258 protein-coding genes, 14 pseudogenes and 2 riboswitches are annotated in these 230686 nt (G+C 33.4%); of the genes and pseudogenes, 67 read left to right on the forward strand and 205 right to left on the reverse strand.

Features of this window, described 5'->3' with window-relative positions; translation table 11 throughout:
* Positions 1-54: 54 nt before the first annotated feature.
* From CQ058_RS02360 to CQ058_RS02380, 5 genes and pseudogenes are all read right to left on the reverse strand, one after another.
* Positions 55-657: pseudogene (locus CQ058_RS02360) on the reverse strand (alcohol dehydrogenase catalytic domain-containing protein); the annotation flags it as partial.
* 145 nt (positions 658-802) lie between these two features.
* The gene (locus CQ058_RS02365) at positions 803-2221 is read right to left on the reverse strand and encodes a HAMP domain-containing histidine kinase (RefSeq protein WP_002189762.1); all 1419 of its coding nucleotides are present in this window, start codon (positions 2219-2221) and stop codon (positions 803-805) included.
* Entirely contained in the window at positions 2218-2892 is a 675-nt protein-coding gene (locus CQ058_RS02370) for a response regulator transcription factor (protein WP_002189763.1), read from the reverse strand. The genes CQ058_RS02365 and CQ058_RS02370 overlap by 4 nt, the downstream gene beginning before the upstream one ends.
* A 12-nt stretch (positions 2893-2904) precedes the next feature.
* Entirely contained in the window at positions 2905-3435 is a 531-nt protein-coding gene (locus CQ058_RS02375; RefSeq protein WP_002032426.1) for a hypothetical protein, read from the reverse strand.
* A gap of 109 nt (positions 3436-3544) precedes the next feature.
* Positions 3545-4063, reverse strand: a complete 519-nt coding sequence (locus CQ058_RS02380; protein WP_002032428.1) for a GrpB family protein — start codon at positions 4061-4063, stop codon at positions 3545-3547.
* 126 nt (positions 4064-4189) lie between these two features.
* Here CQ058_RS02380 and CQ058_RS02385 point away from each other — a divergent pair, with 126 nt between their 5' ends.
* Positions 4190-5071 (forward strand): protein kinase family protein, encoded by an 882-nt coding sequence (locus CQ058_RS02385; RefSeq protein WP_002189764.1) that lies wholly within the window; start codon positions 4190-4192, stop codon positions 5069-5071.
* 46 nt (positions 5072-5117) lie between these two features.
* On the forward strand, positions 5118-6437 hold the full coding sequence (locus tag CQ058_RS02390; RefSeq protein WP_033709154.1) for a sensor histidine kinase: 1320 nt from the start codon (positions 5118-5120) through the stop codon (positions 6435-6437).
* A gap of 99 nt (positions 6438-6536) precedes the next feature.
* Here CQ058_RS02390 and CQ058_RS02395 read toward each other — a convergent pair whose 3' ends face one another.
* The 4 genes from CQ058_RS02395 to CQ058_RS02410 form a co-directional block, all read right to left on the reverse strand.
* On the reverse strand, positions 6537-6635 hold the full coding sequence (locus CQ058_RS02395) for a YjcZ family sporulation protein (protein WP_000007808.1): 99 nt from the start codon (positions 6633-6635) through the stop codon (positions 6537-6539).
* 135 nt (positions 6636-6770) lie between these two features.
* Positions 6771-7571: an energy-coupling factor transporter transmembrane component T family protein gene (locus CQ058_RS02400; RefSeq protein WP_002189766.1), complete on the reverse strand. Its 801-nt coding sequence runs from the start codon at positions 7569-7571 to the stop codon at positions 6771-6773.
* On the reverse strand, positions 7564-9264 hold the full coding sequence (locus CQ058_RS02405; RefSeq protein WP_002189767.1) for an ABC transporter ATP-binding protein: 1701 nt from the start codon (positions 9262-9264) through the stop codon (positions 7564-7566). The genes CQ058_RS02400 and CQ058_RS02405 overlap by 8 nt, the downstream gene beginning before the upstream one ends.
* 10 nt (positions 9265-9274) lie before the next feature.
* Positions 9275-9823, reverse strand: coding sequence for an ECF-type riboflavin transporter substrate-binding protein (locus CQ058_RS02410; RefSeq protein WP_002013166.1), 549 nt, complete (start codon positions 9821-9823; stop codon positions 9275-9277).
* 139 nt (positions 9824-9962) lie between these two features.
* A riboswitch (SAM riboswitch) is annotated at positions 9963-10078 on the reverse strand.
* Positions 10079-10228: 150 nt separating this feature from the next.
* Between CQ058_RS02410 and CQ058_RS02415 the strand changes: the two genes are divergently transcribed.
* Positions 10229-10912, forward strand: a complete 684-nt coding sequence (locus tag CQ058_RS02415; protein ID WP_002032436.1) for an aspartate/glutamate racemase family protein — start codon at positions 10229-10231, stop codon at positions 10910-10912.
* A gap of 49 nt (positions 10913-10961) precedes the next feature.
* Here CQ058_RS02415 and CQ058_RS02420 read toward each other — a convergent pair whose 3' ends face one another.
* From CQ058_RS02420 to CQ058_RS02455, 8 genes and pseudogenes are all read right to left on the reverse strand, one after another.
* Entirely contained in the window at positions 10962-12140 is a 1179-nt protein-coding gene (locus CQ058_RS02420) for a macrolide family glycosyltransferase (RefSeq protein WP_105589436.1), read from the reverse strand.
* Positions 12141-12377: 237 nt separating this feature from the next.
* Positions 12378-12773 (reverse strand): signal peptidase I, encoded by a 396-nt coding sequence (lepB, locus tag CQ058_RS02425; protein WP_002189769.1) that lies wholly within the window; start codon positions 12771-12773, stop codon positions 12378-12380.
* Between the two features lie 77 nt (positions 12774-12850).
* Positions 12851-14977: a peptidoglycan D,D-transpeptidase FtsI family protein gene (locus CQ058_RS02430; protein ID WP_002189770.1), complete on the reverse strand. Its 2127-nt coding sequence runs from the start codon at positions 14975-14977 to the stop codon at positions 12851-12853.
* Between the two features lie 224 nt (positions 14978-15201).
* Positions 15202-16989, reverse strand: coding sequence for a PAS domain-containing sensor histidine kinase (locus CQ058_RS02435; RefSeq protein WP_002189773.1), 1788 nt, complete (start codon positions 16987-16989; stop codon positions 15202-15204).
* Between the two features lie 351 nt (positions 16990-17340).
* Entirely contained in the window at positions 17341-18192 is an 852-nt protein-coding gene (locus CQ058_RS02440; protein ID WP_033728075.1) for a Cof-type HAD-IIB family hydrolase, read from the reverse strand.
* 177 nt (positions 18193-18369) lie between these two features.
* Positions 18370-18948, reverse strand: coding sequence for a cysteine dioxygenase family protein (locus CQ058_RS02445; protein ID WP_105589437.1), 579 nt, complete (start codon positions 18946-18948; stop codon positions 18370-18372).
* A gap of 114 nt (positions 18949-19062) precedes the next feature.
* Positions 19063-19929 (reverse strand): annotated as a pseudogene (locus CQ058_RS02450) (cytochrome P450); the annotation flags it as partial.
* A 93-nt stretch (positions 19930-20022) separates the two neighbouring features.
* A complete protein-coding gene (locus tag CQ058_RS02455) occupies positions 20023-20325 on the reverse strand; it encodes a hypothetical protein (protein WP_000717614.1) in 303 nt (100 codons plus the stop codon).
* A gap of 257 nt (positions 20326-20582) precedes the next feature.
* On the opposite strand from CQ058_RS02455, the gene CQ058_RS02460 reads away from it, so the two are divergent.
* Entirely contained in the window at positions 20583-21104 is a 522-nt protein-coding gene (locus tag CQ058_RS02460) for a DinB family protein (RefSeq protein ID WP_000568385.1), read from the forward strand.
* Between the two features lie 218 nt (positions 21105-21322).
* The gene (locus CQ058_RS02465) at positions 21323-21727 is read left to right on the forward strand and encodes a PadR family transcriptional regulator (protein WP_105589439.1); all 405 of its coding nucleotides are present in this window, start codon (positions 21323-21325) and stop codon (positions 21725-21727) included.
* A gap of 103 nt (positions 21728-21830) precedes the next feature.
* On the opposite strand, the gene CQ058_RS02470 is transcribed toward CQ058_RS02465, so the two are convergent.
* The 6 genes from CQ058_RS02470 to CQ058_RS02500 form a co-directional block, all read right to left on the reverse strand.
* Positions 21831-21986 carry a DUF1540 domain-containing protein gene (locus tag CQ058_RS02470; RefSeq protein WP_000046092.1) on the reverse strand — a complete coding sequence of 52 codons (156 nt, stop codon included), beginning with the start codon at positions 21984-21986 and terminating at the stop codon, positions 21831-21833.
* Between the two features lie 73 nt (positions 21987-22059).
* Complete coding sequence (locus CQ058_RS02475) at positions 22060-22689, reverse strand: Vat family streptogramin A O-acetyltransferase (RefSeq protein ID WP_002189783.1); 630 nt, start codon at positions 22687-22689, stop codon at positions 22060-22062.
* Positions 22679-23962: an MFS transporter gene (locus CQ058_RS02480; protein ID WP_002189786.1), complete on the reverse strand. Its 1284-nt coding sequence runs from the start codon at positions 23960-23962 to the stop codon at positions 22679-22681. The genes CQ058_RS02475 and CQ058_RS02480 overlap by 11 nt, the downstream gene beginning before the upstream one ends.
* 267 nt (positions 23963-24229) lie before the next feature.
* Positions 24230-25465, reverse strand: a complete 1236-nt coding sequence (locus CQ058_RS02490) for a cytochrome P450 family protein (RefSeq protein WP_105589441.1) — start codon at positions 25463-25465, stop codon at positions 24230-24232.
* Between the two features lie 160 nt (positions 25466-25625).
* Complete coding sequence (locus CQ058_RS02495) at positions 25626-26030, reverse strand: hypothetical protein (RefSeq protein WP_002032464.1); 405 nt, start codon at positions 26028-26030, stop codon at positions 25626-25628.
* A 146-nt stretch (positions 26031-26176) separates the two neighbouring features.
* Positions 26177-27181, reverse strand: coding sequence for a DUF1835 domain-containing protein (locus CQ058_RS02500; RefSeq protein WP_002189788.1), 1005 nt, complete (start codon positions 27179-27181; stop codon positions 26177-26179).
* A 298-nt stretch (positions 27182-27479) separates the two neighbouring features.
* On the opposite strand from CQ058_RS02500, the gene CQ058_RS02505 reads away from it, so the two are divergent.
* Positions 27480-27683 carry a hypothetical protein gene (locus tag CQ058_RS02505; RefSeq protein ID WP_002189789.1) on the forward strand — a complete coding sequence of 68 codons (204 nt, stop codon included), beginning with the start codon at positions 27480-27482 and terminating at the stop codon, positions 27681-27683.
* 352 nt (positions 27684-28035) lie between these two features.
* Here the strand turns inward: CQ058_RS02505 and CQ058_RS02510 are convergent, their stop codons facing one another.
* Positions 28036-28239, reverse strand: coding sequence for a hypothetical protein (locus tag CQ058_RS02510; protein WP_002085220.1), 204 nt, complete (start codon positions 28237-28239; stop codon positions 28036-28038).
* 624 nt (positions 28240-28863) lie between these two features.
* On the opposite strand from CQ058_RS02510, the pseudogene CQ058_RS32845 reads away from it, so the two are divergent.
* A pseudogene (locus tag CQ058_RS32845) lies at positions 28864-29054 on the forward strand (hypothetical protein).
* Between the two features lie 565 nt (positions 29055-29619).
* Here CQ058_RS32845 and CQ058_RS02515 read toward each other — a convergent pair.
* The 9 genes and pseudogenes from CQ058_RS02515 to CQ058_RS02560 form a co-directional block, all read right to left on the reverse strand.
* A pseudogene (locus tag CQ058_RS02515) lies at positions 29620-29910 on the reverse strand (homoserine dehydrogenase); the annotation flags it as partial.
* Between the two features lie 70 nt (positions 29911-29980).
* Positions 29981-30397 carry a DUF3995 domain-containing protein gene (locus tag CQ058_RS02520; RefSeq protein WP_002032469.1) on the reverse strand — a complete coding sequence of 139 codons (417 nt, stop codon included), beginning with the start codon at positions 30395-30397 and terminating at the stop codon, positions 29981-29983.
* 171 nt (positions 30398-30568) lie between these two features.
* The gene (locus CQ058_RS02525) at positions 30569-31336 is read right to left on the reverse strand and encodes a DUF3959 family protein (protein WP_002189792.1); all 768 of its coding nucleotides are present in this window, start codon (positions 31334-31336) and stop codon (positions 30569-30571) included.
* A 210-nt stretch (positions 31337-31546) separates the two neighbouring features.
* Positions 31547-33928: a pPIWI_RE module domain-containing protein gene (locus tag CQ058_RS02535; protein WP_002189793.1), complete on the reverse strand. Its 2382-nt coding sequence runs from the start codon at positions 33926-33928 to the stop codon at positions 31547-31549.
* A gap of 331 nt (positions 33929-34259) precedes the next feature.
* Positions 34260-34946, reverse strand: a complete 687-nt coding sequence (tenA, locus tag CQ058_RS02540) for a thiaminase II (RefSeq protein ID WP_002189796.1) — start codon at positions 34944-34946, stop codon at positions 34260-34262.
* Between the two features lie 124 nt (positions 34947-35070).
* Positions 35071-35176, reverse strand: a riboswitch (TPP riboswitch).
* A 73-nt stretch (positions 35177-35249) separates the two neighbouring features.
* On the reverse strand, positions 35250-36164 hold the full coding sequence (ddlB, locus tag CQ058_RS02545; RefSeq protein WP_002013134.1) for a D-alanine--D-alanine ligase: 915 nt from the start codon (positions 36162-36164) through the stop codon (positions 35250-35252).
* A gap of 4 nt (positions 36165-36168) precedes the next feature.
* Entirely contained in the window at positions 36169-37617 is a 1449-nt protein-coding gene (gene pdxR / locus CQ058_RS02550; RefSeq protein ID WP_002032478.1) for a MocR-like pyridoxine biosynthesis transcription factor PdxR, read from the reverse strand.
* A gap of 96 nt (positions 37618-37713) precedes the next feature.
* Entirely contained in the window at positions 37714-38739 is a 1026-nt protein-coding gene (locus CQ058_RS02555) for a homoserine dehydrogenase (RefSeq protein WP_002165683.1), read from the reverse strand.
* An 88-nt stretch (positions 38740-38827) separates the two neighbouring features.
* Positions 38828-40069, reverse strand: a complete 1242-nt coding sequence (locus CQ058_RS02560; protein ID WP_002032480.1) for an esterase/lipase family protein — start codon at positions 40067-40069, stop codon at positions 38828-38830.
* 279 nt (positions 40070-40348) lie between these two features.
* Here CQ058_RS02560 and CQ058_RS02565 point away from each other — a divergent pair, with 279 nt between their 5' ends.
* Positions 40349-40690 carry a DUF3914 domain-containing protein gene (locus tag CQ058_RS02565; protein ID WP_105589442.1) on the forward strand — a complete coding sequence of 114 codons (342 nt, stop codon included), beginning with the start codon at positions 40349-40351 and terminating at the stop codon, positions 40688-40690.
* 75 nt (positions 40691-40765) lie between these two features.
* On the opposite strand, the gene CQ058_RS02570 is transcribed toward CQ058_RS02565, so the two are convergent.
* The 6 genes and pseudogenes from CQ058_RS02570 to abc-f all read right to left on the reverse strand — a co-directional run bounded on the left by CQ058_RS02570 (position 40766) and on the right by abc-f (position 47433).
* A complete protein-coding gene (locus tag CQ058_RS02570) occupies positions 40766-41437 on the reverse strand; it encodes a lipoprotein BA_5634 family protein (protein ID WP_002127671.1) in 672 nt (223 codons plus the stop codon).
* 69 nt (positions 41438-41506) lie between these two features.
* On the reverse strand, positions 41507-43438 hold the full coding sequence (locus tag CQ058_RS02575) for an ABC transporter permease (RefSeq protein WP_002189798.1): 1932 nt from the start codon (positions 43436-43438) through the stop codon (positions 41507-41509).
* A complete protein-coding gene (locus CQ058_RS02580) occupies positions 43413-44183 on the reverse strand; it encodes an ABC transporter ATP-binding protein (protein WP_002013124.1) in 771 nt (256 codons plus the stop codon). Before CQ058_RS02580 ends, CQ058_RS02575 begins: the two co-directional genes overlap by 26 nt.
* A gap of 320 nt (positions 44184-44503) precedes the next feature.
* Entirely contained in the window at positions 44504-44998 is a 495-nt protein-coding gene (locus tag CQ058_RS02585; RefSeq protein ID WP_002032490.1) for a DUF3267 domain-containing protein, read from the reverse strand.
* A gap of 434 nt (positions 44999-45432) precedes the next feature.
* Positions 45433-45784 (reverse strand): annotated as a pseudogene (locus CQ058_RS02590) (GNAT family N-acetyltransferase).
* A gap of 20 nt (positions 45785-45804) precedes the next feature.
* Positions 45805-47433: a ribosomal protection-like ABC-F family protein gene (gene abc-f / locus CQ058_RS02595; protein WP_002136649.1), complete on the reverse strand. Its 1629-nt coding sequence runs from the start codon at positions 47431-47433 to the stop codon at positions 45805-45807.
* A 511-nt stretch (positions 47434-47944) separates the two neighbouring features.
* On the opposite strand from abc-f, the gene CQ058_RS02600 reads away from it, so the two are divergent.
* A complete protein-coding gene (locus CQ058_RS02600; protein WP_002189804.1) occupies positions 47945-48934 on the forward strand; it encodes an aldo/keto reductase family protein in 990 nt (329 codons plus the stop codon).
* 77 nt (positions 48935-49011) lie between these two features.
* On the opposite strand, the gene CQ058_RS02605 is transcribed toward CQ058_RS02600, so the two are convergent.
* Positions 49012-49911 carry a LysR substrate-binding domain-containing protein gene (locus CQ058_RS02605; protein WP_033733141.1) on the reverse strand — a complete coding sequence of 300 codons (900 nt, stop codon included), beginning with the start codon at positions 49909-49911 and terminating at the stop codon, positions 49012-49014.
* Between the two features lie 182 nt (positions 49912-50093).
* Between CQ058_RS02605 and CQ058_RS02610 the strand changes: the two genes are divergently transcribed.
* Entirely contained in the window at positions 50094-50720 is a 627-nt protein-coding gene (locus CQ058_RS02610) for a DUF6518 family protein (protein ID WP_002189807.1), read from the forward strand.
* Positions 50721-51087: 367 nt separating this feature from the next.
* On the opposite strand, the gene CQ058_RS02615 is transcribed toward CQ058_RS02610, so the two are convergent.
* From CQ058_RS02615 to CQ058_RS02625, 3 genes are all read right to left on the reverse strand, one after another.
* Positions 51088-52071: a sensor histidine kinase gene (locus CQ058_RS02615; protein WP_002189808.1), complete on the reverse strand. Its 984-nt coding sequence runs from the start codon at positions 52069-52071 to the stop codon at positions 51088-51090.
* The gene (locus CQ058_RS02620) at positions 52068-52775 is read right to left on the reverse strand and encodes a response regulator transcription factor (RefSeq protein WP_002189809.1); all 708 of its coding nucleotides are present in this window, start codon (positions 52773-52775) and stop codon (positions 52068-52070) included. The genes CQ058_RS02615 and CQ058_RS02620 overlap by 4 nt, the downstream gene beginning before the upstream one ends.
* Positions 52776-52900: 125 nt before the next feature.
* The gene (locus CQ058_RS02625; RefSeq protein WP_002192860.1) at positions 52901-53815 is read right to left on the reverse strand and encodes an acetamidase/formamidase family protein; all 915 of its coding nucleotides are present in this window, start codon (positions 53813-53815) and stop codon (positions 52901-52903) included.
* 159 nt (positions 53816-53974) lie between these two features.
* Between CQ058_RS02625 and CQ058_RS02635 the strand changes: the two genes are divergently transcribed.
* Positions 53975-54403, forward strand: coding sequence for a cell wall hydrolase (locus CQ058_RS02635; RefSeq protein ID WP_002013108.1), 429 nt, complete (start codon positions 53975-53977; stop codon positions 54401-54403).
* Positions 54404-54476: 73 nt separating this feature from the next.
* Here CQ058_RS02635 and CQ058_RS02640 read toward each other — a convergent pair whose 3' ends face one another.
* Positions 54477-55403, reverse strand: coding sequence for an NADP-dependent oxidoreductase (locus tag CQ058_RS02640; RefSeq protein ID WP_002032503.1), 927 nt, complete (start codon positions 55401-55403; stop codon positions 54477-54479).
* 236 nt (positions 55404-55639) lie between these two features.
* On the opposite strand from CQ058_RS02640, the gene mleBCA reads away from it, so the two are divergent.
* Positions 55640-56497 (forward strand): BCA family alpha/beta fold macrolide esterase, encoded by an 858-nt coding sequence (gene mleBCA, locus CQ058_RS02645; protein ID WP_012261048.1) that lies wholly within the window; start codon positions 55640-55642, stop codon positions 56495-56497.
* A gap of 280 nt (positions 56498-56777) precedes the next feature.
* Here mleBCA and CQ058_RS02650 read toward each other — a convergent pair whose 3' ends face one another.
* A complete protein-coding gene (locus CQ058_RS02650; protein WP_002085171.1) occupies positions 56778-57113 on the reverse strand; it encodes a hypothetical protein in 336 nt (111 codons plus the stop codon).
* 11 nt (positions 57114-57124) lie between these two features.
* Positions 57125-58294: a ParM/StbA family protein gene (locus tag CQ058_RS02655; RefSeq protein WP_002013097.1), complete on the reverse strand. Its 1170-nt coding sequence runs from the start codon at positions 58292-58294 to the stop codon at positions 57125-57127.
* Between the two features lie 209 nt (positions 58295-58503).
* On the opposite strand from CQ058_RS02655, the gene CQ058_RS02660 reads away from it, so the two are divergent.
* Positions 58504-58908: a hypothetical protein gene (locus CQ058_RS02660; RefSeq protein ID WP_002136663.1), complete on the forward strand. Its 405-nt coding sequence runs from the start codon at positions 58504-58506 to the stop codon at positions 58906-58908.
* 41 nt (positions 58909-58949) lie between these two features.
* On the opposite strand, the gene CQ058_RS02665 is transcribed toward CQ058_RS02660, so the two are convergent.
* The 6 genes from CQ058_RS02665 to sleB form a co-directional block, all read right to left on the reverse strand.
* The gene (locus tag CQ058_RS02665) at positions 58950-59486 is read right to left on the reverse strand and encodes a DUF1697 domain-containing protein (RefSeq protein ID WP_002032729.1); all 537 of its coding nucleotides are present in this window, start codon (positions 59484-59486) and stop codon (positions 58950-58952) included.
* Positions 59487-59650: 164 nt separating this feature from the next.
* Positions 59651-60148, reverse strand: coding sequence for a GNAT family N-acetyltransferase (locus CQ058_RS02670; protein ID WP_002013093.1), 498 nt, complete (start codon positions 60146-60148; stop codon positions 59651-59653).
* Between the two features lie 27 nt (positions 60149-60175).
* Positions 60176-60532, reverse strand: a complete 357-nt coding sequence (locus CQ058_RS02675; protein WP_002127693.1) for a hypothetical protein — start codon at positions 60530-60532, stop codon at positions 60176-60178.
* 104 nt (positions 60533-60636) lie between these two features.
* Positions 60637-61233 (reverse strand): YhcN/YlaJ family sporulation lipoprotein, encoded by a 597-nt coding sequence (locus CQ058_RS02680; RefSeq protein ID WP_002085166.1) that lies wholly within the window; start codon positions 61231-61233, stop codon positions 60637-60639.
* Positions 61234-61259: 26 nt separating this feature from the next.
* Complete coding sequence (ypeB, locus tag CQ058_RS02685) at positions 61260-62600, reverse strand: germination protein YpeB (RefSeq protein ID WP_002032722.1); 1341 nt, start codon at positions 62598-62600, stop codon at positions 61260-61262.
* Between the two features lie 15 nt (positions 62601-62615).
* Entirely contained in the window at positions 62616-63395 is a 780-nt protein-coding gene (sleB, locus tag CQ058_RS02690) for a spore cortex-lytic enzyme (protein ID WP_002032721.1), read from the reverse strand.
* A 145-nt stretch (positions 63396-63540) separates the two neighbouring features.
* Here sleB and CQ058_RS02695 point away from each other — a divergent pair, with 145 nt between their 5' ends.
* Positions 63541-63873, forward strand: a complete 333-nt coding sequence (locus CQ058_RS02695; protein WP_002032720.1) for a DUF3889 domain-containing protein — start codon at positions 63541-63543, stop codon at positions 63871-63873.
* Positions 63874-63929: 56 nt separating this feature from the next.
* Here the strand turns inward: CQ058_RS02695 and CQ058_RS02700 are convergent, their stop codons facing one another.
* The 5 genes from CQ058_RS02700 to kynU all read right to left on the reverse strand — a co-directional run bounded on the left by CQ058_RS02700 (position 63930) and on the right by kynU (position 68420).
* On the reverse strand, positions 63930-64565 hold the full coding sequence (locus CQ058_RS02700; protein ID WP_002189813.1) for a Pr6Pr family membrane protein: 636 nt from the start codon (positions 64563-64565) through the stop codon (positions 63930-63932).
* A gap of 20 nt (positions 64566-64585) precedes the next feature.
* Entirely contained in the window at positions 64586-65503 is a 918-nt protein-coding gene (locus CQ058_RS02705; RefSeq protein ID WP_105589444.1) for a serine hydrolase domain-containing protein, read from the reverse strand.
* Between the two features lie 125 nt (positions 65504-65628).
* Entirely contained in the window at positions 65629-66468 is an 840-nt protein-coding gene (gene kynA, locus CQ058_RS02710; protein WP_002127699.1) for a tryptophan 2,3-dioxygenase, read from the reverse strand.
* Positions 66469-66501: 33 nt separating this feature from the next.
* Positions 66502-67131: an arylformamidase gene (gene kynB, locus CQ058_RS02715; protein WP_002032714.1), complete on the reverse strand. Its 630-nt coding sequence runs from the start codon at positions 67129-67131 to the stop codon at positions 66502-66504.
* A gap of 2 nt (positions 67132-67133) precedes the next feature.
* The gene (kynU, locus tag CQ058_RS02720) at positions 67134-68420 is read right to left on the reverse strand and encodes a kynureninase (RefSeq protein WP_002032712.1); all 1287 of its coding nucleotides are present in this window, start codon (positions 68418-68420) and stop codon (positions 67134-67136) included.
* Positions 68421-68579: 159 nt separating this feature from the next.
* Between kynU and CQ058_RS02725 the strand changes: the two genes are divergently transcribed.
* Positions 68580-69191, forward strand: coding sequence for a TetR/AcrR family transcriptional regulator (locus CQ058_RS02725; RefSeq protein WP_002136674.1), 612 nt, complete (start codon positions 68580-68582; stop codon positions 69189-69191).
* 47 nt (positions 69192-69238) lie between these two features.
* Here CQ058_RS02725 and CQ058_RS02730 read toward each other — a convergent pair whose 3' ends face one another.
* The 7 genes and pseudogenes from CQ058_RS02730 to CQ058_RS02755 all read right to left on the reverse strand — a co-directional run bounded on the left by CQ058_RS02730 (position 69239) and on the right by CQ058_RS02755 (position 72131).
* Positions 69239-69478, reverse strand: coding sequence for a DUF3953 domain-containing protein (locus CQ058_RS02730; protein WP_002085155.1), 240 nt, complete (start codon positions 69476-69478; stop codon positions 69239-69241).
* 22 nt (positions 69479-69500) lie between these two features.
* Positions 69501-69746, reverse strand: a complete 246-nt coding sequence (locus tag CQ058_RS02735; RefSeq protein ID WP_000873838.1) for a DUF3977 family protein — start codon at positions 69744-69746, stop codon at positions 69501-69503.
* Between the two features lie 115 nt (positions 69747-69861).
* Positions 69862-70049: pseudogene (locus tag CQ058_RS02740) on the reverse strand (helix-turn-helix domain-containing protein); the annotation flags it as partial.
* A gap of 201 nt (positions 70050-70250) precedes the next feature.
* Positions 70251-70424: a hypothetical protein gene (locus CQ058_RS31675; RefSeq protein WP_002032706.1), complete on the reverse strand. Its 174-nt coding sequence runs from the start codon at positions 70422-70424 to the stop codon at positions 70251-70253.
* A 16-nt stretch (positions 70425-70440) separates the two neighbouring features.
* A complete protein-coding gene (locus CQ058_RS02745) occupies positions 70441-70779 on the reverse strand; it encodes an NIPSNAP family protein (RefSeq protein ID WP_002189815.1) in 339 nt (112 codons plus the stop codon).
* Complete coding sequence (locus tag CQ058_RS02750; protein WP_002032702.1) at positions 70752-71348, reverse strand: GNAT family N-acetyltransferase; 597 nt, start codon at positions 71346-71348, stop codon at positions 70752-70754. Before CQ058_RS02750 ends, CQ058_RS02745 begins: the two co-directional genes overlap by 28 nt.
* Positions 71349-71360: 12 nt before the next feature.
* Positions 71361-72131 (reverse strand): DeoR/GlpR family DNA-binding transcription regulator, encoded by a 771-nt coding sequence (locus CQ058_RS02755; protein WP_002032700.1) that lies wholly within the window; start codon positions 72129-72131, stop codon positions 71361-71363.
* 251 nt (positions 72132-72382) lie between these two features.
* On the opposite strand from CQ058_RS02755, the gene CQ058_RS02765 reads away from it, so the two are divergent.
* Positions 72383-72874 (forward strand): hypothetical protein, encoded by a 492-nt coding sequence (locus CQ058_RS02765; RefSeq protein ID WP_002032698.1) that lies wholly within the window; start codon positions 72383-72385, stop codon positions 72872-72874.
* A 59-nt stretch (positions 72875-72933) separates the two neighbouring features.
* Here CQ058_RS02765 and CQ058_RS02770 read toward each other — a convergent pair whose 3' ends face one another.
* The 4 genes from CQ058_RS02770 to CQ058_RS02785 form a co-directional block, all read right to left on the reverse strand.
* The gene (locus CQ058_RS02770; RefSeq protein WP_002189817.1) at positions 72934-73536 is read right to left on the reverse strand and encodes a class I SAM-dependent methyltransferase; all 603 of its coding nucleotides are present in this window, start codon (positions 73534-73536) and stop codon (positions 72934-72936) included.
* 26 nt (positions 73537-73562) lie between these two features.
* Positions 73563-74468 (reverse strand): NAD(P)/FAD-dependent oxidoreductase, encoded by a 906-nt coding sequence (locus CQ058_RS02775; protein ID WP_002192858.1) that lies wholly within the window; start codon positions 74466-74468, stop codon positions 73563-73565.
* A gap of 87 nt (positions 74469-74555) precedes the next feature.
* Positions 74556-74957, reverse strand: coding sequence for an Rrf2 family transcriptional regulator (locus CQ058_RS02780; protein ID WP_002032693.1), 402 nt, complete (start codon positions 74955-74957; stop codon positions 74556-74558).
* 86 nt (positions 74958-75043) lie between these two features.
* On the reverse strand, positions 75044-75655 hold the full coding sequence (locus CQ058_RS02785; RefSeq protein ID WP_002189820.1) for a DUF4085 family protein: 612 nt from the start codon (positions 75653-75655) through the stop codon (positions 75044-75046).
* 220 nt (positions 75656-75875) lie between these two features.
* Between CQ058_RS02785 and CQ058_RS02790 the strand changes: the two genes are divergently transcribed.
* On the forward strand, positions 75876-76469 hold the full coding sequence (locus tag CQ058_RS02790; protein ID WP_000914462.1) for a hypothetical protein: 594 nt from the start codon (positions 75876-75878) through the stop codon (positions 76467-76469).
* 197 nt (positions 76470-76666) lie between these two features.
* On the opposite strand, the gene CQ058_RS02795 is transcribed toward CQ058_RS02790, so the two are convergent.
* The 3 genes from CQ058_RS02795 to CQ058_RS02805 all read right to left on the reverse strand — a co-directional run bounded on the left by CQ058_RS02795 (position 76667) and on the right by CQ058_RS02805 (position 79467).
* Positions 76667-77146, reverse strand: a complete 480-nt coding sequence (locus tag CQ058_RS02795) for a DinB family protein (RefSeq protein ID WP_002189822.1) — start codon at positions 77144-77146, stop codon at positions 76667-76669.
* Between the two features lie 41 nt (positions 77147-77187).
* Positions 77188-78384, reverse strand: a complete 1197-nt coding sequence (locus CQ058_RS02800; RefSeq protein WP_002189823.1) for an MFS transporter — start codon at positions 78382-78384, stop codon at positions 77188-77190.
* Between the two features lie 123 nt (positions 78385-78507).
* Entirely contained in the window at positions 78508-79467 is a 960-nt protein-coding gene (locus CQ058_RS02805) for a helix-turn-helix domain-containing protein (RefSeq protein ID WP_002065832.1), read from the reverse strand.
* Positions 79468-79603: 136 nt separating this feature from the next.
* Here CQ058_RS02805 and CQ058_RS02810 point away from each other — a divergent pair, with 136 nt between their 5' ends.
* Positions 79604-80449 carry an oxidoreductase gene (locus tag CQ058_RS02810; RefSeq protein WP_002189825.1) on the forward strand — a complete coding sequence of 282 codons (846 nt, stop codon included), beginning with the start codon at positions 79604-79606 and terminating at the stop codon, positions 80447-80449.
* Positions 80450-80489: 40 nt separating this feature from the next.
* Entirely contained in the window at positions 80490-80999 is a 510-nt protein-coding gene (locus CQ058_RS02815) for a GrpB family protein (RefSeq protein ID WP_002189826.1), read from the forward strand.
* Positions 81000-81107: 108 nt separating this feature from the next.
* On the opposite strand, the gene CQ058_RS02820 is transcribed toward CQ058_RS02815, so the two are convergent.
* From CQ058_RS02820 to CQ058_RS02840, 5 genes and pseudogenes are all read right to left on the reverse strand, one after another.
* Positions 81108-81491: a DUF4181 domain-containing protein gene (locus CQ058_RS02820; RefSeq protein ID WP_002142055.1), complete on the reverse strand. Its 384-nt coding sequence runs from the start codon at positions 81489-81491 to the stop codon at positions 81108-81110.
* 165 nt (positions 81492-81656) lie between these two features.
* Positions 81657-81974 carry a DUF4181 domain-containing protein gene (locus tag CQ058_RS02825; protein ID WP_002013042.1) on the reverse strand — a complete coding sequence of 106 codons (318 nt, stop codon included), beginning with the start codon at positions 81972-81974 and terminating at the stop codon, positions 81657-81659.
* Between the two features lie 63 nt (positions 81975-82037).
* Positions 82038-82863, reverse strand: a pseudogene (locus tag CQ058_RS02830) (PP2C family serine/threonine-protein phosphatase).
* Complete coding sequence (locus CQ058_RS02835; protein ID WP_002032677.1) at positions 82847-83338, reverse strand: HIT family protein; 492 nt, start codon at positions 83336-83338, stop codon at positions 82847-82849. Before CQ058_RS02835 ends, CQ058_RS02830 begins: the two are co-directional and overlap by 17 nt.
* 104 nt (positions 83339-83442) lie before the next feature.
* The gene (locus CQ058_RS02840) at positions 83443-83616 is read right to left on the reverse strand and encodes a glycine zipper domain-containing protein (RefSeq protein WP_002085128.1); all 174 of its coding nucleotides are present in this window, start codon (positions 83614-83616) and stop codon (positions 83443-83445) included.
* Between the two features lie 215 nt (positions 83617-83831).
* On the opposite strand from CQ058_RS02840, the gene CQ058_RS31430 reads away from it, so the two are divergent.
* Positions 83832-84068 carry a hypothetical protein gene (locus tag CQ058_RS31430; protein ID WP_142396325.1) on the forward strand — a complete coding sequence of 79 codons (237 nt, stop codon included), beginning with the start codon at positions 83832-83834 and terminating at the stop codon, positions 84066-84068.
* A gap of 47 nt (positions 84069-84115) precedes the next feature.
* On the opposite strand, the gene CQ058_RS02850 is transcribed toward CQ058_RS31430, so the two are convergent.
* Together CQ058_RS02850 and CQ058_RS02855 are read right to left on the reverse strand one after the other, a co-directional pair.
* A complete protein-coding gene (locus tag CQ058_RS02850) occupies positions 84116-84952 on the reverse strand; it encodes an ABC transporter permease (protein ID WP_002127727.1) in 837 nt (278 codons plus the stop codon).
* Complete coding sequence (locus tag CQ058_RS02855; RefSeq protein WP_002013036.1) at positions 84945-86150, reverse strand: quaternary amine ABC transporter ATP-binding protein; 1206 nt, start codon at positions 86148-86150, stop codon at positions 84945-84947. The genes CQ058_RS02850 and CQ058_RS02855 overlap by 8 nt, the downstream gene beginning before the upstream one ends.
* A gap of 173 nt (positions 86151-86323) precedes the next feature.
* Between CQ058_RS02855 and CQ058_RS02860 the strand changes: the two genes are divergently transcribed.
* Positions 86324-87181, forward strand: a complete 858-nt coding sequence (locus CQ058_RS02860) for a glycine betaine ABC transporter substrate-binding protein (protein WP_002189830.1) — start codon at positions 86324-86326, stop codon at positions 87179-87181.
* A 53-nt stretch (positions 87182-87234) separates the two neighbouring features.
* Here CQ058_RS02860 and clpP read toward each other — a convergent pair whose 3' ends face one another.
* Together clpP and CQ058_RS02870 are read right to left on the reverse strand one after the other, a co-directional pair.
* Positions 87235-87816, reverse strand: coding sequence for an ATP-dependent Clp endopeptidase proteolytic subunit ClpP (gene clpP, locus CQ058_RS02865; protein ID WP_002189832.1), 582 nt, complete (start codon positions 87814-87816; stop codon positions 87235-87237).
* 20 nt (positions 87817-87836) lie between these two features.
* Positions 87837-88523, reverse strand: a complete 687-nt coding sequence (locus CQ058_RS02870) for an RNA polymerase subunit sigma-70 (protein ID WP_002127730.1) — start codon at positions 88521-88523, stop codon at positions 87837-87839.
* 143 nt (positions 88524-88666) lie between these two features.
* Between CQ058_RS02870 and CQ058_RS02875 the strand changes: the two genes are divergently transcribed.
* The 3 genes from CQ058_RS02875 (at position 88667) to CQ058_RS02885 (ending at position 90194) form a co-directional block, all read left to right on the forward strand.
* On the forward strand, positions 88667-88987 hold the full coding sequence (locus tag CQ058_RS02875; RefSeq protein WP_002189833.1) for a 2Fe-2S iron-sulfur cluster-binding protein: 321 nt from the start codon (positions 88667-88669) through the stop codon (positions 88985-88987).
* Positions 88988-88991: 4 nt separating this feature from the next.
* Positions 88992-89654, forward strand: a complete 663-nt coding sequence (gene rpiA, locus CQ058_RS02880) for a ribose 5-phosphate isomerase A (protein ID WP_002136714.1) — start codon at positions 88992-88994, stop codon at positions 89652-89654.
* Positions 89655-89759: 105 nt separating this feature from the next.
* Positions 89760-90194, forward strand: a complete 435-nt coding sequence (locus tag CQ058_RS02885) for a GNAT family N-acetyltransferase (RefSeq protein ID WP_002189834.1) — start codon at positions 89760-89762, stop codon at positions 90192-90194.
* A 212-nt stretch (positions 90195-90406) separates the two neighbouring features.
* Here CQ058_RS02885 and CQ058_RS02890 read toward each other — a convergent pair whose 3' ends face one another.
* The 9 genes from CQ058_RS02890 to CQ058_RS02930 form a co-directional block, all read right to left on the reverse strand.
* Positions 90407-91774 carry a lytic polysaccharide monooxygenase gene (locus tag CQ058_RS02890; protein ID WP_002189836.1) on the reverse strand — a complete coding sequence of 456 codons (1368 nt, stop codon included), beginning with the start codon at positions 91772-91774 and terminating at the stop codon, positions 90407-90409.
* A 438-nt stretch (positions 91775-92212) separates the two neighbouring features.
* The gene (locus CQ058_RS02895) at positions 92213-92773 is read right to left on the reverse strand and encodes a phosphatase (RefSeq protein WP_105589502.1); all 561 of its coding nucleotides are present in this window, start codon (positions 92771-92773) and stop codon (positions 92213-92215) included.
* Between the two features lie 76 nt (positions 92774-92849).
* The gene (locus CQ058_RS02900) at positions 92850-94046 is read right to left on the reverse strand and encodes a macrolide family glycosyltransferase (RefSeq protein ID WP_002189837.1); all 1197 of its coding nucleotides are present in this window, start codon (positions 94044-94046) and stop codon (positions 92850-92852) included.
* 92 nt (positions 94047-94138) lie between these two features.
* Positions 94139-94816, reverse strand: a complete 678-nt coding sequence (locus CQ058_RS02905) for a formylglycine-generating enzyme family protein (RefSeq protein WP_002189838.1) — start codon at positions 94814-94816, stop codon at positions 94139-94141.
* Between the two features lie 59 nt (positions 94817-94875).
* Positions 94876-95382 carry a DNA topology modulation protein gene (locus tag CQ058_RS02910; RefSeq protein ID WP_105589445.1) on the reverse strand — a complete coding sequence of 169 codons (507 nt, stop codon included), beginning with the start codon at positions 95380-95382 and terminating at the stop codon, positions 94876-94878.
* A gap of 21 nt (positions 95383-95403) precedes the next feature.
* Complete coding sequence (locus tag CQ058_RS02915; protein WP_002189841.1) at positions 95404-95790, reverse strand: ribosomal maturation YjgA family protein; 387 nt, start codon at positions 95788-95790, stop codon at positions 95404-95406.
* A gap of 92 nt (positions 95791-95882) precedes the next feature.
* Positions 95883-96236, reverse strand: coding sequence for an MmcQ/YjbR family DNA-binding protein (locus CQ058_RS02920; protein WP_000994618.1), 354 nt, complete (start codon positions 96234-96236; stop codon positions 95883-95885).
* Between the two features lie 15 nt (positions 96237-96251).
* On the reverse strand, positions 96252-96656 hold the full coding sequence (locus CQ058_RS02925; RefSeq protein WP_002189843.1) for a GNAT family N-acetyltransferase: 405 nt from the start codon (positions 96654-96656) through the stop codon (positions 96252-96254).
* A 33-nt stretch (positions 96657-96689) separates the two neighbouring features.
* Positions 96690-97106 (reverse strand): GNAT family N-acetyltransferase, encoded by a 417-nt coding sequence (locus CQ058_RS02930; protein ID WP_002189844.1) that lies wholly within the window; start codon positions 97104-97106, stop codon positions 96690-96692.
* 369 nt (positions 97107-97475) lie between these two features.
* Between CQ058_RS02930 and CQ058_RS02935 the strand changes: the two genes are divergently transcribed.
* On the forward strand, positions 97476-98261 hold the full coding sequence (locus tag CQ058_RS02935; protein WP_105589447.1) for a hypothetical protein: 786 nt from the start codon (positions 97476-97478) through the stop codon (positions 98259-98261).
* Positions 98262-98479: 218 nt separating this feature from the next.
* Here the strand turns inward: CQ058_RS02935 and CQ058_RS02940 are convergent, their stop codons facing one another.
* The 9 genes and pseudogenes from CQ058_RS02940 to recQ form a co-directional block, all read right to left on the reverse strand.
* The gene (locus CQ058_RS02940) at positions 98480-99265 is read right to left on the reverse strand and encodes a serine hydrolase (protein ID WP_002189850.1); all 786 of its coding nucleotides are present in this window, start codon (positions 99263-99265) and stop codon (positions 98480-98482) included.
* Positions 99266-99429: 164 nt separating this feature from the next.
* On the reverse strand, positions 99430-99942 hold the full coding sequence (locus tag CQ058_RS02945) for a GNAT family N-acetyltransferase (RefSeq protein WP_002189852.1): 513 nt from the start codon (positions 99940-99942) through the stop codon (positions 99430-99432).
* Between the two features lie 74 nt (positions 99943-100016).
* On the reverse strand, positions 100017-101024 hold the full coding sequence (locus CQ058_RS02950) for an HAAS signaling domain-containing protein (RefSeq protein WP_002192852.1): 1008 nt from the start codon (positions 101022-101024) through the stop codon (positions 100017-100019).
* A complete protein-coding gene (locus CQ058_RS02955) occupies positions 101011-101358 on the reverse strand; it encodes a PadR family transcriptional regulator (protein ID WP_002013008.1) in 348 nt (115 codons plus the stop codon). Before CQ058_RS02955 ends, CQ058_RS02950 begins: the two co-directional genes overlap by 14 nt.
* A gap of 168 nt (positions 101359-101526) precedes the next feature.
* Positions 101527-101859: a DUF952 domain-containing protein gene (locus CQ058_RS02960; RefSeq protein ID WP_002189854.1), complete on the reverse strand. Its 333-nt coding sequence runs from the start codon at positions 101857-101859 to the stop codon at positions 101527-101529.
* Positions 101860-101933: 74 nt separating this feature from the next.
* Positions 101934-104009: a HelD family protein gene (locus CQ058_RS02965; protein ID WP_002189855.1), complete on the reverse strand. Its 2076-nt coding sequence runs from the start codon at positions 104007-104009 to the stop codon at positions 101934-101936.
* A gap of 117 nt (positions 104010-104126) precedes the next feature.
* Positions 104127-104863, reverse strand: a pseudogene (locus CQ058_RS32225) (class I SAM-dependent methyltransferase).
* 181 nt (positions 104864-105044) lie between these two features.
* Positions 105045-105428, reverse strand: a complete 384-nt coding sequence (locus CQ058_RS02975; RefSeq protein WP_002032638.1) for a gamma-glutamylcyclotransferase family protein — start codon at positions 105426-105428, stop codon at positions 105045-105047.
* 25 nt (positions 105429-105453) lie between these two features.
* Entirely contained in the window at positions 105454-107571 is a 2118-nt protein-coding gene (gene recQ, locus CQ058_RS02980; protein WP_002189860.1) for a DNA helicase RecQ, read from the reverse strand.
* Between the two features lie 232 nt (positions 107572-107803).
* On the opposite strand from recQ, the gene CQ058_RS31690 reads away from it, so the two are divergent.
* The 4 genes from CQ058_RS31690 (at position 107804) to CQ058_RS02995 (ending at position 110364) form a co-directional block, all read left to right on the forward strand.
* On the forward strand, positions 107804-107965 hold the full coding sequence (locus CQ058_RS31690) for a hypothetical protein (RefSeq protein WP_002189862.1): 162 nt from the start codon (positions 107804-107806) through the stop codon (positions 107963-107965).
* A 699-nt stretch (positions 107966-108664) separates the two neighbouring features.
* Positions 108665-109288 (forward strand): hypothetical protein, encoded by a 624-nt coding sequence (locus tag CQ058_RS02985; RefSeq protein WP_002189863.1) that lies wholly within the window; start codon positions 108665-108667, stop codon positions 109286-109288.
* A gap of 129 nt (positions 109289-109417) precedes the next feature.
* Entirely contained in the window at positions 109418-109774 is a 357-nt protein-coding gene (locus CQ058_RS02990; protein ID WP_000606233.1) for a hypothetical protein, read from the forward strand.
* Positions 109775-109911: 137 nt separating this feature from the next.
* Positions 109912-110364 (forward strand): hypothetical protein, encoded by a 453-nt coding sequence (locus CQ058_RS02995; RefSeq protein WP_002012998.1) that lies wholly within the window; start codon positions 109912-109914, stop codon positions 110362-110364.
* Positions 110365-110415: 51 nt separating this feature from the next.
* On the opposite strand, the gene CQ058_RS31695 is transcribed toward CQ058_RS02995, so the two are convergent.
* The 3 genes from CQ058_RS31695 to CQ058_RS03005 form a co-directional block, all read right to left on the reverse strand.
* Positions 110416-110601 (reverse strand): hypothetical protein, encoded by a 186-nt coding sequence (locus tag CQ058_RS31695; protein ID WP_002085081.1) that lies wholly within the window; start codon positions 110599-110601, stop codon positions 110416-110418.
* A gap of 132 nt (positions 110602-110733) precedes the next feature.
* Positions 110734-111183 (reverse strand): DUF6884 domain-containing protein, encoded by a 450-nt coding sequence (locus CQ058_RS03000; RefSeq protein WP_002189864.1) that lies wholly within the window; start codon positions 111181-111183, stop codon positions 110734-110736.
* A 20-nt stretch (positions 111184-111203) separates the two neighbouring features.
* Positions 111204-112412, reverse strand: coding sequence for a hypothetical protein (locus CQ058_RS03005; protein ID WP_002192850.1), 1209 nt, complete (start codon positions 112410-112412; stop codon positions 111204-111206).
* A 176-nt stretch (positions 112413-112588) separates the two neighbouring features.
* Between CQ058_RS03005 and CQ058_RS03010 the strand changes: the two genes are divergently transcribed.
* Entirely contained in the window at positions 112589-112777 is a 189-nt protein-coding gene (locus tag CQ058_RS03010; protein ID WP_002032631.1) for a DUF4017 family protein, read from the forward strand.
* Positions 112778-112798: 21 nt separating this feature from the next.
* Here CQ058_RS03010 and CQ058_RS03015 read toward each other — a convergent pair whose 3' ends face one another.
* The 5 genes from CQ058_RS03015 to CQ058_RS03035 form a co-directional block, all read right to left on the reverse strand.
* Positions 112799-114496, reverse strand: coding sequence for a M3 family oligoendopeptidase (locus CQ058_RS03015; RefSeq protein ID WP_033728234.1), 1698 nt, complete (start codon positions 114494-114496; stop codon positions 112799-112801).
* A 105-nt stretch (positions 114497-114601) separates the two neighbouring features.
* Positions 114602-115531 (reverse strand): manganese-dependent inorganic pyrophosphatase, encoded by a 930-nt coding sequence (gene ppaC, locus CQ058_RS03020; RefSeq protein ID WP_002189868.1) that lies wholly within the window; start codon positions 115529-115531, stop codon positions 114602-114604.
* Between the two features lie 150 nt (positions 115532-115681).
* Positions 115682-116347 carry a lytic polysaccharide monooxygenase gene (locus tag CQ058_RS03025; RefSeq protein WP_002189869.1) on the reverse strand — a complete coding sequence of 222 codons (666 nt, stop codon included), beginning with the start codon at positions 116345-116347 and terminating at the stop codon, positions 115682-115684.
* A gap of 387 nt (positions 116348-116734) precedes the next feature.
* On the reverse strand, positions 116735-117250 hold the full coding sequence (locus CQ058_RS03030; RefSeq protein WP_002192848.1) for a DinB family protein: 516 nt from the start codon (positions 117248-117250) through the stop codon (positions 116735-116737).
* Positions 117251-117505: 255 nt separating this feature from the next.
* On the reverse strand, positions 117506-118009 hold the full coding sequence (locus CQ058_RS03035; RefSeq protein WP_002065767.1) for a GNAT family N-acetyltransferase: 504 nt from the start codon (positions 118007-118009) through the stop codon (positions 117506-117508).
* A gap of 105 nt (positions 118010-118114) precedes the next feature.
* On the opposite strand from CQ058_RS03035, the gene CQ058_RS03040 reads away from it, so the two are divergent.
* Together CQ058_RS03040 and CQ058_RS03045 are read left to right on the forward strand one after the other, a co-directional pair.
* The gene (locus CQ058_RS03040; protein WP_105589448.1) at positions 118115-118756 is read left to right on the forward strand and encodes an HD domain-containing protein; all 642 of its coding nucleotides are present in this window, start codon (positions 118115-118117) and stop codon (positions 118754-118756) included.
* A 1-nt stretch (position 118757) separates the two neighbouring features.
* Positions 118758-119030, forward strand: a complete 273-nt coding sequence (locus CQ058_RS03045; protein ID WP_002012986.1) for a P-loop NTPase family protein — start codon at positions 118758-118760, stop codon at positions 119028-119030.
* Between the two features lie 54 nt (positions 119031-119084).
* On the opposite strand, the gene CQ058_RS03050 is transcribed toward CQ058_RS03045, so the two are convergent.
* The 7 genes from CQ058_RS03050 to CQ058_RS03080 all read right to left on the reverse strand — a co-directional run bounded on the left by CQ058_RS03050 (position 119085) and on the right by CQ058_RS03080 (position 126768).
* Positions 119085-119450 (reverse strand): carboxymuconolactone decarboxylase family protein, encoded by a 366-nt coding sequence (locus tag CQ058_RS03050; protein WP_002085063.1) that lies wholly within the window; start codon positions 119448-119450, stop codon positions 119085-119087.
* 125 nt (positions 119451-119575) lie between these two features.
* Positions 119576-121066: an alanine/glycine:cation symporter family protein gene (locus tag CQ058_RS03055; protein ID WP_002189873.1), complete on the reverse strand. Its 1491-nt coding sequence runs from the start codon at positions 121064-121066 to the stop codon at positions 119576-119578.
* Between the two features lie 132 nt (positions 121067-121198).
* On the reverse strand, positions 121199-122683 hold the full coding sequence (locus tag CQ058_RS03060; protein WP_002142091.1) for an aldehyde dehydrogenase family protein: 1485 nt from the start codon (positions 122681-122683) through the stop codon (positions 121199-121201).
* A gap of 18 nt (positions 122684-122701) precedes the next feature.
* The gene (gene dapA, locus CQ058_RS03065; RefSeq protein WP_105589450.1) at positions 122702-123598 is read right to left on the reverse strand and encodes a 4-hydroxy-tetrahydrodipicolinate synthase; all 897 of its coding nucleotides are present in this window, start codon (positions 123596-123598) and stop codon (positions 122702-122704) included.
* Between the two features lie 22 nt (positions 123599-123620).
* Positions 123621-124562, reverse strand: a complete 942-nt coding sequence (locus CQ058_RS03070; protein ID WP_002142093.1) for a proline racemase family protein — start codon at positions 124560-124562, stop codon at positions 123621-123623.
* A complete protein-coding gene (locus tag CQ058_RS03075; RefSeq protein ID WP_002142094.1) occupies positions 124559-125596 on the reverse strand; it encodes a proline racemase family protein in 1038 nt (345 codons plus the stop codon). The genes CQ058_RS03070 and CQ058_RS03075 overlap by 4 nt, the downstream gene beginning before the upstream one ends.
* Positions 125593-126768 (reverse strand): NAD(P)/FAD-dependent oxidoreductase, encoded by a 1176-nt coding sequence (locus CQ058_RS03080; RefSeq protein ID WP_002032609.1) that lies wholly within the window; start codon positions 126766-126768, stop codon positions 125593-125595. The genes CQ058_RS03075 and CQ058_RS03080 overlap by 4 nt, the downstream gene beginning before the upstream one ends.
* 182 nt (positions 126769-126950) lie before the next feature.
* Here CQ058_RS03080 and CQ058_RS03085 point away from each other — a divergent pair, with 182 nt between their 5' ends.
* The 4 genes from CQ058_RS03085 to CQ058_RS03100 all read left to right on the forward strand — a co-directional run bounded on the left by CQ058_RS03085 (position 126951) and on the right by CQ058_RS03100 (position 130528).
* Positions 126951-128612: a sigma-54 interaction domain-containing protein gene (locus CQ058_RS03085; protein WP_002142096.1), complete on the forward strand. Its 1662-nt coding sequence runs from the start codon at positions 126951-126953 to the stop codon at positions 128610-128612.
* Between the two features lie 73 nt (positions 128613-128685).
* Entirely contained in the window at positions 128686-128958 is a 273-nt protein-coding gene (locus CQ058_RS03090) for a (2Fe-2S)-binding protein (RefSeq protein ID WP_002012972.1), read from the forward strand.
* Complete coding sequence (locus tag CQ058_RS03095; RefSeq protein ID WP_002142097.1) at positions 128955-129287, forward strand: (2Fe-2S)-binding protein; 333 nt, start codon at positions 128955-128957, stop codon at positions 129285-129287. The genes CQ058_RS03090 and CQ058_RS03095 overlap by 4 nt, the downstream gene beginning before the upstream one ends.
* Positions 129284-130528, forward strand: coding sequence for an NAD(P)/FAD-dependent oxidoreductase (locus CQ058_RS03100; protein ID WP_002189876.1), 1245 nt, complete (start codon positions 129284-129286; stop codon positions 130526-130528). Before CQ058_RS03095 ends, CQ058_RS03100 begins: the two co-directional genes overlap by 4 nt.
* 69 nt (positions 130529-130597) lie before the next feature.
* Here the strand turns inward: CQ058_RS03100 and CQ058_RS03105 are convergent, their stop codons facing one another.
* From CQ058_RS03105 to CQ058_RS03115, 3 genes are all read right to left on the reverse strand, one after another.
* Positions 130598-131320 carry a hypothetical protein gene (locus CQ058_RS03105; RefSeq protein WP_002142100.1) on the reverse strand — a complete coding sequence of 241 codons (723 nt, stop codon included), beginning with the start codon at positions 131318-131320 and terminating at the stop codon, positions 130598-130600.
* A gap of 156 nt (positions 131321-131476) precedes the next feature.
* The gene (locus tag CQ058_RS03110; protein ID WP_000447767.1) at positions 131477-131785 is read right to left on the reverse strand and encodes a YxcD family protein; all 309 of its coding nucleotides are present in this window, start codon (positions 131783-131785) and stop codon (positions 131477-131479) included.
* Positions 131773-132222 carry a hypothetical protein gene (locus CQ058_RS03115; RefSeq protein WP_002032604.1) on the reverse strand — a complete coding sequence of 150 codons (450 nt, stop codon included), beginning with the start codon at positions 132220-132222 and terminating at the stop codon, positions 131773-131775. The genes CQ058_RS03110 and CQ058_RS03115 overlap by 13 nt, the downstream gene beginning before the upstream one ends.
* 257 nt (positions 132223-132479) lie before the next feature.
* Between CQ058_RS03115 and CQ058_RS03120 the strand changes: the two genes are divergently transcribed.
* Positions 132480-133244, forward strand: coding sequence for a DUF1836 domain-containing protein (locus CQ058_RS03120; RefSeq protein WP_002065900.1), 765 nt, complete (start codon positions 132480-132482; stop codon positions 133242-133244).
* A gap of 35 nt (positions 133245-133279) precedes the next feature.
* Here the strand turns inward: CQ058_RS03120 and CQ058_RS03125 are convergent, their stop codons facing one another.
* Positions 133280-133777, reverse strand: a complete 498-nt coding sequence (locus CQ058_RS03125) for a GNAT family N-acetyltransferase (protein WP_002142101.1) — start codon at positions 133775-133777, stop codon at positions 133280-133282.
* Positions 133778-133813: 36 nt separating this feature from the next.
* Positions 133814-134929, reverse strand: a complete 1116-nt coding sequence (locus CQ058_RS03130; protein WP_002142103.1) for an HD domain-containing protein — start codon at positions 134927-134929, stop codon at positions 133814-133816.
* A gap of 282 nt (positions 134930-135211) precedes the next feature.
* Here CQ058_RS03130 and uptA point away from each other — a divergent pair, with 282 nt between their 5' ends.
* On the forward strand, positions 135212-135817 hold the full coding sequence (gene uptA / locus CQ058_RS03135) for an undecaprenyl phosphate transporter UptA (protein WP_002032601.1): 606 nt from the start codon (positions 135212-135214) through the stop codon (positions 135815-135817).
* A 25-nt stretch (positions 135818-135842) separates the two neighbouring features.
* Here uptA and CQ058_RS03140 read toward each other — a convergent pair.
* Positions 135843-136344, reverse strand: a pseudogene (locus CQ058_RS03140) (DinB family protein).
* Positions 136345-136492: 148 nt separating this feature from the next.
* On the opposite strand from CQ058_RS03140, the gene CQ058_RS03145 reads away from it, so the two are divergent.
* On the forward strand, positions 136493-136717 hold the full coding sequence (locus CQ058_RS03145; RefSeq protein WP_002032598.1) for a hypothetical protein: 225 nt from the start codon (positions 136493-136495) through the stop codon (positions 136715-136717).
* A 47-nt stretch (positions 136718-136764) separates the two neighbouring features.
* On the opposite strand, the gene dltD is transcribed toward CQ058_RS03145, so the two are convergent.
* The 7 genes from dltD to CQ058_RS03180 form a co-directional block, all read right to left on the reverse strand.
* Positions 136765-137946 carry a D-alanyl-lipoteichoic acid biosynthesis protein DltD gene (dltD, locus tag CQ058_RS03150; protein ID WP_002142108.1) on the reverse strand — a complete coding sequence of 394 codons (1182 nt, stop codon included), beginning with the start codon at positions 137944-137946 and terminating at the stop codon, positions 136765-136767.
* 335 nt (positions 137947-138281) lie between these two features.
* Entirely contained in the window at positions 138282-139904 is a 1623-nt protein-coding gene (locus CQ058_RS03155) for a peptide ABC transporter substrate-binding protein (protein ID WP_105589451.1), read from the reverse strand.
* Positions 139905-139924: 20 nt separating this feature from the next.
* Positions 139925-140926, reverse strand: coding sequence for a C40 family peptidase (locus CQ058_RS03160; protein WP_002189880.1), 1002 nt, complete (start codon positions 140924-140926; stop codon positions 139925-139927).
* Between the two features lie 39 nt (positions 140927-140965).
* Positions 140966-142027, reverse strand: coding sequence for a dipeptide epimerase (locus tag CQ058_RS03165; RefSeq protein WP_002032592.1), 1062 nt, complete (start codon positions 142025-142027; stop codon positions 140966-140968).
* A 104-nt stretch (positions 142028-142131) separates the two neighbouring features.
* Positions 142132-142458, reverse strand: a complete 327-nt coding sequence (locus CQ058_RS03170; RefSeq protein ID WP_002012954.1) for a DUF3870 domain-containing protein — start codon at positions 142456-142458, stop codon at positions 142132-142134.
* Positions 142459-142546: 88 nt separating this feature from the next.
* Entirely contained in the window at positions 142547-142822 is a 276-nt protein-coding gene (locus CQ058_RS03175; protein ID WP_002136778.1) for a hypothetical protein, read from the reverse strand.
* Complete coding sequence (locus tag CQ058_RS03180) at positions 142761-143117, reverse strand: FtsB family cell division protein (protein WP_002085024.1); 357 nt, start codon at positions 143115-143117, stop codon at positions 142761-142763. The genes CQ058_RS03175 and CQ058_RS03180 overlap by 62 nt, the downstream gene beginning before the upstream one ends.
* Positions 143118-143405: 288 nt before the next feature.
* Between CQ058_RS03180 and CQ058_RS03185 the strand changes: the two genes are divergently transcribed.
* On the forward strand, positions 143406-144332 hold the full coding sequence (locus tag CQ058_RS03185; RefSeq protein ID WP_105589453.1) for an aldo/keto reductase: 927 nt from the start codon (positions 143406-143408) through the stop codon (positions 144330-144332).
* A gap of 48 nt (positions 144333-144380) precedes the next feature.
* Here the strand turns inward: CQ058_RS03185 and CQ058_RS03190 are convergent, their stop codons facing one another.
* The 11 genes and pseudogenes from CQ058_RS03190 to CQ058_RS03240 all read right to left on the reverse strand — a co-directional run bounded on the left by CQ058_RS03190 (position 144381) and on the right by CQ058_RS03240 (position 153379).
* Positions 144381-144977: a DJ-1/PfpI family protein gene (locus CQ058_RS03190; RefSeq protein ID WP_002189883.1), complete on the reverse strand. Its 597-nt coding sequence runs from the start codon at positions 144975-144977 to the stop codon at positions 144381-144383.
* Positions 144974-145465 carry an ankyrin repeat domain-containing protein gene (locus CQ058_RS03195; RefSeq protein ID WP_002189884.1) on the reverse strand — a complete coding sequence of 164 codons (492 nt, stop codon included), beginning with the start codon at positions 145463-145465 and terminating at the stop codon, positions 144974-144976. The genes CQ058_RS03190 and CQ058_RS03195 overlap by 4 nt, the downstream gene beginning before the upstream one ends.
* Before the next feature lie 375 nt (positions 145466-145840).
* On the reverse strand, positions 145841-146071 hold the full coding sequence (locus tag CQ058_RS03200; RefSeq protein WP_000789035.1) for a hypothetical protein: 231 nt from the start codon (positions 146069-146071) through the stop codon (positions 145841-145843).
* Positions 146072-146237: 166 nt separating this feature from the next.
* A complete protein-coding gene (locus CQ058_RS03205) occupies positions 146238-146738 on the reverse strand; it encodes an invasion protein (RefSeq protein WP_002012946.1) in 501 nt (166 codons plus the stop codon).
* A 209-nt stretch (positions 146739-146947) separates the two neighbouring features.
* Positions 146948-147163, reverse strand: a pseudogene (locus CQ058_RS32685) (hypothetical protein).
* A 194-nt stretch (positions 147164-147357) separates the two neighbouring features.
* Positions 147358-147621 carry a hypothetical protein gene (locus tag CQ058_RS03215; protein WP_002189886.1) on the reverse strand — a complete coding sequence of 88 codons (264 nt, stop codon included), beginning with the start codon at positions 147619-147621 and terminating at the stop codon, positions 147358-147360.
* 143 nt (positions 147622-147764) lie between these two features.
* Positions 147765-148327: pseudogene (locus CQ058_RS03220) on the reverse strand (AAA family ATPase).
* A 115-nt stretch (positions 148328-148442) separates the two neighbouring features.
* Positions 148443-149201 (reverse strand): class I SAM-dependent methyltransferase, encoded by a 759-nt coding sequence (locus CQ058_RS03225; protein ID WP_002189887.1) that lies wholly within the window; start codon positions 149199-149201, stop codon positions 148443-148445.
* 228 nt (positions 149202-149429) lie between these two features.
* Positions 149430-151226, reverse strand: coding sequence for a Xaa-Pro dipeptidyl-peptidase (locus CQ058_RS03230; protein ID WP_002189888.1), 1797 nt, complete (start codon positions 151224-151226; stop codon positions 149430-149432).
* Between the two features lie 136 nt (positions 151227-151362).
* Positions 151363-152739 (reverse strand): sensor histidine kinase, encoded by a 1377-nt coding sequence (locus tag CQ058_RS03235; RefSeq protein WP_002189889.1) that lies wholly within the window; start codon positions 152737-152739, stop codon positions 151363-151365.
* The gene (locus CQ058_RS03240; RefSeq protein ID WP_002189890.1) at positions 152732-153379 is read right to left on the reverse strand and encodes a response regulator transcription factor; all 648 of its coding nucleotides are present in this window, start codon (positions 153377-153379) and stop codon (positions 152732-152734) included. Before CQ058_RS03240 ends, CQ058_RS03235 begins: the two co-directional genes overlap by 8 nt.
* Before the next feature lie 121 nt (positions 153380-153500).
* On the opposite strand from CQ058_RS03240, the gene CQ058_RS03245 reads away from it, so the two are divergent.
* Positions 153501-153917 (forward strand): hypothetical protein, encoded by a 417-nt coding sequence (locus CQ058_RS03245; RefSeq protein ID WP_002189891.1) that lies wholly within the window; start codon positions 153501-153503, stop codon positions 153915-153917.
* Between the two features lie 39 nt (positions 153918-153956).
* Here CQ058_RS03245 and CQ058_RS03250 read toward each other — a convergent pair whose 3' ends face one another.
* The 5 genes and pseudogenes from CQ058_RS03250 to CQ058_RS33035 all read right to left on the reverse strand — a co-directional run.
* Positions 153957-154370 (reverse strand): GNAT family N-acetyltransferase, encoded by a 414-nt coding sequence (locus CQ058_RS03250; RefSeq protein WP_002192844.1) that lies wholly within the window; start codon positions 154368-154370, stop codon positions 153957-153959.
* 130 nt (positions 154371-154500) lie between these two features.
* A complete protein-coding gene (locus CQ058_RS03255; protein WP_105589454.1) occupies positions 154501-155175 on the reverse strand; it encodes an HAD family hydrolase in 675 nt (224 codons plus the stop codon).
* A gap of 29 nt (positions 155176-155204) precedes the next feature.
* Positions 155205-155906 carry a 5'-methylthioadenosine/adenosylhomocysteine nucleosidase gene (locus CQ058_RS03260; protein ID WP_002189894.1) on the reverse strand — a complete coding sequence of 234 codons (702 nt, stop codon included), beginning with the start codon at positions 155904-155906 and terminating at the stop codon, positions 155205-155207.
* 13 nt (positions 155907-155919) lie between these two features.
* Positions 155920-157539 carry a M3 family metallopeptidase gene (locus CQ058_RS03265; RefSeq protein ID WP_002189895.1) on the reverse strand — a complete coding sequence of 540 codons (1620 nt, stop codon included), beginning with the start codon at positions 157537-157539 and terminating at the stop codon, positions 155920-155922.
* A 210-nt stretch (positions 157540-157749) separates the two neighbouring features.
* Positions 157750-157824 (reverse strand): annotated as a pseudogene (locus CQ058_RS33035) (DUF3888 domain-containing protein); the annotation flags it as partial.
* Between the two features lie 169 nt (positions 157825-157993).
* Here CQ058_RS33035 and CQ058_RS03270 point away from each other — a divergent pair.
* Positions 157994-158581 (forward strand): GNAT family N-acetyltransferase, encoded by a 588-nt coding sequence (locus CQ058_RS03270; protein ID WP_002189896.1) that lies wholly within the window; start codon positions 157994-157996, stop codon positions 158579-158581.
* Positions 158582-158797: 216 nt separating this feature from the next.
* Here the strand turns inward: CQ058_RS03270 and CQ058_RS03275 are convergent, their stop codons facing one another.
* Complete coding sequence (locus CQ058_RS03275) at positions 158798-160066, reverse strand: helix-turn-helix domain-containing protein (protein WP_002189897.1); 1269 nt, start codon at positions 160064-160066, stop codon at positions 158798-158800.
* 463 nt (positions 160067-160529) lie between these two features.
* Here CQ058_RS03275 and CQ058_RS03280 point away from each other — a divergent pair, with 463 nt between their 5' ends.
* The gene (locus CQ058_RS03280; protein ID WP_002189898.1) at positions 160530-160733 is read left to right on the forward strand and encodes a hypothetical protein; all 204 of its coding nucleotides are present in this window, start codon (positions 160530-160532) and stop codon (positions 160731-160733) included.
* A gap of 77 nt (positions 160734-160810) precedes the next feature.
* Here CQ058_RS03280 and CQ058_RS03285 read toward each other — a convergent pair whose 3' ends face one another.
* On the reverse strand, positions 160811-161671 hold the full coding sequence (locus CQ058_RS03285; RefSeq protein ID WP_002189899.1) for a DegV family protein: 861 nt from the start codon (positions 161669-161671) through the stop codon (positions 160811-160813).
* A gap of 254 nt (positions 161672-161925) precedes the next feature.
* Here CQ058_RS03285 and CQ058_RS03290 point away from each other — a divergent pair, with 254 nt between their 5' ends.
* Positions 161926-162357: a GNAT family N-acetyltransferase gene (locus CQ058_RS03290; RefSeq protein WP_002012927.1), complete on the forward strand. Its 432-nt coding sequence runs from the start codon at positions 161926-161928 to the stop codon at positions 162355-162357.
* A gap of 369 nt (positions 162358-162726) precedes the next feature.
* Here CQ058_RS03290 and CQ058_RS03295 read toward each other — a convergent pair whose 3' ends face one another.
* The 3 genes from CQ058_RS03295 to CQ058_RS03310 all read right to left on the reverse strand — a co-directional run bounded on the left by CQ058_RS03295 (position 162727) and on the right by CQ058_RS03310 (position 166311).
* The gene (locus tag CQ058_RS03295; protein ID WP_100248600.1) at positions 162727-164124 is read right to left on the reverse strand and encodes a BC_2427 family protein; all 1398 of its coding nucleotides are present in this window, start codon (positions 164122-164124) and stop codon (positions 162727-162729) included.
* 127 nt (positions 164125-164251) lie between these two features.
* Positions 164252-164947 (reverse strand): CsxC family protein, encoded by a 696-nt coding sequence (locus CQ058_RS03305; protein ID WP_002013348.1) that lies wholly within the window; start codon positions 164945-164947, stop codon positions 164252-164254.
* 593 nt (positions 164948-165540) lie between these two features.
* A complete protein-coding gene (locus CQ058_RS03310; RefSeq protein WP_002192842.1) occupies positions 165541-166311 on the reverse strand; it encodes a GNAT family N-acetyltransferase in 771 nt (256 codons plus the stop codon).
* 490 nt (positions 166312-166801) lie between these two features.
* On the opposite strand from CQ058_RS03310, the gene ycaC reads away from it, so the two are divergent.
* A complete protein-coding gene (gene ycaC, locus CQ058_RS03315; RefSeq protein WP_002192841.1) occupies positions 166802-167437 on the forward strand; it encodes an isochorismate family cysteine hydrolase YcaC in 636 nt (211 codons plus the stop codon).
* A gap of 543 nt (positions 167438-167980) precedes the next feature.
* On the opposite strand, the gene CQ058_RS03320 is transcribed toward ycaC, so the two are convergent.
* Positions 167981-168763 (reverse strand): BC_2878 family exosporium-associated protein, encoded by a 783-nt coding sequence (locus CQ058_RS03320; RefSeq protein ID WP_002189903.1) that lies wholly within the window; start codon positions 168761-168763, stop codon positions 167981-167983.
* Between the two features lie 412 nt (positions 168764-169175).
* Here CQ058_RS03320 and CQ058_RS03325 point away from each other — a divergent pair, with 412 nt between their 5' ends.
* Positions 169176-169496: a hypothetical protein gene (locus CQ058_RS03325; protein ID WP_002189904.1), complete on the forward strand. Its 321-nt coding sequence runs from the start codon at positions 169176-169178 to the stop codon at positions 169494-169496.
* A 54-nt stretch (positions 169497-169550) separates the two neighbouring features.
* On the opposite strand, the gene CQ058_RS03330 is transcribed toward CQ058_RS03325, so the two are convergent.
* The 5 genes from CQ058_RS03330 to CQ058_RS03350 all read right to left on the reverse strand — a co-directional run bounded on the left by CQ058_RS03330 (position 169551) and on the right by CQ058_RS03350 (position 175125).
* Positions 169551-171086 (reverse strand): MDR family MFS transporter, encoded by a 1536-nt coding sequence (locus tag CQ058_RS03330; protein ID WP_002189905.1) that lies wholly within the window; start codon positions 171084-171086, stop codon positions 169551-169553.
* A 24-nt stretch (positions 171087-171110) separates the two neighbouring features.
* Positions 171111-171818 carry a polymer-forming cytoskeletal protein gene (locus CQ058_RS03335; RefSeq protein ID WP_105589456.1) on the reverse strand — a complete coding sequence of 236 codons (708 nt, stop codon included), beginning with the start codon at positions 171816-171818 and terminating at the stop codon, positions 171111-171113.
* A 25-nt stretch (positions 171819-171843) separates the two neighbouring features.
* Entirely contained in the window at positions 171844-172554 is a 711-nt protein-coding gene (locus CQ058_RS03340; protein WP_002189907.1) for a bactofilin family protein, read from the reverse strand.
* Positions 172555-172567: 13 nt separating this feature from the next.
* Positions 172568-173191, reverse strand: a complete 624-nt coding sequence (locus CQ058_RS03345) for a YhbD family protein (protein ID WP_002189908.1) — start codon at positions 173189-173191, stop codon at positions 172568-172570.
* Between the two features lie 158 nt (positions 173192-173349).
* Entirely contained in the window at positions 173350-175125 is a 1776-nt protein-coding gene (locus tag CQ058_RS03350; protein WP_050551321.1) for an SgrR family transcriptional regulator, read from the reverse strand.
* Positions 175126-175187: 62 nt separating this feature from the next.
* Between CQ058_RS03350 and CQ058_RS03355 the strand changes: the two genes are divergently transcribed.
* Entirely contained in the window at positions 175188-176393 is a 1206-nt protein-coding gene (locus tag CQ058_RS03355; RefSeq protein WP_002189910.1) for an MDR family MFS transporter, read from the forward strand.
* Positions 176394-176407: 14 nt separating this feature from the next.
* Here CQ058_RS03355 and CQ058_RS03360 read toward each other — a convergent pair whose 3' ends face one another.
* The 8 genes from CQ058_RS03360 to CQ058_RS03395 form a co-directional block, all read right to left on the reverse strand.
* Positions 176408-177112, reverse strand: a complete 705-nt coding sequence (locus CQ058_RS03360) for a YjgB family protein (protein WP_002189912.1) — start codon at positions 177110-177112, stop codon at positions 176408-176410.
* A gap of 24 nt (positions 177113-177136) precedes the next feature.
* Positions 177137-177982, reverse strand: coding sequence for a DUF5700 domain-containing putative Zn-dependent protease (locus tag CQ058_RS03365; RefSeq protein ID WP_002165597.1), 846 nt, complete (start codon positions 177980-177982; stop codon positions 177137-177139).
* 254 nt (positions 177983-178236) lie between these two features.
* Positions 178237-178632, reverse strand: a complete 396-nt coding sequence (locus tag CQ058_RS03370) for a hypothetical protein (RefSeq protein WP_002084959.1) — start codon at positions 178630-178632, stop codon at positions 178237-178239.
* A 92-nt stretch (positions 178633-178724) separates the two neighbouring features.
* On the reverse strand, positions 178725-178967 hold the full coding sequence (locus CQ058_RS03375) for a GlsB/YeaQ/YmgE family stress response membrane protein (protein ID WP_002013368.1): 243 nt from the start codon (positions 178965-178967) through the stop codon (positions 178725-178727).
* A gap of 124 nt (positions 178968-179091) precedes the next feature.
* On the reverse strand, positions 179092-180057 hold the full coding sequence (locus CQ058_RS03380) for a nucleoside hydrolase (protein ID WP_002013369.1): 966 nt from the start codon (positions 180055-180057) through the stop codon (positions 179092-179094).
* A 77-nt stretch (positions 180058-180134) separates the two neighbouring features.
* Positions 180135-180323, reverse strand: coding sequence for a DUF3970 family protein (locus tag CQ058_RS03385; protein WP_002013371.1), 189 nt, complete (start codon positions 180321-180323; stop codon positions 180135-180137).
* A 69-nt stretch (positions 180324-180392) separates the two neighbouring features.
* Complete coding sequence (locus CQ058_RS03390) at positions 180393-181178, reverse strand: class I SAM-dependent methyltransferase (protein WP_002192837.1); 786 nt, start codon at positions 181176-181178, stop codon at positions 180393-180395.
* A gap of 218 nt (positions 181179-181396) precedes the next feature.
* Positions 181397-181735 carry a hypothetical protein gene (locus CQ058_RS03395; protein ID WP_002189914.1) on the reverse strand — a complete coding sequence of 113 codons (339 nt, stop codon included), beginning with the start codon at positions 181733-181735 and terminating at the stop codon, positions 181397-181399.
* A 483-nt stretch (positions 181736-182218) separates the two neighbouring features.
* On the opposite strand from CQ058_RS03395, the gene CQ058_RS03405 reads away from it, so the two are divergent.
* The 8 genes from CQ058_RS03405 to coaW all read left to right on the forward strand — a co-directional run bounded on the left by CQ058_RS03405 (position 182219) and on the right by coaW (position 188166).
* Positions 182219-182371: a YqbF domain-containing protein gene (locus tag CQ058_RS03405; RefSeq protein WP_078179002.1), complete on the forward strand. Its 153-nt coding sequence runs from the start codon at positions 182219-182221 to the stop codon at positions 182369-182371.
* Positions 182372-182541: 170 nt separating this feature from the next.
* Entirely contained in the window at positions 182542-182976 is a 435-nt protein-coding gene (gene exsC, locus CQ058_RS03410) for an exosporium protein ExsC (protein WP_002165595.1), read from the forward strand.
* 293 nt (positions 182977-183269) lie between these two features.
* The gene (locus tag CQ058_RS03415; RefSeq protein WP_002189915.1) at positions 183270-184472 is read left to right on the forward strand and encodes an MFS transporter; all 1203 of its coding nucleotides are present in this window, start codon (positions 183270-183272) and stop codon (positions 184470-184472) included.
* A 164-nt stretch (positions 184473-184636) separates the two neighbouring features.
* On the forward strand, positions 184637-184939 hold the full coding sequence (locus CQ058_RS03420) for a hypothetical protein (RefSeq protein ID WP_002189916.1): 303 nt from the start codon (positions 184637-184639) through the stop codon (positions 184937-184939).
* Between the two features lie 179 nt (positions 184940-185118).
* On the forward strand, positions 185119-185487 hold the full coding sequence (locus CQ058_RS03425; RefSeq protein WP_002127817.1) for a hypothetical protein: 369 nt from the start codon (positions 185119-185121) through the stop codon (positions 185485-185487).
* A 176-nt stretch (positions 185488-185663) separates the two neighbouring features.
* Positions 185664-186863, forward strand: coding sequence for an LL-diaminopimelate aminotransferase (locus CQ058_RS03430; protein WP_002032510.1), 1200 nt, complete (start codon positions 185664-185666; stop codon positions 186861-186863).
* Positions 186864-186918: 55 nt separating this feature from the next.
* Complete coding sequence (locus tag CQ058_RS03435; protein ID WP_105589458.1) at positions 186919-187317, forward strand: 3-hydroxyacyl-ACP dehydratase FabZ family protein; 399 nt, start codon at positions 186919-186921, stop codon at positions 187315-187317.
* Between the two features lie 27 nt (positions 187318-187344).
* On the forward strand, positions 187345-188166 hold the full coding sequence (coaW, locus tag CQ058_RS03440) for a type II pantothenate kinase (protein WP_002032506.1): 822 nt from the start codon (positions 187345-187347) through the stop codon (positions 188164-188166).
* Positions 188167-188181: 15 nt separating this feature from the next.
* Here the strand turns inward: coaW and CQ058_RS03445 are convergent, their stop codons facing one another.
* The 6 genes from CQ058_RS03445 to CQ058_RS03475 form a co-directional block, all read right to left on the reverse strand.
* A complete protein-coding gene (locus CQ058_RS03445) occupies positions 188182-188691 on the reverse strand; it encodes a 2'-5' RNA ligase family protein (protein WP_002189918.1) in 510 nt (169 codons plus the stop codon).
* A gap of 119 nt (positions 188692-188810) precedes the next feature.
* Complete coding sequence (locus tag CQ058_RS03455; protein ID WP_002189920.1) at positions 188811-189290, reverse strand: CcdC family protein; 480 nt, start codon at positions 189288-189290, stop codon at positions 188811-188813.
* 35 nt (positions 189291-189325) lie between these two features.
* Positions 189326-189997, reverse strand: a complete 672-nt coding sequence (locus CQ058_RS03460; protein ID WP_105589459.1) for a DUF4052 family protein — start codon at positions 189995-189997, stop codon at positions 189326-189328.
* Complete coding sequence (locus CQ058_RS03465) at positions 189994-190866, reverse strand: ABC transporter ATP-binding protein (RefSeq protein WP_002189922.1); 873 nt, start codon at positions 190864-190866, stop codon at positions 189994-189996. The genes CQ058_RS03460 and CQ058_RS03465 overlap by 4 nt, the downstream gene beginning before the upstream one ends.
* The gene (locus CQ058_RS03470; protein WP_000805181.1) at positions 190863-191243 is read right to left on the reverse strand and encodes a GntR family transcriptional regulator; all 381 of its coding nucleotides are present in this window, start codon (positions 191241-191243) and stop codon (positions 190863-190865) included. Before CQ058_RS03470 ends, CQ058_RS03465 begins: the two co-directional genes overlap by 4 nt.
* A 170-nt stretch (positions 191244-191413) precedes the next feature.
* Positions 191414-192007 (reverse strand): DUF4825 domain-containing protein, encoded by a 594-nt coding sequence (locus CQ058_RS03475; protein ID WP_002189924.1) that lies wholly within the window; start codon positions 192005-192007, stop codon positions 191414-191416.
* Positions 192008-192448: 441 nt separating this feature from the next.
* Here CQ058_RS03475 and CQ058_RS03485 point away from each other — a divergent pair, with 441 nt between their 5' ends.
* From CQ058_RS03485 to CQ058_RS03515, 7 genes are read left to right on the forward strand one after another with little or no spacing between them, the layout of a single operon-like run.
* Positions 192449-192589, forward strand: coding sequence for a YrzI family small protein (locus tag CQ058_RS03485; RefSeq protein ID WP_000156202.1), 141 nt, complete (start codon positions 192449-192451; stop codon positions 192587-192589).
* Positions 192590-192616: 27 nt separating this feature from the next.
* On the forward strand, positions 192617-192760 hold the full coding sequence (locus tag CQ058_RS03490; protein WP_000142704.1) for a YrzI family small protein: 144 nt from the start codon (positions 192617-192619) through the stop codon (positions 192758-192760).
* A gap of 28 nt (positions 192761-192788) precedes the next feature.
* Positions 192789-192932 (forward strand): YrzI family small protein, encoded by a 144-nt coding sequence (locus CQ058_RS03495; RefSeq protein ID WP_000668987.1) that lies wholly within the window; start codon positions 192789-192791, stop codon positions 192930-192932.
* A 26-nt stretch (positions 192933-192958) separates the two neighbouring features.
* On the forward strand, positions 192959-193102 hold the full coding sequence (locus CQ058_RS03500; RefSeq protein WP_002013394.1) for a YrzI family small protein: 144 nt from the start codon (positions 192959-192961) through the stop codon (positions 193100-193102).
* Between the two features lie 26 nt (positions 193103-193128).
* Entirely contained in the window at positions 193129-193272 is a 144-nt protein-coding gene (locus tag CQ058_RS03505; protein WP_002120145.1) for a YrzI family small protein, read from the forward strand.
* A 26-nt stretch (positions 193273-193298) separates the two neighbouring features.
* Positions 193299-193439: a YrzI family small protein gene (locus tag CQ058_RS03510; RefSeq protein WP_000672237.1), complete on the forward strand. Its 141-nt coding sequence runs from the start codon at positions 193299-193301 to the stop codon at positions 193437-193439.
* Between the two features lie 27 nt (positions 193440-193466).
* A complete protein-coding gene (locus CQ058_RS03515) occupies positions 193467-193607 on the forward strand; it encodes a YrzI family small protein (protein ID WP_002189927.1) in 141 nt (46 codons plus the stop codon).
* A 388-nt stretch (positions 193608-193995) separates the two neighbouring features.
* Here the strand turns inward: CQ058_RS03515 and CQ058_RS03520 are convergent, their stop codons facing one another.
* Positions 193996-195081, reverse strand: a complete 1086-nt coding sequence (locus tag CQ058_RS03520; RefSeq protein ID WP_000837889.1) for an AI-2E family transporter — start codon at positions 195079-195081, stop codon at positions 193996-193998.
* Positions 195082-195230: 149 nt separating this feature from the next.
* On the opposite strand from CQ058_RS03520, the gene CQ058_RS03525 reads away from it, so the two are divergent.
* Entirely contained in the window at positions 195231-196052 is an 822-nt protein-coding gene (locus CQ058_RS03525) for an HNH endonuclease (RefSeq protein WP_000189680.1), read from the forward strand.
* A gap of 228 nt (positions 196053-196280) precedes the next feature.
* Here CQ058_RS03525 and CQ058_RS32075 read toward each other — a convergent pair whose 3' ends face one another.
* The 17 genes and pseudogenes from CQ058_RS32075 to CQ058_RS03610 all read right to left on the reverse strand — a co-directional run bounded on the left by CQ058_RS32075 (position 196281) and on the right by CQ058_RS03610 (position 207837).
* Complete coding sequence (locus CQ058_RS32075) at positions 196281-196373, reverse strand: putative holin-like toxin (protein ID WP_001289318.1); 93 nt, start codon at positions 196371-196373, stop codon at positions 196281-196283.
* A 144-nt stretch (positions 196374-196517) separates the two neighbouring features.
* Positions 196518-196631: pseudogene (locus CQ058_RS03535) on the reverse strand (alkanesulfonate monooxygenase); the annotation flags it as partial.
* A 217-nt stretch (positions 196632-196848) separates the two neighbouring features.
* Complete coding sequence (locus CQ058_RS03540) at positions 196849-197577, reverse strand: hypothetical protein (RefSeq protein WP_002127829.1); 729 nt, start codon at positions 197575-197577, stop codon at positions 196849-196851.
* Positions 197574-198164: a TetR/AcrR family transcriptional regulator gene (locus CQ058_RS03545; protein ID WP_002127831.1), complete on the reverse strand. Its 591-nt coding sequence runs from the start codon at positions 198162-198164 to the stop codon at positions 197574-197576. Before CQ058_RS03545 ends, CQ058_RS03540 begins: the two co-directional genes overlap by 4 nt.
* Positions 198165-198415: 251 nt before the next feature.
* Positions 198416-198925 (reverse strand): ribonuclease FAU-1 family protein, encoded by a 510-nt coding sequence (locus CQ058_RS03550; RefSeq protein ID WP_001038143.1) that lies wholly within the window; start codon positions 198923-198925, stop codon positions 198416-198418.
* Between the two features lie 119 nt (positions 198926-199044).
* Positions 199045-200109 carry a hypothetical protein gene (locus tag CQ058_RS03555; protein WP_002189928.1) on the reverse strand — a complete coding sequence of 355 codons (1065 nt, stop codon included), beginning with the start codon at positions 200107-200109 and terminating at the stop codon, positions 199045-199047.
* A 12-nt stretch (positions 200110-200121) separates the two neighbouring features.
* Entirely contained in the window at positions 200122-200595 is a 474-nt protein-coding gene (locus CQ058_RS03560; protein WP_002013416.1) for a tetratricopeptide repeat protein, read from the reverse strand.
* Positions 200596-200778: 183 nt separating this feature from the next.
* Positions 200779-201468, reverse strand: coding sequence for a phosphopantothenoylcysteine decarboxylase domain-containing protein (locus CQ058_RS03565; protein ID WP_002189930.1), 690 nt, complete (start codon positions 201466-201468; stop codon positions 200779-200781).
* Positions 201469-201480: 12 nt separating this feature from the next.
* Positions 201481-202281, reverse strand: coding sequence for an AAC(3) family N-acetyltransferase (locus CQ058_RS03570; RefSeq protein WP_131243733.1), 801 nt, complete (start codon positions 202279-202281; stop codon positions 201481-201483).
* A gap of 248 nt (positions 202282-202529) precedes the next feature.
* Positions 202530-202931, reverse strand: a complete 402-nt coding sequence (locus tag CQ058_RS03575) for a GNAT family N-acetyltransferase (protein ID WP_002127840.1) — start codon at positions 202929-202931, stop codon at positions 202530-202532.
* Between the two features lie 61 nt (positions 202932-202992).
* Positions 202993-203931 (reverse strand): DMT family transporter, encoded by a 939-nt coding sequence (locus CQ058_RS03580; RefSeq protein WP_002013410.1) that lies wholly within the window; start codon positions 203929-203931, stop codon positions 202993-202995.
* Positions 203932-204003: 72 nt separating this feature from the next.
* Positions 204004-204521, reverse strand: a pseudogene (locus CQ058_RS03585) (DinB family protein).
* Between the two features lie 15 nt (positions 204522-204536).
* A complete protein-coding gene (locus tag CQ058_RS03590) occupies positions 204537-205037 on the reverse strand; it encodes a GNAT family N-acetyltransferase (protein WP_002032747.1) in 501 nt (166 codons plus the stop codon).
* A 34-nt stretch (positions 205038-205071) separates the two neighbouring features.
* Positions 205072-205617: a GNAT family N-acetyltransferase gene (locus CQ058_RS03595; protein WP_002189933.1), complete on the reverse strand. Its 546-nt coding sequence runs from the start codon at positions 205615-205617 to the stop codon at positions 205072-205074.
* Between the two features lie 15 nt (positions 205618-205632).
* Positions 205633-206334, reverse strand: a complete 702-nt coding sequence (locus CQ058_RS03600) for a nucleotidyltransferase domain-containing protein (RefSeq protein WP_002189934.1) — start codon at positions 206332-206334, stop codon at positions 205633-205635.
* A 14-nt stretch (positions 206335-206348) separates the two neighbouring features.
* The gene (locus CQ058_RS03605) at positions 206349-207032 is read right to left on the reverse strand and encodes a DNA alkylation repair protein (RefSeq protein ID WP_002189935.1); all 684 of its coding nucleotides are present in this window, start codon (positions 207030-207032) and stop codon (positions 206349-206351) included.
* Positions 207033-207180: 148 nt separating this feature from the next.
* A complete protein-coding gene (locus CQ058_RS03610; protein WP_002189938.1) occupies positions 207181-207837 on the reverse strand; it encodes an aspartate/glutamate racemase family protein in 657 nt (218 codons plus the stop codon).
* A 218-nt stretch (positions 207838-208055) separates the two neighbouring features.
* On the opposite strand from CQ058_RS03610, the gene CQ058_RS03615 reads away from it, so the two are divergent.
* A complete protein-coding gene (locus CQ058_RS03615) occupies positions 208056-208883 on the forward strand; it encodes a peptidoglycan-N-acetylglucosamine deacetylase (protein WP_002127847.1) in 828 nt (275 codons plus the stop codon).
* Positions 208884-208926: 43 nt separating this feature from the next.
* On the opposite strand, the gene CQ058_RS03620 is transcribed toward CQ058_RS03615, so the two are convergent.
* The 5 genes from CQ058_RS03620 to CQ058_RS03640 form a co-directional block, all read right to left on the reverse strand.
* Positions 208927-209352 carry a WapI family immunity protein gene (locus CQ058_RS03620; protein WP_002189939.1) on the reverse strand — a complete coding sequence of 142 codons (426 nt, stop codon included), beginning with the start codon at positions 209350-209352 and terminating at the stop codon, positions 208927-208929.
* 222 nt (positions 209353-209574) lie between these two features.
* Entirely contained in the window at positions 209575-210846 is a 1272-nt protein-coding gene (locus CQ058_RS03625; protein ID WP_002189941.1) for a PTS ascorbate transporter subunit IIC, read from the reverse strand.
* Between the two features lie 24 nt (positions 210847-210870).
* Complete coding sequence (locus tag CQ058_RS03630; protein WP_000757313.1) at positions 210871-211140, reverse strand: PTS sugar transporter subunit IIB; 270 nt, start codon at positions 211138-211140, stop codon at positions 210871-210873.
* 13 nt (positions 211141-211153) lie between these two features.
* The gene (locus CQ058_RS03635) at positions 211154-213259 is read right to left on the reverse strand and encodes a BglG family transcription antiterminator (RefSeq protein WP_002189942.1); all 2106 of its coding nucleotides are present in this window, start codon (positions 213257-213259) and stop codon (positions 211154-211156) included.
* Positions 213260-213664: 405 nt separating this feature from the next.
* Entirely contained in the window at positions 213665-214210 is a 546-nt protein-coding gene (locus tag CQ058_RS03640; protein WP_002189943.1) for a TetR/AcrR family transcriptional regulator, read from the reverse strand.
* 173 nt (positions 214211-214383) lie between these two features.
* Here CQ058_RS03640 and CQ058_RS03645 point away from each other — a divergent pair, with 173 nt between their 5' ends.
* Complete coding sequence (locus CQ058_RS03645; RefSeq protein ID WP_002192833.1) at positions 214384-215832, forward strand: DHA2 family efflux MFS transporter permease subunit; 1449 nt, start codon at positions 214384-214386, stop codon at positions 215830-215832.
* 47 nt (positions 215833-215879) lie between these two features.
* On the opposite strand, the gene ltaS is transcribed toward CQ058_RS03645, so the two are convergent.
* The 15 genes from ltaS to CQ058_RS03720 all read right to left on the reverse strand — a co-directional run bounded on the left by ltaS (position 215880) and on the right by CQ058_RS03720 (position 226286).
* Positions 215880-217853 carry a lipoteichoic acid synthase gene (gene ltaS / locus CQ058_RS03650; protein WP_002165580.1) on the reverse strand — a complete coding sequence of 658 codons (1974 nt, stop codon included), beginning with the start codon at positions 217851-217853 and terminating at the stop codon, positions 215880-215882.
* 334 nt (positions 217854-218187) lie between these two features.
* Positions 218188-218355, reverse strand: coding sequence for a hypothetical protein (locus CQ058_RS03655; protein WP_002189945.1), 168 nt, complete (start codon positions 218353-218355; stop codon positions 218188-218190).
* 55 nt (positions 218356-218410) lie between these two features.
* On the reverse strand, positions 218411-218596 hold the full coding sequence (locus tag CQ058_RS03660) for an SRPBCC family protein (RefSeq protein ID WP_002142226.1): 186 nt from the start codon (positions 218594-218596) through the stop codon (positions 218411-218413).
* A 161-nt stretch (positions 218597-218757) separates the two neighbouring features.
* Positions 218758-220383, reverse strand: a complete 1626-nt coding sequence (locus tag CQ058_RS03665) for an ABC-F family ATP-binding cassette domain-containing protein (protein ID WP_002032778.1) — start codon at positions 220381-220383, stop codon at positions 218758-218760.
* Between the two features lie 347 nt (positions 220384-220730).
* Entirely contained in the window at positions 220731-221273 is a 543-nt protein-coding gene (locus CQ058_RS03670; RefSeq protein WP_070170263.1) for a CopG family transcriptional regulator, read from the reverse strand.
* Positions 221274-221561: 288 nt separating this feature from the next.
* The gene (locus CQ058_RS03675; protein WP_070170264.1) at positions 221562-221762 is read right to left on the reverse strand and encodes a cytoplasmic protein; all 201 of its coding nucleotides are present in this window, start codon (positions 221760-221762) and stop codon (positions 221562-221564) included.
* Between the two features lie 32 nt (positions 221763-221794).
* The gene (locus CQ058_RS03680; protein ID WP_258169445.1) at positions 221795-222073 is read right to left on the reverse strand and encodes a hypothetical protein; all 279 of its coding nucleotides are present in this window, start codon (positions 222071-222073) and stop codon (positions 221795-221797) included.
* The gene (locus CQ058_RS31705) at positions 222027-222218 is read right to left on the reverse strand and encodes a hypothetical protein (RefSeq protein ID WP_105589462.1); all 192 of its coding nucleotides are present in this window, start codon (positions 222216-222218) and stop codon (positions 222027-222029) included. Before CQ058_RS31705 ends, CQ058_RS03680 begins: the two co-directional genes overlap by 47 nt.
* Before the next feature lie 60 nt (positions 222219-222278).
* Positions 222279-222479 (reverse strand): hypothetical protein, encoded by a 201-nt coding sequence (locus tag CQ058_RS03690; protein ID WP_002189950.1) that lies wholly within the window; start codon positions 222477-222479, stop codon positions 222279-222281.
* A gap of 42 nt (positions 222480-222521) precedes the next feature.
* On the reverse strand, positions 222522-222752 hold the full coding sequence (locus CQ058_RS03695) for a hypothetical protein (protein ID WP_002189951.1): 231 nt from the start codon (positions 222750-222752) through the stop codon (positions 222522-222524).
* A gap of 67 nt (positions 222753-222819) precedes the next feature.
* Positions 222820-223506, reverse strand: a complete 687-nt coding sequence (locus CQ058_RS03700) for a hypothetical protein (protein ID WP_002189952.1) — start codon at positions 223504-223506, stop codon at positions 222820-222822.
* Positions 223507-223598: 92 nt separating this feature from the next.
* On the reverse strand, positions 223599-224126 hold the full coding sequence (locus CQ058_RS03705) for a hypothetical protein (RefSeq protein ID WP_105589464.1): 528 nt from the start codon (positions 224124-224126) through the stop codon (positions 223599-223601).
* Complete coding sequence (locus tag CQ058_RS03710; protein ID WP_002189956.1) at positions 224127-224381, reverse strand: helix-turn-helix domain-containing protein; 255 nt, start codon at positions 224379-224381, stop codon at positions 224127-224129.
* 350 nt (positions 224382-224731) lie between these two features.
* On the reverse strand, positions 224732-225832 hold the full coding sequence (locus CQ058_RS03715) for an HNH endonuclease (protein ID WP_256415954.1): 1101 nt from the start codon (positions 225830-225832) through the stop codon (positions 224732-224734).
* The gene (locus CQ058_RS03720) at positions 225738-226286 is read right to left on the reverse strand and encodes a helix-turn-helix domain-containing protein (RefSeq protein ID WP_002189958.1); all 549 of its coding nucleotides are present in this window, start codon (positions 226284-226286) and stop codon (positions 225738-225740) included. The genes CQ058_RS03715 and CQ058_RS03720 overlap by 95 nt, the downstream gene beginning before the upstream one ends.
* 1637 nt (positions 226287-227923) lie before the next feature.
* On the opposite strand from CQ058_RS03720, the gene CQ058_RS03725 reads away from it, so the two are divergent.
* Positions 227924-228472 (forward strand): tyrosine-type recombinase/integrase, encoded by a 549-nt coding sequence (locus tag CQ058_RS03725; protein WP_105589465.1) that lies wholly within the window; start codon positions 227924-227926, stop codon positions 228470-228472.
* 736 nt (positions 228473-229208) lie between these two features.
* A complete protein-coding gene (locus CQ058_RS03730) occupies positions 229209-230516 on the forward strand; it encodes a KAP family P-loop NTPase fold protein (protein WP_258169448.1) in 1308 nt (435 codons plus the stop codon).
* Positions 230517-230686: the final 170 nt, after the last annotated feature.

Consider the following 230686-nt stretch of genomic DNA (forward strand, 5'->3'; position numbering starts at 1 on the left):
ATACCCTAGAGGCTGCCTAATGAAACGACCTGTCTAACTTTCGGGGGTCACTTCATATTTTTCAGCAGCCTTTCTTTTTCCCTCTATCCTTGAAGTAACACTCACCTTTGCTCCAATTGCTTTAGCAAATAACATAGCATAAGTAGCTACACCACCGCCGATTCCCGGAATTAGGACATGTTCTTCAGGTTTTAATCTACCTTTTGTAAAAAGCGCTCTATATGCAGTTAATGCCGATAAAGATAAAACGCCAGATTCTTCCCACGTAAGATATGATGGCTTTTCCACTACATTTTCTGCTGGTACAATAACATATTCAGCAAACGTTCCATCGGCTGGTCCACCTAGTACTTCAGGTAACTCTGGTATTTCATGAGTATTATTCCATCCAATACTAGGGTTAATAATAACCTCGGTATGTAGTGAAATATTTGAAACTCCTTCTCCTAGTTCTATAACAATACCTGCACCATCTGACCCTAAAACTAATGGTAGTTCCATTTCTTTTCTATTATTCATTATAAATAAATCACGATGATTTAAACCTGCTGCTCTTAATTTCACTTTAACTTCCCCCACATTAGGAGTTATCTCCGGTGATAATTTATATTCTAAACCTTCTAACCCTTTTTTATGTTGATGTACAATAGCTTTCATTAATTATTCCCCCTTAATCCTTTCAATGTACTTTAAATATCGAAATAAATAAAATAATTTGATTACTAAGCATCAAAAAAGGAGGAAATACAAAATGTATTCCTCCTTTTAAAGAGTATTTTCAAAAAGAATTTTTTACCTTTAACTATTCATGTGTAGTATCAGGAAATGTAATTGTAACAATTGTTCCTTCGTTTTCTTTACTCTCTAATTGAATAGCTCCGTTATATTTTTCTACAAGCCTTTTTGCAATTGATAAACCTAGCCCATTTCCACCTTGTTTTCGGCTTCTCGCTTTATCAACTCTATAAAAACGGTTAAGAACAAATGGTAAATCTGCTTCAGGTATTCCTGCCCCATGATCTATTATGCGGATTTTAATTTTGCCTGACCGCATACTTGATTCAATGCAAATATACTTATTAGCTTCTTTTGTATATTTCACTGCATTATCCATTACAATAATAATTATTTGTTCTAAGTAAGATGATGGTATTGAAACATACGCTTCATCTGCATCCAATTTCATATCAAATTGAAAGTCAGTTTGCAGTATTGCAAAGTTTTGTGTAACTTGTTTTAATACGCTATTAACATGGACTCGTTCAGCTGCTATTGGATGTATCTGTTCTGATTCAGCCCTTGATAGCTCTAGCAATTCTGAAACTAATTTATTTAATCGATCTACTTCTTTTAAACTGGATTGAAGAGATTTATCCAATATAGCTGGATCATTTTTCCCCCATCGATTCAGCATTGATAAGTGCCCTTGAATAATTGTTAATGGTGTTCTTAATTCATGCGATGCGTCTTCTACAAACTGTTTTTGCTGTGTAAAAGAAGTTTCCACTTCATCCATCATTTCATTAAAAAGAATCGATAATTTTGCGAGTTCATCATTATTTTCTCGTACTGGAACTCTTTCATTTAGTCCGTTTTTCTTAATACGCTTCATCGTATCCGTTATGTTTTGAACACTTGATAAAAGCTTTTTCGTTATAAGTATTCCGCCTAAAAAACTAAACACTAATCCACATATCCCTGCAAAGACCATTACCACTAAGATAATTTTTAATAAATGATCAAATGTCTCTAAGTTTTTCGTAAGTTCAATAGTTCCCGTGAATTTTTTTGTTTGAATTGGTATGCGCTCAACTAATATTCGATCTTCTATATGTCTTTTTATTAAGGATTCATCTTGGGTAACCTGTTTTGGTTTTATCCAAGCTTCATTAAAATCTCGAGAAACAGTAACAATGGGCTTTCCATCATTTCCGATAATACGAATCATTTGATGTTTATCAATCATATTATTTAGAAATTCTTTACTATTTTCAAATGTTTTGCTCGAGAGCATTTCGTTTTTATCTTGAAAATATGCCGCTATTTCTGTCAATTGTCTGTTTATTTGTTTCTGTTCATAATCTATAGTCCACTTATTAATTACAATGAATTGTAACGTGCTATACAAAATAAACAAAATGAATACTAGTGTAGTGGACCAAAGTGTTAATTTCCACTTTATAGGTAAATTTCGAATTCGGTGCACAATGTTTTTTATCATTTCATTATATATCCAGCACCGCGGACTGTTTGGATATACTCCTCCTTATCCACACTATGTAACTTATTACGTAAATAACGAACATATACATCGACTATATTCGTCTCAACCATTGCATCATAACCCCATACTTGGTCCAGTAAAATATCACGGGTAAGAACTCGATTAATATTTTTCATAAACATAAGCAGTAGCTCGAATTCTTTATTTGTAAGTTCAATTTCTTCATTTCCTTTAGTTATAGTTCGAGATTCAATCTGAAGCTGTAGATCTTTAAACGAAAGAAATGATGCGTACTTTTGCTCTGTATTTTCTTCTCTCCTAAAAATCACTCTCATACGTGCTAAAAGTTCTTCAATTGCAAACGGTTTTGGAAGATAATCATCAGCTCCACTATCTAACCCTGTCACACGGTCCATAATACTATCACGAGCAGTCAACATAATAATAGGTGTACTTTTAGTTGCTCTTAGTCGACGACATACTTCCAGTCCATTTAATCCTGGTAACATTAAATCAAGTAATATGAGATCGTAATTCTTTTCAAGTGCTGCTTCTAATCCCTTTCTTCCATCAAGTTGTATATCTACTATATATCCTTCATACTTTAATTCTAATTCTAAAAAATCTGCTAAGCTTTCCTCATCCTCAATAATTAGTATATGTTGCAACGATACTTCCTCCTATACGATTAAATGAATAAGTAATTCTATTCCGAATATAATTGCAACGATTTGATGTGTTTTTCGATACATTATCAATTTCGTTTTCTTATTAGTTTGTTGTAAAACAAATCCCGCAATCCCTAATGCTATTAAGGTTAAAAGAGAAAATATACCACTGTATACTAGCATAATATGCCGACTTCCTTTTATTAAAAAGTAAACACCGTGAGTAGTCGCAACAGCTATTACAGCGTATCCAATTAATACGTGAAAATGTTTTATAAAAAGATATAGCTCTTTAATTATTTTAAATCTGTGAATATGTTTCTTCTTTAAAAATAACCATATATGACGCAAGAACCATAATGATGCAGCTATAATTACCCCGTATTCACCTAAAGAACCTAATTTCTTATTTAGCCATTGTACATTTAATACATTCCCGTACAAAACATTAATAAATAGCAATTCTACACTACAAACAATAAAAGTAATACCGATTATTTTAACATATATATGGAAACATTTATTTCTAAGTATTTTCTTCATTTTATATAATCTCCTTTTGACTCAAAAGCTCTATAATCAGCAGTGTATCAAGTAAAAGAGAGAATAACATGAGAGAAAGATTAAAATAAAATGAGAATCTGCGAACTACTTATATTTTATTTATCTCCTTTTTGGCCAATTCTAATATGTTGCAAATAAACGGTGCTTTTGCATTTGTATATGAAACACGATCAAAAGGATATGCAGCAGCAAGCATCTCTTTTAATACTCTATATTCTTCACGTGCCCACTCATGATTTATTAGAAAGTCTCGAAATAAAAGGTTGTTCCTCCATTCCTCGTTATTATAAATATAAACATGTAAATGGTGGGTACCAGCTCTCCATTTACCTTTTCTAAAAAAACGCCAATTAGGTGTTTTTTTAGGAACATATTCATAGCCAATTTCTTCTAGGGCTTCCCTCCAATTTACGGTAATTTGTAAATTTGTTACGCCGATCATCATATCAATAAGAGGCTTAGCCCCTAACCCTTCTACAGCTGTGCTTCCGATATGTTCAATAGCAATAATTTCTTCATGGAGTAACGGCACAATTTTATTTTTTTCATTTAAAAACTCTGTATGCCAATATTGTTGGTACGGTTTAATTATGATTTTTCCATCCATTTGCTTTCCTCCTTATAACTATATATTATTATATTTATAAAATTTAAATTTATAAATATAGGGATTTCACAAAATATGTCGAATACTGTAATGGACAACTTAATTATATTAAATTTGAGGTGAATTATGAAAGATATTCCAGTTAAAATTCAGTTAGATACTATAACATTCCAACTAAAAAAACATCATAATTTTGATTGGCTTACAAAACTAGGTACAGTATTTGCGGTTTTTGACCAACAAGATTCCGGTAATATAAGTTTTGGTGTTGAAAAGAATGGGAAAAAGAACTTTATAAAATATGCAGGGGCACAAACACTCCCATATAATGCTTCTACAAATGAAGCTATACAAAGATTAAAAAGCTCAGTTACTATATACAATGAATTAAAACACGTTTCTCTTATAAGTTTAATTGATCACTACCCTGTACAACATGGATATGTTTTAATTTTTGATTGGTTTGACGGTGAATGTCTCCACCCGCACTGGAGTTTCCCACCCCCAGCAAAATATAATGATCCTAACTCACCATTTTATAAATATAAAAAATTATCCGTTAAAAACAGGCTAGTTTCATTAAATTCTATTCTTAATTTCCATACTTACGTTGAACACAAAAACTATGTAGCTATTGATTTTTATGACGGTAGTATTTTGTACAACTTTAAAACTAATGAAACAAAAATTTGTGATATTGATTTATACAGTAACAAACCGTATGTAAATAAGATGGGACGAATGTGGGGGTCATCTCGTTTTATGTCACCTGAAGAGTTTCAACTTAATGCTATGATAGACGGGAAAACTAATGTATTTAATATGGGCGCTATAGCTTTCGCACTATTAGGTGGCGGGCAAGATCGTTCCTTTATGAAATGGGAAGCTAGTGCAGGCTTATATGAAGTAGCATACCGTGCTGTAAATGAAAATCGTAGTGAGCGCTATGCGTCAATGGAAGAGTTTAATAATGCATGGTTAAAAGCCTATAACACTGAAAATCTATAAAAACTAAATACATTGTAAAAGTACATGTAAAACTTGTACTTTTATAATGTATAATACATATGGGATTGAAATTCAGGATAACGAGGCATGTATTATGAACTTTGTTTACATTAATCAAAATGTTTTAAATAATCTTCTTTATATTTTAAGCAGTATATTTGTTTTTTATTTTATTTATGATAGTGGGTACTTCGGGAAGAAATATAAGAAACTACTTATCATTCTTTGTACGAGTATCCCACTAATTTTATGTATGCGGTACCCCATCTATATGGATGAAAATTATATTCACGATTTAAGACAAATCCCCTTTTTAATTGGTACACTTTATGGTGGATTTCCAGTCGGTATTGCATTACTCATGATTTTATTAATAATACGTTTTATGTTTTATGGTTTTAGCCTGTTAACAATCATTGTTTATGGAACGATGTTAATAATTACAGCATTCGTATCATCAAAATTTAATACATACAATAGGAAAATAAAAGTAACTTCATCTATGTTTTTAACTTTTTTCCTTGCAATATTTACAACAGTAATTGTTTTAACTCTATCAGATTTTGAAGTGAATAATTTGTACATTATTTATTTCATTCTATTACCAACTATTTTAATATTATTTATGGTCTATTTTAATGAGGTTTTAAAAGATGCAATATTTATGCGATCAAAATTAATAAAAGTTGAAAAAATGGAGATTGTCAGCCAACTCGCTGCAAGTATTTCACATGAAGTAAGGAATCCATTGACTGTTGTAAAAGGATTTACACAACTTTTAAAAACACCCAATATAACTCAACAATCCAAAGATGAGTATATTGAACATATTCTTGAAGAATTAAATCGTGCACAAGCAATTATTGATGATTACTTAACTTTTGCCAAACCGGCTTCAGAAAAACTAGATCATATTTCAGTGGAGCACGAGTTAAATCGAGTTATTAATATGATGTTGCCTTTTTGTAACATGAATACTATTAATATTACAAAAGAGTTCTCAGAGGGAACAATTATTGGTAATACACAGCACTTCCATCAATGTTTTTTAAATTTAATAAAAAACAGTATAGAAGCAATGCCATGTGGCGGTAATCTAATTATTTCTGCAACTGTTAGCAATAATAAGGTCATAATAAGGATTCAAGATAGTGGAGTTGGAATGTCGCAAGAGCAAATTAATCGATTTGGCGAACCATATTTTAGTACAAAAACGAAAGGTACGGGTTTAGGAACGATGGTTGCTGTTAAAATTATTGAAACGATGCGAGGCAGTTTAAAAATCCGAAGTATCGTTAATAAAGGAACTACTTTAACTATTACATTCCCAAAATATAATAATGAGAGCACGTTGCATAATAAATAAAAAAGGAGCATAATGGCTCCTTTTTTATTTCGATACAAAAAGTATCTGCTATGTTTTTTTAATTTACATTTAGAAGAGACTAATTAGAAATTAGTACCCTTAGCTCCAACAGCTACATCCAACAATAATTAATAAAATAAATAACACAACTAATAAAGCGAAACCTCCACCAAAACCACAAGAACCGCCGAAACTCATATTTTTTCCTCCTTTTGGTTTGAAAACTAATAGGTAGTTGATCATTTTAACTGGTTCGTATTATACAGTATGTATATCTCCCTTTTTTGAGCATGTCTTTATAAAAATTAGTAAAAGCACTCTATTGAGAGTGCTTTAAAATGGGTACCAGAAGCTTTGGAATACATTCAGCTTTAAGTAAACTGCAATAATCAAAATGATAATACCAACAAAAAGTGTGATGTAATCCTCCTTTTGTGCGTCTTTTGCATAGTACCACGTTCGTTTATCCTTTTTTCCAAAACCTCTTAAATCCATTGCATTTGAAACAGTATCAATCCTTTCTAATGAATGAATAATAAGTGGCCAAAAAATTAAAACACGGTTTTTCATACGAATCCACAAGCTCGCTTCTCCTTTTTCAAAAGGTACGCCTCTTGCTTCCTGCGCGTGTCTAATGATTATATATTCAGATTGAATACTTGGTATATAACGCAGTGCAATATTTATTGCATATGTAATTTTATAAGGAACAGCAAATTTATTTAAGCTGCTTACAAATTCACTTGGATGAGTTGTATAAATAAAAAGAAGTGTAAATGGTAATAACGTAAAATATTTCAATGAAAGTGTAGCTGCATAAAATAAAGTTTCATATGTAATTGTTGCATAACCTATATAAAAAAAAGAGGTATACGATCCCGTTAATTCCGATCCATGGGTGGGCGTAATGAAAAGAATCATAACGGAATTTAATAAACTAAATGTAAATATAACGCTGAAAATAACTATAATTTTACGCAATTGAATTTTTGCAATTAAGAGGCCGATACATCCAATAATAAATAAAATTAGCAATATACGAAAATCAAAAAATAAAAAAGTAAGTGTCATACAAAATATAAATAAAGATAATTTAATTGCACCATCCATACGATACAAATACGTATTATGCATATTCCTCCCTCCTATTAGCTTCAATATAAAGTTGCACAAATGTTTCTGGAGTTGGAATTCCGCTTAATTTAGCTAGTTTTATTAATGAAATCTCCCGTAGATTAGCTCTTTGTAACGTTCCTTTATCCCCTAAAACAGCAGATACAGTATTGTCCGCAATAATTTTCCCTTCATGCAGAACTACCGCTCGATCTGCATATTCTAAAGCAAGATTCATATCGTGTGTGATAATAATAAAGGATATGCCCTTTTCAGCCAGTTTTCTAATAAACGACATAAACTGTTTGTAATGGTAATAATCTTGTCCAGCTGTCGGCTCATCTAATACAATAAGTTTTGGGTTTGTTATAAGTACAGATGCAATAGTAAGCCTCTTTTTTTGTCCATAGCTTAATGCCTGAATTGGCCAGTTACGAAATGGATATAATCCACAAATTTTTAAAGATTTTTCGACTCTTTTCTCAATCTCATCTTTAGAAACCTTTTTTAATTTTAATGAATATGAAACCTCTTCTAAAACAGTAGGCTGTGTAATCATTTGATTTGGGTTTTGCATAACGTAAGAAATAACTTCCCCGCGTTTACGAATAGACCAACAATTTATATTTTCTCCATCGAATGTTATTCTCCCATTCTTCGTTTTATTTATTCCTATAAGAGTATGAGCTAATGTCGATTTCCCTGCTCCATTATGACCCAATAACGCTACTATTTCTCCCTCTCCTATTGAAAGGTTGATATCTTCTAAGGCTGTATGTTTGTTATTGTACGTAAATGATAAATTTTCTATCTTGCATAAAGCTTTTTTAATATATTTGTTTTTTGATGAAACTTGCTTATGCATCCAGTTCTTTAATAGGCTATGAACGCCTGTATTACGAAGATTTTCAATTGGAAATACCCTAACATTATTACTATCAAAATTTAATTTCTTTAGCGCCTCTATATAAATAGGTTCTCTTAGTCCGATATTTGGTAATATATTAGAATTTAAAATACTATCCGGTGAACCAACGGCAATAACTTCTCCCTCATCTATTAAAATAATTTTATCTAAATCAAGGTTTAAAATTTCTTCTATTCGATGTTCAATAATTACAATTGTTTTATTATATTTCTCATGTATATTTTTAATGAGTTCTATTGTATTCAAACTACATGCAGGATCCAAATTAGCTAACGGTTCATCAAATAATAATATATCGGCATTTGTCGTTAGCAGACCTGCAAGAGAGACTGTCTGTTTTTGACCTCCTGATAATTCATGCGGACTTTGTGTATGAAAGTCCTGCATGCTTACCTTTTTTAAAGAATCCGTAACAATCTTTTTCATTTCTATTTGATTTACACAATCGTTTTCTAATGCAAATGCTACATCCTCTTCGACAGTAAGGCCTATAAATTGTGAATCTTGATCTTGTAATATTGTCCCTACGTGTTTACTCTGTTCAAAAACACTACCTTTTCTCGGATCCTTTCCAGCTATTAAAATGTTACCGGTACTTATCCCTTCGTAAGAAAATGGGATTAGCCCATTTATACAATGAGCTAATGTTGACTTACCTGAACCACTTCGTCCAGCGATAAGTACCTTTTCCCCAGGATATATTTGAAATGTAATATCTTTTAAAGTAGGCTGCGTGGTATGCCTATATTGAAAGGTAAATTGTTCAAAAGAAATAATTGGTTGCATGTATACATCCCTACTTTTCAATTTTTAAATGTGTATGTTTCTTATTTGATTTCGCTAGACCGATCGTGATTGGTAAGCCAAGAACTAAAAATACGATAACGTCTGCAATTGTTGCGCCTAGTACTTGTATAACTATTTTGTCAAACGGTTCTCCCATCACAATAATATCGAATGCTCCAGCAAATATAATTGCTATGACAATACCAATTAACCCTGCAATTGCAAAATAAGAAATATCACGGTTATTATACGTTCCATGTTTTACACTAAAACCAACTCTTTTTTGTATGAGTCCCATTGCAAAACCAATAATACCTGAACTAATAACCCATCCCCACCAAATACCCCAACCAGCGATCGTATCTGTAACGGTATGACCGATGAGTCCTATTAAAAGCCCTGCTACCGGGCCAAATAACGCTCCAAAAACTGTTAAAATAGCCAATGCGGGTTTAATAAATGTATTCGGCGCGATAGAAAATCCCCAAAGCCCTAATACCCCGTATAAAGCTGCTCCAATTCCAATAGCTACTACTAGCTTTGTCGTTAATTTGTTCATTACAATTCCCCTCTCGTATTATTCAACTTTTAATACTCTATATTTATTTTGAAAATGAATTATGCATCGACACTTCCTTTCTATACAACAAAAAATGACCTCTTAAATAAGAGGTCATTTTCTTTCACGTACAAGAATCCCCTTATCTTTCAAAAGACACATAGTGTCCTCTGCGGAATTAGCACCTTCCTATGTAATTACATAGGGGTTGCTGAGGCTTCAAAGGGCCGTTCCCTCTACCTCTCTGGATAAGTATGTATTTGTAATCTGTATTATGGCACTAACAATAAATAATTTCAATACTTTTCTTACTATTTTTATTTTTCGATAAATAGTTCACTTAAATCATTGTATTCTTATCGGAATTATGAAATAATAAATTCAAAATTGTTACGGGAGGAATGCATGATGAAAGTAATTGGCTTAATTGGCGGACTAAGTTGGGAATCAACATCGTTGTACTATAAACACATTAATACACTGACTCTCTCTAAATATGATCAAAATGCGAAGCTTGTTTTATATAGCATGGACTTTGGGGAGGTAACTACATTATTGCAAAACCATCAATATGAAGAAGTGAAAAATGAATTAGTCACGGTAGCAAAAAAGGTAGAAAACTCAGGAGCTGAATGTTTACTAATGTGTTCTAATACCGTACATCTATTTGCTGAGGAAGTAGAACAAGCAATATCAATCCCACTTCTTCATATCGGTGATGTAAGTGCTAAAGAAATGGTAGAACAGAATATAAAACGGATCGGATTATTAGGAACGAAACAAACAATGGAAGAAGATTTTTATACATCACGACTAGCAAAATATAACATTGAGACAATCATCCCAAATGACGAAGAAAGAACTTTTATCCATCACGTCATATTAAATGAATTAAGTAGAGGAGTTATTTCAGAAACATCAAAAGAAAAACTAATACAAATTACCAATTCATTAATTAATAATGGGGCTGAAGGAATTCTACTTGGCTGTACGGAAATTCCTTTGCTCATTTCCCAAAATGATCTATCTGTTCCTGTTTTTGATACTGCTTATTTACATGCGAATACTGCTGTACAATTTGCTGGATAATAATATAAAAGCATACAGGTAGAGCCTCTATGCTTTTATATTATCCGAACTATTTATTTAAAAGAGCATCAATAACTGCAATGGCTCTTTTGGAACCACCACACTCTAAAAAACTTTCATTCAGTTTTTGAATGCCATGTTTATACTTTTTATTTGAAAGAACGTCTGTTACCGCCTTTTTTAAAGTTTGCACATTAACATGCTCTTTCAATAATCTATGTGCTGCCTCAAGCTCAGTTAATCTTTGCGCTATCATAGGTTGATCTTTATCATGCGGTATTATCACAAATGGGACATTATAATGGATTGCATCGTGCACACTATTCATTCCACCATGTGTAATAAAAACATCTGCTTCACTTAATATTTCTGATTGAGGTACGTAAGGGGTTATAATAAAGTTGTCTGGCGCTTGCTTAATTTTTGAAATATCATTTCTATCACCAATCGCCATTACTACAATCCCTTCGAAATTTGAAAAAGCATCAATACAAGTATTAAAAAATGGTTCGAGCCCTTCGAGAAGTGTTCCCATTGAAATATAAATAACTTTCTTTTTTGAAAGCAATTCAAGTGGAAACTTTACATTTGTTTTGCGCTTTATAATACTCGGTCCAATAAAAACATTGTTTTCTCCGAACGAATCGCTATTAGGTTGAAAATAACGACATGTATACACGAGACTAATATCTCCCTTATTATGCATAAATTGAAGATTACTTTTGGGCTTTACTCCAAATTCATGTTCCATTTGATACAGTAACTTTTCAGAGAGTTCATCGGGTTGGAATTGTATGTCTGCATTTGGATGAAAAGGCAAGGTTTCCAATAATACTGGTGGAATTAAAAATATAGGAGAGGAAACTATGCCTGGAACTTGTAAATATTCCTTTACTAACTCTCCAGCACCAAATATATCATAAACTATGAAATCAAAATTAATGCTTTTACATAATCGTTTCGTAATTTCTAATATGTATAAAGAAGTTTGAACATGTACATGAAAGAAAGTTTTTAATCCATATGAAGTTTCATTATCAATAGAAATCTCCTTTAATAAATCCGGATGAGTATGTACAATGGCTCCCAAAACTTCAAGCCTTTCCTTAAAACTTTCCGTTGTAATATAGTGTACGTTATCACCTCTTTCAGTAAAGGCCTTTACTAAACTTAATGTAGGATTTACATGTCCCTCTGCAGGGAAATTAACTATTAAAATATTCATCACTTATTTCTCACTCCTACAATTCAATGTTATTATTACAAGCAATCTTCCCTTAATAGTCCCAATATACTTACTACTTTAGGTTGATAAATAATTATCAGACATTGAAAAAGGCATCTACATAAAATGTAGATGCCTAACTGTGATAAGGAGTGTTCTGTGAGGTTAGGATAAGCTTTTCTGCTTGTCCTATGCTATCAATATATGATTTGTTTTATTAAACGTGCATATCTAATAGAATTATTTTATTTGATCAAATGGATAATATACCATCTTCACTTTACCTATTATATTTGACTCATCAATTAGTCCAAGCGTATTCCTACTATCTTTACTATGATTTCGATTATCACCTAACACAAATAATTTATGCGTGGGAACTTTCATTTCTCTACAGTTTGAAAAACGATTTGATACTTGTGACATATCTAACTGTATATACGACTCATCACGCTTTTTACCGTTAATATATACCTCATCGTCTCTTAATTGTATGTTATTCCCCGGTAATCCAATAATTCGTTTCACGTAGTATGTAGCCGAGTCTTCTTTTTTTATTATTACAACATCACCATGATGAAAAGAAGAAAAATAGCTACATATTTTTCTCCGATCTTTTAGAATCAATTGCTTCATATATACCTCATTTCTAATCTATTCGTATGTAAAAAACGTCTCTAGTTCATATAATTGCTAGAGACGTTTCGTATATTTTAATTCTCTTTAGAGTCATCTGTTTTTGGTGCTTCGCCAGTTAATCGCTTATTTTTTAATTCAAAATAAGCATCTAAAACTTCTTTTCCAATATCAGAGTTAATACCAGATTTATCATTAATAACCCACGGCACAACTACAGAGAATGCTACTTCAGGATTATCATACGGCGCATATCCTGCTAACGTTAAATTATAACATTCTCTTCGCTCACCTTTTTCATTTCTTCCAATATCACTTTCTCCACCGTATACTGTCTGTGCTGTCCCTGTTTTACCTGCTGGCTTATAAGATGCTTTTTGGAACGCCCTTACTCCTGTTCCATCACCTTCTTGGAATACCCTTCTAAATCCTTCTTTTACTTGATTTATATATTCCTCTTTCATATCTATCTTATTTAAAACGATTGGTTCTACTGCATGCACCACTTTACCAATCTCATCTTTTTGCGACGTTTGCTCTCTTACCTCTTGAACAATTTGTGGCTTCATTCGATATCCACCGTTTGCGATTGTTGAAATATACTGTACAAGCTGAAGTGGCGTATAGGTGTCATACTGGCCAATTGAGTAGTCTAGTAAAAAACCAGGTTGATTATCTTTTTTACCAATTTGTCCAGCTGTTTCATTCGGTAAATCAATACCCGTTGGAACACCTAATCCAAATTGCCTGAAATAATACCTCATTTTATCAAAGTACTCCTGTTTAATATTTAATGAACTATTTTTCACATAATCTACACCTGCAATTTTTAATGCTGTATTAAACATATAAACGTTAGAAGAAACTTGTAAAGCTCTTAGATCATCAATATTACCGAAATCTTTCCAAGACTTTTTCTCCTTAGTTCCTTTAAACTTCATAGGCGCATCATAAAAGTAAGTACCTGGTGTTATAGCTTTCGTTTCGAAACCAGCCAATATTGTCGCACCTTTAACTGTTGATCCAAGCTCATATGAACTTGTCATCGTACCTAAAGCATAATCTTCAATTTCTGTTTTCCCATCTTTTTCTACTAATTTTTTCCCTGCCATTGATAATACTTGACCATTTTTCGGATTTATCATTACAACGAAAGCACGGTCCAACATCGATTCTGAACCTTTATAGGCCTTTAATATTTTTTCTATGCTCTCTTCTACTTTTTTCTGTAATTCCATATCTATTGTTAAAGTTAAATTCTTACCGCTCTTTCCCTCAGAAACGGTTTCCGTTCTAATTGTATTACCTTGTTTATCTGCAACGCTTCTTACTTCTTTTTTTGTACCATGAAGTACATCTTCATATTGCTGCTCGATATAACTTTTTCCAACCCTATCATTTCGGCTATAATCACGTACCAAGTAGTAATCTAATCGTTCACTTGGTAATCCTTCATCGGAATTAGAAACATTTCCAAGAACAGATCGGAATAATCCATCATTTACATACACTCTCTCCCAATCCACCGATACGTCTACACCTGGGAGATTCGCTAAACCTTCACTAATTATAGTAAATTCCTTTTCACTAACATCTTTTTTAATAATTTGAGGAGCCATTTGATAACCAGAAGTCATCTTACTTTTAATAGCTAACACTTTTATATCTTTCTCTGTTAATTCCTGAAGATTTTTATCTGTAACCCGTTTTCTTTTTAACTCTTCTATTTTTTTATCTAGCTTCTTGCCGCTAATATCCTTTTCTCTAAATGTATCTATTTCTTTTTTCGATACTAGATTTTCAGCCAGTTTCGGATTTAATTGCATCCAAAAATCTTTCTTATCTGTCTCATTTAACTTATCTATATCTTCTTGCGGCATTTCAATTATGTCTACAAGTTGTCTTGCAGTTTTTAATATATCTTCTGATTTTACACCTTTCATCTTTGTGTACGTGATCGTGCGTAAAGATGTATTATCAACAACTGGATTCCCTTCTCGATCAAATATTTTCCCACGTGGGACAGATAGGCTCACAGTTGCATTTTCTCTCTTTTCTACTTCATTTTTATAAGTCTCTCCATCGAAAATTTGTACTTTACCTAACTGTATAATCATTGCAGAAAATAATAAAAATACACATAAAAATAAAATATTTAACCGCATCGGTATTGCTCTACCACTTTTTCCTACTTGCTTTTTCACCTTGTCATAATCTCCTCCTTACAGTATTTCTAATAATAATTGAATCTATATATTAAAAGTAATGCACATTTTCTATACAGTACTTTGTACAAATATTAATATACTGATAAAAACTTAATAGAAATTAAAACAAAGGTTAAGAAAAGGTAAAGTTTACTAAATTAAATATAAAAATACCCAATGAAAAAAGTTTAGCTTTTTTCATTGGGTATTTAATCATTTATTTAAGAGTTAATACTAGAACGTATCGATATACATTTATCATCACAATTTGATAGAGATTGTTTACTCTGAATTTTCGGCAAGTAAATAGTTACAGTTGTCCCGACGCCAACCTCACTCATTATACTTATTGTTCCTTGATGACCTTCAATTATTTTATAACTTAACATCAATCCAATACCGGTACCTTTTTCTTTCGTACTATAGAAAGGTTCACCTAATCTTTTAATTCTTTCTTCAGGTATTCCTATTCCTTCATCTATTACACTAATAATGACACCTTTTTTATGTATTTCTTTTATATGGATTGAAATTTTCCCGCCATCTAGCATTGCTTCAATTGAATTTTGCAAAATATTAATAAATACTTGTTTCAATTGATTTTCTGAGCATTCAATGATTATCTCTTTGGAATCTGTAAATAGTTCAACTTGAATATTTGTCATGATTGCTTTTGTATTAATTAATGATACGACATTTTTAAAAATTTGATAAATATTTTTCTTTTCTGTATTTATTTCATCAGTTTTAGCAATCGACAAAAACTCTTGGAGGATTGCTTCTATTCTTTCTATTTCGGAAAGCATAAGATCAAAATATTTTTCTTGATCTTCTTTATTAATTTGGAATAACTGTATAAATCCTTTAATTACAGTTAATGGGTTTCTCACTTCATGAGCTACACCGGCTGCTAATTGACCAATTGCCGCAAGTGTATCTGATTTATTTAGCAATTCTTCTGCCTTTTTCCGCTCTGTGATATCGCGTACAATGATCATAATTTTATCTTGTAATAATGGTAAACATCTAGCTTCAAAGAAATCGATACTTCCATTAATTGTCAGAATATATTCTACAATTACATTCTTTCCTTCTTCTTTCAATTGGCGAATTGCTTCTTGAAATTGCTGTGCTACTGGAGACGGTAATATTTCGTAAAACTTTTTTCCCATAAAAGCTTCTGCAGGTACGTAAAATTTTGTAGGGGATCCTGCTTTATAATCTATAATTGTCCCATCATCTTCTGTTAAAAAACATAAATCTGGTAAAGCTTTAAAAATTAATTCTAATTCAGACGTTTGTTGTTTTAATTGCTCTTCTATCGCTTTTAAATGTGTAATATCTACCCCAACAGCCCAGTAACTAAATCCTGTTACAGGAAACTGTTCTGATATATTGGACCACATTATCGTTTTAATTTCACCATTTTTACATGTTAAACTCATTTCCCAATCTCTAAAATTTTTTCCACGAGTCAAAAATTTATTTTGTATTTGATGGCGATAATTATGGTCAGGATACAGTAATTGAAGAGCGTTTGGATTCCCAATTATTTCTTCAGCAGTATAACCTGTTACAATCTCGCATTCTCGATTCCATAAAACAAAATCTCCATTATAGTCAAGCGCATCAACCATAACAGGCATGTTTTGTAAGATCGTATGTAGTTCTTCCTCTTTTCGAGAAAGTAACGATGTATTTTTACTTTGAACTGCTTTTTTCATCCCAGTTATAATGAGGTTAGAAAGCATTTCAAAATATTTTTGGCAATTGCAAATTTCGCTTCGTTTGGACCATACAATAAAAGATCCTAAATATTGATTGTATAAGAAAAGGGGGATTTCAATTTTGGGAAGTTTACATACTTTCATTTCATTAATTCCAAATGAAAATATACATTCGTTTTCAGCATCAAGAAGTTGATGTGATATGTTGGTTAATTTATAAAATTGTTCTGCCATGGTTTCTATTGTACTCACATCAATAAGTTCCATTAGCCGCGCATTCATTCCTTTTTCACCTCGATATGTAAAAATTATACAAATTCAAAATTCATACTTCTTCATTATACGAAGAAAGTGCTCCTAGGTATATAGCTGTAGAATAATTATTCTAACAAATTCTATTTTTCAATTAAAAACAGAAAATAATATGGGAGTGTTACGCGCTGCTAACAGCACTATAAAAATACAATAAACATAAAGTTCACAAATTTTTCATAATTTTCATGAAAAATATAAACATTTATTCCAATATATTCTATATAATTAGGTGTAATAAGGCTTCTATGAATCACATAGAATACCTTACCCCTAATAAAAAGAAAAAAGAATCTATTTGGATTCTTTTTTCTTTTTTTATTACATTACATATTTATATAAAGCATGTGCGACACCATGTTCTTCATTTGTTAACGTTTCGTATTGACACATCGCTTTTATTTCTTCAACTGCATTTCCCATTGCAATTGATATATTTGCTTTCTCCATCATAGAAACATCGTTTAAGCCATCACCTATTGCTACAGTGTTTTCAACTGGAATATTAAGATGTTCTGCTAAAGTATATAATCCATTTCCTTTTTGAGCATCTCGATGATTAATCTCTAAATTATGCCAATAGGAAGATGTAATAGCTAAATCTGTATTATGCAGAAACGTTTCTTTTAATTTTTTTAATTTCTCTATGTCATAAGAAAACGGTAAAAGTTTATGCACATGTATATCAGTTTCTACAATTGGTTTACAACTTTCTGTACTATGAAATGCTGTATGTTCAAGATATAATGCTGCAATCGTTTCTAACTCTTTCAAATCGAAATTTTCTTTTGCATTCCTCACATACTCGATTTCATTACGTACACTCTCTACTCCATAATCTGGTACATACACACCTTTATTAGTATAAAGCTGATAATACAAGCCATTCTCTTCAAGATATTCTACAATCTCAAGTGCCTGCATATTTTGAATTGGATATCTCTTCATCATTTTCTTATCTTTATAAATAAGGGCACCATTTTCCGCAATAATTGGACACTCTAAATTAACTTCTAACAATAATCGTTCAATATCAACGATAGAACGCCCTGTACAAATAGCTACAACATGGCCTGCTTCCTGACATTTTCGAATTGCTTCTGCATTTTCTTTACTTATCATTTTATTACCGGAAAGAAGGGTTCCATCTAAGTCAATTGCTATTAATTTCATTATTTCTTCACCACTTTCTATAAATACACGAGATCTATTTAACAAAAAGGTATCGTTTTCATATTGAGCTCGTTAAGTACTTCTTATTTATAATTTATGAAAAGCGTTTCAGGTCAAGAAATAATTAAAAATAAAATCAAAAGCTTTTCTCTTTAAAGAAAAGCTTTTGATTTTAAACTATGAACTATAACTAATATATTTTGTCTCACACATATACACATTCTTTTCTTCAGTTGGGACATATACTTTAAACTTTTCTAAACGTTTTCCGTAAATATGAATCGTGACAACACTTTCACATTCAGCTATTTTAAGAATATGACAATCAGCTGGTGGAATGACTTTATCTGTTTCTCCTTCTCCCAAATAAAGATTTCCTGTATGGGTTAAATAAACAAGTGAATTTTCAAGCTGCTTAGTTTGTATAAAGTTCTGCACCATTATCCTTCCTGAAAAAACGCCTTCTACTCCCCATGTACCATCATGATCATGTAAAGGTGTAGATTGTCCATCTTTCCATACAAGAGCTAATACTTCAAATCGCTTTAAAGGATCTTCATATAACAAGTGTCGTGCATATTGAGCCGAATTCGCCTTCTGTTTTTCTAGCGGAAGCCATGTTTTTTTTTCTAAAAGTTCTTCTAGTAATTTTTCAATCGCACAAACAATTTGATCTTCTAATAAATTACTATCAATTAGATCCATTACAGCTTTAATAAATGTTTGAAACGTTTTACTTCCATTACACGTTAACATAAGCATCCTCCTCCACTCTTCTTTCATACACTTCCATACTAAATAGACCACTAAAAATTTACAATTGAGAAATAAAAAAACAAGGTACAGTAATTTTGTACCTTGCTGAACGTTTTACCTAGTTTTCAAAAGAATAGGTAAGTATTTTAATGTTTGTTCATTTTCTAATATACATTTTTCTAAATTGAACGATGGAGATAACTCTATTTTTTCAAAGGCATTTATAAAGGTAGTTAATTCAATCTCAGCTTCTAAACGTGCAAGTGGCGCCCCTAAGCAAAAATGAGGACCTTTACCAAAGGTTAAATGCTTTTCATTTCCTATTCTGTGTAAATTAAATTTAGAAGCTTGTAAGAACTTTTTCTCATCTAAATTTGCTGCACTAACCCACGCAACAATCATTTGATCCTTTTTCATAAAAGGTCCAAATATATTTGTGTCCGCTGTAATCCTCCTAGCTAATGTAATGGGAAAGCGATAGCGTAAAACTTCCTCAATCGCTTTTGAAATTAACGTAGGTTCTTTTCTTAACTCTTCATATATTCCAGGTGAATCTACTAAAAAGCAATAAAAGCTATTAATAATTAAATTTGTAGTTGTTTCATTACCTGCCGCTAATAAGCCTAAAGAAAAAGTAACTATTTCTTCATCAGTTAATCTTTCGCCTTCATATTCAGCTCGTATTAAATCTGAAATAATATCGTCGGTTAAATGATATCTTTTCTCTTGAACAATTGGAAGCAGGTACGTTTTAAATTCATTTAACGCAATTCCTTTTTCTACATCCAAATCGTTAAATTTTTCTTTACTATATGGCATAAATAAAATATCAGACCATTCTTTAATTTTTTTACGGTCAGTTGTTGGCACTCCTAATAAATCGGATATGACGGTAACAGGTAAAGGTGCAGCAAACTCTTCAACGATATTAACCTCACTATATTTCCCGATATGTTGTACAAGTTCATTTGCGATAGACTGATATGTAAATATAATAAAAAACGAATGATTAATAGAAATATTCTACGCCACTCGTTTTTTATCGGACTTCTTTTTACTGTACTTTTATTTTCTTTATGAGTTATTAGAAAAATAATTGTCTATATAAGTCTTTATTTTTTCAAAATCCTTTTCCATAAATAAGATTGCTGGTACTTCAATTATTGGAAGATTATTTTCATTATCAAAAGGTGGACACGGTTTGGGAACTACCAAATAGTCAACTGAGTTTTTATCCCTAATATAATTAATTGAAACATCATAATACTTAGAAAAATATTCCTTCAAATCATCCTGATTCCTTAAAAATGGTAGAGAAAATATTGAACCATAATTTATACCAGCGTCGACAATTAATACAAAGCATATTTTTTTCATGATACACCCTCCTCGTATAATAAGTTTTAAGTTAATAACTGTTCCTTGAAAATTAAATAGTTTTTATCTTCAAGAGCTACATCAAAAAAATGATGTATGGGTAAAATTTAGTCTTGGATAAGGTAACACTGATAAAAACAGGTTTCCTTTTTCTTTATATTCAATTAAATTATATCATTATTTTACATGAATTTTCAGACTTTGTTTTTTTTATTTTATTGGTAAACTTATGCTTAGCATGAATTGGAGGGATATATATGATAGATTATAGAATAATTTCAAGAGAAAACTATTCAAATAAGATTGGAGAGCTTGTAACAATGCTTGAACATACAAGAGATGTTACATTGAGCGAAATCTCCAATTTAAACCAAAGTGATTTAGATTTCTTACCAAACGGTAGTTCAAACACTATTGGTTCTCTCTTATCACATATTGCAGCGATGGAGTTTGTTCATCAAGTTATCTCGTTTGAAAAAAGAGATTTAACTGAAAGTGAATATCTAAAGTGGCGAATTTCTTTAGAACTTGGAGACAAAGCAAGGGAAGGAATAAAAAAGCAATCTTTAGATTATTATTTGAATGAATTATCACAAGTTAGAGAAAATACACTAACATATCTGAAATCAAAACAAGATAGCTGGTTATTCGAGGAAAACAAGTGGGATAATGGTGTGCCTTATAATAATTACTACTTGTGGTTTCACGTTATGGAAGACGAAATTAATCATCGTGGACAAATAAGAACAATTAAGCGATTGATGGGAATGAATAAATAAATCTTATTCAACCAAAGGGTGCTTTACTTGAGAAAGTCACTAGAAGAGTCAAATGATAACTATGAACTGCCCCCAATTGCTAGGTTTTGTTTAACAATTGGGGGCAGTTCATTTATAGCGCATAGGTAATCAGCTTTTTGTTAATCATGAGGTAGATATTTTTAACTAAAAAACCAATAATGGAAATATATTACAGCTTATGACCCGTTTTTACACGTATCTCGGCTGAACCCCATAATACACTGTATCCCGCTCTTCGGCGCTTCGAAAATATGGGGGCTATAATTAAACAAATACATAAACAAGTCGGAAAGCCACACCGAAATATGTACGACATAACTGAAACAGGAGAAGAAATTTTTTATGAAATGTTAAGAGAGTTTCCCGAAAAGTTTGCGACAAATAACGCTGAATTCCTTGTGCGTATCGCGCTATTTGAAAAACTTGATTACGAAGCTAGAAAAGAAATTTTAACAATACGCCAAGACGTACTACATAAACAGCTTACTGCTACTCAATCTTTACATGTTAGCTCATCTTTTATTACAGAAGTCATTGAATTTAGTAAATCGCGTATTGAGCATGAATTACTCTGGATTACATCACTTATGAAGAAAATATGAAAAAATAAAAAGAAAAGTTAAAAACAATGAATGAAAATGAGATTTATTATCAATACTATAATTAATAAAAGGGCAACCACGATTTGGCTACCCTTCAAAAATTTTATATTTCTGGATCAAAAGTTTTGCAATCTGTTTCTTCCGTAGTTGATGCATGTTTCCCTTTATTACTTACTACATAAATTGCATCTGCACTACATTTATTGCCGTTAGCCCAAAATTTACAGTTGTTTACTTCACATAAAACGTCTTGTGCCATAGTATCACACCTCCTTGTTCTAATATCATTAACAAAATTCGGAGGTATGATACTCTTTGTTATGCATTTTTTATTACCTTTTTAGCTTTCTTAATGGTTCAATGTCTCCTTGAACAATAGCATCTATATTTTCTGTTATTTTTTCAATGTCAAAATGCCACCATTGAATTTGCAATAATTCTTCTACTATTGTATTTGTAAATCGTTCTTTTATTTTATTTGCAGGGTTTCCGCCAACAATTGTATATGGTGCGACGTCTCTAGTCACAACAGATTTAGCTGCAATGATTGCACCATCTCCTATTTTTATTCCGGGCATAATCGTTGTATCCATACCAATCCAAACGTCATTTCCTATAACTGTATCACCTTTGTAAGGTAAATCAGACAAATTAGGTGTATACTTCTCCCACCCATTTCCAAATATATTAAATGGATATGCCGAAAATCCATCCATCCGATGATTCGCTCCGTTCATAATAAAGGTAACTCCATTTGCAATACAACAAAACTTTCCAAGTATAAGGCGATCTCCAAGAAATTCATAATGATGTAATACACGATCTTCAAATGTTTCTCCATCTTTCGCATCATAATATGAATAGTCTCCAATGAGTATATTAGCTTTTGTTATTGTATTTTTTATAAATTGGACATTTTGATTTCCTTCAATAGGGTACTTAACATTTGGATTAGGATTCATTTTGTACAACACTTCCTTTATCACTTATTTCATTTTCTATTGCTATTACTGGCTTTAAATTGTATATCGGTAAAATAAATAATAATCCAATTATAAATAGTAAAGCTGTGCCCTCATACATCGTACTTAATGAAAACATTTCTTTTAACGAACCAGCAATACTCATTGTTACTACCATTGAACCGGTAAATAATGGACTTAAAATGCCATTTACACGACCAATAAAATCAGTATCACTATTTTGAATAATGAGTGTATTAATCCCTATTTGGATACACGGAAGAGCTAACCCACTAAAAAGTTGTGCTGTGAGTGTTACCCATAAATTTGTGGAATAACCTATAATCCCAATACCGATCGCCTGACCTAGCATACCGATAATTAACATCTTTTGCGGAGCAACGTTCTTCGCAAATACCATCGCTAAAGCGCCCCCAACAATCATTCCTGCACCATTTACCGTTAGTAACCATTGTAAACTCTCTTTTGATAATCCTAACTGCTCAGTTACAATAAATATACCAAGTGGCTGAATTAAACCGATACCGAGTCCTGCTGCCATAAAACAAAGGCCAAGCAAAGTTAATGCTTTTTTCTTTTTCACATATTTAATCCCATCCAGCATCTCCTGTAATAGCGTGATTTCTTTCTTCTCATTATCATTCTCAAGATCTTTCGGTAGAAATAACAACACAGCTGCAGCAAGTAAAAAAGCGATACCTGTTATGATGATTGAAATATAAATTCCAAAACTATGAAAAATAAATGTTCCAAGAATCGGTCCTAATACCATAAAAATCGCAAATATTGTTTGATATATTGACATCGCTAATTGGATTTGTTCCGTTGATAAATGCTGTTTAAACAATTTCATACCTGATGGTTGAGAAAACTGCGAAAGGATTGCAGAAATAAGCGTGACAAAAAACACGATTTTCCATGTTCCAAACATAAGTGTAATTAATACAGCGAATACTGAAATGGAACTTAACGTTTCACACCATATCATCGTCTTCTTTGGCTTCCACCTATCAGCAAAAGTTCCTCCAATGAATGAGAAAATAAAAATGGGAGCAAATTCAGCAACCGAAATCATTGAAATAGCAAAAGCATCACCTTTCGTCATTTCCATAACATAAAGTAATACCGCAAAGTTACGAACCCAAATTCCAACTTGTAAAAATAATGCTGATGCTAGAATCCCTTGCACAAATCGATTTTTTAATACTTGTGATACCCCATGATTTTGTTTCGTTTCTGCAGTCGTCGACATAAAAAAGCCTCCTATTTCGTGTTCTGAACAGGAGGCAGCACAAATCATATGAAAAGACTATATATTCGCAGTGCGAAACACATCCCTTTTCTATACATGCACATACTAATCCTATTCAGAAGAATATTTCGTTTTTTAACGAAGATCTCTTACAAATAGAATTAGTTGATCATTGGGATGTTTTCACCCTTCCGTTTCGAATTTAAATAACACATACATACTCTATGTTAATCATTTGTCGTGTATGCATGTCTCAATATAACTATTCTAAAAAGACAATGGTAATTCCTCTAAAGAACGCATTAAATAATTACCTTGCCAATTAATTTTGTCACGCTCACCTTTTATTTGTAACGATGGCATTCTTTTAAACAGAGCAGTAATAGCAATCTTTGCTTCCAACCTAGCAAGTGGAGCTCCTAAACAGAAATGGCTACCATGTCCAAAAGCAATGTGACGGTTATTCTCACGCATAATATCAAATACTTCTGGGTTTTCAAATACTGTTTCATCACGGTTTGCTGAAGCTAATGCGATAATAACCATATCTCCTTTTTGGATTGTTTGGTCATGAATTTGAAACGGCTCAGCCGCCCATCTTGCAGTTGTCACCTCAACTGGAGAATAATAACGCAATCCTTCCTCAATAGCTGAATCAATTAATTCCGGATTTTCTTTTAATAACTGTAATTGCTTCGGATTTTCAAGAAGTGCTAATACCGTATTTGTTATTAAATTCACTGTCGTCTCGTGTCCGGCTACAATTAATAACATGATCATTGAATATAGCTCTCGAGCACTAAGTTTATGCCCTTCATTTTCTGCAAGTATTAACGCACTAACCAAATCTTCTTTTGGATTTTTTCGTTTTACATCAACTATATATTGGAGATATGTAATAAACTCAGATAGTTGTTTTTTGGTTTCTTTTATTTCTTCAGGTGTTTCTGGCGATGCAATGACAGCATGAGACCAAATTCTAAATTTCGCTTGATCCTCTTTTGGAATTCCAAGCATCTCACTTATTACAATAATCGGTAATGGGAATGAATAATCATCCACAAGATTTAATGTACCTTTTCGCTCTATTTCACTTATTAAATCATCCGCTATTCTCTGAATTCTTCCGTCTAATTGTGAAATCATCTTCGGTGTAAAAGCTTTTTGAACTAAAGATCGCAAACGACTGTGGTTAGGTGGGTCCGAATTTAACATGTGCGTTGTTAAATGATCACTATTGTCAACGGAAAGATGCATGTTCTTTGTATCTTGAGGAAACACATTTGCCTGATCTTTTTTTAAGCGATTATCTTTTAAAAGCGGCAGAGCATCTTCATATCTTGTAATGAGCCATTCTTTACCGATTTCAATTTGATTTACAAATAATATAGGCTGTACTTTTCTCGATTCTTTATAAATTTCATAAGCATCTTCTTTAAACTGAGCAGAAGCTAAATTAATGCCATCCTCTATTTTTTGGCCAACCTTATTTTTTATTGACATTACATTCCCTCACTCTCAATTATTTGTGTAAATCAACCTAACATTTGAATTATACTTCAATAAAAACTAGAAAATTGTAAATTTTTAATTAAAATCTTACTTCGTATATTGAAAAATAAAAAAGTGAGAGAGTAAAATTATTCTACTCTCTCACTTCCTATTATGCGAAGCACATAAAATTACTAATTTGTTGATATCGATAACTTACTTTACGACGACGACCACCTTGCCAAGTGTAACCTGAAACCCCGCTTCTTCTTACCTCGGTTGGAAAGAACCATAAATCTCTTCCGAAAGGACCAGGTCGATGTAAACGTAAATAGCCCCATCTTCCTAGACAGTTACACATCCATGATTTCATATTCCCTGCTTGTGCTGGAGAAGCAAATGTGGATGGTAAAGACGGAGCTTGTGACGGTGGTGGTGACGTTGGAGCATCTTCCGCATCATCTGGTCTATAGTCTTCTTGTTCAATATCTCTCACTTCATTTGTAGATTCATAACCGTAGTTTTGTGGATTATAATACATCTCTTGATCATATGGATAGTTTTGTTGGTTATACATAATAACCCATCACCTTCTTTTCATTTGTTTCTTTTAACATTCATATGTGATACGCCATTCATAGGAAGCTTATGTATAGCCTAAATTCATCTGAAAAAAGCTCGTATTTTAAAAATACGAGCTTTTTTATAAACAAAATATATTTTTTATTTTATTAACTTCACACTATAAAAACGCATTTGATCTAACGAACCTTCATATTCAAATACTTCTTGCTTAATTAATTCTTTCAAGCGATATTCCAAAAACGTATCCCCAACCAATTGATCCGAAAGTCCAAGTGCTTCACCTATTACTCTCGGAGCTTTATGAAATTCTTTATCTGCTCCTACATTTTTCGCACACTCAATAATGAATTGATCAAAATAATCTTCTTGTACAGCATGCACTTCATCGTCTTTCCAAACTCTTAAAAACTCCGTGCTTTGCGATAATCTATCCCACTCATGTGCAAACTTCATTCGCTTCTCTTCAGTTAAATACGGAAATTCCACAAAACTTTTTTGGAAAAGAGCTAAACTTTCAGGAGATAATTCTCCAGTTCCACGGATATCATAATCTTGTTTTAATATTTCTCTACTCGCTTCAGAAGTATTCATAACACGAATATTTTTCTTATCTTTTAATTGCGCAATTGCAAAACAAAGCCCTACGTGCTCATGGGCATTATCCGCCTTCCAAACGGTAATCGGTGTTTCATTCGGAATTGAATGTAGCTCTTCTAAAGTCTCCTTAAATCTTGGTAAATACTCTTCTTCAAAATAACAATCATAAGAAGTTAAGTTATTTAATAACCACTGTGCCCTTGCTAATTGACCTTCATTCGTATGTAATTGATGTATGGGACCAATTGAAAAGAATTCAGAGTATGAAACAACACTCTCCTCGTGTAATCCTTCTTGTTTCAACATATATTTTAAACATCCGGCAGTTGAATCATCAAAGGCAATATGAATGTGTGTGCTTTCTTCTAAATTTTTTTCCTGAGTTGTATGACTCGTCAATTGCTTAGGGATACTCGTTAAATTTTTTATCATATCTTCGCTATAATTCCCGTCTAATACATCTAACTGTATTAGAATACTTTGAAGTAAATGTTTTGCTTCATCTTCATACATATCCTCTACAACATTTTTAATTTTATCTATCATATAAATCCCTCTATTCATTTCTAAAATAACGTAGATTATAGTGTATCATTTTAGCCCAGATGTTTAAAAGTCTTTTTAAAATCAAATCGTTTATTACACAGATTGATGCAGCCATCTAAGTTTTTAACAAAAGCTTTCTCTATGTTCCTCTCAATCTATAGATCTATAATATTTTTTTCTTCCTCCTTATTTATCTCCCAAAATCACATTAGTTGCTAAATAATTTTTAAACACTTTGTAAATCTTTTTATTTAAATGTATAATTATATAGAAAATAAAAAATACAGGAGCAATATTAATGGCGAAAGTATTTACTAATTATAAACGTTATTTAAAAAATTGGAGATTTATATTTATTTGTATATTACCTGCTGTCGCTTTATTGTATACATTCGATGTCATCTTTGAACTACTGTGTCACCAAAATTTCTATTTGTCTAATTTAATTATTGCTATCATATTAATCTTAATATTTATTAACGTTAAAGAAAACTATAATTGAAACGAAACCGTTGTGAAGCTACATTTTTCATAAAAAATTAGAGCACCCTGCTATTGGATGCCCTAATGTGATTAGAGGTTTTTTCTGAGTATTTAGTAGGACACGAAGATCTTGTCCTACTAAATACTATATGCTTATACTTATTACATTGTGCACTAGAAAGCACAATGTCTAGATGCCAAATAGATACATACACATTGGAGTAACTAACACGCTAGAAAAGACCTTTCTATATCCATTCATTCTTAATAGCCTACATTATTACTAATAAAATTTTCTCATACTTTCATTGTACAATTTCTTTATTTATAAACAAAAAACATCCCCATGGATGTTTTTTATCTAATTACCTTTAAACTTCCATAAATTTAGCAGGTACACCAATTTTTTCAACTACAGAAGATATATTAGTAGGGTTAATCATTACATTTTCAATACAAACTAATTTATTTTCTAATAATCCATTCTCTGTAGTAATAAACTCTTCAAATCGTTCTAAAGTCATTGAGAATTTGTGCTCACTTCCACCATTCATACTGACTTTTACATACTTCATAGTGTCACCGCCTCTCTTAATTATCTATAATTCGCTAAAAATACGCTTACATCCTTTTATTAAAACGTGGATTTATCACTTTTATCACTTCCCACTACACGTTTGAAATGATTTTGAGAAAAAAGCTACTAAACACCACCTGTTCTTTTCATTAAAATTTCAATAGAATGTTTCTAGAATTATATATCTTTGGAAAAGATTACATAATAGTACTGATTAAATATTAGGAGTGTTATTAATGGTTGATATAATCCGACTCTTAATCACCATACTTATCGCAATTTTTTTATTTTCATCAATTATTATGGAGTTTAAAAAACCTCACAAAAGTATGTTTTGGTTCTCAATTGAAGTCTTGTTTCTGCTAGGAATCGTACTTTTAATGAAAGAATTTTTCATCAAACTTTCCGCATAAGCCCTTAAGTAAAACATAATATCCCATCAATAACGCAGGATAAATTATGATTGTTATTTTTTTCACTGAAGTTAATAATTTAACTTCCGATAGTTATCTTTTATTTATAACTACTTTATAAGCTTCTGCTAATTACTCTTTTTCGTATATTATCATGAAGACTAGAGCAAGCATGCCTTGTCATATATTAGATAAGGGATGTGATAACATTGGGTAACGATAACAATCAATTTATTTTTCATGTAGTACAAAGTTCGGCAATTAAAAGATTTATAATTATCGATATAATTGCTGAAACAGGAATTTATTGGACCGTAAATTTCATTTCTTCAAATGCATTACTCGCAATTATTAGTTGTTTTTTGGGGACAAAAAAATGAAAAAAATGCATCATTCATAGAAGCAATAACTAAATCCCAATTCATTTCTTTCAAATTTGTGCCTTTACTCTTCTTGAAGTGGGAAAGCAATTTTTCACAGTTGGCTAATTCATCCGACTTTCTGGCAGACAATACTTTTGATTGTCTGCTTCTTGTATGAGATTTTTCGTTTGACATATACTACTTTTGAACCTGTATACCAATACAAGCCATTTTGGTGTTTGGGATTTCCCTTCCTGGGATAAGTATTTTTGAACTTATCCCTTTTTGTATAGGCATGTATATTTGGGATAAAACTAATTACAAGCAGATTTTCTGTTTATTCGTAGTTCTTAACCAAAAGACTTTTGTCCTTTTTTATTAATATTTCACACACCATTTTTTGCCCCCTTCTAAGCATTCTATTACAGCTCCCAAATAGCCAATGTTTATAGTCATACACAATAAGCAGTTGCTGATACTTTCCTTTTTGAGTTACACAACACAATAAAAATGTGTAATTATAGATTTGAATCCATGTCCCTCCTATCTCAAAAGCTCTCCTAAGTAACTAAAAAAACACCTTAAGTGGGTGTCCTTTTTTCTTTATGTAAGAGAACATACAGATAACATTAATCCTCCAAATGTCACTGTTCCTAGTAACCCCAATACAACTCCTGTTAAACAAACACAATCAGCAAGACAAATTGAAGATTGTGATAATGGCACAAATGACCTACTTGTGCTCGATCCATAATATTTTATTTTTTCATAATTTATATCCAACATGAAATGTAGACATGATACACAACCCTCAATAGTTTGAAGAGATTCATTTTCTAACCGCTCCAATAACTTGTTATTTAAAGCAAATGGTAGAGGGTACTGCTTATCTAATCATCTCTGTTGCCGTATAAATCCCTAGTTTAGTTTGTAATAAAGTATTAAAATAATGCTGGTTATATGTTCACGTTATTATTGCTAATAAGAAGGATAAAGATAAAAATGCACAAAGTGGTACATATAAAACAGTATCCATTCTAGCAAACTGCGTATCTTTTTTTCGTTTAAAGATACCAAAATAATGAAACTCACCAATTACTCTTATGAAAAAAACAACCATACAAACCCAGGATCCCATTTGAACAAAAACATTGGGAAGTGCGGAATGAACAATATTTGATTGTTGTAATAAAATCATTGCTGCCATACTTAATAATAACGCAATGAACAATGTCATTCCTGTACCTGGTGTAAACGCCTTTTCTCCAGCTTTAGTTGGAATGACACTATTTGTCGCCCACTTACCTCCGAAAGCCCAATAAACATGTAAAAAACTAACTAAGAATAATATGCAAACAGAAATATATGTAATAATAAGCATTTTGTCCTCCCATTATTTTATTTAAATCCTTACCTTTAAAATATGCTATGAATCCTTACCTTTAAAATATGCTATGAATCCTTCATACGCAACCTATATTTAATTACATAAAAAAACCCCTTAATGATTTATCAATTTTACGATAAATCATTAAGGGGTTAGTGAAATTTATTATGCATTATACCTATTTTTTCGACGTTCCATCCTAGTTTGTCCTTGAACAGTACTTTCTTTATATTGATCTATTTGCTCTGCCATTTCATATGTTACAACTGGTTCTTCGTTATTACGCTCATGCATTATTTCTGGCGTTTTACGTTTAGAACCTTTTCCACCAAACTTAAATAATTTCATCTTAAATTTCGGTAATCTTGGAAAGCGGATCTTAAATGATAGCCTTTTACGTTTCTTTTTTTGTTTAAATAGATTTGTATTTTCTTTATTAGTGTCTTTCTCTTTTCGATGTATTAACATCGCAAGTAATCCACCTAATATAAGTCCTCCAACCAAGAGTAGAAGATATACGTAATTGCTTGTCATTAAACTCGTCATACGCTCAAGTATGACTAACGACTGTACTTCTTTTATGTCCCATAATAAAGCGGTCCATAATGAGAATAAACCTAAAGTAAGCCCGTATGTACGAAAGCGGAATATACAAGGTATTAAAGCGATACAAGCGGCAATTTTGGCATTTGCTATTATAGCACTTGTTGAAATATCCTGATTCCAAATAACTAACAGTAGTGTTATAAATGGTGCATATGCTATCCAGCTACATATACGTGAATATATCTTTTTCGCAAAGTAACTACCGAAACTAGTAAAAAATAAAAGTCCTCCAATATATAAAGATTGTTCAAGAGGGATTTGCTTTAACATTCCTGCAATTGGAAAGAGGCCGCTCAGTAGCATTAATAATACATCTAATTTCTTCACAATTCCCCATTCCTTTCAAATTTTCTTTTCAATTAATAAAAATCGCTTTTCCATATGATGTAGTTTTTGTATTTCTAAAAAACATCTTAATCCTGTATGTAAATAAAGTAAATACGTAAAAGAAAAGATACATGACAAAGGATAGCCTTATTTACATGAAAAAATGACAAATCCTGCTCATTATTACTAGCAGGATTTGTACACTATTATTTATATTAATATCAATGTATCTTCTTTTTCTAAAATTATTACATCTTCATCTAATTCGTCATTGAATTCTTTAAACTCCCTTGAATCAATATCGGTAGTATAATTTTTAATTAATTTAGCCATATGCATTACATACGTATTATGAATATTTTGTTCTGAGAGCAAGGTTGATTTACAGCACATGTAATGTATCATTTTGGCGATTTCTTCTCTCTCTTCAGATTTCACACCAAGCGGGATAACTTCGAGTATATACTGCTGTACTATCTCATTACAATCTAATTCGTATGCAGCCGTGCTATAGTAAATTCCCATTTGATCTACAAATAATCTCGTTTCATTCATAACATGTTCTTGGTCTCTAACAATATAGTTCGGTACATCTGAGTTAGTATTAATTCTAATTATGTTTATATCCTCTTTTAAATTTGGGATTATTTCAGGTGAAACCCCAATATTAACGCTTTTATTTTGCAATTCCTCTATCCAATATTTCCTCATATTGGCATCTACAATAAAATAAACTTCTTTATTTTGTTTATGTGCATCTTGTGAAATTTCAACTAATGTTTCTGACATAAATTGTTTAAAACTGACTCCTATATCATTCCTTTTTGATGGTTGTGGTAAAAACACTTTATTATTACCTATATTTAATAAAGTATGATCAATTGTGCCCCATTCTTCTTGACCATATAATTTATATAATATTTCTCTCCCATTTATTTTTGAAAAAATAGGTAAGAAATCATATTTAGACATTTTCTCAATTGATAAATTTACAATTACCCCCGGTAATTTTATCTTATTCCAACTACACTTTAAGAACCCCTTTTGTTCTAACAAACTAAGAATGGCATTAATAATTTCTTTTTTAGATACACTTTGTCCGATAAATAAATTAATAAATGCTGAAATACGTTCCGTTTGAGCGAATCCTTCCCGAATAATTTGCTTTGGATTAATTTTTTCGCGACCATCACAATTTTTTATTGCAATTAATGCTAATTTCATTTCATTTTGCTCACCTGCCGTAGCATGTACAGCTTTTACGACATCGTCTACTAGTTTCTTTTTGTTTTTATGGCTATATTGCATTCTATATGGATTTTGTAACAATTTCCTAATGTTATATCTTACTATTTTTAACAACACCGGATTGTCTGCATTTAATACATAGGAGGAATCTCCGTTTTGAGCTAAAACTATTTTGCTATCTAATAACGCTTGTTCTATCTCTATTACTATATCATCTGACCATACTTCTAACGTAATTGATTCTAATCCCTTTGGGGCAAATAAAGGTAATAACTCATTCTCATTATTAGTTAATACATTTTCACATTCTGGAAGTAATGTGAAATATGGGCATATTCGTTGGAATTCATTAAAAAGTTCCTCTTTTTCTCTTACTTTTATACCAAATTTTATTTTTGTTCCTTGAACTTTATATATATTTTCGTTATATGGAAGAAGCACTCTTATCTTTGTTCCTCTAATATACTCTTTCGGACATTGGAGAATGTTCTCTAATTTAACTTCTCCCCCTATCCTATAATCATCTTTTAAATTTCTAAAACGTTTAATCCACTTTATTCCTTTTACAGCTTGTTGTACTTTTAACTTTACAAATCTTTGCTTTTTATTATTTGATTCAAATTCAGGAGTTGAAATCAGTATTTGGCTCCGCTTTCGCCCTAAAAGTATAGGGATATCTTTATGATTATATTGTTGATAAAACCTCCTAATCCCTACAGATACTTTTAATAGCGGAATATTCTCACCTCCACGAGTTACGTATTCAAACCGATATACATAAGAGAAATAATCATGTGTTTCTTCATCTTTAATTGGCTCAGACATCGCTTCAGAAACATGTTGTGATCGCAGTGGTGAAAAATATATTTCTTCCTCATTTTTATTTTCCAAATGTAAAGGCTGTTCGCAAAAAATATGAGTAATTAGAGCTGGTACCCATTTAGAAAACGTTTTTTTATCATGTAATGCTGGCAAATTACTAATTAAATCATACTGCCATTCTAAATGTGGTGGATCTATTAATTTATTAGGTTTCCAATCATGAATAACCTCATACCAGCTTTGGAAAATATAGTCTAACTGTTCTTGTTTCATTGGTTCTTTTGCTACAATCCAGGGCGTATCTTCCTTTAATATATATGGATTATGCTGAATGAATAATATATCAGAAAACATTTCATACAATCTTTCATTTACAAGTTTTAATTTGCTCGTTAATAAAAATGTTCTATAATGTATCTCTACAATATCAAGCCATTCAATAGGAAAATAAATATACGATACTTTCTCATTATAGAGGGGTTCTACTATATTTTTAAATGCTAATAACTGTAATTTTTCCATATTATTAATACTTCCTCTCTTAATTTATATTGATCATGAATAATACTAGAAAAGATACCAATTTTTTAAGCATTAACGAATCAAATTTTAACCAAGCACATTAAAGGAAATAGCTAAATTACATTTGTTTATATAAATAAAACATTATTAAAATCAAATTAATATAAAGTAACTATTAACATATAACTACCTCCTTATGGGACTTTATATTATAAAATCATTATAATTAATTATTATATTTTTTATATATGATTTACAAAAAAATTACAGAAACTAAATATAATAAAAGGTATCGCCTCTTTATATAGCGATACCTTTTATATACTCTTAATTAAATAACACCTTTAACTTCTTCATTCACCGGCCATTTTTCTAATGTATATGCCATTTCCCAAAATGAATATTCATATTGACTACTAAAAATAAAATGTTGTCTCATACGATTAAGGTCTGCCTCTGTTACTTTTTCAGCGATCGTATCTAATCGTGTGATTTGCTCTTCTACTAGAGTACGGAACCAATCAGATCCATATGCAGAAATCCATTCTTGATAAATTGGCTCTTCTGGTTGACATTCTTTTAACCGTTCACCGATTTCATAATATAACCAATAACAAGGTAAAATAGCCGCAATAATATCTCCTAAATGCCCTTCATAAGCTGCACGATACATATGAGATGTATATGCATATGCAGTTGGCGCAGGAATAAAATTATCTTTTTCTTCTTTTGTAATCCCTAATTTCTTTGCGAAATTCTCATGTAATGATAACTCAGCTTCATACGTATTTTGTGCATGGTGTGCCATACGAGCTGTCGTTTCTAATTCAAGAGCCTTTGCAGCACCTAACGTTTGTACTCTAGCAAAATGACTCAAATAATAAGAATCTTGAAGCACATAATATCGAAAACTAGCTAAATCTAATGTTCCTTCGCCTAGTTTTTTTACAAAAGGATGGTTAAAACTTGCTTCCCAAATTGAATCTACTTCTTTACGTAATGATTGTGAAAAAGTCATTTAAATCCCTCCAAATAATGTAAAAAATATACGTATTTATCCACAATTATTAAAGCTGTAAAATAAAAAAACTTTCTTTACAGGCGTAAAGAAAGTGAAATTGACAGTATTTATTCGTTAAATAGCAACGTCTTTCCCACTTCCCTACGCTGGCATTAACCAGATCAGGTACTAAGAGTCTCAAAATTTCATCTGATCTCAGCCTATAAAAGGCCCCCCTAGTGGATAAATATTTAGTTGTCGTATTGTAATTATCATAGCATAATTCGTGGAACTGTCAAAAGAATTAATTATATAACTACCTTAAAAACCTTCTTCTTTCCTTACTTTTAATGAAGTTTCAATTATCATATCTAATAGTTTGCTATAATTAATTCCCGCTGCTTCCGCACTTTTTGGCAGTAAACTTGATTGTGTCATCCCTGGTAATGTATTAACTTCCATTACATATGGAATTCCTTCCTTCACCATCATATCAACCCTTGCATAAACACTACATTTTAATGCTTTATAACAAGCCAGTGACGCTTTATTTACACGTTCCTTTATTTCAGCTGGAAGTTCAATAACTTCTTCAACTGTACTAGTATCATCATATTTTGCATTATAGTCAAAGAACACAGCAGCATGTCGAATCGAAATGATAGGTAACTGTTGCCCATCAAAAATTGAACATGTAATCTCGTCACCTTTTATATACTTCTCAATTACTACTTCAGAATCCCATTCGAATACAGTTTCTAGCATAGAGATTAATTCATTTTTATCATAGACAATCTTAACTCCAACACTTGAGCCGCCAGAGTTTGGTTTTACCACTAACGGAAATCCTAATTTATCTAATTCCTCAAGCTTTAGATCCTCCATTTTTGTAAGTTCAATCCAATCTGGTGTTTCTACTCCTTCATAACGCAAAATCTTTTTTGAAATATTTTTATCCATACATATACCGCTAGATAACATATTACTGCCGCTATATGGAATACCTAAACTCTCAAGCGTCCCTTGAACCGTACCATCTTCTCCGTATTTTCCGTGTAATGCTAGCAATGCAAAATCAATGTCTTTCGCTTTTTCAATTAAATCCATTTTTTCATTTAACGTAATTGGAACGATTTCATATTTACTCTTATCTAAATGTGCAATCATTTCATTCCCAGTCATAATTGATACTTGTTTTTCAGAGGATACTCCTCCCATAATAACGCCAATTCTCATTTTCTCAACTCCAAGTTTCATTTTTTAAAGTTTCACCAATTATTTGAATCCCGCTAACAATTTCCTGTTCTTTCAAACGTGAAAATCCTAATCGGAATGTGTTCGCTCCTCCTCCATCAGAGTAAAAAACATCTCCAGGAGAAAAAGTAACTCCTTTCTCATAACACTTTTGTAAAAGTGTGCGGGCTTGAATTTTTTCTTCCAACTCTATAAACAAATGAAGTCCACCGTCTCCAGTCATTCTTTTAAACGGAATGTACTGATTACACGCCCCAACAGCTAACTCATATTTTTTCTTATAAACAGATCTTGCTTTTTTTAAATATTTTTCAAAATATCCTTCATGTAAATATTGAAACAGAACAGCTTGATCTAACGTAGATGTGTGAATGGTTCTGGCTCTTTTAACACTTTCTAAATAATGTATCAGTTCTTTATCTGCAATGATCCAACCTACACGTAAACCAGGGAAAAGTACCTTTGAAAAGCTACTAATATAAATCACATTATTACCAGCCCCTGCAAAAGTTAATAATGGCGATAAATGTGAACCCGAATAACGTAATTCTTCATTAAACCCATCCTCTATAATAGGGATCTTGTATTTTGAAAATAACCTCATCAATTCCGTTCTTTTCTCCGAACTCGTAACAATACCAGTCGGATTATGATAAGAAGGGATTAAATACGCGAAATCAAAATCCTTTTCACGCAAACTTTTTTCTACTTCATTCGTATCAATACCATCATCATTCATATTAATTCCATGAACTTCAAGTCCATGTAAACGAAAAAGCTTCAATGCAGCATGGTGAGTTGGGTTCTCACAAATAACACGCCCTGATTTCTTCGATAAAGAAGATAACACAATATCTAATCCTTCTGTAAATCCATTTGTAATTAGAATATCTTTGTTCGAAATATCTACACCTTTCATTTCCATGTAATGAAGTAAATAATTAATTAACGGTCTATAACCTTTTGCATATCCGTAGTTCAATACGATATCCCCTTCAATGGACATACGAGTAAGAAAAGCTCTTTTGAAATTTTCAACATCAAATAGCTTTTCGTCCGGGGCTATACTATTAAAAACAATCATTCCTTTTTCCCAGCGAACTCCATGCTTCATTAAGTCTAATTCATCCGCTAATGTGGTAACTGTATTAAGTTTATTTTTCCAATCTATTTCAACAGACGAGGTGTTACTTATATCCACCTTCGCAACGAAATTTCCTTTTCCTTTAACTGCATAAATGAGTCCTTCTTGTTCTAAATCCGCATATGCAGAGAGTACTGTATTTCTGCTCACTGATAATAATTCACTCAGTTCCCTTGTTGATGGGATTTTTTGGTCCCCCAACAAATGCCCTTTCATAATCATCTTTTTTAAATAATCCTTTAATTGAATATAAACGGGACGATCTTTTACAACTTTAAAATCTTTAAACAATTTCTTACCCCCTGCAATTATTTTTACATATTTATTTCATTCTCAAAAGGTCCACTACATATGTATTTTTTATTAATAGCGGTACGGTTATAAAGCCTATAAATCATTTCGATATAAATTGATTACATCTTTTAAAGCAGCTGCTGCAGCTCCGCGTGGATTAGAAGCTCCACCAATTGTAGTGACTTGTCCCATTGTATCTGTAAAGAACGTAATTCCTTTTTCCGTGCCATTTATATTTGCTAACGGATGTTCTTTCTCTAAATTACAAGGTTGTACACTAAGGTTTACTTTTCCATTATCATCTTTATATGCTGATGCAATTAATTTAATTGATTTATTTTGTTCCTTTGCATTTTGAATTTGTTGCGTTGTAACGTGCTCTATTCCGTTTATTTTTATATCTTTGAGTGAATAATCGTTTCCCATTAAACTATTCGTCAAAAGTAATAATTTACAAGCGCTATCCATCCCGCTTATATCTAATAACGGGTTAGTCTCCGCAATTCCTTTATTTTGTGCTTCTTGCAATGCTTCTTCAAACGTCTTATATTCTTCATGCATCTTTGTAAGAATATAATTTGTTGTCCCGTTCAATATTCCTTCTATTTTTTCAATATGGCAACCTGCTAAACTTAGTTGTCCAATGTCTAATGTCGGTAACGCAGCGGCAGTTGCACCGCTATATCGAATGCGTGAGCCTGAAATACGTGCTGCTGTATTCAGTTCACTCCAAGCTGTAACAAGTGCACCTTTTGAAATAGCTACTATATCCATTTGATTTTCAATAGCTTGTTTCATATACTGTTTCCCTGGATTTCCATTTTTAAGATTTGTAGCAGTTGATTCAACCAATACAGTACCATTTATATTAATCGTTCCGCGTTCCTCTGGATAATGTTCGATATATTTTTCAATTGCAGCAGAACCATCACCATACGTCAATAAATCATTAATCTGCAAACCTTTTCCGTTATGTATTGCAATATTTCTTCCTATCACTCCACTAACAACTAAGTCAATTCCATATGTTTCATTTATATATAAATATTTTTCGTTTAATAATTTAATAAATTCTTTACCAACTGTCCCATACCCCGATAATACAACTTGAATTTTCATAAGATCACCCCATGTTTTTTTTGCCAAATCCCTCTTTCAATATAATATAAAGCGCCCTCGAATTCCATCGAGAGCGCTTTATTATTATCTATTTCGGTAACCGTGATAATTTTTCTGCAATTGTTCTATAAAACTCTTGAATATTAGAAAAACCTAACGTGTCTGAAACGCTTAATCCTACCATATCAAGATGGTCCCAATTTGCTTTCGTTTCGATATGATTCCATTTTCCAACCTGTAAAGACTCATTATCATTTGCAGCAATATTAGATGAAGGTGCAATCATAGAATTTGTATTTACTACACCGTCATTTTGCCACCAAGAAGTATCTATTAATGTTCGATTCTCTTCATATCTTGCATAGGAACCTAAGAAAAATGCATTACCCATTAACACTTTATTCATCGTTATATGAGGTAAATGTAAACCTGTTATTGGTGCTGCTTGCGATGCATGTCCACTATAGGATAAGTAATATACATCCGATTGCGTCTTTACCCAATTATTTAACTCCTTTGCTCCATCAGTACTTAAATCCCATTGACTTATATCTTTTGTATTTTCCCAAATTGAACTATTTAAAATACGATCAGTATATTGAAAAAAGGACTCTCCAGTATTCTTTTTTATACCCCATTGATCCAATTTAAAATCATATAATGATAAATTATTGTTTCCACCTAAACTTGCAGCTGTAATGAGTAAATCTTTAACGAACGGCAACAGAAGACTTCCGTCCGCGAGTGTTGTACCGTTATGAGGAGTTGCTAAAGTTGTAACACTATGAACATACGATTTGCCACCTTCAAATAGTGGTGATATCTTTGTGTTCGGATGATTTTTCACATAATCTTTTTCTTCATAACTTCCTTCTTTTAATAACTGCACTAATGTTCTTGTCGTTTGTCCACCCATGCTATGCCCAACTAAATGAACTTTATTTGTTTCACTCCAATTCGGTGCAAATCCACTATAAGTTCTACCAAAACGATTATGTCCATGTTTCTCAGCATGTGCCGCACCGTAGTCTACTATTCCACCGTTAATTTGCGCATATAATTCACATGCACGATCCCAGTTACTAGAAACTGGTCCAACAGCTGCAGTATGTACTGTATAACCATTTCTTTTTAAATCTTCTTGTATATCATGAACACCACCCCAATATTTTACCCCTAGCATTTCCTCTCTACCCCATCCAGCAAATCCATTCACTAAAATGATAGGATAATTATTTTGTTGTCTCTCTTCAGCGTATGTTGTTTTCGCTGCGAATGAACAAACAGTCACTAATGCGAAAAAACATACTTTTAAAAATAATTTCCCCATACTTTCTCCCCCTCAATAAAACGTTTACATTTATCTTTGAAAAAAAATACAAACTTAGTTTGCAACTTAAACATAATGTAAAGTATTTTATATACGTTGTATATATAGAAAACATATACAAATGTTGATAAATATTTATTCTAGTAAGCATTTACTTTTCATAACACAACTTGTAAATCTGATTATTTGAATTTATAATTAAATATAGTTTCCTCATGTTAAATGGATTTAAAAATCATAAGAAAACTAATTTCATTGCTTGAAAAGGAGGAAAAAAGCATGCAAGTCGGATTAAAAATTCATACATTAGCTCAACCTTCTAAAATAACCCCATCTAATCTTGAGCATAATACTATCTCTTCTACTAAGCATAAAGATAAGAAATCTAATGATCTAATCAAATTTGATATTTGTACATCTGAACAAGAAATGAAACAAGCGGATCATAAATTTAGCGAATTAGACTTATGGAAAATGCTAAAAGACAAAGGTGTACCTTTATGGATGATTTTAGAAATGTTACAGAAATTTCGTAAAGAAAAGGAATCTCAAAATGGTTCGGTTCAACATTCAAATGCGATTGAAGAAACGAGCGAGACTCGATTAAATGAAGTCATGTAAACTATGTTATCTGAAGGGTCTATAACTAAAAAGAGTTCAAGGTTGATAGAAACTTTATCAACCTTGAACTCTTTTTTAAGATTTTTCTTCAATCGTTAAAAACTGAACTGATACTTCTCCCTCAAAATCTTTAATTAGCTTTCTTACTTTTACATTTTCATTAACCAATGTATTATCTGTCGACATTTTAGGTTTTTCGTCACCTAAAGATTTTTTTAATTGAAGAAGATGCATTTTTGTTTCATTTGCTTTTATTTCCTTATATATATTATTTTTGGATACAATCACATACCATTGCGTTGGATAATTACGCTTGTTACCTATCCAAGCGTCACTATTGTATATGACAGGGACCTCTTTTCCTTCTAATTTAATACTTTTCAAAGTCTTTTCGTCTTCTTGTGCAAACAGTAGAGAACCCTCTTTTGGGAATTTCGGTAACGTATTTACAGGCATAAAATTGGAGCCATTATCTCGTTTACGGAAAACTTTAGCTTTAATCAATGCTTGTGCTGTAGACTCATTTAAAATTAATACTTGTCCGTTTCCATAAGTACCTGTTTTCACAGAAAACACTTCATTTTCTTTCGTAATTTCTTGATAACGATTAATAATTGGTGAAATTTTATTTTCATTTCCAATGATTAATAAACCGTTTGCAGGAAATGGATTCTCCTTTTTAGAACATGCACTAAAACTTATTAATAGTAGTATCGTTAACATAAAAATAGTTAAAGTTCTTTTCATCGCGTTTCCTTTCATCATACAGTTCATTTTTTCCACATACTTTAATGTAGTCTTACAAGCTAATAAACTCTATTGCTCCATAACCTTATAAAGCTTTTGCAGGTAACGCCAACGGGTTATAAAGAAATATAATACTTGTATACATATAAATGAAATTAAAATAACGATAGAGCTATTAATTATAGAAAAATCGACTAATTGCTGTAATGCCGTATAAGCGACTACAGTATGAATCACTGCAACAACAATCGGTAAGAAGAACATTAATAATAACTGTCTCGTTACAATTTTTTTTAATTCTCGTTTACTTAATCCCATTTTCGAAATCATTTTATATTGCTGTTGATCGCGATCTAAATCAGTATATAATCGGAAATAAATAAAACTAGCAGCGAATGTGAAGAAGACGATTCCGACTAAAACACTTGCCATAAGTAATAATCCATTCGTTTGCTTTGCACTTAACAAATCTATAGTTAAAGCCCGAAATTGAAAATTACCTACTCTAGTATCTTTCTCAAATCTACTAATTAATTCGTTTGAAATTCCCTTCGTTTTCATCCAATCGTCTACAACAAATCCGTAAGTACGATATGGAATGTCTTTATTAACTGGGTCACTAGTAAGAGGGATTCCATCATATACCTGATCTTTAACAGCGATATAAATAGTTCTAGAATCATGTGGTAAAACTAAATTTTCTACAGCTTTTTTCACATGAAATGTCTTTGTCCAATCTCCTTGAATGACTTCTATATTCTTTTTATACTCGCCATTTTTAAATTCTTGTTTTTGTGATACGACTCCAGGAATTAATAAAATTTCATCTTCTTTTTCTATTGTTTCTTGTTGATAGCCTAGTGCTTTAGCAAGATCGTTATATTCACTTAACTTCATTACATCTACACCATTTTCCGTGTATATATATGAAGATGAAGCCATTCGATACGGAATATTAGCATCAGAAAGGTGTTTTTTTATAATAGAAAGATTTTTATTTAATACTTTGTCGTTTTCAAAACTTCCATACAAAAATGTATACGGATTTGTCATCCTTACCAAATCCCTATTTCCAATTGCAGCTGTTGTACCAATCGCTGTAAATGCAACTGCTGAAACAATAGATACTATAAAAAACATCGTTGCATTATCTTTCATACGGTAAATTAATTCAGAAAATGTTAATATATTTGTTCTCTTTAAAAAGAAAGATTCTCTCCTTTTCGCAAGGTGCAATATATAAACGCTACACTGTGTATATAAAAAGTACGTTCCTATAATTACTAGGAGCACCCCTATTCCAAGCGTAATAAAATTAGTACTTGGGATAAAGCGAAATACTGAAAAATATCCATACCCTATACTAATTAAAGAAAGTAGCGATAATAAAATTGATGCTTTCGGTTCTGGCTTTGGCTTTTCCTCTGCTTGTATAAGTTCCACAAGTTCTGTTACTTTTATCATTTTAAATGTAACGAGCGAAACAATTAAAAATAATAAAAGAAATGTGATAACTGTTAATAATACGGCCTGCACTGGTATATAAAAAGGCAAACCATTACTAATCATTAATACACTTGCGCTTATCAATAAAACTAGTTTAGAAAATATGAGTCCAATGAGAATTCCTATACAAATTGAGCCAAGTCCAATCAACATATTTTCAATTAATAATAATTTCTTAAGCTGTCTCATTGACATACCTTGCATCATTAATATCCCAAATTCTTTCTTGCGCGTTTTTAAAAATGAACTAACTGAATATAGAATGAAGAAAAATGAAAATACAAAAATCAAGCCTTGCGAAACTGAAAATCCCAATGTACCAAATGCACTTATTGTTGCACTTGTCGATTTCAACTCACCTTGTAAATCAGGATGAAATAATAAAAGAGCATACGTAAAGAAAATCATAATAGAAAATGCACTACTTAAAAAATGAGCTGCATATGTACGCTTATTGCGAAAAATATTATTAAATGCGAACTGACGAAAAGTCATGCCTTTTCCCTCCTAACAAAGAAAGGACATCCATAATCTTTTGATAAAATGCTTGCCTACTTTCACCACAATAAATTTCGTTATATAATTGACCATCTTTAATAAATATGACTCTGCTGCAAAAACTCGCTGCATACGGATCATGTGTAACTAACATCATCGTAGCTTTTTCTTCTTTATTTAAAGTATCTAGCATCTCCATTACATCATTTGAAGATTTAGAGTCTAAATTCCCTGTTGGTTCATCTGCAAGTAATAATTGCGGCTTATGAACAATTGCACGAGCAATTGCTGTTCTTTGAGCTTGCCCCCCTGAAATTTCAAAAGTTCTTTTACTCAATATATCTGTAATATTTAATTTCTCTGCAATTTCTTCAACTCGTTCGTTCATTTCTTGTACAGAAACACCATCTAATGTCATCGGCAATACGATATTTTCCTTTACTGTAAGTGTGCTAAGTAAATTAAATGATTGAAAAACAAATCCTAATTGTTTCCTACGGAATAAAGCCAAATTATCTGATGTCAACTGGAATGGATTTGTACCATTTATTAATATTTCTCCCGATGTTGGAGAGTCGATAGTAGATACCATATTTAATAACGTTGTTTTCCCGCTCCCTGATGGCCCCATAATCCCTATAAATTCACCTTCTTGAATTGATAAATCAATATCTACCAATGCTTTAAAAGGTACTTTCCCTTTATATACTTTACTAATACTTTTTGCATGTAGAATTTCCATTTATATTCTCCCTTCATTTGCACTTCTCACAATATAGTGTAAATGAATTGTCTTATAGCACATATTGATTCATCTTTCATTTATCTTACACGATTGTAAGATTTCTAAAAAAACTGATAATAAATCTACTTTGAAACTATAATCAATTTATATCTATCTTATAATATTCGCAGGGTAGTATGAAATACTATGCTATTTATTTCTAATCTTTATTATATTAATGAAAAAAGACCGATTGTATTATCGGTCTTTTTACTTTCAAATATTATATTTTTAACTAATTTCTTAAATTGAAATATAATTAAATAATACTTTTAATACTATTTCACTTGATAATATCCTCTGCAAAATACTGAGTTCTTCGGTTTCATTGCAATTAAAAATGAATTGTAAATATCTGATGCGGAAATTATTGCGTTTATCCAACATACAAATAATATGATTGATTTAATATTTCCTGATACATAGAACGACATAAATGCAGGGGCTACCGATAATACAATTATGGGTAAGCTCATAAAGACCCAAAATCTCGCTTTGGATAGGGTTGCATTTGTATTTAGCCAAAAAAATATTCCACTACATGTTAAGCTAATATCACCTTTGTTACTTATGACCAAAATGTGTAGACATTCGTGAATGATGAAGACAAAGATACCTATTATGATTAGATACAATATATTAATATGAGTGAAACCTACTCCAAAGTAATTTGGTATCAGAAAAATGATTATTTGAAGTAGATATACAAACTTCATATAATGCTTTTGATACCAATTATTCTTAATAAAAGGAGTCCATTCTGAAAAATCCATACTTATCTGTGGCAATTGACGAAACCAAATTATGATATGCGTTCCCCTCCCTCATTTAATCTATTTCATAACTTAAAACTTTTAATCCACTAACACTCAACCGTAAGTTTTATATGCAAAACTTCGCTCACCTTCACTTTTGCCGTGCTTTCTTCTATTTGAGCTCAAAATGATTCATTTTTAGGATAATTTGAGTAAGAAAGTGGTGTTTTCATAGACAAATGCATTCGACAAAATTATCCAAACCCCTTTTCATATATGATTTTTTATAAAATGATTATCGCATGTACAGCTTAATCCCCTTGTTTTTTTGATGAGAAAATCCGGCAAGAAGCCATCCAAATTGTCTCTTTGATATGGTAACAGGTATAATGGAATGTAAAAAAGCTTAGAGTTTTAGCTCTAAGCTTTTTTACATTCCATTATAGATTCTTTTAAAGAGCAATATTTTTTATCCACTCTGATTTGCTCAATAAATAATGATTATATAGTTGGTTTTCTATCGTCTGTTGGCTCAAATAAGTAAATCCACATTTTTCAATAACTTTATTTGATGGTACGTTGTTAATTAAAGCAATTGCGTTGAGGACATCTACATTTGTATTTTTAAACAAATAATCAATTAACCCTCTGTTCTTTCGTTGATTTCCAGTCCGGCAAAAACTTTTCAATTTCCGGTTGATTCGATATTTTATAAATGCTCTCCGCATCTTTGATAGTAAACTCTTGCAAGTATATATCTCCACAGTCTATTCTAAATAAATTAGTCGAACTCTCTTCTCCCATGTTAATCCCCCTTAATTACATTAAAGCGCCTTAATCTGCTTCGTAAGTTCTATAAATCGTTCATCAAGTTCTTTATATTCTTTATCGTTAGAAGTTAAAAAGCTTAATTTACCTAATACTTCTTGTCTCTCTGTTTCTAATGTTAAACGTAGCTCTTCAATATCATCTCTTGTTTTAATAAGTTCCTCTAGCTGCTTTTGTATCGTATTATTTAAAAACACGAGTTTCGTGTTAGTTGTTTTCTCCAGAAAATATCGATCGTGAGAAACTATAACGAGTGTTCCATTATACTCAGCTAATGTATTTTCAAGCTGTTCACGTGAAGGGAGGTCAAGGTGATTCGTCGGTTCATCTAAAATAAGTACATCTTTTTCATCTAAAATATAAGCCATTAACTTGCATTTTACTCGTTCCCCCATACTCATATGCTCAATCGGTTCTTTCCATTGAGAAGCTTGGAATCCTAAATGTTTCATTAAATTTTGGACTTTTCCTCTTTCTTCAAATGTCTCTTTAAAAAATAAATCTTCTGGTGTTTTATCCAGTGGTAAATCAAATACTTCTTGTGTTAAATAACCGATGTTTGCAGATGGTGAAATCCATACTTCTCCTTGTACAGTTTCCGTTCCCATAATCATCTTCAGTAATGTTGTTTTCCCGCTACCGTTTGGTCCAACAATCGCAACCTTCTCACCGTGCTGGATTGTAAAATTAACGTTTTCAAATAATGTCTTTCCATGAAAGTCTTTTTTTAATTTCTTTACTTCTAAAAAGCGTTTTCCTACTTTTTTATTCGCTTGAATAGAGAACTCCACTGAATACTCTTCTTTCACACGTTCTACTTTCGTTTTCTCCAGCTCTTTTTCGAGACGTTTTCGTTTTGACTTCACTTGCGCATCCATTCGCTTCGCTTTTACACGATAAAACTCTTTAACTCCTTCTTGTTTTGTAGACTGTGCGTGTGCCTTTTGTGACCATGAACTTAATTCTTTTATATGTGTTTCTACTTGTTCTATCTTTTTTTGTTGTTTTTCATATTCACGTTGCTGCGTCATTCTTGTATGCTCACGTGCTTTCATATAACTCGTATAATTACCGCTATGCTCAATTAGTTTCTTTTCCTCAATTGACCATATTTTCGTTGCGACAACATCTAAAAAGTATCGATCATGCGATACAACGATAACTGTACCCTTCATATTTTTTATTTGCTTAATGAGAAATTCCGTACTCATCTCATCTAAATGATTTGTCGGTTCGTCTAATATTAATAAATTAGGATTTTCGGCAAATCCTTTTGCTAGTCGAACTTTCAGCTTTTCACCACCACTTAAAGTAAGAAAATCGTTCGTTGGCACGCCCCATTTCGCAAGAAGTTCTGCTTCTTTTGCAATCATATCATTACTAATAAAAGATTCTATTTCTTGTTCAACATATGCCGTTGTCATATTCATTTGCTGCCATTCAACAATCCCTTTTGATGGCTCAATCTTCCCATTTATTAATTGAAGTAACGTTGATTTACCGGCACCGTTTTTACCAATTAATCCGATAACATCCCCTTGTTTTACTGTAACATTCATTTTCTCTAACAAAGTATTTTCCTTTATTTCAACATAAACATCATTTAATTTTAAAATTTCTTTCATATTACCGATCCCTTTCATTAAGGGAGAACAAAAAAATCCTCCCAAATTAATTTGGCAGGATTAGTCGTTAACATATTTATACCCAAATAAGCTATTACGCATAATAAATAGCAATACCGTTGTAAGGAAATTGGGCAGACTAATCCTATTTTTTATAAATTGAAATTTATTGAATTTCAACATTTAAAAATAAGATTAGTTAATCATCGTCCACCCATCATTCCTTTCCGTCGTTAGTAACCATATTGTACCATAGTAGTACTGTATGAGTAAATGCGATTATACGTGCTGTGAAAATGATTGCTTTCTTTTAGGTCTATTTATCTTCACTTCATACCGATCAAATACAAACAACATCTGTAATACTACTGGCTTTAGATTTCCTTAGTAGTAAACTTCTAAGCACTCCCTTTTATATAATTTTTATATAAATTTATCATTAATTATATATTATACATATTACATTTCAGTTCTTATAATAAAGATATCATTTTAAAAGGAGGATACTACAATGGAATTTAGCAAACTAGGAAACAGTGGATTAACAGTAAGTAAGATTGCATATGGGAACTGGATTAACCATGGTGGAAAAGTAAACGAAGATACTGCAAATGATTGTGTGAAAGCCGCACTAGATGTCGGAATTACTACGTTCGATACTGCTGATGTTTATTCGGACACTATAGCCGAAAAAGTCCTTGGCCGGTCTTTGAAAGGTATACGCCGAGAAAGCATAGAACTATGTACAAAAGTATGCCATCCGACAGGACCTGGAAAAAATGATCGTGGATTATCGAGAAAACATATTATAGAAAATTGTAATGCATCGTTACAGCGGTTGCAGACAGACTACATTGATGTCTATTATGCACATAGATTTGACTCAACAACTCCCCTTGAGGAAACGATGTTAGCTTTTGCTGATCTTGTAAGACAAGGTAAAGTCCTTTACTTAGGCGTAAGTGAATGGACATCAGAACAAATTACCCGCGGTGCAGCACTTGCACGAGAATTGAACATTCCACTTATCGCTAGCCAACCTCAATATTCGATGTTGTGGCGAGTTATTGAAACTGATGTAATACCAACATGTCAACGTGAGGGACTTGGTCAAGTTGTATGGTCTCCCCTCGCACAAGGCATTCTCTCTGGAAAATATCAACCTGGTAAACCCTTGCCGACTCAATCACCTGCTAATTCAGATGCTGGTAAACCATTTTTCCACAAACTCGTGCAACGTTGGATGAGTGATGATGTACTCACTGCAATTCAGAAACTCAATCCCATCGCGCAAGAAACTAATCTTACCCTACCACAACTCGCAGTTGCTTGGGTACTACAAAATCCAGCTGTTTCCTCTGCAATTATTGGCGCTTCAAATCCGGAGCAAATAAGAGAAAACGTAATTGCTTCTAGTGTTAAATTGCAACCTGAAATTATGGATCAGATTGATAATATACTAAAAGGTTTCGCTGAGTACGATCCGAGTAAAACAGGTTGAATCTTCAGTGACTTTAAAATAAAAATAGAAGTTTTCCTATCCAACTTTCCGACTGCCCATCCCATCAAGATGGGCCTTTACTTTTTAAATTCAAATTGTGAAGTCGTATAAACCTCTCTAACAACTGTTAAGAAGTTCTCTAATACGACAGACTTTTCATCTTGTCTCCATCCAACATATAAATTTATTTTTGGTGTATTTTCTTGAATGTCTTTATACATGACACCCGATTTTTTATAGCTTTCCACCGATGATGGAACGACAGAAATCCCCATTCCTGCTGCAACTAAATTCACAATAGTTTGCATTTGGATCGCCTCTTGAACAATATTTAAACTTACTCCATGTTCCCAAAAGTAACTAATAATTAAATCATAAAAGTTAGTACCGAAATGACGTGGAAATAAAATAAATGGTTCATCAACTAATGATTTGATTGAAATGTTACGTAACGAAACTAAAGGGTGATCTTCATGCAAAACTAATTTTAAACATTCCTCAGAACAAACTTCGGAAACTAATATTTCATTATTCTGCTTGGAACGAATAAATCCAATATGAATTTGTTTTTCATATAGCGCTTTTATTTGCTGGTCTGTTGTCATCTCGCGTAATATAAGCTGTATTCTAGGAAAACGTTCTCGAAATTTTTTTAATATGTCTATTACGGTTTCTGTAGAATCGACAAAACCGATTATTAAATGTCCTATCTTCCCTTCATCCGCAAGCTGTGTTTCTTTAATAGTTCTATCTACTTGAAGCAACGTTTGCCGCGCACCTTCTAAAAATATTTTCCCTGCACTGGTTAGTTCAACCATTCTTTTTGTTCGATGAAAAAGTTGAACGCCCAATTCATCTTCTAATTTACGAATTTCTTGGCTTAAAGGAGGTTGTGCCATCCTAAGCCGTTCTGCTGCACGACTAAAGTTTAATTCTTCTGCCACTGTTATGAAATATCTCATTTTACGAATATCCATTTCAATCCCCCTATCATTCACAACTAGCAAAAAAGCCCTCCTTCTAATAAATTATAAATAAAAAGAAAATGTTATTCGCTATCCAATAATCACTTATTGTTTTTCGATAAATTTTTATTGATTACTCCCCTTTAATAAGCTATTATATGTTTGTAGAAAATATTAATGTAAGGATTGAATTTATGGACAGGACATTAAAAATCACAAAGTTAAATATGTTTTTAAAGATTTTTCTCATCCCGATTATAGTAGGGATAATTGTTGGTATACTAACTAAATTAGGGCAAGGTATACTTCCAGGACATTGGCATTCATTAGCTAATCTAGGAAGTGTTTGGTTAGTTCCATCCTTTTTCGTAGCTAGCTTTAGTTATTCTAAGCGTACAGCTATACTTTCTGGTATCCTTGCACTACTCGGCATGGTATTAGGCTATTATGGTTATGCAATAGTTATTAAAAATGTAGCTCACTCTATTTATTTTATATCTGTATGGATTGTATGTGCATTTATAGGAGGAACTATCTTTGGAATTGCAGGTTTTCTATGGAAAGATACTACAAATCCACTTCATAAATTCGGAAGCGCGCTTATTAGTGGAGTTTTTGTAACGGATGGACTTCACATTCTTTTAAATTTTGAAGACTATAGTCACATGTTACCTGTTGGATATACCGAAGTGATAGTCGGGATTATCTTGATTCTTGTGTTAGAACGCTCTAATGCTAATCGAATTTCTTCTTTCTTAATGATGGTTCCTATCACTATTTTAGGATTAATTGGATATACATTATTAAGTTTGTTTACTTAATTACAATACTGTATTATAAAAAAACAAAAGACTAATTCTATTATAATCCACAAAACATATCACGAATTCGAACATTATACTTATTAATGTTGATACACCTATTCATAGGATGGATTCATGAAGCTATCTCTTTCAAAGAGGTGGCTTTTTTCTTACAAAAACTATTTATCAGCTTTTTATTAAATACTTCTAATTTAAAGATCGTATTTATTAGCGTGTCATTATACATACTAAGATGACCTTTTACCATTTCATATAATCGCTATAAAGTGAAACTTTAATCAGCGGGGGTCTTACTGCCCATTAAAGCGGGATAAAGTAAGGCTAAAAAACTTATCTCCAAAGTTCTTTAGCCTAGTTCACTTATTTACACATTAAAAAATATAATTCGTACAACGGTACCTTTACCAACCTCTGAATGGATTCCTACACTATGTCCTAATTGTTTCGTAATTTCATATACAAGATAGAGCCCCATTCCAGTTGATTCTTTAAAATCTCTACCGTTTTCTCCTGTAAAGAAAGGTTTGAATACTCTTGGTAAATCTTGCTTCGGTATCCCTACGCCACTATCGGTAATTTCAAGTACAACTGTATTACCTTCCTTACGTACTTTCACTTTAATCTTTTCTCTACTACCTGATGAATATTTAATCGCATTCGATATTATTTGTCCAATTAAAAATTGTAACCACTTCGCATCACTTTCTACAGTAATACTCTTATCAATTTCAAGCTCTGGGTATACAAAATTCCGAATAAAAAAGCGTTTATGTTCATGCACGGAATCATTCACTATTTTATGTAGTTGTACTCTTTCTACATAAAAATCTTGTGTAAATGCTTCTAAACGTGCGACATACAGTGCCATCTCTAACCCCTTTTTCAACCTATCTGTTTCCTCATTAATACTTTCAAAACGTGAATCCACTTCATCTTGTGTAATTAATTCTATTACTGATAAAGGTGTTTTCATTTGATGAATCCACTGATTCATAAAGGTTAAATGATCATTATTTTTCCTCTCTTGTAACTGGAGCTGATTTTGATAATGTCGATATTGTACTTCGAGCAAATCTTGGAGAGCAGTAGATAAAACTGCAAAATCAGATTTTTGAACAGATTCATCCAAAGATTGCAACGGATTTGCTAAACGTTCATAAAAAGAACGATGTGTAAAATAACGAAATACTAAATAACTTACCATAAAAAAAGCACCTAAAAACATTGCATATAATGCCGTTGAAATATGATTATGCCCATCAAACCAATAAACTAAGAATATGGCTAGTAGTTGGATCGCAGTAAAACAAATAAGTGGTATATGATCACGTATAAATAACCTTATCATTTTTCCATACCATTATCCCAAGTAATATGTAATCTATATCCAACACTACGAATTGTTTCTATTGCTCCTTCAATTTGTAACGTTTTTAACTTTTTACGCACACGTGTTGTATTTACACTTAATGTATTATCATCAACATAAGATTCACTATCCCATAATTTATTTAATAATACTTCCCTACTAACAACACGCGGATGGTTTTTCATTAACATCTCTAATAAAATGGCTTCGTTTCTCGTTATATCAATCTCTTGGTTCCTAAGTTTTAATACAAGTCTTTCGGGATATAAACTAAGACCTTGTTGCTCAATCATTCGTTCTTCTAGTTTCGGTGCATAGTCTCCATAAGCACGTCTTAAATGACTACGAATTTTCGCCATTACAACTTCATAATGAAACGGCTTCGGAATAAAATCATCGCCACCATTTTCTAACGCCATAACTTGATCCATCGTACCTTCACGGGCCGAAATAAATAAAATCGGACATGTGGAAACCCCGCGAATTTGACGACACCAATAGTAACCATCAAAACTTGGTAAATTAATATCTAATAAAACTAACTCCGGTTGTTCTTCTAAAAATATGTCTAACACATTTTGAAAATCCGTTACAATAATTCCTTGGTAACCGTATTTCGCAACATATGTTGATAATAGCTCCGCAATTTTCATATCATCTTCAACAATCATAATTTTAACCATCTCTGAACTCCTTTTTGATCCACAATCTCAAATATACTTATATAAATAAATACTACCTCTTTTCACAAAATCCGTAAAATAGAAAAAGGATACTTTTATACAAAAGTATCCTTTTTCTATTTTTCTTATTTAATATGAAATGCATTTAGAGAAAATCCTAACTTCTCCACATATTCCCTTCCTAGTTCCATCCGCGCCGTTTTTAGTGGATCCACAACTTGGCAAATTTTTAAATTACCTGCTGCTGATAATAAAAGAGTTGCATCAGCTTTAGACATTTCTAATTCTTCATGTAAAAATGTCACCATATTACGTACAGCACGATTCGCTGCATCATCTAGCAATTTCTCTGAAGCAATCGTCATTATTTTTTCTTTTTGAATAGCCAATGGTAATGGCCATTTCTTTCCTTTTATAGTCTGAACAGTTACAGTTACCTCACCAGCAACCTCTACTCCACTAACACCAATTTCACCATCACCCATCGCAGCGTGTAAATCGCCTAATGCTAAAAGAGCACCAGGAACATTTACAGGTAATAATAACGTTGTACCTTCTTTGATTTCTTTACAATCCATATTCCCGCCGTGATCATGCGGTGTACCACATGAAATACTCTCTTCTTTCGGTGCAGTACCAATCACACCAATCATTGGATTAATTGGAATTTGCAGTTCATTTGAAAATGAAACATGTCCATTATGTATTGGGACAATTTTTACTGTATTTTCATTTAGCTCATCACCCATTACACCTAGGTTCGCACCTGTAGTTAAAACACCCTGCTCTGCAATTTTAATCTTTTCAATCGTTACGACTAATATATCACCAGGTTCTGCACCTTTAATATGTACAGGTCCGGTCGCTGGATTTATTCGATTCCAATCTAATTCTTGAAACACAACATCTTCAGAATCAATTTGATTTTCAAAGCAATCATATGTTTCAAATACAAGACGGCTCCCAATTTCTACTTCAATACATGGATTATTTTCTGGTGACATTGCGTAAATGATATGTTCTTTATGAATACGATGCATAGTACCTCTCCTTTTTCGTTTTTATCTTCTATGTAATAATTAGCTTTTATCTGCATAAGCTCCTTTTTAAAATTAGTAGTTATTTTCAAGAAAAATGCACTTAGCTCATTTTGAAACATACACTCTTTACTATAACAGGTAAAGAAAGGTGGTATTACAATGCCCCTTATTCCATACAACGAAAGTGACGTTGATTTACTAGCACGTTTAATCCGTGCTGAAGCTGAGGGCGAAGGACGACAAGGTGAACAACTTGTTGGATGTGTTGTAGTAAACCGTGTATTTTGTGATTGCTTAGATTTCAAACAACTTCGATCTGTGCGTGATGCAGTATATCAAAGCCCTGGCGGATTCGAAGCAGTTCAATACGGTTACTTTTATCAACGTGCCCGTGAATCAGAAAAAGAAATCGCAAGAAAAGTTTTACAAGGTGAATGGCGCTGGCCAGCACGATGGGCTCTTTGGTATTTCCGTCCAGTTGGAGCTTGTCCACCCGAATGGTATAATCAGCCGTTTGCAGGGCAATTTAAAAGCCATTGCTTTTACGAACCAAGTGGTGATGAATGTCCAAAAATGTATTCACGATAGCAAAAATTATAGTATATACGAGTGGTGACTATTTTCATCTCATATAGTCACCACTCGTATATTTATGTAAATATCATTCCATCGTAATTACAATTTTCCCTCTAACATGCTGACTTTCACTTAAAATATGAGCTTCTCTAATTCCTTCTTCATTAAACGGAACAACCTTACTGATGATAGGTTTAATTTTTCCATGCTCAATCAAAACAGATAATTCGTCCAATTGCTTCCCGCTTGGTTTCAACCATAAAAACCCTGATTTTATCCCCTTTACTTCATGAAGTGGTTCATGAACGATAGAAACTAGAACACCACCAGATTTAATAATTTGAAAACTTTTTTCTTGTACTTCTCCGCCGATTGTATCTAACACAATATCATAATCTGATAGTAGCTCTTCAAATTTATCTTTTTTATAATCAATAACAAGGTCAGCACCTAAAGACTTTAAAAACTCTTCATTTTTACTACTTGCAGTTGTTGCGACAAAGGCCCCAAATGATTTTGCGATTTGAATTGCAAAACTCCCTACTCCGCCCGCTCCAGCATGAATTAATACTCGGTCATTTTCTTTTATTTGTGCGTAATCAACAAGACTTTGCCAAGCTGTTAGTCCTGCAAGAGGTATAGATGCTGCTTCTTCAAAATTAAGATTATTAGGCATTTGCGCTACTAAATTTGATTTCACTGTAATGTATTCAGAATAAGAACCTTTCCCTATATTTTCAGGTTTCGTAAACACTTTATCTCCTATTTTAAAATGATTCACATCTTCTCCAACTTCTTCAACTATTCCAGCAACATCTAATCCTAATGTAATTGGAAATGAAAATCGCAACTTTTCTTGTAAGTCTCCCTTTCTTATTTTCCAATCAACAGGATTGACAGATGTTGCGTGTATACGTATTAATACTTCATTACATTTAACAACTGGTTTAGGAACTTGTCTTTCTTGTAATTCTTCAACACTACCATATTGATCAATAACAATTGATTTCATTTCCTCTCCCCCTTGCTGTTTATTTTAATAACAAACAATTATTTTTCAAAATTTTTCGCCTTGAATGAAAATAAATATGTTTGGAGGTGATATTTATGCTACTCTACTAATTAAGCATCATGAGTGCAAAAAACATTTATTTCACTTAAATACAATCTAATTTACGCCTAAGAAACACCCAAAGTTATATTTCTCTTTATTTATTAATGACCTTTAAATGAAACGGAGAGTGTGCTATGAGTGAACAAGTTTTCAAAGTAAACGGTATTGATATATGTACAGAAAGCTTTGGAAATCCTAATAACCCAGCAATATTATTAATTATGGGAGCTACGTGTTCAATGGTTTATTGGGATGAAGAATTTTGTGAAAGCTTGGCTAGCACAGGAAGGTTTGTCATTCGCTATGATAACCGTGATGTTGGGCGTTCTGTTACATATGAGCCTGGGACTTCCAATTACACTGTAGCAGATATGGCTGAAGATGCAATCGGAGTACTCGATGCGTATCATATTGACAAGGCACACCTTTTTGGCATGTCATTAGGAGGTATGATTGCTCAAATTGCTGCAGTAAAACACCCAGAAAGAATTTTGACCTTAACATTACTAGCAACAAGCGTTATTGGATCTGATAACAATACTCGTGATTTGCCTCCAATGGATGAAAGAATTTTGACACATCATGCTAATGGTGCAAATTTAGATTGGACAAATAAAGATGTTATAGCGAAATATTTAATTACAGGATCACGTCTACTCTGTGGATCAAAGCGTATATTTGATGAAGCAAGAACTTTAAAACAAGTAAAGCAAGAAATAGAACGTGCTAACAATCTATTAAGTATGTTTAATCACGCCCTCCTTACAGGTGATGATTCTTATGAAGGTATACTAAAGTCGTTACTAGTACCTACTTTAGTAATTCATGGTACGCATGATACAGCTCTTCCACTTGAACATGGACTCGCACTTATTGATGAAATTCCGAACTCAAAGCTATTATCCCTTGAAGGTACAGGGCACGAGATTCATCCCGATGACTGGGATAAAATTATTAAAGCAGTTTCAGAACATATATCCCGTATAAGATAAGAACAACTATTAGAAGGGGCACAAATTGTTTTGCCCCTTCTATTTATCCCGCTATTTGTGGGCAGTAAAACTCCCACCTCAAAATTCAGCTGAAGCAAAGAAATTAGGTGGGAGATAAACTGTCCGTAAACGCCCGATTGGTGAAGGCTAATAATCAGTGGGGGATGAACAAAACCCCCACTGATTATAGTTTCACTTTATAAAGATTACGATACAATACCAAAAACCCATCACTGCATTCGTATGTATAGTGATGGGCTCTACCTATATTTTTCTATGCTTAAAAAAATGGACAATCTAACTGGTCAACAGATTCCCACGATTTTTTTTTTACATTTTCGGTGGATTTACTATTTTCTAGTGGTACGTGTTTAAATGGATTCATTTCAACTTTTAATAGAGATGATGGTTCTATATATAAAGAAAAAACATGGCTACTTGGCAAGGTTTTTGATACATCAATATCTCCTACTTGTTTAAATAATTGCTGGGCCGCAAAGAAAAAGAAATTAGTTGGATTAGATTGTTTATTAAGCCAAGCAATCATTTCAGGCGATACCGATTTATTAATATTAATTTTCACTCGATCACCACGTTTATATCGCCTAGATCGCATACTTCCACCAACTAACTTATCGTTAAGTTTGTAAACCCTAACTCTTTTTGCTTATGCTCTCTATATTTTGGCGAGCATGTATATACTAATAACCCACGAGCATTGGTGAATAACGGGTTATCTACAAAGATCACATTTTTCAAGCGTCCTTTTTGTTTCAAAATCATTTTTAAGCTATTTTTAATAATAACTGCGCCCCCACCATAAATAAATACATATGGATCGTCTTTCATATCATCAATTTTGTTAATAATATCCGTTGCGACACGTGCTGCTAAACCTAAAAATGCTGGCTGCGATTCCTCAACTAACAATGCATTTCTTGGGTGCTTTTCATTTAAATAAATTTGGTTAAATTCTGTAATGCTATCAATTGTTTTCGTAGGATATTTCCGATTCCATCTCGTAATAATTTGTAGTAACGTTTCTTTTACACCATATGATAATCCTTTACTTAATTGCGGACGGAAATTTACCCCTAATGAAACAACTTCTTCCGTTGTCCCCGCGCCAATATCAAAAGACAATAAAGTTTTATCTACAAAATCAATTTCTGAAACTTGATTTTGTTCACATTCTATTTTATGTTTCACAACATTTCCTTCCTCATCATATACAATCCCCCACGTCCCAGAAGCGCCTTCAGGTAGACATTTACAAAACTCAATAGAAACATTAATCGTAACATCGCGTCCATTTGGATAATGGAATATGACCTTGTGATTACCCATATACCGTTTCGCATTTTCAGCAGCAATTTCCTGTGTAATAAGTTGCATTGGAAGAGCAACAGATAAATCATAACGAATATTAATATGACTTGAAGTAGGGCTTTGACGCATAGCACTTATCGCTAAACCTGAAAGGATTGTAATGACCATTAACTCATCAGTAGATTTATTTGATTTTTTCTCCACTTCAGTACCTTTTAATTGATCTTGAATCACTTTTTCTCCAACGATGTATCGTACATTATTTAACATTAGCGATGGAGAACTAATGGTCACATCAATGTGATTCTCTAATTCTGACGATGAAACTTCACCCTCATCTAACAACCCCGTAGACTCACCTATATATAAGGAATAAATACTCGGAATAAAAATAGGTTCCTGCCCTTTCACCATTAACTTCAAACCATTATTTCCTGCATCTGCACCAGCTTTTAAAAGAATAGACATAACTACCCCCTAAATTAATCTGACATCCCTTCCAAATATATGCGAACCCATTCTTTTACATTCAAATGTAATTTAATTTTTTATTTATCCCAAAAATAAAAAATTATAAACACTCACTTCATATGTAAAAAACATTTGACATAAGACTTTTCCAATTTTATACTATGGATGTAAAGAGTTTTTTACAATGGTGGAGGTGCAATTATATATTGAATACTAAAAAGATTATTTTTGTAATCATTGTTTTATCGTTAATCGCGATACTCGGACATGGCGCATACAAATATGCAACTGAAGGCTCGATTTTTGGCGGGACAATTTTCGCTGCTTCTTTAATACTTAGTAATTTAATTAATCATATTACATGGGGAGATCCAAACGGAGTATCGAAAGAAAGTCAAGATGAGATGGGACAACAAATTACATATAAAAGCTTTAAAATCGCGTATTTTGTGCTTGTAGGTGTTATGTTCCTTATATTACTCTGCTCGGAAGGATTTTCTATGGGTTCCAATTTGGATGGTGTAAAAAACCTTCCACTCTTTATTGCACTCTGTTCTTCCTTTCTTATTTTCCCTATTGTTGAACTCATTGTCGCCAAACAATATAAATAAAAAAAGTGGTTTTCTAAATGCAGAAAACCACTTTTTTATGTTTAAATACCTTCTGCTATTGCTTTCAGCTTATTCACAGTCCGCCAGTTCCTTACTGTAGCTTGCGTATGTAATTTTTGAAACTGGTTCATTAGTTTAGAATTACGAATGCTTTTTTTGAAAAATAAATACACTACTCTTCCTTCGATATGGCAATCTTCTATGTCACTTTTGTACATAAGTAACCGCTTACTGTCTTCTTCAGAAAGTGGATTAGCTAAAAAGGCCACATGTACACTTTCTCCTTCTAATAACGAATGGGTCTCGTAAGGACACTTTTTAATAATATTAATAAATTCATCATTTGTTCGTAACATGACTGGAACATTGAAATCAAAAACGTTCTTAATTTCACATTCAATTCGTTCCTTTAAAAAACTTATCTCTTCTTCTGACTCAAACACTACATTTCCACTTTGAATATATGTTTTCACTCTTTTTAACCCTATTGATTCAAACGTTATTTTCAAATCTGCCATTTTGATTACTTTATGTCCACCTACATTAATTCCCCGTAGTAGTGCAATATAAATTGTCATATGATTACCCCTCACGTATTTAAATGCTTAACAATCGAATTGTTTTGCACCTTCATGCTTCTCGAATACTTACTTTAATACATCTAACATATCATGTACGGAAAATATCTCAAATTAAAAAACTTACTACATGATTTTTTTCAAGAGTAAGCTTTGTTATCTCATTATCTCGTTATAGGTAAATGTAATATGAATTGTTGTCCAATTGGTCCCATTCTTCTAAACCCTTTATCTTGAAATCCAACTTTCTCATATAACTTTTGTGCCGGAATATTTTTTTCATTTACAGCAAGAATCACTTCATTTTTTACTGGATAATAATATTTTACAAAGTCTTGTAATAACGCCAATGATTTTTTAGCATATCCTTTATTTTGTTTATTGTGATTAATGGAAAAAGAAGTTAAAAGTATGGCATCCTTATTTTCTGTAAACTCTTGTACCCTATCACCTGTTTGTAATATAAATACACCAACAGGTACTCCGTTATAGTCTAAAATAACAACTACATTTTTCGTTCGATCATTTTTCGCTTTCTCCAGTAATTCACCTGGATTCGCCGTAAATTGAACTTGTTCACTTGGTAAAGTAAATGATTGTATTATCTCTTTATATTGCTCCTTATACGGCACTAATTGTATTTCTCCTGTATGTATGTTCATGCTTAACTCTCCCATTCCTTCAAGTTATTAACTTAAACCTTGCTGTGTTTTAGAATGCACTTTTCCATCCAAAAATGTTATTTTAGCAAATGATTTTGGATCGTTTCCTTTCCAAGCAAAAATTTGCTTAATTCGTGTAGAATGTTCTTCCCCTTCTTCTATGAGTAAATCCCCTTCAAAACCGATTAAATCTTTCACTTCTAAATAAGTCATTCCTTCATTAATATTTGAGAAATGATTTATATTAATGGTCTCTTGCTTTTTATTTTCCGTTATAGTAGAAGACATAGCTGTTTTCTTCTTCACTTCTTTCTTCTGGTCACACGCTGTCATACTAAAACCTATGCATAAACTACCTAATATGAGTGCGCTTTTTTTCATCATAACGGCTGTCCCTCCCCTCATTATTAAACCATATATTCCTTTAAAAATAAACTGAATATTTAATCTTGAAGAAAAACCCCGTACAATTTAGTACGGGGTTTTCACTATTTTTTCAAATGGTTATTTGACTGATCTTCTTGTTCTTTTCGTAGTTCTTGTTCTTCATCTTTTGGTAATTGTTTATCATTATCTTTAATCGGATTCGTTTCTCTATTTTCAATCATATCATTTGGAACTTGCGGCATTACTCGGCCAACAATTGCTGCTAATTCATCAAGTATGCCTTCACCAGTTTTACCTTTTTTAATTTGCTTGCCTATTTGTTTTAGTCTTTCATACGTATCAACATCTGCTACAACGACTGCATTTGCACCGTTCGGGTCATTCTTTAAACTTTCTGCAACAGAATACTTAATTGACTCAACGCGAGTTCGATCAAGTTTCGCTTTCACATCAATACCTACAACAGCATACTTCCCAACTACTACTGCTGTCGCATCGTTTACACCAGGTATACTTGCAGCTAAAGATGCCAGATGATCAGCTGCTTTTTCATTTGGCTTATTTGATTTATTTGTATACGTAACATTTTTCATCGAGACATTTTTTTGTTCTGGCTTTTCATTAGGATTGTCTTTTTTTCCAATGCTACATCCAGTAATAACGAAACAAAGCATTAACATATATATAATGATTTTCATTATTTTCACCACTTTATCATTGATGTTTAATCATAAATTTTTTCAACAGCTTGCATCTTTTTCACTTTTTCTTCTGCTCCGCTATTTGCGTTAATGAAAATTTGGTACGTATCTTTCCCTAAAGTACCAATATATTCATAACAAAGTACTTCATTATGCAAGTCATTTACTACTACAGCTTTACGTTCTTCCATAACTTTTACATCGGGGTTAATTTTCTTTCTCGCCTCAGCAGCGGTTAGCTTCGCACTCGGAATCGTTCGTTTTTGATGTGATGCTAAATATTCCTTTGCGGAAAAACCAACAATCGACCCATCATCTAAGGCAATTTTCATTTGGATTGCTTCTGGATAAATACGCACTCCATTTTCATTTACAACGTACGTAAACACACCGATATTATCATATTGAGAACTATCAAACAGCTCCATATTTGTAAACTTGTGATCCTTTAAAAATGTTAATCCTTTACTTCCTGCATCATTTAAACTGATTTTTTGCTCTTTAATTTCTCGGTTGTTCATTACCCAAATTGGATATCCACCTTTTCCGGTAATATCCATATAATACTCATTGTTCGTTGCTGGATCTTGAATTTTCACACTGTAGAATGATTCTTTTGCACCTTTTCCACTTTTCTCAACTTCTACTTTTTCATTCCCTTTTAAGTTTAAAAATGATTTCGCGATTTTTTCCGCTTCCGCTTTCGAAATCGCCTTTCCTTTTGCTTCAAATCCGCCTTTTTTATTCTTTTGTGCACTTGTAAAAGTCGGTCCAAAGTTTGTGGACGAGTATGATGTTACATTCTTTTCTACCGTCTTTAATCCATCGATAATTGTGTTATCTGCTGGATCTTGGTTTGACGCAAGAGCCATTTCTACATCCATCCAGCGAAGATTATTTTTCAATACAAGATGCTGCACTTTTCTCAGTTCATCTTGTATATTTGCTGCATTTGAATATAAACCTTGTAACGTTTTATATTCTTGATCATTTAACGGATCTTTTTCTAAATCACGAACCGCTGCACGATAACTAAAATCACCGATATTCGCAAGGAACTCTTCCGTTTTATTAAATGGCATTAATGTTAAAGGTAATTGTCCTACATCAGAACGAGCCTCTGATGTTAAACGCCATACATCTACTAAAGCTGGCGATAATGAGGACCGTGAATTCATCGCCAGTGTTGTTCCAATTTTATCGTGTAATAAATCAACTTCATATGCTAAATCATGAAACGCACGCTGATAACTATTTTCCGCTCGAATTAATACTGCATTTTTCTCTTGATGCTCTTTATAGCCCCAATACCCTGTTCCGACTACACCTACTGTTAACAATACGATGATAATACCTCGTAACATGTTTCCACCTCCGCTCTATTTACAGAAAATATGCTTACCAATTTTTTTAATTTGTGGACGAGTCCAAATCCATTTACTTGTCGCAGTATCTGGGTTGAAATAATATAATGCATTCCCAGTTGGGTCCCATCCGTTGATCGCATCTAATACGGCTTTTTTCGCATTTTCATTTGGCGTTAAATATATTTGTCCATCTGCTACTGCTGTAAATGCTCTTGGCTCAAAGATTACTCCTGAAACAGTATTTGGAAATGATGCACTTGTGACACGGTTTAAAATAACCGCAGCTACTGCAACTTGTCCTAAATACGGCTCACCACGGGATTCTCCGTATACAGCGTTTGCCATTAACTGAATGTCATTTTGAGAATAACCGTTTGGAACATTTGTCCCTGTACTTTTTGGCGGCTTATTTTCCTGTTTACCTCCACCACTGTTCCCTTTATTAGTTGTAGTATCTTTATTAGCGGTCGACTTATCATACTTCGTTGCCTTTACAAGCATTTGCTTCGTTTTAGCACCCGCTAAACCATCAACTGGCAATCCGAATTTTTGCTGAAAGTTTCGAAGTGCCCAATATGTACCCCATCCGAAAACACCATCAACTTTCCCCGTATAAAATCCGTTATATTTCAAACGAGTTTGCAGTTCAATGACATCTTCTCCAGATGCCCCTCTTTGAATCACTTGATTAGAGAAGGCTTCCACATTTTTGGTCTGTATACTACTTACCATTAAAGATAGCCCGATAAAGACAAGCAAAATCGCTATTTTAAAAACAGCTTTTTGACGCATGTATTTCCCTCCTTAATTACGGAAATGATTTCATGGTTATGTTTTGTAAAACCCTCGCTTTTATGTAAAGAAGACAAAAAAATCCAAACTTATATGCTTGAAGAAATATGTAAACAATATACAAAAAGAATAAAAGGAGCTTATTATGAAGCGATTCTTCGTACGTACAGCATTTATATTTTTTTTAATAACAACATGTTCAAATATATATACCGACCCATCTATTGTTCACGCACAGCCGCCATATGCAAAATGGGGTAAACTAGCCGTTGAAAAAACGAAAGAACAATATCCGAAAGCTGAGATTATCGATTACCTTCATATAGGTAGACAACCAAAAACTGTTCAAATAACAGTTGAAAAGTTTAAATTATGGCTACGTGAGGGTGGAAAAGAGTATGGTGTTTTTGTGGATGTAGAGTTTGATACGAAAACAGAGGAATTTTTAAAGATGTCCTTTCAGAAGACAAGTCGGTAAAACAAAAAAACCTCCGTCTTTACATACAGACAGAGGTTTCTTTATGTACTTCTTCCTTAATAAGGAGGATTATTTTTTATATGCAAAGATCGATTACCTAACATTTTTACTAATCCGCAAATAGCTCCAATAACAACAGATATCCCTATACTATATAAAAATACTCTCCCATATCCACCTATTCTCGGATCTAAAAACGGATATGGGTACCAATTCACGAATGGCCCGCGTATTAAGCTATAGACAACATATAAAAGCGGGAAAACAAGCCAACTCGCAGCCTGTTTCCATGTAATGGTCTTCGTAGGTGGATTTATAACCCAATCTAAAATCATCGCTAATGGCATGATGTAATGAAGTACAGTATTTACCCATGGTATCGCTGTTTGAAGTGACTCTTCTAATCCCCTTAATAACAAAAAATAAATAAGTCCTGTTGACAGTATGTATACTGTAGCTGCACCGCGAAGAACTCCAAATTGCTCGGAACGTCCAAATAGGGCTGTCCCAAAACTACTAAATAGTAGAATTACCGCAACTAAAAGATTACTTTCAATTGTGAAGAAACTAAAAAAGTTAACTGGATTGAACGGTTTCACTTGTGCCCTTGTAACAAATTGAGTAATAAGTGCACTAAACGCTAGAAGACTTAATAACAGTCTATAAATCGCTATCATTTTTGCACTTCTCATAAAACACCTCATTTCTCTACTTATTTATGATTGGAATTCTCTTTTATATGCTCTATAAATAACTTTAATGGTACGAGGCCACGTTTTGGCATGTGGCTACTAATTACAGCTACGAGCTCTAACTGCGGAATGATAATAATGTATTGCCCTCCGTATCCCATAGCAAAATACATACAATACGGTATGTGAAATCTTTCGTTATTTAATACCCACCAGTGATATCCATATGCTCCGACATGTTCATACGTTTCAAATAGAGCCTCACCTGATTCTTCTAACCATTTCGATGATACAATATCATTTCCCTTCCAATATCCATTGTTCAAACATACTTTTCCTAACTTTAATAAATCTATAGATTTCATTTTCATACCGAATCCGCCAACATATATACCTTGCGGGTCTTGTTGCCACTCATACTCCGTAATGTTTAACGGCTCAAATAAATACTTTTTCGCGAACTGCTCCGTCGACATTCCAGTTGCTTCTTGAATGATGTAACTAAGTAAATGAGAAGAACCTGAATTATAATTCATTTTCGTACCTATTTCTTCAATGAACGGCTTTTCTAAAATGTATTGCACCCAATTGTCTGATTCCACAAAATCATTCGGGAAAACAACCCCATTTCCGAACTCTTTCCAATTTTCTCCTGTTGTCATCGTTAATAAATGATACAGCGTTAATTCCCTCTTTTCCTCCAGCACATTGGGAATCCATGTTGTGATTGGTGTATGTATATTATTTATAAATCCTTTATCAATTGCGATACCAATTAATATAGATACGATACTTTTTGTAATCGAATTAATTTTAAATAAGTCATTTGCACAGTCTATCGTTTTATAGTACTCAGTCGTTAATTCCCCCTTTTGATAAACAAGAAATGTATTAACCTTTTTCTTTTCAAATTTATTTTGTAATTGCTCGAAATTCAAGAAATCTTCCTCCATCTAAATGGTTATGTAATATTTGTTATTCATTTCGTTCTCTCTATTAAATCATATTTGTTATTAAAACAAAAAATAAACTTGCCAGCATTTAATAGCTGACAAGTTTATTTTTATAATTTCGTTCGAACGTTCCAAAGCTCTGGGAAGAAGCATTGATCAAGCACTCGCTTTAAATAAGATACGCCAGAAGAGCCACCTGTTCCCATTTTATGACCAATAATTCGTTCTACCGTTTTCATATGACGGAAACGCCATTGTTGTAGCCAGTCTTCAATATCGATTAATTTCTCTGCAAGCTGATATAAATCCCAATATTTCTGCACGTCCGCATATACTTCTATCCAAGCCGCTTCTACAGTTGCATCCTCTTCGTAAGGCTGCGTAATATCACGATTTAACACATCTTTATGAATTGGGAATCCTTCTTTAACAAGCGCTTGTATCGCCACATCATACAAACTTGGTGTATGAAGTGCTTTATGAAGACGAGCATGTAATTCTGGGTCCTTTTCATAAATCTTTAATGCATGTGGTGTTTTATAACCAAGTGCATATTCAATCATTCGATATTGATACGATTGAAAACCTGAAGCCTGACCAAGTGAATCACGAAACTCAATATATTCTGATGGTGTTAATGTCGCAAGAATATCCCAAGATTGAATAATTTGCGACTGAATTTTTGATACACGTGCTAACATTTTAAAAGCTGGTGGTAATTTATCTTGTTTAATAGATTCAATTGCAGCATTCAATTCATGTAAAATTAGTTTCATCCAAAGCTCACTCGCTTGGTGGATAACGATAAATAACATTTCATCATGATGATCTGATAATCTTTGTTGACTAGATAATAAGCTATCTAGCTGTAAATACTCTCCGTACGTCATATTCTCCTTAAAATCCGTATGAATCCCTTTTTCCATAATTACCTTTTCATTTTCTTTCATATTAGCCAAACGCCCCTTTGTGTTCATTTCTACTTATATTGGTCTAATAACAGCTCGAACTGGACTCCCATCCGCATCTGTTAATGCAAGTGGTAATGCAATAAGTTCGTAATCGCCGTCTACTACGTGATCGAGTACGACATTTTCTAAAATGTGAATTCCATGTTTAAATAATTGATGATGTGCTGCTAGTTCTTTATCATCTAAAGGATCAACAGATGGTACGTCCACTCCGATTAAACGAATTCCCTTTTCAGAAAGAAAGGCTGCAATATCTGCGCGTAAATGCGGGATTACATCTGGGAATTCATTTGCTTTACCATGTGAAGATGTACGTAATAACAATCGTTCTACACCTTCTAAATGAAAGTTTTCTAATTCCTTTTTCCCGATGCTTTCAAGATTAGAAACGTCAATGATCCGTGCTGGACCAACATAAACTTGAATATCTAAATCCAACACCTTCTTACCGTCATTATCAAAATGAAAAGGTGCATCAATATGAGTACCTGTATGGATACTCATCGTTAACTTTCCGACATTTACTGAGCCACTGTCTTCTTTTGACCATGAAACTTCATACGAGAACGGTGTATCCCCTGGCCATGTCGCGATATCATTATTTAGCGGTTGTGAAATATCAATCCACTGCGATGTTTTCATGCTTACGCCACAACCTCTCGCTTATTTTCAAAGTTTTTATATTCTTCATTTTTCATAATGTTCTTTAAGATTTGTACAGAATTCCATACTTCCTCATACGTATTGTATAAAGCAACAGGCGCAAGTCTAACTCCATTTGGAGCTCTAAAGTCTGGAATAACCCCATTTGCTTTTAACGCTTTACATATACGTGCCGCCTCGGCATGTTCTAAATAAATATGCCCGCCTCGTTTTTCATCCTCTAATGGATTTCCAATTGTAAATTCAAAGCCTTTTAATTCATGTTCAATTAAATCAAGCATATATCTCGTAATATGTAATGATTTTTCACGTAACTTTTCAATACCAGCTTCTTTAAAAATTTCAAGAGAACCGATTAATGGTGCAGTACTTAATACGTGAGGTGTCCCTATTTGATAAGCTCCAGCATGGTCAGCCGCAGTTAATGAATGCTCCATATCAAATTGCTTATCTTTTCTAGAACTAAACCAACCAGATAATCCTGGGAGTCTATTAAAGTGTTTATTATTTACATAAAGGCCTGCAACACCACCAGGACCTGCATTTAAATATTTATAATTACACCATACAGCGAAATCTACATCCCACTCTTTAAAATGATGCGGAATGGAGCCGATTGAATGACATAAATCAAAACCGATATGAATACCACGTTTATGAGCTTCAGCTGTTAATCGCTTCATATCAAGAATTTGTCCACTCCTATATAGTACAGAAGGCAATAATATTAAAGCGATATCATCGGTCATCGCATGAATAATATCATCTTCAGAAAGTGTTCTTCCATCTCGGCTTTTCACTCGTACTAAATGTTCATCTGGATCTAAGCCTTTTAAACGAATTTGACTCTGAAGTGCATAAATATCTGACGGAAAAGTTAATTCATCCGCAAGAATTTTTGTTCGTATTCCTTTTGGCTCATAAAACGTCGCAATAACTTGATGTATATTCGCAGTCGTGGAACCGGTTACAATCGTTTCTTCCGGTAAAGATCCAATAAGAGGTGCTGTCAATTCACCCAATTTCTCCGAAAGGAAAAACCATGGATGCTCACCTTCAGTCCATCCATCAATCCCAAACTCTTTCCATGAATCTAGCAAGGTAAGTAACGATTTCTCTGCTCTTTTTGAAAGCAACCCTAAAGAGTTACCATCTAAATATATTGTTCCTTCTTTTTTATAAAATTCAGATTGAAAATCTTTCAGTTCATCATGTTTATCACATTCAAGCGCATACTCATAAGTTGGTTGAAATGGTTCTTTATACATGGTGTCACCTTCTTTTAATTTTCTTTTTATTCTAACTAATTGAAATATATCACTTAAATTGATATAACGTCAATGATATTATGTCAGTTGACTTTATATACAAACTTCTTTTACAATACAATTATATTTTCAGATATTTCAGTATAAAGAGGTGATTCCTTGAAAAATTCTACTCTTTCAACAAGAAAACACCGCTCCTTAGAAACAAAAAAGAAACTATTACATTCCGGTTATACTATGTTTATAAAAAACGGATTTCAGAAAACTACAATCACGCAAATTATTAAACATGCAGAAACTGGTTATGGAACAGCATATGTATATTTTAAAAACAAAGATGCTCTCCTCGTCGTTTTGATGGAAGATGTTATGAATCGCTTTTATGATATTGCTGATCGCTCTTTTTCCCCTCAAACAAAGGCTGAAGCACGAGATATGATTCAGAATCAAGTACGCGCTTTTTTACAGTTAGCACAAGAAGAAAGAGCTATATTACAAGTTGTTGAAGAAGCAATAAGAACCTCAAAAGAAATACGTCAAAAATGGGATGAGATTCGCGAACGCTTTGTAACACGGATTATACAAGACATTACTCATTCCCAGGAAAATGAATTAGTACGAACTGAGTTAAATAAAGAGATTGTCGCATGCGGCTGGTTCTCTATGAATGAAACGTTTCTTTGGACAATCGTGCAAAATGATAAAGAACTAGAATTAGAAGAAATTGTACATACTTTAACGGTAATGTATACGACGGGGTTATATAAATAGCACATTATAACCTCAATAAACCGTTACTCAATATGCTTAGTAACGGTTTATTTAAAATATTTTATTAACGATACAATAATACAAAAAAGTGATGTAAGTAATAGCAAAAGCCCCATATTCTTATTCTCTTTTTCATCCTTCTTAACGTTTTGTATCCCCATACCGGCAAGCATAAAACCTAAAAGTAATTGTAAAATGAGCATACTTTGCTTCGAATCATCATTCCAACTGTAAATAGAATAGCCCATTATAATAAAAGCGAGTATGAATGTGATAATTCTAATCATAAAAACACCCCCCTGTGTGATTCTATTGTTTTAACCTACTCACCATTCCAACAATAAACTTATACTCAGCTCTACTTTTTCTTACTTTCTTAAAGCCCTCTTTCGTATCAAAAATAAAACACGTTTTCCGAAACCAAATCCGTACATATAAAGACTCAAAATAAATAGGTTTAATAATTCCTCGTTCCTCGAATTCAGTTCCATCTTTATTTTCGGTTTCCGTTCGAATGAACCACCTATTCCCGATTCCAATTTCAATATACTTCACATGCTACCCCCCTTCAGGAAATCTTCTTTCTAATTATTCTATTATTTCCCTGGCAAGCGCACATTCCGACAGAACGTGAGCCCATAAAGAAAAAGTAGATTACAAAAATCTACTTTTATAGCCTAAATTTTTGCATACGTTTATAAAACGTACTGCGTGGCACATCTAATAGTTTTGCAGCTAATGAAACATTTCCATTTTGTAACTCAATTTATTTTGATTTCCCATCATTGTCTGTAATAAAATGATATTTACGTTTCGCATATTTCCCGTCCATTTATATTTTGAAAATTGATTACAAATAACAACTTCTCCATCACTAGCAATTTCATCTAAAAAGCGGTGAATTAAATATAGTTTATTTTGATGTATTTGAATGCTAATTCACGTTTAATCGCATGGGCAATTGAAGTTACCCATGATGTGAAGACTCAATCGAACAGGAGAAATAGTGTTTTCAACATAATTAGAAAAAGATACGAGTATGTTAAAAATTCGAATATTTCAATGCGCTTCTTTATTCTTTTTTAGTAGCACTATATTTTGTATAATAGATCCAAAGAAAATACATAACCAAAACCACTTTTGCGGATTGTTATTTATAAAGAAAATTATCATCGCTATTGCGAATAAAATAGTGGATGCTAGACTAATATATAATTTCGTTTTAATCTCCATTAGGCTTCACTCCCTATCATTTTACAGTACATAGTAACTCTTCATTTTTCATCTCTATTATGTACTCTCGTAAAACATATTCTTTCCCGCCATGCTTTTCATACCAATCATGTATTCTTCTAACATGCATCTTATCACTTCTAACTTTAGTTTCAATTTCTTCATAATCTTCATAACTATCATATTCCCATATTGCAAATACATCAGTCGTACCATCATTATTATCTTTCATCCAGCGTCCTATTAAACGCGAACCATGTTTTAATTGATTAGGTAAATTAGTATCATTGAAATGATCATTAAATATTTTTATGAATTCATTTTTTACTACATAGTACTTCCTTCTGTAAAACATACTTCTTCACCTCTTTTATGAAAAGTACTATTCACCCTACCCATTACAAACGTATTGTAATACTTACCGTCCGACAGCCTCTTATCATTTTTCAGAATGCCTTCTACTTCGAAGCCTAATCTTTTATAAAGCTGAATTGCTTTTGCATTTGTTTCTAACACTTGTAACGCTATCTTTTTCACTTCATTTGCATCAGCCCAATTAATAGATTGTTGTAATAGGCTCTTACCCATTCTATATCCCCAAAACTCTTTTAAAATACAAATGCCAAACTCTACTTTATGAGACAATCTCTTTAAGTCCGATCCTTCACATCTCGAAAATCCAACGATACGGTTATGAACTTCCACAACTAAAAAGAGATTTCTCGTTTTTTCACTATCCATTTTTATTATTTCCTGGAAACCTTTCGTATCTATAAATCCCTCACCTTCTTCTCTATCCATATTTTCAGTTTCTCCATCGATTTGTACTCTTATTTTCGATAGCTGCTCTGCATCTGTCTCAGCTGCAGAACGAACTGTATAAGTTAATCCATTTATATGAAACTCTTGTCCTTTTATAATCATTTCAAACTCCTTTTAAATGCAGTCTATTGGCGCTATTACAATTTGTTTACCTTGTTTCTCAAATTCTTGAATAGTTTCTTTACTAGCCTCTTCATCTGTTATTATAAGGTCAATTTCTTTAAGTGACTCTCCTTTTATAAAGCAGTCTATTCCGAGTTTATTATGAGGAGCTAAACAAATATTTCTTCGAGCGATTTTGCTTACTGTTTTTCCAAAATGAGCAACTTCCGGTGTTGCAGTACTTATACCATGTAATGAAACTCCACCACCTGTAGAAAAATAAAGATCAATAGTAAAACTATTAATCAATTCAGAGGCAAGTGTATCAGTAATATTTCCTGAAGGTTTTACCTTACCACCAATTAAATACACTTCTATGTTCTTATATTCTCGTAACGAACTAGCTATCTCTATAGAATTCGTAATAACTGTGAATGATGTTTCGGGTAAAAATTTTAACATGGCACAATGAATTGAAGCCCCACCAATAAAAACGGAATCTCCTTCTTGTATATAAGATGCAGCAACTTTAGCGATTGCGTCCTCATATATAGAGCCATTACTATAACGTTTAGATGGCTCTACGGCTAAGTTCCTCACTCTTGCAAGTTCAATTGCACCTCCGTGCGTTCTTTTTAATAACCCCTCTTTCTCCATAATAGATAGATCTCTCCTTATAGAATCAATAGACATATCAAATATTTTAGCAAGATCCTTTGCGACTACTCTTCCATCTTTCTTAAGCAATTCTAAAATGTTCTCTCGACGCTCTTCAGTAAACATGTTATCACCACCATTATTGAAGATTCTGAAATTTAAACTTCATGTTAATTATATGCACGTTTCTTCCGTTTTACAATATTTTCAATTCTTATTTCCCCAGCTTTATGCGGGTTCTTTCTCTCTTTCTATTTCATTAATTTTAATACCAAATACATGCATATTTGCATATTCCACAAAAAAACTTCCATTTATTTTCCTGCTGATGTAAAATTATTCCTATGTTTCACTTTTCAATACAGAAAGGAATTACTATGAAATCTTTAATTAAGGTAACTTGTACAGCATTAATATTTACAGGAATCATGGCAGGATGTAATAGCAGTGCTACACCAAAACAAGAAAAGAGCGCTCTCGAAAAGAATGCAATGCATTATGGGGAAATATTTAAAAACGGATACTATAGAGCAACAGTTGAAAATGCAAAATTTGAAAAAATAGACAAAGAGTGGCGTCTTACAGCTCGTGTTACAATTAATAATGCTCGTGCTGACGGACAAACAATAGATCTTACAGAAATAAAATATTTCATAAAAGATGAAAAAACTGGTGAAAAATATGAAGGTGAATTTATACAAAATGAGAATGCTGAAAAGGTTCCATCTGATTTCTCTTTAACTACTGACATTGTATTTAATATGAAAAATTCACCAAAAGATTTAAATAATATGTATTTGTACATAGATAGTAAAGTTGCTCCATTAATAAATACATATTGGAAGCTTGATAATCTAGTATCTAAATAAAAAGACCAGTCTTAAATGACTGGTCTTTTTACATTCAAGTATTCAACTTCCAATAACATTTATATTGATTTTCTAATAACAACTTGAATAACATGAGCTAAGCCAGTATGTCCTTTCCCTTCAATTCGCTCTTGTTCTCCATTAAAGAAATGAATAACCTCATGCCCTTCACACCAAGTAAGAATATCAATTGGATCATACAGCATATCAATATCTTTTGGCCCACCAGTACCATAATTTAATTGTTTTTTCGAATAAACTTCAAACATTATTAATCCACCAGGCCTAATCGTATAAATCATTTTATTCAATACCATTTTTTGATTGTCAGCATGAAAATGTCCAAATACCATAATTGCCGCATCGAATTCATTATCTGGTAAACTATCAGTTAATAAATCTACCTTTTTTGTATGCACGTTTACGTCATACTTCTCGGCTAACTTTTTTGTTTTTTCTAATCCACTCTCAGAGTAGTCAATAGCAGTCACTTCGAGGCCTTTTCTTGCTAGAAAAACAGCATTTCTACCTTCTCCCTCTGCGAAAGCTATTACTTTATTATAATTTGCCAAACGAAATGCTTGTTCTTGAATAAACGTATTAGGTTCTTGCCCATAATAATATTCATCCGATTTAAATTGATCATCCCACATGTTATTCATCTTCTTCTCCTCCTTCTAAATGCTAGTTAGAACCGCTCATCTGTAATATCACTATTAATAGCAATCGCCGCTTTATTTCCCTGTGATGCAGCAATAATTAATGACGATGGCCCTTGAGTCGTTGTTTCTCCTGCTACGTAAATATTTTTTTCTGAAGTACGACCAAAATCATCTATTACAAAAGTTTCATTACTTTGCAGTTCACAACCAAGTTGTTCTAAAAATTGATTTGGCCTAAAAAAAGTAGGTACTATAAATCCACTGGCTCTTTCAATGTGCAAACCTGAATGAAACTCTACTCGCTTTAAATAACCCTCTTCACCTTGTAGTGAACGAATAGGCTCTGTAATAACTCTTATATTTTTATTACACAGTTCATCCATGAAAGGCTTACTTAACTCATTACCATTTGTTGCGATTACTAAATCCGTAGACCAGTTATAAACTAATTTTGTCATATGCAACGTATAATCTTCGTTTTCAGAAATAATAATAAGAGGTTGGTCTTTTAATTCCCATCCATCACAATACGGACAACTAAATAAACTTTTTCCATAGAATTCCCGTACTTCAGGAATGGATGGAAATTCTTCCTGTATACCCGTTGCTAATAAAACTCTTTCCGCCAAATATTTTGTATGATCCGATGTCACAATTTCAAATAAACCAGTGGATTGCTTCGTTATCGTTAAAACTGTTTTTTCATAATAATGAATCGATGAATACTTCTTCAAATCATTTAATCCTAATTCCTTAAACTCTTCTGGTTTAATCCCGTCACGTGTAATAAATCCGTGAGACTTTTGCGTTACACGATTCCTATTCGTTTTATTATCAAATAACGCTATTTGTTTACGAGCTCTCCCTAAAACTAAACTTGCATTAAGCCCTGCTGGACCAGCACCTATAACAGCACAATCAATAAATTTCATAAATAAAAACCCTCCAATAATTAACATTTATATTAAAGGTATTAAAGAGCTCTATTATCTTTAATATCTTTAAAAAATAAAAGCAGATCAAAAATCCACCGTTATTTTCTTCGTAAGATCTGCTATTTTTTGATTTCTTAGCTCTTCTTCCATTTTCCCCTCTGCTTCAAGCATTACTTCATTTATTACACATCCAGGTTCATGATGCAAACAACATTCAAATAATGATGTTTTCCCTTCAATAGCATGTATAATATCTAAAAAAGAGATATCTTCCCAATTACTGCTAAGTGAATAACCACCTTTAGGTCCTGAGGATGAATGAATCATGCCTTCCTTAGTCAACTTTGTTAATATTTTTGACAAGTACGTAGGTGAAACTTTTTGCATTTCTGCTAATTGATGAACACTAACGAGTTTATTTGGTGTAGCCTTTGCAAGAAAAAGCATTGTATGAAGAGCATAATTTGTAGCTTTAGAATATTTCATATTGTAGACTCCTATTGTAGACTTCGTGTATCTACAATAACTTTATTTTTTTATCGTGTCAAACATTTGTGATGCACCATACAGGGTTATCCCTTTTCGATTTGTACATCCTCTGCACAAATTATCACCTCTTTAAATGGACAATCAAATAAAACACCCAATTCAAAACCATCTTCAGTAAGCTCTATTTCATGATAAAGCCACCAAGCACCTTCAAAATTCTCCGGCATAGAACATTTCGTCACACCTGTAAAAGTTACTTGAAGTTTATCGAAATCACTAAAAGTACCACTACAATCCAAAAATATAGTTAGTGTATCTTTTGATGTTCTCTCTGCTGAGAGAACATCACTATCATGTAGAGAGAACTCATGAAGTTGAATGACATTTGACGGAAGATTTTTCTTAATAAAATTAAAGTGTTCTATATAGGATTGATCTAAATGAGTTATTCTTTTCTCGTAATCCTCGTTCCACTCCAGCAAAAATTTCTTTAATTTATCGAGCGGACATTCTGAATTAATTGTGTTGTTATGAATATACGGATGCAGTGACTCAGGAAGAAACTTTAATAATTCTTCTTTCAAACTTTGTTTATACTCTTTCTCCATCTCTTCCCATTCTTCTATCGACTCTATGAATTTTACAAATCCTGAAATTTGCATTTCTTTATACCAATCTTTTGTGAAATATTTCAAAGACATCTCTCCTAAAATATATTTATATCCCAAAAAAGTAATTAATCTATTTATTATATCATTCTAATAACTGTTTTTTCTAAAAAGAAAATGTAAAACTGTTAATATTCTGTTTATTATTTCTAAAACTTCAGAATATTTACAAAATTATAAAACTAGATTACATTTTACTTGTACAAGATTTTCCTGTACAAAAATCTAAACAAAAAGGGATGGTTATATGTTGAAGAAATTAGTAGCAGGGACATTAGTAGCAGGTTTTGCATTAACTGGAGGATTAGGAGTAGTAAGTGCTGCAGAAAAAGATAATACAATTAAATCATTTGATTATTTAAAAGTTGATGAAAAGAATGTTAATTCATTCACAAAATTAAGCGATCAATCAAAAAAAGACATCCAAATTACTATGGTACTACCTAAGCAAAATGAAAATGGAGATTGGTTAGCTTATGGTTTTACTAGCAGAGAAACATTGAATGCTTTTATTGAAAAGGATAAAAAGGCACTTAAAAATCAAATTAACCCTTTAGGTAGTGGTGCTGGTAGTACCGATTTTTATGAGCATCAAAATAAAGGTGGACAGTATATTTATTGGAGCAGTGGCTTTAAAAACCTACCTTCTAGCTGGAACGACAGAATTTCTTCTGTAAGTACAGCTTCACCTTCTGCAAGTTATTCAACAACGCTATGGGAACATTCTTCAACTCAAGGATATGGAAAAGGTGTCTCCTTTAGACACTCTGATTGGTATGGTCAAACTGCTAATTTAGCTGCGGATTGGAACGATATTACTTCAGCAATTGAAATCAAATAGCAACAGGGCATTTTAATTGAATAGGTGGAACTACATTTTTATATAGTTTCACACATATTACTACTTAAATATTATTAAATAGTAGAAAGACCAGTCATTTTAGACTGGTCTTTCTACCTTCAAGCATGCACAGCATGTCCTACCGCCTGCAATAATGCTTCATAATTTGCTTCAAATAAAATTAGAGAATTATTATCTTATTCATCATCAAAACTCTTCTGTAATTTCCGAATGTAAATAATTTGACCAATGTGATACGCGTTATGAGTCGTTACATTAGCTAATACTTCCCACCACTTCGCAGATACAGGAAATCCAATTACATCACTTTCAACCTTGTCTTCATTTATGAGACTTTGCCATTGTAACAGTTTCTCTAATAGTTTTTCTCTTAACTCTTCAAATGTTTGATTATCTGAAAGCATAAAACTTTTGTTATTATCACCAATAGCGGGCACAGCATTAACATTTGATTCTTTGTACCTAGTTTGCCACGTCGTATTCCAATACAGTAAATGTTGTACAATTTCAGCTATACTATTACACTCTTCATTCGGTTTCCAGAAAGCTTCTCTCTCAGATAAATCCTTAACTGCATCTGAAAATGGAATATACCAACTGGGATCATTCGCATTTGCTAATAACTGATCTGCTAATACGTCTTTAACATGGAACACTTTGCTTCCCCCCATTAAAAAGATTCATTTCAAGACAATACTCACTTCTCTATATACGCTGAGTTTGCCAGATCCCCTCTTTTTAGCCTTAATCCCAAACATATGCACATAAAGAAACCAAAAGCACCTAATCCATAAGCTGTTGTATATCCACTTTCCCCGATAATCCATCCTGCAAGTCCTGGTCCAATCATTTGACCAACTGCATAGAAAACGGATATAAAACTAATTGCCATTGAGACATATTTCGGAGATACTTGCTTTGAAGCAGCAACTTGAATTAATAAAAGGATACCTCCGAGGCTGGAACCCCAAATAATTGCCGACATGATAAAGCCAATTGTATGTCCAAATATAATTGGAATCATATCACCTATTACAGCTAATAAAAGTGCAATACATAACGTCTTCTTTATACCAACCCGATCCGAAATCAATCCCCAGACAGGAGCTCCTACGATTGAAAACATTCCTGCAATCGCATAAACTGTTCCCGAAATTGATGCCGAAATACCATTATTAATCATAAAACTAGTTTGATATAAATTTGGAATTAAATAAACAACGCCCACAATAAAATACATCCATGCAATGATGTATAGCTCTTTCGTTTTCCATAAAAACGACTTATTATTCCTTTCCCCCTCATCTTCAGTAACTTCTGGATTTTTCAAAACAATTGAGGCAACGAATACAACAATACATGTAATAACTCCAAACAAAAGCCATGAACCACGCCAACTATACTCTGGAAATGCACGTACTATATAAGGAACAATTATTCCACTAAATAGCATGCCTATGCCAGCACCGCTTAATAATAGCCCCATTGCAGTTCCTCTTTTTTCTGGAAACCATCCTACTGTTATTGACATGAGTGGTGTATATACAAGGGCACTACCAGCTCCAGCACATAACATACAAATAGAGGCTATCCAAAATGAGGAGACAAATGCTAATCCTATTAAACTTATAATGACGAGCCAACTCCCTATTAATAAAACTGATTTTGCTCCAAAACGGATAGTAAGTATTCCAGATGTTCCGACTGTTAATAAATACCCTAAAAAGAGTATGGTTCCTAACATACCTGCTTGAGCTGTAGATAAATGGAGTCCTTCTTGCATAAACGGCAATATAATTCCATATGCCATACGTGCAAAACCCGTCGTTGTTATAATAAGAAACATTCCTGTTAATACAAATATCCAAAAATGACTTTCATTCCGTTCTTTCATTTAAATTCCTCCATAAAAAGTTATTTCCAATTGGATGTTGTTTGTAATTATAATGACCATTACAAAAAGCAACTACCAAATGACGGAGGAATTTACGGTATAGCGGATTATTCCTGTTTTACGTTAATAAATACGTAAAAATTCTGATGGATTCATTCCATACTTTTTACGAAATAACTCTGAAAAATGACTGACATTATTGTATCCAACTGCAAATGCCGTTTCGGTCACATTACTATTTCCCGAACGCAGTAAATCTATCGCATGCTCCATACGCTTTTCTCGTAAATATGCAAATGTGGACATCCCAAATAATTCTTTAAACCCAATTTTTAATTTATAATCATTTAACTCTACTATTTTAGCTAATTCTAATAATGATGGGGGTGATTCCATTCGTTGAAGTAAAATTTCTTCAGCCTGTTTTATTTTATTCAAATCCTGTTTTGATAATTGACTCCTTTTATTTGCGTCACAATCATTAAGCAACACTCTCCCCAAATGTATAGAAAGCAATTCGAGCGCTTTACTTTCTAATTCTAGTTGACTAATACGATCCTTTTGGGGATGCTCTATCATTCTCTTAATAAGATTAGATGTTATAGAATCAATTGGATTTTGAAACTTTTTAAAAGATTGATTTCCTAATATAGAATGAAAATCAAGACTTTTTTCAATAGCATTATTCATCATGAAATGATTAAACAATTGTACAGGAATCCCAATCGCTAATGAATATAGAGGCGTTTCTTTTTCATATTCAAATACTACATCAAAATCATTCATAAAATATAAATAGCTATTTCCAGTCATTAATTCATACGAAGAATGACCAACTTGCACTCCTCCGAACCCTTGTAAACAAAAATTAAGCTCCACCATTGCTGCATCAGATGCAAACTGGATGCGATGGTTATTATGAAATTGATAATTTGATAACACAATTTCCATACCTGAAAATGAAGTCCATCTTCGTATTTCACCCATACCTATTGTTTTTGGAACATTCATATGTCTTTCCTCTACAACTTGTAAACCATAAAAATATTTATGAAAAATATCATGAAAACCGTTAGTCTCCATGAAACCCACACTCCTTTTATGTAAAAACCAAAATTTAATTGATAATTATTTTCAATTATATCAAATATCTTTATACAATAAATAGATTTTCTCTTTATAACTCGTTATGATAAAAGAAAAAGAAAGCGAGCGAACAATGAATAAAAAAATCGCGATTATTACAGGAGCATCAAGTGGATTCGGACTTTTAACGGCACTTGAACTTGCAAAAAAAGACTATTTTGTCATTTCTACAATGCGCAATCTTGAGAAACAAATAGACTTAATATCTCAAGCTACTAAACTCGACTTACAACAAAATATAAAAGTTCAACAATTAGATGTAACAGATCAAGGTTCTATACATAACTTCCAATTATTTTTAAACGAAATAAACAGAATAGACATTCTCATAAATAATGCAGGATATGCAAATGGGGGCTTTATCGAAGAAATCCCAGTGGAGGACTACCGTAAACAATTTGAAACAAATCTTTTTGGAGCTATATCCATCACGCAACTTGTCTTACCATATATGAGAAAGCAGAAAAGCGGAAAAATCATTAATATAAGCAGTATTAGCGGGAAAGTAGGATTCCCTGGTCTATCTCCTTACGTTTCTTCAAAATATGCATTAGAAGGCTGGAGTGAATCCCTTCGCTTAGAAGTAAAGCCTTTCGGAATAGACGTTGCCTTACTTGAACCTGGTTCTTATAACACGAACATATGGGAAGTTGGTAAACAATTAGCTGAAAACCAATCTGATACAACCTCTCCTTACAAAGAATATATGGATAAAATACAAAAGCACATAAACAATGGCAACGATACACTTGGTAATCCGATGGATGTTGCAAATAAAATCGTAGAAATTGCTGAAGCAAGGCGTACTACATTACGATACCCAATTGGGAAAGGTGTAAAATTTATGATCTTTGCGAAGAAGGTTCTTCCTTGGAGATTGTGGGAGTTTCTTGTATTGAGGAGTTTTAAGAAGATGTAAGTAACTTTATTGAAAAAATATGTAAGGGGGTGCTAATTAAATGCTAGGTTTACCCTATGGTAAAGTGTTTTTAGTTCCGTGGTCCGAAGAGTGGGAATTTGAGTTTTCAAAAGAAAAACAATTAATTGAGGAACACATTGGAAAATATATTTTAGCGATACACCATATTGGAAGTACTTCCATCCCGCATTTAAGCGCAAAACCTATTATTGATATTGCGATGGAATTAAGAGATTCCAAAAGTGGTCTAAAATGTATTACGAACCTAGAACAATTAAATTATAAATATAGAAAAGATGTATTACCCGAAAGGTATTATTTCAATAAAGGTGAGCCAAGAACTCATCAAATTCATATGTATGAACAAGGGAATCCATATTTAATAGAACAATTAAAATTCAGAGATTGCTTAATAGACAATAAAACTTCTCGTATGCAGTATGAACAGTTAAAGATTCAACTTTCAACAGCTAACCCTAATGATAAGCATAAATATGCAGAGGATAAAACAAATTTCATTAAATCCATATTGGCTAAAATAAATGATTAAATTGCGAAGACCGAACTTCGTACACATAATAAGAAACCATTCATGTATAGATGAATGGTTTCTTATTAATTAGTTATCTCATTATTTGTACCATCAATAATCATTTTATTATGCAGCAGGTGGAACGAAGTAAAATAGCATCGAAGTCATAAAAATAAATGCAAATAATCCAATTATCGAAAAAATATATTCTTTCGATTCTCTATCATACTTCCATTCCATCCATGTCCTTAGGATCCACGTAACCCCTAAATAAGTGAAAATGATAAACCAAATATTAGTGCTTTCGAATTTAAAGATGTAAATAAAACTAATTATTAAATAAACAAAAAGCAGTCCTATTTCCAATTTTTTATGTAAGCTATTTACATATTTATTATATCCCCAAAACCCGCTCTTTGGCATATTCAATTTTTTTCTTAAAAATCGATCCAAAAAGTAGCCCGCTATACAAAACACAAAAATTATAATCCAAAATGTATAGGTTCTCAATATCATTCCTCCTATTACTTCATTGAATTGTTTAAAATAAAGTGGACTATATTAACGGTTATTGAACGAGTATTCTTGAATGATCTTCATTAAAAATGATCGATTCTGCACGTAAGAAAGGGTTTTTCATTTCTTCTCTCCCTCTTCCTTTAAATTTATACTATATTAAAGGAAGAAATATAGTATGAACCCTGTTATTATTAATGCTACAACTCCTAATAATGAAATCAAAAACTCCCGCGATTCCTTATCATATTTCCACTCCATATATGATTGAAATCCATATAACGTAATAAAAAATAAAAGAGGTACATAGCCCATATATATACGATTTGGAAGAAAAGTGCTTATAGCAATAACAACTATATAAGAGGAAATGATAATTCTATTTCCCCACTTATGTGTATCATTCACATATTGGTTATTCCATCCTTTTTGTTTCGGTATATTTAACTGTCTTCTCGCTATTCTTTCAAAAACCAATAAAGATAGCACCCATAAAATTAATAAGGATATTTTTGTAACGGACAGAAAACCCTCTCCTTTTTATTTTTTTACTTTAATTTTCTCCGGCTGATCACTCGGATACGTAGCATTTGTTTTGTTTTCTAGGTCCCAACTAATAATGGTCGCACTATCTCGTCCTAATTGATGATGAACGTGTTCTAAAACATTGTGAACATGTTCTTTAAGCTCTACATTATTTCCATTCATATCATTATAAAGATTTAATGGAGTTTCATAACGGCGTTCCCCGCATTCTAATACCCCATACAATTCGATTCTTTCCAGTACGTAATTCACGAATTCCTGATGAATAGCAAGGAACGGGTAAATCAAATGTGTTTACATTTCCAATCCATTCGTAAAAGTGGCGTTGATTCAATGTATATTGTCCTAATTTATGTAATTCATCATGAAATACATAAACTAAGCAATCACCTATGGAAAGCCACCATATGTAATTTTCTTTTCTTACGCATATTAAGCAAGCAGTTTCACCTTTTACCCTTTCGCACTTTTCTTTAAATGAGCGGGATTGAAATATCGTAAGTATATAATTTTCAACAGATCGAAATACGGTTTCAATTGATTCTTTCATAATCACTTCTATATTTTCATATTCTTTTTGGATTGTATTTACTACTAATTCAACACTTTCTGTACTATTATGTCCGTCTAATATAACGGCGAATTCCCAATCACCATTCGACAAAACTAATGCACCGTCTTCATTCTTTTTTGCTCCGGCACTTATATTCCCGCCGTATTTACCAAGTACGATATCACCATATTGCTTTACTGAAACTTCGTCTAAACACATTTCCCTACTTCCAACCCATGAATATTGTGTATTATTTGTTGTATGCATACTCATTCACCATATACTTTCGTATTCTTTCGCATAGTTTTTTAATTTTCTCTGAATCTTCATGTGGTGCACCAGTCCAATTTGCTACTTCAGTCGGTGACCAAAACTCTTTTGGTGTATTTGGATAACGCGGAATAATGTGCATATGCAAATGTGGTACACCATTACCTGAAACGAAACTGTAAATATGTTCTGCACCTTTGCTTTCTTTAAGCGCTTTACTTACTCTACTTGTTATCAGTCCGAATGCCTTTGCCTCATCTTCAGTTAATTCAGCGAGACCAGGTACATGTCTCTTTATATCAATCATTACATAACCAAGATATGTTTCTTCTGCATCCCAATGGACATGTCCAACGTAAATGAGTTCATCTTCGTAAATAGCTCCACCTGGAACTGTAATGTTCCCTTTATGTTTTTCACAAATGAAGCAGTTTTGTTCTGCTTGATTGTTTATTGGCATATCCATCACCATCCTTTGCATATATAATATCATAAAAAAAGGAAAAATAGGTTTTATATTCCGAAAATTCAATCTCTTGAAATGAGAATTTTCACATTAAAATAATTTACAACTCATTATTTCTTCAAAAGCGTAATCCCCATTCCAACTGCAATCCCAATCGCTATTCCGATTGCTATATTATCATTAAATACACCAGGAATTACACCGATTACAACACCTATAGCGACACCAATTGTCATAGCATCATTTCTTTTTTTATTATTAGCCAAAATAGCATCTCCTCTCATAATTTCTCCCCATATAATATCCATTTACATGAACGTTGCTGTCTCCTAATATATTTGCTATTCCGCTTGAAAATTTCCAGAAAATGTACTTTATTACTTTTCCATTCCCCCTACATAATCCTCTTCGTTTGAAAGAATTTTTAAGTCACCATTACATATACATAGGCATTTACTATAAGAAAGATCAGTAATTTATTGAAGGAGGAACGATTCAAATGTATCCTCATTGGAATCCAAATATAAATCAACAATATGCTTCCCCCCCCCATCCAGTAAGGAATACACTGCATTATGATTCGCAATACATGATGCAGCGTATCGCAAGCCTTGAAAGCCAATTAGCTAAATTAATCTCATTAATCAAAGAAAATAATCAATTAATAAAATCAATGGAACAACAGCAAAACCAAGTTTGTGCACCAGCTGGAGGTTCTGTTATTGTTCGGATGTAATTCGAATTCAAAAAACACACTTTGTAGTATAAAGTGTGTTTTTTGAATTATTTTCTTTTTGTATAAAACCCTTGCGTAATTCGGTCTAATATAATCGCAATCACGACGATAGCAAGTCCAGCTTCAAATCCCATTCCGATATTTACTTGTGTTACAGAACGATATACATCGACGCCAAGTCCTGGCGCTCCTACAAGTGAAGCTGTTACAACCATTGATAACGAAAGCATAATACTTTGATTCACGCCAGCCATGATCGTTCCGGTTGCGAGCGGTAATTGTACTTTAAATAATTTTTGTGATGCGGTAGAGCCAAACGCATTCGCAGCTTCAATTAAATCTTCTGGAACTTGTCTAATTCCTAAGTCTGTAAATCTGATTGTCGGTGGCATAGCAAAAATAACGGAAGCAATAATGCCTGGTACGACGCCTACTCCAAAAAATGTTATCGCGGGAATGAGATAGACGAATGCCGGCATTGTTTGCATAAAATCTAATGTCGGTTTTAAAAATTTTGAGAAACGTTCATTTTGAGATGCTAAAATGCCAATGGGAATTCCGATAATAATTGAAATAATAACTGACGTAAGTACGAGCGCTAATGTTTGCATCGTTTGTGCCCAGTAGTTAATATTTAAAATAAATAATAATCCGATGAGCGTAAAAATGACTAAAGATAATTTCCTCGTTGTGTACCAAATGAGGAAACATAAGATGATAATCATCACTATGGCTGGTATTATTGTTAAAAAATTAGTGAGTAAATCAACAAATCCACCGATAATATAGGAGAATCCTCGGAACAAGCCTTCAAAGTGCTCATATAAACTTGCAACAAATGAATCGACCCATTCGCCTAATGGAATGCGCGGAATATTATTCATCGTCTTTCACCTCTTCCTCAATGTTACCTGCAAGAGCTTGAATGACACTTTCACGTTTAATAATTCCTCTCAACCTTTTCTTTTCATCAATTACGGGTAATGGATATTTCATCTCCGCCATTTTTGCATACGTTTCTTCCAGTAATGTATCTAGATAAACGTGTGGAATATCGTTAAGTAATAAATCAGCAATTGGCCATTGTTTTTTCATTGCTTTACTTGCATCATCCGCTGTTAAAATACCTAAAAACTCATACTTTTTGTTCACAACATATACCGTAGAAACACCTGCATTTCTCATAATTTGCAGAGCTACACGCGGCCCACGATCGATTAATAACGTTTCTGGTCTTTTTAAAATAGATTCTGCCGTAATTACTTTTCCTAAATTCACATCCGCCACGAATTTCTCTACAAATTCATTTGCAGGGCTCATCATAATTTCTTCCGGTGTTCCAATTTGGACAATTTCTCCATCTTTCATTAATGCGATACGATCACCAATTCGAAGAGCTTCATCTAAATCATGTGTAATAAAAATAATTGTTTTTTCCATTTTATCTTGTAACTCTAACAATTCATCTTGCATTTCTTTTCGAATTAGTGGATCTAATGCACTAAATGACTCGTCCATTAGTAATACATCTGGATTATTCGTTAGTGCCCTTGCAATTCCAACACGCTGCTGCATACCACCACTAAGTTGACTAGGGTAATTATCTTTATGATGATCGAGTCCTACTAACTGTAGCGATTCTAACGCCTTATTTTCTCGTTCCTCTACTGGAACTCCTTGAATTTCTAACCCGTACGCAACGTTTTGTATTACCGTACGATGTGGAAATAAAGCAAACTTCTGAAAAACCATACTCATTTTCGTCCTTCTTACTCTTCGCAATTCTTCTTTTCCCATCGTTGCGATGTCTTCACCATCTATGTATATATGCCCGGCTGTCGGTTTGATTAATTGATTTAGCATTCGAACTAGCGTTGATTTCCCACTACCAGACAAACCCATAATAACGAAAATTTCTCCAGTGTATACTTCAAACGTTGCCTTTTTCACACCAACGTTCATTCCTGTCTCCTTTAAAATTTCCGATTTGCTTTTTCCTTCTTTTAATAAGGTAAGCGCTCGTTGCGGATGTTTCCCAAAGACTTTTGTTACATTTTCAACACGTACCTTTGTATTATCCATGTCACTACTCCTTTTCTACCCATCTATTTACATAGTGTTGCGATTTTACAGAGAAATATTACATAAAAATGACATATATAAGATTTCTTTAAAAATTCTTGTTTCCGTTCATAATAAGAAGGTTCACTTATAGATTAATTTATAAAAAGCAAAAGCTTCACAGGAGGTTTTGAATGCGAAAAAAAATATGGATTATAAGTCTGTTACTATTTATTAGTATGATTTTCACTTCTTGTAATGCAACAAATGCAAATTCGAAAGGAAAAATTAAACTTGGTGTAACAAGTTGGAAAGAAAATATCGCAACCGCAAATATGTGGAAAGTTTTATTAGAAGAAAAAGGCTATAAAGTTGAACTCATGTATTTAGAAAAAGCTGCGATATGGACTGGCGTCGCACGTGGTGATGTTGATGCGAATCTAGAAGTATGGCTTCCTGTTACGGATAAACCATTAAATGCCCGTTACAAAGATGACTTCGTCTTAAAATCAAAATGGTATGAAGGTACTGGGCTTGGTTTAGTCGTCCCTTCTTATGTGAAAAACGTTAACAGTATTGAAGATTTAAATGCACATAAAGATGAGCTAGATAATAAAATTGTTGGGATTGAACCTGGTAGTAGCCTAATGAATTTAACGAATAAAGCAATGAAGGCATATGATATAAAATTAAAACTTGTCCAATCTTCAGAAGCTGCGATGATGAGCGAACTCAAGAAGGCATATACGAAAAAGAAACCAATCGCTGTTACGCTTTGGAATCCACATTGGGGCTTTTCAGAATTTGACTTAAAATATTTAAAAGACCCTAAGAAAGTATATGGTGAAAAAGATGACATTTATTACTCCGTTCGTAAAGGTTTCGAAAAAGATCATCCTGATATCGTGAAATACTTTGATCAATGGAAAATGAACGATGAACAGCTTGGTACGTTAATGGTCATGTTAAATAAAACGAAAGATCCAGAAGAAGCTGCTCGAAAATGGATAAAAAAGAATCAAGCTTTAGTTGATGAATGGATAAAAGAATAAAGAATGACAAAAACAGGCTAGAGAATTTAGTATATTCTCTAGCCTGTTTTATGTTATTTTTTCTCAATAACTGCATCGACAATTCCATATTCCTTCGCTTCTTCTGCCGTCATAAAATAATCTCTTTCTGTATCATGTGCTACTTTTTCAACTGGTTTCCCTGTTCGATCAGATATGATTTTGTTAATATCATGTTTTAACTTTAATATTCTTTTTGCTGTAATTTCAATCTCCGTCGCTTGCCCTTTTACACCGCCAAGCGGTTGATGAATCATGATTTCACTATTAGGGAGCGCAAATCTTTTTCCCTTTGCGCCAGCTAATAGTAAAAGCGCACCAAACGATGCCGCAAAGCCCATACAAAGTGTTTGCACATCTGGTTTAATAAGGTTCATCGTATCTAATATTGCAAATCCCGCTGTCGTTGAACCACCCGGACTATTGATATACAGGAATATATCTTTTTCTGCATCTTCCGCTTCTAAAAACAATAATTGTGCTACTACACTGCTTGCAACTTGATCGTTAATTTCTGAACCAATCATAATAATTCGGTCTTTTAATAATCTTGAATATATATCATAGGAGCGTTCTCCTAATTTCGTTTGTTCTATTACGTAAGGAATTACACTCATTATAAATCCCTCCATCTGTTTTATGCCGCATTAAGCATACAACTGTAAGAAGAAGATTGTTTCATACTGAAGAATAACACTGGTTGTATTGATGGTAACTTAGTGAAATCTATTGTTGGGAGAAGTTTCGTCAACAATTCAGGTCTTTCTTCTCGAATAGAAGTTACAACGATTTCAACATCATCCGTGTACTCGACTATTTCAATGCCTTCTTCATTTACAGTTTTCAGCCTATTTCTACTCCTAAATAAAGATGCTTTCACTGCCCCTTCTGATACAGAGCATATTTTTGCAATATCCGCGATACTATATTGAAAAACATCCTTCAATAATAAAATTACGGATTGTTGCACATTTAACGAAGACAATACTTTCCCTACCATTTCATGCAAATCTGCAATTTTTCCATGTGGTTCTTCAAATGTATTTTGCTGTTCTAACTTTTCTTGAACGGATTTTGATTTCATTTGATCTAACCATTGATTTCGAGCAATTTTATACAGAAGCGTTATACAAATTTCCTTCTCACTATACTTTTGAAGAACTTTGCAAATTGCTTCTTGGGCAAGGTCTTCCCCATCCCATTTGTTTTTCGTCAAAAACGTACAGTATCTTTTTACCTCTGCATAATGTGTAATTAAAAAATTTATATTTGAATGATTCATATCGATATGATCCTTTAAAACCTGAGTTACTTTTGTGCACAAAATAACCACTCCTTTTCAGCGCTTACTTAATAAACGATTGAACAAATAAAAAAGTTACGGGGCTTATAATTAATTTTATGTTTATGTTCATGAATACGGGTCATAAATATGTTATATAGCATTTTACATGAGGAGGAATCAATTTGCCAAAATTAACAGTGGAAGGTACCGGAACTTTCGATATTAAAGAAGGAACGAAATTAGTCTTAGCACTTGAAGATAACGGTGTACACATTCTTCATCGTTGCGGTGGCAAAGCAAGATGTACAACTTGTAGAGTTGAAGTCATTGCAGGTGATTTTTGTGAGGCGACAAATGATGAAAAACAAGCTATTACGGAAAAAGGAATTGAAGACCACTTACGATTATCGTGCCAAATGCGTGTACATAAAGATATTACCGTTCGCCCTATACTTACAGTTGAAAATTCCGGTTTAGATGCTGGATCACGCCCGGCGGAGTAAAATGATGAATTTAAAACAGCTTGCAGGCGAATATGCTGCTGGCTTTGTAAGAGATGGTATGACGATTGGACTTGGTACGGGTTCAACCGTATATTGGACGATACAAAAATTAGGTCACCGTGTACAAGAAGGGTTATCTATTCAAGCTGCACCGACATCAAAAGAAACTGAAGTATTAGCAAAACAATTATCTATTCCGCTAATCTCTTTAAATGAAATTGATATACTTGATCTCACAATTGATGGAGCAGATGAAATCAATAATGATTTACAATTAATAAAAGGTGGTGGTGGTGCATTACTTCGCGAAAAGATTGTTGCCACCTCCTCTAAAGAACTTATTATTATTGCAGATGAATCCAAACTCGTTTCACATTTAGGTACCTTTCCACTTCCTATTGAAATCATCCCCTTCTCTTGGAAGCAAACTGAAAAGAGAATTCAATCTTTAGGATGCGAAACGCGTTTACGTATGAAAGATGGCGGACCATTTATAACTGATAACGGCAATTTAATTATTGATTGTATTTTTCCAAACAAAATATTGAATCCAAATGATACACATACAGAGTTAAAGATGATTACCGGTGTAGTTGAAACAGGATTATTTATCAATATGACGAGCAAAGCGATCATCGGAACAAAAAACGGTATAAAAGAATATTAAGCATTTTAAAGGCTGACTTTTGCAAGTCAGTTTTTTCTTTTATAGCATTACAGTATGATATACTATGAAAACACATTCATATCACACTAGAAAGGGCTGAACAATTTGCAATCCAAACTTATAACAGAACTTACAGATTTAGAAACTGCCTTTCACATTCGAAAAGAAGTCTTTGTAAAAGAACAAGGTGTCCCTCTTGAAGATGAATTCGATACATATGACCAAATTGGCGAGGCATGCAAACATATATTAGTTTATTATAATGAACTTCCTGTAGGAACTGGCCGTATACGATTCGTTGACGGAATGGGTAAACTAGAAAGAATTTGTATTTTAAAAGACTATCGCAAATACGGATTAGGCAAAGTAATCATTCAAAAGTTAGAAGAGATTGCTCGTAACAAAGAAGCAAACAAAGTTAAACTACACGGTCAAACACAAGCTGAAGGGTTTTATGAAAAATTAGGCTATCAAACTTCTTCCGACGTATTTATGGAAGATGGAATTCCACATATTCTTATGACGAAAGTGTTATCATAATAGAAAGGTTACTATATGATTCTACATTATGTATTCGTATAGTAACCTTTCTGTAGCTTATTCGTTTGAAAGTCTCTTTGATGAATATTCTAGATTAATACAAAAAGACGACGCTGAATACGTCGTCTTTTTTATAAGCAGAAAAGTTAACTCTCAAACTTCCTTTTTTTGCATCAAAGCCCATCATCTTTCATTTCATTTTGAGGTAAAGCTTACACTGTTTTCCATAAGGATAAAGCAAAAATCCAGTTTGGATCCCCATGTCCTTCATAATTCTGGACTGCTTCATACACTTTTCCCTCGTGTAAAACTCTATCTTCCTTTTTATATGCTTTCTTTGCATCCCACGCTTCATATGAAGCGCTTTCAGTTTTTGTAGTAATTGTGAACGTATCACTTTGTACGGATTCATTTCCAACTACATCCACTGCTTTCACTGCATATTTATAAGTAGTATTAGCGAGTAAATTTTTATCCATATAAGAAGTCGTATTGGATGTTGCAATTTTTTTCATTGTTCCTTCTATTTCTCTATAAATATCGTAATAGTCTACTCCAACGTTATCATCAGATGGGCTCCACATTAGATCCACACTTGACGCTGTTGTTCCCATGCTATGTAATCCTTTTGGTTGTGTTGGTGCTTCTGTATCAGGAGCTTCAACTGTTGTTTTCACTGTAAGCGCTGTACTTTCTTTCGATACATTGCCAGCTGCGTCAATTGCTTTTACAGTATAAGTGTATTCTGTGCTTGGTTGTAATTTCTTATCAATAAAATAAGTGCCTGGTACTGTGTCAATCATCTCTCCGTTACGGAAGATTTGGTACCCTTTTACTCCTACATTATCCGTAGAAACGTTCCATGTTAGTTCTATACTATTTGCTGTTACTTTTTGCGCCTGAATTCCATTTGGAATACTTGGCGCTTCTGTGTCTGGTTTCACATTATTGATGAGATTCACATCAATTACATTATAGAACGCATTTGCTGTATCAGCTACATCCCATACAGCTAAAATCACATGATATCCACTACGGTCAGTAGGTACATTGATTTTATGAGTTAAATTATTTGAAGCTGCAGAACCATCATGTTGTACAGTGCCAATTGGCTCAAAGTCTGCTCTTGTTAGTGCTTTATTTGGATTCCATCCTTTTTTTGTAATATAGTAGTGCCATTTGCTTGTTAAGTGAGGTGCTGTATACTTCCAAGTAAATGTATTTTCCCCACCAGTGATTGTATTTTTAAACCAACGATTTGCTGTTTGTTGATCTAAAATACCGCCAAATTTTCCACCTGCAGAAGCGATTTGCCCATCAACTGGGCCACCTTGTGGGAATCCTTTTGGAGCTTCTAAACTTTGTGGTTCATACATAACACTTCCGCAGTTTACATTTAGAGAACCATAAGTTGGACTACATAAAGCGGAACGGCTACCAGGCTTTTCAACAAAGCCGTGCGCGTATGCATTTTGAGGAATAAGTGTCGTGCTGATAATTCCAGCTGTTAATGCAACAGCTCCTATACTTTTTTTGTTCATTTTCAAGTTTTGTAGTTGTTTTAAAAATCGATTATTCATGTTCCTGTCCCCTTCTTGTTATACTTCGTAGTGTAATGTGGGCTTTGATGTAAAAGAATAACAAGAGTCAATCTTATTTCGTGTATGCGTAAATATGCATACACCGTCGTAAAGAAACATTTCATTTCTTGTGAAATATTTCACTTATGGAATATATCATGACATAGAAATCACCTAAATGCGTGCAGAAGTTGTGCAGAAACAGTGAAATTACTACTAACACGTAAAACTACATCCTAAATTTATAAAGTAAAAGTGAGCAATAGAAATTGTAGTACTTGTAATGAAAAATTTTAGGTATATATATGGATGAATTGCACCAAGTCGTCTTGAAACCCTTCATCGTTAACTTAAAACGCATGGCAATGTGAGATCACATTATTTTAAAACAACGTGCCATCTCCATTTTCCATATATCTTTCTATCAATACTTTGAAATTACTTATCACTTGTAAACATTTCCGAATCCGTCAATATAGTTTCATAAAATTTATCATATTCTTCACTGTATTGAAGTTTTAACTTTTCTATTAAACTTGTATCTGGTGAAACAATGTCAATAACGTCTGTACTTATATACAATAAATAAGTATCGTTATAAAAAGAAATATACGCTTGCTGACCACCATTAACGACATACTTGCAATACTTATATACTTCATCTTCATGTACACCTTTAATCGTAGTAAATATGATTGTAATTTCAAGATCATCAACGTCTACTTTCGTTTCTGTCCAATTCTTAATCTTCATGAACCTTCCAATTTTTGTTTTCTCATTTATTCTCTTACTTTTACCATATGTTATGTAACCGGAAATAAATGAAACATCAATCGTATCAGGACTTTTAAAAAGTTCAGTCAAAATCCCTCTTAATCCTCTCAAATTACCCTCAAATAATTCTATATCGAATCTAATTCTATTTTTCGCCTCCACTTGAAAAAATGGTGTAGCTGTCATATCAGCAAAATTTACATCTAGTATTTTCATTCTTTCCATTTCATCAATTCCTCGCTTCATATAACATAAAAGTGTCTATATCATTTAATATAGACACCCTTTCACATGTATAGTTTTAATAACGGCCTGTAAATTTAAAAATTTCATCAACAGCTTGCTTATACCCACCTGATTTTCGGAGAGACTCCTTCAAATTCAAAGCAGCTTCTTTACATGACGGATTATTTAATACTATTTCTACACTTTCACTTAGTTGATCCGCAGTTAATCCTTGCATTTGCAATTTAACTCCTGCCCCGAGACTCTCCACTTGCTTTGCGATTACTGGCTGATCTGCACTTTGCGGAATTACAACGAGTGGAACACCGTTATATACCCCTTCATGCGTACTGTTCATACCGCCGTGTGTAATAAATAGTTTCGTATATTTGAGAAGTTCAGTTTGTGGTACATAGTTTTTCACAATGAAGTTTTTAGGGATATTACCTAAATCACTTATTTCCGTTTTGTTGCCAATAGACATAACAATTGTATGCTTACTATTCTCGAACGCCTTCATACAAAGTTTATAAAAATCAAGCGCTTCATTAAAAACAGTACCTAATGAAATGTAAATCAGGCTTTTTTCTTCAATTGAAGTGTAATCAAAACCTTCATTTTTCACTTGTGTAGAGATAGATGGACCCACAAATTTGAATGTTTCATTAAATGTATCCCCAAAAGGTTGGAACTCCTTAATTGTATACATAATAGTAAGTGAAGCTGGATTACAGAAAACTTCATACGGTGAGTTTATATTAACACCATATTTTTCTGTAATTCCATTAGTTAAGTTTTCAAAATCATTATGTATTCTATCCTGAACTTCCAGTGGGATATTTTTAGAAAGATGGTCTAACATTTGTTTAAATGATTTTTCATCTTGTGCAAAAGATGTGCATGAATTTATGGCTGGAAGATTAAGAATTTGGGCAATTAAGCGACCACAGCCAAACATCGAATCATGAATAATATAATCAAAATGTTCACCTTCAATTTGTTCTAGAACACTAGGTATTACAATATCAGCTGTATGTAGAAGGCCGTTTATTCTTTCCTGTAAATAATTTCGACCACCGGAAAGAAATGCTTTTATAAATTTTTCATCATCAATCGTTCGTACAGTAGCACCTGTCTTCTCAATACGCTCCCTGAAAGCCTCTATTGAAAAATAAACTACCTCTTCACCGCGAGAAATCAGTTCTTCTACAACATGTAATGTTGGATTTATATGTCCTTCTGATCCAGCGTTAATGAATAAAACACGTGCCATTCAAAACACTCCTTAAATTTTAAAATTTCTATGTTGTAAAGAGTATGGATACTTTCCATACTCTTTACGGAGTTATATGTATCATTTTCCTGCTAAATTGACCTAGCAAGCCTAAAACCGAGATCATCTATATGAAATGTAGGATGACTACGACGGCGACAAGTAGCACCGCACCCTCTCGCTTCTTCAGCCCAGCTACCGCCTCGGAAAATCCGGTACGATCCATATACCTTTTCATCATACAAATCATAACACCATTCCCAAACGTTCCCTAACATATCGTATACTCCCCATGCATTCGGTTCTTTTTTACCGACCTCATGAATTTTCCCATCCGAGTTTTTATTATACCAAGCTATCTTATCAAGTTCTCCATATGTATACCCAGTAGTCCCTGCTTTACATGCATATTGCCACTCTGCCTCATAAGGTAATCGGTATCCGTTGGACTCTACATTACAACTAACCTTTTGACCGCCATCACTAATAGAATAATATTCTTTTAATCCCGCTTTTTTTGAAAGTAAATTACAAAATATAATCACATCATTCCAAGAAGTATTAACAACGGGTTTATGATTGCCTAGAAAAGAATTTGATGATTCATTTATAACAGTATAATATAATTCCATCGTTACAGTATATTGTGCAAGAAGAAACGGCTTAATTTGGGCCTTCCATTCTCTTTTAATTCGATCGTCTCTTAAAACTATCTCCCCTGCTGGGATTTTTACCATATAAGAATCAATCAAGCGAATTATTTCATTCAATATTATTCCTCCATTCAAAATGGAACATAATTTAATGTTTTTAATGCACCAATTTATACTTACTGCACTTCCTTTATGAATCGTTGAACCTCATTTGGTGTTTTTAAAATAATAATTCTTTTATCCTTATTGAATTGATCGATTCTTTTTAAAATTGAAGGTCTTTTCGACTTAAGATATTTCCATATCCATTTGAAAAATTGCAAGTCAAATCTTTCTTCACATCCAGCCCCCATATCCGGTCTTGTTTTATTCCGATATTGCACAATTCTTTTAAAAGCACGATAAACACATATTGTTCTATGAATATCAAGGAAGATAATTGTATCAGCTGCGTTAATTCTTATGTCCATTGTCCCGCCATAATTCCCATCAATAATCCACTTTTCCCCTTTAACTAATTCATTTTGAACCGTTCTTTGCTCCTCTTTCGGTACACCCTCCCAATTTGGTTTCCAAAATAGTGCATCAAGATGATGCACCTTAATATTTAATTTATTCCCTAACTGTTTTGCTAATGTAGATTTTCCTGAACCACCAGAACCTATTAATATTATTTTTTTCATAAATACCCCTTTTTACATCTATTATTTCTTCCGTAGCATAAACTCACCAAGCATTCCTACTCCAACACCAATTGTGTAAGCCACTAAATCACTCCATAAAAATCCGTAACCTAATACGAGTCCACCTAAAGTCGTTGCTCGAATGCTATCTATCCATTCCGCATGGTACAATTGGCTAATTTCAATCCCATAGCAAAATATTAAACTAATAAAAGCTAATTTCTTCGTTTCTATTTTAGGAAACAAAAATCCGAATCCAACGAAAATCATTAATGCCCATAAAGCATCACCTAAGTAATCATTTAATAAATCTGGTAACGCAAAAGCAAACTTTCTTGAACTAAGACCTAACATAATAACAACTATAGTAAACACCGCATATAGTAATCTATTTCGTTTCGTATTCATTTCAAAATCCCCTAATATATAATGTAAAACTGCAAATAGCTAGTAAAATATAATCATTTTACTAGCTATTTATAGTCGAATTCACTTTGTATTTAATCCAATAACTCTTGCTGCTTTTTCTTTGAAAATGATTGTAATACTAAATCATACGACCAATCTATCATTTTATTAATTTGTTCTTGTCCTACATCCTTATGTATGTACACTGTATTCCAATGCTTTTTATTCATATGATATCCAGGAATTATTGTTTCTGGGTAATCTTCTCTTATTCGTAAAGAAAGTTCTGGATCACATTTTAATGTAATCGCAGCTTTTTCACCTTCTTCATGATTCACTATCGCAAATATTTTATTATTTAACCTCATACATGTTGCACTCCAGCCATCTGGAGAATCTTCTGTCGCTTTTCTTTTCGATAAACAATATGCTCTTGTTGCATTCATTCTAATTGGCACCTCTTATTCTTTCACTATTTGATTACGATGCATCACAATTTGCTTCGTCGCTTTAAATTGCTGTTCACCATAGAACTTTATTAGTTTCTCTCCGCAAAATAGACTAACAATATCAATATGGGATACCTCTTGAAGTAACATTGTAAGCATCTTCTCACCAATTCCCTTGTTTCTTACACTCTCATGTACGACAACATCTTCAATATACGCCCGAAAAACACCGTCAGTAACAACTCTAGCAAATCCAATTAATTCGTTTTCTTCCCATACTCCAATTGCTATACTATTCTTTAACATTTTTTGAATATCGACTTCTTTTCTTTCTGGCCACCAACCTACAGAATCGTAAAGTTTCTTTATTTTTTCTACACAGATTGGTTGTTCATGTTGTAATCTATACGTGTACATTTTTTCTCCCCTCAACCAGTATACATAATATTATTATAATCTCTTTTCTAAAAAGTGTTGACTATGCCCTTTAGGATGATCTTCAACAACACCATATTCTCGGTATCCGTGCTTTTTATAAAAATCTGGTGCTTGGAAACTAAATGAATCTAGTAAAATAAGTCTACATCCTTTTTCCATCGCAATTCCTTCTATTTTATGTAACAATTGACTACCATAACCATCATGACGAACAGATTCATCAACCCATAAAAAATCTATATGAAGATGATAAAAATACATCGTTCCTGTTACCCCGCCAAAGATTTTTCCTTCCTCATCTTTCACTACGAAACTTACTTGTTCCATTGGCTGTTTTACTTCATCTGTTAAAATAGACATGTTATATTGAATTACTTTATTTTTTATGTATTCTCCTTCAGTACGAGTACCGTTTTCTATATGTTTCATATATAATTCTTCCTTTCAATTCTTATAATATTTACATATTTTCATTGTATCATTTCAATAGATTAATCAATACAAATCTACCATTTGAAACAAAACATAAAAAACTAATTTATCCCGGCATTGATACATGCCCCGTTGTTGCATAACTTCTGACGATAAAGCTAGTAATTAATAATAAAATAGATGGTCAAAAAATAAGTGCCGTTTGGAGTAAAGCCATGTTCCTTATATATTATAGAATGGGTTTATATTTGTGTCATAAGGGCTTATGCTTATTTTTATTTTTAAAGGCTTTTTCCTTATACTTGCGTGTTAGCTAATTCATAAGCTATAGAGTGTAAGTGGGTGAATGATAAGGATGGTGTAAAAATGAGTAAATTTAATAAGAAATTTCATATTCCATGCGAATGTTTTGGTCCCCCTTTACCTCCACCTGAAATTGGTCCAACGGGTCCAACAGGACCGACAGGACCAACAGGACCAACAGGACCAACAGGACCGACAGGACCAACAGGAGCAACAGGACCGTCAGGAGGACCGTCAGGACCGTCAGGACCGACAGGACCAACAGGAGCAACAGGAGCAACAGGACCAACTGCAGTAGCGTGTTGCCCATGTACTAATGTTCTTGACAATCCTGGATTTGACGAACCACCATTAGTAACCGATCCAGTTCCTGGTTGGAATCAAATTGGGGATGTTGAAGAAGTAGGTGTTCCAAATGCTCATAGTGGTCGTATTCTTTCAAATGGGGCACTTAGTCTCTTAGCTGCGTCAATTGGACCAGGTGGAAGTATTAATCAATTGGTTGATGTTGACGAAGGTTGTTGTTTTACGTTTTCTTTTGCTGCGGATGTAAGGGATAATGCACTTCTTATAGCTTCTGTATCTTTTCCAGAACTGGGGCAGGGATGTCCTCCTCTTGCTACAAATCTTGGACCATTAAATATTCCACATATTATACCAGTTATGAATCAACCGCAATCTCTTTTCCAACATTATACTCTTGTTGTGTGTATACCTCCTGGTGTGACTACAGCATGTGTTGCTTTCCAAAATATTGCTACAGGTGGGCAAGGCGCAACAGCTTTTGTTGACAATGTTGTATTTCAGCCGACTGGTGGACCTTGTACTTCATGTTCACAAAATTTCTAATGTATTGAAGTACTTGAATCTTTTCGTTTTGCTGGCGGATCACAAAACCATTAAGGAGAGCCTTTGTGCTCTCTTTTTATGTTAGAAATCACCAGACACTCCCATATGCTGAGCGCATTCCTTTATAGTCCCGATACATATGGGCGATTCACTTTTGTAAACGGTATACTCCTTTAGGTGCACTATTCCCCTCCCTGCTATTAAAATAACGTTTTTATTCAATTATCGGTTACAACGTTTGTTTGACTTGTCATCTTATATTCTTTATATAAGCACTTCAAAGCTTCTAGAATTGTTTCATCAACCTCTTTATTATCAAATCGATTAGGTAAATCTCTTCCCCCAATTACATAAAGAAACGGAAATTCATGAAACATCCCTATTATACCAATATTTATTGTAGCGGTGGATAAACCACCTGTCACATGCGCTAAATGATAATACGGTATTCCTTCATAATCACCTTGTTGCCTTACAATTCCATTTATAATTGATTCCCATAATTCTGGTTCTGCTTTATACCCTTGAAAAATATGTACTAAAAGTGAAAGAACTTGATTTAACTCTCCGACATTTTGCTCATCTCTAGGGTTTTCCTGTATATGAATCTTTGAAAAGTACGTTAAAACATTTTCTCTGACAGTTTCCCATCCTCCGCAGTGCATTACAACCGAGTGAGCAATATAACTGTCGTGGCAAGCTATCATTACTTCAACCGCTTTACTAAGTGTTAATGTAGTTCTTCCTTGTAAATGAGGATATAACTGCACACTATCCTCATTTGGATTAAACTTAATGTGATGAAGTGTATCATTCCAATTAATTTGTTTGTCCTTTACCATCTTTGCTACTGCAAATCCAATTGCAACTTTTGCTGCTGATGCTAAAGGAACATAAAGTTCATTATTATAAGAAGCAATTATGTTTTCATATTTTGTAGAGTAAACAATTACTCCAACTTGACCAGATTGTATTTCTTTAATTTTCCCAATGACATCCTGCATATTCATCCCTCTTTTTATATCGTTTTATCATCTTCTCAAAATTCGATATAGAATATAAGAATCCTTTTTTGTTAAATGATAATCATGAATACAATAAGAAAAAGGTAGTATGAAATTTCTTCACACTACCTTTTAAAATTAATTATTACGCATAACGAATACATCTATTCTTCGATAGGATTTCCAGGTCCGTTAAGCTCCAATTGATAAAAAGCTAAATCTAGCCATCGATTGAACTTATAACCGGCTTTTATTATTGTTCCTGCATGAACAAATCCATAGTTTTGATGCAGGGCAATACTTTTCTCATTTTCTGCGTCAATTCCAGCAATTAAGGTCATATATTCTCTTTTCTGTGCAATAGCTATTAGTTCTTTCATTAAAGACTTCCCAATTCCATTTTTTCTATATTCCTTATCAACGTATATAGAATGTTCAATTGAATATTTATAGGCAGGCCATGCTCTAAATGGACCAAATGTCGCAAATCCTACTACTTTATTATCTAGCTCGTAGACTAAAATTGGATAGCCATCAGCCTTTTTTTGTTCATACCAATCTATTCTATTTTCAAGGGTTACAGGTTTGTACGCATATACAGCTGTTGTATAAAGTATTGCATCATTATAAATATCTAAAATATATGCTACATCTCTTTTAGTTGCTTCCCTGATCATCGTTTTCTTCCTTTCATAATGTTAATCTTCTTTCGCTATCTTTTTAATAATTTTATTTTACCGAAATTTCCGTTTTATTTCCACATACGAACACTAGCTTTTCGGAAACCATCAAATATATTTAATGCAGCAGATAAAATGTAAATGAGAATACCTCCACCGATTAACCACGTTTTAAATTCCTCTAGAGAAATAGTAAACACATTTGCCACATACGTAATGAATCCTTCGTTAAATAAATGAGGATTTACTACAATTATAATGAATACTATTGTTCCGGTTATTTGAAGAATTGTATTTCCAATTGCCAATCTTGTCGTCCATTGTCCCTGTACTAACTTATAAAGAGATATAGCTACTTCGAAAACGATCATAACCACAACGATTGGCCAGTATTGAAGTAAAACATCTTGATTAAACGTTGGCACTACAAATTTCAGGCCATTTTCAGTACCTTCATATACACCAACAAGGTGATTTGCATAAAAATAAAATGTAGCCCATATTGCCGTCCACATCAAACCTCCAAAAACTTCAAACTTCGAGATCGACTTTTTCTTTGGAACATACGAGATATTTTTCAAATCATCAGGAGTCCATTTTTTTAAACTTGTCGTCAACGGTTGGGTACCTTTGTCTTTATCTGTTCTTTCTAAAATAGCAAATACAAGTGTCAACCAGAAAAATACATGGAGGCCTACTTCGACAATTTCCCCAATGCCTTTGCCTATCAATTTTAAAATAACATCTAATACTGCTTGATCACCACTATAGCCTATAAAATTTTCTGCAACCATTGCAATGAGTGCGATAACAGCTGCAATTGGTATAATCATTTTTAATAGCGTCGTATATACATCAAAATAGCGTGGTCCAATTAAATGCATCGGTCTATCCAAATACCCATTAGCCAATGAAACCGGGCTCCCCAATTTTTCGAGAACGATCTTCACATCATCTTCATTATAATCGTCTGATAACATATCCTCTATTGTCGACCGTAGCTCAAGCGTAATATCTTCACGATTTTTTTCAGGTAATCTCTTCGCAACTTCTTGGACGTACATATCAATCAAACTCATTCTCGTCCTCCTCCTTTAATAAGTTATAAAGTTCTTTTGAATCCTTTATCCATTCCTTTTTCAACTGCAAAAATATATTTAATCCATATTCACTTAAAACATAGTACTTACGAGGTCTACTCTCCGTTTTATCCCAACTACTCGTCACTAGCTCCTGCTTTTCTAATCGGCGAAGTAGTGGATATAAAGTACTTTGATCTATCATGATTCCTGATTGCTCCAATAATTGGACAAGCGAATATCCATATTGCGGCGTTCTTAGTTGACTTAAAACCGCTAATGTCAATGTCCCTCTCCTTAGCTCAGTAATTAATGAATTTAATAAAGTATCCATTCACCCACCTCATTTCCATTACTATATGTCATACAGTATGTGTTTTATACTATGTATCGTACAGTATTAGTGTGACAAAAACAATAATTTTTCAAAAAATATATACAATAAAAAGCACAAACTATATAATTTGCGCTTTTCTAGCTAACTTAAATACCTATAACACTCTTAACTTTGTCCCTCTGGTAATAAAAAATCTCCCTTTTCTTTAAAAAATGGAGCAACACCTACAATTGCCTCAAAATTGATTACTCCATATACATGCGGGTATTCTTGACCGTTAGTAGCAAGTTCATATTTTATTTCTGCTTTTACTAGGGATGGATCAATTGTAAGTAATAAAACATCTTCTTCATGACTGAAATATGTTTCCGCAACTATTAAAGCTTGGTCTAATAATGAACAATGAATAAATCCCTCTTCTATTAGTGATTTTTCATTAATTTCTCTAGTTGTTTTTGCGATTTCCCAATTTCTTTTTGTTATTACTTTTGTAATCATATCCATTCCCCCTATATCCTTATATAGAAAAAAAGAGGTTTTTCTGTTTATTACTAGAAAATCCTCTTTTTTATTTATTTTATCCCCTTAATTAATGGCGACGCTTCCCCACTATGGAAAATCCATAAATCATGAAGCGATCTCGTACATCCGACATACAATAATTTCGCATCATGTTTTGTATTTTTGTAATGTTCCTCATCAACGTCGATTAGAAGTACGGCATCAAATTCTAAACCTTTCGCCAAATATACAGGTACTACCGAAATACCACCTTCATATTTGCTTTGATCTGCTTCAATGACATTAACAGTCAACCCTGCATTTGTTAACTTCTCATATATATCACGGCATTCATCGTCTGTTCTTCCAATTACCGCGATTGTTTTCACATCTTCAGTTTGCAAATGCTGTAATGTCTTTAAAACTTCAGTAAATTGGTCCTCTGCCGGAATTACTTTCACGTCTTCACCGCTACGGAAAACTGGAGTTGCCAGTCCCACTGGAATCTCTGCATTTTTAATTATTTCATTCGCGAATTCAATAATTTCTTTTGTAGAACGATAACTTCTCGTCAATTCGTAATAACCTGTTTCTTGGAATACTTCCTTAAAAGCACCCCAGTCTTCAATTCCTTGATAATCATAAATCGCTTGAGATAAATCACCTAATATAGTGAAAGAATTACCTAGTGTAATTTCTTTTAATACATATACTTGGAATGGCGAGAAATCTTGCGCTTCATCAATAACGACGTGATGGAACTTTTGTCCAATTTCAATTCCTGTTATGCGATGTTGTATGTAAATTAAAGCTGGTAAGTCTTCTACATACACTTCTTTTTTACGACAATTCTTTTCTGTTTCTTGAACAAGTTCTTCAGGTAATACTTCGAGTATTTCTTTACTCTTTATCATTGAATTATATAGTGAGAGCGGGCTCATTTTCGGCCAAAAATTCATATATGTGTTCAATCTCTTTGTCGCTTCTTTTTTTAGTAATTTTTTCTCGTTTGTTTCTCCAAACTTTTTAAGCTCAATTTCAATCCAGCGCTTCATACGGCCGACTAAACGTTCTCTTCTTTTCTTTAATGGATAGTGTTTATATTCAACCTGCATCCATTTTTTAACGTCTTCCACTGGAATAACAGCTTTATCCCATGCCTCAAAATCTTTTGTTGGCACTAAATCTTTTTCAAATTGAATCATTCTTTCTTCAATAAACGACTTAAATTCCAGCGTGCCTTTCAATTTACCTAGCATAACCTTTTTTTCATCGCGATTAATTGAGAAAGCTTCTTTCAATTTTTCTTCTGTCTGCTTCAGTTTCACCGAACCATCTAACGTACGTAATGCCCAATCTGGAAACGTTGTTTGACTAATATTTCCTACCCCTAACTCAGGAAGTACACTTGAAATATAGTCTAAAAACAAACTGTTTGGAGCGAATACGATCATTCTCTCCGCTTCAAGTTGTTCACGATATTCATAAATTAAAAAAGCAAGGCGATGTAAAGCGATTGTTGTTTTTCCGCTCCCTGCAACCCCTTGAATTAATAACGGTAAGTTTCTTTCCGCACGAATAATATCATTTTGCTCCGATTGTATAGTCGAAACGATATCTTTCAATTTATTATCTTTATTCTCACCTAATCGATATAGAAGAAAATCATCAGCATGTGAGACATCTTCATTTCCTTTCACATATGTATCAACAACACGTTCTAGTTCTCTCTTTCGAATCGAAATGTTTCGTTTTAAATAAACATCTCCTTCTACTAATCCGTCTGGTGAATGATAAAATGCTAATTCTTCTCCACCGGTAAATGAATAAAACATACTTGCGACAGGTGCACGCCAATCAATTACAATTGGTTTCATCGTATCTTTATCTGAAACACCTACTTTACCGATGTAAATCGGCATTACATCTTCCTTGCCATCCTCCTGAAAATCTAATCTTCCAAAGTACGGCTCATGTATACCAATACGTAAGCTTTGTCTATTAGACTCCCTCATACTTTCAAGAATTTGTTCTTTAAAATCTTCTCCATAATAAACCGGGATTTTTTCAAGCTGTTCTAATTGATCATCCATCGTACTTAAAGTATCTTTCATTTTTTGTAACTCTTCGTCAAAAATGTTGTTCATTTGATGATTCCCTCCTGTCCGTTCCAATTTTTTCAGTCGAAATATAATTGTATTAAAAATCCATTCATAAAGTCAATAGTTTTAGTAAGAATTTTCTAAATTAAAAAAGAGTAGAGATTAATCCCTACTCTTCCTTACTTTAATTCGATATGCCAAACATTCATTTAATGTTGCCAATTCTTTATATTTTCGTTTTTCAAAATCATATGCTCCCCCAGGGAAGAATCCCATAATACTTAAACCAGCTTCAGCACATAGATTGCTAATCTCATCTACCGTATAACATCGTAAAGACTGTGTTACTACATCATTTGGATAATTAGGGTCCCACCAATGATCTAACATTCTTTCATTTATACTATCATATTCGTATTTTCGCATAGCTGCACTTAAGGACATTTCTTGTCCACTTACTTTTTTCCAATACAATGGTTGATAAATATCAATAAGTGCACATCCTTCATTCAATTTTTAATCCGTTTTAATAGAATCAATTGCTCATCATCTGTTCCTACACCAAAACCGTCTAAATAACTAACAACATCAAACTTTTCTTCAAAGTTAATTTTATAAAAATCTGCGCAATGAATATCTATATTATTAGTAGAATGTTCTTTTGCAAACATAACTAACTCTGGTACAAGTTCAACCGTAGTCATTTTCACTTGTAACCTAGACATCGCCCTTGCAAATCTACCATTTCCTGCTCCTAGTTCTAACATCGTTTGAAATGGATGACCAACTTGTTCTTGAACTTCTTTAGCAACCTGCTCTAACCAGCTTTCTGTATTGATATCGTAATTCGACAGTTCGAATTGTTTTTGGTAAAATTCCTTCACATTTAATTCGTTCATTATTATTCTCCTCCTGCACTAGACTTTTCTGCCACAGGTGAGAAACTAAATTTCTGACACCCATAAAAAAAACCATTCTTATTTCTCTATATTTACAATTTATCAAAATAATAAGAATTTTAAAAGTACCAATATAAAAAGCAGATAATGGTCGATTCCACTATCTGCTCTATAGCTGCTTTTATTTTCCTTGTTGATACTCCACCCAATCACCAGAAATGATAACTTTCTTTAGCATCTCTTTATCTTGAGCAATATACACAAATGCACGTATTTCTCTATCACCTAAATAAATCGTTTCGGTGATTCGGTCATATAAATCACTCTCTGCATTACCTGTGTATTCTTCAAGTTCATCTAACTTTTGCAGAACATCATCATTTACTTCATAAACTTCTCCGTATACTTTGTCCTCATTTGAACAAATCATCGCAGGATACCCTTCGTATGTATCAAATAATTTACCATACGTCCATGCTTCGTCTGCGATGCATATTGCACCTTGCATAAAATGAGCATTCGTTTGCTCTTTTCTTAACGTGCCATACACGAAAACGTGATGCATAAATCCCTATCCCCTTTATATGTCTCTACTTTCTAATTTGTAAATAAGCACGAATCATAAAGTAACTCACTTCATTTGGAAGTTGGTCCTTAATCGATTTCAGACCACCCTCTGCATTTTGCACGGCAGTTTCAATCAGTGATTCATATTCTGCAGGAACAAAACTGTTCCAGTCTACTTCCATTCCATCTTCAAAGCAGCGAATTAAATGATTTTCAATTGTTTGTCTTGATAAGCTACGTTCTTTAGCAATTTCATCTAGATCAATGCCTTGTTTATACATTTCATACGTTTCTAAATGAGAATTCGCTGACGCTTTTCCTGATTTTTTACTCTCTGAAACAACTTCAGTCTTAATTGTTTCCGCATAGTTTGGGTTATCCTCAATAAAGTGCTGAACTGCTTGTAAGAAGTGAGATCCGTACTTCACAAGTTTGTGTTCTCCGATTCCTTTTACAGTTAGGAGTTCGGAGTCACTTTGTGGCATTTTCGCACACATATCTTTTAACGTTTGGTCAGAGAAAATAACGAACGGCGGTACACCTTCTCCTTGTGCAATTTCTTTACGCACTTCACGAAGCACTTCAAATAAAGGATGGTCTTGAACAATTTGTCTCGTTTCTACTCGTTCTTTGCGTAAAACATTCTCTTTACCAAGTAATACTTCTTTTCCTTTTTCCGTTACTTTTAATGTTGGATACGTACCATGTTCAACTGCAATTAACTCATCTGAAATTAAAAACTCAATAAACTCACTGACTTCTTTTACACTACGGTTTGATAAAAGACCATACGTTGGCAAAGTATGAAAATTAAATTCAATGACTTTCTTATTTTTAGATCCAGTTAATACTTGTGCAATCATTTGCTTTCCGAATCGTTGGTTCGTCCTAATCATACAAGATAGTACCATTTGGGATTCTCTCGTCACATCGATACTTTCACGGTCATCCGTACAATTACCGCAGCGACCACAATCTTCCTTCGGCTCTTCTCCGAAGTATTGCAAAATAAATGATTGTAAACATTGTTCTGTATGACAGTAATCGGTCATATTTTGGAGTTTTTCAAGCTCATTTGAAAAACGTGATTCTCCAGTTGATTGATCGATTAAAAAGCGTTGTACTTGCACATCTTGAGAATAATATAACAAAATACATTCACTATCTAATCCATCACGACCAGCACGTCCTGCTTCTTGATAGTAACTTTCCATATTTTTTGGAAGTTGATAATGGATAACGTAACGTATATTCGATTTATCTATACCCATTCCAAATGCAGATGTTGCCACCATAACACTTATTTCATCTCGTAAAAAGAGTTCTTGCTGTTCATTTCGATCGTGGTCGCTCATACCAGCATGATATTTCGATACAGAAACTCCTGCTTTCCCTAAATCTTCATATAACTGATCGACAACTTTTCTTGTAGCTGCATATATAATCCCAGATTCCTTCTGATTTTGACGAATATAATCCGCTAAATAAGCATTACGATCCTGTCCTTTAATGACAGAGAATGATAAGTTCTCGCGCTCAAACGTTGTCATAATCGTATTTTCTTGATTAATTCCAAGTGTGTTGCAAATATCTTCACGAACTTGTGGTGTTGCCGTCGCAGTTAACGCTAATACGAGCGGCTTTTCTGGAAGATAATCTAATATGCGATGTATATGTAAATAACTCGGACGGAAATCATGTCCCCACTGCGAAATACAGTGCGCCTCATCAATTGCAATCATCGGGATTTTCATATCGATAAGTTGATCAACAAATTCCATTGAATCAAGACGCTCAGGCGCCACATAAAGTAACTTATAATGGCCTTGTTTCGCTAATTGAATTCGTTGATTTGCTTCTGTAATAGAAATAGAACTATTAATATAAGTAGCTGAAATACCGTTTTGTACTAATGTATCTACTTGGTCTTTCATAAGTGAAATCAAAGGTGAAATAACTAATGTCGTTCCTTCGAATACTAATGCGGGAATTTGATAACAAATTGACTTACCACCACCCGTAGGCATAATACAGACTGTATCTTTCCCATCTAATACATTTTTAATTGTTTCATCTTGTCCTCTTCGGAATGACGAATAACCGAAATAAGACGCTAAAAGTTCTTGTGCTTTTGTAAACAAAAAAGAGTCACCTGCTTTTCTTTATCTTTCATCTATTCCCATTATATCATCAAACTGATTCTCGCCACTTTGAATTTTATAAGTATTTGAGTTCTATTTGCTTCCTACGTTTTCCAACATAAAAAAACAAATCTAGTACACAAGAAGAAAGAATTTCAAAATAAATATTCATTTAATTTACCTTCCTAGAATACTACTAATCGTATACATATGAATTTGAGGAGGTTAAATTATGAAGAGTCGTTACAATAATTCCAACAAACCTAAAGCATTAAATAAACAACTCCAATTCTCTAATAATGATGCGTGGAAATATGAATCATTTTATAAGTATCAGCCCTTATTTTCTTATAGCAAGCTTATGAATTTCCTTTCTCAACTTTTTAAACGTTAATACATGTGCCAAATATATATCATTCAAACAAATTTTCTCAACATATAACTTCTAGACTAACTACAATACAGTTGTTACCATATATAATAATCTGTTAGATAACCCCCTTATGTTGACCTGCTTAAATTAGCAGGTCTTTTTTTATACTTACATATTGCAATGTATCGTAGCCTGGCTGAAAAGTCTTTTCTCCATTTTAGAACCCTATTCCGCTCTCCACAAATGATTATAATTCCAAAAAGCAAAATATAAATCCGCTACATTCATACAAGCAATTCATTTTTTCTCAATACACAAAGTGAATTTCATTTGTTACTATAAAAGTACTCTAGATGAGTTTTTGCTCATCAACATTATCTAGTTAAAGGGATCTGCCGCGGGAAGCAGATCCCTTTAACTTTATTAAAAAGCACCCTTCTCATTTGGACACATTTACCAGGGTTTTTTGAAAGAATTTTATGTTAATATTACGTAGTCGAGTCCGACATCTCGGCAATACCCTTTTGAGGTCCTGCAATTTCCCTTGCAGGACCTCTATTATTTTAAAATTCTTTTTATTCATATATATCATAAGTGTGTTTTTTTATTCCCCTTCAACTTTCTCCTTTTCCAACTCTCAAAAAAACTCTTGGACACGTAACTTAAAAATAACGTTTATCATATTGTGAGATATACATGTTCAAAGGAGTGTAACTATTTATGTATACTTATTGGCAATCGTATTACTCCCCTTATCATATCACTAATGGAAACTTCGATTCATTTGTACGAAATTACCGAGTTAGTAAAAACGAAAACTTTCTAAAAGGATATATGCGTTCTTTATGGGAACAACACGTTGCTTGGACACGATTAGCCATTATAGGCATCATCTTTAACTTGCCCGACGTAAACGTTACCGTTGGACGTCTTCTACAAAATGCAACACACATGGGGCTATCACTTGAACCATTCTACGGAGAAAATGCAGTGAAAAAATATAGTGCATTAATTAAAGACCACTTAACAATCGCTGCTGATCTTGTTAAAGCCGCAAAAGCTGGTGATCAAAACGCAGCGGCCGCTATAGAAAAGAAATGGTACGCTAATGGTGATGAAATCACTGAATTTCTTAACAGTATCAACCCATATATAGATAAAGAAGAATTTAGAAAAATGTTTTATGAGCATTTAGCGTTAACGAAAGCGGAAGCACTTGCCTTCCTAAATAAAGATTATGATGCCAGTGTAAAACTATACGATAAAATTGAAAAAGAAGCATTAGAAATGGCCGACATGATAACAGACGCAATCGTAAAACAATTTCCGCAAGTATTTCAATAAAAATAAGCCGATTTGAAAAAACAAATCGGCTTATTTAGTTTTCTATCAATGATATTTCACTACTCCTCTTTACATTTAACGTATATCGATATATTTTATTAATATCCGTTTTTTATAGGAGGAAATAGTTTGATTAACGCAATTGGTCTCGTATTTATTCTCACAAATAAGCACGAGAAAAAGAAGAAAGTTTATCTGAATGAAAAATTCGCATTAATAGACATTATTGATTCTAAAGAAGTATTTGATGATGAAGGTAACTCATTAGTAGAACTAACATGTAAATACAGCATATACTTAGATGAAAAATACTATTGTAAATCTCTCGATGATTATACTGGACAAGTATTCCCCTTCTTAAGCGCAAAAATAGGAAAGGGACTTCTTAGAAACTTAAATTATTACTTTTCTTACGTTGATGCCTATGATAAAAAACCACCTGTTAAAGAAATAAGACCGCTTATGAAACAAGTAACTAACAGATAGCGGACAGTAATCAAAAAGAAAGCACCTAACTTCAGATGCTTTCTTTTTTTGAATCAGTAACTCTCTAACTTTCATCTCCTTCTAAATATATATACCCACGCATACTTTAAAATAAAAACATTGGAGGATTAGGCTGAATGAAATATTCAGAATCAATCGTAAGTAAACGGCTTCGAAAACTTAAAACAACTGGTATGTTTTTTATACTATTTTTAATCGCATGGCTTGGATATACAAAATTCCTTTATGGAAATGGTTTTCTTCTAGAAAAGAAAAATTCAGTTGAAGTAATGAATACTAGCGTTACTGGAGAAATAGAAAAGAATTTCGATGTAAACTTACAAGGTTTTCGTAAAACGAACCTTGATACACTTATAGATGCTAGTAAAACCGATCCTAGCGAACTATCCTTAATTGAACTTATCAACACATCTTGTTCTAAAGATTGCATTGGCGAACCTTTAACTTACGTTAAATCAAACCACGGATATATCTTTTATAAGGAATCTAATGGTACTAATGTAGCTTTAAAGATTATAAAACAGGATTCATGGGAAATTGAAAAAAAATCTGTTCAAGATGGAATTTAAAAGGTTTATACACAAAAAGAGTACTTACTTCAAAGTACTCTTTTTAAAATATTACCACTTACGACATTTATCATCATCGTCGTCACGTTTACGATTGCGACGGCAATCATCACAATCACAGTCACGTTTACGTCTACAACCACAATCATCACAATCTCTGCGTCTACATCTTCCAAACATTAAATCATCCCAAAATCTATTACAATCTCTGCGTCTACAACCACAATTATTACACATGAATATGACTCTCCCCTAATATAAAATAGAATTCATCATATTCTATGTTTAAAAACGTAAAAAGGCTTGTTTACTAGTCTATTTTAAATGTATTAATTTAGCATAATTTGAATCTATATTACTAATTTATCCCTATACTTCCTTCTGCGCTTCCACTGCCCCATTCAACCTCTGCAACATATACCCAATCCCTCTACATCCCGCTAACGGATATGTGATGATTTCTTCTGGATATAACTTCTTCACTACTTTTTTATGCTTCTTCCCCGCAAGTAAGACGATCTCTTCAAACTGATGTAAATCTTTATCAATCATCTGTTGTTTTAATTGTTCTATGCTAATAATCTCATTACTATTTGAATCAAATGCAAGATCATAATTTTCCTTTACAATATCATTTGGTCTTAAAAATCCATGCTTTGCTGATAATATAACCCAATTCTCGAAAAACTCAGTTGCATACGCCTGACATGCTTTTCCGAATGGACTAATATATACATCTTTTGCCTCTGCCTCCCCATACTCTCGGTAATTATCCCAAATTTTCTTCTTTCCGCATGGAATTATGCATAACCTTTTCATTGTTATTTCTTACCTCGCTTCTAACTTTTTAAATATAAAAATAGAGAATTCTCCACTTCTTCATACTCAGCTTCTATGTCTCCAATTCCCACAACGTTCCAACTATTATTTTTTTCTACCGGTTTTTCATTCATAATGATATGAACTTGTTTCATATTTTTATAATCTTCTTCAAAAGATGCTAAAACAGGCTGATTTAGCATATATGTTTTATTATGCATACTTACACTTACAAAGGTTTTATGTAATGCTTTATTTCCCTTTAAATTTACGTTCATTGGATTAAACATATTTAATTTTATATCCCCTATAATATACAGGTGATATCCTTTTTTCTCATTAAATTCTTTAAAATCCTTGTCTCTTTCGTTTTGAACAAAATGAATCATTTGCTTTGTTTCATTACTTATTGTAATTTCATTGTTTAAATCCAAATCCACATTTATATTTTGTTTTAAAAAAGCATATAGCGATTTATCACTATTAAAGAAGCTCGTTTTCCACTCAGGAAGGATTTCATCTAATAATAAACATAAAAACATTCCTGAGCTATAGCAACTCTTTCTTATGTTACAATTAGCTTCATATGCATCTAAAATTAATCTACTATATTTTCGTAATGTTTCACTTTCATCATTATTGCATACTGTATTGTAAGCATTCATTTCAACATACCAAGCAGGCCCTTCTATACTTTCAACCATACACTCGTATGTTACAAACTCTTCTTTCATAAAATTAGCCCTTTGCTCTCTTAGTTCAATAAATTGCTTAATATAGTTATTCTTCTCAGCTTGTGACTTACAATGAACAGCATCATATAAACAAATTCGTTCTTTATTTCGTAATTCAATATTTTCTTCTAATATAGGATATTGAAATCCTAGAGATTCATTTGGAAATCTACTTTCACCATTCAAATATTGATAACAATGAAAAAGTTCATGCACTACAATCGCAAATAAACTTTCATAATCTCTATACCTATTCATATTGACGATGGCAGTTGGATAATCTTTGAATATGATGAATGTATCTCCTTTAAATTGTTCATTCCAATTTAAAACGGTATACCCATCATCATCCTCTGTCAGAAATAATGGATGATGAAATACATACACATACTCATCATCATACAATGCAAAAGCAGCCCTCTTAAAATCAGGCCATAACTTATACAATAACTCCATATTTATATCTTGCTTCATTCTATTTAATATATTGTCCATTATACAAATCCCCCCTATATCATTCTATATATATATCATCTACCCTATTTTCAAATAACCATTTCATTTACATAATTACAAAAATATATATCTTGTACATAATTTTCCAAATACAAACTTATCATGTATTATATAAATATAGTCATAACATTGGTATTAAAAGGAGGTGAACAATTATGAAAAATATACTCCCAGCATTATTAGCTTATATTATTGTTTGTATCATCGCAATTATCATTCCAGCATCTGACGGCTATAATAATGTAGGATGGAAATTATTCGTTGGGCAAGCGTACGCAATACCTATTTTCATTATTGCTGCTATTGTTACATTTTATATAAACAAGAAACGATCTTATGAATAAAGAGGATAGCGAATGCTATCCTTATTTTAATTCACTTATAAACTTCAACACAGCTCCAGCAGTACTTTGTACCGTTTCTTGCGAAAAATCAAATGCAACACCTGTATTACCATAAATTTCCTGTACGGAAACATTCCAATCCGCACTCGTTCCCTCTTTAAAGAAAGTAATCGCTTTTTCTTGATTCTCCCGATATATTTGAAATAATTGTAGTGCTCCTAATTGTGCAATTGCATATTCAATTTTGTAAAAAGGATACTGAATATAATGGAACGATTCTATCCAACTCGCACCAAGCCCTTCCTCATAGCCTGTAATATCGATTGACGAAAATTTATACCTTTTACATAATTCAAGATATTTCTCATCCCGTTCTTCTGATGAATGATTTGGATTGGTATAGAGCCAATGCTGAAATAGATCACCTGAAACTGGCGTAATTAATAAAGACAAAGCTCGATGCAGTTGTTCTCGTTGTGCTTTCTTATATTCATTCTCTTCCTTATAAAAAATGTTAAGTTTATCCATTAGTAATAGCTCGAGACTATGAGAATACAACTCAGCTACTTCTTCACGAAGATATTTTTCTTGCATACTACTTTCATTGTTAAACTGTTTATTGAAATGAAGTGCATGACCCACTTCATGTATGAGTGCATTAATTGCGTTAAATGATAGACTAAAATTAGAATAAATAAAAACCTCTTGGTTATAAGGTAAGGTAAAACAAGCAGCCCCCGGCGCCTTATTTTCCCTTTCTTCTACGTCAATTAATCCTGATTTCCTTATATGAATAAATTCCTCATGAAAATATGAATCTGTCTTTCTTAACATCTCTTCAATCCCATCCAATAAATCATTGGAATTTTGAAATGAAACTTTCTGCAATGTACAAGGAGCAAGATCCCATGGAAGATACGCTTTTACACCAAGATCCTTTTTAAAAAGATTCCCTAATCGTTTCCATACGGGTACAACCAGCTTCTCTATAGATTCATGAAGCGTATAACAGTCTTCAATACTATATTCTCTGTTTTTTAGCTTAAAAATATATTCGCTATAATTGTTAAACCCTGCATTTAGGGCCATTTGATTCCGTAATTGTACAAGTTCATTCATAATACAATCTATTTCTGGTTTTACTACACTTCGTGCTTCACATAAAGCATGCCATGCCTTTTCACGAATGCTTCTATTTGGGTTATCCAACTCTGCTTTAACGTATGCGTACGTCCTTATTTCGTTGTTCCAATTGATTGTTATGTTAGACATAATTTCTCTATACTTCGTTATAAAACCCTCCTCCTTAACGGCAAGAGAAATATTCTTTTCATTAAATAATTCGCTGTTCACCAATCTTACTTTTTTCATGTATCCGTATTTTCGTTCATCCAATAGCTTTGAAAACGGACAATCACTAAATTTTCGATCAAATTTTGCATTGTATTTTTTAAAAAGTGGTTGAATACTATTTTGGTTATATTTATGTAGATTACGTATTGTACTGTCTTTCGTATCTCTATACACAGCAATTAATTGACTCGTTAACACCTCTTCTACTTCAGCAGTTAAACGCTGTTCCTTTATTAGCCATTCCTCTAATTCAGCAACAGAAGAAATATTTTGATTTAAAAGTGATTGAAATTTGTTTTCCAACGTTTCCAAGTCATAACATTTCCTATTTCCATCCCTTTTTAACGTCTTTGAACCATTAAACATACGCAAACCTCCTTGTTTAAAATTATAATTTTCTGTCATTTTTTCAAAAAAAAACAAGTAGCCAATATGACTACTTGTCCTTTCTTTTATCCATACTCTATAATATTAAGCTTGGAATGTTTCTGTTAATACAGGAACGATTTGTTTTTTACGAGATACAACACCTTTTAAAGTAGCTGCGTTGTTTTGTAATGTTACGTTGTAAGCTTTCTCAACAACGTTTGTTGCTTTACCAATCGCAAGACCAACAGAATCGTTAGTTAAGATATCAGTTACAACGAATAAGAATAGGTCCAAACCTTTTTCTTCTACTACTGTAGTGATAACTTTTTCAAGTTCTGCTTGGTGTACAAGAACGTCGTTTGTATCAACAGCGTTTACTTGTGCGATTTCAACTTTCGCGTTACCCATTTGGAATTCTTTAGCGTCAAGAGAGATTAATTGCTCCATTGTTTTTCCGCTTAAATCAGCACCAGCTTTTAACATTTCTAAGCCGTAGCTATCTGCATCTACACCAGCGATTTCCGCTAATTCACGAGCTGCTGCTACGTCTTGTTCTGTGCAAGTTGGAGATTTGAATAGTAAAGAATCTGAAATGATTGCAGATAACATTAAACCAGCAACTTCTTTACGAATTGTAACGCCATTTTCTTTGTACATTTTGTTTAAGATTGTAGCTGTACATCCAACTGGCTCACAACGGTAGTAAATAGGATCGCTTGTTTCAAAGTTAGCAATACGGTGATGGTCAATAACTTCTAACACACGAACAGATTCGATATCGTTAGCACTTTGTTGACGCTCGTTATGGTCAACTAAAATAACGTTGTCCACTTCGTTTGCTACTGTCTCAACAAAACGCGGTCCTTCTACTTTAAAAGAGTCTAACGCAAATTGAGTTTCACCACTGATTTCGCCTAAACGTACAGGCTCAGCATTCATTCCTAATTCTTTTTTCAATTCTGCATAAGCAATCGCAGAACAAATTGCATCTGTATCTGGGTTTTTATGCCCGAAAACTAGTACTTTTTCCATGTTTTCCACCTCTTCATGAAAAGGATATCTTAAAGAAGCAAATATGACAATATTTTAGACACATTTTTTTATAAATAATTGCAGTTTCTTCTATATTTTTCATAAAAAAATCATCTAAAATGAATTAGATGATCAAAATGTATATTTAATTTAAAATAGTGTAGGAACTTGCACTACATTGTTAAAAGCAAAATTGGAATTTAAACCATTATTCACAAGGTTCACATCAATAACTTGATAAAACGCATTTCCAGTGTCCGCAATCTCCCAAACAGCTAAAATAAGATGGTAGCCACTACGGTCAGTTGGTACATTTGCTTCATGCGTTACTGTTGTCCCCGGTCTAACTCCGCCATCATTTTTTACATAGAACGGCACTAAATCTAAACTAGACCTTGTTAAAGGCATATTTGGATTCCAATCCTTCTTTGTAATGTAGTATTTCCATTCTTTCGTACTATGAGGAGCGGTTAGTTTCCACTTGAATGTATTCATCCCGCCGTTTAACGTAACTTTCTTCCACCTATCAACTGCTTGAACGTCTAAAGCAGGAAAATGGCCAGCTCCTGCGATTTGTCCATCAGAAGGTCCTAATTGCGGAAAACCCCCTATTCCTTCTACACTTTGTGGTTCATATTGAACTGGACCGCAATTTACATTTACCCCTTGCTTACATAAATAAGATCGGCTCGCTGGTGATTCTACATACCCATGAGCTGAAGCCTTTTCTGAAAATCCAAATGTTAATAACCCCGTAAGTACTATCCCGCCACTTAATATAACCTTCTTCACCTTTTGTAAACTTGTCTTTTTCATTCTTTCATCCCCTTCCCAAAAATGAAATGAAAATAACTATAGTTGCCTAGTCATCTTCTCTACATCCATTATAAGTGGAAGAGTATTACTAAAAGAACCCTCTAAAAACTTTCTCAAATTCTTCTAGCTACAAAAATATCAATTCTTCACGCATTTTAATTACCAGTTATCAAATCTATTATTTATTTTGTCGTTTTACTGTTAACTACTTACAATTATATATCACTGTGTAGCTTCGAAAAAAGTTTGATTACATTAACTCTATAAACCTAGATAAAATAATACAAAGAAAAAGTGTGTTTTGAAAAAGATTGATCTAAACACGCTTTAAATATACTCAATTAAACCATTCGTTTATAAATAAATTACGAAATTGGCAAAGGTAGTCTAGTTATCGAATAGCCCTCTTCCTCTCAGATTTGCGGAAACAGGCTCCTTTCCTATTTCACGTGCCCATATAGATAACTGGCCGATATGGTGGATTTCATGGACAATGACATGACGTATTATCTCTCCGTGTGTACATTCAATGACTCGGCGCCTGATTGGGGCGTCTCTAGAGCTAATCGTTTCTTCATTGAAATCAGTTTCTGAAAGTTTCCGATAATCCATTTCATTTGTCCAAGATGTCACAAATGGCTTCACTTTCTCGTGATATTGAGCTGAGAGATTTTTTACTTTTTGCAAGCTGGCATACTCTTCAAACAATGGCTCCTCAGGAACTGGCTCACCTCGCAAACCTAAGATCCACATATATTCCACATCTACAATGTGAAATGAAGTATGTAGTATACTGCCGAACCCACCGACCCGTTTCTTTAATAGTTCTTCATCCGGCATGTCTTCGCACAATGTAAACCACTCATCACGAACTTGCCAGTTATATTGAAACAGTTTCAACATCACAGCAACCTCCATCTTTTAGATTAACATTTAATATTCACCAAAAGACTTCAAAATTCCTATTTAAATAATACCTCTTATAAACCTATTAAAACCTTATACAAATTGGCCCTCAAATTGAACATTCAATATGAAGTTAATGAATGAAAAGAAAACCCCTATTATACAGGGGTTTATCAATCTTTTTATAAATCAATACTCAGACCTAATAACAACTTCGTGGTTTGAAAATATCCCTCTTTTTAAATAAAAATACTAAATCATTTTATAATAAATAACCGTTGCATCTAACTCACCATTCGGAGAAATTGCATATTCAGGTATTTTTCCAACTTCTTGATAGTCTAATGATTTATACAATCTATTGGAAGGGTCTCCTTCTCTCGTATCTAGTACTAAAAGAGACCGTTTTTCTTGTTTTGCTCGCTCCTCTGCTTTTTGCATGAGTAAACGTCCAATACCATTACGTCTAAAGTTTGGATGAGTCATTAACTTGCAAATTTCAGCTCTATGTATCCCATTAGGCTTTGTAACTAAATGTAATTGAATACTCCCTGCCACTTCATTGTTTATTTTAGCAACATACAATATCACTTCTGGTGCTAATACAGTTTGCCAATAATTTGTTGCTTCTTTTTGTTCCAGTGGAGGTAAAAAACCAATTGACGCCTCATCATTTACTACAGTTTTCAACAGTTCAGAAAGCTCTTCAATGTCTTCATCAAGTCGTTTAATTTCTTCTATTACTATACTTCGCATTCCTTTTCCCCCTTTTGTTTCATTGTAACAATTTTTAAAGCAGGAATAATGAAATACTAAGATGAAATTATTAAATATATGATTTTTTAGAGAAAGGATACCTATATGAAGTATATATTAGATAGGAAATATGCAAGAAAATTACTCCAGTGGGCATATGAGCAAAACCCAGGTCCGTGGTTCGATCATTCACGTAATGTTGCCCTTGCAACTGAAAAGATAGTTGTTGAACTTATTAATAATGGGTACGACCTAGATGCTGATATAGCATACAACGCTGCCCTCCTGCATGACATAGGAAGATATAAAGGTTTTACTAAATCTGTTATTCATTCCTATGATGGTTATATGTATATGAATGATTTAGGGTATACAGGAAACGCCATTATATGTGTGACGCATTCATTTCCTTGCAAAAATGAGCATTTAGATATCGCGGCAGAGTGGAGCATTGTTCCTGATTATATGGAAAGCCGATTAATTGAAATATTGAATGAAAACAGTGACTACGACTTATACAATAAGGTGATTACCCTTTGTGACGCACTTGCTGATACGGAAGGCTTTACTACTCTTGAAAAAAGATTGGTTTCAGTTGGTTTACGTCATGGCACAACCTCTCATACTTCTTTCCATTGGAAGGGATTCTATGCAATTAAGAAAGAATTAGAATCTTTAATTGGTAAGAGCATATACACACTTCTCCCTAATATAGAGACATCGATTTATAAAAATATAGAATATTAAAATGGGATTTGACTTGATAGAACATAAAGGTAACTTTGATTTTGGATATGAAGATATTGCGGGTATATCTCGGAAATGTAAATTTTCTAATTGTTCGCATACAAATGAACCACACTGTGCAGTAAAAAAAGCTATCTCTGACGGCATACTTTCTGAAGAAATATTTAATAGTTTTTATAGAGATTTAAACGAGGCACACTATGTTTCTAAACAGAGTAATAAAACAAAAGCTATCGACTATATGAAACAATTGAAACTCTTTCAAAAAAATTAGACTAAACTAGAAAGTCCCCCTTAAAAGAATATTTTAAGGAGGGCTTTTTCTTGTTTAATGACTTTGATGTTTCAATTCCACCAGACATTCTTGTACTAAGGTTACTGCCTGACTCATTGCAGCTCCCCCAGCAAACGCGGCTGAAACACCACAAGCTTCTAAAATTTCTTTATCAGAACATCCTTGGTCAATACAGCCCTTCGTATGATAAATCGTACAATATTCGTCTTGTGTTGCTAAACTAATCCCTAATGCAATGAGCTGCTTTTCTCTTTTAGTTAATGTACCCTCCTGAAAACATGCTTGTGTAAAAGCGTTATATGTTTCTGCAATTTCAGGGATTTGTTGCGTAAAATTCCCTATACCTTCTTTATAATCAAGTAATACATCATTTATAGAGCCATATTGTTGATTTTCCATCGTATATCCTCCATTCATTTTATTCACACTTACTTTAGTATGAGATAAAATGAAGGACATATACAAATATTTACTTTAAAAAATAGAATGAATTTTCAGTTTATTTTACTTTTAAATTTGCACATCTACAGTTTCAGCCCATTATCTACTGACACTTTTTCTTTAGAATTTTTCCTTTCAACCTCTTTATTTCTTTCTTCCCAAAATGTTAAACCTTCAATTCCCACATTTTTAGGATCAAACACTGGATCTTTCCCTTCTTTTTTCTGCGTTTCATAGTCTTTTAACACTTTTAATGCCGTTTTACTTAATAATAGAATCGCGATTAAGTTTAACCATGCCATACTACCGATTCCTAAATCTCCAAGGTTCCATAATAGCGACGCTGATTCTACGCTACCGATGTAAACCATAATTAAAAACCCAATTTTCAAAACTGGTTTTAACCAGCTATATTTGAGGTCACGATCTAAATAAGTGAGTGTCGTTTCAGCGATATAGTAGTACGCGAGTAAAGTTGTAAATGCAAAAAAGAAGATTGCGATTGAAATAAATAATGGACCAAATCCTGTCATAACAGTTTCAACTGCTTGTTGTGTATAAATTGGACCTGCATCTACATTTCCCATATTCTTTACAATAGCGCTTTTCCCTTCAGGTATTACATTATACATACCTGTTATTAATATCATAAGAGCTGTCGCTGTACATACTACAATTGTATCAATATATACAGAAAACGCTTGAACTAGCCCTTGTTTTGCAGGATGTGATACTTCAGCAGCAGCTGAGCTATACGTCGCTTCTCCAACACCAGCGACATTTGAAAATACAGCACGTTTTACCCCCCATGCAATTGCTGCACCGACGATTCCGCCAAACATTTCATTTACACCAAAAGCACTTGAGAAAATTAAAGCAAACATACTTGGAATTTCCGTTACATTCGCAATTAATACGATACATGTAACAATTACATAACCAATTGCCATAAATGGAACTAGCATTTGAGAAACGCCCGCAATTCTCTTTACGCCACCAAAAATGATAGCTGCTAATAATACGACTAACAATATACCAGTTATATATTTGCTAATACCATTAGAATTTTCAAATCCAACTGCGATACTACTCGATTGAATACCTGGTAATAAAACGCCATATGATAGTGTTACAACGACCGCTACAATGACCGCAAACCATTTCATTTTCAAGCCTTTCTCAATGAAATATGGCGTACCACCACGGTATTCATTGCCTACTTTACTTTTATATACTTGTGCTAATGTTGATTCAATAAATGCACTAGCTGCTCCTAATAATGCCATCACCCACATCCAAAATACAGCTCCAGGTCCGCCGAAAGCGATAGCTGTCGCTACTCCTGCGATATTACCAATTCCAACCCTACCTGATAACGCCAAACAAAATGCTTGAAAGGATGATATCCCAGTCTCCGAGCTCTTCCCTTCAAATAATAGTTTAATCATCTCCTTAAAATAGCGAATTTGTAAAAAACGAGTTGCAATTGTGAAATACACTCCTGCTCCTAATGCGAAAACAACTAAACCAATACTCCAAACTTGCCCTACTAACCATTCTACTAACTGCTCCATCCAAATCCCCCTTATAATTCTTTTGAAAAAGCAATTTTATATATAAGAAAACGGACAACTATTATTAAACCTTCCAGTTGTCCGCATCTCTCATTATTTCATCCCTCTATTTATTAACAGTTAGACTCTCTATTACTTTATATTTACCCAAACACTTTTCACTTCTGTATAGTTATCAAGGGCGTATGAACCTAATTCACGTCCGATACCAGATTGCTTATATCCACCAAATGGTGCAGCTGCATTTTCTAAGTTATAATCATTAATCCACACTGTTCCTGCCTTTAATTTATTGGCAACTTGATGTCCGGTTTTAATATTTTGTGTCCATACGCCCGCAGCAAGCCCGTAAGACGAGCGATTTGCTCTTTCAATTACTTCTTCTGTCGAATCGAACGGGAGTACAACGACAACTGGTCCGAAAATTTCTTCCTTAACGATTGTCATATCGTCTGTAACATTTGTGAATACTGTTGGCTGTACAAAATAACCTTTTTCAAATGCACGTTTACCACCAGCTGCAACAGTAGCACCTTCAGATTTTCCTTGTTCAATGTAATTTAGCACACGCTCTTGTTGTTTTTTAGATACGAGCGGTCCCATTTCAGTTTCCGCCTCCATACCTGCCCCTAGCTTCACGTCATTCGCCATTTTTACAAGTTCATTTACGACTGTTTCATAATGTTTTCGGTGGACAAACACGCGAGATCCTGCGCTACAATTTTGACCATGATTATACATAATGCCTTGGAACGCACCGTTAATCGCTTCTTCTAAGTCAGCGTCTTCTAAAATGATGTTTGGTGACTTACCACCAAGTTCTAACGTTACATGTTTAATTGTTTCTGCAGATTGACGCATAATATATTTCCCTGTAACTGTTGAACCTGTGAAAGCTACTTTATCAATATCATGATGGTTTACAATTGCCGATCCTGCTTCAGGACCGAAACCTGGTACAAAGTTTACGACACCGTTTGGAAAACCAGCTTCTTTAAAAAGCTTCGCTGTATATAGTAAAGATAAAGGTGTTTGCTCTGCTGGTTTTAATACAATCGTACAACCCGTCGCAAGAGCGGCTCCCATTTTCCAAGAAGACATAACGAGCGGAAAATTCCACGGGATAATTTGACCTACAACGCCAACCGGTTCATGGCGTGTGTAATTTAAATAATCTTTTGAAATTGGAATGGTTTGCCCAATAATTTTTGTAGCCCATCCCGCGTAATAGCGGTAATTTTCTACAGTCGCTGAAATATCATCATCAAGTGCTACTTGATATGGTTTTCCATTATCTAAAGCTTCCAGCTGTGCTAATTCTTCTCTATGCTCTTCAATTAAATCTGCTAATTTATAAATAAGGTGTGCTCTTTCAGCAGTAGTCATCTCTGCCCACGGGCCTGATTCAAAAGCAAATCTTGCCGCTTTTACTGCGACATCAATATCTTCTTCTTGCGCTTCACATACGACTGCTAGAACATCTTCTGTCGCTGGATTGTATGTTTCAAATGTCTTCCCACTTATTGAAGAAACAAATTCACCATTAATGAACATTTTAATTTCTTCATTTAAAAACGCTTTCACTTTTGGTTTCAGCTCAATGTTTGTCGTTAACATATATACTCTCCTCCTTATTTAAACAGCTGCATGAGCCGCAATTTCTGATAAAATCGTTTGAAGCTTTTGATCTTCTTCTTCAGTTAATCCTAATCTCGGATAACGTGAAGGTCCTGCGACTTGCCCATGTAATTCCATTGAACGTTTAACGATTTGCACATACTTTCCTGATCCTTCAAGAAACTCACAAAGAGGTAAAATAGCATCGTTCATTTCCCACGCTTTTTCTAATTCACCATTTTGAAAATGCTCATACATTTTCGTAACGAGTCCTGGAACGATATTTCCGGCTACTGAAACCCATCCCGATGCACCGACTAAATAAGATTCCATAACTAAATCTTCAGATCCGCAGAAGACTTGGAAAGCACCTTCACCTTGTCTTACTAAATCTCTCGCTTTTCGAATATCTCCGCTAGATTCTTTAATATGTGTAACATTTTCACACTCTTTTCCAATACGGAGCATTAACTCTGTGCTCATATCAACACCAGAAGTAAATGGGTTATTGTATAGCATAATTGGTATATTTACAGCGTTTGAGATTTCTTTAAAATGAAAATAAATCTCCTCTTCCTTCGGTTTACAATAGTAAGAGTTTATAATTAATGCGCAATCCGCTCCGTGCGCCTCTGCATGTTTCGTATATTCAATCGTTTCTTTCGTCGTCTCTGCAGCAGTTCCAACAATGACAGGAATACGGCCATCAACTTCTTTTAATACTGTTTCTACCATGTTAAATCGTTCTTCTTTTGATAAACTAACAAATTCCCCTGTACTTCCATTAATAATAATTCCAGCTACCTTTTGCTCAATAAAGTAGTTTACGTTTTGTTTTACGCCTTTCCAATCAATCTCTTGAAATTCATCCATCGGTGTTATTAATACTGGAAATGCCCCTTTAATTTTTTGCATCTTTATCTCTCCCTTTAACATATTATTTTAATAAGAAACCTGTTGGAAACGGATCAGTAGGATCTAATATAAATGTTTGCATACCTGTAATAAACCCTCTACTTTCAAATCGAAAAATGTATCCGAGTTCTTCTTTCTTCACTTTTTCTACTGTTATAAAGCTATTAAAAATACTTTCATTTTTAAAAGGTTTATCCGCTATATAATCATTTTTAAATAATGTATGAACATAAGACACAATAGTAGAAACAAAACCTGGTGAACGTACTATAAAGTTATCTTCATGAAATGTAATCGACTTTATATGGTTCTTTTCTTTTTGCATAGAATCTACTAAAATAAGTCTTTTTATTAATGACTGTTTTTGTATAGCTTGAAGTGTAGCTTCACCCCATTTTTTTAATTTAGAGATGTTTTCAATACTGATTTCTGGCGAATACGTATCCTTTTCTACAACTGCATATACTTTATCTGCCTGTATGAGAGAGTAACTTATATTACCAACCTTTAAATTTTTCTCAATCATATAACATAGTTTGCTTTCAAACGAAACAGATACAACTTCATCATTCTCTACATATGCATTCACTGAAAATATGCCAGATAGCGTTTCGATTTTGTATTGATTAGACTCTCTCTTTTTTAAATACCCGCTTTCTAGTAACATCGTTATTACTGCGACAATGCCTCCGTAATGAAGAGGAATGGATCCTTCATGATTAAAAAACAATACAGCTGCATCCACTTCATTATGAATAGAAGGAACGACAATACATCCATTTAAACCGATAAAACCACGTGGTTCATTTAATAAAAGCTTCATTTCTTCTGCTAATTCACCTGAAAATTGTTCGTTTAATTGCTCCAAACTGTAGTAGTATTTACATGGTACGTCTTTCATTACACGAAATGCCTCGCCATTTACGTGTACGTCTACTGCTGTATACATTTTTTGAATGTTCATTTTACATCCTCCGTTTCATGTTCCATCGGCGGAATTAGCAAAAAGCCTTCTTTAAGTGGATCCTTTTCATTGTAAAAAAATCTATGCATACCCATAAGCCAAGCTGATCCCGTAATTTTCGTTACTACAGCTTCAATATTTTCTACATATGTTGTATTCATAACACACCCTTTAAATAAAGAACCTACAATACTCTCATGAACAAATTCTTCATCGATATCAATTTTTTTATGAGCATATAATACAGCTAACTTCGCTGATGTTCCTGTGCCGCATGGAGATCGATCAATTCCTCCTGGCGGAACAACAACTGTATTTTTCACATGCGCACTTACATGAGTAGGATCTGTATAAAATTCAACATGTGTTAATCCTCTTATAAACGAATACTCTGGATGAATGATTTCAAACTTCTCATTAATTGTATTTCTAATATGAATAGCCTTATCAATGATTGTAGATGCGTTTTCTGGTACTAACTCTAAACCTACTGACTTCGCATCGATAATGGCATAAAAATTCCCTCCATACGCAATATCAGCCTCTACAGTTCCAATTTCTTCGACGTGTACAGAAATATTTTTCAGTAAAAAAGCTGGTATGTTACAGAAGGAGACTTCTTTCGCTTTCCCATCTTGAACAGAAATATCTACTTCAACTAAGCCAGCTGGTGTATCTAGCTTTAAAGAAGTAACCGGTTCAATTACTGGAATTAAACCTGATTCAACTAAAGCTGTACATACACCGATTGTATCGTGGCCACACATCGGCAAATATCCACCTGTCTCTATGTATATAACACCTATATCAGCTTCAGGATGACATGGATCTGTTAATAATGCCCCTGACATTACATCATGACCACGAGGTTCATTCATTAACAATTTCCGAATCCAGTCATACTCTCTTTTCATATGTAACATCTTCTCTGCCATCGTCTCTCCAATTAACTTAGGAAGTCCGCTAATTAATGTCCTCGTTGGATTCCCGCCGGTATGTGTATCAATCGTCGTAAAGACTCTTTGTGACCTCATCCGTTTAACACCCTTTCTGTAAAACGACTCAAACGAAGTGGTTCAATAGGAATGATTGTTTCTTTTTCATTTAATAACTCTTCAATCACTTTCCCAGTAACTGCCGCAAGACTAATTCCATCACCTTCATGTCCTGCTGCTATAAAGTAGTTCGGAATATGTTCCACTCGTGAAATTATCGGCAAATGATCTTCTGTCCACGGGCGTAATCCAGCATATGAACGAATCACCATCATATCTGCCATTTTCGGATAAAAACGTATTGCTCTATTCGCAATACATTTAATAACCTCGTTATTTATCTTCGTATGAAAACCTACAAACTCTCTACTACTACCAATTAAAAAATTTTGGCTTTCTGTCGGTTCAAATACAAGTGCCACCCCATACTTTTCAGTTAAAGCATCCACTTTTCGTTTTCCACCAAATTTAGAAATTAAATAACCAAATTCCATTACTTTACGGCAGCCAACGTGTTGTTGCCTTGAAGCTACAATAATATGTCCCTTTCTCGGTTCAATTGGGATATTCACATCTAACATCTGTCCGATTTTAGGAGCCCACACACCGGCTGCGTTCACAACTTGCTTCGCAGTAAACGTTCCATTTGTTGTTTCTACAATAAAGGAACCGTCTATATCTCTTTTCACTTCTTTAACTTCTGTATGATTAAAAGCTTTTGTACCAAATTTCTTCGATTCTGCAAGAAGTGAAAAAGCAAGAAGATATGGATTTACAGTTGAATCCGTTGCACATTCTAAACCGCCTAATAAATCATCTGCAAAAAATGGTGATTCTTCTTTTATATCTTGCCTATCAAGCATTCGAAATGGTAAACCAACCTCTTTTTGACGATTTACCCATTGCTGTGCTGCCTCCATCTCTTCGTCTGATTCACAAACGAGAATGCTTCCTGGCGCTCTATATTCAAATGAGTGCTCCAATTCTTCACTTAATTCAGTTACTAAATTTTGACTTACTAACGACATTTGACTATCAAACCCTGGGTCTTTATCAATCGCCAAAATGTTCCCGTCACACCGTGAAGACGTTCCACTGACAAACTCCCCTTTTTCAATGATTGTTACGTCTCTTCCGTATTTTGATGTGTAATAAGCGATAGAACATCCTATAATACCACCGCCTATTATTAAAACGTCACAGTGTCTCACATAGCACCCCTCCTTTCTCCTAAATCTCTCACTTTCTATTTATGCAATTGGTGTGCCAACTCTACATACAGAACTATTTATATGAAATAATTTTTATTTGTAAAAATATTTTAAATTTATCGTAAATAGGTGTATTATTTTTTTATCACTGTCTAAATTTTTATACATAATAGGAGGGCAATATGGCATTTTCATTCCCAACAATAAAAGAGTTAATAAAAATTTTGTCAATTGATTGTACAAGTATCGTTAAGCGCATGACACAGGTAGGTGAAAAATTTTATTACCTCCATTCACCTACTGAGGAATGGAGGTGCGCAGTTATATATGAAGATGACTCTTTCACTACTTTAATCGACGCATTTTCTCATGAACTAGCCGTTGTCATCATTAAAGAAAATCAAGAGCCTTTATGCTGTATAACTGCTCAGCAAATGATTCCTTTTCTTTATAAGTATTACAATGAACTACTAGCTTTTTATAACACTGTTATTCAAACGTCTGATTCTTCTGTTACAGTCATCGACGATAAAGAATGCGTTCGTACTTGGACAGATGGCGCTGAAAAGATTTTTTCAGTGAACCATAATGAAATTATCGGACAACCCATCACCCGTTTTTTTGATTATAAAGATTTGGAAATTTTGCAATCATTACATGACGGAAAAAGCATAATTGCTCAGTTCCATCAGCCACGTCCAGATTTGTTCGTATTAATTAATTCAAACCCAGTTTATTGCAACGATAAAATTATTGGAGCAGTCGTTTCAGAAACGGATGTTACAAATCAAGTCGTATTAAATGAAAAACTATTTAATATGTCGCATGAAATGCACCGTTTAGAACAAGAAGTAGCAAAATATAAAGATACATCCGATCCTTTCCTTGCGATGAATGGAAAAAGCCCTGTTATACAAAGAACGATTCAATTAGCTAGAAAGGTTTGTTCAGTGAAATCCACGGTTTTAATACTCGGAGAAAGCGGAGTTGGAAAAGAAGTGTTTGCGAAAGCAATTCATGAAGCAAGTGAGACAGCAAATGCCCCTTTCATTTCAATTAACTGCGGCGCAATCCCAGAAGCGTTATTTGAAAGTGAATTATTTGGTTACGAGCGCGGGGCGTTTTCTGGTGCAAATAGTAAAGGTAAGAAAGGTAAAATAGAACTTGCACAAGGCGGTACTTTATTTCTCGATGAAATAGGCGAAATGCCGCTCGATATGCAAGTGAAACTTTTGCGTGTACTGCAGGAACGAAAGTATTACCGAGTTGGTGGAGAAAAAGAAATCAATATTGATTTCCGCATTATCGCTGCTACAAACCGTGATTTACAAGAAGAAATGAGAAAAGGAACTTTCCGAGAAGATTTATACTATCGCTTAAATGTAGTTAGCTTGCTTATTCCACCGCTGCGCGAAAGACGAGAGGATATTATCGAATTGACGTACTCCTTTTTAAACGATTTTTCAATAAACTATAACAGGCCTATTCGAGACTTACCTTCAAATATTATGCATGAACTACTTCATTACAATTGGCCTGGTAATATTCGCGAGCTCCGAAACGTAGTTGAAAGACTCGTCGTATTTGCGACAGACGGCATTATTAAACAAGAATATTTACCATTTCATACAAATGAAACTTTAGACAATCATACAGCTCAATCCCTATTACTCAGCAACAATAATACGATTCTTTCTTTACAAGAAGAAATGGATGAGCACGAGAAAAAGGTAATTGAAAGAGCTTTACGCATTTTAGATGGTAATAAATTAGAATGTGCGAAACAACTTGGCGTAACAAGAGCCACTTTATATAATCGTTTAAAAAGACTGGGGTTACAATAATCCCTCTCCTCCTCTGTATTGGCATAGTTTTTGCATAATAATTTGTGCAAACCGAACTAGAGGAGGAATACATATGACGAATAAAGAGAACTTAATTGTTTGTCGTTGTGAAGAAGTTACATACGGACAACTTCAATCGACAATTGCTGAATATAATTGCTCAGCTCGTGAGCTAAAACTAAGAACACGTGCTGGTATGGGTTTTTGCGGCGGTAGAACATGTAGAATGACGATAGAACGAATGGTAGAAAATGCGAATCCTAACATATCCCAAAATGAAATTCCATTAAAATATCAACCGCCAGTGCGTGCTGTTACTTTTGGAGCGGTAGGTGACAATCAATGAGTAGAATTACACATCACCCTATTTTAGGTAGTTTAAATAATAGTGAACGCATCACTTTTCAATTTAACGGTCAACAATACGAAGCTTATGAACACGAAACGATAGCTGCTGCCTTGCTAGCAAACGGAATACGAACTTTAAGGGTCCATGAAGATAGCGGGACACCACGAGGTATTTATTGTAATATCGGGCATTGTTCAGAATGCCGCGTGACAGTAAATAATCAATCGAACGTACGAGCATGCTTAACAGTTGTAGAAGACAATATGGTTGTTGAAAGTGGAAAACAGCATCCGAATATCGTGAGAGAGATGGTGAAAAAGCGATGATCGATGTAATTATTATTGGCGCAGGACCAGCAGGATTATCAGCGTCTATCTCTTGTGCCCATTTTGGACTTAACGTACTTGTTATTGATGAATTTATGAATCCGGGCGGGAGATTGTTAGGTCAGTTGCATCAAGAGCCTACTGGGGAATGGTGGAACGGAATAGAAGAATCAAAGCGCCTTCATGAAGAAGCAAAATCCCTTTCAGTCGATATTCGGTGCGGTGTTTCCGTATATAACTTAGATGAAGATGAGAGGTCTTGGTTCGTGCATACAAATATCGGGACGCTAGAAGCACCGTTCGTACTAATTGCTACTGGGGCTGCTGAGTATTCCATTCCCCTTCCTGGATGGACACTTCCAGGAGTTATGTCAATTGGAGCAGCTCAAGTTATGACAAATGTTCACCGCGTTCAAGTTGGTAAAAAAGGAATCATTATCGGTGCTAATATTTTGTCATTCGCCATTTTAAACGAATTGCAATTAGCTGGAATCACAGTGGATCATATTGTACTCCCTGAAAAAAGCGAATTAAGCCAAAAGGCCGGTGAACCAGAAGAAGTTTTAAACTCACTCTTAAATGCGGCTCACCTCGCCCCATCTCCCTTCCTACGTATAGGTAGCCGTTTTATGAAATATGATTGGATTCGAAAAGCTGGATTAACATTTTATCCAAATAGCGGCATGAAAATAAACGGGACGCCGCTTCATCTTCGTAAAGCTGCACTTGAGATTATCGGAGCGGAACAAGTTGAAGGTGTTCGTGTTGCTAACATTGATTCTAAAGGAAATATTATTAATGGATCAGAAAAGATATATGAGGCTGACTTCGTTTGTATAGCCGGAGGTTTATATCCGCTTGCTGAGCTTGCCGCTGTAGCAGGATGCCCTTTCCATTACATTCCAGAATTAGGCGGACATGTTCCACTTCATTCAGAAGAAATGGAAACCCCTCTTCCAGGTTTATTTGTAGCTGGAAATATTACCGGAATTGAAAGTGGTAAAATCGCAATGGCACAAGGTACTGTCGCTGGATATTCAATCGTGAAGCAAGCAATTCAAACATCCAATTCGGTTGAACAACACTTGCAACAAGCAATTCAAAATGTCCACACTGTGCGTCAACAAGCTGCGATTCAGTTTAATCCGATGGTTGATGTTGGTAGACGGAAGATGAATGAACTTTGGCGTGATTTTCATTCTAAAAAAGATACTTCATATAAGCAACAAGAAATTATTTAATATACTTATACTACACTTTTTATAACAAAAAGCTCCCCTTATCAACAACAATAAGAGGAGCTTTTCAAATTATTTCACTTCAATTGTCCAATCACCATCTGCTTGAATAGTGAATATATGTATACCGTTTTCTTTTACAGGCATTTTTTTCGTTGTATCAGCTGCACCAATTTCATTAAATACTATACTATCATTTAATTCAACAATAAAATTACTTTCACCGTTCATATGTACACCATGTAACTCTTTCAAGCCTTTTTCAAGTTTTACAAAAACAGCATCAGATCCATGGCCACTAATTGTTCCCGGAGTTGTTATTACTTTATCCATTGAAATAGACTGTGACATATTAACTTTCCAATGACCATCCGCTGTAGGATTAATGAAATATTTACCGCTCTTTTTTATGAGAACTAACCTTTTTTCTTTTCCATTACCAATAAAATTTGAAAGTGAACCAGCGTCATTACCTTGTTCGTCTTTCAACTCAAGAATCGCATTACTTTCTCCTGTATGTTCTACCTCAGCAATGACAAATCCAGATTTCAATTCAAAAAAGTCAGAAGAATTCTCACCATCACCTTCTAATGACACATTATGATCTTGAGATAATCTCTCCACTGTACTTTTTTCTGTTATTTCTTTAGCTTTCGGACTAGTAGTTCCAGTTTGTTGTTCCACATTATTATCTTTCTTTTCGTTCGCTTGTACATCTTTCGTTTGTTCTGTTGAATTGCAAGCAGTTAAAGATAAACAAACCGTAGCTAATGCTACTAATAATTTATTTTTCATTATATCCTCCTATTAACATAAAATATTCTTGATTATAATAACATGTTTTTACCAATTCATTAGTTTATTAATAATTGGATTTTATCCCAAAAGAGGAAACATACTAACAATATTAATCCAAATAAAAAACTGTTAGAGCATACAGCTCTAACAGTTTTATTGTTCATTATTATTAAATTTCGCTAATGCGTAGATGCCTTCTTCATCATCTAATTCAAGTTGCAATCTTGCTGCAAATGAATTGACGTTGTATTCTCGATCAAGCAACAAGCGTAGTGCTTCGATTAAGTTTGCTTGAATTAAAATTTGCTGGCGACCATTTACCTCTACTTCTGCAGAGAAACCGTAGTCATCATCATACATTAGTTCAACTGAAACTTCTTCTGGACCAACTTGTCTTTTTTCAGCGATATATACGCAAAGCGCATTTATAAGTTCTTGTTCAGAAATTTTTATTGTTTCCATGCTACTTCATCTGCCTTTTTCTTACGTTGATCTTTGAAGTATTTAAATGCACGAACTGCTAACATTACGATACCAGCCATTACTAACATATTTACCATAAACGCTAATACAGAACCAAGTGCTCCCATATTTGCAAATAAGCTACCCATTAGTAAACCACCAAGACCACCTAGTAATAAGCCTTTCATAAAGCCACCTTTATTACTTTTTGGCGCTGTGTTTGTTGCTTTTGTTTTTGAATCAGTTGTCGTTTTTTGTGAATTCACATTAGAATCTTTTTTGTTTAAATCAACTTTTGACTTTTGACCTGAACTTGGTGTATATGATTTTTTACCAGATTTGTAACTTTTCGCTGCCGCATGATCTACGAACATGAAGCTACTAGCCCCAAAGATAACCATGAATGCTGTCATTACTGCTACAAGTTTTTTCAACATATTATATCCATTCTCCTTTTATATAGATATATGTGAAATCTACCTTTCTAGTAAATTCAGAATGATAGATTTGTTTTAAAACCATTTTAAAGGTTCTTATGAACTTATTATATGAACTTTTGTCGAAATATGCAAGCATTATTTACTTACGACAATTTCATGACATAGGAAAAATTAAGCAAAACGGAATTGACTTTAAATGAAACAAAACATATTATAAGTTCATAAGAACTTTTTATAATTTTGGAGGTGAAAAGATGGAAACATTTCATCTCACACGAAACGAAATGGCAACGCTCCTTCTATCACTAAGAGGATGGAATACGAAGAAGCCTCTCGGCATTTTACAAGAAGCTTGGGCAAAGTCACATAAAAAAGATATTGAAAGCGGACAAAGCGTTACTGCTTTTATTACAACCGCACTTTCACCTATTTTTGAAAAATTGATTAAGATTGACGATACGGATGTCGGTTTTTCTTTAAATGAAATAGTTGCGCTTGGCAATCAGATTGAAAACACGAGTTTCTCTGTAACTGCTATGCAAAACTGGGTGAAACGAGATATAAAAGAAATGATTGGCTCCCCTCAAAAAGGGAAAAAATACTCAATCGAACAAGCAGCATTACTATTCATTGTCGAAGATTTAAAAACAGCGCTTGATTTTGAATCTATTCGCAAACTATTACGACTCATCGTAAATGACCCGGCCGATCGAAGTGATGATTTAATTAATCCTCTTCATTTATATGTAGCTTATTCTTCTTTATTTGAAGAACTGAATCAAGGGAATTGCTTACAACTAAATGCTACAGATACAGTTCATACGATCGAAAATATCGTAAAAGAAAAGGCTGATAAAATAGCAAGCAAGTTCGATCAAATTAATAACGAACAACGCGAAGCAATTCGTAACGCTATTATTATCGCCACACTTTCTGTACATACCGCTTATGTACAAATGCTAGCAAAACGTTACGTTTCAGCAACATTATTTTTACAAAATTTAGATGTGAAACCTTAAAAAACAGGAGCAGATTTGCTCCTATTTTTTAATTTCTATACTATTTTGCACTCCTTAACTCTTTGCATCTCATACATTTTCAACTGATTCTCTACATATGATTCAATTTTTTTGAACCCTGCTTTCTCATAGCATCGCATTGCCCTCTTATTATCTTCCCTAACTTGCAATACAACCGCTTGTATATCAGGGTCTAAAAATGATTTAGCGATAAAATAATTTGTAATCTCTGTTCCAAGCCCTTTTGAATATAAATTTGAGACGCCAATCAATATTGAGTACTCCATCACATATATATCGTCATTTCTCTTCTTTTTTAATCCAACTCTCCCTATTACTTCATCCTCTACTACGATCACATGATAACTTGCATAAGATCGAGACAGTTTTTCTGTCCAATACTTTTGAAGTTCTTCTATTGTATATCGTTTGAATAGTTTCACGTCCGCTATGTTATGTAATTCTTCGTCATTATACCACTCTAATATAATTGGTAAGTCATCCATTTCTAATAAACGCTCATGCCAATACATATTTTCACCCCATCCAATTTCGAATTACTTGGTCAATTAAATTGAATACGCATATTCTTTTTTTGGCAAATTCACAATGTCCCGAATGTAAAATGATCGTTCTATTATATCTTCTAACTGACCATTTCTATAAACATAAATACCACCTACATATGAACTGTAAGCCTTTTTCTCAGTTATTATCGCTAATTTGTTATTTTCTTCGTTAAAATCACCTTCTAGCCCTTTTTCAAATGCTAAGCTTTTGGATGTTGAAGAATAAAGCTGAATTAATGATGCTATTTCTAAATGATTTGATTTTGCAAGGTACTTTATTTCATTAGCAATCATTTCATCCTGCAATGGAAGAAAGCCCTTCACTTCTAATTTCTCTACTTTACGAAAGAAATTTTGTAACTCCAGAGTATAAAACGACAGTTTTTTCTCTTCTATCTTTTTAAAAATGCTTTGTAACAATAAATCTTTACCTACTACAAACGGATGACCAAACCCATTATTATAAAGCTCTTTTTTCATCTTAATTAGCTGTTCAATAAAAGGTATTCCCGTTTCTTCAATAACAAGCTTTCCATCTATAAAACGCATACTGGCAATTAGTTCTTTTATCTCAATACCTTCTAACTCAAGCGATGAATAATATAAATCTCTATTCCAAAAATCTAATTGATCCATTCCTAGTGAATTAAATAATAGCTCATCTATAATCGGAAAAACTCCATCTTCTGATAAACCTTTCGTTACATCTTCTAATAATCCGGAAGTCTTATTTAAAATTGTGCGTATTTCATCATCCTCTTGAATAATTCGAACAGTCCAATCCCCGTGATCCTCTCCAGATATTTTCTGAAAGCAATGCGAATATGGACCGTGTCCAACATCGTGTAGAAGGGCTACAGTAGATACTAACTTTCGCTCATATTCTGACAAATGAATGTCACCAATCTCCGTAAGATGTTCTATCACTTTATTAACTAGTACATATACACCTATTGAATGTTCGTTCCTCGTATGTATTGCGTTCTCGTGTAAAAAATATGTATGTCCTTGTTGTTTAATATGGGCCAACCTTCGAAACGCTTTAGTATCGATCAATCGTATAATATCTCTATCTTGAATAGTAATTGATCCGTAAATAGGATCTGTAAAACGCATAACTTCTCCCCCTTTGTAAATTCAACACTTACATCATTATACAAAATTTTCAGTCTACTAATCCTTTCATTCTCTTTAAATATGAGAAATTTTTAATAATCTTTTCATTATCTCTTCATGAAAACATGGCTTATATCCTTTACTATAATACTTATGAGAGACATAAAAGAATTGAAATGGCAATCCCCTATATGAATAAGGTATAATCTACATATAGTGAACCTTTTATGTTATTAAATAAAGGGGCTTATATTCAAAATTCATAAATTAGAAGGTGCAACAATGTTAAGTAGTTTTATTCATTCAGTATTAACATTTTTTGAGGGATTAGGTTATTGGGGCATAATGCTTGGACTTATGATTGAAATTATTCCAAGTGAGATTGTCCTTGCTTATGCGGGATACTTAGTATTCAATGGTAGTATCTCATTTGTAGGCGCAGTTATATTCGGTACAATTGGTGGTGTTATTGCCCAAATCTTTGTTTACTGGATTGGTCGATATGGTGGTCGCCCTGTATTAGAACGTTACGGTAAGTATATTTTCATACATAAAAAACAAATGGATGCTGCTGAAGATTGGTTTAATCGTTACGGAACTGGCGTAATTTTCACTGCACGTTTCATTCCTATCGTTCGTCATGCGATATCAATTCCTGCTGGTATTACAAAAATGCCATTACTACGTTTCACTACATTAACAGCACTTGCGATCATCCCTTGGTCTATCATTTTCATTTATTTAGGTGAGAAACTAGGTGAAAATTGGGAGAATATTAACGATATTGCTGGACCGTATGTGAAATCGTTCGCTATCGGTGGCGTTGTACTTATACTTTTATATTTCGTAATAAAAAAGTGGACAAAAAAACGTAAAAATCTTGCTTAAGATTATAATAAAAACCGCTATAAATTCATTTAGAATTATAGCGGTTTTTATTATAGGCTTGATTATGTATTAGAAATTGCATTATTTCTTCTTTATGCTTTAAGTCATGCTGAATGAGTGATGGAAAATAATTATTTAACCTCACTTTTTTTGTACCAAATTGATAGTCATTATTAAAATTACGAGCAGGAATTCGCTCAATTTGGTCTACTAATTGTTTACGAGTAAAGCTGAATTGATCTAATAGTTCTTCTTTTGAAATACCGGATCTCGCATATTTTATTGCACCCTCATTCATTTCCTCAACACCTGTTGGAACATTTGGTACAGATTGTCCGCTTATAAAGTATGGAATTCTAAACTTCATTAAAAACTCATCCCAAACGATTAAATGTGAAATCACATCCGCGGTTCCCCATGAACCTTTTCTAAAAGGTTTAACCATACATCATTTTAGTTACATACTTCAACGTTTGGCACCAATCTATTAGACTTAACTTTTTTTCTAGAATACTTTCTTTCTCCATAATTCATTCCTTCCTCTTTCACACTAATAATCGATTCATATATAACTTCTAGACATTACATAAAAACCCCTCCAGTCTAAGATTTACATGGATAAGCAACAATTCCACCATAAAATACGTATAGTAACTCAAAAAGGATTGATTCCCTATGCATTGGCAGCAAAAAGTACCATACTTAATCGGACGCCCTGTTGGTGTTTCTCTCATTAATGGGCAAGGGACATCCGGCGTTTTATGCGGTGTTCAAAATAATCAATTATTTGTTTACGAATACCTTTACCAAGCCCAGTTCGCCATGAAACATTATGACTTTAGACAAATTCAAGATATACACGCCTTTCCAAATTGCCCACACCAAAATCCTCTATACTAAAAAACAGGAACGGCTTTATTGCCATTCCTGTTTCTATTGTTTATGCATTATTTTTCAGAGTAAAACTTCTGCACTGCTTCATCAAAATAGATCCATCCTTTCCAGCCTAAATGAATTGTATCTTTTAAGAAATACTTATCATATTCATGGCTAGAAAAATCGACTACTGGGTATCCTGCTTTCTCGACTTGATCGCGAACCTTATTGTAATACACATCACGACGTTCTTTTGGGAAACCAGCGTAATCATACCACGGTCCGTTTACAGGCACAGAAATAAAGAGTGGTTTTACATTTTTTTCTTTGAAAAGATCTAAAACAATTTGTAAGTCATCATATTCTGGTGAATCATCATACGATTCATTTGCTCTAAAGTTTTTTAAACCTTTTAATTTTTTCTTTAAATTATGTTTATAATAATATGGATTTTCAATTCCGAATGTATTTGTTGTGGATCCTACTTTACCTTCTTGTTCCGCATGTTTACGTGCATCTTCCCAAGAAAGCGAACGTAATCCCATATTTGTTTCCTCTTTCATCGGTTCGATCTTAAATAGAGAGTTAAATAAATCTCGATGATCTAAAATGTTCCGGTACATATACGCTAGCGGTTTAGCTAGTCCGGCTTTTATGTTATGTTTTGTATCGTTATATACAATACTTTCTAGCGAACTATTTAATATCGCATCCTTACGAACAACTTTATAATCTAGTAAACGTTTCGCGATTTTTTTCTTCATTTCAGGCTTTATTTCGTCATTAAAAATAAAGTGATAGGCTTGTTGTTTGGAGAAATTATTTGTAAAATCCCCTTGTGATACACCGGTTTTTGTAAACCATTGTGGTGAAAGAACAAAGACTACCTTTTTATCTTCTAATTCATCCATTGTAGACGTCATATTTAATATATGAGCCAAGCTTTGCGTACCACCAGTCCCTATTAAAAATGGAGTAAAACCTGCTGGATTTACTTTAAAATAGTTAGATGGATGATATGCATCCATTCGTAAAAACTCTGATGAACCATACATCGGTAAATACTGCGAATTCTCTAACATTTTCTGTTGCAAGAAAACACTTTGTAATTTCTCTTTTTGTAAGGAAGTTGCTGCATCTTCTATCTTTTTATCGCTTATTAATGATACTAAACTCTTAGATGGAATAAGCAATACAATGAAAAAGAGTAGACACGCTAAAATAATTGGACCAAAAGCATGCTTCATCTTCATCGGTTGTTCCTCTTTCTATTACGAATAAATTGTAACCCTTGTTTATGACACGTCATCATTTTTCTCCTTTTTTCTATACATGTCCCATTCTATTTATCTATTATATACATGTATGTATTTCCTCCCTTGCTCTATTAAGTCCTATACAAATAGCGCAAGAAAATGCTTCCAAAGAAACATGTTAATTATACAAGATTCTACATAAATTTCACACTGGAATTTATGTAATAATTTTATTTTTAAGCGATGAAAAAACTTATAAAATGTCTATAATTCATTTGAAGCTATAAGAAAAAACAGACTATCACATACGTGAAGTCTGTTTCTCCATCACTTTATTTTTGTACATCTGCCCATTTTAAACTTGTAGCTGGACCGAATTGATGTACATATAATTCTTTCACATATGGTTTTTGTAAGTAAGAAAGACCGCGCTGGAATACTGGTGCAATTACCGCATCATCAAGGAGCACTTTTTCCGCATCTTGTAGTGCTTTCCAACGAGCTTTTTCATCATTACCTAACTCTGTTTTAATCTTCTTAATTAACGCATCATACTCTGGATTTGCATATCCTGTATTATTTACGGTACTTCCCGAAAGGAAAACTTCTAAGTATGTCATTGGATCTGGATAATCAGGTAACCAACGTGATAACGACATTTCGTATTCTTTTTTCTTCTCTAATGCTAGTTTTTGCGTATGTGGTTGTAATTTCACATTTACTTTTAGCCCTGGTAAGTTTTTCTCAAGCTGTTCTTTTATATATTCGCCTACTTTTTTAAAGTTCTCTAAGTCATAGTTTAATAGTTCTAACGTCACTTCATTTGTGCCTGTCTCTTGCTTTGCCTTTTCCCAATATTCTTTCGCCTGTTTTACATCAGTCTTATTAAACTCACCTGCCGTACTTCTAAAGTCTTTCTTGTCTGGCCCTTTTAAAAACCCTTTCGGCACGTAATAGTTCGCAGCTACGGAACCATCATTTAAAAATGAAGTTGCGAGCCCCTTCTTATCAAAAACTGTGCTTAATGCAAGACGGGCGTTTTTATTTTTAAGAATCGGTACATTTACATTGAAACGGAAGAAATACATAACTGGATCTGTATATTGTTTCAGTTCTTTATTATTTTTATATTTATCTACGAATTCTGTAGAAATGACCGCTCTGTCTACTTTATCTGTTTCATATAAATTTACCGCAGTTGAAATTTCTTTAACAATTTGATAGTTTACCTCATCTAATTTCACTTCTTTTTTATCCCAATATTTATCGTTTTTCTTCATTGTAAAACTTGCTTCATGCTTCCACTCTGATAATGTAAATGGTCCATTATATATCGCTTTATTTGCTTCTAATCCGTATTTATCGCCTTGCTCTTTCGCAAACTTTTCATTAATTGGATAGAAAGACGGTAAAATAAGTAGTTTCGTAAAATACGGTACTGGATGTTCTAACTCAACAACGAACGTTTTATCATCTTTTGCTTTCACACCTAATTCTTCTAAGCCTAATTGTTTCTTATTTATCTTCTCCGCATTTTTCACATCGTACGCGATATATGCATATTGAGAGACTGTATCTGGATTAATAAGTTGCTTCCAAGCATATACGTAATCATGAGCTGTTACTGGATCACCGTTAGACCATTTTGCATCACGCAAGTGGAATGTATAAGTCTTTCCGTCTTTACTCACTTCATATTTCTGTGCCCCAGCCTCAATCACTTCATCATTTTTCGATAAACGGAATAACCCTTCCATTACGTTATTTAACACGTTAAACGATACCGCATCTGTTACTTTCCCTGAATTTAATGACGGAATTTCACCCGTTTCTAGTAGCTGTAATACTTTTTTCTCATCTTTCGGCTTTGTCGTTGTTTTTTCTTTTGCGCAGCCAACTAAGAATGAAGAAACTAATAGAGTACTAACTAATGAGTAACGAACAACTTTTTTCATTTGAAAACCCCCTCTATTTTTTAAGGTAAGTAACGACGAGCACCAGCGTATTCTTCTATATATCCTGGCGTATTTAGTGGTATAATCTCTACCGATCTTTCAGCTCTCGGTGAGTGAATCATATTTCCATCACCAATATACATAGCAACATGGTGAACACTACCTTTTCCTTGATCATGTGCAAAGAAGATTAAATCTCCTTTTTGTAAGTTTTCTTTATCAACTGCAACTCCATTTCTCGATTGTGGACCAGAATCCCTTGGAATTGTAATACCGTGCGATTTATAAAGCGTATGTGTAAATCCAGAGCAATCAAATCCGAATCCACTTGTACCAGCCCATATATACGGTAATCCTAAAAACATTTTTCCGGTGTTTATTAAGTCATCAGCGGTTGGAGTCGGAATATCATTTTGAGAATGGTAAACAGTTCCATCATTTTTCCGTAGCCACGCCTTCTGACCATTTGGCAACAATACGCGGTATGAGATCGTATCTTCACTTAATAGCGGTAAACGCGTATTATAACTGACTTCAAGCGATTTATGTTTTTCAGAAGGGTTAATATATACAATTGCTGTCGGTTTCGTTACTAATACAAAAGCTTCGTTTGTTTTATCTGCAAATTCCTGATTATACGTTAATTGTTTTTCGGGCATCCATCCCGGGTAACCTACTTCGTTTCTTGGTGTTGGCTGACCGTGGACTAACACTTTCACCCAGTCACCTTTCTTATCAACAACCGTTACTTCTTGACCGAGTAGCGCTTGCGTTTCTAATTTATTTGCACTCGTTAACCAAAGCTTCTCATCTAGCGTCATTGATTTCGTCCACTTCCATAAATCAACTGGATTTGTCGCACTCGGTGCATCAATTGGTCGTAATGAATCTGGTGCAGTCCATAACGTTGCAGCAGATACATCTATAAATGCTTTACTATCCTTCTTCTCTTCAGCATTCACCGAAGTAAACGATGAAAATATAAATAAAGTTGTTAAAAATGCAGTTCCTACTTTTTTCATATATATCCCCCTTATAAGATAGTTTACTAGGTACTACTTCTAAGATTGTATATTCACTATAGAATGTAGGTTTACCTTTGGACCAGTGTAAGTCATCCCTTCTGGCTCTTCTACTAACCATAACGGTGCATCAAGATCAAAGTAATGAATATTCGGATGTGCCGCAGCTAAATGGGCAACAGCGCTAACTGAAAGTGAAGGTTCCATCATACTTCCAACCATACATTTCACACCTGCTGCTTCCGCAATATCTGCAATTTTCCATGCTTCTCGTATGCCACCGCATTTCATTAATTTAATATTAAGTAGGTCTGCATATCCTCCTTGGACAATCTTTAATGCATCGCTTGCCGAAAACATACTTTCATCTGCCATAATAGGCGTTTGTACATTGTCCTTCACGTACTTTAATCCTTCCCAATCTTTCGCATGAACTGGTTGTTCTACAAATTCTATATTTAAATTTCTATTCTCCATTTCTCTAATAATAGAAACCGCTTCTTTCGGTTTCCATCCTTGATTTGCATCTAAACGTAACGTCGTATTCTTTGGTACTACATTTCGAATTGCCTCTATGCGTTCTAAATCTAAATGTGCCTCTTTACCCACCTTAATTTTTAATGTTTGGAATCCCTTTTCGATATGCTTTTTCGCTTCTTTTGCCATTAATAAAGGCTCATCCACACTTACTGTAATATCAGTATGAATCTCTTTCTTCCCACCTAACAATGCATATAACGGTATGTTGTGAAATCGACAATATACATCGTATAAAGCCATATCTACCGCCGCTTTCGCACTTGTATTTCCTATACAGCTCATTTGAATGTGTAACAATAACGTTTGAAATTGCAGCACATCTTTATCAACTAATACGGAGCGAATTGGCCCTAATATTGCTTCCTCAATCCCGTTGGCAAAATCACCTGTAATAACCGGTGTTGCTGCAGCAGCTCCTTTTCCAACAATCCCTTCATCTGTATGAATAAACACATCTATACTTTCGATTTCCGTTACAGTGCGAAGCGCAGTTTTAAACGGTGTATGAAGCTTTACATGTCGGCGGTTTACCTTCACATCGGTAATTTTCATTTTGTTCATCCTTTCATTGTTTATAGAGTGATACTTTAATATCCGGGTGGCTTTTCCGTTAATGCGAAACAAAAAAATCCAGCCATAAGAAGATTCTTACGGCTGGATTTTGTCTATGAATGGGTAGACAAAGCAGCGATCTGATTATATTTTTTCTGTGCATCCTTTAGCGCTACAAGTAGCGCCTTTTGAGACGAACCGAAGTACCGATTTTTTATTTCTGTTACTAATGCTGGGTCATTAATATTTTTATGTAGAAACAAATATTTAACAAATTGAGATGTTAATGCAATTGTGGCTGAGCAATCTGCATCTACAATTTCCCCTGTATCCTTCTCAAGTACAAATGCTACAAAATAACTTTTGAACTTTTCGGTAATGGGATTATTTTGAGGTGCTTTCGCATCCCCTACGACGTAAATTGTATTTGAAGCGTACACAGCTATCTTCCTTTCTTATACGAGGATAACGGTTTTCTTAACAGACGTATAAGCTGTTAACTCAACGTTGATTAAAAAATGTATCCGCTTACCTTGTATTATATACAATTGACAGAATTTTAACAATATTTATTTTGACATATATTCCATAATTATGAAAATCTCTTAAAACAATTAAAATTGGCTCAAACTTCTCATTTTTACAATATGTCATTGCTCCTTGTACCATGACATTCACACTACAAACAACTTTTCCCTCATACATCAAAAAACAGTTAGCTATCGCTAACTGTTCCACCACTTCACTTTGGCAATACGAATATTGTTTCGTTTGACTTAGAAAATTGATACTCTTTTCTAGCAAACTTTAAAATCTCTTCTTCATTATCGGTTAAATTCTCAATGTTAGTCTTTAAAGAACCTTGATCTTTCTTTAAAGAAACTAATTGTTTCTTTTGATTTGTTATTGTATTTTTTTTGCCATTAATTACTTCTTGTTGTTTCGTTAAAATATATTGAACGTACAAAGTAGTCGCAGCAATAAAAATGAACATGAAAATAAAACGCCTTAACTTCTTCTTATTTATAGTTCGCTTGTCGTTAGGCTGTGATAGTTGCTCTGGTATATTAGGAACATTGACTCTTTTGAGTTTCCTCATTTTCAAATCCCCCTAACCCATATTTTCTCACTACCATAGGCACGATCTCTTACTAACTTAAATTCTATTCTTATAAAATAACCTCCTTCACAAAAAAATCTCACAAATTAACCAATTAGAGATAGCGTTCGACGACATCTCTGTATTTAAAATGAGAATTTTTATTTATGCTGCTATAAAATAGTAGTTTATGTTATTCTTTTTCCCCAATTGTAGAAAACATTTTTACACATATAAATTCTAGTTTTGCATACCGATGTTATAACATGCTTACAAGGAGGAAAAATGATGCACTACCGTACATTAGGTAAAACTGGAATTACTGTTTCTGAAATTGGCTTTGGAGCGTGGGCGATTGGCGGCGATGAATGGGGTCCTGTTAACGACAAACAATCTATAACCGCTATGAAGAAAGCAATTGAATGTGGCGTAAACTTTATTGATACTGCTGATGTATACGGATTAGGACATAGTGAAAGGTTAGTAACTCAAGCGATAAGAGAGCACCGTAATAATATCGTTTTATCAACGAAAGGCGGTTTAATTGGGCATCACTATGATCCAAGTGGAGAGCCTGTTTATAATACTGCAGAAAAAGTGATCGCAGTATTTGAAACTAGCTTACTGCGCCTAGAAACAGATTATATTGATGTTTATTTCTGTCACATTTGGTGGGATAATCAAGAAGAAACAGAAGCATTTTTACGAGCATTTGAAATATTAAAACGGGACGGAAAAGTAAGAGCTGTTGGTGTTTCAACTCACGACATACAATATATAAAACACTTCAATAAAAACAATGAAATTGATGTTGTGCAACTTGATTACAACATATTAAACCGAAAACCAGAAAACGACATACTGCCCTACCTACAGGAGAACAATTTAGGAGCTGTTATACGCGGCCCTTTAAAAATGGGGATATTAACTGGAAAATTTACAAATAAAACAACTTTTCTTGACGGAGATTTACGCCAAGAATGGCCAAAAGAAAAGTGGTTTCAAGAAGATTTACAAAAAGTAGAGAAACTACGATTACTCTCAAATGAAAATCAAACCTTAGGGCAACTTGCACTTCGTTATGTCCTCACTCATCCAGCGGTATCAGTCGCAATTCCTGGCGCAAAAACAGAAAAACAAGCGAAAGAAAATGCAGACTCGTCTATCCGTCCGATTCTTACAGATGAGGAATTAGCGCATATTCAGTCAATATAAAACAAGACGAGCAGCTGGAAATATCCAACTGCTCGTCTTGTTTTACTTTTAATATTTTAAATCTATATCATATTCCATTCTCTTCGCTGTTTCTTCAGCAACCCGAGCACCCAACAAATTTCTCACAATGTGAAATGACATATCAATTCCAGCTGAAATTCCTCCAGACGTAATAATATGCCCCTCATCTACAAACTTTACATTCTCTAATACTTCCACATTCGGAAAATCATTTCTAAAACTTTCAATACTTGCCCAATGTGTTGTCGCTTTGAAGCCATCGAGTAATCCAGCTTTCGCAAGTAAAAGCGCACCCGTACAAACAGAAGTCATTAACTTTACTTCTTTCATTTGCTCGCGGATCCAATTTGTTATTATTTCATTTTTCATTTCGTTTTCTCTAACACCTAACCCACCAGGAATAATTAAAATATCAACTGGAGGCAAGTTTTCGATACTATAGTCCGGTTGTACCTTTAATCCATTTCTCGCTGTAACCATTTCTCCATCTTGACTAACAGTACGAACTGTAAATAGTTGACCTTCACTTGTTGCTGTAACGGAAAACACTTCAAATGGACCCGCAAAATCTAACACTTCCACTTCATTAAAAAGAAAAATCCCTACATTCCAGTGGCTAATCATAAGCTCACTTCCTCTTGCAAATGATGTAATAGGGATTCATACCCTTTTTCTAAAGCAATATCATATGCGATTTTCCCATCATTTTTCTTAATCATTTTATTAGCACCATTTTCAAGAAGTAATATAATGATTTCTTCATTTCCTAATAACGCCGCTTCATGAAGTCCTGTCCAGCCACCACTTTTCACAGCATTCACATCTGATCCCTTTTCAATTAAGAAAGCTACAAGCTCGCTTTGCTTATTCGCAATTGCTGCTTGAAGAGGTGTATTTTCATTTTCGTTTTTTGCTCTAATATGTATTTCTGCTCCCTGTTCTAAAAGGAAACTTGCAATTTCTTTCTGTCCAAAATAAGCAGTTAAGTGAAGCGGTGTCCATCCATCTTCACTAAATGAGTTAACAACACTTGGATCCGTATTAATGATTTCTACTACCTTTTCTTTTTCCCCTCTTATGACTGCTTGTGATATTGATATGATTTGTTCCATAATGAACCTCCATGTATACAAATATTAAGTACCCCTTAATAAATTCCATTAATAATCACATGTTCCTTTCTAAATAATTAAGTTTACATAATAATATTATTTTTATAATTCGCTATCCTAATAAAAAAACAACCGACTCTAATGAGTAGGTTGTTTTTTTATTTCATTTTTATATTTGTTTAAAAAAAATATCATTTTCACTTACAACTAATAAACATTAATAAAAATGAAATGAAATTATATATTTAGCAGCCATGAACTCTTTACATATCAAAACCGGCTATTTACTTAAATTAATAGTTTTTTATCATTTGAAAATAAAAATGGAATTTATCCTTACATTTGAAAAATACATATATAGCAAGAGTACTCTTATCATACTAATCTATAACAATTCTGCCTTCTTCCCTTACCTGTATCCTTTAAAACATAAGACTTTAAAACGAGTGCTGTTAGTGAATCTGTTAATGTTTTATATGATAAATTTGAAAGAGCTAATAGATCGTTCGTATATAACATTCTATGCTTCTCTAATAATAATAGTACTAATCGTTCTGACGGTTTTAATGTTTCATCACTTTCTAGTATAAAATCTATATTTTTCATATCCCTACTTCTTACTCCTTATATAAAAAAATGATTTTAGTAGTTATTTAATATAAAAATACTACATAACAAATTTGAAGATATATCGAAATAACATAACGCCCAAACACTTTTATACTATAACATAAAAAAGACATTTCCCCAAATTGAAAATGCCTTTTTATATCTACTTCTCTTTTTTATATAATTGATATGATTGTTCTAGCCCTTTATTATATTTCGTATTATTATCTGTCCATTCTCCCCCTAAGTTTCCTGGCCACCCTGATGTATTAGCAACATATTTAAGCAACTCCCAATCCTGCAGTCCTTTTTTCACACCACGTTCATACGATTTGACCATACTTGAAATTGCTATCGTTGTATTTATACGCGAATCCACTAAACTCTCTTCCGATAATTGCGCTGGTGCTAATCCACCACGATGTAATTGGAATAATCCGAAAGATGTTCCGTTATCCCCTATCGCTTTTCGATCAAATTTTGTTTCATGATCAGCAATAGATAATGGTATCCAATCTGGAATATCATACCTCTTTGCAACTTCACTAATTACTTGTTTATTATTTTTAATCTCCTTCTGCTTTTCATAGTTAATATAAATTACATAACTTAAAGTAACTAACGTAAATAATATGAATATATATTGTAGTGCCTTTTTCATCATTTCATCTCCTGCTTTGTATATGTTTCACTTTCTATATACACTATAAGACTTTTATGTGACATTCATTTGACAAAATGATATTAATTATACATAAGCTGTTACAGTTTTAACTATCAATCTAAAAACTACAATTCTTCTAAAAGACTCCTTCAACACATAAAAACAATCAGCCTTTCATGTATAGTACATGAAAGGCTGATTGTTTTTCACTACACTTTTTTATGTATACAGTATATCCCTGCTATAATAAAACAAATTGAAATTACCGATAAAGTTGTACCTTGGATTTCATAAAATGCAGTAAAGAATTTCCCGCTTCCTCTATCCCAAATTTCTAATGAACCCGCGTAAATTGCGGAAGTTATACATGTAAGGCCGAATAGGAGAACACCCGAAAAAACATAGGTTACTCAAATATTTTTCATTATTAGCTCACCTCCATTAATTTGATTTGTGAATAAAACAAAAAAGACCTTTATACGTTAAAGATCTTCTTCATCTTATTTTTGTTAGAAAAAACGCCAGAACCTAAAACAAAAACTCACTTTATTATACGTATCTCCATATAAAAATTAAAGACTATAAGGTTACCAGCGTCTTCTCGATTATCATTTTCACATTAAATGTTTCTTGCAATATGCGGTTTGCTGTAATGACTCGTCCCACCGCCACCTACTACTACTTTACCACCTTTTTCGAAGATTAATAATTTACTTGAACCATCTGAAAGTAAAACTATTACTTCAGCATGATCACTTGTAGCTACATAGATTACATAACCACTTTTTGAAATACAAGTTTCCCAATTCTCATCAAATTCTGATCTTACAACTCGATTAGAATACACTTGATTTTCAATTCTTCCTGGCTGTTCATTTTCCAATTTTTTCTTACCTCCTTCCAAAGTTGTCATTTATATATAAATGACGGTTTCTCAATAAATTAGTGACCGTCCTTAATATAAATAGTATATGTAGTTAGTAGGAGAATGCTTGGACAATGAAAACGTAACAGCATTTAAGTATTTTACAATCGGAATTTTTCCTTAATCATTACAGCTACTTCTTTAGCACTCAAATGAGTATTATTAATTTTTATGTACTCTTCTTTTTCAATTTCATCATGAAATGAATTTAATCTATGTTTTTTCATCGTTTCTTTTAAATTTTTTTCAGACCATTCAATGTCTCTTTTTTTCGGTTTATGCTCTAGTCTATGTGGACTTTTATTTCGCTCTAATCTTTCATCTAATTCTGCCTCGAGCTCTACAAAATATACTGCTGCGCCTTTTGATTCAAAAATACTTACTACATGGTTTATGTAATCCCAATCCGATTGAAGATCAAATGCCCATACATATGTAAAAATCATTCCGTATAAATCACTTTTAGACACTTCTTCAAATAGTTCATTACGAAACAAACTTACTAACCGTTGTGCTTCCGCTTTGTACTGTAATCAAAAAACGAGCTAACAAAATCAATCGTCATATGATTATGAAATAGCTTTAAATCAGTTATTTTTTCTAACTCATGCCCGACCGTCATTTTCCCGACTGCTTGCGGGCCAAATATTAAGATGAATTTCATTTGTTTTCCTCCGATTTTTCTCTATAAACAATTAAATAAAACATATCCTAAAATTGAAAATAAGGCAGTCGATGTTGTGTCGATTGCCTTATTTTCATGAATAGTTCCTATATTATTACTTTCGTACAGCTTCAAAAGTAATAATTTGTTCTGCATTTGACGGTTGCTTTTCATAAACATAGTCAGCAGAGCAAGTAATGTCAGTGAAACCTATACTTTCTAAAAGGAGTCTAAACTCTTCTATTCCATACCACCGCATTGCAAAACGTTGTAGTTCAGTTTGTACTAACTTTCCTTTACTCCATTTTTCATATTTTAAATATGATACAGTTACTTGGTTAAGCCAATCTATTTCAATTGATTTATTTTCTAATGTAATTCCGTCCCCGCTTGGCAAGGAAAAAGTCGATGTATGAATCTCACCCGTCTTCCAGTCATATGGAAGCGCAAGATCTACAATTAAACGCCCGCCTAGATTAAGATGTCGATAAAAACATTTCAGAGCATTTATAGAATCATCACGATTTTCAATTAAACAAAAGGATCCAGTAGGAATTATTATCGCTTCATATTTATGTGGCAGTGAAAATTGTTGTAAGCTTCCTTCATATAAATTAGGATGCAAGCCTCTCTCTTTACACCGCATACGGCAAGAATCTAGCATTTCAGGCGAATAATCTATCCCATCAACTTTAAAGCCAGCTTCAAGAAATGGAATAATGACACGTCCCGATCCTACTGCTGCTTCGAGAATTCTCCCTCTACAACTCTTTAAACGATCTTGATAATATTCAATATCACCATTCAAAGAGTAACCGACAGGTTTTGTGAAATCATATAATTCCGTACAAAGTGTACTATAATAACTAAACATTTATTTTCTCCTCCGTTTTATGTGTACGGAAGATTCTAATTTACTTAATCTTTCCGTACCTCAAATTTTAATGAGAATTCGAAAGAGCTGACTGTCATAATTTATCACTCACTTTCCATGTAATATATTTACATTGTATAATATTTCCTCGCGATTGAACATATAAAAGTTGAAAATTCCGATTATAAACAAAGAGCTTACTATAGTAAGCTCTTTATCAAAAACTATTTATTTCACAATCGGCAATGTCACTTCGCTCAATTTCACCGTTAGCTTCGTTCCTGCTTTCGGTCTAATTGTATAATCGTAATCACTTGCGATTAAAACGACCCCCATTTGATGCCCTGCTTTAAATACATAATCATCTGGCTGCATGTCCCATGTAAATGTGTAATCTTTACCAGGTTGAATCGCTGTTGAATTTTCTATACTATTTAAGTTTTGCGGATCCATCCAACCTCTCGTTACAATTTCAGGCCTCGCTCCGCCATAATCAACGAGTAAAGCTGTTAAATTTGAAACAGATCGATCAATATTTCCTGTTATTGAAATTTTAGGCGTACCACTTATTCGCATATCTTTTTGCAGTACAGGCATTGTATATACTAATCGATTCGCTATTTCTAACTCAGGGTTTTCTACTAGTTGATTTGACTTTATTTTAGCATCATCTACTAATGAGAAAACATTGTTTACTGATCCCATACTTAATGGTAGATTGACTGCTTTATTACTTAAATACATACGGACTTTTGATGGTACAGCTGCTGGATCTGGCCAATTTTTTATTTTTTGCCACGATTTATTTTCACGTTGTACATCTACCATCGGTTCATCCATAATTCCATTTTCAATTCCATATAGCCAATAATCGAACCATTTATTTTGGGTTTGTTGCCAGTTATTACTTGATGTTCCACCATGTCCACCTTGATGTAACCACATTTTACGAGGAACATTATTTTTGCCAAGAGCTTCCCACCACTGTGCGAACTGCTTCGTTTTTACATTCCAATCATTTAAACCGTGAACAACAAACACACTAGCCTTCACATTCTTAACATCTTTTACATAGTTACGTTTATCCCAAAAATCGTTATAATCGCCTGTTTTACGATCTTGTCCAGCTGTTAGTTCTTTAATAATTTGCCCGCAAACTTCAGGGTTCTTTCTTGTTAGTACTGCTTCTGCCATATTATCTGTATCTTCTCCCTGATATCCACCTGGCGCAATAACCGCCCCATTTGCACGATAATAATCATACCAGCTACTAATCGCTGCGATTGGAATAATTGTTTTTAACCCTTCCACTCCTGTCGTTGCGACAGCATTCGGTAACGTACCATTGTAAGAAACTCCTGTCATTCCTACATTTCCCGAAGACCAATTTGCATTTACTTCCTTACCATCCTCTGTATATGCTTTCGCACGCCCATTTACCCAATCAATGACAGACTTCGTCCCTAGTATTTCTTGTTCATCTCCAGTTGTCGGACATCCATCTGATTTTCCAGTTCCGATACTTTCGCCTAAAATGACTGCATATCCTCTCGGAACATAATAATTACCATACGACCCAAGATTAACTGCCCCATACGGTTTTCCTTCATACGCATACAATTCTTCATCAACATTATAAACAGGAACATCTTTTAATCCTGATCGATATGGACTCATTTCATAAATAACGGGGACTTTCACATCTGAGTTCGTCTTTGGACGCATAACCTTTACTGATACACGATCTTTTTTACCATCACGATCACTATCAACTTCTGTCTCTACAAATAGATTTTCTACGATGGCTTCATCAAGTGAATAGATTGGCTTCGTCATCCCATTTTCTAATTCAATTTTCGTATTTGACATTAAACCCTCTGAAATTTGACCATTTAACATAACATTTTTGTCTTTTACGGAGCTCCCTTCATTTTCTTCTGCATGTGCAGTCATACTAGAAACTCCTGAAGTAATTGTTAAAGATAATATAGTCGATAGTGTAATTGCTATTTTCTTTTTTTTCATGCCCTTCCCTCCCCATATATTCCTTCTTTTACTATACATTAAAAATGCAGAAAATTCAGTTTATATTTCGTAGAAAGTTGAGAAATTTGTAAAACATTCGAATCTTTCAAGATAATAGAAAAGGAACTAATAACAATTAGTTCCTTTCTATATACATATAAAATTGTATTTCTCCATCTTCTACCGAAACTCCGTATTCAAAACCATGTCTTTCTAATATACTTTTTACAATCGCTAATCCTAATCCAGTACCTGATTTTTCTTTACTGCGAGAAGACTCTAATACGTAAAAAGGCTCCCAAATTTTATCTATCTCTTTAATTCCCTCAGCAGCAATACCATTTTGAATTTGAAAATACACAATGCCATTTTTCTCTTCTAATATGATTTTTATATTTTGATTCGTTGTATATTTTATCGCATTAGAAATTAAATTTTGAAAGACCATTCTCATTTTATTTAAATCAGCATAAACAATCGTGTCACCAACACTATAGTTCACTTGCAACTTGAGTTCTTTCGACTCCAGTTCAATCTTATGCTTATCTATTATACTTTGTACTAGTGGTTCAATAGGGAATTCTTCTTTTTGTAAAATATCTCTTTCTAGTTTAGAAAATCGCAATAACTCTTCAATTAAATTTGAAATTTGATCTGTTTGTTTAATGATTGTATCAACATATGTGCCATCATCTAAACCGTCTTTTATTCCCATAGAATATGCTTTTACTAATGCGATTGGTGTTTTTAATTCATGAGTTACATCGCCCATAAATCGTTTTAAGTGGTCATTTCGATCTGTTAAATCTTGATGTGCTTCATGTAATTTATCACTCATAATGTTTATACTATTTGCTAAATCACCTATTTCATCATTCGTTTTAACTTTCGTCCGTTTAAATTTCAGACGTGAAATATCTTCTGCGACATCACTCAATTCATTCAGTGGTGTAGTGATTGTTTTTGAAAAAATCCAGACGAGCACGATAATAAGAAATAGTGAGAATCCCAAAATGTATAAATAAAATGAGTTAAGCGTTTTAATTACTTCATTTGAATGTGCGATAGAAACTCCTACTAAAATCAACATATCATCTTTCGCAATGTATTTCGCAAAAAAACTAGATTTTATCTTTTCTTGATCATATATTTTATTCGATTGTCCGAGGTTCTTCACTTTCGTAATTTCTTCTTTTGTAATCCAAAGTTTATTCAATGCAACTCTCTTTTTTGTAAGTTGCATGCGTAATTCTTCATTAATAGCATCTTCTGAACTATTTATTGATGTGTACGCAATCGTAACATTACCTTCATTTTCAATACGATTTATAGCATCATCTAGTTCTTTACGCGGTATTGACTGGATTTGCGCTGTAATGCCTTCTAAGCTTTCGCGTGTTTTGTGCACATTATATTTTGGTAAAAAATAGTTAATTAATAATAAAGAGATGGAAAAAATAAGGATGACTGTTAAAGAGATGCTGAAAAATAACTTTTTACCGAGTTTATTCACACTCTTCCTCCAAACTGTATCCTAAACCGCGATGTGTCTTTATAATATTTTCTCCTATTTTTTTACGCAACCTTCTTACATGCGTATCAACCGTTCGCTCTTCCCCAAAATAATCAAATCCCCAAACGATATCTAACAACTTTTTCCGCGTTAAAATCGTGCCTTTATGATTTAAAAAACATTTTATTAATTGTAATTCTGTCTTTGTAATATCTAATTCTTTCTCGTTTTTATATACTTTATTTTTGGTGAAATCTATTTTTAAATCTTGAACTTGAATAACATCTTCATGCTGTACAAGCTTTTTCGCTCGCGTAATTAGCACTCCTGGGTGAAATGGTTTTTTCACATACTCATCTGCCCCGGTTTGAAGAGCTGCTAATTCATCTTCACTTTCACTTTTCGCAGTAAGCATTAATACTTTTACACTCGAATTCTTTTTTATTTCCTGACAGACAGTAATACCACTACTTTTCGGCATCATCCAGTCTAAAATAGCTAAGTCAATTTTCTCATCATAAAATATTTGGAGTGCTTCCTCTCCATCTTTTGCTAATAAAACTTCGAAGCCTTCTTTTTCAAAATATGCTTTTAAAATTTTCAGCATATCTTGTTCATCATCCGCGATTAATACTTTCATTACATTTCCTCCATTACTTATAAACAAATATCAATTTTATCATACAACTTCTTTGTTACATCAATGTGACATAAAAATATTTACAACGTTTGAGGGTATAGTAAGGGTGAGGTGTTGTTTTATGTTCAAAAAAATAGGAGTCATTACTCTTCTCCTCTTTTTATTATCAACAAATGCGTTCGCAAATACAAATAAACAAATTGAAGTATTTGATTGTAAAAAAGAAATGGTCGTTCAAAAACAATCTTTAGATCCAGCTATTCAAAAAGAAGCTGTTCAATATGCTAAATCCATTACTGGCCCGTTCAAAAACTTAAACGTCGTTCCAAAAGATGGTCATATGATAAAAATCCCTTTATCTAAACCAGTTTCTATTACAAATCAATGGTTACATACAACAATTGATGAGGTACTTATTCTTCTCCCGCTTAATGAAAAACCTTATATTATGCTTTACGATGATGAGAATAATCCCCATTTTTATTATGTAAAAGGTAATCCGAAGGGTTTATTGAAACGAATGAATGTTAAGATGTAATTGCATAAGAAAGGTTCCATACTTGAGTATAGAACCTTTCTACAATCTTATCAGGTGACTTGAACCTTTATAATTTCCGATTTTTACAAATCCATTTGCGCTATAAAACTCTTCACCTTGCTTTGTATCCGAATGTAGAACAACAACGTGAAAATACTTTTCCGCATGTCTTAATAGTTTCTTTAATAACAACTTCCCTAATCCGATGCGCCGATAATCCTTTGAAATATAAAATCTCCTCAATCGGCCAATCTTATTATCTTTCGTATACGGATCTTGATTTAATCCCCCGATTCCAATTAACGTATCACCTCGAAAAATGCCATATAAACATTCGCCCGTTTTACTAAATGTATTTCTTTTACTTTCATATTCATTTATTAGTTTTATTAAGAAGTTAAATCCTTCTTCTTTACTTTCCTGGACAAGGTGATTGACCTCATATTTTAGCAAATCTCCAATTCGTTTTATTTGTATATTTTCCAGCTTACTCCCCCACTTTCTCTATCCAAATGTATCTTTTTAAAAAATAAAAATGCCCAAGAATATATTATCCTGAGCCTTCATTTGAATGTGAACTTATTCATTTTGTTATGTACGTATTCTTCAATTCTGGTAATATCCCCTTCAGTTCCATTAAATCATCAATTACTAAATCAGCATGAGCAAGTTCATCTTCTTGTGCAAAATCAAAATTACATCCAATCGCAATTAAACCATTATCTTTTGCCGCATTAATATCAGATAAACGATCTCCAACTACCGCTGCCTCTTTTATATCATATTTCATCAAAATGTTTTTTACTAAGTCACCTTTATTTAGCGAGTGTATTTGTTCAATACTGAATGTTTCCGTAACCCATTGGTCTAAATCATAATAAGATACGATTGCTTGTAAATATTCCGTTAAGCCGTTACTAGCAATGTAAATGGAACAGTTATTTTCTTTTATAAAACTAAAAACTTCCTTTACATTCGGATATAAAGCACCATTTCCGCTCTTTATATTTTCAATTAGTCTTTCTAAAAAATATGCATCTGTTTGTTCCCTTACTTCATTAGAATGATTAGGTAATAAAGCTTCCCAAACTTTAGGTAAAGGTACACCCATAATTTCACGATATTTATCAATTGGTGTTATCGTATTCCATAATTGTAGTGACCGTAAATGATCAAATGTATCATCTAGTGATAACTCTAAAATTTTATCTGTTTGAAATAAAGTTCCATCCATATCGAAAATTAGTGCTTGTAACATGATATTCTCTCCCATTCTTTACTTATGAACTACAATACAGCTTTACTCGAAATATTTTTAAGCATCTCAACAATAATTTCTGAACAATAATTCGCTGCAGTTTTCGCGAAATCATCATATGAAACTTGCGCTGAATCATCTGCACTGTCAGAAATGCATCTCAAAACGAGAAACGGTATGTCATTTATATAAGCAACATGTCCAATTGCTGCTCCTTCCATTTCTGTACAATGAGGTGTATATTCAGTGACTAATTGCTCCTTTAATTTTGAATCCTCGACGAAGCATTCTCCGCTGACGATTCTTCCTTCATGAACAGTAATATTTAAACTACTACTATTAACAGCTTTTCGGGCTAAATCTCTTAATTCCTCGCTTGCATGAAACGCTTCTTGAAACGGAAATAGATTCTTCATTTGATTTTTATTAACATCATGATGCGTAACATTTGTAGAAATAACTAGATCGCCAATTTTCACATCCGGATGTAATCCACCCGCAACACCTGTATTAATGATAGAATTCACATCAAATTTATTAATTAAAATTTGTGTACATGCGGCGGCATTTACCTTTCCTACACCACATCGCGTAATAATAATTTCTGTATCCATGAAGTTTCCTTTATAAAAAGGTATTCCCGCAATAGTATGTTCCTCTTTAATAAGTAGTTTTTCTAATAGTAAGTCCATTTCTATTTGCATTGCTCCGATAATACCGATTCTGTTCATATATGTAGTCCCCTTAATTAATTTGCAAATATTCATCAATATCTTTATGAATTTGCATAAAAGCTTTATTCCAAAATTCATAATCTGTTAGCTCAATATCAAAATGTTTTTTCATCAGTTCTTCAACTGGGGTCTTTCCTGTTTCTCGTAAAAACTCTTTATACCTCAAATGAAATGCATTTTTATTTTCCTTTGCTATTTCAATTAAACTAAAACTCGCTAAATACCCAAATGTGTATGGATAATTGTAAAAAGGAACGTCTGCTATATAAAATTGAATGTATTTCATCCAAACAAACGGCTGATATTCGCTTAATGCATTTCCGTATGCTTCTTTTTGTACCAATATAGATAATTTCTCAATTTCATCAGCACTTAAAGGACCTTCCTTGCATTCTTCATAAAATTTCTTCTCAAACTGAAACGATGCACGAATTGCCATAACATAATTAAAACTATTTCTTATTTTCCAGCTAAGCAATGACTTTTTCATCTCTACACAATCTGTTGTTTGAATTAAATAATTCATGATTACCGTTTCAAAGAAAATAGACGCTGATTCAGCTGTACTCATTGGCAGATAATCATCTAAAAATGAAGTAGATTGTTCAAGACTCATAACATAAAAATGCCAAGCGTGTCCTAGTTCATGAGCAAGTACTCTTACACTATCAATTGTTCCATCATAACGAAGTGAAATGCGAGATTCTTTTTCACTGAAAAAAGGAGCACAAAATCCACCCGGCGGTTTATTATTTCTCGGTTCAGCATCGATCCAACCATTCGCTATTGCATTCTGTGCGAACTGTGCCAATTCTTCATCTATATTTTTTAGTGCATCATATATGTTTTTTACTGCTACTGAAAAAGGAATAGCAGTCTCATTACTTTCTTTCCATGTCATTAGCTCGTGCCATGGAATTGAATTCTTTCCTTTTTTATAACCGTTTAACGCAATTACTAGCTTCGTAAGATTTTGTTCCGTTGCATTCCACATTTGGAATAATGCAGTTTCAGAGATGCCATTTGCTTGTAGGGATTGTTTTAAAATTTCTGTCCCTTCCATTCCATCACTTTTAGCATGACGTAATCTTCCTATTTGATTCAATACAGTAGCAAAGATATCTTTTTCCTTATGCAAAGCATTTGTAAGAGAATCAAATACTATTACTCTTTCATTATGATCATCACTATTCATCGCAACGTAATTTGCTTGCCCAAATGATAAAGTCTCTTTATCGTGTATTACTACTATCTTATTTCTTAATTGTGCATACATATCTTCCCAAGCTTTTAATTCATTTTCTATTAGTTTAATACTTGAATGATTTGTATTAACACTTTGTCCCTTACTAGATTCTATTAATAGTTGAACTTCTTTCTTTAATTGATTTACTTTTACACTTAGTAAAGTATTTTCAGGATGCTTCTCATCTTCAGCAGCACGGCAATATAAGTAATACTCTGCTTTTTCGATAGCCTGTATAAGTTGTGAAAGGATTACTGAGTCTTTTGTTGCTTTATATTCAATTTTTAATCTTTCTATCGTTTCTATAGAAAACGTAAAGCTTTGTTCTTGAGGATATAGCCTGTCCAAATCCCATTGAGATTGGGCTTGTATTATTTTATTCATTTTGCACCCTCCTTTTTTTACAAATAGTTACAAAATTCTACTCTTTTCACTATTATATATGAACTATCAAAATTTTAATATCTTGAAATATTCAAATTTATATGAATGTAATTTGATATTTCATTTTCTATTTCTTCCTATTTATATAAGTTGTAAGTATTACTACTTCTGCTAGGGAATTTCTAGGTTCGTATAGACTACACTGTTTATTTACTCTTTCTTTTGTTTGAAGTTTATAACTTTCACTCCACTTGGATTAATGTTATAAGTAATTGTTACAACATGAAGAGTCAATATTTTTAATAATATTTATGCTAGCTCGAATGACTGGAACTGATTTTCAAATATATTTCAAACAAATTGAAAAAAATACCACCCTAACGATATCTAAAGATGCTGGCTTTTACTGAGTATATATAGAATTTAAACATAGTAGAAAGTGAGAGAATAACTTATGACAACTCATATTGTACAATCAACCGACTATAATCAAGCATCTGATGCATTACGACGCGAAATTGCTGTAATGCTACAGCAGGTTTGGCCAGATTTCGATTCCACGCCTAAGGAAACAATTTCAGAAACTCACCTTAAAGAATTTAATGTACACTCATTTTATTCCTACATAGATGGAAAGTTAGTCAGCTATGCAGGTGTAGTGCGCAAAACTATCCATCATAATGGGCAAATATTTAATATAGCCGGACTTAGTTGTGTAGCGACTGATCCAGATTATCATGGGCAAGGTTTAGGTTTACAAACAGTTGCTGCAGCTACTGAATGGATTGAAAAACAAAGCAATATAGATTTCGGTATATTCACATGTAAACCATCTTTAGCTCACTTTTATAATCGCGCTGGTTCCTGGCCTGTTTTACCGGATATAGTGCTTATTGGTAGAGAAGATGAAGATGCTTTATCTAGTGAATCCTTAGAAGTTGTTGTTTTAATGCGTTTGTTTTCAAAGAAAGCGAACTTCCATAAATCAATGTTGTGCCATACCACTATCAATCTTGATTTTCCAGTTGGCCAGTTTCTATAATACAGATAAACAAAAACCAATTTCCATACGTTAAGGACATTGGCTTTTTCTTTTTTATTTTGCTTCGCATATGCAATTCACATTAGCGGTTCTTTCCATACAGAACCGCTAATGCGGGATAAAAAAAGTTTCTCCCTAAGGGCGTTAAAACACGTACTCTTTAGGATAACCTCTAATAATTTATAAACTAAGAAAACATATTACTGAAACCCTGTTTTAATCCATTTTATTTTCAGCTGATATTTTAAAATACTTTGCAGATAATTTATAGGAACGATTCTCATAATAATAATCTCCTAATTTATAAGCTAATTCAGTAACCAAGCTATATTGCTGTTTTTCTATCCCCATCTCAATTGCTGTTTTCATATTCTTCTCATATCCATTATAATCTGCCCATATTTTAGATTTTTCCGCTCTAAATCCATATAGTTGAACATGGGCATACGGTACATCACAAATCGATAAAATTTCAAATGCCTCATCTATAAGTTTAGTTACTGTTTGCCAATCTTTTAATTCTATATAAATTTCTATTAAATTCCGAATTGTATATACCTTACCTTCTTTGTTTGGTAAATACTCACAAAGAATCAAGTTTTCCTCGTAACACTTTATTGCATTTTTATAATCTTTTAATGCTTGATAAATTTTCCCGTAATTATATTTCAAAAAACATAAATTTAATGGCTCATTTTCCACCTTCGATTCATTTTCTACTTGTTTTAAAGTTTCATATGCTTGTTCATACTGTTTATCTTTGTTATATTGCATCGCAAGAAGTATTAGCGCATAAATTTTATATTGTTCTATATTAAACTTTTCATACAATTTATATGCTTTTTTTGCATATATGCGACTAATACTTTGATCTTTATTAAGATTCTGACTTACTATACTTAGATTGTAATACGTATCTGCGTGCAACTCTGTCTCTTCTAGTTCCAGCATATTTTCTATCTTTTTGTAAACTTCATATGCTGTAAAATATTCACCTTTATTAGAAAAATAAAGACCTCGAGCTCTTAAGTAATAAATATAATCCTCAGTATCTTGCATTTCCACCTGACTTGGAATCATTTGCGAAGCTTGATCTACAAATAACTTCACATATAATAAGTTTTTATTTCGGACATGATAGTATATGATGACGCCATACGTCTTTAATAATAAAGGAATTGCGTCCACTTCACGAACGTATAATTCTAACAAAGATAATTCAGCTTCAGTTATAATTTTATCTTTTTTATATTTATTACATATTTCAAGAATAGTAAGCTTTATCTCCTCGTAATTGCCATCTATGAGAAAATCGCAATCAACACCCAGCTTCTTAGAAACTTGTTTTAAAAAAGAAGATGATGGTTTGATTTTCCCACTCTCAATTCTACTTAAATAGGTTACTGAGCATATTTCTGATACGAGCTCCCCCTGTGTCAATCCTTTATGCATACGAACTTGCCGAATACGTTCCCCTATTTCCATCTTTTTCTCTCCCTAATTAACCATTTCATGCTTTTTACTGATTAAGTCATTATGTATCTACATATTTTTCATACTAAATAAAATATACAATTTCACAAATGTAAAAAAATGTATCATTCGTTTTAATTTTACATTCATATTATGATTATTTCTAGATAGCTTGTTAAATTTAATGGTTTAAATTTAAGGTTTTTGCCCACTTTTTTCATACAATTTTACTACTTGTTATTAACAAGGACAGCGCCATATACTTGAATTACGATAAACTTAATGAAAAGGATTTAACTACATGTAAACTATCATTCTTAAAATAGATCGAATGGTTAATTACATTTACCTAGTACATGGAAGACATCTATTGTAAATGAAAATAAATTAAATGAGCTCAATAGATGAATTATCAATATCACATCCTAGAAATTAGTTTGTCGAATTATTTAGTAAATATGAAAGGATGACAAATATGATTGTAAAAACAAAAAAAGATTCAACACGAAAAATGGCAAGATATGTTGGAGGCGCTGCTACTCTTTTATTGCTAGCATCCTTCCTTTATCAGTGGAACAATGGTTTAGTAGTTGATGATACTGAAACATTTGGTTTCATACTAGCCTTCACTGGTTTCCTATCTACCTTCATACCTACTAAAAAGAAAGTTACTAACTAATATAAAATTACATATTTTTCATCCGCATAAAACAATTATATTAGAATTAAAAAAGGATTGATCAAAAGATCAATCCTTTACTCTACTTCATTTAAGAAGAACAACGTTAACGCACCTGGTCCTGTATGCGCTCCGATTGCAGCTCCAATTGTATTTACGATAAATACTTCACAACCGAATCTTTCAGTAATTAATGCTTTTAATGCTTCGGCAGTTTCTAAATCATCACCGTGAGTCATACCGATTGTTTGACCTTTAAGGTCCTTCCCACGCTCTTCCATAATATCAACAATTCGGCTTAATACTTTCTTTTTCCCTCTTACCTTTTCAAGTGGTACAAGTTTTCCTTCATCCACATTTAAGATCGGCTTAATGTTTAATAAACCACCAATAAAACCAGCTACTTTACTTAAACGCCCACCTCTCACTAGGTACTGCAAGTCAGCTACAGTGAAGATATGTTCCATATGGTTCATTAGAAAAGCGACACGGTTTAATATTTCTTCTTTTGATGCGCCCTCTTTTGCCATTTTTGCAGCTTCTAATACGACAATACCTTGACCGAGTGAGGCACATTTTGTATCAATAATTTCTAAATCTAAATCAGTGTATGTTTCTTTCACTTCTTCTTTAATGAGAACTGACGATTGATATGTACCAGACAGTTCAGATGAGAAAGCTAAATATATACAAGGATTACCTTCTTTTGCATAAGAAACAAATTTTTCTTGGAAAGTTTCAAGTGAAGGCAATGACGTTCTATAAACTGCGCCTTCTCTCATTTTTTGCAGTAATGTAACCGATTTTAATGTAACCCCATCTAAATACTCTGTTTCTGCTTCATCATATACACGGAGTGGAATTAAATCAATATCATATGCTTGCAGCAATTCTACCGGTAAATCCGCCGCACTATCCGTAATGATTTTAACACCCATTTTTAAACCTCTATTCTGTTATAAATATAAAAAATATAAAATAAAAATAGTACTTTTAAATTATATACGTAAAACTTAAATGAAGAAAGGAAAAGACTTTATATTATATGCACTCTTCTTCAAAACTTGAACTATTATTAAAAATGATACCGTTTTCTCCTATTTTCATAATTTATTGTGCCAATTATGAATTACAACTCGTATCGTTCTTTATATAATAGAAATATTAAAACATTTCAAATGGAGGCCTAAAAATGGGAATTCAACTAGCTATACCTAATGATATAGAATGGATTAATAACCAATACGAATCAATCGGATTTGTACCGAGTGATTTATCACGAGATAAGGTTGCGATCATTACATACAACAAAGAGTATGCGGGTGTTGGACGTTTAGTCCAAATAGATGAAGATACAATTGAAATGGGTGGAATTTTCATTCTTCCTAAATTCAGGGGTCTACAATTAGCTGGGGAACTTGTTTCATTTTTAGTACAAACTGCGAAAAAATTACAAATACAAAATGTTTATTGTCTTCCTTTTGAAGAACTAGAAAGCTTTTATAAAAAATACGGCTATACTGAAGTCGATACTACAGAAGAAGACGTCCACCCAATTATTCTAAAAAAATATAATTGGTGTTTGGAAAATTACGATAAACATGTTTTACTATTTAAATTGTGAGTTTTGTAAAAAAGGAGTGAATATACTTTATATTACACCCTAGGTTATAAGATGTAATTATCTATGTTATTTAATTAGCTTCATTAATCAAACAACATTTACGCCAATTTTATGTCCGTTTTAAATAAGTGTTAGCAAGTTCGTTGACAAACTTGTTAGCACCTTTTTAAAACTTAAACCTGAAGAAATCCATACAATTAAGTAACTATCCTAGCTAGCAATAATATCATCCTTCATAAATATTAAAATGAATTCATTGAGGATAAACCGTTTGGAGGATATTCTATAGCACTGAATGATTTACAAAAGATTACGCATTGATACGCTACGAATAAAAATAATGAGCTAATCAAGGGAATATAATCATTTTTATGTAATTCGCACTTGTACTTCCTGTTCTTGTATCACTTGAATGATTAATTCCAATACAATATTTTGTACTAACTGATACACATTGTCATGAAATGTACTTTGTTCTGATATGTATTCAATACATTGATATATATATCCTTCTACCAATAAGCTCCCTTTTTCAACTGTAAATTTATTTTGTCCATTCTTTTTTACTTTTGGTACTAAAAATTCGGTTTTTGTCAAAATAATCTCCTGTTCCACCTCTTTTATTCCTATCACTTTTTCTGTAAATACCACTTTTTCTCGTAAACTAATTTCACCTTTATATCTTCCTATTTCTATTGGTAGTCTGGCTGTTATATAATTACTTACTTCTCCCCCATTTTCACTCTCTAATATTATGCTGTGAATAGGAATCCATGAAGATGTCTCTACCTTATTCTCTTCATTATTCCCTTTAACTTTTTGATTATATAATTCAACAAGCACTCTCTTTTCATGAAGATTTAAAGAAACTAATTTACAATAAGCCTCCGAATGATACTGTTGCACTGTAGTTAATAACTTAGAATCTAATTCACGCCCCTCCGCATCTTTTTCATTTCGAAATACAAATGCATCTTGATTTTTCACATTTATTTTTGGAAATACTTTAAAGCTAGACACTTCTGAAATAATAGAAAATGGCGTTTTCACTACCATTGAATGCACTGAAGTCTCTATTTTTGATCCTAAACCTATACTTTCTCTCTTTGATTCAGTTTCTTCACTTTTTTTCTCTGATTCATTTGCTACTTCTACTTTCTCTAATCCAATCACTTTATTTTCTTTTGCTGGTTCAGTCTCTTCACTTTCTTTGTTTGATTCAATTGCTATTTCTTCTTTCTCTAATTCTCTTTCTTCATATTCTTTTACTGATTCAATTTTCACCTCTTCTTCCTCTAATCCAATCGCTTTATTTTCTTTTGTTAATCCAGTTTTTTCACTCTCTTTCTCTATTCCAATTACTTTATCTTCTTTTTTTGACTCTGTTTCTTTACTTTCTTTCTCTATCCCCATTGCTTTATCTTCTTTTTTTGACTCTGTTTCTTTACTTTCTTTCTCTATTCCCATTGCTTTATCTTCTTTTTTTGACTCTGTTTCTTTACTTTCTTTCTCTATTCCCATTGCTTTATCTTCTTTTTTTGACTCTGTTTCTTTACTTTCTTTCTCTATTCCCATTGCTTTATCTTCTTTTTTTGACTCTGTTTCTTTACTTTCTTTCTCTATTCCCATTGCTTTATCTTCTTTTTTTGACTCTGTTTCTTTACTTTCCTTTTTTTCTCTTATTTCGCGCGAATCATCTTGAACATTCAGCATTTTCCATTTGTAAACTTTGTTCCATATTTCCTTACCAACCCATGGCTTATTCATCACCATCCCCCCATCTGATGAAATTCATAAAAATATGCTTTTTGTACGCGACCATTCCATCATTATATATGTTTTATAATAATAAAAAAGACATTGTCTTTTTATTAAAGACAATGCTTTTTTAGTCTTATACTTGTACTTGTTGTACTTGTAAAACTTTTAAAGTAAGATCTAGTACAATTTTTTCACGAAGAGTTCCAAATGGCTCGTTTAATTCTGTTGGACAAGGTGAAAAGTCTAATTCGAAAAATTGTGCGCTTACTAATTCACAATATGGTTGTTCATTATAAAAAACTGTATTTTCGAAGAAGTATTTGTCTAAACGTGGTAAATCACCATTTTTAGGATTAATAAAGTGAGATGTAGTATCTGAGGAAGAAGCTACTACAGCTTGTGATAGAAAATCAGCTGCTGTTAAATCTGCAAAACCAGAAAATGGAACATTTGCAATACGATCATATAGCACTCCATTACACTCATCATTTGCATATTCAATATTTTTACGAATATATCCTTGTACAAATAATTTTGCTCTTGTAACTCGGCGGTAATTTGTACCTGGTACTGGAGTAAATGCTACAGGAACTAACTTACATTGTGTTAAAAATACATTTTTTAACACACGTTTAATCTCAGTTGCTGGAGGATCTAATGAAATATCAGATTCTACAACAATTTGAATTGTTCTTTCTGCTAATACAACTGGTATTTTTACAATCGGTGTTCCTGGAGTAAGAATTGGTGTTGCAGCTGCATCACTTAATGGCGTTTGAGTTTGTCCATCTACCTGACATGGTACATTAATTGGGCATTGTTCGCTCATATTTTATAATCTCCTTTATACAATATTTTGGAGTTTTTTAACTCTCTATACTGTATATGTATCTCTTCTATTAATGCGTGGGTTTGTATAATAGTTACTTTCATCATTTACAAAAAAATAGCAAATTTATTGTTAGTTAAACACACATAACTTAATATATTAAGCCTTTATGATTATCTACCTATATAAAAAGAGAATTTCTGAACCCTCATCGTGGAAGTAGGAACTGATGTGTTAATTATATTCACTAGTAATAGAAGAAAAATCAATATTAGTATCACTCTACTGTTGAAAAAAATAAAAACCGACTAAAAAAAGTCGGTTTTTATACCCAAATTCTTGCGGAATCCCTTCATCCTTATCATTAATATCATTGTTTTATTCTCAAATTTTTCACTAAAATTTATCAACTCTTCTTAGGAAACCAATCTTGTCGTCATTCTTTTCCCTTAATTTCATTTATTAACATCTCTTTTAATACCATTTTATCTTTGGATAGTTTAGTTTTTGTTTGCAATTATAAAAAATAAGACTACTAAACGTTAATTTACTAGTCTTATGACGTTGTACAATCCGTACACGCTCCCGTTCATTCACTTATTATTTACAAAATAAGTATCATATGCCTTATCAAAAACATACCCTAGCTTTTCTGCTAATTTGACAGAAGTACTATTCGCTGCGTCCCAGTTTGGATACCTCCCCTTTTCTAAACAATCCAATATTAAGGTCGCACAAACTACAGTTGCCAATCCCTTTCTTCTATGATCAAGATCAGTAGCAACTTCAATTTCAATACCATCATTATAAATACTATATGATGATGCACCGCATACGACTTCTCCATTATACAAAATGCTATAACCTATACCTCGATTTACATAATCATCTATTGATCGAAATTGACTTGTAAAATCTTCAGAAACGTTGTGTAATGTTGGATTATTTGCGATATGCTCATCTATTTTTCTTAATTCATATCCTTTTGGAAGTGCAGTTATAAAAGATTGTAATTTTGAGCGATTAAACACTTCTGCATTTCTTTTAAATTTATATCGTAAAAACTTATCTTTTTTTCTTTCATGGAATGTTTCTAAACGCTTTTTCCATTGATCACTATTTACGATTACTAAAATTCTTTCAGGGATGTTACGTAATAACTCTTCTGTCTCTTTTGCATTTGGATCCCCAGCGTAAAATGTGAAAATCCCTACCGTAATTTGCGCTACTGTCGGGTTTTCAAGATCGTTCACCCAGGCATTGCCCATATGTCCTTGTAAATAAGAAAGTAGAACAACATTATTAAAATCCTCGAACATAGAAACTAATTTTTTTCTTGTATGTATTTTTGCCTCATATATCATTTACATTCCCGCTTTCTTTAAAATCAACTAGACTCAACATTTTCATAAGTTAACTTTTATTAGTATTCTTATACACACTTATTTATTATCTAAGTAAATGTCTATGAAACTCAACTCTAAAATATCAAATAATTATAAATTATACGTAAATTCAATTTTATTATAACATCTAATTTCATTGAAATGATTTACCAATCAAGAATTGCTATTTTCAGATTCATTTTAGTCCTCATATCTCATTTTCTATTTACAGGTAAAAACATTATTATTCACAAATAAAAGATAGCATTAGGACCATACCACATAGCTATCCACTCAATTAATACATTGTTTCCCAAAACGAAAAATTTGTAATTCCTCAATATGAAAATACATACATCCCAATATTCTAATGAAAACTATTTGTTGATAAATTTTTGCATGTATACCAAATCAAGATAAATAACTGTAAGATTGATTTTTAAATAAGCTTATTAAGGGGGATTATAAAATGTCTGATTTGTATTCTCGTCTTTCAAAAAGTGATGCCGCGGTTCTTCTAGTGGATCATCAAACAGGTCTTATTTCCAGTCTAGTGCGTGACTATGGTGTTGATGAATTCAAGAATAATGTTTTAGCTCTTGCGAATACCGCTAAGTTTTTTGATTTACCTGTTATTTTAACAACTAGCTTCGAAGACGGTCCTAATGGTCCACTCATGCAGCAATTAATCGAACTATTTCCAAATGCGCCTAAAATAGCGCGTCCTGGACAAATTAACGCGTGGGACAATGATGAATTTGTAAAAGCTATTGAAGCAACGGGTAAAAAACAGTTAATTATCGCAGGTGTCGTTACTGATGTTTGTGTTGCGTTCCCAGCTCTATCAGCTATAAATGCAGGGTATGAGGTATTTGTTGTAACGGATGCATCTGGAACTTTTAGTAAACAAGTTGCTGATGCCGCTCTTATGCGTATGGCTCATGGAGGGGTGCAACTAATGAACTGGTTTAGCGTTGCAGCAGAATTACAGCGTGACTGGCGAAATGATGTTGAAGGTTTCGGAGCTTTACTTGCTAAGCATCTTCCAAGTTATCAAAATATCATTGGAAGCTATATGGGGGCTCAAAGAGAGCTTAGCAAGTAAAATCTTAATATAAAATCAGAATTGGTATTGTATTTTCATTAACTTGATGGCGATATATGGTAACAATGATGACTAATTATTCCTAATAAAATTCACTCTCAAAAAAACTTACAGCAGGTATTTACATAATTAAAAAAAGGACTGTCGTAGCAGCCCTTTTTTAAATTATTTTACTAATATTGTATAATCCCCTACTCCACCGCTATATTTATTTACACTTAAATAAATATCCCCCTGCAATTGACTTCTTTCATATTTTGTTGCGTAAGCAGGGTACCTAATTTGCATGTTTATGGCAGTGACGCATTAAGGAATAACACGTATCAATTGATAGTACAAACCAGCCTATTTCCCGCTACTACGGCCTATACAGTATAGAAAACAATAAATACCTTTACTTTCATTAGTGTATCTAAAGAGAAGCTAAAAAATTTCCGATTCCACACAATAAATGGCTAAATTAAAATGTAACAATATTTTATTTAATCATTTTTATGTAAAAACCCTCATTATAGTGTACGAGGGTTAATTACGATAAATACGTTATAACCCCTTCTTAGAAATGTAAGATTCCGTCTCACCATTTTTATATATTTTAGTTAACTTAATAATTGAATTGTACATCATACTATTGTCGTTAATAATCTCTTTTTTCATCTCTTCTATTTCGGTATTTCCAGTTCCACTCTCTATTTTTAAACAGTTTGAAATGTTGAGGTATCCATTTGATGCGAAAAGAATGATAAACGTAATATCAGGGAAGTTAATAAACAGTAATCCAAATTTCAATGGATTTCCAGTTATATCCGATAAGATTAATCGAAAATCTAACAGTTCAGGTACCGGAACGAAATCTTTAGAAACAATCGCTTCACCTACTATAGTAATTTGCTTTACTACATTCCCAAGCTCATCTACAAATTCAATACATCTAGGTGGATCAATCGTTGTTGCCTGTAAAGATAAACTTAATTCAGGATTATTAAAATCGAAGAATAGTGTACTTCCCTCATTTAAACAATGTGGACAAACATTTCCAAGTAAACTGAATTCATCTTCAATAAATTTAACTTTCGTTTTACAACTACAAACTTTCCCTATTCGAATCGCATCAATTCTTGAACAATCTACAAATATTACCTCACTGTCTTCTTGTGCAAACGACACTATACCTTTTATCTCATTAAATGAAATAAAATAGGATACAACTATTTCGTTTCCGTCTATTACGATACTCTCAACCCTAGAATAAGGATGTAAACTTTTCAAAAATTCACATATACTATTTTGACAACATTGACAATCACGTTTCGGCTCACAATCCACTGATTCTCCATTCCTTTCCTATATGTTTTACCTAATAAATATAATATGAAAGGTATGTAAGAAAAGCTTGGACAATATAACTCTAATATTAGTCTAGATAAGTATACAGACATATGCCTGTCAAATTAAGAAACTCATCGTTCCTCAAATAAGTAATAAAATATATTTTTCACTATAAATGCATATAACAATTTCATCTTTCAACAAAAAAGCGTTATAATAAAGTGAAACTTCTATTAGCGGGGAGCTTTATCTCCTACTAATGGTTAGCCCTCACCAATCGGGCTCTTACGGGCAGTTATCTCCTGCCGTCCTCATCATTTGCTTCTTCACCTTGAGGCGGGAGTCTACTGCTCGTTATTGCGGGATGAATTGCAGCCTCTACGATTACGTTATAAAGGAGATTAAAACAATGACTAAAATTAAAGTATATCAAGTAAAAGAAGAAAATATGGAAGCAGTAAAAAACATTATTGATGTTGAGGAACAAAACCCAACTGCTGAGAACTTACAAAATCTATATACATGTGTATTAGATACTGAAGATATGGCATTACCTGAATCATACGTTGAAGAAGATATCTTAATTGATTCTATGGAAGTTATGGTTAACGCTTCTCAAAGCAAGCTAAGAGACTTAGGTACATATGATGTAATCGAAGTTCAAAACAAAGGTAAGAAAACACAAATTTTATTATTAGCAGACGAAGAATACGAAATTATCGAAAGCTAATTCGACTCCGTACATAAGAAAAAGCTCCTTTCAAAATTGAAAGGAGCTTTTTCTTTATGCTTTTGATGTTTCACTTTTCACCTTGTTTTGTTCTTTTTTATATACCATGCGCTCATTTCCCATAAAGAAAACGAATACGAACGCTAAACTTGCGGGGACTAACGCCCACATAAATGTCTGAACGATTGAACTAGAAAGAGCATCAATAATTTTATCTAATATTTGCGGCGGAATTTGAGATCTTGCCGATTCTGATAGAATAGCTCTTGAATCTCCTAAAGCGTTTGTATTCATTCCCCCGCTCATACCTTTAAACGCTTCTTCTAATTGATCCTGGAAACCAGTCCTTTGAATCATTCCGAAGATTGTAATACCAAGTGTCATACCTAATGAACGAATGAAATTACTCGTTGAAGTCGCAGACCCGCGTTGCTCCATACCGAAGTTATGAATAGCAGCCATACTTAGTACAGAGAATGAAAAACCAACTCCAAAACCGATAATAACCATATAAATTGTTAATAATATACGACTTGTTTCTGGCGTTAATGTACTTAATAAGAATAATCCGATTAGCATAATTACAGCAGAAATAATCATAATGTTTCGGTAGCTAAGTTTTGATGTTAAAAATCCACCTAACTGCGCTGTTACTACTGATCCTAACATCATTGGTAATAACAATAATCCTGAGTTTGTTGCGGTACCACCGTATACGCCTTGAATAAATAACGGAATGTACACAGTTGCTGACATAAATGCCGCCCCGTAACATAAGGCAATAATTGTACTCATTCCGAATAGACGTTGTTTAAACATCTCAAATGAAATGATTGGTTCTTCTACTTTTCGTTCAATAACAATAAAAGCAATTACTAAAATAGCGAACCCAGCAAATAAACTTAAAATAAAGCTAGAATCCCAATCATACTTTTGTCCGCCTAATTCTAAGGCGAACATTAAACAAACTACTGCACCAACTAAAGTAATTGCGCCAAACCAATCAATCTTTTGTTCTCTATGAACTCGTGACTCTTTATAAAATAATGTAATAAAAATAAGTGCTAAAATTCCAAGTGGTAAGTTAATATAAAACACCCAGTGCCAGCTAATATAATCCGTAATATATGCGCCAAGTAATGGCCCGAAAATACTTGATAAACCAAATACTGCTCCGAATAAACCACCCATTTTCCCGCGCTTTTCTGGAGGGAAAATATCAAAAACGATAGTAAATGCGATTGGCACTAGTGCCCCGCCGCCAATACCTTGAATGGCACGATAAATACCTAACTGTGTAATATTCTCAGCAGTTCCACAAAGTGCCGAACCAATCATAAAGACGATTAAACCGAAAATAAAGAATCTCTTTCTACCATACATATCTGATAGTTTACCGAAAATCGGCATACCTGCCATTTCTGCGACCATATAGGCAGAAACGACCCATACAAAGTTTTCAAGGCCTCCTAAATCACCAACGATTGTTCCCATCGCTGTTACGACAATGGTATTATCCATTGATGCCATTAAAATCCCTAGCAATAAACCGGCAACAACGAAGCCGAGTTTATTATTCTTCTCAACCATATTTCTTGCTCTCCCTCATACTACTTATATTTGTTTATGTTCTTTTACGACTGCATTACCTTTCTGATTAAAACTAGTGTGATATTCTACTACACTAATTTCACAGCCAGGGCCAATTATAACATGATTTCCTCTTACTACGTCTGCTATTGTATGTTCTAAATAAATATCATCCCCTTCAATAATTGATGTTTGAAGGCTTCCTGCATGACTTGTAAAAGGAATAAATCTCGCTTTTTTACGTACTGTAATCTTTTTCCCACCGATTTCTCTCACTTTACTTCCTTCATAACGAAGTGAGATTTCAATATTTTCAGCATTAAGCAAACCATCACTTTCAAGACCACCAGTTAGTAATAATTCCTCTAGTTCTATATCTCTCTTTACATTTAAAGCACCTTTCACATCTATGAAATCACCGGATAGCTTCCCTTTAAATTCTATCATACCTCTAACTTTTGTTTTATTAATTTGTCCGTCACCTTGTACTTGGGCATTGCCATATACTTTTACATATTCCGCCTCCATATTCCCCTGTACTTCACTATCTCCATACACGACATAATTTTTCGCTTTCATATTGCCACGTACTTCACTCGTACCATACGTTTTAAAATCATTACAACTCATATGATTAGAGATTGTTCCTTCGCCGCGTATCTTTACTTTGTTATAATCTCCACCTGCTGAGCTACCTGATCCATTTACAGTAAGACTATGTTGATTTTCCATACCGATTCCTCTCTCCCTTTTAAACTTAAACTTGCTTAATTTCTTTTACATTTGCACTTTTATCAACAGTAAGAACCCCAGTATATTCAATTAGTTCAATCTCACAGTTCGGCCCTACAGTAACATTGTTTCCCCTTACTGTTTTAATGTGAGCATAATCAATATCGATATTGTCACCTTCTAGCAGTTCAGCTTCTAACTGTAAGCCAAATACTGTTTTAAATAGTCTACTAAAAGCACTCAATCTATGTTTTACTTTAATGGTTTGGCCACCAATTTCTTTCGCTCTACATGTACCATGAATATTTATATTAATTTCATCTGCGCTTAATAATCCACCAACTGTAAATTGCCCTTCTGAAGAAAAAATATCAACTTCACAATTACCATCAATCGTCGCTTGACCATTGATTTTAAATTCTTCACCAGTTACATTACCACCTATCGTCCCTTTTCCTGCAATTTTTAAAGTGGTCGCCTTTACATCTTGTGTAATTGTCCCTTTCCCATCGATTCGCATCATTTCTGCACTAACTGTACCCTCAACTTTACCTGATCCGCTAATTCTCGCATCGCTACTTTTCAAATCACCAGTAACAATTCCGTAACCATTACATTCAAATTGGTCGCACTCAACGTTTCCATTAACAGTTCCTTTTCCATTTAGTTGCACTTTATGAAACTCTCCACCGTTTGATGAACCATATCCGTTTATAATTAAATTTTCTGTACGCATTATTTCTCCTCCACTACAACAGTTTAGTTTTTAATGCTTCGGTATATTTCATAATTGCTACACGTAAAACAATCTTTGTTCCCTTTTCAAAAATTAAATCCTCAACGCTTGATACTAAGAAGCATGTAGAAATCCCTAACTTCCGAATAATAACTAAGTCACAATTTTTATGTTTAATCGCTTCATAATTTTCACGTAAAACTTGTAAAACCATTTTCCCTTCTTCTAAGCTAACGTCTCCTGATTGAAGAAGTTCTTCTAACACGTATACATAAAGAATATCTGCAAATTGAAAATCTGCCGTTTTGTTCGTTTGCTCCATGAAAAATTGTAAAACAGGTTCTGATGTAATTTCTTTACGAATGAGATCTTCCTTTGCTAAAAGAATCTCTGTTACGCTTGGTGAAAACATATTTGCCAATTCATCAAGCGATAGATCCTCTTTCATCGTTTGAATTTTATCAATACGCTCTAATATCTTTTCTTTTGGAAAAAATGTTTCCTGACCTGTGAACGTTGACTTCCGTACAAACCAATCTTCCGGTATTAAATTTTTTCTCTTCCACCTATATAACTGTCCGTATGAAATACCAGTTAACTCTAATAAATCTTTTTTTGAAATTAAATCTGTAATCAACTGTATATCACTCCTTCCTAACAACAATGTAACATAACACTGTTACGCTGTAAATGAACTTTTATAACATGTAGCGTAAAAATGTGCAAAACAAACTTCATTTCCATACAAAAAAGGTTCTTACACATCTTACTAAAATGCATAAGAACCTTTATATATCAAGGCTTAAACCATATTTGATAAAAATCGATCCAACCTTGTGGATTAATCATTATATTTTGCACTTTTTCGTGTGAACTTACTTGCTGTTTGTTACGATATAAAGGAATAATATGAATTTGGCGTAACAATGTGTCTTCAATATTGTGTAACAGTGTCATCCGTTTCTCTAATTGATTCTCTATAAAATAAGACTGCAATACTTCGTTAAATTTTATATTGCTATGTTGATGAATAAAGCTGTTTTTTGTAAGAAACATATATAGTAAACTTTCTTCAATACGCTCACTAATTGTCGCACTATCATGTATTATATCAGCCTTTTGTATCGTACTTGCTTGCAATAACTCTTTTGTTTCAAGAAAAATGACTTCAATAGTGACGCCATACTTCGCACACTCTTTTTGTATCCAATATGAGTCTTCAACATGATCTTGTTCTGTAAATGTATATAGTCGCAGTGTTTCATTACGGTAAGAGCTCTCTTTAATAAGCGTATATATGTCCTCATTTATATGTATAGTGCCACCCTTTGTTAGAACCAATTCTTCTGCTATTTCTCCGCGCGCTCCTTGCAATTCCTCGATAAGCGCATTGCTATGAATGATTTTATATAGAGCTTTCCGAAACATCGTGTTTTGCATAGGTCCTTCTTTTGCGGTATTTAATGTAATGTATGTTACATTCGACTCAAGTCTAGTTAGTTCTTTATGATGCTTTTCTATATTGTTATAGTGTGCTTTCGCTAAAATATCGCACGTATTTACGCTGTGCTCTACATTCCATAATTCAATTCGATCGAGAAATGGTCGCTCGCGAAAATATAAATCATTTGCTTCTAATACGAATACATCCTCATTCTTTTCACATAATCGAAACGGTCCAGTACCGATTAACCTTCCATCTCCATCTTCATTTACAATAGAACACTGTTCTGTACTTAAAGCATGTAAAAACAGCTTATTATCTGTAGATAAACGAATCTGCACAATGTAGTCATCAAAAATATGTAAACTTTCAACGTGCTGTAACATCCACGCATGCGGATTATTTTTCGCTTTCAAGAATCGTTTAAATGTATGTACAACGTCATAAGCAGTAAATTCTTTCCTGTTATGAAACTGAACACCTTTTCGTAAGTAGAAGGTCCATATATATTTCTGGTCATCATATTCCCAATAAAACGCAAGTCTTGGCTCTACACTGTTTGTATTTCCGTCTATATACACTAACGTGTCGTATATATGTTTTACCATATGACATTCCGAACGCATCGTAGCGTATACAGGATCTAATGCAATATGTAGATTCATTTGGACTTGCAAACGTAGCACATCTCTTCTCCCTTTAGATGTCCTTTCGACTTGATAACCGAATATCGAATCAATCCACGTTTGAAATTGCGTTTGAAGTGATGGAAAATACGAGCTATATCTTTCAATAAATGCACTTCCACTTTTTACGTCCCCTTGTTTCGTTATTTCTTTTCCTCTTTCTAAAATTAAAGAAAGTGGATGTTTTTGAAATAACAACTTTGAACGATTTCCTCTCCCTCGGCCTGGAAACCACATAATCCAATTAAATTCTTCTAATTTTTTTATGATTAATTTACTATTTCGCTCTGTACAAAATAAAGTTTCAGATATATTTTGTATTGTTATTTCTAATTGTTCTCCCTCTGCTCTCCCATTTCCATACTGGAGCCACAGGTGCATATATTGCTCCAAAATAATCATAAAACGCCCCCTAAAAGATGAAAAATCTTCCTCTTTCATTCTACCCTTTTTCATTTCTGGCTTCCATCTTATCATTTCAATATAGAAAGGAGGAAATAAAAATGAAGTATCTTTTAAAACGTTATAATAAGCCTATTCTCATTCGATTGTTCGGTGAATTGTTAGTCCGAACGACTGAAGCGATGTTAGCTATCATTTTTATTGTTCACGTTAATAAAGCGTTAAATGGTAATGTCATCGTTACAATGCTTCTTTTCGGATTACAGCCTCTCGCTGATATTGTGTTTACATTAATCGCTGGGGGTGTAACAGATAAATACGGCCGAAAGAAAATAATGTTACTCGGATTACTTTTACAAGCTTTTGCCGTAAGCGGCTTCGTTTTTGCTGAATCGGTCGCCTTTTTCGCCTTATTGTATGTAGTAAATGGTATTGGACGCTCTTTATATATTCCGGCACAGCGAGCACAAATCGCTGACTTAACGAAGGAAGAACAACAGGCAGAAATATTTGCTGTTCTGCATACTACGGGAGCAATCGGCTCTGTAATTGGCCCATTAATCGGCGCCTTTTTCTATACTAGTCACCCTGAGTATTTATTTATTTTGCAAGGTGTAGCCCTTACGCTATATGCTATTCTCGTTTGGACGCAGCTTCCTGAAACAGCTCCACTCATGAAAAACGTTAATAAAACTAAAGAAGTATATTCGCCAAAACAATTTATTTCAAAGCATTACGCTGTGTTTGGACTTATGGTTTCTACGCTACCGATTAGTTTTTTCTACGCCCAAACCGAATCAAATTATCGTATATTCGCCGAAAGTGTATTTCCAAATTTTCTATTTGTACTCGTGTTTATCTCAACTTGTAAAGCTGTCATGGAAGTGATTCTCCAAATTTCCCTTGTGAAATGGTCTGAACAGTTTTCTATGCCTAAAATCATTGTTATTTCCTATACTTGCTATACGTTAGCTGCGATTGGCTACGGTTATTCCACAACAATATGGTCATTATTTTTAACACTACTCTTTTTAGTAATTGGAGAAAGTATTGCTTTAAATCATTTACTACGATTCGTTTCACAAATCGCTCCAAGTCATAGACGCGGATTATATTTTTCTATATACGGTATACATTGGGATATTTCAAGGACTTGCGGGCCTTTTGTAGGTGCACTGTTATTAAGTAAATTAAGCGGTAGTACTCTATTTTATATTTGTGCCTTCTTATTAATAATTGGTGGTATCATTCAAGCTTTTTTTGTTCAATCGTTAGAAAGAAACAAAACAAAAGAGCTGTCCCTATAGGAACAGCTCTTCATTTAACCTGCCATTTTATTAATACTATCCTCCGGTGAGAACACAGAAATATGATGTACTTTACCAGTCGATTTTGGAATTACGAATTTCAATTCAAACTGGTCATTTACTTTATAAACATAAATTTTATCATTACCATTTTCTTTAACAGACGCTGGTTTTCCTAAAGCCTTTTCGATTTCTTGCAACGTAATCGATTTGAGTTCTGAATGATATGAGCGAACGTCAAAGACTTGAGATCCTTTGTTAAAGCCAAATGCTACATTTTTACTTGTAAAAGTTGCATACATCCCGTTGCCTGCTTGATCAGTTTTATCTGCTTTTCCCCACTCTTTTTCTATTTCCTCGATGTCACCTGTATGTGCTGCATATGGTACGTTAGGTACTTTACCTTCTTTCGCTTGCTCAAATAAATCTTTTACATGGTTAATTGATTTTTGATTAAGCACTGTATTTTTCGTATTAGACTCCGTTGAAGGTTTTACAGAATCATGACCTTTTGGTTTTTCCACAGGTTCTTTCTCTTTTTTGGGAGCAGTCTCTTCATTCTTTTTACCCGTTTCTGACGTATCACTCTTTTTTTCCGTACTATTTTCTGATGTTGAATTAGTTTGCTTCTTTTCCTCAGCGTTAGTACATGCGGTTAAAGCCGCTACACACGTTAAAGTTAGAAAAAATATAAGTACTTTCATATATACTTTCATCATTTTCAGCCTCCCTCTTCAACATATTCACTTTTGTAACCATTCCATTACACTACTCTTTAAATTATTTTTAGTCCAAAAAGTAAGTGCTTCGCTTTCCCCGAAAGTATTCACAATATACTCCATATACGATGTTCCTAAAAAATAACCGAGTCGGTTGCATCCGAAATAAGTCCCTCCTGATAAACGGAACCATTCTTTCTCTTTTTCATCTGTCCACCCTTTAACATAATCTTGTAAAAAATGTTTCTTAATATGATCTTTATGTTCTTCATAGCAATACAACCAATCGTCACCATCATTATCATATGAATAATAGACTGATTTACTTAATCCTTTAGCTATTCTTTGCGATAAATATGTCGCGACTCCCTCACGATATAAACTAACCGCTGCATCAGTCCATTGTGCTTTAGTCCAATCCATTCCACTCTCTTGCAATACGAAATTATGATATATATGACCAATTTCATGAGCAACGATAACACGAAGATGCTCCCTTTCAGGAGATAATTTTTCTGCCGAAAGAAATATATCCCCAATAATATCTCTTTCTACAAATGCATTGGAGCCAAACCCACCTACAAATAGATGAAAAGTCAAATCTATATTAAAACCAAATTGAATGTGATACTCCTCACTAATTTCTTGAATAATAGATGGTAAAGTTTCCGAAATAATACGGATGTCTTTTAGTTTTTCAGGATATTTTTTAATCGCACTAGAAAGACGTTCTTCCGTCTTAGGACAATGATAATTAAAATACTCTTCAAATGCTTCTGGATACATATCATAATATTTGTCCAAGTCATGTAATCCTATATCATCGCTTTCCAAAAGCTTCAAAAAGCTTGGAATTGTATTGTTAATCATCTTATTCATCTCCTTGTATACACCTTCTCTCCATACTCGCTATATCCTTTTTGTAACTTGAATTAAACTGCTACAAAATCTCCTTTAAATGCAAAAAACCAGCAGAAAGTGAATACTCATTCTCTGCTGGTTTAATGTTTTGTTCCTTCTGAATCTTATTCAAATCATTTGTCATGATCAGAAATCCATTAAGATTACCTATTTATATAATTAAAAAAGCTGCCCTATTAAAGGACAGCTTCAAATATGTATTTTTACACTTCGATAGATTTACCGTCTTCAACGATATGGTAAAGTAAGTGCGCTAAATGATGAATTGGACCATTTTCTTCCTCTTCTTCATTTGTCTCACCTTGGAATTCAAGATCATTTAAGTATAGTGCTAAAAATTGATAGAACAATTTCAAATCAAATCCGTAGCAAGCACTTGGTTCTTCATGATCTCCTTCATATTGTAACATTAAGTATTGCTCGTTTCCTTCTGTATCTTCAGCATCAAAGAATACGAAGAAACCAACGTTTGTATCTAAATCAAATAGATGACGAGTACCTTTTTCTGTTGCTTTCTCGAAGTCCTCTTCACTTAATTTATGTACTGTTGTTGCCTTTGCATTATCCTCTTGATGAAAATTTACTGTAAATGATTTCAATGCTGACACCTCCTGATTGTATAACAGTAGCATAACAGATTAGACAACATAATACAAAGGGACTGCTTACAAATGTAAACAGTCCCCTGTATTCATTTCCGCATTGCACGGAATATAAAGCTTACGATGAAAATCAAAACAATCGCGCCTATTAAAGCCGGAACAATCGCATATCCGCCTATAACAGGTCCGAATTTACCAAGTAACGCTGTACCAAGCCAAGAACCGACAATACCTGCAATAATATTACCGATTACACCGCCAGGTACATCCTTCCCAGTAATTAAACTTGCAAACCATCCTAATATACCACCAACGATTAAAGACCAAATCATATCATTTCCTCCTTTATAATTGACCAATAAAAATTATAATCAGAAACAATTGCTTACCATTAGTTATGTTACATTTTTCGTAAGTTATTCGTCTTATGAAAATCATTCAAATCTGCTCACCCTCTTAAGGACAATCTGGCTTCAATATTGTTCTCATAAATTCGTCTTTAAACGCTTGATAATTAAATTCAACGGCAATTTTTTGTATAGGACGATTATCAAACGTCGTTGGCTCAGCTATTTTTCTAAAATCTGCAACACTTTGACCTCTCGTTACATCATTCGTCGTACTAATCCAAACTGCTGATTTTTTATATTCAAAAATATCATCATTTATAAATGAAATGAACGGAAGTAAATCGTGAATCGGACTCCCAGCAATACCTGGATATTCTTTTTTGTAAAAGTTCTCGTAATAAAAATCGATCATTGGCTTTATGAGTTTCGCCTGCCCTGTTCCTTCTTTATCAATAATATCGACCATTTCAGGGGTAATAAGAGCACGCTGCGTTACATTTAACGGATATATTGTAGCATTCTGCGCATATTTCATAACGATATTCGCGGCAATTGGATCGCCGTAAAAATTAGCTTCTGATACAGGTGTAACGTTTCCCGGAAATAGAAAAGCACCGCCCATTATATAATAAGAACATACTCGATTCATTAAATTGGGGTACAATAAAAATAATGTTGCAAGTGTTGTTAATCGTCCCGTCGCCACTATAATAATATCTTCTGGACAAGGCTCAATTAATTTAATCAATTCACAAAAATTTTCTCTGTCACAAATTCTCATTTTCGGTGGAATAATTGGACCTAAACCGTGATCCCCATGAATTTCAGGGAAAAACAAAGGTTCTTCAGCTGTCATTGGTCTACTGGCACCTTCAATAATCTTCACTTTTGTAGCATAGTATCTTTCTAAAAAATAAACATTTTCCGTAACAATTTCTCTTGATACATTTCCATACTCTGCAACGATACCGATAATATCTAATTTGCATGTTTTATTCGCATAAATTAACGTTACTGCATCATCAATACCAAAATCTCCGAAAAAGATTATTTTTTTATTAACTTTCCTCACCCCTCTCCAGCATAATCTACTATTATTATTATGCGAAAAAGACAAGGCGGTGAAACAGAGATAATTAAAAAAGCCGCCTATTTATTGGCGACTTCAATCTTTTTATAAGATAAATATGCTAGTACACTTTTGCTTGAATCATATTTCGGATTATTCCCTTTTCTCGGTTCTCTCATATGTGTTTTTTCAAACCCAGGAATGTCAGGCATTTTCTCTAAAAATTCAAGCATCTCTTCCTCAGTTCCCTCAATACGTACACGAATCATTATTACTATTCCTCAATTCTCATTTTCTCTGTACTAAGTATATCGTACATCAGAAAGACTGCAAGAAATTTATCTTTTTAATGTTGAACTTTTTTTACATACGAACAGTGCCATTTCAGTATAAAACGATTCTATTTTATTGTTTCCAAATTGAATTTTGAAAAATTCTTGCATTTCATTTGATGTTTTCATCATACACTCTGTTAACTTTACACGTTTTTGCATAGGAACATCCATCATATCGCACCACCAATCAAAATCGAACTTCTTGTCAAAAGTATGACATGACTGCATTTGCAAACCATGTTTTTCTAATAAAGTAATCCATTCTGTTTTTTTCAAAGCTCGTTCATGGCTTGGATCTCTCTTCTTTTCGATAAAGTTATAAAATGTATCAAACTCATTATTTTCTGGTGAAACGTTATCAATTAATATAAATAATCCATTATCTTCTAACGTTCGATTTACTTCAAAAATAAATTGCAAAGGATCAACAAAGTGATGTGCTGCAATTCGGCATGTAATTGTATCAAAGGAATCATCAGCAAATGGTAACCTTTCTGCATGTCCTGCTACAAATGATACATTTTCATGTCCGTTCCCTTCTATAAAACCTTTTGCTTTTTCTAACATTTTTTCTGTTAAATCAAGAGCGACTACCTCTTTGAACATTGGGGCTAACAAATTAGCAACATGTCCACCACCAGTAGCAATATCAAGAAGACGAGTATTATGACGAGTTTCAACTTGCTGAACTACATATTGTAAATCCAGTCCTTTTGCATGAATTTTACTTTTCACATACTTCTCTGCATTACTACCAAATTGTTGTTTCACAAGTTCTTCTTTACTCACTTTTATCATCTTCTTTCTATAAAGTATTATATTTAATTTATAAGTTCTCTTTATATAATTTCAAATCCTCTTTTAGTTTAATCTCGTCTCTTGTATTAGAGACCTTCTATCAAAAAAATTTAACTCTTTTATTTTTAAGCACAAAACAAAAAAGGTTATGGGGAATTATCCCACACCCCCACAAAGTATCTCTTAAATTTGAGGATCTTCTTACACGTCTAATCCCCCTGTAACTTCACAATAACTTCTACTTCGCTATTAGTAGCCTCTCTTGCATGCAATCCATATTGGTCCATGCCAATCCATATCCACCCAGGACTATCATAAAGAATATCTATGTTGAAATGCTTCAACTTAGTAAGCTCTGTCCTAATAAATTTATCCCTACTAGCGATTTCCTTATCAAGCAAGCCATATTCTTTCCCATTTTCAAATAGCGCTATCATCTTTCCTGCAAGTGGATGTATACGAACTATAAAGTGATATTCTTTTTCATTTATATTCGCTACAATCGTATTAGAATCAGGTACATCACATCTAGAATTCGGCATATTCATATCGGTCAGCTCCTTTATTGATTTCATTACTATCGCAACAGGTTAATATTTAAATATTATTAATATAATGTAAAAAATATAAAAGCTGACTTCCCTTTAGAAATCAGCTTTTACACATTGTTTATCTTTAAACTTTTTACAAATTTTATAATGTTTCTTTCTCTTCATCATTTCCGGAAACTAAATCTCCTAAAACATCCACCGTAACTTCAACTACAAATTCACAAATCCCTGCTACAACTTCTCCAATTACTTCCTCCATCTTTCTACCCCCTTGTTTTATGGAACCTATTTGTAGTATAGAAGATACTGGTTAATTTTAACTATCGGCAAAGGTGACAAAAACATTACAGATTTGTAAGCTATTTCAATGTTTTTTGAATTTATACTTCTCCCCTTTGAAACTTTAAGTATTATTAACAACCAGATAGGTCATCATAATATAAAGTATTTAAGAATCCTAATTTAAAGGAGGCGTGTAAAATATACTACGTAAAATTAATTAAAGGTCAATCTTTCTATGCTTTTGATCAACGATTCTTAGTGTCTCATGAAGAAGAGGTTTCGGAAAAAATTTTTAATTACTTACGCCGGAATGAATTCTTCGAAGTACGTAAAGAAGAATATTCCGCCTAAAGTATGAAAAGCATCAAAAAATGACTCTCATAATTGGGATTTTTTCTTGATGCTTTTATATTATCTCCCTTTATTCAACATTACTCCTCAATTCTCTTAAAATCTTATAGTATATGTCCAAGCTAATTCATCGTTACCTTCATATTTTAGTATATGAGGAGGTGACGAATATGACTCATATCATTGATTATCAAGCTACTCAACCTTTAAATAAAACAGGTGAAACAACTTTTGTAATTCCCCATTCCCCAGAAAAAGCAATTCTAGCAAGTATTAAATTAAAAATTTCAAGAAGAGATTCACGTAATAATCGAGTAGAATTAATTGCTACAGTTGGGGTTAAAGGTATAACTGAGATTTCACAAGTTTTATTCCGAATTTTCCGTGACAATACAGAAATCTTCAACGCTCAAGTAGGGATTGAATCTACAGATTCTGAGCAATTTTACGCGCAAACATTTCAAGCTATAGATCAAAATGTTAGCTGCGGGACTCACGAGTATTCATTAACTGTAGAAAACCTTACTAGTGGTGCAAGTGCAGACATTGTTGGTCCTCTGTCTTTTAGCGGCTTAGCTATTGGACAAGATCATAAGTGTTGCTAATTTAATCTATTTTGGTTTTTTGAGAAAAGTAAGACGCATTATCTGCGTTCTTACTTTTTTTATTTTCCCCACACTTACCTTCCCTTTGAATTTACTTGTGAATTTTTTGTATTTTTAGTTACCCATTGTATCACTTAATTCATCATTTTTTTACAAATCAAAAAGATTGAAATTCACTAATGAAACACGTAATATAGACTCTGACTCTAAAAAAGTTCGTTAAAAATAATACATAAAATAAGGAGGTTTTATATACGAGTTTTTCATTTTAAAAGACAGAGAGGTTTTACATTATGTGGCGTAATAAAAATGTTTGGATTGTGTTAATTGGGGAGTTTATTGCTGGTCTAGGGTTATGGCTTGGTATTCTTGGTAATCTTGAATTTATGCAAAAATACGTCCCTTCTGATTTTATGAAATCCATTATATTATTTATCGGACTGTTAGCTGGTGTTCTAGTCGGTCCAATGGCTGGGCGTGTCATTGATCAATATGAAAAAAAGAAAGTTCTTCTTTACGCTGGATTTGGTCGTGTGATTAGTGTTATTTTCATGTTTTTCGCTATTCAATATGAAAGTATCGCTTTCATGATTGCATTTATGATTGCACTTCAAATTTCCGCGGCATTTTATTTCCCTGCATTACAATCTGTAATTCCACTCATCGTTAATGAACATGAGCTATTACAAATGAACGGTGTACATATGAATATCGGTACAATCGCTCGTATTGCAGGTACTTCACTAGGTGGCATTCTTTTAGTTGTAATGAGTTTACAGTATATGTATGCCTTCTCAATGGCAGCATACGCTTTATTATTCCTCTCAACTTTCTTCCTAAAATTTGAAGATAAAAAATCCGCTACATTAAGTAAGCAATCAGCTAAAGATAATAGTTTTATGGAAGTATTTCGTATTTTAAAAGGAATTCCTATTGCTTTTACAGCACTTATATTAAGTATTATCCCTCTATTATTTATAGCTGGATTCAATTTAATGGTTATTAACATTAGCGAAATGCAACATGACCCAACGATTAAAGGATTCATATATACAATTGAAGGTGTAGCATTTATGTTAGGTGCCTTCGTTATTAAACGTTTATCTGATCATTTCAAACCTGAAAAGTTACTATACTTCTTCGCAATTTGTACCGCTTTTGCACACCTTTCGTTGTTCTTTAGCGATATTAAATGGATGGCACTTGCCTCATTTGGTTTGTTTGGATTTAGTGTAGGCTGCTTCTTCCCTATTATGTCGACAATTTTCCAAACGAAAGTCGAAAAAAGCTATCACGGACGTCTCTTCTCATTCCGTAATATGTTTGAAAGAGTTATGTTCCAAATTGTCTTACTTGGAACTGGCTTCTTCTTAGATACGATTGGGTTACAATATATGGTTCTCATCTTCGGAGTTATTTCGTTGTTGATTATTTTTATTTCCTTATCTAAGCAGAAACAATTTAAAAAACAAACGTCACAATCTGCGAATATATAAAACTAATACTTCTTAAGAATGGATCCCGTATTTTACTGGGTCCATTCTTTTTGAATTTCAAGGATTAAAATCTATTTTCTTTTTGTAGTTCAAATATTTAAAGGAGTATCCCCTACTACTTTCGAATAAAATAAATTATAGTTTTTCAAAAAGGAGCTGTGGAAATGTCTTATGGCATCCAATTATTAATTATCCTTCTTTTTTCATTGGTCATGTTTGGCGTCCTTAATTTTTTAGCCCTTTCCTTATCTCAAAATAACTTTAAAAGAAGGATTGTTGCAGGTTTCCTATTTTTATTGTTAACTCCCATTATCTTTTTGACTACTACAGCACTCACATCTATATTCGATAAAGGTGGTTTGGGAGTAGCTAACCTAGTCTTCGTTATTTTAAATGTATATATTGTAAATGGAATTGTTATTCTTCTTTCCGCTTCATTTATCCTCAAAAAACATAACATAAGATAGAGTACTAGGCATGAATCTAGTATTACACTAGATTCATGCCTTTTCATTTTAAAAATCTCACCTTTCTCCAAATTTTTATGTGAAATTTAAAAATTCTTTATGAAAATTTAAACTTTATTTTTTACAATATTCCTATCGTATTCGCACGTTTATAAAAACGAATAAGAAAGGAGTACACAATGAAAAAGTTTCTATTTATTTTCCCTATATTAATCGTTCTACTTAGTGGATGTAGCAATAATGATATATACGGCTCTTGGGAAGTCATTGATAATAAAAAAGGTGAATGCCCTGTATATTATAAATTTGAAACAGTTGTGAAAGAAGAAAAGAAAGAAAAGGTTGTTCACAATTTAGTGGAAATGCAAACAACAAATAAAAAAGAGGATTTATTTAAAGGATCGTTTGTTAAAAATTCTAACGTGTATCGTATTGATTATGGTAACTCGTTTACATCGGATCAATCTTTAAAAGTTGTCGATAATGAATTAAATGTATACTTTTTTACAACTGAAAACACATGTACATATAAAAAAACAAACAATTAATCTTCATTTATAACGTAGAAAATATTTTCTACGTTATTTTTATATTTCCCCTTATTATCCTCCCTCTAAATTTGTCAATCGTTTTAATTTTCATAAAAAAATGATAAAATGTAAACATGTGTTTTCAGAATAATTAAAAATACAGAAAGAAAACACTGTTTTTAGGAGGGGTTTTGATGACTTACACTTTAGCAACTAGAATGAAAGCATTCCAATCTTCTATATTTAGTGAATTAGGGGCCTATAAAAAAGAGAAAATTGCAGCAGGTCATAAAATGATCGATTTAAGTATCGGGAATCCTGATATGCCTCCTGCTGATTTTGTGAGAGAAGAAATGGTACATACAGCAAGTGCAAAAGAAAGTTACGGATATACATTATCTGGTATTCAAGAATTTCACGAAGCTGTAACTGAATATTACAACAACACTCATAACGTTATATTAAATGCTGAAAAAGAAGTTTTATTATTAATGGGTTCACAAGACGGACTCGTTCATTTACCTATGGTTTTTGCAAATCCGGGAGATATAATACTAGTTCCTGATCCAGGATATACAGCTTATGAAACAGGAATTCAAATGGCCGGTGCAACATCTTACTACATGCCATTAAAAAAAGAAAATGATTTCTTACCTAACTTAGAAGTTATCCCTGAAGAAATCGCCAATAAAGCAAAGATGATGATTTTGAACTTCCCAGGAAATCCAGTTCCAGCAATGGCACATGAAGATTTCTTTAAAGATGTAATCGCATTCGCGAAAAAACATAATATTATCGTTGTCCATGATTTTGCTTATGCTGAATTTTATTTTGATGGTCAAAAGCCAATTAGCTTCTTATCTGTACCTGGTGCAAAAGAAGTTGGCGTTGAAATTAATTCTTTATCTAAAAGTTATAGTTTAGCTGGTAGCCGTATTGGTTATATGATTGGTAACGAAGGAATTGTCGGCGCGCTTACGCAATTTAAGTCTAATACAGATTACGGTGTGTTTTTACCAATTCAAAAAGCTGCATCCGCTGCATTACGACACGGCGCTGCATTTTGTGAAAAAAACCGTGGAATTTACCAAGAACGTAGAGATACTTTAGTGGACGGATTCCGCAAATTCGGTTGGAATGTCGATAAACCAGCTGGAAGTATGTTCGTTTGGGCTGAAATTCCGAAAGGATGGACTTCGCTAGAGTTCGCTTATGCACTTATGGATCGTGCAAATGTCGTTGTCACACCAGGCCATGCATTTGGTCCTCATGGCGAAGGTTTTGTACGTATTGCACTTGTTCAAGATAAAGTAGTATTACAAGAAGTAGTTGAAAACATTAAAAACAGCGGTATTTTCTCTATTGAAAAAATAGAAGAATTAGTTAAGAATTAATAATAACCCCCCTGCTTAACTTTAGCAGGGGTATTATTATTCCTGGAGGTACGATATGAATATTAAAGATACTCTTCCCCATCGCTATCCATTTTTAATGATTGATAAAATTACAAACGTTAAAGAATCTCAATCGGCTACAGGATACAAACTGATTACAAATAACGAGTGGTTTATTAATAAAAATCAAAACTATATGCCTCATATGCTAATTGTAGAAGCACTCGCTCAACTTAGTGCTTTTGTAAGTACAGGTAAATCTGAAGGACTTGGTTTCCTCTCCTCTTTAGATGGGGTGGAATTTCATAAAAATGCGTATCCCGGTGATAAACTTGACTTACATTATGAATTAACACGTAACAGACGAGGTTTTGTTCTTGGGAAAGGAATTGCCTCTGTAAACGGTCAATCAATCGTTACCATTGAAAAGCTATTAATATATCAAGCTGATTAAACAGATTACATAGTAAGGGGTAGGGAAATGCGGAATGTTGTTGGTATTGATGCTGGGGGAACATTAACAAAAATTGCTTACTTTAACGAAATGAACAAATTAGTTTTCGAAAAATTTTATTCATATGAACAAGAAAGAATTAAAGAATGGCTTCATAATAATAATTCAATTACACAATTATGCATTACAGGTGGTAAAGCTACACAGTTAGAACAACTCCTTTCAAGTTCATATAAAATAGTAGAATTAAACGAGTTTGAAGCTACTTTAGCAGGAGTACGATACATACTAAAAGAAGAAAAACGTGCTATAAACAACTTTGTCCTAACAAATATCGGTACAGGTACTTCCATTCACTATGTTCACGACAATCAATATGTTCGTGCTGGTGGAACTGGAGTTGGCGGTGGTACTATTATGGGTCTTTCAAAACTATTAACAAATATAGATCATTTTGAAGACGTGATTCCGCTTACGAAAATTGGTTCAAGAAACAGTCTAGATATTACAGTTGGAGATATTTATGGTGGGATTCTCTCCCCTCTTGATAATAACTTAACTGCTAGCAATTTCGGAAAAGCGACCATTACAGACTCAAATTATAGTAATTCAGATATACTAGCTACCGTTCAAGGACTTGTCGGTGAAGTCGTCACAGCATTAAGTCTTCAATTCGCCGAAGCAAAAAATATTGACCATATCATTTACATCGGTTCTACTCTATGTAATAACGTACATCTTCAAAATATTATTAGTAGCTATACAGAATATCAAAACAAAATACCAGTCTTTTTACAAGACGGTGGTTATAGTGGTGCAGTTGGTGCTTTACTTCATAGTTCGAAATAAAAAAGCTGACTTTTGTCAGCTTTTTTGCAATGGTACTTCAAATTCAATAATTGATTCTCCATTCTTTCCAATTCGCTCCACGCTAATTCTATCAATTACACAATTTAACTTCTCATGAAAACTAGGAATATCCTTCGCTATTTCAGTTGCTAACTCCGCGCTATCTTTTCTCCCAACTGTTACATGTGGTATGTATGGAATATCCGTTCTAAAAAATTGTAGTAAAGGACCTGTATACAATCTATCGTGCAATTCTTCTATTTTTTCTTTCCCTCTTTCAACTTCCAAAAATAGATACTCTCCCTTGCTACTTATCCGGTTAGCAAACTCAATTTCAATCGGATGAACCCCTTTCGCCACTTTCAAAATATGTAATTCCAACTCATCATTTGAAATGGAACTTTCAAACGGGAATACAATTGTTATATGAGGAGAAATTAATTCAAATAAAGGATCATGCTTTTCTCTCATACTCTCTATTTCATCTATGGGCATATTATGTAAAAACAGTAGAATTGTACGCACTTTTATATCCCCTACTTCCCCTCAATTTTTTTATATTTATCATATTGTATGGTAGCGTGAACCTCAACAAATTATTTTGCTTGCATATAAAAATAAAAAACTTCTCATTTGAGAAGTTTTCATATAGCATGGTTATTATTTTCTCGCCAAACTTTCCTAAACTTTATATAACAAGCAATTCTCCACGGAATAATATACGATACTGCAACTACGTAAAATAATAAACCTATTGTTTGCTGATCTAAGTCAACAATATATTGTCTTGAACCATATCTTAAAATAACAATTCCGATAAAAATAATTAAAAAGGCAGCACTTTTTTTCGTATAAATGTTTCTGTCTTCTCTTCGCTCATAGTTTGTTAGAAATATAAGTGGGATTGCGAAAATCACCCCAATGGATGCTGCTATAGTCACTTGTAATATAGCTGGATGTACTGGACCAAAAAACAATAAAATACCTGGTGTTAAAAATAGTAATGGCCACAAAATACGTTTTCCCGTTCCCTTTATCGGCTTATACATAGAGCGGTAACGACGCCAAAATATTAACAGTGCTACGCATAAAAAGACGGTTATTAGTGAAGAAGTATCTTCCATTGTCTTCCCTCTTTCTATAATAATCTAACAATATTTTAAACCGTTTGCTCAAATGAAATTTTACGAATAAATATACTACTGGTTATGATATATAGAATGGTTAATCCAATTGAAATCACAGTAAAATAGGGAATATCTATTAAAGATAGATCGGTTGTAAATAATAAACCTTTTATTCCTACCTCACCATAAAGCACACTGTTTGTTGTTAAAAAAAGTGTTCCACCAATCATAAGACCGATCCACTTAAATCGTTGTTTAAAAACAACTACTACTTGAAAGAAACATGCTGTCGTAACATAAAATAAAAATTGTAAAATAAACTGTTGTGCTAATAGTTCTCCAAAACTAGCATTCCCCATATTATATTTTATATCTTGTAAAAACATTACTTGAAGTAATGAAAATAGTCCGGATTGCAGTACAATATAACAAATCGCTCCGATAAAATATTGTATCCTTGTCACACCAAATGAAATGGCTAAACGAAATAAATCATCTTGTATGATGAAAGTACTCCCTATTATAAACATCATAATTGCTATAGAAGGATTATTGATAAATTCAGGTAAATAACCAATTTTCATTCCATATAAATTAACAGCATTCATAGCCCCTTTTATTAATAAAGCTGCAATCCAAAATATTAAAATTGCCTTATAATGAAAATTCATATGTAACTTCAACTGCTTCATTAACATCGTCATTTCACTTCACCACCAGTTATGTGAATAAATAGTTTTTGTAATGTAATTTCATCAACTGCTAATCCTTCTTTTTCAAGAGAGTAATAATCTTCATTAGTAAATTCTTCCCATATAACAGCAATGCCCTTATTTCCATAAACTTCTCGATTTATAACTTTTTTATTAATCGAAAACGCATCTACTTTATCTTTTTTTCCTGAAATTATATGCCCCTGCTGTAATAAATCTTCCACCGATGATTGAACAACTAGTCTTCCTTCTTTTATGATAATTACATCTTCAATAACATGGGTTACTTCTTCTACTAAATGTGTTGATAATATAATTGTTCGAGGATACTCACCGTAATCTTCTAATAGTAAACTATAAAATAACTCGCGATGTGCTGCGTCTAAACCAGTAGTTGGTTCATCAAAAATTGTAATTGGTGCCCTACTTGCTAATCCTTGAATAATTCCTACGACGGTTTGCATGCCATGTGATAGCTTATGGTATTTCTCTGTCATATTAAGCTGAAATTTATCTGCAAGTTCTTTAGCATACTTTCCATCCCAATTTTTATAAAATATGCTACACATCTTAAACATTTCTTTTACTTTATAACTTAGATGAGCTTCTTCTTTCACTCTAACGAAACAAATATTTCGCATCGCTTTACTATTTTCAAAAACATTTTCACCAAATACAGCTACGCTTCCACTACTTGAAATAATTTGACCAGCAAGTATGTTTAATAATGTCGTTTTCCCCGCTCCGTTTCTTCCAAGCAAACCATATATTTTATGCTCTTCCAATGAAATAGTTACTTCGTTAACAGCTAATTTCTTTTTATATTTTTTAGACAAGTTTTTCGTTTCAAGTGCAATCATCCCTCTTTCCCCTCCTTCGTAATTTTGTGTATCATGTCCATCAATTCGTCTTTTGATATTTCTAGTACTTTGGCTTCTTCCCACACTTTAGGTAAATACTCAGTCATAAAAACATGCTGTCTTTTTTTTAGTACGACTTCTTTTGCTCCCTTTGTAACAAACATCCCGATCCCTCTCTTTTTATATAAAATCCCCTCATCTACTAGTAGATTTACTCCTTTTGCAGCTGTAGCCGGATTAATTTGTAACATCTTCGCAAATTGATTTGTCGACGGAACTTGTTCTTCTTCAAGTAATATGTCTTTTAAAATATCAGATTCAATTGTTTCTGCAATTTGTATGTATATTAACTTATTTTGTTCTAGAGTAGGTTTCACGATTTCACCACCTTAGGTTCATAGGTTCATTACTTATGTAATTAACCATAGCACAACGTTATATTTTTTTCCATAATTTTCATCAAAAAAAAGAATCATTCGATACTGAATGACTCCCTTTAAAAAATGTCCGTATTTTCAATCGTAAAATAACCACATCTTCCTCCATATCACTTAGATTCCCGCACAGGATGTTCATTAAAAAATTGCTTTCGAAAATCTTTATTATTAACTAGCTTTTCTATTTTTTCTTGATTACCGTAAAAGAAATTCATTACGATTCCCTTATTCCATATAAGATCATCCTTTGGCAAATCATTAAATTCTTTATACAGTATGGGTAAAAGTTCTTCTCTTTTTAATGCAAAACTTTGATTTTCAATCTGAAACTCATACCCTTTCGCATTCGGTACTAAAACTGCAAGATAAATAGCATTAAAGAGTAAATTCTTCTTCATCGTATCCTTCCCATCAAACCAATACGTCTCAATCATTTCTTCTGTAAGATTTCCATTCTCTTTTGCACCATATTCCACTTTAATATTTTCATTTTCTAAATTTAAACTTTGAACTGTTTCACCACCGGGTAAGTTTGTAACAATCGCAATAACGTCGGAATTATTTCCAACGTATGTCCCCGTATATTTTTTAAAAGCCCCAGGTTCAATATGTGACATTTCTTTTATTTGCTCCCCATTAGAACAAGCAGTAATAACTAATAAAATTGTTAGCATAATACCTGCTATTCTATTCATATAGTTCATTAGACACCACCAAGTTCTATTTATTATCCAATCTATACAATGTATCCTTTAAAAAACCCTTTTAAATATACGCATTTTAATCAAAATTAAAAATTTTCAATTTTTATGTTTACAATTATCCATTAATTGTATATAATTACTAACGTAAGAAAAATATTCTAAAAGGAGGTCGAAGGAAATGATGAAATTACAATTACATGCTTTAACTTTAGCGTTAACTGCATCTGTGTTTTTCGGACAATTAAATATGAATTCGACCACCCTAATGGAGAATTAAAAATCGTACTTTATTTCTTTTAATTCATAAATTCGCCACAGGAGGTCGTATACTTTCCTGTGGCTTTTTCACGCCCAGCCATAGGAGAACGACATCTTCCTGTGGCTTTTTTGTGCGATTTTTTAGTCTCATACATTATTTTTTAAAGAAAGGAGCAACATTCGATGACAATTAGCGTATTGTTTTTAAGTATTACGATTCAAAGAAATACACTTTCCAAAGCTGAAATTCTTCATAATGAGCAAATTACAAAAGCTATGAATGATGTTAAGGAGCGCCAAGTGCTTTATTGCGATCACCTGTAATTCCTTTTCGAAAGGAGGAATTCGTCTATGACTTTTCATATTTTCTTTTTTACGACAGCACTTCAGAAAAAAACTTTATCTGAAGCTGAAATCTTTCGTAAACAACAATTAAAACAAACTATGGATAAAATAACGGACATTAAAAGTTCGTATTATACACAAATGTATTAAAAATATTTTTTAAAGGGGCAATTTCCTAATGAAATTCAAAGCTTTCTTTTTAACTATCACCATTCAAAAACGTAAATCTTCAAAAGCTGAAATCTTACGTGAACAACAAATTAAAATTATTATGGACGAAGTAAAAGAGCGTCAGTCCTCTTATTACAATCGCCTTTACTAAATAAATTATAAAGGGGTAATATCCTAATGAAATTTAAGGCTTTCTTTTTAACGATTACCATTCAAAAACGCAAACTTTCAAAAGATGAAATTTCTCGTGAGCAACAAATTAAAAACATTATGGATGATGTGAAAGAGCGCCAGTCCTCTTATTACAATCGTCTTTACTAAATAAATTATAAAGGGGTAATATCCTAATGAAATTCAAAGCTTTCTTTTTAACGATTACCATTCAAAAGCGTAAACTTTCAAGAGATGAAATTTCTCGTGAACAACAAATTAAAAATATTATGGATGATGTGAAAGAGCGCCAGTCCTCTTATTACAATCGTCTTTACTAAATAAATTATAAAGGGGTAAAAATCCAATGAAATTCAGAGTATTATTTTTAACGATTACCATTCAAAAAAATAAACTGTCTGAGTCTGATATGCTTCATGATCGACAAATTGAGCAGGCTATGTACAACGTAAAAGAGCGACAAAGTCATTATTGTAGTCACCTGTAATTCCTATTCGAAAGGAGGAATTCATGTATGAGGTTTCACCTTTTCTTTTTAACCATTACGATTCAAAAAGAAACTATATCTGCAAATGAAGTAAAACAAGAGGAACAGTATAAAAAGATTATAGATGAAATTCGTGATCGTAGAAGCAAGTACTACACTCGCCTATAATTGTTTGAACTTATATAAGAAATGAAAGGAGTCGATTATGATGTTAATAACGCGGTGTAAAGAAATGATTTGGATAGTTCAGAGGGATTCCACATAGTTTATAAAGTGAAACTTTAATCAGTGGGGGTTTTGTTCATCCCCCACTGATTATTAGCTCTCACCAATCGGGCGTTTACGCGCAGTTGATCTCCCACCTAACTTCTTTTTTCTTCACCTGAATTTTGAGGTGGGAGTTTTACTGACCACAAATAGCGGGATAAAGTTTATTTAACAAAAATTCACCGCCTGATTTGATGTGTAAAAAATATACAATAATAAGTATTTCATACACTAAAAAATAAAAGATACACCCCTTTTTTATTAAGCGGTGTATCTTTCTCAACATATTCTATTTCCGTTTACTTCGTTTCGTCTTAAACAATCTCACTAAGTTCGAAACAACTGTTTTTGTTACCGCATAAGCTGGTACTGCTAAAATCATTCCGATAATTCCCGCGAAATTACCTACCCCTAAAATAAGGATGATAATTGTCAACGGATGGATATTTAATTTTGAACTCATAATACGCGGTGAAATGATGTTACTTTCAAACTGTTGTACGATTGTTACTATAATAATTACGTACAGAGCTTGCATCGGAGATACGAACAGACCTATAATGACAGCTGGTGCTGCTCCGATAAATGGACCTAAGTTCGGAATTATATTTGTAAATGCTGCGATAATTCCTAAAACGAAAGCATACGGTAAACCGATGATTAAATAACCAGTAAATGTAAAGGCACCAATAAACATACAAACGAGCGCTTGACCTTGAATATATGCAGATAATGTTTCGTTCGTTTCCTTTATGATACGAAGTCCTTCTTCACGGTAAGACTCTGGTAATACACTAACAGCTTTTCCTGGAAATGCATGTCCATCTTTAAACATATAAAATAAAATGAACGGTACTGTAAAGATAACTAACGCCACGTTCGTGATAATACCAAATAAAGCCGTTGCACTCGACGTAAGTGTGTTTGGTATTTCCTTTAAGTATTCAATTGCATTTTTCTCAATTGTCTCAATGGAAACGTAGTTTTGTGTAGATAGCCATTCAAATAATCTATGATGGGATAGATCTTGTATGTATACTTTTCCCTCTTTTATGTAAGTCGGCATATTTTTTACTAAATCCATTAACTGTTGTGAGATGGTTGGAACAACTACTCCAATAGCAACTCCAGTTAATGTAATGATAAAAAGGTACAGTAGTAAGATCGCTAAACCTCTAGGTACTTTTTTATTCTCCAAAAAGACTAACAATGGGTTAAATATGAAGTATAAAAATAACGCGATTAAAATTGGGAAAAATAATGTTGATATGAAGATACCAATCGGTTGAAATAGAAACGATATTTTTGTGCAAATAAATATAATTCCTACAACCATCAGCACTTCTAATGTCCAAAAGTGCACTTTCGATTTCAAAAAAACGTCCTCCTTTAAACTAGCACTTCTCTTCATTGTACCAAATTAAACTTAGATTTCACATAATATTTTCCTTTACAATATTCCAAAATCCCATTAAATACACTACAATGAGATTACAGACAAATTTGCAGGTAAAGGTGATAAATATGACACAATGCATCATTTGCAGAAAAGATACGAAAGAACTTAGTGAACAATATGTCATTCCAGAGATATTATGTGGATATTATTTCATAAATTCAATTTGTGATTCATGTCATGAACATATGACAACAAATATTGATCGTCCTTTAATTAGACATAAATTAAGTCAATATAAGATTGAGCAAATGAAAAAACAAATCGATTCCCCTCTCTATACGAATGAACATGGTGAGGAGCTAGCAGCCGCTGAGACAGATGTAGTCGAAGTAAGTGATGAGATACTTTATTCCAATGCATTAATTATGAAACTATGTAAAAAGCACGATATTTCATTACATAATGAAATTTGGAAAGAAGAGCGCGTAACAAAAGTAGCTAGTTCTATTCAACGTGAATTGCTTTTAGATAACCGTAAATATAAAATGAGTGTATTAAAAATGGCTTATACTTTTGCTGTACAAACAATTGATGGCTACTTTGACGATCCAGATGCGATTGATATTTCTACCATTCTATTAAATGCCGATTTCATGGAATTAAAGGAAAAGAGTATCGTTCGTGACTTAAGCAAAAGCTCTTTATGGAATACATTAAATACAACGAGCGAAAACCATTACTTTATTTTACTTAGTGATAAAGACGGTCTATTCTGCTTCATTCGCCTATTTGATATTTTTGATGTTGTTGTTCATTTATCAGAAAAAAGATACAATCTTCCATCACCAATTGTCGGCGTAAATAATGTAGACAAAAAAGGATTTTTTGTGGAAAGTTTAAAACAGTATATGGATGGGCTATTTAAAGAAACTACACGTTCTATTTAATCCATATAGGAACATACGGTCTCCTTTCTTCATGAAAAGACACTGTGTTATAATGAGTGTGAAAAGAACAATACAATCACATAAAACAATTAAAACCTGTATATAAATAAAAAAGACTAGTGTGCGGCTACACACTAGTCCACGTAACTTAGCAGATTGGATTGTTCATTTATCCTATTTGTTTCGTACAAACACAACAACCCACTTTCTATAGGCATAGGTGGGTTGTTATTTTTTGAGCTTGTCAATTAAGACGACAATAAACGTTAACAATGCAATGAGAAACAGTCCACCTTGCAATAACAACGCAATTTCACTCACTTATTATCACCCCCCTCCTACTTTGGAGAAGTGATAATTGAACAACCAACCGTACCATAAGTTACCTCTTAATTTTATCATATTTTTTAATTGTTTACGACGAAAACCCGCAAGCTTAAAAACTTGCGAGTTTTTTATTTCTCACTATTTTTTTAAAGCATATGCATCAGCTATCATTTCACCAACGATTTTATTTTCTTGTTGCTTCTCGTCTTTTAATAAAGGGAATAACAGTTCTGCCACTTCTTCCCCCTCCTTGAACTGATTCATATAAATGAATGGATTCGGTTTTTCCAATCAGCGATACGTTATAGAATTAACTACATATTATAAAAACATTTCCTATAAGTTAACTAGTCTTTATTTAAAGACACATATGATTCGTTTGAACATCGTTACTGTTTGTTTGAAATACAGTTCGATTTATATTCATAAAAATTGTATATTTCTTTATTTGAAAGGTATTTTTCACTTACTATTTTTTATGGTCCTTAATCCGCTGTAACCAATAAGAAAACTCACATGCTAAATGCATTTGATGTGATTTAATAAGACTATTAGGACAAAGTGCTGGGAACTCAACAACTAGACTTACTTCTATCCCAGTATCAATATCTTTAAATTGATGCCGAACTCCACCAATAATAGTACCATCTTTCATACGTGCAACACCTGTTGATTGGTATTGGTAAGACTTATCTCTAGGTGTTTTCAATCCCGTTTCGTCACCAAAAACAATGAAAAATTGAACTGGGAACGGAGAATTACCTGTAGTTTCGATAACCTCTAATTCATTTTCCCCAAAGGGGCTTAGTACATAGTGATCAGGACAAGCCGATAAATTCACTTGATTATTTTCACGTGATTGTTCAAGCATAAAACTATCAATTCCATTTATAGCTTCTTCTGCTGTAATCCCATCTAAATAGATGCTTGTTTTTGAAAATTTTCGTCTATCACCAGATAAAACAGTACAGATACGCATACCTATTCCACTTAATCTAAGTTTTGATTTCAGTTTATCGTACATTTCATTATATGAATATTTCAACTTTACTTCCGTTAGCTTTTTTATCATGACGTCTGTATCATTTATTTCAGGCCCTTTATGTCCTAATGTATTTAATGCTTTTTTAATACGTTCTCTTTTCCATTTTGTAAGTTGCTCTTGCGAAATATTGTTTCCATCGATAATAATCTTCATATACATTCACCTTCTTTTTGATCGTATCGTAGTGTAGTTAATACTAAATTAACCATTTCTTGCTTCGTATCTAGATTCAACTTTACTTCTGAATGAGCAATACTGCTAAGACCGTATAAAATAAATCCAGAAGCTAATGAGGAGTTGTCAGTATAAAAAATCCCCGTTTTCACTCCTTCTTCAATTACTTGTCGAATTAATGGTTGAATTCGTGTGAATAATTTCTGTTCCAGTTGAAAATGTTGTTCCGTCTGAAACGAACTCACATTTTTATAGGGTGCTAATTTTTCAATAAATGTCCAAAATATATCTAGAGAATCTTTCATCTTCTGCATTACAGACCGTTCATTTGAAATAAGTATTTCTTCAATTAACTCCATATTTTTCACAATGAAGCTATTTAAAGTCTCATCAACAAAATCTTCTTTAGATTTAAAGTAATAGTAAAACAACCCTGTTGCTACACCAGCCCGACTAACAACATCTTTTATGCTAAATCCTCCCATACCATTTTTCATATATAGTTCAAAACCAATATCCATTAACTCTTGGCGTCTTATATCGGGTTCTTTTGATATTCTTTTCATACGTCATCTCCTACTATGTTTTTTACCACGACTGAATCTGATTCAATCATAAACGAATGAACTTGATTCAGTCAATCTTATTTGATAAATTTAAAAATCAATTTAGAAACTAAGCAACAAAATTCCTACAAAAAAAGAGTAGTCCCAAGAAATATGCTTCTAACCTTAGATTTATCAAAAAAGTTAGATCATATAACTTGAGACTACTCATTTTCATTAAACACGTATTCTCTTTTCAAATCGATTAAACTTTATTTTAGCCGCACCATTTCTGTCTCTACAATCATTTGAGGAAGCGACTTTTGAATTATTTCCTTTAATACATAAAGAGCTTCATCCACATAGCCACCTTCAAAACTCTCTAAGGGCTCAGGTAACTCATCCTCATCTAAAATAAAACATTCTCCACTTGGCATTACCATAATATCAATAATTAAGTCTTCAAATGACACTAGTTCGTCTGTTATTTGCGTATTTTTTACAACATTAAAATAAGCGCCTAAATACATTCCGTTCTTATCTCTCCATATGTATAAATTGTACGGACGATTTTCCCAGTAGTATGCAATGGTGTAACTTCCTTTTGGGATTGTTAAACTCGAATCATTTGTATTCATCGTAAATGAATACTGAACCTCATAAAATAACACGATACTTTGCGATTTCTTTTCAAGTATTAAGCAATTGTGATCTACTATTGTCGAGTCATATCGGATTTTTCTTTCTATAATTTCACTTTTAGGTGTTCGTAATTTATTCATTTTTTTGTTTCCCCTTATGCTATTTCTAGTCTTAATTATATCCGTTTATATAGCGATAAAGAAGTGTACGGTCTACAATTACACAATAAAACTCCTTCTTATTTAGAAGGAGTTTTTCACTATCCACCATTCATATGTTTTAACCTTTCAGTAACCGCATCATAAAATTTTCGTTTCTCATCAACATTTAAGTGAACACGACTTACTGTTTTAGTAAATCCATACAACAACTGCACTTTCACTGGCTCTTTTAGCGTTATTTCAAAAGTAGCAGGTTCTTTTATGAACTCCATAACAGTTGCATCCAGCACCTCTTTTTCTTCTTTTGCTGTTAGGGATTCCCCCTTGTAGAATGCAATATTATCAATTTGTGTAAATGGCAATACAACTTTCTTTCCTAATCCAATTTGAATGATAACTTGTTCTTCTGTTACGACAATTGGATTTTTACGCATCGCTTGTATTTCAGCTAAATAATAAATCATCGCATATACGTTTAGTATGAGTAAAATCCAAGCTATTACTGGATTCCATTGATGAAGTAAATAGTGAAAACCGATACTTTCAATTACTGTTGCGTGAATAATCATAATATAAACACCTATAGCGCCGGTCTTTTTGTGATAGGAATATGTGCATTCACCATCTGGTACTTTTTCACGCCACGATAAAAATGCATAATAGATTAATTTACACTCAGTAAGAATGATACTTACAGCCTTACTTCTTTTCATAGTAGCATCAAACGCTGCATCAATCGCATAAGAAAACGAAGAATACTCACTTCTATATTCTTTATATCGTTTTATTATTTTAGGAAGTACTCTTATAATTTTATATATAAGAAACAGTTCAAAACATACGAACACAATTTCTCCAGCAACTATTACATACGAAACAAATGAAAAAGCTTGTAAATAATCACTAGGAATTATAAATCTTGCGAATACATATCCAGCTATAACTACAGGAAACATATACGTTAACGAATATCTTTTCCGTATAATAAAGAAATATGTGATGACTGGAATTACAAACATAAAATCTAATAATGAACCGAGGACTACTTCTTTCGGGGCAGCTGGCACTATTGGCAGGGCATACAATAAATAGTTTGATAACATAATTAAAGATACGAGTCCAATCCAAATGCCTTTTTTCCTTCTTGAAATTGATGGATTCATTCCTTCTCTCCTCTATTCAAAAACCTCATTTAAATGGTCTTTATAAAATGAAATAGCACGTTCAAATTCTTTTATCTCATCTACTTTCACAACTGTCTCTAACAGTAATTTCATCGCTTCTTCATGTTCGTTTACGTTATATTTTGCTAATGATAAAAACACTTTCATCACGTCATTTTCCGGGAACTTCTTTATCCCTGCTTCTAATAAAGTAATCGCTTTATCATATTCCCCTATACAACGATACGTACTGCCAAGACCGATATACGCACCGCAAAGGGATTCACCATCAAGTCCGTTCGCAATTGCCTGTTCATAATACGGAACCGCCTCCGTTTCAAGACCCATTACATCATGTATCCAAGCACATTGATATAGTACTTCTGCATCCCTCGTAAAGTTTGTTAATCCTATAAGTATCTCTCTAGACTGCGCATATTTCTTTTCATTTCTAAGTTTAATAGCTTGCTTTAATAAATGTTCCATACAATCCACTCCTCACAAAATGTTCATTATGCATATATCATGTATTACACATTTACGAGCAGCTAATGGCCTATTTATTCCATTGACTCAATTTAATAATTAGTGAGGGCTAAGTTCCCCCACTAATTTAATATTAACTCCATTACATACTATGCGACTGCATCTCTTTCTAAAAGCTTAAATTTACATCGCAGTGATACGATTACATAAATGCTCTAACATATTGACAATTTCTTTTGCAGTTTCATCTTTCCCATTACATAACTTCACATTACCGTCTTGTCCAATAACGTGATGCACAGCACCGCGAGAATATAAAGAATGCGGTGAGTTTGCTACCATTACACTTGCTTTTGCATCTTCCATTCTTTTACTTGCTCTTTCAATAAGTTCTGCTTCATTTACGTCACTTTCAAGTTTAAAGCCAACGAGTATCGTTTCTGGATCCCAACTCTTTATTTGTTTTAATACTTTTGGCGCTTTTTGAAAATGAATAATTGGAGCGATGTCACTTGAAATCTTTCCGTTCATATTAAGAACATTTCCATCTGGATCACAAATCTTTTCGACAACCCAATCTGAGCCAGCAGCAGCCATAATAACTGCATCTACTTTTTCATGTGTAATAATACTTTTCATCTTATCTTGTAAATCAATAATCCCCTCAAATGGGTGCAATTCTAATTGGTTATTTACATCCATTGGCTTCTCAGCGAAATAGCCATGCAAATATATTACATGTGCGCCCTTTGTCATTAGCTCTTCCGCAATAATTCTTCCAATCGTACCTTTTGCTAAATTTGTATGTCCACGTACTTGATCCCATTTTTCTAGGCAGCCGCCGCTCGTAATTAATACTTTTTTCTCCTGCATAATAACCATCCCTTACTGATTTTTCGCACGAAACCACTCTGTTCCAAAGTCAACTGCATCACGCTGCCTCATAAAACGGCACGTCGCATTCCCTATCTTCCCACGCGTAACTGTTCCTTTAAGCTCATATTCAACTCCGATTTCTACAAACGTATCAGAATCGTAATCCATTTCAACGAATTCTTTCCATACTCTTACACCTTCTTCTATAATAGGTGCTCCTACCTTTATTAACTCGCGTGCACCTGTACGTACCTCAGATAAATGTATAGACGTATTAGAGTCATAACCAACACCAAGTAATAATATGTATCCATCTAAATCGTATATTTTTCGTAATGGCGATTCTTCACCAAAACTTATGGAAAGTGAATGATTCGCTGTAATTTCTTCTGCGTGTTGCCCCCATGCTGCAAAACTACTGAGTGGATGATTACTGCGCAATACATTCGGATATGTACGAAAACATTCAACTACTTCTCCCATTGCCCTTGTTGGTGTTATACGTGGATCAAATGCTGGGACGTTATCCCGAATAATTTGCCACCATTCTTCTGGTACAGGTGGTCTTGACCAATGTTTTGGATCGGATAAATCCGAAGATTGCGTCGGCATAATTATCGTTCCTTCTTCTGTAACAACTTTCATTAACGCTTCTACTACGGCAACTGCACCGCCTGATATCCAACCGATTGAACTTAATGAAGAATGTACAATAACTGTTATTCCCTTTTCTATCCCTAATGCTTTTAAATCATTTGTAATTGTTTCGATTGTATTTGGAAATTGTGTATTCGCCACTATGTCATTCATTTTCACGATTGTTCCCCCATTTTGCTTTAAACTAATACATACATATATTATCATATTTTTCTTAATTTTTAACTTAATCATTCCAATTACTATACCTCTGTCGTTTTTATCATATCGGAAACAGTTAAATTATTGTATATTAATTTAAAATAAATATAGAAAGGTAAACACAATCAAAAACTTTCAATCTAGCAATCTTAATTTATACTAATATGAAATAGCCCATCACAAATGATGAGCTATTTATTTTATTCATTCTCTAAATAACAATAAAACCTCTCTACCCCCAGATATTTCTCTCCCAAGCTTTCAATCTTAAAGTTACATTTCTTGTAAAATCCGACTGCCTCTGTATCTGTCTCAGCCTCAATATATGTTAACTCATATTCCCTAATTATTTCTTTAATCATTTGAAGTGCAATTCCTTGATTGCGATATTTTTCATCAACAGCTATGTGACACATTCTCGCTCTATTTGTATGAATTAGCGCTATACCTATGCAACCCTTATTCCCATATTTATATAGCACTGCCTGATCATTTTTATACATTGAAACTGCTTTAAATAAGCTTGCTTCACTCGGACCGGTCGCATGCTTTAATACTTTTTTAATGGGATCTATTTCTAAATGCTCAACACGTTGTAACATCCTATCTCCATCCTTTCTCATGAAAAAAGATTAGCTCTTTATTGAAAAAGAGCTAATCTTTTTATGCCGTTATTTTCTCTTCTTTTTTCACAACTACAGCTACATAACTATGAAGTATCATTCCGACAATTACAAGACTCATTCCAACCCACGATAAAGAAGACGGAATTGGAGCCGATAACCAGAGCAGCTCTCCTACTAATGCAAATAAAACTTCACCAGACTGTGTCGCCTCGACTGTTGCTAATTTTTGCGGATCATCTTTTACAAGATCTGTCGCAAAGAAGAATAATACCGTTGCGATTAACCCTGAACTAACTGCTACAATAAAACATTGGAAAACTTGACTACTTGACGGTAGTCCGCCTGTTGATACTTCATAACCAGATAGTAAAAACCAAAATGGTAAACTTGCTAATGTCATACCGAGAACTCGTTGGAAGACATCTAATTCGCCCTTACATACTTGCATCATTTTTCTATTTCCAAGTGGATATGCAAACGCAGCAATGAGTACAGGAACCACACATAAAATGGTTTCACGGATCCCTAAAGAAGAAGCGTGTTCTACTTGCATAAGAACAACACCGAATAAAATAATGCCTGACATTACTAATTCTTTCATTGGAAGTTTTTTATGTAATGGGTCTACCGCAAAAAATGGTGTTAACAAAATCCCTGCAACTATTGTAATTTGCCAAGTCGAAGCGACAAGCCACCCCGGTCCAAACGCACCCGCGAAACTAAGCGGTGCATAAAAGAGACCAAACCCTACAATACTCCATAACAACCACTCTTTCGGATTGTTTTTCATATATTGCAAGAGTTGTTTTAAATTCCCTCTATACATGACAATAAGTAGTAGCATTGGAACCATAAAGTAATACCGTAGTGATGCACTCCAAATCCAACTCCCGCCCCCTAAGTCCATCGACCGGTTTAACACAAAGGTAAAGGCAAAGAAAAACGATGCCAATATCCCTACTGCAATAGCTTTCATTATAAAACCCCTTATATAGTTTCTTTTTCTACTATATAACAAAATGAATATAATTAATATTCAAAAATTTAATCATACATGCGGTCTACTTCTATATAACTTTCGTAATCGACTAATATGAGCTTGATGGTACCGATTATGAGCGGCTATATGCCATATTCCCCACCTTATAGTCGCATTTTCTCCCTTTTCATAAAAAACTTCTCGTGTAAATCATTTTCTGTTAGTTTCATACATTCCTCATAAAACATATGTTGCACAGCTTCATAATCTTGCATTAATTCTTGTAATTTGTACTTTCTTAAACTAGGCAATTTTCCCATTTCATTCAACATTGGTCCATATTTATTTTCAAGTGCAGGCGGAACTCCCTCTCCTTTTAAACGGTACACCCAGTGTAAATCGACTACTGCTAAATGCTGAAGTAGCTGTCCAATGTTATTTTCATTATTTTCAGACCCTTTATAGGATAGTTCGTTCTTTTCAATACCTTCGACTAACCTTTGCAATCGTTTAAATGTATCAGTAACCGTTGCATACAAAATTGCCACGTTGGGGTTCATATCTTTTTCTAAATGGAGATCTTTCATGATAATATCCTTCCTTTAAAGAAACAACACCATATTTTCATCATCACTATACACACCATTCACCTTTATAGCTCTTTTTTCAATTCCATACGTTTTAAAGCCCATTGATTCATACAATTTTTTTGCTGGTTCGTTTGTAGATACAACACCTAATGTCAATTGCTCTAGTTTTATATCTCGCGCTCTTTGAATGGCATTTGTTATTAACTCACGTGCCAATCCGTTCCGCCTGTTTTGTGCATCTACATACATCGCAACGATATGACCTTTATGTTTATACGCCTCTCTCTCTTCTGTTAGTAAAGTGACAACTCCAACTAAATGATTTTCTTCATTAAATGCACCAAATGTACAACTAGTAGTAGCTGTTAAATTACTTTCCACTCGCTTAATAGGATTTTCCTGGCGAATCGCCTCTTCATAAGTTGTTACAAATGCCTCTGGATTTACTTGTAAAGCTTGTAAACGTAAGTCCCAATATTTTTCCGCATCTTCTTTCGTAAGTAATCGAATCATATTTATCCTGCCCCTTTAAGTTAACATAATATTTTTATAAGCTACTATTTAAAGATTGGTATTCTTCTCTTAACATACTATAGCGATAACGATGAATGTACTTCCCTTTACGTAACCGATCATTTCTCATTATTCCTTCACAAACAAATCCTGCTTTTTCATAACTCTTTCTAGCTTGTAAATTTTCTTCGTCTACTCGTAGCCATATTTTTTCTAATTCGAATACAGAATAGCCAATTTGTAACATACTGTATAGTGCTGCCATTCCATATCCTTTACCCCAATATTCTTTATTTCCAATGGCAATCCCTAGTTCAGCATTTTTATTTGTTTGATCAAAGTTTTTTAGGTCTATCCATCCAATGTGTATACCTTCCTTTGTAACGATAGCTCGTTGTTCATAACCATTCCCTCGACTTATGCATGCTTCAATCCACCTTCTCGTATCTTCACGAGTGAACGGTGGATATTGATCTGGTACAACTAAATGCTTTGTTACTTCTGTATCTAATGACCATTGATATCGATCTTCTACATCATCTATTGTCAGTTCTCTTAATTGAACGAATGGTACATTCACTTTGCTATCCCCTTTTCATTTCCCTATAGAAAATCCCTCGAACATTCTTCCTCCGTATTGATCTAGCGTGTTTTCTACAAAAGTAATTAATTCATTTTTCTCCTCTGTTTTATAAAAATGATCAAAAGCCGCTACAAAATGTTCTGCATATTGCTCGTCATACCTTCTTAACACTCTAATAAACCATTTTGAATTTCCAAGCCATTGACCATTTACCCTTAAAACATATTCATGTACTAAATCAGCTAATAAATTGGCGATGAACAATTCTTCTTCTCTCTTTGTTGCACCAATGAAATCATCCAAGGTATCCGTAATAAAATAGCGTTTCTGCTTCATCGTTTCTTCTGACCATTTTTTTGGTCCTTTATTTAATAAATCATTCGCTTCTCTTTTAAGTGTCTCTACAATTTCATCTTTTCCTTTTAGCAAAATCCCTTCTGAAACTAATTGAGGTAATGAAGGTCTCCCGCGCTCACAATCACTTTTAAAAAAGGTTTTATACGTTTCAAAATTATGTACGAATACTTCAACAGGCCAGCCATTACTATAGAAGGATTCTCTATAACAAGATGACAAACTTTGGTCGAATATTACAATATCAAGGTCAGATGTTTTCGTAGCCTCTCCTCTAGCCACACTTCCCCCTAGTAAAGCAACATCACAATTCGAAAATTGTGATGTAATTATGCTTTGTGCCGCTTCAATTGGTTTCATAATCTTACCCCTTCTTATTTTACTTTCCTTTTTTCAGCTCTTTCTCGTGCCTTTTTAATATATGGTTCTGCATCTGGAGTTTTGCATGACGTTGCACCATGATCAACTTCTACTTTTCCAATTTCACGTGCAATTTCAATTGCTTGTTGCTCTAAAGCTTCATTTCGAATCCCTATCGCAATTAATGCACTATTCATTCCTTCTCTTTTTCTGTTTTTTTCATTATGTATATGAACTTTAATCACTTCTAAATACGGTAAGAAGAAGTCATCGTCTAACGTTTTATTTTTCATTGCGATATTCGCTAATAATGACCAACCAGCTCTTCCAATCCATTCATCATCAGACTTCGTCCATTCTTCCATTCTTTCTATCGCGATTGGCGACGTACATATAGCTGTCATAAGAACGTCCATTAAACAATAGTAATCAACATCCTGAACCCATCTATTTAGTTGTTTTGACGTTAGTTTCTTCGGATCTAAAATCATCGTTGCTAAAGTCATTGCATCCATATTTTTCGTTTCCCATAATGAGATTGCTAAATCATGATCCTTTTTTATCTTCTTTTTCAACAATTTTAAATTTGCAAAACTAACTCCAAATAACGGCTCTTTCGCTCCGTGGTTTTTATACGTCTTACGAGTTTGTTCTGTCCCATACTCTTCTAGTTGCTGCATTACTTCTTCAAGTAACATAGATCCACCTCTTTTATATATTTTGTTGCCTTCACATATGTATGTACGATATATTCTACATTATTTTTTGGTTTTCCTATATTTATTTTTAAAATACGGTATGTGAAATTTATATTGATTTTCTTTAAAACAACAAACATCCTCTTCCTTATTTTTCACACGGTAGCTCATTGACACTCTGTATACAATACTCCACTAGCGCATGCAACGGATTTATTATGTTCCTTCCTATTATATTTTCTACCCTTGTAGCAGCATCTACCATCGATAATTGTGCAACTAAAAACATTTCATTTCTATCTTTCATAATTTCATATAAATACTTTTCTAATTTAGCATCATGCTCTTCTTTACGCCCTTGCATAATTAACTCAAATATCCCTTCTATCACTTCTACTTTTACTTGTATGGATTTATTATTCTGCTGAGCGTATAGTCTTAAACGTTCCATCGTTCCTGAAACAGTACGGTTATTTGTAAATAGTATTGTCTGTGGCTCTTCAACCTGACAAATCATTTCAAAAAATGGCTCATCAATTTTCAATATTGGTATGTCTATTTTGAAATTCTCATCTAATAACGTGATATAATCTGTACAAGTTATTAAAATTGTATCTACATCACTTTCAGCTATATACTTTATAATATCTTTTAAATTATTTCGTGCTTGTTCTCGTTCTATTTTTAGTCTGTGTGATAAGATGGGATCTACAAAATGGAGTATTTCGATTCTAAAAGATTGCAACGCTCGGTCAATGTATTCAATATTTGAATGATGAGCATGTAAACAAGCTAATTTTTTCATACTTATCCTCCCTTTCTAAAACAAAAAACGTGAATGAACCATTTTACATGCAGTTCCATTCATTTAATTCTTGTTTCATTTTTTCAAACCTGCAAAATAGTGAAATCTTACATACTTTTTAACAAACTTTTTTGCGCTTGTAAAAAAGTTTTTTTGCATTTCCCCCTCTAAAATTGCTAATATAGTAGAGTAGAACTTTTATAGAGAGTAGGAAAATTATGCACAATGGAATTCGGATGACAACTTTAGTGAAAAGGGCTCTGTTGATTTGCGCTGGGGTATTATTTACATACGAAGCTGCTTACGGATCAACACATATCGCTCTAGCAAGTACAGAGGATGAAGCGAAATCTGTTCAACTTGTAAGTGAAATTCAAACGTCCCTTGCTCCGAAAGAAGCTCCAAAGCACTATAACGGGCAAGTTAGAAAAGTCGCTTACTTAACATTTGACGATGGTCCTGGAAAATACACAGCTGAGCTTTTAGATATGTTAAAGAGTGAAAATGCAAAAGCAACATTCTTCCTAATTGGTTCAAACGTAAAAGCTTTCCCTGATCTTGTAAAACGTGAAGATGCTGAAGGCCACTATGTTGGGATGCACAGTATGACTCATAACTACAAGAAACTTTACACAGAAGGTCATTACGTTGATGAAATGAAAGAAGACCAAGGCTTAATCGCTGGCGTTCTAGGAAAATCTCCAGTATTAACTCGTCCATCTTACGGCTCAATGCCAGGGTTAAATGAAGCTCTTCGCAACAAAGTTGTTGAAAATGGTTTAAAAGTTTGGGATTGGACAATTGATTCATTAGACTGGAAATACAACAAAATGCAAGTAGACGCTGCATCTGCTAAAATCGTAGAAAACGTTCTACATGGTGCTACAAACCCAACAGAAGTTATTCTAATGCATGATATTCATCCACAATCAGTTAAAGCAGTACCTGGTATTATTAAAGGGCTGAAAGAAAGAGGATATGAATTAGAAGCCTATAATGAGAACGAACACTTCCCATTAAACTTCTGGCATGATAATCGTATGTAATAAAAAGACTTGATTCCCTCTAGTAGGTTATCAAGTCTTTTTATTATCGTTTTGGAAATTTCCTTTGTTGCTCTTCAATAGAACGAATAATATTCTCCCTATCCTCTTGAGTTATACCGATAGAAAATTCGTATTCTTCTTCCTTACACCATGTGGGGTTAAGTTCCAGCGATAAGCGAATAACAATGTTAAACTCCCCTGCTTTTCCCCCCATAAATTCAAACGCTAAATTTGGTTCTATGAAATCTAGTTCGTTATATGTAGGGTTTGGTAAAGATTCAAACCATTTTATCATGTACTGTAAATCGTATGTTTGTAAAAAAGGATCCATCGTTTCAAAAACTTTATTTTCTTCTGATAGTTTCGCTTTTACTCTTAACCAATTTCTATCACACTCGTCTTTTGCATCTTTATATTGGTAATTTACAACCTCTAAATGTAATGATATTTTTTCATTTTGAAAATTCATGCATAGACTCCTTTTATTTTACCCTATTTTGAAAATATACTTTTCTGTTTCAATATTGATCCTCAAGGAAAATCAAAAGATTTTACAAACAATCATAACACATTTTTTTCAAACCAATCCCTATTTCTTTTATTCAAATTCCCTCACTTTCTTACACTTTAATATTTAAATAAAAAGACTTGAATTCATAATTAGAATTCAAGTCTTTTTATGCTCTATTATTTAGAAAACATTCCCTAGCAATTTCGCAATTTCACTAATTAAAATACCAACAACAGCAAAGTCGGAATCACCGAATGTTGTATTTTCAAATCCTAATCCACCTAATATAGGTAGTAATATAGCTGGTAGGAATGAGATTAATAATCCATTTACAAAAGCTCCAAGTATTGCTCCTCGTCTTCCTCCAGTTGCATTTCCAAATACAGCAGCTGTTGCCCCTGTGAAGAAATGAGGGATTAATCCTGGCACTATTACACTTAGTCCGATAAACGGAAGAATAAACATAGATAGTAATCCAGCAATAAAACTTGTTAAAAAGCCAATAATAACCGCATTTGGCGCGAATGGGAAGATTGTTGGACAATCTAATGCTGGTTTGGCATTTGGTACAAGTTTATCTGCTATCCCTTTAAATGCAGGGACAATTTCTGCAATCAACATACGGACACCAGCTAGAATAATATATACACCCGCAGCGAATGTAATTGCTTGCATGAATGAATACACGAGATAATTTTGTCCGTTACTTAATTCTGTTTCGATAAAGTTTTTCCCAGCAAATGGTGCAACAATAAAGAATAACACAGCCATTGTTAATGACATAGAAACTGATGTATCACGTAAAAACCCTAATGACTTCGGTACTTTAATTTGTTCTGTAGATTTTTCCTTATTTCCAAATTTACTACCAACAAATCCTGCTGCTAAATACCCAACTGAACCGAAATGGCCAATTGCGATATCATCCATTCCCGTAATTTTTCTAACATACGGTTGAAGTATAGCTGGAAAAATGACCATAAGTAATCCTAAAATAATAGACCCACTAATAACTAGTGAAGCGCCTTTCATCCCTGTAGTTGAAAATACAGCTGAAATTAAACATGCCATGAATAAGGTATGATGACCAGTTAAAAATACATATTTAAATCTTGTAAATCGTGCAATTAGTAAATTAGCAATCATCCCAAATACCATAATTAATGCCGTTTCTGTTCCTAAAGTTTGCTGTGCTATCGCAACAACAGCTTCGTTATTTGGAATAATCCCTTTAATATGAAATGCTTTATCAAATATTTTACCAAAAACATCTAAAGCCCCTATTAATATAGTGGCTCCGCCTCCTAAAACGACGAAGCCCATAATTGTTTTTAATGTTCCTGAAACTGTATCTGCAAAATTCTTTTTTTGCAATAGTAAACCACACATAGCAAACAATCCAACTAATATTGCAGGCTGTCCCAAAATATCTTTCATTATTAAATCAAACATAGCACTACTCCCCTTTCACCGTTTCTACATCAGGTGTTTTTGTAATGCTTCTTTAATTTCATTTAAATCTAGAATGTTTGTTAATCCAGCAACTGTGCGAGTACCATCTTCAAGGTTGCAAATGATATCTTTCGCACCTAAATATAGATCTGCTTGTTCTGATTTACTTGATGCTAAATCCGTATGAGAAACTTCAGCTTGCATACCAAGTTCAGTTAATATTTTCTTTACATTCATTTCTATAATAAAACTACTTCCTAATCCATTTCCACATACAACTAATACTTTTTTCATTTCAATCTCCCCTTTAATTAGAATATTTAGCTATCATTTCTAGCATTTTATCTTTTGAATTTGAATGCATTAACATTTCTATGTTCGTTGGTTCAGATAACATCTCACTTAATTGTGCCAATGCCTTCAAATGTGTCTCGTTATCTATAGCTGCTAATACAATAATTAAATTTACAGCATGCTCTTGTTTTTCTGAAAATAACACACCCTCTTTTAGTTGTAATAAACTCATCCCTAATTTTTTGACACCTGCTTCTGGACGAGCATGAGGTATAGCGATTTTAGGTGCAATTACAATATACGGGCCTAACTTCTTTACATTCGCAATCATTTCAGAAATATATTCTTCAGAAATATGTCCACTTTGTAATAAAGGTTCCGACGCAACACGAATTGCTTCCTCCCACGTCTCAACGTGATTCTCAAGCTCTATAAATTCTCTAGTTAATAGCTCGTTTAACATAGGCTTATATTTCTCCTCCTTATCAATATGTACCGGACCACTCATAAACTCTCTCAATTCATTTTTTAAAGATTTTTCATCTAAAATGTCTGTGTATTTTCGGATAATACCCATCATCATATCAACTGAATCATTTTGATTTTCGCCATATAAAGCTACATTGACTTTTCGTAGTAACGATGCTTTTTCGGAATCGGTCAAAATTGGATTTACCATAAAGATAGGAATTTTCCCCTTCTCCAGTTCAGTTGTAGTAATAATACAATCTACATCAAATGTATTTGATTCATATTCCCGCTTTGAAATGGCTTTTAAAATATCTACACTTGAAAACACTTGCTCTAATTGGTACTGCAACATACGTGATGTACCAATACCATTTGGACAAACAAGTAGCGCGGTTTTTCTTGGGCTGGGAACGATTCCCTCTTTCCTCATCCAAGCACCAAAGTGCATAGTAATATATGCCATTTCATCATCTGAAACTATTTTTCCAACATATTCTTCAAAATGATGAATTACTTTTTTTGTAAGAGTATATACTTCTTCATAATTTTGCTGGATTGTATAAAGTAATGGATTTTCTATTTCAATCCCGTACTTTACACGATAATATGCCGGTTTCATATGCAGATATAGGTCTGAAGCAAGTCCTTTAAAATCTTGAAATATAACACAAGCATAATGTTGAAAATCCTTTATCATATATCCGACCATTGAATGTATTCCATCAATCTCACTTTTTTCAAAATCTTTTTGTTGAGCATTTACTTTTGCTCCTAACAAATGAGTCGTAATATAATAAATTTCATCTATTGGAAAATCCACGAAAAATACTCTTTCAAACTGTTTTGCAATATATTTTGCTGCTTCAAATTGTTTTGTTTCTCTTAGTACATCCTTTTCAGCATCTTCCATCTCAACACATTTTCCATTTACAATACGATTGCGGAATAAATACATGTAAACGCTTAAACTTTCAAGTACCTCATCTGTGTACTGGACCCCTAAAAGCTCTTCACAATTTGATAAAATATTTTTTATTATAAGAAGTTCCTCGTGATCTTTATTACCTTTTACATTTTTATTATCATTCGTAATATATTTCACATGCGATATTAAATATTCCCATCCATGCTTTGAAATTATTTGTGAAAGATTTAAGATTAATATATTTCGTTTTCCATGTTCATTCCCTATAATATTGTAGCCATGTTTACGATTAAATTTTAATGCGAGCTTAAACTTCACTAACTCTGCTTTTATTTTTTTTAAGTCAGCAAGAGCAGTATTACGACTGACTTGCACAAGTTCTATTAAGTCTTCTAATAGAATCCTTTTCTCCATTGTTAGTATATAAAGAACCAGCAATATTTTTCGTTCATGTGGAGAATATTCATATTGGCTTGTTGTAAATCCATTTAACTTTTTTATCACTCTTTGCTTCGTTTCATTATCAAAACAGTAGCCTAAAGGGCGAATATATTCATATGAATTTAAATCCTCTGCAACTAACCAATCTTCTATTTTCTTCATATCATAATAAATTGTTCGCTTTGAAACTTGTATGACTTCCATTAATTGAGATACAGAAACATAGCTATCCGCTTGAATAATTTGCTGTAAAATACTTATACTTCGATTATCTAATATCATATATGATATACACCCTTTCTATACTTGTTCTTAAATAGAATTGCAAGTATAGATACTATCTTTGCAAAATTAGAGTTTGAAATCGCTTTCTATTAATATCTTATCTTGTATCTCTTCTAAAATTAAGTCCAAATTCTTGTTTATGCACAGTGCAATGATTGTACTTTCATTTAAAAATTTTACTATATACATGCGGCATATGAAATTATACAATACGATTTTTTATTTTAAAGACAATTTGTCAATCTAAGTGCGACAGTTCTTCCTGAAACCCTTCATGGGCAGTTTTCTGTATGAAGTAAGTGATGTGTTAACTTCTACTTTATACGAAGCGATATGGGCTTTTTTCTTTAGGTGTCGCACTTAATAATACAATGTATCGATACATAAAATATTTTTAACTCATTACCCTCTGTACATGAAATAAATTTGATTTGCGATATAATCTGAACTAAAGTGAAGTCCATTCCTTATCCACCACATGATAATACCTACCAATGAAGCTGTTTTAATATCAACCGCAACATAATCATCAGGCAGATCCTTTTTCGTATTCTCTCTTCTCGTTTCTATTAACTCTTTTAAAAATAAAAATAGTTGCTCCTCAAATTGATTCATTTTAAATAATATAAATAAATAATTTCGGTGGTTATATAAATAATCAAGTAATTGTGTTAGCTTTTGTTTTTCTGATAAATCTTTTGCATGTATTAAATCAGCTATTTTATTTGAAAGTTCATTTGAAATCTCATTCGTGATTTGGTCTAGTAAATCTTGAATATCTTGATAATGTAAGTAAAAGGTTGTTCGGTTTAATCCTGCTTTTGTTGCGACTTTCTGAACCGTTAAACTTGAAATACTAGGATTCTCACATAGGAGAGAAAAAACAGCATTTTTAAACATTTCTCTTGAACGAACTGTACGAGGATCTTCTTTTTTAGGTGTAGACATTTTGAAACTCCTTTATAGATTTTCTCTTTACTTACTCGACAGTGCATACCTTCTATGTCGAGTAGTGAACATTTTCAACAAAACTGTTCATGGTCAAAGAAAATTTATTTTGTTACCATTAATTTTATCGACACAATGTCGATAAATCAAGACAACAATGAAGGAGTTTACCAATGCAAAAGGAAATATCAGAAAGAAATAAAAAAATTATATTAATTGTGCTCATTTCCGGTTGTTTTTTATCAACATTAAATCAGACGCTATTAAATGTAGCGATGAGTAATTTAATGGAAGTATTTGATGTTACAGCTGCAACCGTGCAATGGCTATCAACAGGCTTTATGCTCATAAATGGCGTTCTAGTGCCAATTACTGCATTTTTAATGAAACGATTTACAACAAGGCAGCTGTTTATTAGCTCGATGCTCTCTTTGTTTATCGGGACTGTTCTTTGTGCATGCGCCATGAATTTTGGCATTTTGTTAACAGGAAGAATGATTCAAGCAGTTGGAGCAGGAATTATTATGCCACTAATGATGACAGTTATTTTATATTTATACCCTAGTGAAAAGCGTGGCAGTATTATGGGAACCATCGGTTTCGCCATAATTTTTGCGCCAGCCATCGCTCCAACATTATCTGGCTTTATTATTGAATATGTATCATGGAGATGGTTATTTATTGGATTCGCTCCATTTGTATTAATTGTTATTATTCTCGCGCTAAAATATTTAATGAATATTGCTGAGACAACAAAAGCAAAATTAGATATCGTAAGTGTCATTTTATCAACGATTGGCTTTGGTTGTATTATATTCGGATTTAGTAGTGCAGGAAGTAAAGGATGGGATCATCCAGTTGTTATTACTACAATTATCATCGGAATAATTGTTACAACTCTATTCTGTTTACGTCAAATAAAGTCTAGCGATCCACTATTAAATTTATCCGTATTTAAGTATAAAATTTTCACTCTTACATCAGTCATTAACGTACTCATTACGATGATTATGTATGCTGATTTAATTCTTTTACCGATTTACTTGCAAAACGGACGAGGTTTTACTGCTTTTGAATCAGGTTTACTTCTATTACCTGGCGCTGTAATTAATGCCTTCTTATCACCTATCACAGGTAAAATGTTTGATAAATACGGGGCAAAACCACTCTTTATTACAGGTTTAATATGTATCATTATATCGATGTGGGGTGTAATTGATTTAACCGAATCCACCACTTATATGTATTTAATGGTTCGTACCATTATTCTACGCATTGGACTAAGTTTCATTTCGATGCCTTTAAATACAGCAGGTTTAAACGCTTTACCAAGAGAACTGGGTTCACATGGTTCCGCAGTGAATAATACCGTACGTCAATTAGCAGGTGCTATAGGAACAGCAGTCATTATTACTGTGTATACAATTCAATCCACTTCACATACTTCACAGTTATCTAGTGAGAACGGAAGCATATCAGCTATGCAAGTAACGAAATTAGCTTCTATCTTCAGCTCAAGTGATGCGTACGTATTTATGTTAGTCTTATCCTTTGTAGCTTTGATTATTGCATGTTTTATGCCTAAAAAAGTAGCACTCCAAAAATCCGAAAGTAAATCTTAAAACAAAAAATCCTACTCGTTTTCTATACGAGTAGGATTTTTTATTATTTATTTCGTTTCCCCGTCTTCAGTCGTCTTCACCTTCGTTTTATCTTTATCACGATTGTTATAGTTATATTTAGAAGGTTCTACCGGTGTAAATCCTTCTGGTGTGTAGAATCGTAATAAGTCACCGTTAACAACTTGGTCGGAGTATTTTAGTGATTTTTGAACCATTTGCTCATTTTGTTTTATTTCATCTGTAAATTCTACAGGTTTCCCAGTCGCTGTATCATAGTATTTGCCGTTAAGTGCAGTAACTGTTGGGCTTACGTAGTTACCGTTACGGAACGGAACGACTTGTTTATGCTCTGGTGATAATAAATCTGATCCGAATTGGACATAATTTTTCGTATCTGTACCTAGTAAGTGTAATAACGTTGGAAGAACGTCAATTTCTCCGCCGTATTGATGTTGTACGCCGCCTTCCATTCCTGGTACGCGAATGATTAATGGTACACGTTGTAATTGAGCATTTTCAAATGCGTTCATTTCTTTACCCATTATTTGAGACATTGCTGCACTATGATTATCTGAAATACCGTAATGATCACCGTACATAACGATAATTGAGTTATCGTATAGACCAGATTGTTTCAAGTAATCAATGAATCCTTTTACAGATTCATCTAAATAGCGTGCTGTTTGGAAGTACGTATCTACTGATGAATCACCTGTTTTAGCTGGTTCAATCGTTGCTTCCGCTTTATCAATCGGATAAGGGAAATGGTTCGATAACGTAATGAACTTCGTATAGAACGGTTGTTTCAACGTTTGTAATAACGGAATTGATTCATTAAAGAACGGTTTATCTTTTAAGCCATAGTTTACTACATCTTTTTCATTCATATCGTAGTATGACGCATCAAAGAATTTATTAAAACCAAATGATTTATAAATTTCATCACGGTTCCAGAATGTTTTGTAGTTACCGTGGAACACTGCTGATGTGTATCCTTGTTGTCCTAAAATAGCCGGTGCTGATTGATACGTGTTATGAGCTTTATTTGTAAAAACAGATCCTTGTGGTAATCCAAACATTGAGTTCTCTAACATGAACTCCGCATCAGATGTTTTCCCCTGTCCTGTTTGATGGAAGAAGTTATCAAAGTATAACGTATTCGCATCTTTTGTAAATGAGTTTAAGAATGGTGTAACCTCTTGACCATTTAGCTTGTAGTTTAGTAAAAAGTTTTGGAATGACTCTAAATGAATATAAATTACGTTCATTCCTTTTCCTTTACCGAAATACTCAGGGTTTGGACTTGCATAAGTTGATGAAAGATAGTTTCTAACTTCTGTCATATTATCTCCATCCGCTAATGCTCGTTCTGTTGATGCTTTCGCACTTTGAATACCATCATAAATCGTAAAGTTGTACGCCCCTAAATATTTCACGATATAATTGCGGTCAAATGTTCTTGTTAACAATTCAGGACGGTCAGATTCTGCCAGACCTAAGTTAACGCTAAATAATAAAATACCTGCTACAAATACTAGAGATAATTTATGCTTCGCAACACGGATTGGTTTAGGATTTACAAATTTCGTTGCGACTAAAACAATTAAAATAATTGTATCTAAGAAATATAGTGGATCATATAAGTGTAGCAATGCAAAAATACTACCACCTAAATCTCCAAAGTTATTCGATTGTGTTAATGTCGGGAACGTAATAAAGTCGCTGAAAAAGCGATAATATACTACGTTTGCGTATAAAAGTATAGACATTAGCAAATTAATAATAATTAACCAAATGTAAGCTCGTTTCCCTTTTGCGAATAGTGCGAGCCCTAAAAATAGAACCGCTGAGCTTAACGGGTTGAAAAACAGTAAGAACTTTTGGATTGTGTTCGATATCCCTAAATTAAATTCTGTCACATATGCGGCATATGTTTTTAACCAAAGTAAAATAACGGCAAATACGAAAAATCCAAAATGATTACTTAATACTCGTTTACTCTTCAATAAAAATTGTTGCATCTCTCCACCTCTTTTGATCATCCAAGGCTTATTTTATATAAGTCTGTCTCTCTATTCAATTTCTCTTCTTCAAATAGATTTTATTTGTTTAACTATATGAAGAATATTAGTAATTATAATTTGTAGCTTTTATTTATTCAACTATTTCTTTTTAAACATTTTGACCTTGGTTTCTATTTAACAAAATACATTTGTAACATTTCCTGTTTTCTCCCAAGGCTCATCCACTAATTATGACTCCACAAACTATAATCCTTTATTTCCTCATTTGCAAACTAACCTATCTCCAATTTTGGTACATTCATGTAAACTACACTTTTTCGACTACCGTTTATCATCCTTTGTAGCTATTCCTTCTTCTTTTAACCAATTCTTTCAGTCCCATGAATATTACATTCCAATCATGCTCAGAGCCAGCATGACACCCCTTTAAAGCTTTTTCAACATCATATTTTGTCCAATCTTCTTCATGAGCAACGATTATATTTTGTGAAAATATCATTTTAAATCCTTGTTGTTTCTCTTTTATTTCAACTGTGATTTTATCTAATAATTCACTAAACTGCGGCGTTTTTAATGTAAATACTAATTTTTTTAGGACGATTCATTTCGATATATTCCCCAATTGCTCGATAATCTTTTCCGCCACGATGATCAATAATTTCCCAACTCCCTCCTACTTCAGGAGTATTTCCCGTTACTTTATCCGTCCCTTCCAATGTAAAAAACCATTTCTTCATCATTTCAGGGTTTATCCACGCTTCAAAAATTTCTTACCATCGCTAATGTTATTTTTGAATAATTATTCATTTTAATCCTCCCCCCACTTTATATTAAAACGAATATTTGTTTACTTAAAAAAACCCCCGCTCTCATAATAGAAAGCGAGGGTTTTAATCATTTATTATTGACCTTTGTACATTGCATCAACTTGTTTTTGAAGTTCTTGACTTTCTAAGAACTCATCATACGTTGCTACCTTATCAACTACACCGTTTGGCGTTACTTCGATAATACGGTTTGCAATTGTTTGTACGAACTGATGGTCATGAGAAGTGAATAGTAATGTTCCTTTAAATGTGATTAAACCGTTGTTTAATGCTGTAATAGACTCAAGGTCTAAATGGTTCGTCGGATCATCAAGTGTTAATACGTTTGCACCGCTTAACATCATTTTAGATAACATACAGCGAACTTTTTCTCCTCCAGATAAAACAGAAACGTTTTTCTTTACTTCTTCACCAGAGAATAGCATACGGCCTAAGAAACCACGTAAGAAACTTTCTGATTCATCTTGTGGAGAGAACTGACGTAACCAATCAATTAAAGTGTAATCACTGTTCTCGAAGTACTCAGAGTTATCTCTTGGGAAATGAGCTTGAGATGTTGTTACACCCCATTTGAATGAACCGCTATCTGGCTCCATTTCACCCATAAGAATTTTAAATAATGTTGTCATCGCAATATCGTTACGTCCGATAAATGCAACTTTATCACCTTTATTTAAAGTGAAGTTCACATTATCTAATATTTTTTCGCCATCAATCGTTTTCGAAATACCTTCAACTGTTAATAGGTCATTTCCTACTTCACGTTCTGGTGTGAAACCAACGAACGGATAACGACGTGATGATGGTCTAATATCATCTAATGTAATTTTATCTAACAATTTTTTACGAGAAGTTGCCTGTTTCGCTTTAGATGCATTTGAGCTAAAGCGTGCAATAAAGTTTTGTAACTCTTTTACTTTTTCTTCTTTTTTCTTGTTAGAATCTTGCGTTAGTTTTAATGCTAATTGGCTTGATTCATACCAGAAGTCATAGTTACCAACATATAATTGAATTTTACCGAAATCAAGGTCAGCCATGTGCGTACATACTTTATTTAAGAAGTGACGGTCATGGGATACAACGATAACTGTATTTTCAAAGTTCATTAAGAAGTTTTCTAACCATTGAATCGCTTTTAAGTCCAAATGGTTGGTAGGCTCATCTAGTAATAGAATGTCAGGTTGACCGAATAAAGCTTGAGCAAGTAATACTTTTACTTTCTCTGCCCCTGTTAATTCAGACATCTTTTTATCATGAATATCTTCACCAATACCTAATCCTTTTAGAAGGATTGCAGCTTCTGACTCAGCTTCCCAACCGTTTAGCTCAGCGAACTCACCTTCAAGTTCTGCAGCACGCATGCCATCTTCATCACTAAAGTCTTCTTTCATGTAAATTGCATTTTTCTCTTGCATTACTTTATAAAGACGTGTGTGACCCATCATTACTGTTTCTAGTGCAGGGAACTCTTCATATTCGAAGTGATTCTGTTTTAATACTGCTAGACGCTCACCTGGCGTAATATGTATGTCACCTGTTGATTGGTCAATTTCTCCAGATAAAATCTTTAGAAATGTTGATTTACCAGCACCGTTTGCTCCAATTAAACCGTAGCAATTACCTGGCGTGAATTTTATGTTAACATCTTCAAATAATTTGCGATCCGCGAAACGCAAACTAACGTTACTTACTGTAATCATTTGTGTCCTCCTACTAATACCTAGGGTTTCTCAACCCTTCTCCAATTTTAACAGAAATCCGTAATTTACGATTCCTTTATTTTCATCTGTAAACAATTCTACTAGAACATGCTTATCATTACAACTTATAATTATGATATAAGTTGTTTTATTACTTTTTTTAAAGAATTATTTAAAAATCTCCTCTAAAATCCATTAATAATTTAAGACGCTAAACACCTAGCAATATAATCACAAGAATTGCTACCATTAAAGTACCTAACAACGTAATTTCTCGGCGTAACTTTCCGCACTTATATTCGAAAAAGAGACGTAGATAGCAAAAATCCACATCCCTCTCACCGCAATTACACCTTATACTTCTCGAAGAACTCAAAAAGCGCAAACTCTACAATTTCATCACGATTTAAACGATGCTTATCTTCGACTGTACCTAATTTCGTACATATCTCCTTGCCGAGTTTCACTGTTCTGCTCACCTTTTCTTGCGTCCCACTTTCTCCAATACGCATATATAACGAATGAATCGGACTAGTATTCTTCTGCGCCGAAATCTTTTCCTTTTCTTGCATAATCTCATTAACTGCGTTTTTAATCGGAACCCATTCGCTTAGCATTTTCCGTACTTCACTTACGTCTTTTTTCGTAAGTACATCATCTGTATTTTCTATCTTCGTATCATTCGCGACCATTATAAATTCTCGAATATCCGTTTTCAAAGGAGGTTCTCCTTGTCCTATAAAATACCAACCTATATCGCCTTTTTTACTATATTCATACCCCGCATTTTTTAACCCTCTTAACAATCTTTTATCACACATACCCATTTCTTTTCCAACTTCCTTAGCGTTACTTTCTTTCAACAACGCTAGTACTTCTTCAATTTTCACATGATCATCTCCCTCTTATTACGCAACTTGCGTAATATCGCATCATCTAATTTTTACGATATTATCTTCTAAATATATCACATAAATAATAAAAAAGGTGTAGCAAATCTGCCGCTCACCTCACTTCCGCCCGTCTCTTAATCTAATTAAATCGAAATAGAACGCATATAGGCGAACTGTTCATCATATTAAATCTAATCGTCTAGAATTGCGTCTCTCAGTATCGTAATTTTCGCATATAGTCTATAAAAAGAAAGACAGGCGAATTGCTCCCCGTCCATTTCCGCACTATTTTATATATTTTGATCGCAGTCTTAATATATCTTCCTCTTCTCGGATGCCTGCTGATCCCTTCCTCACATTTTTTACGACAGTCCAATTCGAATTAGTTTCATCGCCGATGTTCTGTATTGTAAAGTTGCCGTCACCATATTTTCGGTGACCTTCTGCCAATTTCTCCGTTATATCATTCTCGTTTGCTCTCGCCATCTTTGCGCCATCTCCCTTTTTATACAACCTTCTTAAACTGTCCAACTAATCACACGTCCAGTCAATTGGAGATCCTCGCTTTCCGCTTCGTTTAATTGTAACACACTGTCGGGGATAAGTTCCGATAACGGCTGCCCATTCGCACTAGAAACGTTGTTTTCTTTGAATGTGAACGATCCGACCCCCGTAATACTAAACGATGCAATTCCCTGTTGCTGCATTCGATTCGTATCGTTATAAACTATCGCTAAATATGCGCTGAATTCATAGATTGCATTCTCTGGGAACGTGGCCCCCTTTAAAGCGGGCATGTAACGCCCTGTCCGCAGAATTCATCAAACGGATCTTTTTCGCTTCATCCGCTTCGGCCCAGTCTTCGTTGCTAATCACGTATGTATTGATATGCTCGTTTGCAGCTTCGATATTATGTGCGTAGTCCTTCGTATGTTCTTCCATTTTGTGGCCTCCTTCGTTAAATAAAAGAGCGAAGCCGCCAGGCCCCGCAATTCTTCGTTATTAATTCGAATTCAGATCTCTAGCGACTACTAATCCGTGTATAACGGTTTTCTTTCTCGGTTCTTCGTGCAATCCGTTTAACGTTAGTAATACTTCGAATTCTTTTTCGTCGAATTCGCGGCCCTCTTTTTCTAATATTCGTTTATAAGTCGCCATAAGCTGCGCCTTTTGATTGTCTATATTATTGTTGATCTTCGTCATGTTATCATTTCCTTTTCGGTTTATATTGTGATATGTGAAATTTTATTCGATAGAATCCGCAAACCTGGACGAAATGCCTCTCGGATCTTCGACAATGCCCGCGTTTCCTTTTTGAATACGGGTTTCCGCGATCCAGTGCGGATTGTCGTACGTTTGAACGTTCATTGCTATGTAGTTTTCGTGGCCGTAACGTTTGAACGCGGCTTGTAATACCTCGGAAACATTCGGCCCTTCGATTCTCTCTTCATTATGCGGATTGTAGTTTGTTTTCATTTTTGATTTCCTCCGATATAGTTACGATTAAGAGTCGGAGGCATAGCGCCTCCTCGTCCCTCGTTTATTATTTCGCTGCTTCTTCTTTGTACTTTGCCATGTCATTTTTATACTCTTGTTCTTTTGTCAATCCGTTATAACCTTCTGGAACGAATCGATAGTTTTCGACATCTTGAAGAACTTTGTTTGTTACTCTTGGAAGATACATATTTGATCCTTTTGCAGGATTATGAATTACTGGCATCGGCCCTTTTTGTCCTCGCTTTATTTCGTTCAACCAATCGATCGTAGGTCGTACCTCTTCCGCAATACTATAAATCTTTGCTAGAGCGTCGTAATAGTCGTATAACGCGTTTTCTGCTTGCTCATATAGCGGAAATACGTCTTCTTTTTTGATTTGTGGCGCGACATTTTGATTAAAATCGCTAATGATATCTGGTATCGTGATCTTTCCGTGAAGATATTCGTTCGAATACTTGTAGGCCTTGCCTGACTCTTCTTGTGCAACTTCATAGGCTGCCTTCGCTTTTTCCATATCTTCTAGCGCTTTTTGCTTAGCTGCTGCAACGTCTTCCCCTTCGAACTCTCTTCGCAGTAACATTTCGTATTTCACCGTTGCTTCTTTGATTTCTGCATCTGCATCGTGTACTTTTTGACCGTATCGCGCTTTCATTTCCTGCGCCTTTTCGTGTTGTGTTTCGAATTTTTGCATTAGTTCCCAGTTTTCTAGTGCCTTTACTTGTACTTTTACCATTTTAAATTCCCCCGTATGTTTTATAGTTTGTTTGATTTATAGAAACGACATAAAGCCGTTAATAACTTCGTTAGTAAAGCCAGTTGGTGTGCTTATACCTTTAACCATTCGATAAAATTCGCAGCCTTTTGACGTATGTATTCGAACGCCCTACGAATTACATTTCGAATGCCTCGTTTTTGATCTCGTTCTTCCTTCTGCGCCTCTCGGATCTCGTCTTGATATTCGTTAATATAAAGATCGTCTAGCGCTTCTCTAACTTTGTCGTTATTCATAACGCTTGTACATTCGCTGCAATCTGCTTGCGGCTTCAGTTGGGCCATAATATACGGATCTTTTAGCGTTGCGCCGAAAATTTCTTCGCTACACGTATAAAGATCAAACGGAATTTTGTCGAATACATTACTGTTAACGCGAACGATCTCTTTTAGCTTGTCCGCGATGCTGATCCCGTCTTTCATATACTCGCGAGTAGGTACGATAATTTGTGCAATTACGTAAGAATTCGAATATAAAAACGCAACTAAAAATTGATATCCTCTATATTCGACTAGATCTGCGACCACTAGCGGCCTTTTTATCGCTGCTTTTGTTACGTATTCTTTTTCGTAGTGTCCCATTTAATCGCGCCCTCTCATTCTGTTTTTAATATCGGCCCCCGCGGTTTTCAAGCCACTGTCGTAGGTTTGCAGCAAAAACAAATTATGATCACCGATTTTCGCCATGATTCTTGCGGCTACTTCGTGAGGGATTTCGCGTTCACCGCTTATATATCGTGACAACGCTGCTTGCGATATTCCGACTTGTTCAGCGAAATCATATTGTTTTAACGCTGAAAGTTTCAATATCAATGCTAGAATATTTGATGTGATCATATATGTTACTTCCTTTCTTGTCGGGATATCTCATCCCGTTTGATCAAATAAAAAGAATCTATTAAGTGGATATACTGTTTTTTCACTAGATCTCGTATGTATTAGGAGAAAAAGGCTACTAGCTTACTAAAAACAGCAGCCTTACAAAACTATGACAACTAAACTAATAGGATTGAAAACTGAAAGAGAAGGTTCATTACATATGTACTTCTGCGGGCCTTCAGATTGTACCTGTAACACATTTGTAATAAAACGTAACACTGTCGTAACGTTTTTCACTTCCCTTTTTCGTCGTCGTAGTAATATGCGCAGCGTGTGCAATCTGATCGGTTAACTTTTACGAAACTTTTTTATTGAATCGCTTGTTCTGCGTCAAACTTCGCATAAATCTCGGCTCTTTCCTGGGCCGTTATTGTTGGTCGATAATATCGAACGTCCTCATGATCGAGCCACGTCAATCCGCCCGTACTATATTCGAGTGCTTCTGATTTCGTAGGATTTGCCGTTATGTGCTTCGTTTCTTCGTTCTGCTGCATCTTCCAAACAAATAACGTATATCTTTCATACTGATCGGACGTCATTCGATTTAGATAGGCTGCAAACTCGATATAAAATTGAACGCGTCCAGGTTCAACGCCGTATTTTTTCGAGATATCGCGGAAATTCTTCGTTCTGATCCATAAAAAGAATGGAAGAGACCCTTTAGAAGAATTTAATTCGCGTCGTATCGGTAATAGGTTGCCTATGTGTGATCCGCCTTTTAGCGAAGTTGGAATAATATGATCGTTTGAAACATTTTCGAAGCTGCCCGTCAATACGCAAGCTGCATTCATTACGATACTCTTGAATTCTTCGATCCCTTCACCGTCTAGTTTTACGTGTAGCCCGTGTTTTCGGCTTTTTCTAGCGTGATTTCGAAGGATATCGTTCTTGACCTTACATTTGCGACATTCTTTTCTATATCCCTTGCCGTCGGTTGTATACTCTGATATCTTCTTTTCTTCATTACATACCGAACAAATACGTTTGCCGTCTTTGCGCGCTTTCGCTACGTTCTCCGCTTTCTTTTTACGACTGTATTTCGATATACACTGCCCACATTCGTTGCGGCGGCCGTCTTTGTTACTTTTATAATTCGAGAATGATTCGTATGTAAGCATTTCACCACATTCAGACGCGCAGCGTTTAAAGTTTCGCTTCGTTCCATCGGATAGCGTTGCAATATATCTTTCTATTGAATTCTTTCTATTTCCGACGCTGATCGGCTCCATTTTGATAATGTCGAAGTCCTTTTCTGTATTTCTTACGCTTGGTTGGTTTTTGATAGTGTTTTTCATTTGAATTCCCCCGTATGTTTTATTTATTTTCCGCAGTTTCTTCGGCTTTTTTCTCGTCTTGGCGTTTCTTATTCGGCTCGATCGTTGATCTGTCGATACCTTCGTATTTATCAATAATCGCCTCATGTTCTTCTGCAAATTCCTTTGCCAGTGGGAAACGCTCGTACATCGTTTGTTTGTCTAGCGGCTTTAGTGGTAGATATTGATTAGATCGGCCGATACCACGAGATTGTACGCTGATAAGCCCGACACTTCGCAGCGCTGAAATGTGCTTCTTTACTGTCGCAACGCTTTTTCGAAGTCTGCGAGCAATAACATATTGTGAAGGATATGCCGATCCGTCTTCGTGGTTGTACCAGTCGATAATTAACTGATATATCCACATTGCATCGGTTGTAATTCCGTACGGGTATAGATCCGTGTAATACCTTAGTTGGGACGGCGTTCTAATAAATCCAGATCCGTCCGTGAAATCGTTTTTATCATATAGTGGTTGTTGAGGCTGCTTTTCTGTCGCCTGTCTCGCTAACTTTCCGTTTTCTGCTATCTGTTTTATTGTTAGTTTCACGTCGATTCCTCCTGTTTTATTTTGGTTTCGTGTGCCGTAGCTAACATGCTGGCCTTTTGATAGCTAACATGCTGGCCTTCTTGTGGCTAACATGCTGGCCTTTTGATGGCTAACATGATATACGGAATTCAACTTTACTTTATTCAGCTTTAATCTATTCATCTTTACTTAATCATTTGAGTTTCGAGTATAAAAAGAATACTCTCACTCTACGCATAAAAAGTTATAGATTAATAGAGAAGATCTTTTATATAAATAATCGCCGACGGCCCGCCTTTTAATATAGGTGCAATCGCCTATACATTTTAGGCTTCGGCCTTACGATTTATTTTGCGTTTCTTGTCTTACAAAAACATAGGCGCTCTAAATTTAGAACCTGGGTTAAAAACGGGCCTGTTTTAAAAAATTGCTGCGAAATTTTTTTACGGTTAACGAAATAACGCAAAATGATCGCCCTGGGTAAAATAGATTCGATAGACTGCGAAAACGGATTACGAGATTCGACGCTATTTCACGTTATCTATCGATCTAATACAAATCAAAATTACTAGGAACGTGTTAGAAAGGTGTCATAGGCCTTAAAATAGATATACGTATATTTAACGAAGAATAAGCGAAGGATTTTCGAAGGAGATAGCGCAAAATTATAGTCGATAGATTCGACGTTACTTCGTGAGAGGCTGCGACAGTTGGCGCGCGATCTAACTACCCGATTTTAAAAATTGTGCTCGCTATTTCTGGCCGCTTGCTGCTGGGGATATCGCTGGGCCTTTGGGGGGGATTGGCTGATTTTCCGATTCGGGATCGCCATGCCTGGTCCGCTTGCTTCATTGCTGATTCAATTCGATTCGACTGCGACAACGAAACAAGAAAGACTTTTCTTCGCTGATTTCTTTCACGCAAAATAAGAATGATTTAAACAAACGAAATCAATTACGATTCGATTGCAATTCGATTCAGTTACGATTGATCAAACTATTATATTAATAAGAAGAAAGAGCGCAACTAACTTCGAACGATCTTGATCAAAGAAGATCTCAACAAACAAAGAACAATTACAATTCGATTCGATAATATATTTTAATAAGAAGAAAGAAGAACGAACGAAGAAAGATCCGCAGCTACTCACGATGATAGACAACATGATGCATTGCAGCAGCCTGCGACATGATAGTATACAGACATAAGCCCAGCCGCTGGCATATGATAGAGCGTGACAGATACCCACCAGGCTTACCAGTTGCTTCGAGAATGTTTTCTATTCTATTTCTAATACAGATATTCATATACATATACAACGTACTGTGCAGACTCGTACGGCCCCACGTGGTGGGCCATGATATAACGGGGATGTATGTCGGGCTATTGTCGATAGGTGCTGGCCTGTTGGTCGATACATATACGGGCCTGGTTATATATGAGCGTGTGCCCTGGTCCGCTGATAATGTGCAGATATATACGGGCCTATTCGTAATACAATGCGCATCCTGGTCGAATGTATGAATTTAGATAAAAACGTACATTCATTTCATTGTTACCGTTGACGTGTACGCGTTTCGATGATATTCTATAAATACATTAAAAAAACGTACATTCAAAACCGCATAAATAGTAGGTTTATAATAGGAGGGAATAACATGAATCAAATTAAGGACGTGCAGCCGATCCGCAGTAAAGAACAAATAGAGGATATGAAGTGGGCTTTGAAACGTCATTGTTCTGAAAGAGATTACATATTATTCCTTATCGGTATTAATACGGGATTACGTGTCGGAGATCTTTTGAAGTTGAAAACATCGGATGTTATTCGTAGAAAGATCGTAAAGGTTTCAGAGGGAAAAACAAAGAAAGTCCGTGAAGTTAATCTATTGAACATATACGAAGAAGTACAAGCCTATGCGAAGGCTAACGATAGTGAATGGTTATTTCCGTCAAGAAAAGGTGATAAGCCGATCACGACAACGCAGGCATATCGACAGTTACAAAAAGCCGCTGAATTCGCAGAAGTAGAAAGCATCGGAACTCACACGATGAGAAAAACGTTCGGTTATTGGTTCTATAAGCAAACGAAGGACGTTGCGAAGCTGCAAACAATATTAAATCATAGTCATCCGCATGTTACGTTGACATATATCGGAATTACTAGCGAAGAAATCGAAAACAGTTTAAACGAATTCGTATTATAATGTGTGAAGGATCGGCCGCTTTTGGTCGGTCTTTTTATTTATCGTGAAACTTATCTCGCTGCACCCCCTGGTTTTTGAGATCGGTCTTTCTCTCGGCCTTTCCAGCTAATATAAAGGCGATAACTCAACGTTAACCTATCGTAATTCATACGAAAATTTCTCGCTAAATTGTAAACTCTCGCAAACATATTTGCATTCATTCACATGCGTATGGCGCCTACTCTCGCAACAGATTCGCCTTTTCACCGAAAATATTACACGAGTTTACATTGAGGTTAGCACCAACAAAATGCCGACGTTTATGCATAAATAGTAAACGTTGTTGTTATGCGGTTTACGCAGCGCTTGCATAACGGAAATCTGTATACGATATACACTAATTGAAAGGTGGAGTTCGAGAGGCGAACGTGCGTCACGAGCATTCGGCTGGTCAAACGGAAGTATGTAGGATGGGGTATAACAGTGGGAATGGCGTCCGATGTTAAGTTATGTTAAGTATACGAGCAAAGAGACGTAGAAAATCGATAAAGCATCCAAAAAAAGAAGCAAGTACGCAGGAAGTGCGCTCAAAAAGTGGTTTGTTTTATTGTTAAATTAATACAATAATTATATTATGTAATAAGATTTATAGAATAGTTTAACGATCTAGGGAGGAAAACAAGTAATAGAAGACTTACAATATTTACCTTTAAAAGATATAGAAAAGGATAGACTTTTTGAAGAGAAAGCTCAGGACATCGCTACATTTATTAATCATTTTTCACCAAAACTACCGTACTCTCTTTCGATAAATGGTTCATGGGGTGCAGGGAAATCTACAATGTTAAATTTTATAGAAACTAAATTAGATAAAGGAAAATGTAAAGTTGTACGCTTTAACCCGTGGATGATTACTGAAAAAGAAGATTTGATAAAAAGTTTGTTTGAAGAAATATATTATGCAATGGACGAAGGTGATTTCCAAAATGCGAAAAATGCATTCTTCAAGTATGCACGAAAAATAATACCTTCAGCAACAAAGGCTTTAACATTTGCTGGAGCATATATGCACGGTTTTGCACCGGCAGCAGCTACCACGGCAAGTACAATTGCAGGTGATGCAACACAAGTAGTTAGTGATGCGTTATTTGACGAGAAACCTTTATCAAAGAGAAAAAAAGATTTAAATACTATGTTAGATGAAACCCTCAGAGAAGACGGACAAAAAATAGTAATTATGATTGATGAGTTAGATAGACTATTCCCAGATGAAGTTGTCACCGTCTTTCAAATGATTAAATCTAATTTAGACTTACCTGGGCTATTTTTCGTAGTAGCTATGGATGAAGAGGTGGTGTTTGATGCTTTAAAAGAAAAAGGAGTTAGTAAACCCGATTACTATTTACAAAAGATTTTTCAAAGAAGTTACCTTATTAACACAAAATATCAAATTAAGACGCTCTCTGAAAATTATATCATGAAATATCTTGATTACGATAAAAAATCACATTTAGAATTGCAGGGAGCACTACTAGCGTATTTCTATTTAGAAGATCATCATTTTATATTTGCACCAGATAAACCTGCTAGCTTTTATGATTCTTCATTACGGGATAATTATACTCATAGAAACAGTCCAGATGAATGGGCTATCGGGGAATCATATTATGATGTATCGAAAGTTTTGTCGAGTAATCTTAATATTCATAATCCTAGAGCGTTTCTAAGGCTTGCAGAGATACTTATTGAGAAATGGGATAGATACTATAATTACATATTTAAACAAGAAAAAGAAATTAAACGTTTTGTATATGTATCATTTTTAATTTTCATTTCTCATTATGCATGTCCTGATTATACAGAAGTACATTATTTAATGAAGAATAAACGTGGAGATGATGATAGACCACTATTAATACAAGAAGTTGGTATGCATATTCAGTATTTAATCCCATCGTTTAATTACAAAATGCAAGATGATACATTTCATGATGTAGATTGCGATTACGTAATGAGGTTAGCTATTGAGTATTTAAATCAGTTTCCTGATCTTAAAGAACAGTAATTTGCATTTACTAACTTCCCCCTCCGCTTTATATATACGTAATAAAAAAACAAGGACGCCGCTTAAGGTAGCCTTGTTTTTTATGTCCGTACTTCTGACGGACTCTATTACGTGTTTAAATTAGTAGAGAAAAGTACAAATCTATGAAATTATGATTTTTATAGTAAATC

This window comes from Bacillus sp. MYb56 (genome assembly GCF_002976445.1).
GTDB lineage: Bacteria > Bacillota > Bacilli > Bacillales > Bacillaceae_G > Bacillus_A > Bacillus_A mycoides.

Bases quoted from the DNA above. Each gene is read 5' to 3' on its own strand.
- dapA (WP_105589450.1), bottom strand. From the start codon at position 123,598: ATGCAAAAAATTAAAGGGGCATTTCCAGTATTAATAACACCGATGGAT.
- CQ058_RS03200 (WP_000789035.1), bottom strand. From the start codon at position 146,071: ATGAAAAATATAGATTTTATACTAGAAAGTGATGAAACATTAAAACCG.
- CQ058_RS03340 (WP_002189907.1), bottom strand. From the start codon at position 172,554: ATGCGTACAGAAAATTTAATTATAAACGGATATGGTTCATCAAACGGT.
- CQ058_RS03180 (WP_002085024.1), bottom strand. From the start codon at position 143,117: ATGAGGAAACTCAAAAGAGTCAATGTTCCTAATATACCAGAGCAACTA.
- CQ058_RS03145 (WP_002032598.1), top strand. From the start codon at position 136,493: ATGCATTGGCAGCAAAAAGTACCATACTTAATCGGACGCCCTGTTGGT.
- CQ058_RS02560 (WP_002032480.1), bottom strand. From the start codon at position 40,069: ATGGGGAAATTATTTTTAAAAGTATGTTTTTTCGCATTAGTGACTGTT.
- CQ058_RS03330 (WP_002189905.1), bottom strand. From the start codon at position 171,086: ATGGTTGAGAAGAATAATAAACTCGGCTTCGTTGTTGCCGGTTTATTG.
- uptA (WP_002032601.1), top strand. From the start codon at position 135,212: ATGTTAAGTAGTTTTATTCATTCAGTATTAACATTTTTTGAGGGATTA.
- CQ058_RS03355 (WP_002189910.1), top strand. From the start codon at position 175,188: ATGAAGTATCTTTTAAAACGTTATAATAAGCCTATTCTCATTCGATTG.
- CQ058_RS03525 (WP_000189680.1), top strand. From the start codon at position 195,231: ATGACACAATGCATCATTTGCAGAAAAGATACGAAAGAACTTAGTGAA.
- CQ058_RS03550 (WP_001038143.1), bottom strand. From the start codon at position 198,925: ATGAATAAATTACGAACACCTAAAAGTGAAATTATAGAAAGAAAAATC.
- exsC (WP_002165595.1), top strand. From the start codon at position 182,542: ATGACTCATATCATTGATTATCAAGCTACTCAACCTTTAAATAAAACA.
- CQ058_RS02790 (WP_000914462.1), top strand. From the start codon at position 75,876: ATGTTGAAGAAATTAGTAGCAGGGACATTAGTAGCAGGTTTTGCATTA.
- CQ058_RS02950 (WP_002192852.1), bottom strand. From the start codon at position 101,024: ATGAGTTTGATTGATATGTACGTCCAAGAAGTTGCGAAGAGATTACCT.
- CQ058_RS03245 (WP_002189891.1), top strand. From the start codon at position 153,501: ATGTTCAAAAAAATAGGAGTCATTACTCTTCTCCTCTTTTTATTATCA.
- ppaC (WP_002189868.1), bottom strand. From the start codon at position 115,531: ATGGAAAAAGTACTAGTTTTCGGGCATAAAAACCCAGATACAGATGCA.
- CQ058_RS03545 (WP_002127831.1), bottom strand. From the start codon at position 198,164: ATGAAAAGAATATCAAAAGAACCCGATATAAGACGCCAAGAGTTAATG.
- CQ058_RS02625 (WP_002192860.1), bottom strand. From the start codon at position 53,815: ATGCATCGTATTCATAAAGAACATATCATTTACGCAATGTCACCAGAA.
- CQ058_RS03085 (WP_002142096.1), top strand. From the start codon at position 126,951: ATGGCATTTTCATTCCCAACAATAAAAGAGTTAATAAAAATTTTGTCA.
- CQ058_RS03540 (WP_002127829.1), bottom strand. From the start codon at position 197,577: ATGAAGATTATTATCGATGGAAACAATATTTCGCAAGAGCAACTTACA.
- CQ058_RS02385 (WP_002189764.1), top strand. From the start codon at position 4,190: ATGAAAGATATTCCAGTTAAAATTCAGTTAGATACTATAACATTCCAA.
- CQ058_RS03090 (WP_002012972.1), top strand. From the start codon at position 128,686: ATGACGAATAAAGAGAACTTAATTGTTTGTCGTTGTGAAGAAGTTACA.
- CQ058_RS02755 (WP_002032700.1), bottom strand. From the start codon at position 72,131: ATGTTTACTGAAGAGCGTCGAGAGAACATTTTAGAATTGCTTAAGAAA.
- CQ058_RS03705 (WP_105589464.1), bottom strand. From the start codon at position 224,126: ATGGGACACTACGAAAAAGAATACGTAACAAAAGCAGCGATAAAAAGG.
- CQ058_RS03040 (WP_105589448.1), top strand. From the start codon at position 118,115: ATGAAGTATATATTAGATAGGAAATATGCAAGAAAATTACTCCAGTGG.
- CQ058_RS03070 (WP_002142093.1), bottom strand. From the start codon at position 124,562: ATGAACATTCAAAAAATGTATACAGCAGTAGACGTACACGTAAATGGC.
- CQ058_RS03600 (WP_002189934.1), bottom strand. From the start codon at position 206,334: ATGAAACCAATTGAAGCGGCACAAAGCATAATTACATCACAATTTTCG.
- CQ058_RS03435 (WP_105589458.1), top strand. From the start codon at position 186,919: ATGAATATTAAAGATACTCTTCCCCATCGCTATCCATTTTTAATGATT.
- CQ058_RS03500 (WP_002013394.1), top strand. From the start codon at position 192,959: ATGAAATTTAAGGCTTTCTTTTTAACGATTACCATTCAAAAACGCAAA.
- CQ058_RS02965 (WP_002189855.1), bottom strand. From the start codon at position 104,009: ATGAACAACATTTTTGACGAAGAGTTACAAAAAATGAAAGATACTTTA.
- CQ058_RS03415 (WP_002189915.1), top strand. From the start codon at position 183,270: ATGTGGCGTAATAAAAATGTTTGGATTGTGTTAATTGGGGAGTTTATT.
- CQ058_RS03620 (WP_002189939.1), bottom strand. From the start codon at position 209,352: ATGAATTTTCAAAATGAAAAAATATCATTACATTTAGAGGTTGTAAAT.
- CQ058_RS02615 (WP_002189808.1), bottom strand. From the start codon at position 52,071: ATGATAAGGTTATTTATACGTGATCATATACCACTTATTTGTTTTACT.
- CQ058_RS02470 (WP_000046092.1), bottom strand. From the start codon at position 21,986: ATGGCACAAGACGTTTTATGTGAAGTAAACAACTGTAAATTTTGGGCT.
- CQ058_RS02605 (WP_033733141.1), bottom strand. From the start codon at position 49,911: ATGGATATTCGTAAAATGAGATATTTCATAACAGTGGCAGAAGAATTA.
- CQ058_RS03610 (WP_002189938.1), bottom strand. From the start codon at position 207,837: ATGAAAAAATTAGCTTGTTTACATGCTCATCATTCAAATATTGAATAC.
- CQ058_RS31705 (WP_105589462.1), bottom strand. From the start codon at position 222,218: ATGGAAGAACATACGAAGGACTACGCACATAATATCGAAGCTGCAAAC.
- CQ058_RS03725 (WP_105589465.1), top strand. From the start codon at position 227,924: ATGAATCAAATTAAGGACGTGCAGCCGATCCGCAGTAAAGAACAAATA.
- CQ058_RS02510 (WP_002085220.1), bottom strand. From the start codon at position 28,239: ATGAAGTATGTAAAAGTCAGTATGAATGGTGGAAGTGAGCACAAATTC.
- CQ058_RS03005 (WP_002192850.1), bottom strand. From the start codon at position 112,412: ATGGACAATATATTAAATAGAATGAAGCAAGATATAAATATGGAGTTA.
- CQ058_RS03025 (WP_002189869.1), bottom strand. From the start codon at position 116,347: ATGAAAAAGACAAGTTTACAAAAGGTGAAGAAGGTTATATTAAGTGGC.
- CQ058_RS03270 (WP_002189896.1), top strand. From the start codon at position 157,994: ATGACAACTCATATTGTACAATCAACCGACTATAATCAAGCATCTGAT.
- CQ058_RS03295 (WP_100248600.1), bottom strand. From the start codon at position 164,124: ATGAATAAGCCATGGGTTGGTAAGGAAATATGGAACAAAGTTTACAAA.
- CQ058_RS03560 (WP_002013416.1), bottom strand. From the start codon at position 200,595: ATGGAACATTTATTAAAGCAAGCTATTAAACTTAGAAATGAAAAGAAA.
- CQ058_RS02380 (WP_002032428.1), bottom strand. From the start codon at position 4,063: ATGGATGGAAAAATCATAATTAAACCGTACCAACAATATTGGCATACA.
- CQ058_RS03375 (WP_002013368.1), bottom strand. From the start codon at position 178,967: ATGATTTGGTCTTTAATCGTTGGTGGTATATTAGGATGGTTTGCAAGT.
- ypeB (WP_002032722.1), bottom strand. From the start codon at position 62,600: ATGTTACGAGGTATTATCATCGTATTGTTAACAGTAGGTGTAGTCGGA.
- CQ058_RS03690 (WP_002189950.1), bottom strand. From the start codon at position 222,479: ATGACGAAGATCAACAATAATATAGACAATCAAAAGGCGCAGCTTATG.
- CQ058_RS02365 (WP_002189762.1), bottom strand. From the start codon at position 2,221: ATGATAAAAAACATTGTGCACCGAATTCGAAATTTACCTATAAAGTGG.
- CQ058_RS03565 (WP_002189930.1), bottom strand. From the start codon at position 201,468: ATGCAGGAGAAAAAAGTATTAATTACGAGCGGCGGCTGCCTAGAAAAA.
- CQ058_RS03455 (WP_002189920.1), bottom strand. From the start codon at position 189,290: ATGGAAGATACTTCTTCACTAATAACCGTCTTTTTATGCGTAGCACTG.
- CQ058_RS03160 (WP_002189880.1), bottom strand. From the start codon at position 140,926: ATGAAAAAAGTAGGAACTGCATTTTTAACAACTTTATTTATATTTTCA.
- CQ058_RS02415 (WP_002032436.1), top strand. From the start codon at position 10,229: ATGATGAAAGTAATTGGCTTAATTGGCGGACTAAGTTGGGAATCAACA.
- CQ058_RS02655 (WP_002013097.1), bottom strand. From the start codon at position 58,294: ATGTCTATTCTTTTAAAAGCTGGTGCAGATGCAGGAAATAATGGTTTG.
- CQ058_RS03615 (WP_002127847.1), top strand. From the start codon at position 208,056: ATGCACAATGGAATTCGGATGACAACTTTAGTGAAAAGGGCTCTGTTG.
- CQ058_RS03105 (WP_002142100.1), bottom strand. From the start codon at position 131,320: ATGAAAAATAAATTATTAGTAGCATTAGCTACGGTTTGTTTATCTTTA.
- CQ058_RS02665 (WP_002032729.1), bottom strand. From the start codon at position 59,486: ATGACAATTTATATTGCACTACTACGGGGAATTAATGTAGGTGGACAT.
- CQ058_RS02730 (WP_002085155.1), bottom strand. From the start codon at position 69,478: ATGATTAGAATTATCACATTCATACTCGCTTTTATTATAATGGGCTAT.
- CQ058_RS02680 (WP_002085166.1), bottom strand. From the start codon at position 61,233: ATGAAAATCATTATATATATGTTAATGCTTTGTTTCGTTATTACTGGA.
- CQ058_RS03000 (WP_002189864.1), bottom strand. From the start codon at position 111,183: ATGAAAAGGTTATGCATAATTCCATGCGGAAAGAAGAAAATTTGGGAT.
- CQ058_RS02410 (WP_002013166.1), bottom strand. From the start codon at position 9,823: ATGAACAAATTAACGACAAAGCTAGTAGTAGCTATTGGAATTGGAGCA.
- dltD (WP_002142108.1), bottom strand. From the start codon at position 137,946: ATGAAGATGAAGCATGCTTTTGGTCCAATTATTTTAGCGTGTCTACTC.
- CQ058_RS03015 (WP_033728234.1), bottom strand. From the start codon at position 114,496: ATGTTTAATGGTTCAAAGACGTTAAAAAGGGATGGAAATAGGAAATGT.
- CQ058_RS02750 (WP_002032702.1), bottom strand. From the start codon at position 71,348: ATGATTATAAAAGGACAAGAGTTTCATATAAATGGATTAACTTATACA.
- CQ058_RS03195 (WP_002189884.1), bottom strand. From the start codon at position 145,465: ATGGAACAAATCATATCAATATCACAAGCAGTCATAAGAGGGGAAAAA.
- CQ058_RS03365 (WP_002165597.1), bottom strand. From the start codon at position 177,982: ATGATTAACAATACAATTCCAAGCTTTTTGAAGCTTTTGGAAAGCGAT.
- sleB (WP_002032721.1), bottom strand. From the start codon at position 63,395: ATGCGTCAAAAAGCTGTTTTTAAAATAGCGATTTTGCTTGTCTTTATC.
- CQ058_RS02920 (WP_000994618.1), bottom strand. From the start codon at position 96,236: ATGAATGCAACAAGAGCATATTGTTTATCGAAAAGAAAAGCGACAGAA.
- CQ058_RS03660 (WP_002142226.1), bottom strand. From the start codon at position 218,596: ATGATGAAGAAATGGTTTTTTACATTGGAAGGGACGGATAAAGTAACG.
- CQ058_RS03305 (WP_002013348.1), bottom strand. From the start codon at position 164,947: ATGAGCGAACAATGCCCAATTAATGTACCATGTCAGGTAGATGGACAA.
- CQ058_RS03155 (WP_105589451.1), bottom strand. From the start codon at position 139,904: ATGAAAAAAGTTGTTCGTTACTCATTAGTTAGTACTCTATTAGTTTCT.
- CQ058_RS03120 (WP_002065900.1), top strand. From the start codon at position 132,480: ATGGAAACATTTCATCTCACACGAAACGAAATGGCAACGCTCCTTCTA.
- CQ058_RS03095 (WP_002142097.1), top strand. From the start codon at position 128,955: ATGAGTAGAATTACACATCACCCTATTTTAGGTAGTTTAAATAATAGT.
- CQ058_RS03265 (WP_002189895.1), bottom strand. From the start codon at position 157,539: ATGAATAAAATAATACAAGCCCAATCTCAATGGGATTTGGACAGGCTA.
- CQ058_RS02405 (WP_002189767.1), bottom strand. From the start codon at position 9,264: ATGCAACCAATTATTTCTTTTGAACAATTTACCTTTCAATATAGGCAT.
- CQ058_RS03045 (WP_002012986.1), top strand. From the start codon at position 118,758: ATGGGATTTGACTTGATAGAACATAAAGGTAACTTTGATTTTGGATAT.
- CQ058_RS02635 (WP_002013108.1), top strand. From the start codon at position 53,975: ATGCCCCTTATTCCATACAACGAAAGTGACGTTGATTTACTAGCACGT.
- CQ058_RS03260 (WP_002189894.1), bottom strand. From the start codon at position 155,906: ATGAACAGAATCGGTATTATCGGAGCAATGCAAATAGAAATGGACTTA.
- CQ058_RS02650 (WP_002085171.1), bottom strand. From the start codon at position 57,113: ATGCGATCTAGGCGATATAAACGTGGTGATCGAGTGAAAATTAATATT.
- CQ058_RS02925 (WP_002189843.1), bottom strand. From the start codon at position 96,656: ATGTACACGTATAGATTACAACATGAACAACCAATCTGTGTAGAAAAA.
- CQ058_RS03475 (WP_002189924.1), bottom strand. From the start codon at position 192,007: ATGAACTATATGAATAGAATAGCAGGTATTATGCTAACAATTTTATTA.
- CQ058_RS02670 (WP_002013093.1), bottom strand. From the start codon at position 60,148: ATGAACATACATACAGGAGAAATACAATTAGTGCCGTATAAGGAGCAA.
- CQ058_RS02995 (WP_002012998.1), top strand. From the start codon at position 109,912: ATGAAATATTCAGAATCAATCGTAAGTAAACGGCTTCGAAAACTTAAA.
- CQ058_RS02535 (WP_002189793.1), bottom strand. From the start codon at position 33,928: ATGGAAAAATTACAGTTATTAGCATTTAAAAATATAGTAGAACCCCTC.
- CQ058_RS02520 (WP_002032469.1), bottom strand. From the start codon at position 30,397: ATGCTTATTATTACATATATTTCTGTTTGCATATTATTCTTAGTTAGT.
- CQ058_RS02910 (WP_105589445.1), bottom strand. From the start codon at position 95,382: ATGAAAAAAATAATATTAATAGGTTCTGGTGGTTCAGGAAAATCTACA.
- CQ058_RS03555 (WP_002189928.1), bottom strand. From the start codon at position 200,109: ATGAATCCATCAATTTCAAGAAGGAAAAAAGGCATTTGGATTGGACTC.
- CQ058_RS03010 (WP_002032631.1), top strand. From the start codon at position 112,589: ATGAAAAATATACTCCCAGCATTATTAGCTTATATTATTGTTTGTATC.
- CQ058_RS03230 (WP_002189888.1), bottom strand. From the start codon at position 151,226: ATGAAAAAAAAGAAAATAGCAATTACACTATCGACTATATTATCTTTA.
- CQ058_RS02810 (WP_002189825.1), top strand. From the start codon at position 79,604: ATGAATAAAAAAATCGCGATTATTACAGGAGCATCAAGTGGATTCGGA.
- CQ058_RS02600 (WP_002189804.1), top strand. From the start codon at position 47,945: ATGGAATTTAGCAAACTAGGAAACAGTGGATTAACAGTAAGTAAGATT.
- ltaS (WP_002165580.1), bottom strand. From the start codon at position 217,853: ATGCAACAATTTTTATTGAAGAGTAAACGAGTATTAAGTAATCATTTT.
- tenA (WP_002189796.1), bottom strand. From the start codon at position 34,946: ATGACTTTTTCACAATCATTACGTAAAGAAGTAGATTCAATTTGGGAA.
- CQ058_RS02640 (WP_002032503.1), bottom strand. From the start codon at position 55,403: ATGAAATCAATTGTTATTGATCAATATGGTAGTGTTGAAGAATTACAA.
- CQ058_RS02620 (WP_002189809.1), bottom strand. From the start codon at position 52,775: ATGGTTAAAATTATGATTGTTGAAGATGATATGAAAATTGCGGAGCTA.
- CQ058_RS03635 (WP_002189942.1), bottom strand. From the start codon at position 213,259: ATGATATTAGATAATCGAAGTATAAGTATTTTACAGCAAATTATTCAA.
- CQ058_RS03425 (WP_002127817.1), top strand. From the start codon at position 185,119: ATGAAAAAGTTTCTATTTATTTTCCCTATATTAATCGTTCTACTTAGT.
- CQ058_RS03035 (WP_002065767.1), bottom strand. From the start codon at position 118,009: ATGCGAAGTATAGTAATAGAAGAAATTAAACGACTTGATGAAGACATT.
- CQ058_RS02835 (WP_002032677.1), bottom strand. From the start codon at position 83,338: ATGGTGATGGATATGCCAATAAACAATCAAGCAGAACAAAACTGCTTC.
- CQ058_RS02495 (WP_002032464.1), bottom strand. From the start codon at position 26,030: ATGTATAACCAACAAAACTATCCATATGATCAAGAGATGTATTATAAT.
- CQ058_RS03030 (WP_002192848.1), bottom strand. From the start codon at position 117,250: ATGTTGAAACTGTTTCAATATAACTGGCAAGTTCGTGATGAGTGGTTT.
- CQ058_RS02460 (WP_000568385.1), top strand. From the start codon at position 20,583: ATGATAGATTATAGAATAATTTCAAGAGAAAACTATTCAAATAAGATT.
- CQ058_RS02395 (WP_000007808.1), bottom strand. From the start codon at position 6,635: ATGAGTTTCGGCGGTTCTTGTGGTTTTGGTGGAGGTTTCGCTTTATTA.
- CQ058_RS03495 (WP_000668987.1), top strand. From the start codon at position 192,789: ATGAAATTCAAAGCTTTCTTTTTAACTATCACCATTCAAAAACGTAAA.
- CQ058_RS03395 (WP_002189914.1), bottom strand. From the start codon at position 181,735: ATGAATATGCCGAATTCTAGATGTGATGTACCTGATTCTAATACGATT.
- CQ058_RS03205 (WP_002012946.1), bottom strand. From the start codon at position 146,738: ATGATGAAAAAGGCACTACAATATATATTCATATTATTTACGTTAGTT.
- CQ058_RS03385 (WP_002013371.1), bottom strand. From the start codon at position 180,323: ATGATTCGTGTACGTATTGAGGGAACTGAGGAAGAGATGCTTGAATTT.
- CQ058_RS02610 (WP_002189807.1), top strand. From the start codon at position 50,094: ATGGACAGGACATTAAAAATCACAAAGTTAAATATGTTTTTAAAGATT.
- CQ058_RS03575 (WP_002127840.1), bottom strand. From the start codon at position 202,931: ATGTTACAACGTGTTGAGCATTTAGAAATAGATCCCATTAAAAAAGTA.
- CQ058_RS03590 (WP_002032747.1), bottom strand. From the start codon at position 205,037: ATGATTCGATTACTTACGAAAGAAGATGCGGAAAAATATTGGGACTTA.
- CQ058_RS02490 (WP_105589441.1), bottom strand. From the start codon at position 25,465: ATGTCAATAAAAAATAAGGTTGGCCAAAAAATAGAGGATGGCATTAAT.
- CQ058_RS03125 (WP_002142101.1), bottom strand. From the start codon at position 133,777: ATGTATTGGCATGAGCGTTTATTAGAAATGGATGACTTACCAATTATA.
- CQ058_RS02675 (WP_002127693.1), bottom strand. From the start codon at position 60,532: ATGATGAAAAAAAGCGCACTCATATTAGGTAGTTTATGCATAGGTTTT.
- CQ058_RS02945 (WP_002189852.1), bottom strand. From the start codon at position 99,942: ATGATCAGGGAAGCAACTAAAAGAGATGTAGCATATATTTTAGATATT.
- CQ058_RS02505 (WP_002189789.1), top strand. From the start codon at position 27,480: ATGGCGAAAGTATTTACTAATTATAAACGTTATTTAAAAAATTGGAGA.
- CQ058_RS02805 (WP_002065832.1), bottom strand. From the start codon at position 79,467: ATGGAGACTAACGGTTTTCATGATATTTTTCATAAATATTTTTATGGT.
- CQ058_RS03700 (WP_002189952.1), bottom strand. From the start codon at position 223,506: ATGGTAAAAGTACAAGTAAAGGCACTAGAAAACTGGGAACTAATGCAA.
- CQ058_RS02915 (WP_002189841.1), bottom strand. From the start codon at position 95,790: ATGAATACGAAACGAAATAGATTACTATATGCGGTGTTTACTATAGTT.
- CQ058_RS02815 (WP_002189826.1), top strand. From the start codon at position 80,490: ATGCTAGGTTTACCCTATGGTAAAGTGTTTTTAGTTCCGTGGTCCGAA.
- CQ058_RS02900 (WP_002189837.1), bottom strand. From the start codon at position 94,046: ATGGCACGTGTTTTATTCATTAACGCTGGATCAGAAGGACATATAAAT.
- CQ058_RS02780 (WP_002032693.1), bottom strand. From the start codon at position 74,957: ATGAAATATTCTAAAGCTACAAATTATGCTCTTCATACAATGCTTTTT.
- CQ058_RS02445 (WP_105589437.1), bottom strand. From the start codon at position 18,948: ATGTTAACGTGTAATGGAAGTAAAACGTTTCAAACATTTATTAAAGCT.
- CQ058_RS03640 (WP_002189943.1), bottom strand. From the start codon at position 214,210: ATGTCTACACCTAAAAAAGAAGATCCTCGTACAGTTCGTTCAAGAGAA.
- CQ058_RS03460 (WP_105589459.1), bottom strand. From the start codon at position 189,997: ATGACGATGTTAATGAAGCAGTTGAAGTTACATATGAATTTTCATTAT.
- CQ058_RS02580 (WP_002013124.1), bottom strand. From the start codon at position 44,183: ATGGAAATTCTACATGCAAAAAGTATTAGTAAAGTATATAAAGGGAAA.
- CQ058_RS02930 (WP_002189844.1), bottom strand. From the start codon at position 97,106: ATGAAACATATAGAAAACGGTACTCGTACTGAAGGAGAATACATAAAA.
- CQ058_RS03630 (WP_000757313.1), bottom strand. From the start codon at position 211,140: ATGAAAAAAGTATTAGTTGTATGTGGAAATGGATTAGGAAGTAGTTTT.
- ycaC (WP_002192841.1), top strand. From the start codon at position 166,802: ATGTCTGATTTGTATTCTCGTCTTTCAAAAAGTGATGCCGCGGTTCTT.
- CQ058_RS02840 (WP_002085128.1), bottom strand. From the start codon at position 83,616: ATGAGAGGAGATGCTATTTTGGCTAATAATAAAAAAAGAAATGATGCT.
- CQ058_RS03285 (WP_002189899.1), bottom strand. From the start codon at position 161,671: ATGGGTGTTAAAATCATTACGGATAGTGCGGCGGATTTACCGGTAGAA.
- CQ058_RS03655 (WP_002189945.1), bottom strand. From the start codon at position 218,355: ATGATATTTTCACAAAATATAATCGTTGCTCATGAAGAAGATTGGACA.
- CQ058_RS03360 (WP_002189912.1), bottom strand. From the start codon at position 177,112: ATGATGAAAGTATATATGAAAGTACTTATATTTTTTCTAACTTTAACG.
- CQ058_RS02565 (WP_105589442.1), top strand. From the start codon at position 40,349: ATGCAAGTCGGATTAAAAATTCATACATTAGCTCAACCTTCTAAAATA.
- kynU (WP_002032712.1), bottom strand. From the start codon at position 68,420: ATGTATAAAGAACCATTTCAACCAACTTATGAGTATGCGCTTGAATGT.
- CQ058_RS02890 (WP_002189836.1), bottom strand. From the start codon at position 91,774: ATGAATAATCGATTTTTAAAACAACTACAAAACTTGAAAATGAACAAA.
- CQ058_RS03510 (WP_000672237.1), top strand. From the start codon at position 193,299: ATGAAATTCAGAGTATTATTTTTAACGATTACCATTCAAAAAAATAAA.
- CQ058_RS31675 (WP_002032706.1), bottom strand. From the start codon at position 70,424: ATGGAGATTAAAACGAAATTATATATTAGTCTAGCATCCACTATTTTA.
- clpP (WP_002189832.1), bottom strand. From the start codon at position 87,816: ATGAGTGTAATTCCTTACGTAATAGAACAAACGAAATTAGGAGAACGC.
- CQ058_RS02570 (WP_002127671.1), bottom strand. From the start codon at position 41,437: ATGAAAAGAACTTTAACTATTTTTATGTTAACGATACTACTATTAATA.
- ddlB (WP_002013134.1), bottom strand. From the start codon at position 36,164: ATGAGAATTGGCGTTATTATGGGAGGAGTATCCTCTGAAAAACAAGTA.
- CQ058_RS02400 (WP_002189766.1), bottom strand. From the start codon at position 7,571: ATGCATAATACGTATTTGTATCGTATGGATGGTGCAATTAAATTATCT.
- CQ058_RS02480 (WP_002189786.1), bottom strand. From the start codon at position 23,962: ATGTCGACGACTGCAGAAACGAAACAAAATCATGGGGTATCACAAGTA.
- CQ058_RS02895 (WP_105589502.1), bottom strand. From the start codon at position 92,773: ATGGAAAGAATGAAAATACTAGATGTAAATTTTGCTGATATGACAGCT.
- CQ058_RS03325 (WP_002189904.1), top strand. From the start codon at position 169,176: ATGACTAAAATTAAAGTATATCAAGTAAAAGAAGAAAATATGGAAGCA.
- CQ058_RS03645 (WP_002192833.1), top strand. From the start codon at position 214,384: ATGCAAAAGGAAATATCAGAAAGAAATAAAAAAATTATATTAATTGTG.
- CQ058_RS03275 (WP_002189897.1), bottom strand. From the start codon at position 160,066: ATGGAAATAGGGGAACGTATTCGGCAAGTTCGTATGCATAAAGGATTG.
- CQ058_RS03240 (WP_002189890.1), bottom strand. From the start codon at position 153,379: ATGAAAGTATTAATCGCGGATGATGAACAAGATATGCTGAAAATTTTA.
- lepB (WP_002189769.1), bottom strand. From the start codon at position 12,773: ATGAAGCAATTGATTCTAAAAGATCGGAGAAAAATATGTAGCTATTTT.
- CQ058_RS02440 (WP_033728075.1), bottom strand. From the start codon at position 18,192: ATGAAATTAATAGCAATTGACTTAGATGGAACCCTTCTTTCCGGTAAT.
- CQ058_RS03680 (WP_258169445.1), bottom strand. From the start codon at position 222,073: ATGCCCGCTTTAAAGGGGGCCACGTTCCCAGAGAATGCAATCTATGAA.
- CQ058_RS02585 (WP_002032490.1), bottom strand. From the start codon at position 44,998: ATGGATTTTTCAGAATGGACTCCTTTTATTAAGAATAATTGGTATCAA.
- CQ058_RS31695 (WP_002085081.1), bottom strand. From the start codon at position 110,601: ATGTGTAATAATTGTGGTTGTAGACGCAGAGATTGTAATAGATTTTGG.
- CQ058_RS02695 (WP_002032720.1), top strand. From the start codon at position 63,541: ATGAAGCGATTCTTCGTACGTACAGCATTTATATTTTTTTTAATAACA.
- CQ058_RS03225 (WP_002189887.1), bottom strand. From the start codon at position 149,201: ATGTTTAGTTATTATAGTACACTTTGTACGGAATTATATGATTTCACA.
- rpiA (WP_002136714.1), top strand. From the start codon at position 88,992: ATGAATTTAAAACAGCTTGCAGGCGAATATGCTGCTGGCTTTGTAAGA.
- CQ058_RS02955 (WP_002013008.1), bottom strand. From the start codon at position 101,358: ATGGATACTTTATTAAATTCATTAATTACTGAGCTAAGGAGAGGGACA.
- CQ058_RS02455 (WP_000717614.1), bottom strand. From the start codon at position 20,325: ATGAAAAAAATATGCTTTGTATTAATTGTCGACGCTGGTATAAATTAT.
- CQ058_RS02745 (WP_002189815.1), bottom strand. From the start codon at position 70,779: ATGTTTTACAGAAGGAAGTACTATGTAGTAAAAAATGAATTCATAAAA.
- CQ058_RS03055 (WP_002189873.1), bottom strand. From the start codon at position 121,066: ATGGAGCAGTTAGTAGAATGGTTAGTAGGGCAAGTTTGGAGTATTGGT.
- CQ058_RS02960 (WP_002189854.1), bottom strand. From the start codon at position 101,859: ATGATTACAAAAGTAATAACAAAAAGAAATTGGGAAATCGCAAAAACA.
- CQ058_RS02850 (WP_002127727.1), bottom strand. From the start codon at position 84,952: ATGAATAATATTCCGCGCATTCCATTAGGCGAATGGGTCGATTCATTT.
- CQ058_RS03110 (WP_000447767.1), bottom strand. From the start codon at position 131,785: ATGGAAACAATAAAAATTTCTGAACAAGAACTTATAAATGCGCTTTGC.
- CQ058_RS03075 (WP_002142094.1), bottom strand. From the start codon at position 125,596: ATGAGGTCACAAAGAGTCTTTACGACGATTGATACACATACCGGCGGG.
- CQ058_RS03420 (WP_002189916.1), top strand. From the start codon at position 184,637: ATGTCTTATGGCATCCAATTATTAATTATCCTTCTTTTTTCATTGGTC.
- CQ058_RS03515 (WP_002189927.1), top strand. From the start codon at position 193,467: ATGAGGTTTCACCTTTTCTTTTTAACCATTACGATTCAAAAAGAAACT.
- CQ058_RS03710 (WP_002189956.1), bottom strand. From the start codon at position 224,381: ATGATCACATCAAATATTCTAGCATTGATATTGAAACTTTCAGCGTTA.
- CQ058_RS31430 (WP_142396325.1), top strand. From the start codon at position 83,832: ATGTATCCTCATTGGAATCCAAATATAAATCAACAATATGCTTCCCCC.
- CQ058_RS02940 (WP_002189850.1), bottom strand. From the start codon at position 99,265: ATGCAGGATGTCATTGGGAAAATTAAAGAAATACAATCTGGTCAAGTT.
- CQ058_RS02435 (WP_002189773.1), bottom strand. From the start codon at position 16,989: ATGAATGCGCGGCTAATGGAACTTATTGATGTGAGTACAATAGAAACC.
- CQ058_RS03185 (WP_105589453.1), top strand. From the start codon at position 143,406: ATGCACTACCGTACATTAGGTAAAACTGGAATTACTGTTTCTGAAATT.
- CQ058_RS03100 (WP_002189876.1), top strand. From the start codon at position 129,284: ATGATCGATGTAATTATTATTGGCGCAGGACCAGCAGGATTATCAGCG.
- CQ058_RS03605 (WP_002189935.1), bottom strand. From the start codon at position 207,032: ATGTTACTTGAAGAAGTAATGCAGCAACTAGAAGAGTATGGGACAGAA.
- CQ058_RS03580 (WP_002013410.1), bottom strand. From the start codon at position 203,931: ATGAAAGCTATTGCAGTAGGGATATTGGCATCGTTTTTCTTTGCCTTT.
- CQ058_RS02555 (WP_002165683.1), bottom strand. From the start codon at position 38,739: ATGAAAATTCAAGTTGTATTATCGGGGTATGGGACAGTTGGTAAAGAA.
- CQ058_RS03505 (WP_002120145.1), top strand. From the start codon at position 193,129: ATGAAATTCAAAGCTTTCTTTTTAACGATTACCATTCAAAAGCGTAAA.
- CQ058_RS02975 (WP_002032638.1), bottom strand. From the start codon at position 105,428: ATGCATCACGTTTTCGTGTATGGCACGTTAAGAAAAGAGCAAACGAAT.
- CQ058_RS03675 (WP_070170264.1), bottom strand. From the start codon at position 221,762: ATGGCGAGAGCAAACGAGAATGATATAACGGAGAAATTGGCAGAAGGT.
- CQ058_RS02700 (WP_002189813.1), bottom strand. From the start codon at position 64,565: ATGAGAAGTGCAAAAATGATAGCGATTTATAGACTGTTATTAAGTCTT.
- CQ058_RS02575 (WP_002189798.1), bottom strand. From the start codon at position 43,438: ATGACTTTTCGTCAGTTCGCATTTAATAATATTTTTCGCAATAAGCGT.
- CQ058_RS02500 (WP_002189788.1), bottom strand. From the start codon at position 27,181: ATGATAGATAAAATTAAAAATGTTGTAGAGGATATGTATGAAGATGAA.
- CQ058_RS03665 (WP_002032778.1), bottom strand. From the start codon at position 220,383: ATGATTACAGTAAGTAACGTTAGTTTGCGTTTCGCGGATCGCAAATTA.
- kynA (WP_002127699.1), bottom strand. From the start codon at position 66,468: ATGAAAGAAAATGAAAAGGTAATTATGGAAAAAGGGATTCATACGGAT.
- CQ058_RS03280 (WP_002189898.1), top strand. From the start codon at position 160,530: ATGATTGTAAAAACAAAAAAAGATTCAACACGAAAAATGGCAAGATAT.
- CQ058_RS02375 (WP_002032426.1), bottom strand. From the start codon at position 3,435: ATGAAGAAAATACTTAGAAATAAATGTTTCCATATATATGTTAAAATA.
- CQ058_RS02770 (WP_002189817.1), bottom strand. From the start codon at position 73,536: ATGAATAACATGTGGGATGATCAATTTAAATCGGATGAATATTATTAT.
- CQ058_RS02935 (WP_105589447.1), top strand. From the start codon at position 97,476: ATGAGTAAATTTAATAAGAAATTTCATATTCCATGCGAATGTTTTGGT.
- CQ058_RS31690 (WP_002189862.1), top strand. From the start codon at position 107,804: ATGAAGAGTCGTTACAATAATTCCAACAAACCTAAAGCATTAAATAAA.
- CQ058_RS03255 (WP_105589454.1), bottom strand. From the start codon at position 155,175: ATGTTACAAGCACTAATTTTCGATATGGATGGAACTTTATTTCAAACA.
- CQ058_RS03485 (WP_000156202.1), top strand. From the start codon at position 192,449: ATGACAATTAGCGTATTGTTTTTAAGTATTACGATTCAAAGAAATACA.
- CQ058_RS02855 (WP_002013036.1), bottom strand. From the start codon at position 86,150: ATGGATAATACAAAGGTACGTGTTGAAAATGTAACAAAAGTCTTTGGG.
- kynB (WP_002032714.1), bottom strand. From the start codon at position 67,131: ATGAAAACATCGCAGTGGATTGATATTTCACAACCGCTAAATAATGAT.
- CQ058_RS03130 (WP_002142103.1), bottom strand. From the start codon at position 134,929: ATGCGTTTTACAGATCCTATTTACGGATCAATTACTATTCAAGATAGA.
- CQ058_RS02475 (WP_002189783.1), bottom strand. From the start codon at position 22,689: ATGAATCCTAATCCAAATGTTAAGTACCCTATTGAAGGAAATCAAAAT.
- abc-f (WP_002136649.1), bottom strand. From the start codon at position 47,433: ATGAAAGAAATTTTAAAATTAAATGATGTTTATGTTGAAATAAAGGAA.
- CQ058_RS03190 (WP_002189883.1), bottom strand. From the start codon at position 144,977: ATGATTAGCCACTGGAATGTAGGGATTTTTCTTTTTAATGAAGTGGAA.
- CQ058_RS02775 (WP_002192858.1), bottom strand. From the start codon at position 74,468: ATGAAATTTATTGATTGTGCTGTTATAGGTGCTGGTCCAGCAGGGCTT.
- CQ058_RS03350 (WP_050551321.1), bottom strand. From the start codon at position 175,125: ATGAAAGAGGAAGATTTTTCATCTTTTAGGGGGCGTTTTATGATTATT.
- CQ058_RS03570 (WP_131243733.1), bottom strand. From the start codon at position 202,281: ATGAATGACATAGTGGCGAATACACAATTTCCAAATACAATCGAAACA.
- CQ058_RS03695 (WP_002189951.1), bottom strand. From the start codon at position 222,752: ATGAAAACAAACTACAATCCGCATAATGAAGAGAGAATCGAAGGGCCG.
- CQ058_RS03050 (WP_002085063.1), bottom strand. From the start codon at position 119,450: ATGGAAAATCAACAATATGGCTCTATAAATGATGTATTACTTGATTAT.
- CQ058_RS02390 (WP_033709154.1), top strand. From the start codon at position 5,118: ATGTATAATACATATGGGATTGAAATTCAGGATAACGAGGCATGTATT.
- CQ058_RS03625 (WP_002189941.1), bottom strand. From the start codon at position 210,846: ATGTTTGATTTAATAATGAAAGATATTTTGGGACAGCCTGCAATATTA.
- CQ058_RS03335 (WP_105589456.1), bottom strand. From the start codon at position 171,818: ATGGAAAATCAACATAGTCTTACTGTAAATGGATCAGGTAGCTCAGCA.
- CQ058_RS03465 (WP_002189922.1), bottom strand. From the start codon at position 190,866: ATGATTGCACTTGAAACGAAAAACTTGTCTAAAAAATATAAAAAGAAA.
- CQ058_RS03430 (WP_002032510.1), top strand. From the start codon at position 185,664: ATGACTTACACTTTAGCAACTAGAATGAAAGCATTCCAATCTTCTATA.
- CQ058_RS02985 (WP_002189863.1), top strand. From the start codon at position 108,665: ATGTATACTTATTGGCAATCGTATTACTCCCCTTATCATATCACTAAT.
- CQ058_RS03290 (WP_002012927.1), top strand. From the start codon at position 161,926: ATGGGAATTCAACTAGCTATACCTAATGATATAGAATGGATTAATAAC.
- mleBCA (WP_012261048.1), top strand. From the start codon at position 55,640: ATGAGTGAACAAGTTTTCAAAGTAAACGGTATTGATATATGTACAGAA.
- CQ058_RS03165 (WP_002032592.1), bottom strand. From the start codon at position 142,027: ATGAACAAAATGAAAATTACCGATGTGAAGGTAAACCGCCGACATGTA.
- CQ058_RS02765 (WP_002032698.1), top strand. From the start codon at position 72,383: ATGAAATCTTTAATTAAGGTAACTTGTACAGCATTAATATTTACAGGA.
- CQ058_RS03060 (WP_002142091.1), bottom strand. From the start codon at position 122,683: ATGTTAACGACAAACATTGAGCTGAAACCAAAAGTGAAAGCGTTTTTA.
- CQ058_RS03490 (WP_000142704.1), top strand. From the start codon at position 192,617: ATGACTTTTCATATTTTCTTTTTTACGACAGCACTTCAGAAAAAAACT.
- CQ058_RS02860 (WP_002189830.1), top strand. From the start codon at position 86,324: ATGCGAAAAAAAATATGGATTATAAGTCTGTTACTATTTATTAGTATG.
- coaW (WP_002032506.1), top strand. From the start codon at position 187,345: ATGCGGAATGTTGTTGGTATTGATGCTGGGGGAACATTAACAAAAATT.
- CQ058_RS02800 (WP_002189823.1), bottom strand. From the start codon at position 78,384: ATGAAAGAACGGAATGAAAGTCATTTTTGGATATTTGTATTAACAGGA.
- CQ058_RS03115 (WP_002032604.1), bottom strand. From the start codon at position 132,222: ATGTTGAAAAAACTTGTAGCAGTAATGACAGCATTCATGGTTATCTTT.
- CQ058_RS03310 (WP_002192842.1), bottom strand. From the start codon at position 166,311: ATGATATATGAGGCAAAAATACATACAAGAAAAAAATTAGTTTCTATG.